At 51.2% G+C, this 230,686-nt stretch carries 183 protein-coding genes, 1 tRNA gene, 1 other RNA gene, 4 pseudogenes and 2 riboswitches (1 of these 191 cut by a window edge); of the genes and pseudogenes, 86 read left to right on the top strand and 103 right to left on the bottom strand.

Annotated elements, in window-relative coordinates; translation table 11 throughout:
* The first annotated feature begins 365 nt into the window (after positions 1-365).
* From JMI88_RS12760 to JMI88_RS12725, 8 genes are all read left to right on the top strand, one after another.
* Positions 366-1,412: an aminopeptidase gene (locus tag JMI88_RS12760; RefSeq protein WP_201362215.1), complete on the top strand. Its 1,047-nt coding sequence runs from the start codon at positions 366-368 to the stop codon at positions 1,410-1,412.
* Between the two features lie 385 nt (positions 1,413-1,797).
* Positions 1,798-3,516, top strand: coding sequence for a serine/threonine protein kinase (locus tag JMI88_RS12755; protein ID WP_201362214.1), 1,719 nt, complete (start codon positions 1,798-1,800; stop codon positions 3,514-3,516).
* Positions 3,517-3,671: 155 nt separating this feature from the next.
* Positions 3,672-3,935, top strand: a complete 264-nt coding sequence (locus JMI88_RS12750) for a 4Fe-4S dicluster domain-containing protein (protein WP_201362213.1) — start codon at positions 3,672-3,674, stop codon at positions 3,933-3,935.
* A gap of 197 nt (positions 3,936-4,132) precedes the next feature.
* Positions 4,133-4,855 (top strand): superantigen-like protein SSL4, encoded by a 723-nt coding sequence (locus JMI88_RS12745; protein ID WP_201362212.1) that lies wholly within the window; start codon positions 4,133-4,135, stop codon positions 4,853-4,855.
* A gap of 393 nt (positions 4,856-5,248) precedes the next feature.
* Complete coding sequence (locus JMI88_RS12740; RefSeq protein ID WP_201362211.1) at positions 5,249-6,010, top strand: Bax inhibitor-1/YccA family protein; 762 nt, start codon at positions 5,249-5,251, stop codon at positions 6,008-6,010.
* 170 nt (positions 6,011-6,180) lie between these two features.
* Complete coding sequence (gene trxA / locus JMI88_RS12735; RefSeq protein ID WP_201362210.1) at positions 6,181-6,531, top strand: thioredoxin; 351 nt, start codon at positions 6,181-6,183, stop codon at positions 6,529-6,531.
* Positions 6,532-6,696: 165 nt separating this feature from the next.
* Positions 6,697-7,440 (top strand): GntR family transcriptional regulator, encoded by a 744-nt coding sequence (locus JMI88_RS12730; protein WP_201362209.1) that lies wholly within the window; start codon positions 6,697-6,699, stop codon positions 7,438-7,440.
* Between the two features lie 215 nt (positions 7,441-7,655).
* Positions 7,656-9,098 (top strand): tetratricopeptide repeat protein, encoded by a 1,443-nt coding sequence (locus JMI88_RS12725; RefSeq protein WP_201362208.1) that lies wholly within the window; start codon positions 7,656-7,658, stop codon positions 9,096-9,098.
* 78 nt (positions 9,099-9,176) lie between these two features.
* Here JMI88_RS12725 and hepT read toward each other — a convergent pair whose 3' ends face one another.
* From hepT to JMI88_RS12710, 3 genes are all read right to left on the bottom strand, one after another.
* Positions 9,177-10,013 (bottom strand): type VII toxin-antitoxin system HepT family RNase toxin, encoded by an 837-nt coding sequence (gene hepT / locus JMI88_RS12720; RefSeq protein WP_201362207.1) that lies wholly within the window; start codon positions 10,011-10,013, stop codon positions 9,177-9,179.
* Positions 10,014-10,197: 184 nt separating this feature from the next.
* The gene (locus JMI88_RS12715) at positions 10,198-10,611 is read right to left on the bottom strand and encodes a molybdenum cofactor biosynthesis protein MoaE (protein ID WP_201362206.1); all 414 of its coding nucleotides are present in this window, start codon (positions 10,609-10,611) and stop codon (positions 10,198-10,200) included.
* On the bottom strand, positions 10,611-10,790 hold the full coding sequence (locus tag JMI88_RS12710) for a MoaD/ThiS family protein (RefSeq protein ID WP_236022912.1): 180 nt from the start codon (positions 10,788-10,790) through the stop codon (positions 10,611-10,613). Before JMI88_RS12710 ends, JMI88_RS12715 begins: the two co-directional genes overlap by 1 nt.
* Positions 10,791-11,096: 306 nt before the next feature.
* On the opposite strand from JMI88_RS12710, the pseudogene JMI88_RS40660 reads away from it, so the two are divergent.
* Positions 11,097-11,279 (top strand): annotated as a pseudogene (locus JMI88_RS40660) (transposase family protein); the annotation flags it as partial.
* A gap of 99 nt (positions 11,280-11,378) precedes the next feature.
* On the opposite strand, the gene JMI88_RS40105 reads toward JMI88_RS40660, so the two are convergent.
* The 5 genes from JMI88_RS40105 to JMI88_RS12690 form a co-directional block, all read right to left on the bottom strand.
* Positions 11,379-11,513, bottom strand: a complete 135-nt coding sequence (locus tag JMI88_RS40105) for a hypothetical protein (protein ID WP_268905993.1) — start codon at positions 11,511-11,513, stop codon at positions 11,379-11,381.
* A gap of 100 nt (positions 11,514-11,613) precedes the next feature.
* Entirely contained in the window at positions 11,614-12,003 is a 390-nt protein-coding gene (locus JMI88_RS12705) for a hypothetical protein (protein WP_201362204.1), read from the bottom strand.
* A gap of 225 nt (positions 12,004-12,228) precedes the next feature.
* Positions 12,229-13,029 (bottom strand): ABC transporter permease, encoded by an 801-nt coding sequence (locus JMI88_RS12700; protein ID WP_201362203.1) that lies wholly within the window; start codon positions 13,027-13,029, stop codon positions 12,229-12,231.
* 5 nt (positions 13,030-13,034) lie between these two features.
* On the bottom strand, positions 13,035-13,829 hold the full coding sequence (locus tag JMI88_RS12695) for an ABC transporter permease (RefSeq protein ID WP_201362202.1): 795 nt from the start codon (positions 13,827-13,829) through the stop codon (positions 13,035-13,037).
* Positions 13,830-14,834, bottom strand: a complete 1,005-nt coding sequence (locus JMI88_RS12690; RefSeq protein ID WP_201362201.1) for an ABC transporter ATP-binding protein — start codon at positions 14,832-14,834, stop codon at positions 13,830-13,832. It abuts the gene before it with no gap.
* 398 nt (positions 14,835-15,232) lie between these two features.
* Here JMI88_RS12690 and JMI88_RS12685 point away from each other — a divergent pair.
* Both JMI88_RS12685 and JMI88_RS12680 read left to right on the top strand, forming a co-directional pair.
* Positions 15,233-16,665: pseudogene (locus JMI88_RS12685) on the top strand (phytoene desaturase family protein).
* 160 nt (positions 16,666-16,825) lie between these two features.
* Entirely contained in the window at positions 16,826-17,554 is a 729-nt protein-coding gene (locus JMI88_RS12680; RefSeq protein ID WP_201362199.1) for an IMP cyclohydrolase, read from the top strand.
* Positions 17,555-17,669: 115 nt separating this feature from the next.
* Here JMI88_RS12680 and JMI88_RS12675 read toward each other — a convergent pair whose 3' ends face one another.
* The 3 genes from JMI88_RS12675 to JMI88_RS12665 form a co-directional block, all read right to left on the bottom strand.
* Complete coding sequence (locus tag JMI88_RS12675; RefSeq protein ID WP_201362198.1) at positions 17,670-19,175, bottom strand: leucyl aminopeptidase; 1,506 nt, start codon at positions 19,173-19,175, stop codon at positions 17,670-17,672.
* Positions 19,176-19,376: 201 nt separating this feature from the next.
* Complete coding sequence (locus tag JMI88_RS12670) at positions 19,377-19,778, bottom strand: response regulator (RefSeq protein ID WP_201362197.1); 402 nt, start codon at positions 19,776-19,778, stop codon at positions 19,377-19,379.
* Between the two features lie 8 nt (positions 19,779-19,786).
* The gene (locus tag JMI88_RS12665) at positions 19,787-22,318 is read right to left on the bottom strand and encodes a sensor histidine kinase (protein ID WP_201362196.1); all 2,532 of its coding nucleotides are present in this window, start codon (positions 22,316-22,318) and stop codon (positions 19,787-19,789) included.
* Between the two features lie 647 nt (positions 22,319-22,965).
* Between JMI88_RS12665 and JMI88_RS12660 the strand changes: the two genes are divergently transcribed.
* A complete protein-coding gene (locus JMI88_RS12660) occupies positions 22,966-23,481 on the top strand; it encodes an NUDIX hydrolase (RefSeq protein WP_201362195.1) in 516 nt (171 codons plus the stop codon).
* A gap of 232 nt (positions 23,482-23,713) precedes the next feature.
* Here the strand turns inward: JMI88_RS12660 and JMI88_RS40100 are convergent, their stop codons facing one another.
* From JMI88_RS40100 to JMI88_RS12650, 3 genes are all read right to left on the bottom strand, one after another.
* The gene (locus tag JMI88_RS40100) at positions 23,714-23,836 is read right to left on the bottom strand and encodes a hypothetical protein (protein WP_268905992.1); all 123 of its coding nucleotides are present in this window, start codon (positions 23,834-23,836) and stop codon (positions 23,714-23,716) included.
* A 204-nt stretch (positions 23,837-24,040) separates the two neighbouring features.
* Positions 24,041-24,544, bottom strand: coding sequence for an anti-sigma factor family protein (locus JMI88_RS12655; RefSeq protein WP_201362194.1), 504 nt, complete (start codon positions 24,542-24,544; stop codon positions 24,041-24,043).
* A complete protein-coding gene (locus JMI88_RS12650) occupies positions 24,541-25,077 on the bottom strand; it encodes an RNA polymerase sigma factor (RefSeq protein ID WP_201362193.1) in 537 nt (178 codons plus the stop codon). Before JMI88_RS12650 ends, JMI88_RS12655 begins: the two co-directional genes overlap by 4 nt.
* A 401-nt stretch (positions 25,078-25,478) precedes the next feature.
* Here JMI88_RS12650 and mtnA point away from each other — a divergent pair, with 401 nt between their 5' ends.
* From mtnA to JMI88_RS12620, 6 genes are all read left to right on the top strand, one after another.
* Positions 25,479-26,576 carry an S-methyl-5-thioribose-1-phosphate isomerase gene (gene mtnA / locus JMI88_RS12645; RefSeq protein ID WP_201362192.1) on the top strand — a complete coding sequence of 366 codons (1,098 nt, stop codon included), beginning with the start codon at positions 25,479-25,481 and terminating at the stop codon, positions 26,574-26,576.
* Between the two features lie 24 nt (positions 26,577-26,600).
* Positions 26,601-27,233 carry an HD domain-containing protein gene (locus JMI88_RS12640; RefSeq protein WP_201362191.1) on the top strand — a complete coding sequence of 211 codons (633 nt, stop codon included), beginning with the start codon at positions 26,601-26,603 and terminating at the stop codon, positions 27,231-27,233.
* A 155-nt stretch (positions 27,234-27,388) separates the two neighbouring features.
* Positions 27,389-28,336: a PfkB family carbohydrate kinase gene (locus JMI88_RS12635; RefSeq protein WP_201362190.1), complete on the top strand. Its 948-nt coding sequence runs from the start codon at positions 27,389-27,391 to the stop codon at positions 28,334-28,336.
* Positions 28,337-28,513: 177 nt separating this feature from the next.
* Positions 28,514-29,782 carry an adenosylhomocysteinase gene (locus JMI88_RS12630; RefSeq protein WP_201362189.1) on the top strand — a complete coding sequence of 423 codons (1,269 nt, stop codon included), beginning with the start codon at positions 28,514-28,516 and terminating at the stop codon, positions 29,780-29,782.
* A gap of 312 nt (positions 29,783-30,094) precedes the next feature.
* Positions 30,095-30,205, top strand: a riboswitch (SAM riboswitch).
* Positions 30,206-30,358: 153 nt separating this feature from the next.
* Complete coding sequence (gene metK, locus JMI88_RS12625) at positions 30,359-31,621, top strand: methionine adenosyltransferase (protein WP_268905991.1); 1,263 nt, start codon at positions 30,359-30,361, stop codon at positions 31,619-31,621.
* A 185-nt stretch (positions 31,622-31,806) separates the two neighbouring features.
* Positions 31,807-32,955, top strand: a complete 1,149-nt coding sequence (locus JMI88_RS12620) for an acyl-CoA dehydrogenase family protein (protein WP_201362188.1) — start codon at positions 31,807-31,809, stop codon at positions 32,953-32,955.
* A gap of 91 nt (positions 32,956-33,046) precedes the next feature.
* Here the strand turns inward: JMI88_RS12620 and JMI88_RS12615 are convergent, their stop codons facing one another.
* Positions 33,047-34,978, bottom strand: a complete 1,932-nt coding sequence (locus JMI88_RS12615; protein ID WP_201362187.1) for an anti-sigma factor family protein — start codon at positions 34,976-34,978, stop codon at positions 33,047-33,049.
* A complete protein-coding gene (locus JMI88_RS12610) occupies positions 34,975-35,787 on the bottom strand; it encodes an RNA polymerase sigma factor (protein ID WP_201362186.1) in 813 nt (270 codons plus the stop codon). The genes JMI88_RS12615 and JMI88_RS12610 overlap by 4 nt, the downstream gene beginning before the upstream one ends.
* Before the next feature lie 662 nt (positions 35,788-36,449).
* Here JMI88_RS12610 and holB point away from each other — a divergent pair.
* From holB to JMI88_RS12585, 5 genes are all read left to right on the top strand, one after another.
* Complete coding sequence (holB, locus tag JMI88_RS12605) at positions 36,450-37,478, top strand: DNA polymerase III subunit delta' (protein WP_201362185.1); 1,029 nt, start codon at positions 36,450-36,452, stop codon at positions 37,476-37,478.
* 79 nt (positions 37,479-37,557) lie between these two features.
* Positions 37,558-38,355 carry an enoyl-CoA hydratase/isomerase family protein gene (locus JMI88_RS12600; RefSeq protein WP_201362184.1) on the top strand — a complete coding sequence of 266 codons (798 nt, stop codon included), beginning with the start codon at positions 37,558-37,560 and terminating at the stop codon, positions 38,353-38,355.
* Positions 38,356-38,361: 6 nt separating this feature from the next.
* Positions 38,362-39,288, top strand: a complete 927-nt coding sequence (locus tag JMI88_RS12595; protein ID WP_201362183.1) for a hypothetical protein — start codon at positions 38,362-38,364, stop codon at positions 39,286-39,288.
* Between the two features lie 613 nt (positions 39,289-39,901).
* Positions 39,902-41,221, top strand: coding sequence for an alanine--tRNA ligase (gene alaS, locus JMI88_RS12590; RefSeq protein ID WP_201362182.1), 1,320 nt, complete (start codon positions 39,902-39,904; stop codon positions 41,219-41,221).
* A gap of 368 nt (positions 41,222-41,589) precedes the next feature.
* Positions 41,590-42,840, top strand: a complete 1,251-nt coding sequence (locus JMI88_RS12585) for an MFS transporter (protein WP_201362181.1) — start codon at positions 41,590-41,592, stop codon at positions 42,838-42,840.
* Between the two features lie 247 nt (positions 42,841-43,087).
* On the opposite strand, the gene JMI88_RS12580 is transcribed toward JMI88_RS12585, so the two are convergent.
* Together JMI88_RS12580 and JMI88_RS12575 are read right to left on the bottom strand one after the other, a co-directional pair.
* A complete protein-coding gene (locus JMI88_RS12580; RefSeq protein ID WP_201362180.1) occupies positions 43,088-44,263 on the bottom strand; it encodes a phosphoribosylaminoimidazolecarboxamide formyltransferase in 1,176 nt (391 codons plus the stop codon).
* Positions 44,264-44,368: 105 nt separating this feature from the next.
* Positions 44,369-45,904, bottom strand: a complete 1,536-nt coding sequence (locus JMI88_RS12575) for a glycine hydroxymethyltransferase (protein WP_201362179.1) — start codon at positions 45,902-45,904, stop codon at positions 44,369-44,371.
* 55 nt (positions 45,905-45,959) lie between these two features.
* Positions 45,960-46,047, bottom strand: a riboswitch (ZMP/ZTP riboswitch).
* Positions 46,048-46,310: 263 nt separating this feature from the next.
* Between JMI88_RS12575 and JMI88_RS12570 the strand changes: the two genes are divergently transcribed.
* A complete protein-coding gene (locus tag JMI88_RS12570; RefSeq protein WP_201362178.1) occupies positions 46,311-47,897 on the top strand; it encodes a HEAT repeat domain-containing protein in 1,587 nt (528 codons plus the stop codon).
* Between the two features lie 109 nt (positions 47,898-48,006).
* On the opposite strand, the gene JMI88_RS12565 is transcribed toward JMI88_RS12570, so the two are convergent.
* The 7 genes from JMI88_RS12565 to JMI88_RS12535 form a co-directional block, all read right to left on the bottom strand.
* Positions 48,007-49,230, bottom strand: coding sequence for an aspartate aminotransferase family protein (locus JMI88_RS12565; protein WP_201362177.1), 1,224 nt, complete (start codon positions 49,228-49,230; stop codon positions 48,007-48,009).
* Positions 49,231-49,529: 299 nt separating this feature from the next.
* Complete coding sequence (locus JMI88_RS12560; RefSeq protein ID WP_201362176.1) at positions 49,530-50,645, bottom strand: CPBP family glutamic-type intramembrane protease; 1,116 nt, start codon at positions 50,643-50,645, stop codon at positions 49,530-49,532.
* Positions 50,646-51,184: 539 nt separating this feature from the next.
* A complete protein-coding gene (gene ftsH / locus JMI88_RS12555) occupies positions 51,185-53,191 on the bottom strand; it encodes an ATP-dependent zinc metalloprotease FtsH (RefSeq protein ID WP_201362175.1) in 2,007 nt (668 codons plus the stop codon).
* 379 nt (positions 53,192-53,570) lie between these two features.
* Positions 53,571-54,314 carry a ComFC family protein gene (locus tag JMI88_RS12550; protein WP_201362174.1) on the bottom strand — a complete coding sequence of 248 codons (744 nt, stop codon included), beginning with the start codon at positions 54,312-54,314 and terminating at the stop codon, positions 53,571-53,573.
* 112 nt (positions 54,315-54,426) lie between these two features.
* Positions 54,427-55,908 carry a lysine--tRNA ligase gene (lysS, locus tag JMI88_RS12545; RefSeq protein WP_201362173.1) on the bottom strand — a complete coding sequence of 494 codons (1,482 nt, stop codon included), beginning with the start codon at positions 55,906-55,908 and terminating at the stop codon, positions 54,427-54,429.
* Between the two features lie 400 nt (positions 55,909-56,308).
* Positions 56,309-56,773 carry a transcription elongation factor GreA gene (greA, locus tag JMI88_RS12540; protein ID WP_201362172.1) on the bottom strand — a complete coding sequence of 155 codons (465 nt, stop codon included), beginning with the start codon at positions 56,771-56,773 and terminating at the stop codon, positions 56,309-56,311.
* 95 nt (positions 56,774-56,868) lie between these two features.
* Positions 56,869-57,723, bottom strand: a complete 855-nt coding sequence (locus JMI88_RS12535; protein WP_201362171.1) for a biotin--[acetyl-CoA-carboxylase] ligase — start codon at positions 57,721-57,723, stop codon at positions 56,869-56,871.
* A 1,269-nt stretch (positions 57,724-58,992) separates the two neighbouring features.
* Here JMI88_RS12535 and JMI88_RS12530 point away from each other — a divergent pair.
* Together JMI88_RS12530 and JMI88_RS12525 are read left to right on the top strand one after the other, a co-directional pair.
* Entirely contained in the window at positions 58,993-59,172 is a 180-nt protein-coding gene (locus JMI88_RS12530; protein ID WP_201362170.1) for a hypothetical protein, read from the top strand.
* Positions 59,173-59,338: 166 nt separating this feature from the next.
* Entirely contained in the window at positions 59,339-61,840 is a 2,502-nt protein-coding gene (locus JMI88_RS12525) for a mannose-1-phosphate guanyltransferase (protein ID WP_201362169.1), read from the top strand.
* 66 nt (positions 61,841-61,906) lie between these two features.
* Here the strand turns inward: JMI88_RS12525 and JMI88_RS12520 are convergent, their stop codons facing one another.
* Both JMI88_RS12520 and JMI88_RS12515 read right to left on the bottom strand, forming a co-directional pair.
* Positions 61,907-62,914: an NAD-dependent epimerase/dehydratase family protein gene (locus JMI88_RS12520; protein ID WP_201362168.1), complete on the bottom strand. Its 1,008-nt coding sequence runs from the start codon at positions 62,912-62,914 to the stop codon at positions 61,907-61,909.
* 404 nt (positions 62,915-63,318) lie between these two features.
* Entirely contained in the window at positions 63,319-63,522 is a 204-nt protein-coding gene (locus JMI88_RS12515; protein ID WP_201362167.1) for a helix-turn-helix domain-containing protein, read from the bottom strand.
* A 492-nt stretch (positions 63,523-64,014) separates the two neighbouring features.
* On the opposite strand from JMI88_RS12515, the gene polA reads away from it, so the two are divergent.
* From polA to JMI88_RS12490, 5 genes are all read left to right on the top strand, one after another.
* Positions 64,015-67,113: a DNA polymerase I gene (gene polA, locus JMI88_RS12510; protein WP_201362166.1), complete on the top strand. Its 3,099-nt coding sequence runs from the start codon at positions 64,015-64,017 to the stop codon at positions 67,111-67,113.
* A gap of 171 nt (positions 67,114-67,284) precedes the next feature.
* Positions 67,285-68,451 carry an LL-diaminopimelate aminotransferase gene (locus JMI88_RS12505; protein ID WP_236022911.1) on the top strand — a complete coding sequence of 389 codons (1,167 nt, stop codon included), beginning with the start codon at positions 67,285-67,287 and terminating at the stop codon, positions 68,449-68,451.
* A 175-nt stretch (positions 68,452-68,626) separates the two neighbouring features.
* Complete coding sequence (locus JMI88_RS12500; RefSeq protein WP_201362164.1) at positions 68,627-70,795, top strand: amylo-alpha-1,6-glucosidase; 2,169 nt, start codon at positions 68,627-68,629, stop codon at positions 70,793-70,795.
* 129 nt (positions 70,796-70,924) lie between these two features.
* The gene (locus JMI88_RS12495) at positions 70,925-71,602 is read left to right on the top strand and encodes a response regulator transcription factor (protein ID WP_201362163.1); all 678 of its coding nucleotides are present in this window, start codon (positions 70,925-70,927) and stop codon (positions 71,600-71,602) included.
* On the top strand, positions 71,599-73,119 hold the full coding sequence (locus tag JMI88_RS12490; RefSeq protein WP_201362162.1) for a sensor histidine kinase: 1,521 nt from the start codon (positions 71,599-71,601) through the stop codon (positions 73,117-73,119). Before JMI88_RS12495 ends, JMI88_RS12490 begins: the two co-directional genes overlap by 4 nt.
* Before the next feature lie 285 nt (positions 73,120-73,404).
* On the opposite strand, the gene JMI88_RS12485 is transcribed toward JMI88_RS12490, so the two are convergent.
* The gene (locus tag JMI88_RS12485) at positions 73,405-75,357 is read right to left on the bottom strand and encodes a protein kinase domain-containing protein (protein WP_201362161.1); all 1,953 of its coding nucleotides are present in this window, start codon (positions 75,355-75,357) and stop codon (positions 73,405-73,407) included.
* Between the two features lie 536 nt (positions 75,358-75,893).
* Between JMI88_RS12485 and JMI88_RS12480 the strand changes: the two genes are divergently transcribed.
* A complete protein-coding gene (locus JMI88_RS12480; protein ID WP_201362160.1) occupies positions 75,894-76,871 on the top strand; it encodes a hypothetical protein in 978 nt (325 codons plus the stop codon).
* Positions 76,872-77,174: 303 nt separating this feature from the next.
* Here the strand turns inward: JMI88_RS12480 and JMI88_RS12475 are convergent, their stop codons facing one another.
* The gene (locus tag JMI88_RS12475) at positions 77,175-78,782 is read right to left on the bottom strand and encodes a class I adenylate-forming enzyme family protein (protein ID WP_201362159.1); all 1,608 of its coding nucleotides are present in this window, start codon (positions 78,780-78,782) and stop codon (positions 77,175-77,177) included.
* Between the two features lie 169 nt (positions 78,783-78,951).
* Here JMI88_RS12475 and JMI88_RS12470 point away from each other — a divergent pair, with 169 nt between their 5' ends.
* Positions 78,952-80,544 (top strand): GxGYxYP domain-containing protein, encoded by a 1,593-nt coding sequence (locus tag JMI88_RS12470; RefSeq protein ID WP_201362158.1) that lies wholly within the window; start codon positions 78,952-78,954, stop codon positions 80,542-80,544.
* An 85-nt stretch (positions 80,545-80,629) separates the two neighbouring features.
* Here the strand turns inward: JMI88_RS12470 and JMI88_RS12465 are convergent, their stop codons facing one another.
* The 3 genes from JMI88_RS12465 to JMI88_RS12455 all read right to left on the bottom strand — a co-directional run bounded on the left by JMI88_RS12465 (position 80,630) and on the right by JMI88_RS12455 (position 83,108).
* Positions 80,630-80,860, bottom strand: a complete 231-nt coding sequence (locus JMI88_RS12465) for a hypothetical protein (protein WP_201362157.1) — start codon at positions 80,858-80,860, stop codon at positions 80,630-80,632.
* 681 nt (positions 80,861-81,541) lie between these two features.
* Positions 81,542-81,928, bottom strand: a complete 387-nt coding sequence (locus JMI88_RS12460) for a hypothetical protein (RefSeq protein ID WP_201362156.1) — start codon at positions 81,926-81,928, stop codon at positions 81,542-81,544.
* A 310-nt stretch (positions 81,929-82,238) separates the two neighbouring features.
* A complete protein-coding gene (locus JMI88_RS12455; RefSeq protein WP_201362155.1) occupies positions 82,239-83,108 on the bottom strand; it encodes a slipin family protein in 870 nt (289 codons plus the stop codon).
* A gap of 158 nt (positions 83,109-83,266) precedes the next feature.
* On the opposite strand from JMI88_RS12455, the gene JMI88_RS12450 reads away from it, so the two are divergent.
* From JMI88_RS12450 to JMI88_RS12440, 3 genes are all read left to right on the top strand, one after another.
* Positions 83,267-83,338, top strand: a tRNA-Val gene (locus JMI88_RS12450).
* Between the two features lie 127 nt (positions 83,339-83,465).
* Positions 83,466-84,107 (top strand): protein-L-isoaspartate(D-aspartate) O-methyltransferase, encoded by a 642-nt coding sequence (locus JMI88_RS12445; RefSeq protein WP_201362154.1) that lies wholly within the window; start codon positions 83,466-83,468, stop codon positions 84,105-84,107.
* A gap of 283 nt (positions 84,108-84,390) precedes the next feature.
* On the top strand, positions 84,391-84,915 hold the full coding sequence (locus JMI88_RS12440; RefSeq protein WP_201362153.1) for a hypothetical protein: 525 nt from the start codon (positions 84,391-84,393) through the stop codon (positions 84,913-84,915).
* Here the strand turns inward: JMI88_RS12440 and JMI88_RS12435 are convergent.
* The 7 genes from JMI88_RS12435 to fdnG form a co-directional block, all read right to left on the bottom strand.
* Positions 84,910-86,697 (bottom strand): ATP-binding protein, encoded by a 1,788-nt coding sequence (locus JMI88_RS12435; RefSeq protein WP_201362152.1) that lies wholly within the window; start codon positions 86,695-86,697, stop codon positions 84,910-84,912. The two genes, JMI88_RS12440 and JMI88_RS12435, sit on opposite strands and share 6 nt — an antisense overlap.
* A gap of 9 nt (positions 86,698-86,706) precedes the next feature.
* The gene (locus tag JMI88_RS12430; protein WP_201362151.1) at positions 86,707-87,084 is read right to left on the bottom strand and encodes a hypothetical protein; all 378 of its coding nucleotides are present in this window, start codon (positions 87,082-87,084) and stop codon (positions 86,707-86,709) included.
* 524 nt (positions 87,085-87,608) lie between these two features.
* Positions 87,609-90,254: a CDC48 family AAA ATPase gene (locus JMI88_RS12425; RefSeq protein WP_201362150.1), complete on the bottom strand. Its 2,646-nt coding sequence runs from the start codon at positions 90,252-90,254 to the stop codon at positions 87,609-87,611.
* A 268-nt stretch (positions 90,255-90,522) separates the two neighbouring features.
* Positions 90,523-91,290: an NrfD/PsrC family molybdoenzyme membrane anchor subunit gene (gene nrfD / locus JMI88_RS12420; RefSeq protein ID WP_201362149.1), complete on the bottom strand. Its 768-nt coding sequence runs from the start codon at positions 91,288-91,290 to the stop codon at positions 90,523-90,525.
* Entirely contained in the window at positions 91,275-91,646 is a 372-nt protein-coding gene (gene nrfD, locus JMI88_RS40095) for an NrfD/PsrC family molybdoenzyme membrane anchor subunit (protein ID WP_201362148.1), read from the bottom strand. Before nrfD (JMI88_RS40095) ends, nrfD (JMI88_RS12420) begins: the two co-directional genes overlap by 16 nt.
* 13 nt (positions 91,647-91,659) lie before the next feature.
* Positions 91,660-92,649 carry a 4Fe-4S dicluster domain-containing protein gene (locus tag JMI88_RS12410; RefSeq protein WP_201362147.1) on the bottom strand — a complete coding sequence of 330 codons (990 nt, stop codon included), beginning with the start codon at positions 92,647-92,649 and terminating at the stop codon, positions 91,660-91,662.
* An 18-nt stretch (positions 92,650-92,667) separates the two neighbouring features.
* Positions 92,668-95,799, bottom strand: a complete 3,132-nt coding sequence (gene fdnG, locus JMI88_RS12405) for a formate dehydrogenase-N subunit alpha (protein WP_308438818.1) — start codon at positions 95,797-95,799, stop codon at positions 92,668-92,670.
* A gap of 632 nt (positions 95,800-96,431) precedes the next feature.
* Here fdnG and ftsH (JMI88_RS12395) point away from each other — a divergent pair.
* The 12 genes from ftsH (JMI88_RS12395) to JMI88_RS12340 all read left to right on the top strand — a co-directional run bounded on the left by ftsH (JMI88_RS12395) (position 96,432) and on the right by JMI88_RS12340 (position 109,977).
* Positions 96,432-98,279 (top strand): ATP-dependent zinc metalloprotease FtsH, encoded by a 1,848-nt coding sequence (ftsH, locus tag JMI88_RS12395; protein WP_201362144.1) that lies wholly within the window; start codon positions 96,432-96,434, stop codon positions 98,277-98,279.
* Positions 98,276-98,854, top strand: a complete 579-nt coding sequence (thpR, locus tag JMI88_RS12390) for an RNA 2',3'-cyclic phosphodiesterase (protein ID WP_201362143.1) — start codon at positions 98,276-98,278, stop codon at positions 98,852-98,854. The genes ftsH (JMI88_RS12395) and thpR overlap by 4 nt, the downstream gene beginning before the upstream one ends.
* Before the next feature lie 618 nt (positions 98,855-99,472).
* A complete protein-coding gene (locus JMI88_RS12385) occupies positions 99,473-99,796 on the top strand; it encodes a hypothetical protein (protein WP_201362142.1) in 324 nt (107 codons plus the stop codon).
* A gap of 99 nt (positions 99,797-99,895) precedes the next feature.
* Positions 99,896-101,686 (top strand): biosynthetic-type acetolactate synthase large subunit, encoded by a 1,791-nt coding sequence (gene ilvB, locus JMI88_RS12380; protein ID WP_201362141.1) that lies wholly within the window; start codon positions 99,896-99,898, stop codon positions 101,684-101,686.
* A complete protein-coding gene (ilvN, locus tag JMI88_RS12375) occupies positions 101,679-102,227 on the top strand; it encodes an acetolactate synthase small subunit (RefSeq protein ID WP_201362140.1) in 549 nt (182 codons plus the stop codon). The genes ilvB and ilvN overlap by 8 nt, the downstream gene beginning before the upstream one ends.
* Before the next feature lie 72 nt (positions 102,228-102,299).
* Positions 102,300-103,322: a ketol-acid reductoisomerase gene (gene ilvC, locus JMI88_RS12370; RefSeq protein ID WP_201362139.1), complete on the top strand. Its 1,023-nt coding sequence runs from the start codon at positions 102,300-102,302 to the stop codon at positions 103,320-103,322.
* 54 nt (positions 103,323-103,376) lie between these two features.
* A complete protein-coding gene (locus JMI88_RS12365; protein WP_201362138.1) occupies positions 103,377-104,555 on the top strand; it encodes a 2-isopropylmalate synthase in 1,179 nt (392 codons plus the stop codon).
* A gap of 374 nt (positions 104,556-104,929) precedes the next feature.
* The gene (thrB, locus tag JMI88_RS12360) at positions 104,930-105,958 is read left to right on the top strand and encodes a homoserine kinase (RefSeq protein ID WP_201362137.1); all 1,029 of its coding nucleotides are present in this window, start codon (positions 104,930-104,932) and stop codon (positions 105,956-105,958) included.
* Complete coding sequence (gene thrC, locus JMI88_RS12355; RefSeq protein WP_201362136.1) at positions 105,909-107,399, top strand: threonine synthase; 1,491 nt, start codon at positions 105,909-105,911, stop codon at positions 107,397-107,399. Before thrB ends, thrC begins: the two co-directional genes overlap by 50 nt.
* Positions 107,399-108,760 (top strand): ArnT family glycosyltransferase, encoded by a 1,362-nt coding sequence (locus JMI88_RS12350; protein WP_201362135.1) that lies wholly within the window; start codon positions 107,399-107,401, stop codon positions 108,758-108,760. Before thrC ends, JMI88_RS12350 begins: the two co-directional genes overlap by 1 nt.
* Positions 108,761-108,897: 137 nt before the next feature.
* Positions 108,898-109,488 carry a hypothetical protein gene (locus tag JMI88_RS12345; RefSeq protein WP_201362134.1) on the top strand — a complete coding sequence of 197 codons (591 nt, stop codon included), beginning with the start codon at positions 108,898-108,900 and terminating at the stop codon, positions 109,486-109,488.
* A 36-nt stretch (positions 109,489-109,524) separates the two neighbouring features.
* Positions 109,525-109,977, top strand: a complete 453-nt coding sequence (locus JMI88_RS12340) for a hypothetical protein (RefSeq protein WP_201362133.1) — start codon at positions 109,525-109,527, stop codon at positions 109,975-109,977.
* 18 nt (positions 109,978-109,995) lie between these two features.
* Here JMI88_RS12340 and JMI88_RS12335 read toward each other — a convergent pair whose 3' ends face one another.
* The 4 genes from JMI88_RS12335 to JMI88_RS12320 all read right to left on the bottom strand — a co-directional run bounded on the left by JMI88_RS12335 (position 109,996) and on the right by JMI88_RS12320 (position 113,976).
* Entirely contained in the window at positions 109,996-111,039 is a 1,044-nt protein-coding gene (locus tag JMI88_RS12335; protein ID WP_201362132.1) for a type I phosphomannose isomerase catalytic subunit, read from the bottom strand.
* A gap of 42 nt (positions 111,040-111,081) precedes the next feature.
* Positions 111,082-111,417: a thioredoxin family protein gene (locus tag JMI88_RS12330; protein ID WP_201362131.1), complete on the bottom strand. Its 336-nt coding sequence runs from the start codon at positions 111,415-111,417 to the stop codon at positions 111,082-111,084.
* A gap of 123 nt (positions 111,418-111,540) precedes the next feature.
* Entirely contained in the window at positions 111,541-113,253 is a 1,713-nt protein-coding gene (locus JMI88_RS12325) for a DNA repair helicase XPB (protein WP_201362130.1), read from the bottom strand.
* 51 nt (positions 113,254-113,304) lie between these two features.
* Positions 113,305-113,976 carry an alpha/beta hydrolase gene (locus tag JMI88_RS12320; protein WP_201362129.1) on the bottom strand — a complete coding sequence of 224 codons (672 nt, stop codon included), beginning with the start codon at positions 113,974-113,976 and terminating at the stop codon, positions 113,305-113,307.
* A gap of 927 nt (positions 113,977-114,903) precedes the next feature.
* Between JMI88_RS12320 and JMI88_RS12315 the strand changes: the two genes are divergently transcribed.
* Together JMI88_RS12315 and JMI88_RS12310 are read left to right on the top strand one after the other, a co-directional pair.
* Positions 114,904-115,932: a GGDEF domain-containing response regulator gene (locus tag JMI88_RS12315; RefSeq protein ID WP_201362128.1), complete on the top strand. Its 1,029-nt coding sequence runs from the start codon at positions 114,904-114,906 to the stop codon at positions 115,930-115,932.
* 111 nt (positions 115,933-116,043) lie between these two features.
* Entirely contained in the window at positions 116,044-116,478 is a 435-nt protein-coding gene (locus JMI88_RS12310; RefSeq protein ID WP_201362127.1) for a hypothetical protein, read from the top strand.
* Between the two features lie 77 nt (positions 116,479-116,555).
* On the opposite strand, the gene JMI88_RS12305 is transcribed toward JMI88_RS12310, so the two are convergent.
* Positions 116,556-117,230 carry an antibiotic biosynthesis monooxygenase family protein gene (locus JMI88_RS12305; RefSeq protein WP_201362126.1) on the bottom strand — a complete coding sequence of 225 codons (675 nt, stop codon included), beginning with the start codon at positions 117,228-117,230 and terminating at the stop codon, positions 116,556-116,558.
* A gap of 200 nt (positions 117,231-117,430) precedes the next feature.
* On the opposite strand from JMI88_RS12305, the gene thiL reads away from it, so the two are divergent.
* Positions 117,431-118,462: a thiamine-phosphate kinase gene (thiL, locus tag JMI88_RS12300; RefSeq protein WP_201362125.1), complete on the top strand. Its 1,032-nt coding sequence runs from the start codon at positions 117,431-117,433 to the stop codon at positions 118,460-118,462.
* A gap of 170 nt (positions 118,463-118,632) precedes the next feature.
* On the opposite strand, the gene ruvA is transcribed toward thiL, so the two are convergent.
* The 3 genes from ruvA to JMI88_RS12285 all read right to left on the bottom strand — a co-directional run bounded on the left by ruvA (position 118,633) and on the right by JMI88_RS12285 (position 120,715).
* On the bottom strand, positions 118,633-119,223 hold the full coding sequence (gene ruvA, locus JMI88_RS12295; protein WP_201362124.1) for a Holliday junction branch migration protein RuvA: 591 nt from the start codon (positions 119,221-119,223) through the stop codon (positions 118,633-118,635).
* Positions 119,224-119,358: 135 nt separating this feature from the next.
* Positions 119,359-119,901 carry a crossover junction endodeoxyribonuclease RuvC gene (ruvC, locus tag JMI88_RS12290; RefSeq protein WP_236022910.1) on the bottom strand — a complete coding sequence of 181 codons (543 nt, stop codon included), beginning with the start codon at positions 119,899-119,901 and terminating at the stop codon, positions 119,359-119,361.
* Positions 119,902-119,944: 43 nt separating this feature from the next.
* Positions 119,945-120,715, bottom strand: a complete 771-nt coding sequence (locus JMI88_RS12285) for a YebC/PmpR family DNA-binding transcriptional regulator (RefSeq protein ID WP_201362123.1) — start codon at positions 120,713-120,715, stop codon at positions 119,945-119,947.
* A gap of 466 nt (positions 120,716-121,181) precedes the next feature.
* On the opposite strand from JMI88_RS12285, the gene JMI88_RS12280 reads away from it, so the two are divergent.
* The 8 genes from JMI88_RS12280 (at position 121,182) to JMI88_RS12245 (ending at position 127,307) form a co-directional block, all read left to right on the top strand.
* Positions 121,182-121,580, top strand: a complete 399-nt coding sequence (locus JMI88_RS12280) for a YraN family protein (RefSeq protein ID WP_201362122.1) — start codon at positions 121,182-121,184, stop codon at positions 121,578-121,580.
* Between the two features lie 56 nt (positions 121,581-121,636).
* Positions 121,637-122,146 (top strand): zinc ribbon domain-containing protein, encoded by a 510-nt coding sequence (locus JMI88_RS12275; RefSeq protein WP_201362121.1) that lies wholly within the window; start codon positions 121,637-121,639, stop codon positions 122,144-122,146.
* Positions 122,147-122,394: 248 nt separating this feature from the next.
* Entirely contained in the window at positions 122,395-122,949 is a 555-nt protein-coding gene (gene tsaE, locus JMI88_RS12270) for a tRNA (adenosine(37)-N6)-threonylcarbamoyltransferase complex ATPase subunit type 1 TsaE (protein ID WP_201362120.1), read from the top strand.
* The gene (gene tsaB, locus JMI88_RS12265; protein ID WP_201362119.1) at positions 122,930-123,751 is read left to right on the top strand and encodes a tRNA (adenosine(37)-N6)-threonylcarbamoyltransferase complex dimerization subunit type 1 TsaB; all 822 of its coding nucleotides are present in this window, start codon (positions 122,930-122,932) and stop codon (positions 123,749-123,751) included. Before tsaE ends, tsaB begins: the two co-directional genes overlap by 20 nt.
* A gap of 10 nt (positions 123,752-123,761) precedes the next feature.
* Positions 123,762-124,370 (top strand): ribosomal protein S18-alanine N-acetyltransferase, encoded by a 609-nt coding sequence (gene rimI, locus JMI88_RS12260; protein ID WP_201362118.1) that lies wholly within the window; start codon positions 123,762-123,764, stop codon positions 124,368-124,370.
* Positions 124,371-124,429: 59 nt separating this feature from the next.
* Positions 124,430-125,611 carry a tRNA (adenosine(37)-N6)-threonylcarbamoyltransferase complex transferase subunit TsaD gene (tsaD, locus tag JMI88_RS12255; RefSeq protein ID WP_201362117.1) on the top strand — a complete coding sequence of 394 codons (1,182 nt, stop codon included), beginning with the start codon at positions 124,430-124,432 and terminating at the stop codon, positions 125,609-125,611.
* 6 nt (positions 125,612-125,617) lie between these two features.
* A complete protein-coding gene (locus JMI88_RS12250; protein WP_201362116.1) occupies positions 125,618-126,628 on the top strand; it encodes an ROK family protein in 1,011 nt (336 codons plus the stop codon).
* A gap of 67 nt (positions 126,629-126,695) precedes the next feature.
* Positions 126,696-127,307: a GNAT family N-acetyltransferase gene (locus JMI88_RS12245; protein ID WP_201362115.1), complete on the top strand. Its 612-nt coding sequence runs from the start codon at positions 126,696-126,698 to the stop codon at positions 127,305-127,307.
* A gap of 214 nt (positions 127,308-127,521) precedes the next feature.
* Here the strand turns inward: JMI88_RS12245 and metG are convergent, their stop codons facing one another.
* On the bottom strand, positions 127,522-129,192 hold the full coding sequence (gene metG / locus JMI88_RS12240) for a methionine--tRNA ligase (protein WP_201362114.1): 1,671 nt from the start codon (positions 129,190-129,192) through the stop codon (positions 127,522-127,524).
* A gap of 191 nt (positions 129,193-129,383) precedes the next feature.
* Positions 129,384-130,403 carry a ThiF family adenylyltransferase gene (locus JMI88_RS12235; RefSeq protein WP_201362113.1) on the bottom strand — a complete coding sequence of 340 codons (1,020 nt, stop codon included), beginning with the start codon at positions 130,401-130,403 and terminating at the stop codon, positions 129,384-129,386.
* A 312-nt stretch (positions 130,404-130,715) separates the two neighbouring features.
* Here JMI88_RS12235 and JMI88_RS12230 point away from each other — a divergent pair, with 312 nt between their 5' ends.
* Together JMI88_RS12230 and JMI88_RS40655 are read left to right on the top strand one after the other, a co-directional pair.
* Complete coding sequence (locus tag JMI88_RS12230; RefSeq protein ID WP_201362112.1) at positions 130,716-131,162, top strand: response regulator transcription factor; 447 nt, start codon at positions 130,716-130,718, stop codon at positions 131,160-131,162.
* 238 nt (positions 131,163-131,400) lie between these two features.
* Positions 131,401-131,772: a response regulator transcription factor gene (locus JMI88_RS40655; RefSeq protein ID WP_201362111.1), complete on the top strand. Its 372-nt coding sequence runs from the start codon at positions 131,401-131,403 to the stop codon at positions 131,770-131,772.
* 36 nt (positions 131,773-131,808) lie between these two features.
* Here JMI88_RS40655 and JMI88_RS12220 read toward each other — a convergent pair whose 3' ends face one another.
* The 9 genes from JMI88_RS12220 to JMI88_RS12180 form a co-directional block, all read right to left on the bottom strand.
* The gene (locus JMI88_RS12220; RefSeq protein ID WP_201362110.1) at positions 131,809-132,813 is read right to left on the bottom strand and encodes an ABC transporter ATP-binding protein; all 1,005 of its coding nucleotides are present in this window, start codon (positions 132,811-132,813) and stop codon (positions 131,809-131,811) included.
* Positions 132,814-132,828: 15 nt separating this feature from the next.
* Positions 132,829-133,806, bottom strand: coding sequence for an ABC transporter ATP-binding protein (locus JMI88_RS12215; protein ID WP_201362109.1), 978 nt, complete (start codon positions 133,804-133,806; stop codon positions 132,829-132,831).
* Between the two features lie 21 nt (positions 133,807-133,827).
* Complete coding sequence (locus tag JMI88_RS12210; RefSeq protein ID WP_201362108.1) at positions 133,828-134,967, bottom strand: ABC transporter permease; 1,140 nt, start codon at positions 134,965-134,967, stop codon at positions 133,828-133,830.
* A gap of 8 nt (positions 134,968-134,975) precedes the next feature.
* On the bottom strand, positions 134,976-135,935 hold the full coding sequence (locus tag JMI88_RS12205; protein ID WP_201362107.1) for an ABC transporter permease: 960 nt from the start codon (positions 135,933-135,935) through the stop codon (positions 134,976-134,978).
* A gap of 543 nt (positions 135,936-136,478) precedes the next feature.
* Positions 136,479-138,206 carry a peptide ABC transporter substrate-binding protein gene (locus tag JMI88_RS12200; RefSeq protein ID WP_201362106.1) on the bottom strand — a complete coding sequence of 576 codons (1,728 nt, stop codon included), beginning with the start codon at positions 138,204-138,206 and terminating at the stop codon, positions 136,479-136,481.
* Between the two features lie 516 nt (positions 138,207-138,722).
* Positions 138,723-140,471, bottom strand: coding sequence for a peptide ABC transporter substrate-binding protein (locus JMI88_RS12195; RefSeq protein WP_201362105.1), 1,749 nt, complete (start codon positions 140,469-140,471; stop codon positions 138,723-138,725).
* A 251-nt stretch (positions 140,472-140,722) separates the two neighbouring features.
* Positions 140,723-142,174 carry a hypothetical protein gene (locus tag JMI88_RS12190; protein ID WP_201362104.1) on the bottom strand — a complete coding sequence of 484 codons (1,452 nt, stop codon included), beginning with the start codon at positions 142,172-142,174 and terminating at the stop codon, positions 140,723-140,725.
* Positions 142,175-142,241: 67 nt separating this feature from the next.
* Positions 142,242-143,018 carry a hypothetical protein gene (locus JMI88_RS12185; protein WP_201362103.1) on the bottom strand — a complete coding sequence of 259 codons (777 nt, stop codon included), beginning with the start codon at positions 143,016-143,018 and terminating at the stop codon, positions 142,242-142,244.
* Positions 143,019-143,215: 197 nt separating this feature from the next.
* Positions 143,216-145,456 (bottom strand): tetratricopeptide repeat protein, encoded by a 2,241-nt coding sequence (locus tag JMI88_RS12180; protein WP_201362102.1) that lies wholly within the window; start codon positions 145,454-145,456, stop codon positions 143,216-143,218.
* Between the two features lie 306 nt (positions 145,457-145,762).
* Here JMI88_RS12180 and JMI88_RS12175 point away from each other — a divergent pair, with 306 nt between their 5' ends.
* On the top strand, positions 145,763-146,188 hold the full coding sequence (locus JMI88_RS12175) for a cyclic nucleotide-binding domain-containing protein (protein ID WP_201362101.1): 426 nt from the start codon (positions 145,763-145,765) through the stop codon (positions 146,186-146,188).
* A 93-nt stretch (positions 146,189-146,281) separates the two neighbouring features.
* Here the strand turns inward: JMI88_RS12175 and nrdR are convergent, their stop codons facing one another.
* From nrdR to JMI88_RS12165, 3 genes are all read right to left on the bottom strand, one after another.
* A complete protein-coding gene (nrdR, locus tag JMI88_RS12170) occupies positions 146,282-146,803 on the bottom strand; it encodes a transcriptional regulator NrdR (protein WP_201362100.1) in 522 nt (173 codons plus the stop codon).
* A 79-nt stretch (positions 146,804-146,882) separates the two neighbouring features.
* A complete protein-coding gene (locus JMI88_RS40650; RefSeq protein WP_373323823.1) occupies positions 146,883-147,167 on the bottom strand; it encodes a DUF6788 family protein in 285 nt (94 codons plus the stop codon).
* Between the two features lie 28 nt (positions 147,168-147,195).
* The gene (locus tag JMI88_RS12165) at positions 147,196-147,336 is read right to left on the bottom strand and encodes a hypothetical protein (protein WP_201362099.1); all 141 of its coding nucleotides are present in this window, start codon (positions 147,334-147,336) and stop codon (positions 147,196-147,198) included.
* A gap of 412 nt (positions 147,337-147,748) precedes the next feature.
* On the opposite strand from JMI88_RS12165, the gene JMI88_RS12160 reads away from it, so the two are divergent.
* Positions 147,749-147,937, top strand: a complete 189-nt coding sequence (locus JMI88_RS12160) for a hypothetical protein (RefSeq protein ID WP_201362098.1) — start codon at positions 147,749-147,751, stop codon at positions 147,935-147,937.
* Between the two features lie 82 nt (positions 147,938-148,019).
* Positions 148,020-148,631, top strand: a complete 612-nt coding sequence (hpf, locus tag JMI88_RS12155; RefSeq protein WP_201362097.1) for a ribosome hibernation-promoting factor, HPF/YfiA family — start codon at positions 148,020-148,022, stop codon at positions 148,629-148,631.
* Positions 148,632-149,020: 389 nt separating this feature from the next.
* Here hpf and JMI88_RS12150 read toward each other — a convergent pair whose 3' ends face one another.
* Genes JMI88_RS12150 through JMI88_RS12140 form a run of 3 tightly spaced genes read right to left on the bottom strand, consistent with a single transcriptional unit; the run spans position 149,021 to position 152,255 of the window.
* On the bottom strand, positions 149,021-149,656 hold the full coding sequence (locus JMI88_RS12150; protein ID WP_201362096.1) for a ClpX C4-type zinc finger protein: 636 nt from the start codon (positions 149,654-149,656) through the stop codon (positions 149,021-149,023).
* A 30-nt stretch (positions 149,657-149,686) separates the two neighbouring features.
* The gene (locus JMI88_RS12145; RefSeq protein ID WP_201362095.1) at positions 149,687-150,574 is read right to left on the bottom strand and encodes a type 1 glutamine amidotransferase; all 888 of its coding nucleotides are present in this window, start codon (positions 150,572-150,574) and stop codon (positions 149,687-149,689) included.
* A 4-nt stretch (positions 150,575-150,578) separates the two neighbouring features.
* Positions 150,579-152,255 (bottom strand): MurT ligase domain-containing protein, encoded by a 1,677-nt coding sequence (locus JMI88_RS12140; RefSeq protein WP_201362094.1) that lies wholly within the window; start codon positions 152,253-152,255, stop codon positions 150,579-150,581.
* A gap of 823 nt (positions 152,256-153,078) precedes the next feature.
* On the opposite strand from JMI88_RS12140, the gene topA reads away from it, so the two are divergent.
* Both topA and JMI88_RS12130 read left to right on the top strand, forming a co-directional pair.
* Complete coding sequence (topA, locus tag JMI88_RS12135) at positions 153,079-155,541, top strand: type I DNA topoisomerase (RefSeq protein ID WP_201362093.1); 2,463 nt, start codon at positions 153,079-153,081, stop codon at positions 155,539-155,541.
* Between the two features lie 104 nt (positions 155,542-155,645).
* Positions 155,646-156,731: an isocitrate/isopropylmalate dehydrogenase family protein gene (locus JMI88_RS12130; RefSeq protein WP_201362328.1), complete on the top strand. Its 1,086-nt coding sequence runs from the start codon at positions 155,646-155,648 to the stop codon at positions 156,729-156,731.
* A gap of 611 nt (positions 156,732-157,342) precedes the next feature.
* Here the strand turns inward: JMI88_RS12130 and glpX are convergent.
* Complete coding sequence (gene glpX, locus JMI88_RS12125; protein ID WP_268905990.1) at positions 157,343-158,347, bottom strand: class II fructose-bisphosphatase; 1,005 nt, start codon at positions 158,345-158,347, stop codon at positions 157,343-157,345.
* Between the two features lie 18 nt (positions 158,348-158,365).
* Positions 158,366-159,010: a guanylate kinase gene (gene gmk, locus JMI88_RS12120; protein ID WP_201362092.1), complete on the bottom strand. Its 645-nt coding sequence runs from the start codon at positions 159,008-159,010 to the stop codon at positions 158,366-158,368.
* Positions 159,011-159,709: 699 nt separating this feature from the next.
* On the opposite strand from gmk, the gene JMI88_RS12115 reads away from it, so the two are divergent.
* Positions 159,710-161,692, top strand: coding sequence for an Rqc2 family fibronectin-binding protein (locus JMI88_RS12115; protein WP_201362091.1), 1,983 nt, complete (start codon positions 159,710-159,712; stop codon positions 161,690-161,692).
* A 16-nt stretch (positions 161,693-161,708) separates the two neighbouring features.
* Here JMI88_RS12115 and rpoN read toward each other — a convergent pair whose 3' ends face one another.
* On the bottom strand, positions 161,709-163,163 hold the full coding sequence (gene rpoN / locus JMI88_RS12110) for an RNA polymerase factor sigma-54 (protein ID WP_201362090.1): 1,455 nt from the start codon (positions 163,161-163,163) through the stop codon (positions 161,709-161,711).
* A 141-nt stretch (positions 163,164-163,304) separates the two neighbouring features.
* The gene (gene rnc, locus JMI88_RS12105; protein WP_201362089.1) at positions 163,305-163,985 is read right to left on the bottom strand and encodes a ribonuclease III; all 681 of its coding nucleotides are present in this window, start codon (positions 163,983-163,985) and stop codon (positions 163,305-163,307) included.
* Between the two features lie 422 nt (positions 163,986-164,407).
* On the opposite strand from rnc, the gene rnpB reads away from it, so the two are divergent.
* Positions 164,408-164,786, top strand: an RNA gene (gene rnpB, locus JMI88_RS12100) — RNase P RNA component class A.
* A 29-nt stretch (positions 164,787-164,815) separates the two neighbouring features.
* Here rnpB and JMI88_RS12095 read toward each other — a convergent pair.
* Together JMI88_RS12095 and JMI88_RS12090 are read right to left on the bottom strand one after the other, a co-directional pair.
* Complete coding sequence (locus tag JMI88_RS12095; protein ID WP_201362088.1) at positions 164,816-165,013, bottom strand: hypothetical protein; 198 nt, start codon at positions 165,011-165,013, stop codon at positions 164,816-164,818.
* Between the two features lie 261 nt (positions 165,014-165,274).
* On the bottom strand, positions 165,275-166,420 hold the full coding sequence (locus JMI88_RS12090) for a glycerate kinase (RefSeq protein ID WP_201362087.1): 1,146 nt from the start codon (positions 166,418-166,420) through the stop codon (positions 165,275-165,277).
* 172 nt (positions 166,421-166,592) lie between these two features.
* Between JMI88_RS12090 and JMI88_RS12085 the strand changes: the two genes are divergently transcribed.
* Positions 166,593-167,459, top strand: coding sequence for a cytochrome c oxidase assembly protein (locus JMI88_RS12085; protein WP_201362086.1), 867 nt, complete (start codon positions 166,593-166,595; stop codon positions 167,457-167,459).
* 41 nt (positions 167,460-167,500) lie between these two features.
* Here JMI88_RS12085 and aat read toward each other — a convergent pair whose 3' ends face one another.
* The 4 genes from aat to JMI88_RS12065 all read right to left on the bottom strand — a co-directional run bounded on the left by aat (position 167,501) and on the right by JMI88_RS12065 (position 171,762).
* The gene (aat, locus tag JMI88_RS12080; protein WP_201362085.1) at positions 167,501-168,088 is read right to left on the bottom strand and encodes a leucyl/phenylalanyl-tRNA--protein transferase; all 588 of its coding nucleotides are present in this window, start codon (positions 168,086-168,088) and stop codon (positions 167,501-167,503) included.
* Positions 168,089-168,153: 65 nt separating this feature from the next.
* A complete protein-coding gene (locus tag JMI88_RS12075) occupies positions 168,154-169,770 on the bottom strand; it encodes a lipopolysaccharide biosynthesis protein (protein WP_201362084.1) in 1,617 nt (538 codons plus the stop codon).
* 202 nt (positions 169,771-169,972) lie between these two features.
* Entirely contained in the window at positions 169,973-170,428 is a 456-nt protein-coding gene (locus JMI88_RS12070; protein WP_201362083.1) for a hypothetical protein, read from the bottom strand.
* Between the two features lie 11 nt (positions 170,429-170,439).
* The gene (locus JMI88_RS12065) at positions 170,440-171,762 is read right to left on the bottom strand and encodes a glycoside hydrolase family 3 protein (protein ID WP_373323830.1); all 1,323 of its coding nucleotides are present in this window, start codon (positions 171,760-171,762) and stop codon (positions 170,440-170,442) included.
* Between the two features lie 329 nt (positions 171,763-172,091).
* Here JMI88_RS12065 and JMI88_RS12060 point away from each other — a divergent pair, with 329 nt between their 5' ends.
* Complete coding sequence (locus JMI88_RS12060; RefSeq protein WP_201362081.1) at positions 172,092-177,329, top strand: HEAT repeat domain-containing protein; 5,238 nt, start codon at positions 172,092-172,094, stop codon at positions 177,327-177,329.
* 8 nt (positions 177,330-177,337) lie between these two features.
* On the opposite strand, the gene JMI88_RS12055 is transcribed toward JMI88_RS12060, so the two are convergent.
* The 7 genes from JMI88_RS12055 to JMI88_RS12025 all read right to left on the bottom strand — a co-directional run bounded on the left by JMI88_RS12055 (position 177,338) and on the right by JMI88_RS12025 (position 184,817).
* Positions 177,338-178,675: an NAD(P)/FAD-dependent oxidoreductase gene (locus tag JMI88_RS12055; RefSeq protein ID WP_201362080.1), complete on the bottom strand. Its 1,338-nt coding sequence runs from the start codon at positions 178,673-178,675 to the stop codon at positions 177,338-177,340.
* Positions 178,676-178,810: 135 nt separating this feature from the next.
* Positions 178,811-179,275: a thioesterase family protein gene (locus JMI88_RS12050; protein WP_201362079.1), complete on the bottom strand. Its 465-nt coding sequence runs from the start codon at positions 179,273-179,275 to the stop codon at positions 178,811-178,813.
* Between the two features lie 36 nt (positions 179,276-179,311).
* Complete coding sequence (locus tag JMI88_RS12045; RefSeq protein WP_201362078.1) at positions 179,312-180,631, bottom strand: dihydrolipoamide acetyltransferase family protein; 1,320 nt, start codon at positions 180,629-180,631, stop codon at positions 179,312-179,314.
* A 62-nt stretch (positions 180,632-180,693) separates the two neighbouring features.
* A complete protein-coding gene (locus tag JMI88_RS12040; RefSeq protein ID WP_201362077.1) occupies positions 180,694-181,668 on the bottom strand; it encodes an alpha-ketoacid dehydrogenase subunit beta in 975 nt (324 codons plus the stop codon).
* Positions 181,665-182,771, bottom strand: coding sequence for a pyruvate dehydrogenase (acetyl-transferring) E1 component subunit alpha (gene pdhA / locus JMI88_RS12035; protein WP_201362076.1), 1,107 nt, complete (start codon positions 182,769-182,771; stop codon positions 181,665-181,667). The genes JMI88_RS12040 and pdhA overlap by 4 nt, the downstream gene beginning before the upstream one ends.
* A 190-nt stretch (positions 182,772-182,961) precedes the next feature.
* Positions 182,962-183,258 (bottom strand): EthD family reductase, encoded by a 297-nt coding sequence (locus tag JMI88_RS12030; RefSeq protein ID WP_201362075.1) that lies wholly within the window; start codon positions 183,256-183,258, stop codon positions 182,962-182,964.
* Between the two features lie 65 nt (positions 183,259-183,323).
* Positions 183,324-184,817 (bottom strand): aldehyde dehydrogenase family protein, encoded by a 1,494-nt coding sequence (locus JMI88_RS12025; protein WP_201362074.1) that lies wholly within the window; start codon positions 184,815-184,817, stop codon positions 183,324-183,326.
* A 146-nt stretch (positions 184,818-184,963) separates the two neighbouring features.
* On the opposite strand from JMI88_RS12025, the gene JMI88_RS12020 reads away from it, so the two are divergent.
* From JMI88_RS12020 to JMI88_RS11990, 7 genes are all read left to right on the top strand, one after another.
* The gene (locus JMI88_RS12020) at positions 184,964-185,614 is read left to right on the top strand and encodes a TetR/AcrR family transcriptional regulator (protein WP_201362073.1); all 651 of its coding nucleotides are present in this window, start codon (positions 184,964-184,966) and stop codon (positions 185,612-185,614) included.
* A 265-nt stretch (positions 185,615-185,879) separates the two neighbouring features.
* Positions 185,880-186,821 carry a 1,2-phenylacetyl-CoA epoxidase subunit PaaA gene (gene paaA / locus JMI88_RS12015; protein ID WP_201362072.1) on the top strand — a complete coding sequence of 314 codons (942 nt, stop codon included), beginning with the start codon at positions 185,880-185,882 and terminating at the stop codon, positions 186,819-186,821.
* Between the two features lie 20 nt (positions 186,822-186,841).
* Complete coding sequence (locus tag JMI88_RS12010; RefSeq protein ID WP_201362071.1) at positions 186,842-187,429, top strand: hypothetical protein; 588 nt, start codon at positions 186,842-186,844, stop codon at positions 187,427-187,429.
* The gene (gene paaC / locus JMI88_RS12005; protein ID WP_201362070.1) at positions 187,429-188,262 is read left to right on the top strand and encodes a 1,2-phenylacetyl-CoA epoxidase subunit PaaC; all 834 of its coding nucleotides are present in this window, start codon (positions 187,429-187,431) and stop codon (positions 188,260-188,262) included. Before JMI88_RS12010 ends, paaC begins: the two co-directional genes overlap by 1 nt.
* A 21-nt stretch (positions 188,263-188,283) precedes the next feature.
* Complete coding sequence (gene paaD, locus JMI88_RS12000) at positions 188,284-188,805, top strand: 1,2-phenylacetyl-CoA epoxidase subunit PaaD (protein ID WP_201362069.1); 522 nt, start codon at positions 188,284-188,286, stop codon at positions 188,803-188,805.
* Positions 188,806-188,872: 67 nt separating this feature from the next.
* Positions 188,873-190,078: a thiolase family protein gene (locus JMI88_RS11995; RefSeq protein ID WP_201362326.1), complete on the top strand. Its 1,206-nt coding sequence runs from the start codon at positions 188,873-188,875 to the stop codon at positions 190,076-190,078.
* Between the two features lie 42 nt (positions 190,079-190,120).
* Positions 190,121-190,885 carry an enoyl-CoA hydratase-related protein gene (locus JMI88_RS11990; RefSeq protein ID WP_201362068.1) on the top strand — a complete coding sequence of 255 codons (765 nt, stop codon included), beginning with the start codon at positions 190,121-190,123 and terminating at the stop codon, positions 190,883-190,885.
* Positions 190,886-191,150: 265 nt separating this feature from the next.
* Here the strand turns inward: JMI88_RS11990 and JMI88_RS11985 are convergent, their stop codons facing one another.
* The 7 genes from JMI88_RS11985 to JMI88_RS11955 all read right to left on the bottom strand — a co-directional run bounded on the left by JMI88_RS11985 (position 191,151) and on the right by JMI88_RS11955 (position 198,420).
* Entirely contained in the window at positions 191,151-193,070 is a 1,920-nt protein-coding gene (locus JMI88_RS11985; protein ID WP_201362067.1) for an ABC transporter ATP-binding protein, read from the bottom strand.
* Positions 193,067-194,794 carry an ABC transporter ATP-binding protein gene (locus tag JMI88_RS11980; RefSeq protein ID WP_201362066.1) on the bottom strand — a complete coding sequence of 576 codons (1,728 nt, stop codon included), beginning with the start codon at positions 194,792-194,794 and terminating at the stop codon, positions 193,067-193,069. The genes JMI88_RS11985 and JMI88_RS11980 overlap by 4 nt, the downstream gene beginning before the upstream one ends.
* Positions 194,791-195,279, bottom strand: coding sequence for a MarR family winged helix-turn-helix transcriptional regulator (locus JMI88_RS11975; RefSeq protein WP_201362065.1), 489 nt, complete (start codon positions 195,277-195,279; stop codon positions 194,791-194,793). Before JMI88_RS11975 ends, JMI88_RS11980 begins: the two co-directional genes overlap by 4 nt.
* 206 nt (positions 195,280-195,485) lie before the next feature.
* Positions 195,486-195,899, bottom strand: coding sequence for a nitroreductase family deazaflavin-dependent oxidoreductase (locus JMI88_RS11970; RefSeq protein WP_201362064.1), 414 nt, complete (start codon positions 195,897-195,899; stop codon positions 195,486-195,488).
* Between the two features lie 287 nt (positions 195,900-196,186).
* On the bottom strand, positions 196,187-197,152 hold the full coding sequence (locus JMI88_RS11965) for a universal stress protein (protein ID WP_201362063.1): 966 nt from the start codon (positions 197,150-197,152) through the stop codon (positions 196,187-196,189).
* Positions 197,153-197,306: 154 nt separating this feature from the next.
* Positions 197,307-197,768 carry an Hsp20/alpha crystallin family protein gene (locus tag JMI88_RS11960; RefSeq protein ID WP_201362062.1) on the bottom strand — a complete coding sequence of 154 codons (462 nt, stop codon included), beginning with the start codon at positions 197,766-197,768 and terminating at the stop codon, positions 197,307-197,309.
* 286 nt (positions 197,769-198,054) lie between these two features.
* On the bottom strand, positions 198,055-198,420 hold the full coding sequence (locus JMI88_RS11955; RefSeq protein WP_201362061.1) for a TraR/DksA family transcriptional regulator: 366 nt from the start codon (positions 198,418-198,420) through the stop codon (positions 198,055-198,057).
* A gap of 449 nt (positions 198,421-198,869) precedes the next feature.
* Between JMI88_RS11955 and JMI88_RS11950 the strand changes: the two genes are divergently transcribed.
* Positions 198,870-200,006 carry a site-2 protease family protein gene (locus JMI88_RS11950; RefSeq protein ID WP_201362060.1) on the top strand — a complete coding sequence of 379 codons (1,137 nt, stop codon included), beginning with the start codon at positions 198,870-198,872 and terminating at the stop codon, positions 200,004-200,006.
* A gap of 141 nt (positions 200,007-200,147) precedes the next feature.
* Here the strand turns inward: JMI88_RS11950 and JMI88_RS11945 are convergent, their stop codons facing one another.
* From JMI88_RS11945 to JMI88_RS11900, 10 genes are all read right to left on the bottom strand, one after another.
* Positions 200,148-200,627: an aminoacyl-tRNA deacylase gene (locus JMI88_RS11945; RefSeq protein ID WP_201362059.1), complete on the bottom strand. Its 480-nt coding sequence runs from the start codon at positions 200,625-200,627 to the stop codon at positions 200,148-200,150.
* 121 nt (positions 200,628-200,748) lie between these two features.
* Positions 200,749-200,982 (bottom strand): hypothetical protein, encoded by a 234-nt coding sequence (locus JMI88_RS11940; protein ID WP_201362058.1) that lies wholly within the window; start codon positions 200,980-200,982, stop codon positions 200,749-200,751.
* A 232-nt stretch (positions 200,983-201,214) separates the two neighbouring features.
* The gene (locus JMI88_RS11935) at positions 201,215-202,171 is read right to left on the bottom strand and encodes a universal stress protein (protein ID WP_201362057.1); all 957 of its coding nucleotides are present in this window, start codon (positions 202,169-202,171) and stop codon (positions 201,215-201,217) included.
* A 188-nt stretch (positions 202,172-202,359) separates the two neighbouring features.
* Entirely contained in the window at positions 202,360-203,403 is a 1,044-nt protein-coding gene (locus JMI88_RS11930; RefSeq protein WP_201362056.1) for a universal stress protein, read from the bottom strand.
* 38 nt (positions 203,404-203,441) lie between these two features.
* Positions 203,442-205,256: a bifunctional aminoglycoside phosphotransferase/ATP-binding protein gene (locus JMI88_RS11925; RefSeq protein ID WP_201362055.1), complete on the bottom strand. Its 1,815-nt coding sequence runs from the start codon at positions 205,254-205,256 to the stop codon at positions 203,442-203,444.
* 44 nt (positions 205,257-205,300) lie between these two features.
* Entirely contained in the window at positions 205,301-206,308 is a 1,008-nt protein-coding gene (locus JMI88_RS11920) for a universal stress protein (protein WP_201362054.1), read from the bottom strand.
* 207 nt (positions 206,309-206,515) lie between these two features.
* Entirely contained in the window at positions 206,516-208,555 is a 2,040-nt protein-coding gene (locus JMI88_RS11915) for a heavy metal translocating P-type ATPase (RefSeq protein WP_201362053.1), read from the bottom strand.
* Positions 208,556-208,741: 186 nt separating this feature from the next.
* Positions 208,742-209,728, bottom strand: coding sequence for a universal stress protein (locus tag JMI88_RS11910; RefSeq protein ID WP_201362052.1), 987 nt, complete (start codon positions 209,726-209,728; stop codon positions 208,742-208,744).
* Between the two features lie 57 nt (positions 209,729-209,785).
* On the bottom strand, positions 209,786-210,769 hold the full coding sequence (locus JMI88_RS11905; protein ID WP_201362051.1) for a universal stress protein: 984 nt from the start codon (positions 210,767-210,769) through the stop codon (positions 209,786-209,788).
* A 516-nt stretch (positions 210,770-211,285) separates the two neighbouring features.
* Positions 211,286-213,529 carry a sensor histidine kinase gene (locus JMI88_RS11900; protein ID WP_201362050.1) on the bottom strand — a complete coding sequence of 748 codons (2,244 nt, stop codon included), beginning with the start codon at positions 213,527-213,529 and terminating at the stop codon, positions 211,286-211,288.
* A gap of 166 nt (positions 213,530-213,695) precedes the next feature.
* Between JMI88_RS11900 and JMI88_RS11895 the strand changes: the two genes are divergently transcribed.
* From JMI88_RS11895 to JMI88_RS11865, 7 genes are all read left to right on the top strand, one after another.
* Positions 213,696-214,415 (top strand): response regulator transcription factor, encoded by a 720-nt coding sequence (locus JMI88_RS11895; protein WP_201362049.1) that lies wholly within the window; start codon positions 213,696-213,698, stop codon positions 214,413-214,415.
* 330 nt (positions 214,416-214,745) lie between these two features.
* The gene (locus tag JMI88_RS11890) at positions 214,746-215,873 is read left to right on the top strand and encodes a LacI family DNA-binding transcriptional regulator (RefSeq protein WP_201362048.1); all 1,128 of its coding nucleotides are present in this window, start codon (positions 214,746-214,748) and stop codon (positions 215,871-215,873) included.
* Positions 215,874-216,076: 203 nt separating this feature from the next.
* Complete coding sequence (locus JMI88_RS11885) at positions 216,077-217,780, top strand: ABC transporter substrate-binding protein (protein WP_201362047.1); 1,704 nt, start codon at positions 216,077-216,079, stop codon at positions 217,778-217,780.
* 117 nt (positions 217,781-217,897) lie between these two features.
* A complete protein-coding gene (locus JMI88_RS11880; protein ID WP_201362046.1) occupies positions 217,898-218,881 on the top strand; it encodes an ABC transporter permease in 984 nt (327 codons plus the stop codon).
* Positions 218,882-218,886: 5 nt separating this feature from the next.
* On the top strand, positions 218,887-219,909 hold the full coding sequence (locus tag JMI88_RS11875) for an ABC transporter permease (protein WP_201362045.1): 1,023 nt from the start codon (positions 218,887-218,889) through the stop codon (positions 219,907-219,909).
* Positions 219,909-221,045, top strand: coding sequence for an ABC transporter ATP-binding protein (locus JMI88_RS11870; RefSeq protein ID WP_201362044.1), 1,137 nt, complete (start codon positions 219,909-219,911; stop codon positions 221,043-221,045). The genes JMI88_RS11875 and JMI88_RS11870 overlap by 1 nt, the downstream gene beginning before the upstream one ends.
* The gene (locus tag JMI88_RS11865) at positions 221,045-222,118 is read left to right on the top strand and encodes an ABC transporter ATP-binding protein (RefSeq protein WP_201362043.1); all 1,074 of its coding nucleotides are present in this window, start codon (positions 221,045-221,047) and stop codon (positions 222,116-222,118) included. The genes JMI88_RS11870 and JMI88_RS11865 overlap by 1 nt, the downstream gene beginning before the upstream one ends.
* Positions 222,119-222,803: 685 nt before the next feature.
* Here JMI88_RS11865 and JMI88_RS39380 read toward each other — a convergent pair.
* The 3 genes and pseudogenes from JMI88_RS39380 to JMI88_RS11855 all read right to left on the bottom strand — a co-directional run.
* A pseudogene (locus JMI88_RS39380) lies at positions 222,804-223,223 on the bottom strand (universal stress protein); the annotation flags it as partial.
* 485 nt (positions 223,224-223,708) lie between these two features.
* Positions 223,709-224,593 carry a hypothetical protein gene (locus JMI88_RS11860; RefSeq protein WP_201362042.1) on the bottom strand — a complete coding sequence of 295 codons (885 nt, stop codon included), beginning with the start codon at positions 224,591-224,593 and terminating at the stop codon, positions 223,709-223,711.
* A 285-nt stretch (positions 224,594-224,878) separates the two neighbouring features.
* Positions 224,879-227,992, bottom strand: a complete 3,114-nt coding sequence (locus tag JMI88_RS11855) for an FHA domain-containing protein (protein WP_236022908.1) — start codon at positions 227,990-227,992, stop codon at positions 224,879-224,881.
* A gap of 230 nt (positions 227,993-228,222) precedes the next feature.
* Between JMI88_RS11855 and JMI88_RS40645 the strand changes: the two are divergent.
* A pseudogene (locus JMI88_RS40645) lies at positions 228,223-228,369 on the top strand (oxalate decarboxylase); the annotation flags it as partial.
* 88 nt (positions 228,370-228,457) lie between these two features.
* Here JMI88_RS40645 and JMI88_RS11845 read toward each other — a convergent pair.
* Together JMI88_RS11845 and JMI88_RS11835 are read right to left on the bottom strand one after the other, a co-directional pair.
* Positions 228,458-228,664, bottom strand: a complete 207-nt coding sequence (locus tag JMI88_RS11845; RefSeq protein ID WP_201362041.1) for a hypothetical protein — start codon at positions 228,662-228,664, stop codon at positions 228,458-228,460.
* Positions 228,665-229,300: 636 nt separating this feature from the next.
* A protein-coding gene (locus tag JMI88_RS11835) for a glycoside hydrolase family 10-like protein (RefSeq protein ID WP_201362040.1) crosses the window boundary here: on the bottom strand, positions 229,301-230,686 show its 3' portion. Its footprint extends 249 nt past the window's final position; only the last 1,386 of its 1,635 coding nucleotides appear in the window; its start codon lies beyond the right edge, outside the window; it ends in the stop codon at positions 229,301-229,303.

Raw genomic sequence — 230,686 nt, 5'->3', positions numbered from 1 at the left:
GGCCTGGCCCATCGTTATGAAATACTGCTCAAGTATAACATATGCCAGAAGTTGAAAACAATTTTATAGGAGTAATCGCTCCTCAAAAGAGCCTTTACTACGTCGGCCTCTGTATTTTTAGCATCCCCAGGATGTATTGGCCTGGGCTCTGGACAAAAGTATTGCTGGCCTCGATCAATGTTACTTTTGCTGTATAAAGCTCGTATATGCGATTGTATTTATAAACCATACGCGGATTTTTAATGGCATGGGTGTTATGTAGAGTGGAGGAGCCTTCGTATCTGTACGCACCTTGTTTCTATCTACCACCTATACTTATACTGGTAACGGTTGCCGCAATATATAAATAGAGGAGTATGCATCCGATGACAGATAAAACACACCAATCATATAACAAGGATCTTGAAGCCTTAACCTTTAACGAGCGAATGCAGCTGGGGGCGGAGAACGCTTTGCGTTGCATGGCTGTAACCGAGCGGGATCGGGTGTTTATACTAACCGATTTCGCGCGGCAGCATATTGCCCAGCGCGTGGCTGCGGCTGCGCTGGCCCGACACGCCGATGTGACCGTCCGTTTCCTTGAGCATTATGGTGAGCGCCCTTTGACCGCTTTCCCTGATGCATTGCGCAACGATTTCCTGGCCGCTCGCCCGACCGTTTCATACTATATCGCGACTGCGCAGCCCGGTGAAATTGCCTTCCGTATTCCTTTATTGCCCTTCCTGGTCAATGAACTCAAGGTGCGCCATGGCCATATGATCGGAATTGATGACACCTTGATGACCGATGGCATGTGTGCAGATTACGATGAGGTCTATACCATCACCAACCGCATCTATGATTTAGTGAAAAACGCGCGCACGATTCATGTCACATCTGAAAAAGGTAGCGATGTAACGGCCACCTTCCATCCTGGGTGGAAATGGGTTCCCTGTCATGGTCGCTATGATAAGCAAGGAGCATGGGGCAATCTTCCTGAAGGCGAGGTCTATACCGCTCCTGCCACCGTTGATGGGGTGCTGGTTTGCGACGTACTGGGCGACTTCTTCTCTGAGAAATACGGTGTGCTGGAGCAGCCGCTGGTAATTACCGTCAAAGATGGCTACATTACCGCGATCAACAGCGATAACCAGGCTCTGGCGCAAGAAGTGCGTGATTACCTTTTCTCTGCGCCCAATGGCAATCGCGCCGGTGAGTTTGCCATTGGTACCTTAACCAGTCTCAAGCGCCTGGTGGGCAATTTGTTACAAGATGAAAAGTTGCCAGGCTTACATGTCGCCTTTGGTAATCCCTATCCAGAATTTACTGGTGCCGATTGGGATTCAAAGGTACATGTGGATGTGATTCCTACAAATTGCACGATTGAGGTAGATGGGCGCGTTATCATGCGTAATGGACAGTTTGTGCTATAGTTCATGAGGATTGTCTGAATCCCATAATTATGGGATTCATGTTATGCGCCAGTCTGGATAGCGCTGACGCCCCCAATTTCTTTTTTTATGTTGGTGCAAAAAGTGCTCGCAGCGCACTTTTTGCACCAACATAAAAAATCCTTTTGAGCTCCGTAGGAGCGTAGCATGAGGCGGAGAGACCACGATGGGCGTGGGAGTCAGACACGCTCTGATTTCTACAGGTGGCACCGGCAATACAGAATATTTGTGGATATGTGTATAGAAAGTTGACAGTAGACACAGGCCATGATTAAAATTGGTTATAGCTCCTACATGTACTATAGTGAATCAATGCATTCCATTTGTTGCACATTATCTCAAAAGGGAGCAAGAGAGGAGCTTCAGCGTGGCTGCAAATAGGGGACAACATCTCATTGGGAAGATGTTAGGCTCGTGCGTGCTAGAAAAGTTACTTGGGTATGGTGGCTCGAGTGCTGTGTTTCTTGCGCAACAGCAGAACCCCGAGCGCAAGGTAGCGGTCAAAGTATTTTTACCGCGGGCTGGTATGGATATACGTATGCAGCGAGATTTTTATCGTCGCTTCTTGCGCGAAGCTGAAGCGGTAAGTAAATTGGAGCATGCGAATATTCTGCCCATTTACTCGTACGGTGAGCAGGATGGTCTGCCATATATTGTGATGCCGTATATGCCAGGGGGCACACTGGCGGAATATATGGCGCGGCGGGGACCCCTTTCCTTGAAAGAAGCTCAGTGGTACCTGGAGCAACTGGCGGCCGCATTAGATTTTGCCCATATGCATGGCTGCGTTCATTGTGATGTTAAGCCTGCCAATATATTACTAGATAGTGATGGGCACGTCATCTTATCAGATTTTGGTATTGCTCGCGTTGCACATTCCGAAGCAGACTCCGCACAAACAGACGCTAAACATTCCGAGGCGGTACTGGGTACACCAGATTATATTTCACCCGAGCAGGCACTCGGACGTCACCTGGATGGTCGCTCAGATATCTATTCGCTAGGAGTTACCCTCTTTTTTGTCCTGTCCAAGCGACTCCCTTTTCGCGCTGATTCAACCATCGCGCTGGCCTTGTTACATGTCCATGAGCCCCCTCCATCTCTGGCATTGATCAGGGCTGATATTACGCCATTATTGGATCGCGTGGTGCGTAAGGCTCTGGCTAAAGACCCTGATGATCGCTTTCAAACGGGACAAGAGTTAAGCCGCGCCTTCGCGGCAGCGGTGGCTGCCAGTGAGGCACGCTCGGCTATGGCGCGTCCACCAGAACTGGCTTTTCTTGATGATGAAAAGGACTTTACAGGTCCGCAGCCATCCCTGGCGACTCCCAGGCCTATTGTTCGTGTAAAGTCTACGTGGGCCAGAGAATGGTCGGTGGCGCGGTTCAAGCGCATGTTGTTTATTCTGACGGCGCTGATTATTATCATTGTGACCACTGGTTTTGGCGTGACGTTTATGAATAAGCATTCCACGCCAGCGCCAGTGGCTGTAAAATCTACGGCTACCCCGACTGAAGCTCCCATGCCAACGAATCCTTTTACGTTGATTAGCAACTGGCCCCAGGGCACAAATGCTTTTTTTGATCAGGATCACCGCTATCATATTATCAATACGCAGGTGAACAATGCGATGCCCGCTCCCTTTGAGGATTATCAGGTGCAGGATTTCAAGCTATCGGTAACCATGCTTGAGATGGCCAGCAAGAAAGGGGGACCCGATTTTCATGGCGTTATTTTCCGTGTTGCTCCGGATCAGTCGTTTTTCTATCTTTTTGAAATTTCTCCACGCGATAATCAGCAATATGCCTTCTTGCGTTTCTCCAGTGAAGATAAGCAGCATCCCTGGCGCACCATCAAAAGCAGTAGAAGCTCGGCGATTAGCAGTGGCGTTGGCAAGAGTAATACCATCACGATAGAGACCCATGGAAATACCTTTTTATTCACAATCAATGGTGTGCCTTTGCTGGACAAGCCAATTGCCGATCCTTCCACCAAAGAGGTAAAAACCGGGCAGATCGGGCTCTATGTGGAGAATCAGGGCGAGGAAGTTACCTTTTCAGAGCTTTACGTTGAAACTCTCAAATGAGCCTTTTGGCTGGTATTGAACTATAGTAGAAGCAGGGTTGTAAGGCAATTGACATCACTTGTACAACCCTCTATACTGAAGTTGGCTTAAAACAGAACTTTGCTACTATGTATCTGGACAGATCATAGTATGCCAAGAGGAGGATGTTTAGAACTATGACCTATGTAATTACCCAGCCATGTATTGGCGTTAAAGATGCATCCTGCGTTGATGTTTGCCCGGTAGATTGCATTCACCCATCATCGAATGAGCCTGAGTTTGAAACGACTGAGCAACTCTATATCAATCCTGATGAGTGTATCGATTGTGGAGCATGCGAGCCAGCTTGTCCAGTGACGGCAATCTTTGAGGAATCGGCGGTTCCAGAAGAGTGGAAGAGTTATATCAAGATCAATGCCGATTTCTTTACAGGTCAATAATCCGGGGTAGAGATCTAACGAAAGTTTATCCTGAAAATTTTTACGAGGGGTAAGTCTTCGCTTGTCCTGGTTGTGGGAATGGAGACTTACCCCTTTGTTTTTCTGAGGATTTTTTCTTTTTCACAATGTGATATAATACATGTGCTGCGCTTTACTTTGCACGCACATAACTTCTTTTCTTATGGAGTGAACCTCTTATGCCAATTACCCGACGAAGACGTGCTAATCCACCTGAGCAACCAGAACAGACAAATCTTGTTGCTGAACAACCAACAGAACAAGTGGTTGATAACGAAACTACCAAGCGTGCGCCTGAGTCCTCAAAAGAGGAAGAGGGGCAGGCATCAGCCAGTGCGACGGCTCCTGCTCGTCCAGAAAATGCACCCGCGCCTGCTTATCCGCCATCCTTTGCGGCGGCTCAACCGCCCGCAACACCTGTGTTGAACAATGAGCAGCGCACTGAGAGCACCGAGGTGCCTCCAACGCCCCCGCGGGCAGAGCGGCCTGTACGTGTCGATCGTGCTGAACGGCATGAGCGCCATGATTATACGCCGTCAATCGAGGGGGGGCGACGTACCTCGCGTGGCGAATTGTTCCGTCGTCCGCCGCAGATGCCAGCACCCGCGCCGGTACAGCCACCCGCCAGTGCGGCACCGTTGCAGGCGCCTTCCCATGAAATCAGTTTGCCACTAGGTAACCTGCTACACCTGGCTTACAACCCGGGTTACACGGGCTCGGATGAAGCTCGTAGCGCGTTACTGCAAAAACTCGCCAATGAAAGTAAAGCCGGTGGTCGTGCCCGTTGTTGGAGCTGTGGCTCCCTGGCGATTGTGTACGACCGTTGGAACACGCGTAGCAAAACCTTTGGTGAGGTAGGGATCGCGTTTTGTGAGATTTGTGGCGTATGGAGTGTCATGTAATCGTTTTACGATTGCATGATTGCTCCTGCTGCGTATGGGCAATGAATGATATGGGCAAGAGCGCTAATGTGTTCTTGTGCCTGTGAGGTTATATTTGAGGTCAGCCAGCCATAGTGCCTCCATGATATCAGGAGATGGGCAGCCTCTCTTTGTCGTGTTGTTTTACTTGTATGGCTGAATAGTCCACAGTAAGTCGAATGGGTGGGGATGATGGGGAGTGGAAGTAACCACAGTAGCGTTGCCTCTTATCAGAGGCTAAATCGTTGCTCGCGCTACCTGTAACCATGACTTGAAGTCGCACGTATATATGTCAAGAAAGAGACTCTGCCAGAAGTGGCATCTTTTGCAGAGCGTATTTGGTCAGTTGACTGGTGTTTCAGACTGAGGTTCACTATGTTTAATCCTAATCCGCGCAATAATTATCCCTACGGGAATAATCCTTATAATAACCGCAACCGGGGAGATAGTCCGTTTGGTTCTCGCTATCAGTATCAAACGCTGCCTTATGGCTACCCGGGTGCTGTTTCCCCCAGTGGTTTGATCGGCAAGGTAATGGGTCTGCTGGCGTTTTCGTTCATTTTTGCGACGCTGGGTACGCTGGTCGGTTTTTCGATGGGCCTTACCTATCACAGCTATTGGGTCGTGGCGATTGCTGGCTTTGTTGTGCTGATCGCTTTGAATTTTCTGATTCAAAAACCCGGCATTAACCTTTTCCTGCTCTATCTCTTTACGTTTCTAGAGGGCCTGGCTCTAGGGCCGCTGGTTAGCATCTATGTGAGTGCCGGCCTGGGTAATATCCTTGGTCAGGCGTTTGTGATTACGGCCTTGACCTCACTTGGCCTGGGATTGTATGCCTGGACCACGAAGCGCGATTTTTCACGTCTGGGAGACTACCTCTTTTTTGGGGTTATCCTCCTAATTGTGACAGGGCTAATAGGCATTTTTTTCCATAGTACTCTGTTTGCACTTGTGATATCCTTCTTTGGAGTCGCAATCTTTTCAGGGTATGTGCTGTTCTATGTTCAGCGTGCCAAATATATGGCCGATACCTTGCCGAATGCGATTGGTTTGACCGTCTCGATTTTTATCACTGTGTTGAACCTGTTCCTCTACATCTTGCAGATCCTCTCGATCATGCGCGACGACCGGCGTTAGAGCGCGGTTTTGCGTCCTGAGGAAATGCTTTTTTAGCAGAAGGAGACTGGACGGAATAAACCTGTTTCCGAGAGTGTTCTCTTCTGTAGTGAAGTAAAAATAACAAGTATCACTTGTACCTGATGTTAGAGATCAGGATAAATTAATTGGAAAGTGAGTGAGAAGTATCTATGGAGAATGCGAATCTGTTTCATGTAGGCGACCAGGATTTTGAGGCAAAAGTTCTGAAATCCTCTACCCCTACTATTGTTGATTTCTGGGCTGCCTGGTGTGGTCCTTGTCGCAACATTGCTCCTGTGTTTGAGCGCTTAAGCACCGAATACCAGGGCAAGCTGCAATTCGCTAAAATGGACATTGATGAGCATGGTTTGACCCCCTCACGTCTCGGAATTCAGGCTATTCCGACCCTGCTGATCTTTAAAGATGGCCAGGCTATCGGCCGCCTTGTTGGCCCCAATCCTAGCCGCTTGAAAAATGAAATCGATCGCGTTTTAGCCGAAAACGGTATTCAAGTCGCCTAAACATTAAAATATGGCCTGGTATGTCTTTGAATTTACCAGGTCATATTTCATGTTTATTCAAATTTATTCTATTAACCCCTCGACTCTCTTCTCGTTTTGTGATATATTCTTCCCATAATGTTACATATCCAAAAATTTGTTGTATGGACATAAGGGGAACCGTATATGCCAATTTTAGAGCGCTCAAATCCTCTACCGCTTTACTATCAATTAAAAGAAGTGCTGAAGCAGCAGATTCGTGCGGGGCACCTCGCTCCTCATACCGCTATACCATCTGAACCAGAGTTGGTAACGCAGTACCATGTGAGCCGCGCAACCGTACGACAGGCTCTCACCGAACTTGTTCATGAAGGCCTTTTGTATCGCCAGCATGGGCGTGGTACATTCGTCTGTGAGCCGCGTGTACAGCAACAAACCATCAGTGAACTAACAAGCCTTTCTGAAGAATTACGTCGTCGAGGGAAGCGGCCGGGTGGAATGCTATTTGTCAGTGAATTAGTTCGTGGATCGCAAACAGTACGCGAACAGCTCCGGTTGACCGACGAGGAACAGGTGATTCGTCTGGAACGCTTGCGCACTGCTGATGATCAGCTGATCGCCTATGAAGTTGATTATCTGCCCTATCCACGTGCCGCTGGTGTTTATCAGCGCGCGAAAGAAACGGCTGATGGATCACTCTATAACCTGATGGCCTCTGAAGGGTTGCAACCTTATATTGCTGAACAATCGATTAAGGCTGATAGTGCTTCTGAGCGTGAGTCCGAGTTATTGCGTGTTTCGAAAAATGAATCAGGATTGCGCCTGTTCTGCACCGCCTTCGATGAGACGGGAGCACCTATCGAGTATACAGAATCTTTCTTCCCCGCAAGTTTGTATGAATTTCGTTTAACCTTGCGTGTTACAAAGTAGAAACACGGAATGTTTCGCGTCTTTAAGATAAGTTTGCCTTGCCCGGCACTCTTAAAGGCGCGTTCATTGTCTCTTAGAGCGTAGTGTAGCGGTGTTGATATTTGTTTCTCTTTAGTGGAAAGCAAAGAAAGGGCGAGGCGTGCTATACTACGCAAGGATTTACCATTATTCCTGCAAACAGTACAATGTGTAGTATAGAGGAAAGTAGGCCATGTATGAGTAACATGCAAGATGAACCTAATACGAATACAACGAATAATAGTGTGCCCATGCATTTTGTGAAGCGCAGCGATATGGCGCGTGATGAGCAGTCCTGGACTGATCGGGGCAATACCGCTGCCCAGTCAGGTGATTATGAGGCCGCGGCAGAGGCGTTTGCGCAGGCGGTTGAGGCCAGTCCTGATAATGCTCGCGCTCGCTACAATCTGGCGCTGGCTCAACAATACCTGGGGGATGTCGAGACGGCGATCGCTGGTTATCGGCGTGCCATCGATCTGGATCCGCAGTTGATCGATGCTTATATCAACCTGGGGAACCTCTATGGCGAGCTGGGTTTGTATGAGGAGTCGCTGGAAACTTTCCAGCAGGCGATTGAGCTGGATCCAGAAAATGATGAGCTCTATTTGAGTGTCGGCGATGCTTACCGCACCCAGAATTTGTATCAGGATGCCATTCAAGCCTATCGTCAGACGTTGATGCTCAATCCAGAAAACGCGTCCGCCAGCAATAATCTGCTCGATGTGCGCGAGCGTGTCAATGACCAGTGGCGCCGTGTGATGGAGCAGGAGCATAAAATCGATGAGAATCCCACCGATCCGGCTCGCTATGCTGAATTGTCGAGCATTTATCTGGATATGCGCCGCTACGATGATGCTCTTTCGACTGCCAATCAAATTCTAACTCTTGATCCAGAGGGACGTGTTGGCTACGATGCGCTGGCCGCTATCTATGAACAGATGGGTGAGCGTGATCAGGCTGCTGAGATCTATCGCCAGATTGTTACTATTGATCCAGACGATGCAGAGGCCTGGGAGCATCTGGGTACCTGGCGGTCGATTCAGGGGAATAATGATGAGGCGATTGAGGCCTATAACCGTGCCTCACAGCTTGATTCCCAGCGTATCTCGACGCGCTTTAGTATGGCTGAAACCTATCTAGAGATGGAGCGCTACGACGATGCACTGGCTGTCTATCAGGGGCTGGTTGAGAGTGCTGATCGTAGCGAACTGCAGTTAGATGATCTGGCTGCAGCCTATGCTGGCCTGGCTGAGACGTACAATTCTCTGGGACGCTACGAAGAGGCCATACAAACGGCTGAGAAGCTACTAGAACGCTCTGAAGAAGATCCAGAGGGGTATTACCAGCTGGCAACGGCATATGATGCTCTAGGCCGCTATCCTGAGGCTATTGAGAATTATCAGAACGCCATCGAGAGTGATCCTTTGAACGCTGATTACTACAATGATCTGGCCGATACATTGCGTGAAGTAAAGCGTTATGATGAAGCCCTGGATACAGTGCAGCAGGCGATCTCAATGGATCCTTCTATGATTCTGGCTTACGAAACTATGGCGCAAATCTATGAGGAAACCGGTCGTGCTGATGAGGCTGCTCAGGCTATGAGTCAGGCCAATGCTTTGCGCTCGGTTTCAGAGTAGCTGCTGATATTCACTTTGCAACAGACCTAACTGGTATCTCGAATATGAGGTACCAGTTTTTTGTGCCCCGTTCGTTAGCTATGCCTGTTTCTGTTCGATGACGTCGGCGAACTCCAGAAAATCCCTGATGTTGTGTTGTATATAGTCATATAGCAGATCATGATTGAGCTTATCCGGCTCGTGCACCAGCGCATCCCGCAAATTGATCAGCACTTCCAGACGATAGGATAGGGGGCGTGAGATGATCTGCTGGGCCGCAACAATACTGAGGAAATCGTGAAAACTGTCTGGCCGCCGCAGGCCAAAACTAGCGATCAATGTGCCACAGGTTGACAGACAAGCTTCAATGGCCAGTTGGAGATAGCGTTCTGCCAGCGCATAAAGATGGTAGTCGGCGGTGAACGTTGCGCGCGGGTGCTGGCTCAGTTCCTGCAGGACGGTTACGGCCATGCGCAACTGTTGCAAGGAATGTTGGACCAGCTCTTTATCGATGGGCAGCATATGTCCATACAGGCGGCGCTCCAGCGCCTGATTCTGGATATCATCAAGCTTCTTAAAGTCGAGATAATCCATCACGGCCCGGGTCTCAAAGGTTACACGCTGCTTCTCGTTCCGGCTAAACAGGATCTGACCATATCTGATGACCTGTAATTTTAGCAGCAGAGAGGCCTGGTTTAAGATGACCACGTCGATCGTATCGGATTCCAGGCGCTTGGTCAATTCACTAAGGAAGTACAGCTGATAATCCAGAAATTGATCAGCCTTAATTTGATCCATTAACAGTACCGCGATATCAACATCACTGAGCTGGCCAAATGTGGCGCGATTAGAGAGCGAGCCAGCGAGATAGGCTGCATTAACGGGGTTCTGCGCAAAAAACTGATTCAGGCGGGATTGTTTTTCGAATAAGTTCATTAACGACCTCCGGGAAAACCTGGATCTGCCCCAGATCGTTGGTTAGCTCGTGCAAGGAAACGCACTTAATCAGGAACTATACTCGCTTACTTACAAGTATACCATAAAAGTGTGTAGGCTATAGCTTCTTAATGAACTCATTGTGAGTAGACATGCATTGAGGGTAGATAGAGCGCTTTTTTATTTAGCCCTCTACCCATTCTTCTCCATTGGTGGCCACTTCTTTCTTCCATATGGGGACGGTGCTTTTGAGCGTATCGATCAGATAGCGGCAGGCCTCAAAGGCCTCGCCGCGGTGAGGCGTGGCGACGGCTATGATGACGCTGGCCTCACCAATTTCCAGGCGGCCAAAGCGATGGGCTATCGCGACTCGTTCGATAGGCCAGCGCTGCCGGGCTTCGGCGATGATGGTGGCAATCTGCTGTTGTGCCATTTCTTCGTAGACATCATATTCCAGGTAGCGCACCTGTTTTCCACGGGCATTGTCACGGACAACTCCCTCGAAGACGACGATCCCGCCAACACTGGGATGGCTGACCGCAGCTACCAGCGCGTCTCGATTGAGCGGCTCTCGTGTCAATTGAATGATGGGCTCCACTAGCAGCCTCCTCCTGTGGGCGGAATAAAGACGAGTTCATCTCCTTCATGGAGGAGTGTCTCATGGGATACATAGCGATGATTGACTGCATTGACCGAACGGTCCATAATAGGTTGTAGTCGTGGATCACGTTCAAGTAAGAATGCCCGTACATCAGCCACATTTGCGGTGTCAGCCACAGTTAGCCACTCTTCGCTTTGACCTACAATCTCACGCAGTGAAGCAAAATAGCGAACTCTAATTTTCATACTTTGAGTATAGCACAAATAATAAGCGGTTTGCTGTATCTTTGTTAGCAGGATAATTGAGCTTGTAAGAGAAAGTATTACTGTCCAGTCTTGTTTAATGATGATGAGTAAAATCTAGTCTGTTTGGTGCCAATTTTGGGTTCTCCGTCAAGTTATGTGAAGAGAATATGTGGTAAAATAGAAGGAAAGAAGATTTTTGTTCCTCATCGCCATTTGTAGAAGACCTGAAGACCCTCCATGATCATTTTTCCAGAACAGCTCCATATGAAGATTGAGCAGATCCGTGTGGATGAAACCGTCACTGTCGTGATCAGCTCAACAGAATCTACTGCCGTTTGTACCTCGTGTGGTACCATAGCAATCCACGTTCATAGTCATTACCATCGTCAGCTTCGCGACCTGCCTGTGAGCGGATATCCTGTCCAGCTGCATCATTTTTTGCTTGAGAAGAGATATCTTCTGGTAATCCTCTTCCGGCAGCAAGGGGTTGATAGTCCAGTTGATGGTTCCACCACTTCCTTATGCCAAAAAATAGCCGAAGGTATCATAATCTCTTCCAAGATATACGACTCCAATTTTCATGGCCGGAAACCATACGGCACTATCAATGTCAGCGTCTCTATATTCGATCCAACCATCAATATCTGTTCCCATAGGCAATCCAATCTCTTTCCTGGTTGCTTCTGGAGTGGTCCGAGAGTCCACTTATGATCAGAAACAATCCATTAAATGAGTAAGTGACAAACATCGATTCTTACGTATTTACCATAAGTAAATTCCCTGTTCTTGCATCGTAGACTTGATAGATATGATCTCGTGGAATTTGGCTTACTGCCCGTCCTCCCAAGGCAGGTGGATAAAAACGAAAGTCCCCTTCCAATTTTACCAAGCAGACAATTTGGTTATCGAGTAAACCAGGATTGGCCCCATGGAAAAAATTATTTACTTCCAGATTTGTCAAGAACTGAATCTGTGAAACAATAGGCTCCCCCTGAATTCCAATGCGCATAGAAGCAACAGAATGGGATTTGATATAATTTCTCACATCATCCTCAGTGAAGGAAGGAATTGATGGCAGATGTGGCTGAATGGCAGGGAGTCCTGGTCCTGTACTTTCAATTTGGTCGCTCTTTGGTTCTTCCATAGAAATTTCCTTCTATAAAGTTTTATTCAAAGATTGCATGGTCATGAAAGTTCTCATGCACTCTAATATATCACACATTCTATTGTTTTATTCGCAAATACACTAATGACCGAATAATACCTTCATCTTTTCATGGCAGTCTATTAGAAAGCAGAGATATCATGAAACAAGCAGGCCCACTTAAAGGGAATAAGAGCCTGTTTATAGGTAGCAAAAAAACACCTGTTAGGAGCCAGTGCTTTGATAATAGCGCAAACCTAGTTTCCATATGCAGTAGGCCAGGATAAATATTCCAATGCCCACTACTGGTGTTCCGTATGCTAACAGGGAGGTAAAGGGCACCTCTCCTGTCCGATTTAAGAAGAGGGTAGCGGGATAATAGCCAATGAAAGCGACTGGAATGATAAAGGTCAGGATAACCTGTAGCCCAGTGTTGTAGATAGTGAGCGGATAAATTGTAAAGTAGTCATTGAAGGTACGGACCATGAAGCTAAAGCGCTGGGCATCAGTTAACCAGAACGAGAGGGAATGAACGATCAAAAAGAGGCCAGCTTCAATTAAACAGCCACCGATTGCAACCAGGATTAACATGACGGTCGAGACTATCGTCCAATGAATATGTAGCAGTGAGCTGGCAACGATTAAGCTCACCACTCCGGTGACCATATCGCCAATACTCGCGGGATTGTAGCGCCAGATGATCAATTGAAAGAGCGGATTTAATGGGCGCAGTAAGAATCTATCGAATTCACCACTGCGGACAAAGTATGAGATGCGATCTATATTGTAGAAGAAGATCATATGTAGTCCATGCCCAATCAGGCGCACACTAAAGAGAAAGAAGACCTCCTGTAGGGACCAATTGCCGATATGGTGAAAGCGTAGCAAGACCACCCAGATAAAGCAGAGGCTCAAGAGATTGGTCATTGCGGCGCAGATGATAAATAGGATAAAATTCAGCCGGTACTCCATATGTATTTTGAGACTGGCAATAAGCATACGCTTCATGGTTTGTAGCCAATGCATCTTTTTTAGCCTCTCTGCACAATAAGTTTTTTCTGTGCCAGTCGCCAGACGAAGACGACCAGTAGTGTGAGAATACTGACCCAACAGAGTTGTTTAATGAGCGCAAGCCACATCTCGTTTCCCGTAATTCTGCCAATATAAATGGAGAGTGGAAGATAACCAATACCTTGAAAAGGGAGAAAATCCGAGATCTGTTGCACTACAGGAGGAAGAAACCAGAGCGGAACAATTACGCCTGAAAGAAAGCTGATGACCATATCCATCAACCAGTTGATACCTGACAGTTCAAAGGTCCAGAATGCTGTGAAACCGATCAGACAAGAGAAAAGGAAACTGAGCAGAAAGCCCAGCAGCAGACTGATAAGATAGACTACAGCGGCTACTGGTGAAGCGGGAAGGATTAAGTTCCCAAAGAGGGCTGCGACCAGTATCGTTACGCCCGCAACCGGAATAGTAAAGGCAAGGTTGCCTACGCCCATTGCAAGGAGCGATCGTAAGTAGCCATAGGGGCGGAGCAAATCTATAATAATGTTCCCCTCGCGAATACGTTCTTGAATGCGCCAGCTGATATCATTCGCAATGATAAAGTTCTGCTGCATAATGCTGAGGGTGGCATAGGTAACGATAGCCGGCAGCGTTACACCATCAACCATGCTCTGACCGCCATAAATAGCTGACCAGAAGATATTGAGAAGATAGATACGTAGCAATGCACCGATGCACCAGATAATGGTGGCAGTACGGTAGGCAAGCATGGTCTGTATTTCGACCATTGCTAACTTAAGATAGCCCTGTAACATTTAACGTCCCTGCTCTTTACGTTGTTTATTTGTTTCTTCATACATGCCACGAATAACGTCTTCCAGCGTTGGCTCTTCGATTAAGAGATCTGTAATCTCATACCGTGTGCTCAGATTTGCAATCAATTGCTGTGGATTAATACTACGGAGAAAACGGAATTTGAGCTGTGTTCCCTCACTTTCTACTAATTCTGCGTTCTCTACCCAGGCGTCGGTATAGGTTTCAGCTGTATGTACAATCAAGGTGCGATAAGGGGCATATTCATGTTTAATCGCGTCAACCGTTCCATCATACAGCAGATGCCCTTTATCGATCAGGAGCATGCGCTGGCAGAGCCGCTCTACATCCGCCATATCGTTAGAGGCAAGCACAATGGTGATCCCGCGTCGGCGATTACTCTCACTAATAAATTGCCGTACGTGCTCTTTAGCCACCACATCCAGTCCCAGCAATGGCTCATCCAGAAAGGCAATCTCAGGATTATGGAGAAAGGCCGCCGCCAATTCGCTACGCATCCTTTGCCCGAGAGAGAGCTGTCGTACCGGTTTTTCCAGTAACTCACCCAGACCTAGAATCTCATCGAACTCAGCCAGGTTCTGCTTATAGATCTCAGTTGGAATACGATAGATAGTTTTTAGGATCTCCATCGATTCCTTCAGGGGCAGATCCCACCATAATTGTGAGCGCTGCCCAAAGACCGAACCAATCCGATAGGCCAGTTTCTGGCGCTGTTTAAACGGTATCAGTCCATCTACCTCAATGTGACCAGTTGTTGGCAGCAGTACGCCGGTAAGCATCTTAAAGGTTGTTGATTTGCCCGCGCCATTCTGACCGATATAGCCGATCAGTTCACCACGTTGAATAGTTAAATTGACATCATCAACGGCTTGTGTTGTGACATATTCCCTGGTAAAAAGGGTGCGGATTGATCCACCAATGCCAGAGTGCCTTTTAACTGTGCGATATTCTTTGGAGAGATTAGTCACAGTAATAATTGGAGGCATGTGTATTCCTTTACGATGGAAATAAAGACAATAAATTGCTCATGTGACTTGCATATAAAAATAAAGCAGGAAATCGAGATGATGCAATTATTTTAAATGCATCATTAATCTGTAATAGTAAACCATATAAATTGATGATAGTCAATCATAGTTCACATTATATGTTAAAGTGTTCATTTGGCTTTTTAAGCTACTTTAGAATGCAAAAATGAGGGGCATGCTCGTAACAAGGCCGGCTTCTCGTTTATCATGCCATTAGATGTCTGGTTTTGCTACCCGATGTGGCGCTATGTTGCTATCTCTAGTACAGTATAGGTAGATAGTTTTGTATAACTTTTTGAAGGATCTTAAAGTTATGCGTCCAGTAGAAATAGATTTAAGGTATGAGTAAGCGATATATGTATGATGCGTTAGTGGTTGGTGCTGGTCCAAATGGCCTGGCGGCAGCGGTGGCGCTTGCGCGGGCAGGACAGCACGTGCTGGTCGTAGAAGCAAAAGAGACCATTGGTGGCGGATCGCGTTCTAAGGAACTGACATTGCCGGGCTTTGTGCATGACGTATGCTCGGCCGTACATCCGCTGGGTATTGCTTCGCCGTTTTTTCAGTCCTTACCGTTGGAGCAGTTTGGTCTGGAGTGGCTACAACCTGAAATCCCCCTGGCCCATCCGCTGGATGATGGTTCGGTTATGTTATTGCAGGGTTCTGTGGATGCGACGGCCGCTACCCTTGGCGTGGATGCTCAAGCCTACCGAAATCTGATGCGCCCATATGTTGAGCATTGGCCGCTCATTGTGGATGCCTTTCTGGGTCCGTTGCGTCTAAAGCCCCTGTTACATCCCCTGGCGCTCGTCCCCTTTGGCATGGCAGCGCTTTCTTCGGCGCGGCTGTTGACGCAATCGGTGTTTAAAGGGACGCGCGCGCCCACGCTGCTGGCAGGAATCTGTGCCCATTCGATGCTGCCGCTGGAGCAAATGACCAGTGCTGCGGCTGGCATCTTGCTGGCCACCGCCGGCCATGCCGTGGGCTGGCCTGTGCCACGTGGTGGCTCTCAACGTATCGTGGATGCGTTGGCCAGCTATCTTCGCTCTCTGGGAGGTGAGATTAAGACGGGTTGCGATGTGCACCATATTGATGAGCTGCCTGCGGCCAGGGCGTATCTTTTTGATGTTACGCCGCGCCAGCTATTAGCTCTGGCCGGTGATCGCTTACCCGATAACTATAAACAACGTTTGCAGCGCTATCGCTACGGACCCGGCTCCTTTAAAATTGACCTGGCGCTAGATGGTGCTATCCCATGGAAATCTCAAGAGTGCCTGCGGGCTGGTACCGTTCATCTGGGGGGATCCTTCGCTGAGATAGCCGAGTCTGAGAGACAGGTATGGCGTGGTGTGCCTGCGGAGCGACCCTATGTACTGGTGGCCCAGCAAAGCCTGGTCGACGCGAGTCGCGCTCCACAGGGCAAACACACTGTCTGGGCCTATTGTCATGTTCCCAATGGCTCAACTTTCGATATGACTGAGCGCATTGAGGCGCAGATAGAGCGTTTTGCGCCGGGCTTTCGTGAGCGTATACTGGCCCGCTATGTGGCGGACCCGGCCGCACTGGAGCGCTATAATCCCAACTATATTGGGGGAGATATTAATGGTGGCGTGCAGGATATTTGGCAACTGTTTACGCGCCCGACCCTACGCCTTGATCCCTATACAACTCCTGCCTCTGACATCTTTATCTGTTCCTCATCTACGCCTCCCGGGGGGGCGTACATGGTATGTGTGGGTACTTTGCGGCTCGAGCTGCTTTGAAAAAGAGACTAATGGTCGAGTATAAATAATAGATAGGCTACATATACTACTGGGGCTAGCAGTAGCAGCAACTATTTATTTTACGGCCAGCTGATTTTACTGTATACTCCATTTAGGGTCCCATTTACTATAAGTAAACACCTGGTGGAGACCGGGGCACAACAATATAAAAGGGAGACAACAGACACAATGGATGCTAATGCGCTGGCAGCGGCGAATTTTGAACTGCTAAAGGCAAATCCTTATCCGGGAAGGGGCCTGGTAATTGGCCGCTCTTCCGTAGAAGATGCCTGGTTGATGATTTATTGGATTATGGGGCGGAGCGCTTCGAGCCGCAATCGCAAATTTGTGGCTGTGGGCAATAAGCTGCGCACCGAGCCGATTGATACGCGTCAGATGGATAATCCTGAGTTATTGATCTATGATGCTATGCTTGAGCTTCCCGGCATCTATCTGGTGAGCAATGGTGACCAGACGCGGACCATTTATGGTGCACTGCTGGCTGGTAGCTCGTTTGATGCGGCACTCGAAAAGAGAGAGCGTGAGCCTGATGCTCCTCACTATACACCTCGCATCAGTGGTATGTTAGACCTGCAGACCTTTCCTGGCACGGTGACGTTAAGTATATTGAAAGCCAGCCAGGCCAATCCCGCCAATACCGATCGCTTTACCTATCATCCTGGGAAATTGCCTCGTGGGTTTGGTATGGGGTTGACCACCTATCGTGGAGATGGCAATCCATTGCCAAGCTTTAGCGGCGATCCATTGTTGTTGCCGTGTGCTGGCAAGGCCGAGGCAGTGCTGGATACCTATTGGAATGCCTTAAACGCGGATAATCGCGTCGCCATCGCGGTCAAGCAGATTTCTGTCCAGGAAGGAACCAGTCGCCTGCTGGTGCGCAATCGTTTTACTGCCTAGTAGGAGAAAGAAAATCTTCCAGTTTTAAGTCCGTACCCTGTGAGGTGGGGATGTAAGGAGCTGAGGGTGTGAGGCCGCAGCCTTCGACTCTCAGCTCCTGAGATACAAAAAAACCTTATTTTTTGGCTAACTGCAGTGCCAGTTCAGCCAATGTGCGCACACCTACGCCAGTGCCACCTTTTTCTTGATAAGCTTTCGCGCTATCAACATAGCTGGTGCCGGCGATATCGAGGTGAGCCCATTTGGCTGTGCCAACGAAATGCTCCAGGATTTTTGCAGCTGTGACTGCGCCCGCCTCGCGACCACCGGTCTGTTTGATGTCCGCGATCTCGCTTTTAATTGACTCGCCATATTCCTCGTCTAGAGGCATCGGCCAGTATTTTTCGCCGGCGGCGCGGCCAGCTGCGATGATGGATTGGGTCAGCTGGTCATCATTGCTGAAGAACCCGGTCATGGTATGTCCCAGGGCTACCACCATAGCGCCGGTCAGCGTTGCCAGATCGAGAATGGGGGATAAACCTTCCTGGGCTGCCAGGGAGAGGGCATCGGCCAGAATCAGGCGGCCTTCTGCATCGGTGTTGACGATTTCAATGGTCTTACCATTCATGATGCGCACAATATCGCCTGGCACGTATGAGCTGCCGCTGGGCATGTTGTCGCAGGTTGGCACCAGGGCTGTGACATTGATGGCGGGCTTGAGACGGCCAATGGCTTGCATCGCGCCCAGAACAGCGGCGGCACCACCCATGTCGCCTTTCATGGCGTCCATATTGGCGCTTGGTTTGAGGGAGATACCACCGGTATCAAATGTGATACCCTTGCCCACCAGTGCCATGCCTTTGTCGTTAGCAGAGCCACCACGATAGCGCAGAATGATGAAGCGCGGTGGATTGGCGCTACCTTTGGAAACCGCCAGCAGACCACCCATCTCCAGCTCCTGGATCTTTTCTTTTTCAAAGATCTCGCATTCCAGACCAACTTCTTTTGCCATGGCGCTGGCTCGGTTGGCCAGCTCAACTGGTGTCAGAACACAGGGAGGCTCATTGATCAGGCTGCGGGCAAAGTTTGTGGCCTCAGCCAGGACCTGTGCCTGGTGGAGCGCCTGCTCGAACTCAGCTTTTTGTCCTTTGGACGCTGCAAGGATGACCTGGTTGACGCTATTAGTGTTCTCTTTGCTCTGGTAGGCACGGAACGTATATAGCCCTAACAGAACGCCTTCGATGGCGGCCTGAGCCTCCTCTTCGACGCTAATGTTGTTGGTTGCCAGCCCCCCGGCTACCGCAATCTTCTGCGCACCCGTTTTTTGCAAATGGCGAGCAGCAATGGCGGTGGCCTTGCGTACCGACTGATTATCAATCTTGTCTAGCAACCCCAGACCCACTACTACAACCCGTTTGGCAGCAAACTTGTCGCCGGGATGCAAGGTGAGTAACTCTCCGACTGCACCCTTAAATTCTCCATCTGCGCTACGCTCGGCAATGAGCCCTGCGAGGACTGTATCGGCTGCGGCCGCCGACGCCGATAACTCTATACCCGAGTCAGACGTTTGGCGCGCCGCAGTGACAATCAAGGCATCACAAGCAATTTTCGTTATTTCTTGTGTTGTCAGATTGATATCCATGCGTAAATTCTCCTTCGGACATGCTATAGCAGTTGATATTGCGATACCATACCAGTTTTTAGCATGAAAATATACTCATCGATCAGGTTGCCGACAGGGGTTGCTCTGGCTGACGAGCGCGGCTAAGCCTGATCGATTAGCAATACTGTATGTGATCCCTCTTCAGTATGGCACATCGTTCAGCGAGAGAACAAGTCCGCTTTAGGCGGATTGATGGAGTAGACGCTCAACCACTTCCAGAAGCTGACGTGGTTTAAACGGTTTGGTGAGATATTCTGTGCAGCCGATTTGTTTAGCAGCTTCACCTTCATCGTTGAGAGCGAACGCCGTTACCGCTACAATAGGCACATTTTGCATGCCAGGACGAGCGCGGATGAGTTGTGTGGTTTGATAGCCGTCCAGTACAGGCATTGAGAGATCGGTTAATACCAGGTCGACGCGCTCCCGATCTAACATTTCTAATGCGTCTCGTCCGTTGGAGGCTGAGATACAGCGATAGCCGCGTGTGGATAAGACACGCTCAATCAAGAGTCGATTGGACACCTCGTTTTCAATTACCATAATGGTTGGCTGATGTATATTATGCGTTGATGTATTATTCATAGTTTCTCTCATGTGATTTTCACTTCAAGCGGGTCCGCAACTGGCAATGTGAACGAAAATGTAGACCCTTCTCCTGGTACACTTTCCACCGCGATTTCACCGCCTTGCAATTCAATGAGTTTTTTCGCGATAGTGAGGCCAAGCCCTGTACCACCGAAACGCCTGGTTGTGCTGCCATCGGCCTGGCGAAATGCTTCAAAGATGTAGCCCAGAACTGCGGGCGAAATACCGATCCCGGTGTCTGTTACCGCGATTTGCATCATACCCTGCTGTTTCAAGTGGTGGCAGTGAATGGTTACGCCCCCTTTTTCAGTAAATTTGATGGCATTTGAAACCAGATTAATGACCACCTGGCGCAAGCGATGCTCATCGGCCGCAACCTGCGGTAAGCCGTTGTCGATTTCCAGACGTAGATAGAGCTCTTTATTGTTGGCCAGTGGCTTCAATTGTTCAACCACCTCGGACAGGCTGGTTGCTAGCTCAAGTGGTTCAGATTTTATCTCGATACGGTCGGCTTCGATTTTTGAGAGATCCAGCATATCGTCGACCAGGTGCGAGAGATCCTCGGCTCGGTTTACCATAAATTGGATGTGTTGTTCCTGTTCCGTTGTGAGCGACCCATCCACAAATCCTTCCAGGATGAGTGCGCCATAGCTTATGATACTATGCAGTGGCGTGCGTAGCTCATGGGTTACATTGGCCAGAAACTGAGATTTCAAATGGTTAGCGCGTTCAAGGGCTGCATTCTTATCCTTGACTTCTGCAAATAAGAGCGCATTTTCAATGGCCATCGATGTTTGCAATGCGGCTGTACTGAGTAAGAAGGTATCGCGATTGCTGATCGGGTGTGACTCTTCAGTATAAAGTATAAATGCACCAATTGCCTGGTCCTGCAAGAGCAGCGGTACCGCAATGGCAGAGCAATAGCCGGCTTCTAATGCCAGACGGGCCCAGTGCTCCTGTTTTTTCTGATAAATAGTAGTGATGTCTTCGCCGTAGACGATCTTTTGCCGATGTATCGCCATGCGCGCCAACGTCATATCCAGTTCACGCAGGGCGTGATTGGGGATGCGCGACTGTTTGATGGTGCTCTCTGTAACTGGCGCGCTGGCGCGGATGGCGGCGCGTTTCGCGCTGGGTGTCAGCGAATGTGGATTAGGGATGGCAGCCATTTTGCTGGTCACGGCCATGGTGATATCGTTATTTGGATCAGTATAAACTGTGACCGTGTTTTTGGGGACTGACGCCTCCAGTTGCGGTGGCTTCTCAGGCGTCTCCGACCACTGCGCTACCGCCCAGGGTGCGATACTTTCGCGTCCATAGAGCAGCAATGCCACGTGCTTTACCTGCATGATATGACCCATGCGCGATACAAACTCGTTCAGCAGTTGCTCCAGGTTTAATGTGGACATCAGGGCGTCACTCATTACCAGCAGGTTATGCGTCTGGTCGATCAAGGCCTGGCTCTCATTGTAGAGCGATTCGTTTAATAGCTGATAAGAATGGGCCAGCATTGACAGTTCGTTGGCACTCGGCAACTCCATCTGCACACCCGTGTTCTGGGCTACCAGAATCTGGGCATGAGTCTGCAGGCGGCGGAGCGGTCGGATTAGTAAGACACTGGTAAAAAAGGAGAAGAGAATGATGCCCAGTGAAAATACAACCAGACCTGTACCCACGATCAATAGCGCTGACCGCCTGGGATGGATGTTGAGGTTATAGAGTGGCTCAATTGTGGTCAGTGTCAGGTCGGGCGTACCGGCTACCTGTTGGGCCAGGTGCATGCTGTGACCCTGTACCAGGTATGACCGGTTACTCTTCACTATCCGTGGCTCTTCGCTCTGGCAAAGTTCTTGCTGCGATATATTTTGCAGCGTGGTAGCCTGTAGCAGATCTAATTCGGTCGCACCCATAAACTGGTTCTGCACACAGGTTAATAGTTTGGTATCGGCCTGCTGGCTGAGATCTTGCATAAACTGACTATTGATGGCCTGCGCGGCCACCATGACTCCTCCGGGATATGTCGGTGTAGGAAGAGCTAATAAAAGCAGCCACTGTGGTCTGGATGCTGTAGTGGGAGAGGCCTGGGCCAGCGGCTGGAGCAGTAGTATTGTTTGTCCCTGGCTGGCCCCTATCATACGTTGTTGTTGCGCGCTGGTCAATGGAAGTGCGGCGGGAGTTAGTTCATGACCATTCTTATCAAAAATATCTAGCGAATACAGAGAATTACTGGTCGCGTATTGATCAAGCAGGGTACGGACAGCGCTACTGCCGTTCGCTGCTGAAGAGCGTGCGAGCGTTGCAGTAAATTGTTTATCCTGTGTTATCTTATTGACAGTTTGTATGAAAGACCTGGTATGTTCCTGATAGGCGACCTGTATATGAGAAAGATGTGATTGTGCGTCTCTCCTGGCTTGATATTCTGAATAGAACCTGAACATACCCCAGGAAACGATTGAAAAGAGGAGCATACAAAGCAAAAGAGTCAACGTTGCAACTATTATCAGTTTTCCACCCAGTGATCGTACTGTGAATTGCATGTGACCCTTCCTACCCATGGTAAAAGCAAGGGGAGGACGGGGTGCCAGCTCGTCTTCCCCTTACAACGCGTCTGCTTCTGGCGCGACGCGAAACTCCAGGAGGTGCGCGTGCGAACCCCATGGGGAAAAGGTTGCACGTAAATCTTAGATGTCCGCTACAAGCTGCTCGTCGAGGTGGGTCTGCTTGCCTACGCACATCCCGCCATCCATCCTAAGCCTATGTATTATAACGTATAATCTTATTCAAAGTAAACAGGTTTAAAGCCACTTTGCGGATTCTTTACGATTACTTTATGTATTACATTGGACATTTTTTCTTGCTTTAATTTCAGTATCTAAGAACTGTACATTATATACATTTTATCATTTTTTCTATGGTTATAAAAAGCACCTGGAGTAAATAATCCAGGTATTTTTTGCGTATATGCTATCTGGTTGAGATAAATGCAATTTATGTGGCAAAGATTATAATTTCAATCAACTGGTAAATGGGTGATTTGGCGATGGGAGGATTTGAACTACATAAGAAGTGGTGTATGTTCACTGAGTACTTTTTGATATTGCTGACAATGTTAGACATTCGTTGCTTTTATATGTTATATTACCTTTTGTTGAAATAACTACCTTTATAGATTTATGGAGTAAAAATGCAGAAAGCTGAAAAAATTCTTCGTATCGAGAAAGATATTGTATGGCTACCTAAACCAAATGAAGGTTGGCTTGTCCTTTCCTCTCATCTCCCTCCAAGTGAGGCGATATCGACAGCTTTTGCCTTAGCTTTTTCCGGCGATCGTCTCCTGCTGACGAACTTGATTGATCGTGGATGGGACATTCCTGGAGGTCATGTTGAGCCTGGTGAACTTGCTGAAGAGGCTGCTCGCCGAGAAGTGTATGAAGAAACAGGGGCAACATTAGGGCCGTTGCACCTGCTTGGGTATCAACGTTTACGGCACCTTTGTCCTAAACCTGAAGGATATCGTTACCCCTACCCTGATAGTTATCAGATATTTTATTGGTCCCAAGTAGTGTCGATGGATGAGTTTGTTCCAACAGAGGAATCACAAGGATGTGCTCTTTTTGCCCCATCAGAAGCTTTAAAGGTCTCGTGGGTAAAATTACACCATGAGTTTTATGAAGCTGCCTTAGCCGCAGCTACTCATTAATATTGCAGCGATACCTAGTACGGGTCCGATCAGCTGGTAGCTGGTTACTTTTTCGTGATAAATCAGTACAGCAACTATGACCGCTCCAATTGCTGAGAGAACAGAAACAAGAACTGCGCCTTTGCCTAAATGCCTCCACGTAAATTCTGCGGAGATAGGGTAGAATGCAATCGACATCTTGTACATTGACACCCTCTCTAGATAGTCCCTTTCCCCTTTCTCTCTGCGACCTCTATAGTATGCGTGCAACTGGAACACTCACCACGACGCGCTGGCCTGCGCGTTCCAGTTGCAGAACGTGTTCTTGGCCAGGAACACCACGCAAGGCATCGACAACACGGGCGAGAGAGACCACGCATACTTTGCTTATCAACCCTCACAAGTGTGTCATACCTGTATATGAGTTCGGCAAACTCTGGGTCATTCCCCGTTGTCGGTACACCTAAAACAAGGTAAGAGCCGTCCATTTGCGGTTCAAGGGTAAGGGCGGTCAGATCCATGTCATGTTATCAGCCCCTTTTTGTTGAGGATCGGGAAATATGGTAGTAGCCCTTTTTAGCTAAGAGCGTTTTTGCCAGCTGTAATGAACAAAGAATAGCCGGATACCATAGGTTAGAAGGACAAGGATCAAAATGAGGGTTAGTTGCAGACCAAAGGTGTTGCGCCTGGGATAGTGGTTGAGCAGCGGTTGAGAAGGCTGGGGGAAGGAGGATGATTTTGAGAGCGTTTGTGTGTTATCTATTGTTTGTTGTTTAGGAAAAAAATTCCGTATCGGCAAGAACAATGGAGTATAATGTAGCGAATGGCTATGCGCATCAGGAGACTTTTGCTGACCGTCGCTGATGAATGGACCAGTTGTAGCCAGTATCCTGTTACGCAGATCAGGCGTAGGAGTGACCCGTGGTAGTTGGGCCAGCAGGGCATCAAAACGGCGATAATCAGCCAGGATGCCAGCACATTGTGGACAAGAAGGCAGATGGGCGCTCACCCTCTGGCGCTCATCTGCTGTGAGCTGATCGTCAAGGTAAGCACTGAGCAAATCCCTGACCTGCTCACAGTTCATTTAGTGCCTCCTCCTTGTTCCAGGGACCGATAATGCTCTCGAAACGACTGACGTGCACGCGAAAGATACATTTTGACGCCGCTCTCAGCAATGTTCAGGGTATGGGCAATTTCGCTATAGGAGAAACCCTCCTGAGTATATAATAACAGTGCTGCCCTATACTGCTGAGGCATGCGGCGCAGTGCTGCACGAACCATTTCAGTGGTGCCATATATCTCTTGTGGATCTGCACTCTCAACGTCCGCTGGTTCGTGGTCGAGATCTTGCCAGGGTAACCAGGCAATCAGCTTGCGACGACGTAAGGCATCATATGCTGTATTAGTAGCAATACGATAAAGCCAGGCCGACAATTTTAAGTTCGCATCCATTTTTGGCAGAGCACGAAAAGCCTTCAGAAAGGTATCCTGTGTCAGGTCATCGGCCTGCTCACGATCCCCTACCAAATGATAGACATAGTTGTAAATAGGTGTTTTGTATTCGTCGTAAATTTGTTCAAAAGACCAGGAGTTTTCCTTGGCTTCCACCCGGACCATGCGCTACAATCCCTTCGATAGCTACTGTGTTCTCTTGTCCGTTCCATGCAAGAGGATTAGTAGCGATCTCCAGGCCATATAGTATGGTGGGCAGGCACTTCACACGAGCGAGTGCACCCCTGGCGCGACGGAAACGCTTTTTCCTTCTGTCTAGTGGAACGGACAACTAACGCTATCAGTAACATGATAAAGTAGTCATGCATACTTGCTGTTGAGTGTTGTATCGTTTATCATGGTAGCATACTCTGGAGGATTTACCGCAATCATTCACTTATGGGTTAGTACTATTGGGTGCATAAAGCGCGGTTTGCGTTACCCCTTCGTTACATATCGGGGGATTATGCCCAAAACGTCTTACCATCCAACGAGTGCATGGTAAGATTTAGAGGAGCTCCAATCCCATGAATGACAATTTGTTTCATTCGCAGGTGCGGACAGTGTGGTGGGAGGAAGATCCACCTGATCGTGTGCAGGTTGGCATACTGGATCAATCTCTTTTACCGCAACAGATTGTTACTCTGCACCTTCAGCATGAACAGCAGGTGGCCGAAGCGATCGCCAGTTTGAGAGTAAGAGGTGCACCGGCTATTGGCGTCACGGCCGCCTTTGGCATTGCTCTGGCCGCCGCGCGACTGTTGGCTGAGCGTCAGGCAAGCCAGCAAGAGCTCACACTAGCTGAGCTTAATGAGCACGTGTATGAGGTTGCCCAACTCCTATGCCGTACTCGACCCACGGCAGTGAATTTATTCTGGGCAACCGAGCGTATGCAGCGTGTCTGCTTAGAGGCCCGGTCGACCCGGCAACTAGTGACCCTATTGAAAGAAGAGGCGCAAGCAATTGCCGCTGAAGATGCACAGGCTTGCTGGCAGATGGGCGTCTATGGGGCCGAATTGATTGCTGATGGCGATACATTATTGACACATTGTAATGCTGGTGCCCTGGCCACAACAGGCATCGGGACCGCGCTGGCCCCGATATATGTGGCGGCACGCAGCGGCAAGCACCTGCATGTCCTGGTTGATGAAACGCGTCCTATCCTTCAGGGAGCACGCTTGACGGCGTGGGAGTTGCAGCAAGAAGGCGTTCCGCTGACGCTGATTACTGATAACATGGCGGGCCATTTTATGCGCCAGGGCGATATTCGCGCTATTTTTGTGGGAGCCGACCGCATCACTGCTAACGGCGATGTCGCTAACAAAATTGGCACCTATAGCCTGGCTGTACTGGCCCATGCTCACCAGATTCCGCTGTATGTGGTGGCTCCTTGCTCTACGATTGACCTCTCACTCCCCTCAGGAGATCAGATTCCCATAGAGCAACGGAGGTCTGAGGAAGTAACGACATTGTATGGGACCCCGATCGCTCCCGCTGGTGTCACGGTGGCTAACCCCGCTTTTGATGTCACGCCTCATCCCTATATAGCTGCTATTATTACAGAAAAAGGGATCGTGCGACCTCCGTATCGTGAAAATCTGAGGGGGATGAATACGGAACACTAGCTTTTACGGAAGGTAAAATTAGGAATGGATACAGATGTCGTGCAAGCTGCAGCCCAATACGCAGAAGGAGTTATGGGTGGCGAAGGCTTTCGCTATGTGAGCGCTGTGGTCGCGAATTGCAAATTGCTGGCTCTTGAATTAGAGGCGCAGGAAGACCAGGCCGTTGCCATCGATACTGATGCATTGATTATTGCTGGCTATCTTCATGACATTTCAACTGTGACCCATGGTTTCCTGGATCACCAGGTTAAATCAGCTGAGATGGCAGTTGAGTTTCTGCGCAAGCTTGATGCACCTGAAGAGCAGGTGCAACGCGTAGAGCAGGCTATTTTGACTCATACCACGGTAGTTGCACCTGATCAACGCACTGAAACGGTGACTGAGGGTCATATTCTCTATGATGCGGATAAACTGGGCCGCTTAAGTGGATTGGCCGTGGTTACTTCACTCATCGAGTTCGGGGCTCGCTATCCAAACCGAGCGGTCACCGGTGAGGTGCTGGCTGCGATTTTGCGCCATGTCGAAGAGCGTTTTATTGAGCTGTACCAATCATTAAATACCACCCCGGCCCGTAACATGGCCCGAAACAAATTCAACAATACACTGGCTTTTCTGGATGGTGTTATTGAGCATTTAAGCGATGCCACCCCGATTTAAGCCATTCCATTCATCTGGATGAGCGGAGCTAGCCGCGTCCAGACGGCGTTGCCAAATGCTTTTTACAGCACCTCGGAAAATTAGTGCCATTTAATGAAACTTTTTGAGAGAAAAATCTCTCTCATTGTACAAGACAATTTTTATGGAGGCGAATCTTGCCTATTCTTGTTGTGGGCTCAGTGGCCCTGGATACAGTAGAAACTCCTTTTACCAGGATGGACAGTGTCCTGGGAGGAGCAGCATCCTATTTCGCTACTGCCGCATCTATTTATGATCAGGTAAATCTGGTGGGGATTGTAGGGAGTGACTTTCCTCGTGAGCATCTTGACTTCTGGCGTAACCGCTCGGTTAACCTCGATGGTCTCCAGATTCAGGAAGGTAAGACTTTCCACTGGCATGGGCGCTATCACATGGATATGAATGCTCGTGATACCCTCGATACCCAACTAGGGGTCTTTGGAGATTTCCATCCAGTCGTGCCAGAGGCTTATACACAGAGCCCACTGGTTTTCCTGGCCAATATTCAGCCGGAACTGCAAATGGAGGTGCTTCAGCAGATGCCCAATGCCCAGTTCACTGTTCTGGATACCATGGAACTGTGGATCAATACCTCGCGTGATAAGTTGACCGAGGTAATCAAGCAGGTAGATGTGCTCTTGATGAGCGAGGAAGAGGTTCGGCAATATACTAATCAGTCCAGTATTTTGTCGGGCGTGCGGCACTTCTTTACACAGGGTTTAAAATATGTGGTAGTAAAACTGGGCAGCTATGGAGCCTTGCTTTTTGGTGCCGACGGCACTTATTTTAGCGCACCTTCATATCCGCTGGAAGAAGTAGTTGATCCAACCGGCGCCGGAGACTCTTTTGCGGGAGGCTTCCTTGGCTACCTCTCAACCGTTCAGACGGATGCTTCCGGGCGCTTCTCTGTCGACGACCTGAAGCGCGCGGTCGTGCATGGGAATATTATCGGCTCTTTCGCCTGTGCAGATTTCGGCATTGGTGGTTTAACCACTTTATCTCTGGATGACATTGCGCAGCGCTATAGTGAGCTGGTTCGCTACTCTCATTTTGATCCAACCTGGACTCCTGACGGAGCTCACTAGTTATTTGTTGGCATCACTATGATGCATTACCATATATTTTTTCATGTCGCAGCAGCTTTTTGTAAGCAATAGTTGCGTTTTGAGAAATGTTGTAGAATAATTTAGAACGTTCCCACCAGAACGTTTTCCATTGCTATTACAATCGTACGTCAGTACGGAAGGAATGTTATAAAATACATGACTACTTCAACACGTGGAGATGTAAAAGATCTCTCTCTGGCTCCTCGCGGTAAAGACCGTATTGAGTGGGCCGCTAAGGATATGCCTGTACTGCGCCTCATTCGTGAGCGCTTTGCTAAGGAGCAGCCACTCAAAGGTGTGCGTATGTCGGGCTGTTTGCATATCACAACTGAGACCGCTAACCTGGCCATCACCTTGAAAGCCGGTGGTGCTGACCTGGTGTTGTGCGCCTCGAATCCTCTTTCTACCCAGGATGACGTGGCCGCTGCCCTGGTGAGCGAGTATGGTATTCCTACCTATGCCATCAAAGGTGAGGATGAGAAAACCTACTACAGCCATATTAATTCTGTGCTCGACCACAATCCTCAGATGACGATGGATGATGGGTGTGACCTGGTTTCAACTCTGCACACCACACGTACAGATTTGATTCCCGCCATCATTGGTGGCATGGAAGAGACCACCACCGGCGTGATCCGCCTGCACAGCATGGAGAAGCAAGGCGTCCTGCGCTTCCCTGTCCTGGCTGTGAATGATTCTGATACCAAGCATTTATTTGATAATCGCTATGGAACAGGTCAGAGCACATTGGATGCGATTATTCGCTCAACCAATGTTCTGCTCGCTGGCCGTACTATTGTGGTCTTTGGCTATGGCTGGTGTGGCCGTGGCGTTGCTTCACGTGCCCATGGTCATGGCGCTAACGTGATCGTCTGTGAAGTCGATCCAACCCGCGCCTTAGAGGCCGTCATGGATGGCTATCGCGTCATGCCTGGTATAGAAGCTGCCGCTCTGGGTGATGTCTTCATTACCGTTACCGGCGACATCAACGTGATCGACCAGGCTCATATGGAAAAAATGAAAGACGGCGTCTTGATTGCCAATTCCGGCCACTTCAATGACGAGATCAACATCCCGGCTCTGGAGAAGCTGGCCACGAGCAAACGGCGTGTCCGCGACTTTGTCGACGAGTACACTTATGCCGATGGTCGCCGCGTGCACCTGCTGGCTGAGGGTCGCCTGGTCAACTTGTCTGCCGCCGAAGGCCATCCTGCTAGCGTGATGGATATGAGCTTCGCCAACCAGGCATTGGGCTCAGAGTTCATGCTCAATCATGCCAAAGAGCTGAAGCCCCAGGTATACACCTTGCCACAGGAGCTCGACAAAGAGATCGCTCGTCTCAAACTGCATGCCATGGGCATCAAATTTGACACGCTGACGGATGAGCAAGAGAAGTACCTCAACTCATGGGAGTCTGGCACCTAAGCCGTATTTCCTGTGGTCATGGATAGCAAGTTAGCGTGACACTATATTGCCAGCTTGCTATCCTTCGCTTCTCTTTCTCATTACGCCAATGATACCTATCCATGCATACGTGCATGCTCATAGCGAATTGGTAGCGTTATATTGTCACATGTCGCGTTTGTCGTTGTTTATTTGTGATCACATTATGTCGATCAATGTCAATGAGAATTGACATCTGGTAGATCTATAGCGTACAATCATAGGTGATGACAAGCGCATAGGTAGCTAAAAAATCACCTGCTACATGGACAAATAAATACATGAGTGTAATCACTCTCATCAAGAGAGGTGGAGGGAAACGGCCCGATGAAGCCCGGCAACCCGCTTGTTTCTAACAAGAAGGGTGCCAATTCCGGCGGTCTATGCTATGCCGCAAGATGAGGGGAATGTGCAAAAGCCACACCCCTGAGAAAAGGGGTTTTTTTATGCCTGAGCCCCACAGACAATTCTCATTTCACCTTCAGCATAGAATAAAAGTAACAAATATGGCCATACATATGCATGTGTCACCAAATTTTTTCGAGAAAGGAATAGCTCATGACAAGTTTCATGCGCAACCCTAAAACATTTTTTACTAGCGAGTCGGTGACTGAAGGTCATCCAGATAAACTATGTGATCAAATTTCTGATGCGATTCTGGATGCGATTCTGGTACAGGATCCTATGGCTCGCGTGGCCTGTGAGACGGCTACAACGACAGGCCTGGTTCTGGTTGCTGGTGAAATTTCAACTTCAGCCTGGATTGATATGTCGGCGGTAGTGCGCCAGACGATTGAGCAGGTTGGTTATATCAATGCCGACTATGGTTTTGACTATCGCACCTGTGGCGTTACGACTTCCATTGGTAAGCAATCGCCCGATATCGATATGGGTGTCAGCAAATCGCTGGAGACCAGAGGCGACAAGGTTGTGCAGTTAAGCGATGATGAATTGGAGCGTATTGGTGCCGGCGACCAGGGTATGATGATTGGTTTTGCCTGTAATGAGACCCCTGAACTGATGCCGATGCCAATCAGCCTGGCCCACAAATTGACGCGCCAGTTGTCACAGGTGCGCCGTAAATCCTGGAGCGGCCAGGGTCCAATGACATATTTACGCCCCGATGGTAAGGCTCAGGTCACTGTGCAGTATGAGCATGGCATGCCTACCCGTGTCGATACGATTGTGGTCTCCACCCAGCACGCTGATTACGTGGATCGAGAACAGATTCGCCAGGATGTGATTGAGTATATTATTAAACCCGTTATTCCTGCGCACCTGCTGGATGAGGATACCAAGTTCTATGTCAATCCTACTGGCCGCTTTGTCACCGGTGGCCCAATGGGTGATGCCGGTCTGACTGGCCGTAAGATTATTGTTGACACCTATGGTGGTATGGCTCGCCATGGTGGCGGTGCCTTCAGCGGTAAAGATGCAACCAAGGTTGACCGTTCAGCCGCTTATGCTGCTCGCCATATCGCGAAAAATATTGTGGCTGCTGGCCTGGCTGATCGCGTGGAATTGCAGATTGCCTATGCCATCGGCGTGGCGCGTCCGCTCTCACTGTTCGTCGAGACCTTTGGGACCGGAAAAGTCTCGGATGAAGAGATTGTGCGCCTGATCAATGAGCACTTTGATCTGCGCCCGGCGGGCATTATCCAGGCTCTGGACCTGCGTCGTCCTATCTATCAGCCGACCGCTGCCTTTGGTCACTTCGGCCGTACCGATATTGACCTGCCATGGGAAGCACTGGATAAAGTACCCATGCTGCGCAAAGGCGTGGGCGCCAGTCTGGAAACCAATGAGGTTGTCTCGCAGTAATCTTGCGTGACCGATCGCTCTTCCTCCATCTTTTGCTTGAAAGGATGGAGGATTTTTTTGTCGTATTACCCCAACCATTTTTGCCTCTCGCTATTTCTGGTCTTTATCTACTATAATGTGTGAGGTACAGATTGCTTGTACTCATCACAACTTATATGCATAGTGCAGAAAGGATCACCCTCGATATGGACTTTTCACTCAATGAAGAGCAGATGGCCATTCGTCAGACATGCAGGGAATTTGCTGAACAAGAAATCAAGCCCATTGCTGAAGAAATAGATGCCACTGGTTCATTCCCTTATGCGCTGGTTCGTCAGATGGGCGAGTTGGGTTTATTAGGCTTGCCATTCCCAGAAGAATATGGCGGGGCCGGGGCAGATTTTCTTTCGTATTGTCTGGCTATTGAGGAGATCTCACGCGGAGACGTTTCCGTTGGGATCACAATGGAAGCTCATACTTCTTTGGGCGCAACGCCATTTTTTCTCTTTGGATCACAACAGCAGAAAGAGCAATATCTGGTTCCCCTGGCTCGCGGTGAGCAATTGTGGGCGTTCGGGTTGACTGAGCCGGAGGCGGGCTCGGATTCTGGCGGTACGCGGACGCGTGCCGTGCTGCAAGATGGCTGCTGGCATATCAATGGCTCTAAGGCCTTTATTACCAATGCCGGCACCGATATGACTGGCGGCGTGACGATTACTGCTGTGACTGGTCGTACGGCAAAGGGGCGCCCGGAGATCTCTAATATTATTGTGCCCAGGGATACTCCAGGCTACGTGATTGGCAAGGCCTATAAAAAAATGGGCTGGAAAGCTTCGGATACACGTCCGCTGGCTTTTGAGGACTGCCAGGTGCCAGAAGGGAACATCCTGGGACGGCCTGGTGACGGTTTTAAGCAGTTTCTGCTCATCCTGGATGCTGGCAGGGTTGCTATTGCCGCTCTCTCTGTCGGACTGGCCCAGGCCTGTCTGGATGAGGCTCTGAGCTATGCCCAGCAGCGCAAGCAGTTTGGCCAGCCAATCAGTAAGTTCCAGGCCATCCAGTTCAAACTGGCCGATATGGATATGGAGATAGAGCTGGCCCGCCTGATGTATTACAAAGCTGCCTGGCTGCATATGCAAGGGAAGCCCTATACGCGCGAAGCCTCAATGGCCAAGCTGTTTGCTTCTGAGACTGCCAAGCGCGCCGCTGATCAGGCGGTACAGATCCACGGGGGCTACGGATATATGGATGAGTATCCTGTCTCGCGTTACTGGCGCAGTGTCAAGATTAATGAGATTGGTGAGGGTACCAGCGAGGTACAACGTATGCTGATTGCCAAACAGCTTGGCTGTTAGATAGGTCGGCTTATAAAAAAGAAGCAGGCGGCCCAAACCGCGCTATACGCGGTTGGGCCGCCTGCCTTTGTGTGCGACATTGTCGTTATGATTATTTAGGCCATTTGAGCGTTGTGAACGTTACGTTTGACTCCGATGATGCATTGTTGGGGTCGGGCGCCAGGTATTTGGTCCAGATCACCGTCGTGTCATTTACCGATACCAGTGCAGTGTTGCCCCGGTCAATCGTGTTGATCCCATTGACCATTACTTTGGCCCTTGTATCGTACATCTTGAAGTCTTTTGTACTACTGTTCTGCCAGATCAAGAATGATTCGCCACTCTGTAGCCCTGTGAGAACCTCATTGTCACTGATGTTGGTGGTGACCGGGACGGCTCCGTTGGCTGTGAAGGCCAGTAGCTTGCCAGAGGTAGCAGCATCGATCTGCGGCGTAATCACGGTCGGATCAATCTCAGTAGGACTGCCCAGCAGTTTTGAAATATCCTGCTGGGTGGGCGTGGCGTTCGCCTGCGCCGTTGTGGTGGGCGTTACCGTGCTCACCGCTGTTGGTGTTACTCCCGCCGTAGGAGTGGCGGTGGCGGTGGCACCAGCTGTTGCGTTACCATTCGTACTCAAGAAGAAGAGCGTATCATTCACTATCTGTGGACGGAACGAAGCGTGATCGTCGCGATACAGATAGGTCTGGGTCTCGAGATGATCAATCCAGCGTCCCGTTTTAGTCGGGGCCGCTTCCACCATCTGTTGGGTCCAGATATTGCTATTGAGTCCATTATCTGGCGTTTGCCACTCATCTGCCCAGTAGATGCTATTGCCATTGCTGGTAGCCGCGGGCGAGGCCAGTACATGCTGACCCTGTGCTCTGGTCAGTTCGGTAGTCTTATTCAGCGTATTTTGTGTGAACTGGTAGTTAAGCAGGTGCGAGGTTCCCTTGCTATCAATCAGAGCTACCAGTGCGTGGCCCGTATAGAAACTGACCCCTTGAATTGGTGAGTTTACCCAATCAGCGACGGTCGAGCTATTAAAGGTATCTGTATGCAGGGTCAATGGTTTGGCGAAGTCTGTCGTGCTAGCCTGCTGGGCTGGCTGATTCTGCGCATTGGGATTCTGGCCTACATAGAGCGCTTTAAGACTCCAGGCGCCTGTCAATTTTCCTGGCTGGTTGTCCAGGTGGGCGGCTCGCATGTGTGACTGTTTGCCGGTGGGATGCTTTGGCGTCTCCATTTGTAACCACAGCAACCAGTCCTTGCTGCTGCCCAGGATAAGCAGGGGCCGCGTACTCGGTGTGGCCAGCAAGGGAAAGCTTTCATGGCTTGCATTGGCATCGCCTGTGGTGTTGAACTTCTCCAGCATCCAGTTTGAGCCATTCTCATTATAAGCCGAGTAATAAATGGCATTATTGCTGGCCACGGTACTGGCGACATGCGCATAGCTGGTTTGGGTCAATGTTGTGGTTGTATCGGCCTGGGCTACTTCTTGGCGTGAGATACTGACCTGGTTGGATGGGAGTTGTACCCCTTGTTGTCCCTGGTTGGCCAGGAATAACAGCGACATCAGGCCGCCTAGCATGACAACGACCAGGAAAGAGGCTGCCAGCCCAATAATAGCAATATGCTGGGTTGAGCGCAATCGGCGTGGTCGTGTGACTTGAAGCACCGGAAGCGGGCCCGTATCTGCGGTCGAAAACGCAGCTAGCGAATCAGCCTGTGTTGTTTGTTGGGCAAGATCTTTAAGATAAGGTGCCAGGAATACTGGTGTCGGTGTTGAAGTTGCTGAAGCTGGAGTGCGCTGCAGGAAACATACATGCTCAGCTGCCAACGCCTGCATCAGCTTGCGATGGGCATCTGGTTCTGGTTCGATTGCTGGCATAGAACGTATGCGCTCTCCAACTAGCTGGTATTGAGCGTATGCGTCTTTGCAGTTTGCACAATGCGCCAGATGATCTTCTAATTCAGCCGTATTCGTCGGATCTTGTTTTTGTTCACGATATATGGCGAGCAATGCCCGCGCTTGACGACAGTTCAATCTTCACCGACCTCTTTTTGATACAATCCAATAAAACGTTCTCTTGCCCGCATTAAACGCATCTTCACTGCAGAAGGACTGATACTTAGTACTTCTGCAATTTCCGCGCAAGATAAACCGTCATTTTCGTAAAGCCAGAGGCACACTGAATATTTTTGTGGCAATTGTTGAAAAATTCGCTCAACAATTTCTCGATCTGCTACCCGACTTTCAAAGCGCCCGCCATTGTAGCCATTGCGTTCATACATCGAGCTAACTGAACTGGAACGCACCTCAACAGTATGTTCTTCATTGTTGTTAAAACCATCTCCCGAATTCCCTCCGGAATCTGATACCATGCCCGCCCCAATCCCTCGATCCTCATTAAACAATGAAAGTGGTAGCCAGGAAATCAGACGTCGACGCCGCAGGGAATCCGTTGTCGTGTTGGCCGCTATCCGATACAGCCATGCCGATAATGCCCCGGGCTGGACGACCGTTCCTCCTAAAAGTGCTTTGTAGGCTTTTACGAATACATCTTGAGCAAGATCATGAGCCTGTTCTCTATTGCCTATCAAGTGATAAATGAAGTTGGTGATTGGTACCTGAAAACGCGTAAAAATTGCCTCAAAATCAGCGACATTTACCTGCTCTGGTGGTGTCTGTTCTTCCGGTTGAGATTGTTCCCTCGAAACTTCAATTGTTTCGAGGTTAGTCTCCCCCACACCATCTTCATCCTCTGGTATAGGAATAGTCGAATGGCTTTGCTGTTCATCACTTGATGAACTCAATTTGCTATTCGCATTGTAGAAACGTATAGAGGTATCCATCGGTTACATCGGCCTTATATAATGCAGATTTTTTACATACTTCTAAGGGAGCGTACAGGTGCTTTGTTAGCATAACAAAGCGTAACGAAATATGCTATGAGATAGTAGACATTTCTTAATAATGAATTATGCAGCTCCTAGAAAAGGATAAAGCATTTTTGTCTGCGGTTGGTGAAAGAAGTATTCGACCAGCTATGCAAGCTCTGCATACTCTGGCTGGGTGGCAGCATAGCTATACATTCTATAATCATATCTCTGCCTGCTCTCAAGGCAATACCTGCACTTTCTGGCATGGCTTTTTGATCAGTTTCATCTATTTTTATCCTCTCGCTCTTGAACTATGCGCCCGGTTTGAGAGGTTGTTCTATACAATCCTTGAACTACGAACTTCTCATGAAAGCTTATCGCAAAGAGTTGACCTGCACTCTTGTGGTATTGAAATGTGCTGTCTGCAAGATTTTCAAAGCTCGCTAAAACGAGCACTATAGGAGACAGTATATCATATTTCCCTTGATATCGATGCGACTTGTGCATCTTTTATCAGGAACATATTATGTGGCGAAAGAATACCAAGCATTTTCTCAGCTTTTTAGGCGCTGTTTTTGTGCTCGCGAGTGGGAGTATCACTTGCTATTGAGGAGTAATTTTGTTACTATGGGGGCATGGGAAGCCATCAGATACAAGCACCAGGTTGGAATATTGTTGGCCACGAACATGCTGTGGATCTCCTGCGCCGGACCTTAACGGCACAGCAGGTGCGTCATGCCTATTTATTCTCTGGTCCGCCCCGCATTGGTAAAAACTTGCTGGCCCTGCGTTTCGCCCAGGCGTTGTTGTGTACTGGTGGTCCCGATCCGCACATATCTCCTTCGGAGCCATGTAACTCCTGCCTCTCTTGCCGAAAAGTACTACATGGGAACCATCCCGATGTACATATCATCACCAGAGCTGCTGACAAGCAGGCTATCCTGATTGAGCAGGTGCGCGCTCTGCAATCGGATGCCGCACGTCGTACTTTGGAGGGGCGGCGCAATATCTTCATTATTGAGAATGCTCAGGATATGAATACGCAGGCGGCCAATTGTATTTTAAAGACGCTTGAGGAGCCAGAGAAGGATGTGGTCTTGCTACTTACCGTTCCAGATGCCGGACTACTTCTGCCTACTATTCTCTCGCGCGTTCAATTGGTGGTGATGCAGTTGTTGACTTCTCAGCAAATCAAGCAAGCGCTGCAGCAGCAATGGGAGGTGGATGAGGAGGATGCTACTTTGATCTCTGCGCTGGCCGCGGGCCGTCTGGGTTGGGCTGTGCAGGCTGTCGAGGATGAAGATCTGCTGGATGAGCGCAAGGCTCAGCTGGAAGTGTTGACCAAACTGCCAACCGTGACGAAGGTGCAGCGCTTTGATTTTGTGCAGCGCCTGGGCACCGATGCTGAGAAGCTACGGCATACGCTTGAGTTGTGGTTGTTGTGGTGGCGTGATATGGTATTGGCAGCAAATGATTGCCTTGACCTCACCATTAACGTTGACATGCGTGACTTACTGAAGGCACATTCAGCGAAGGTCGGGACAACCGAGGCCGAGCGTATGGTTCGTGCAATCCTGCAGACTCAGGAGTCCCTGGATCAAAATGTGAATGCGCGGGTGGCCCTCGAAGTGCTGATGCTGGACACACCAATGATCAAGCCGTAAGTTCAGTACGCCTTTCTCCCTATACTTCGGCCGCAATGAGATCGCACACTTCATTGCTACTCAAGGAAGAGGTTATGTTATGCGTAGCGATTTTCAACATGTGCTGGCTCAACGCGAGGCCGGTGTGCTGACGATTACGATGAATCGTCCCGCGGTCCTGAATGCCTTCAATGATCTGATGGTGCAAGAACTGATTGAGATCGTGGAGGTGGCTGCCAGGGATGAGGAGATCCGGTGTGTAGTGTTGACTGGCGCGGGTCGTGCCTTTGGTTCCGGTCAGGATCTTTCCCTGTTTGCTCAAGAGCGGACCGCTGAAAGCTCTCAGGTGGCTCAAGAACATCTCCATGCTTATCATCGCCTGGTTGTGGGTCTGCAGCAACTCCCACAGCCTGTGATTGCCGCTATTCATGGAGTGGCCACTGGTATATCTCTCAATATCGCCCTGGCCTGCGACCTGCGCATCGCGGCCGATGATGCCCGTCTCTCGGAGGCTTTTGCGCGCATTGGACTGGTACCCGATGGTGGGGGAGCCTATTTCCTGACTCGCTTACTTGGCTCGGCTAAAGCTCTGGAGCTGGCGCTGCTGGCTGAAGAGATCAACGGAGTCGAGGCCGAGCGCATTGGCCTGGTCAATAAGTGCGTGCCTCTGTCCGAATTAGAAGAGACCGTTGCCACGCTTGCCCGGCGCCTGGCTAATGGTCCGACACGGACCTATGGCTTGATCAAGCAGCTATTCCATGCCTCGCAGGATAAAGATCTGGCGGTCGTGCTACAATTAGAAGGTGAATTTCAATCCAAGGCAATTAATACTGCCGATCATCGTGAGGGTGTTCAGGCTTTTATGCAGAAACGGCCTCCAAAATATATTGGGAAATAGCAAATCGTGCGTATCGATACACTTACTTCTTATAATAGCCAGATGCAAGGCAAGGAGCGGCGCGAATGGTTTCGCCAGCATGCGCCGCAGCATCTCAAAAATTGCGCCTCCTTTGTTTCGCGTGGCCTGATGCTGCGGGAGGGAAGTACCTCTCGTAGCAGCCTGGTGCTGGGCGCTGGCGCCTGTACCGAGGTACCCCTCTCAGATATTGGTCGCTCCTCCGAAGAGGTTGTGCTGGCCGATCTGGACCTTAATTCCATGCAGCTCGGTCGGGATGAGTTGTTGACCGCCTCGCTGCGCAAGCGCGTCCGTTTCGTACAATGCGATATCAGTGGCGGCGTGAGTACCAACCTTACGCGCTTGCTGCACCGTGAGGATTGGAAGGCCCTGGCCGCTCAAGGCAGTCAGGTTTTCTTCGATGCCGCCGCAAAATGCCTTGAGCAGTGTCCTATTCCCGATCCACCTGTGATCCATACTCTGCGCTCGGGCGACTTTGGTCTCGTTGTCAGCTCGATCGTTCTCACACAGTTATTCAGCTATCCATTGTTAGATATTCTGGACCGTATCCAACAGACCGCCCCCGAGCTGCTGATGGATCAGGAGCGCCATCGCCGCTATCAGGATGCGGCCCAGGCTTTTCGAGTCCGCGTCATCAATGCGCACCTCCACTATATACGCGAACTGCTCGACCTGGGTGGCGTGGCTGTCCTGCTGACCGACATTCGTGGCTTCGCCTTTGACGTCTACGGCACCGACCACGACGCCACCCATCGTCGCACCATCCCGCTGGTACCACGTACCTTGCCAGACCTGATCCGCGACGTCTTCGAAGTCGTCGAAGAAGCCCAATGGGAATGGCTTACCGACCTACCCGACAAGGAACGTCCGGGCCGCGGCTATGAAATCGCCGGCTACATCCTCAAGCCCAAATAACACAAAGGACAAACAAACTTTGATTTGGATGATAATGAAGATGAAGACATGTTCTGAGCAATTCTACCGTTTTACCGTTTGATATCCTTGACACATTTTTGTAGGTGCGATATACTATCTGTATAATACTTAGAAATCGTTACGAGGGACGAGTACATGCTGCTCTGAGTGTCAGCGAGTCGGAGGCGGTGAGAGTCCGATATCTCAGCAAGCTCATGGAATGCCCCCCTCTGATCCTCTATTAATGGGATCGCGATGCGGGACGAACACAACCCAGGTTGTAAGTAATTCTGGCCGGTAGCCCTCCGTTATCCAGGGGCAGGACATCGAATACATTTTTCTTTAACATGCTATTCATTTGAATGAGTGTGTGATGCATTCCGTGTCTGATGAGAGGGAAATCGCATATACAACGTGGCTTCCAAAACAGGTGGTACCACGGGTTTTGATACAAGAACTATCAGCCCGCCCTGAGCTATAAACTCGGGGCGGGCTTTTTGTTTGTCTCTCTTTTCTGACGCCAATGTATCGTTGTAGTTGGCTCGCTCACGTTCAATGTGAGCGCGAGTAGAGTTGTAGACGTTTCTATCGTTGGTGAAGCAAGGAGAAAACAATGCACAGTAATGAAATTCGGCGCACATTTCTGGACTACTTTCAGCAGAAACAGCACACATACCTGTCTAGCAGTCCACTTGTCTTGTCGTCTGACAAAAGCCTGCTGTTTGTGAATGCGGGGATGGTGCCTTTTAAAAATGTGTTTCTTGGTCAGGAACAGCGGCCATATGTGAGGGCATGTAGCAGCCAGAAATGTTTGCGTGTTTCGGGTAAGCATAATGATTTAGAGAGCGTAGGTGTCTCTCCACGCCACCATACCTTTTTTGAGATGCTGGGCAACTTCTCGTTTGGGGATTACTTCAAGCAAGAGGCGATCCACTATGCGTGGGAACTCTTGACGCAGGTGTTTCATCTGCCTGTCGAACGCCTCTGGGTTACCGTTTATCATGAGGATGAGGAGTCGGCGCGCATCTGGGAAGAAGTGGGTGTGCAACGTGAGCGCATCCTGTCCTTTGGTGATGAGGATAACTTCTGGTCTATGGGTGAGATCGGACCCTGTGGCCCTAGTTCGGAGATCCACTATTATCGCGGTTCCGATCCGAGTAAGCAGCGTCCCGAAGGAGTGAACTCTTCTGATGATGATTATATGGAGATTTGGAACCTGGTGTTTATGCAGTATAATCGCGATGAGCAGGGAACGCTAACGCCTTTGTCAGCCTTCTCTGTGGATACTGGAATGGGCCTGGAACGCCTTACGATGGCGCTGCAGGGGGTTCAGAACAGTTATGAGACTGATCTGTTTATGCCCATTTTGCAGCGCCTGCTAGAGCTTAACAGGCAAGATCGCGCGCACTATCTGCAACATAGCTCAGTGTACAATGCGATTGCGGATCATAGTCGGGCAATGGCGTTTTTGATCGCGGATCATATTGTGCCTGGCAATAATGGTCGCGACTATGTCTTGCGTCGCCTGATCCGGCGCGCGGCGTACCTGGGGCGTACCCTGGGCCTGGAGCAACCGTTTCTCGCTCCTGTTGCGCAGGTGAGCATTGACATCCTTGGCGAGCAATACCCTGAGCTGCGACAGGCAACTGACGACATTAGCACTATCCTGACCACCGAAGAAAAACGCTTTCAGCGGACCCTGAGCCGTGGACTGCGCTATCTGGAAGAGTCATGCCAGCGCCTGACTCAATCTGGCCTGCACACGCTGCCGGGTCCAGAAGCATTTAAGTTGTATGATACTTTTGGCTTTCCATTTGATTTGACCCAGAAAATACTGGCAGAGCGTGGCCTGGATGTTAGCATACAGGAATACGAAGAGGAACGCATGAAGCAGCAGCAGCGCTCGCGCCAGCATGCTCTCTTCAAAGCGTAACACGTTTATCGTAGGTGCGCCCCTTGCGGGCGCTTGCTTGCTTGCTTGCTTCTCGCTCGAAAACACACCCGAAAAGCGAGCCATCATACACTTATTGGTTCTTTTTCGAGCGCGGAGAGCAAAAGTGCCAGAAAGAGGCGCACCTGCGCATTTCGTGGTGGACCAGCGTCCGCGTATATATGGTGGTTGTCGAGGCGCATATTCGCGTAAGTTAAGGGTGGAATAGCGCAAAAAGACGCATCGATGAAGCTTGATTTTGCGCTTTTATGCGGGTAATATAGAAGAAAGGTTATAATTTGACGCTGGCTTATTGGTTAGCTGCTGTATAATTTTGAGCTTAATGCATAAAATTTTGATGAAAGGTTGCTATGATTTCAAATTATGAACAGGTAGATAGGCGCAGGGTGGTTATTGCACGTGCAGCTGTCATCGCGCTTTTTTTTAGTAATGGGACTATGCTTGCTACCTGGGCGGCACGTATCCCGGCTGTCCAGGCCAGACTGCAGTTGCCCCCTGGTCAACTGGGCATTGCTCTGCTTGGGGCCGCCATTGGTGCTCTGGTGGCCATGAATGTCGCGGGGCGCATCTCGATACGCTTCGGTAGTGCCTTAATCACGACGCTATCCGCCATTGGCCTGTGTATTACATTGCCGCTGCTGGCCGCGGCCCCCAATCTGATCGCGTTGAGTGCTGCGCTTGTCTTCCAGGGTGGCTTTAATGGCGCGATGGATGTCACTATGAACCTGCAAGGTGCCGCTGTTGAACAGCAGTATGGGAAGCCAATCTTCAATTCTTTTCACGCCTGTTTTAGTGTAGGGGCCCTGGCCGGAGCGTTTGTGGGTGGTATTTTTGCTTCCTACAATGTCGAGCCCCTGCTTCATTTTGGCGTGATTGCTCTGCTGGCCATGATCTCGGTGCTGATCGCTTCGCGTTTTCTGCTATCCTCATCCCCAGTGAAGAAACAGGGTGAAGAAGAGGCCGGACCCAAGAAAAAAGCTCCCCTGTTCGTGCGACCATCGCGCACCTTGCTGGCCCTGGGCGCGATCGCTTTTTGTGCCCTGATCAGCGAAGGCGCCATGTCAGATTGGAGTGCCATCTATCTCACCGGTACGGCCCATTCGGGTGCTGGCCTGGCTGCGGCTGGTTTTGCCGTCTTCTCGTTGTGTATGGCCATCGGTCGTGGTGTCGGTGACGTATTTGCCGTCCGCTTTGGACCAGCCGCCCTGGTCTGTCTGGGTGGCCTGCTGGCGGCTATCGGACTTGGTCTGGGATTGCTCTTTCCCTGGACGCCGGTTGTGATCGTCGGCCTGGGCCTGGTCGGCTTAGGGTTGGCCGTATTATTCCCGTTAGTCTTGAGTGCCGCCGGCCGGAGCTCCAGCGGACCGGCAGAGACCGCGCTCGCTACCGTCTCAACCTGTGGCTATGTTGGATTTCTGGTCGGGCCGCCAATGATCGGTTTTCTTGCTGATGGCTTTGGCCTGCGTATCGGCCTGTGCTTTGTGGTGCTGCTCTGCCTGATCACCTTCCTATTAGGTCGGACGGTGGGGACCACTCCCGTCACTAAAGAAATCGTGATTGGTACCGAAGAAACTGCTCCCTCGTATCCCGAAAAAGTATGATGCTGATCATTTGATGGCCTGCGTGGCTGTTTCTCCTGATCACCCCACACTTTCTGGTTGGTGATCAGGTGCAGCAGCGAACTGACGAAACCGCCTGGATCTGGTAACGCCGCAAAGAAACGCAGGTGTTCCTCAAGCAATGAAGAATGTTTGCTTAGCGAGCGAGCCAGCGGATCGGCTATTTGTAGATTTGCTGGCTCTTTATTTTATTGCTATCTGCCTGGCGCAGTAACAGTATAGGGACGGTTTAGTGGTGGAAGAGGCGCACGCCGGTGAAAGCCATGACCATGTCATAGTCGTCGCATGCCTCGATGACGTTGTCGTCGCGCAGTGAGCCACCAGGCTGAGCAATATATTTCACGCCATACATGGCTCCGCAATCGATACTATCGCGGAACGGGAAGAAGGCGTCTGATCCCAGGGCCACGCCGCTGAGGGTCTTTAACCATTCCTGTTTCTCCTCAGCGGTCAGGCGCTGTGGCACCTCTTCGAAGTTCTCTTTCCACTGCTCAAGCTCAATCGGCGTCACGTCGTCGCGCAAGTAGAGATCGATGGCATTAACACGATCCTGGCGTTTAATGCCCGCTTTCCAGCGCAATTCGGCGATACGTGGATGCAGGCGCAGATACCAGATGGCGGCCTTCGAGGCTGCCAGGCGGGTACACTGGATGCGCGACTGCTGTCCTGCTCCGATACCAATGCATTGTCCATCTACCGCGAAGCAGACCGAGTTTGATTGGGTATATTTGAGCGCGATCAACGAGATCAACAGGTCACGACTGGCCTCTGCGGTCAGCTCTTTGTTTCTGGTGGGGATATTGGTGAACCATTCTGGGCTAGCCAGGCTGGTATTGCGTTTTTGCTCGAAGGTGACGCCAAAGACCTCACGCTGCTCAAACTCGGCTGGCTCATAGTTTGGATCTATCTGCAGCACAATATAGCGTCCCTTCTGCTTTTTGCGCAGGAGCTCCAGGGCTTCTGGTTCATAGCCGGGGGCGATCACACCATCAGAGACCTCGCGGTTCAGCAGGCGCGCGGTCGGTACATCCACTACATCGCTGAGCGCGGCCCAGTCACCGAAGGATGAGAGGCGATCGGCTCCACGCGCACGGGCATAGGCGCTGGCCAGTGGCGAAAGCTCCAGATCATCCACATCGTATGCTTTTTTCAGCTTGTCGCTCAAAGGCAGGCCAACCGCTGCCCCCGCAGGGCTCACATGTTTGAAGGAGGCCGCGGCTGGCAATTGCAGTACTGTCTTTAGCTCCTTTACCAGCTGCCAGGAGTTAAGCGCATCTAGCAGATTGATATAGCCCGGTGCGCCATTCAAAACGGTAAATGGTAGCTCACCGTTTTTAGTAAAGACGCGCGCTGGCTTCTGGTGTGGATTACAGCCATATCGTAAGCTCAATTCGTTATTTGTCATGATTGCTTTGTGTTTCCTCTGTTGCTATGGGGCGTTTGTTATGTGTCTGCACGGTCGGCTACCGCTTAACTTTGACGATAAGCGGGTAGCCAGATTATTAGTTGCTTAGTGGGTGGTAGCCGTAGCTACTTCTACCTGGATGAGATCGAGATTTAGCTCTGGATAGAGCTGGTGGCGGGCCAGCAAGTTCTGCACGCGTTGCCGAGCTTCTGCCAGGATCTGTTCATCCAGAATATATTTGGTCAGGCTCTTTTTGCCGCTGGCAGTTTTGGCAGCTGTGACATTGCCGAGAACCAGTTTGATGATACTAGCAATCTCTCGCATCTCCGCTGGTCCCATGCCAAGGGTGGTGGTTGCCGGTGTCCCGATGCGTAGGCCGCTGGTATACCAGGGTCCATTGGCGTCAAAGGGGAGCGAATTACGGTTCAAGGTAATGTTGCACTCGCGCAGCACCGACTCGGCCTGGCGACCGGTCAGGCCAAAGGTTTTGGCCACATCGATCAGTAGCAGGTGATTATCGGTGCCACCGGTCAACACATTAAGACCCTCTTTCACACAGGCCTCGGCCAGCGCTTGCGAGTTCTCAACAATTTTGTGGGCATAAGTCTGGAATTCAGGTTTTGAAGCTTCGCGGAACGCAATAGCCTTGGCCGCCATCACATGTGGCAGCGGACCACCTAGCATGGATGGACAGCCTTTGTTGACCCACTCGGCGAACTCCTCTTTGCACAGCACCAGGCCGCCGCGTGGTCCACGCAGGGTTTTATGGGTGGTTGAAGTAACCACGTGCGCGTGCGGAATCGGATCGAAATCGCCGGTAAAAACCTTACCGGCTACCAGGCCAGCAAAGTGGGCCATATCCACCATCAGCACGGCTCCGACTTCGTCTGCCAGCTCACGCATACGGGCAAAATTCAGCTTGCGCGGATAGGCGCTATAGCCGGCCAGTAGGATCAAAGGTCTGACTTCATGCAGCTGCTTGCGCAGTTGATCCAGATCAATCAGGCCGCTTTGCGGATCGACTGAATAGGTATAGACATCGAAGAGATGGCTGGAGATATTATGACGATAGCCGTGGGTGAGATGGCCACCAGAATAATAATCCAGAGAAAGTAAGCGCTGGTTGTGAACCGCCGCGCGCACCTTGTTCCAATCCTCGCGCGATAGCTTGGATGGATCTTCCTGACCTAGCTCGGCCAGTACCGGTTTCTGGGCTTTGGCGGAGAGGATGGCCAGGAACGCCACCAGGTTAGCATCAGCACCGGAATGTGGCTGCACATAGGCGTAATCAGCACCAAAGAGTTGCTGTGCCAGCTGTGCTGCCTCGGACTCGATGGCATCCACATTATCGCAGCCGGCATAGAACCGATGGCTGGGATACCCCTCCGCATATTTATCAGTTAACAGGTTTCCCATCGTCAACTGCGTGGCGAGCGAGCTATAATTTTCGCTGGCAATCATCTTCAAATTGCTGCGCTGATCCTGCAACTCGTGAATAATACTTGCAGCGATCGTGGGCGAAACGCTATTGATCTGGTCAAGGGAGGCATAAAAAGCTGCCGCGGCTGAGTTGGGAGTCTGGTCATGCAGGCTGTTCAGATAGCGAATCAGCAGGGATTGTTCGGGAGCGTTTGTGGACATCGTCGTTACTCCTTTACTGTCAATATTCCAGAAACGTCTGCGGACGTTTCTTCATATATCCAGCCCAGGCGAGCGACTGTTGTGTTTAGTTCTCCTGGCTTCCTCGTGGTTATTCCACTCTATCGCCAGTTGCCAGAAGAATAAGGGTTTATGTGAGTTGAAAGATGATCATTACCTGACACCTTCCATACATATTAGTATAACAGTCTGTGGAAGAGAGTCAAGGGGTGAAATTATAAATTCTAGAGTTTATTTTTTTAGATTTTTGGATCAGTTTGTGAGGGGTGAGAGGTCAGATAACGTATTGTTAGTGGAATATGTTGTATCATAACTTTCCTTTGTAAGTAAGTATTGTAACAGCATAAACCCACATATTTACAATGTATAGAGACCGTTAAGGATTATTATGATAGATATAGAGCATTCGTTAGATCAGTTTATAACTGATCTAAATAGTGAGGATGATGTTGTGCAGATTCCTATGCGTGGGGAGCGAAGGGATAACGAATGTGAGCGTGCAATAGAGTCTTTGGCAACAGCCCTCAATAGTGACACTGATTCTAATGAGCTTGCTGTATCGACCCATACTGATGATGCTTTGCCAGACTTATTAATCAGACTTTATCACCCGCAGCAGCAGCGTCGTCTGGAGACGATCTACGCTCTGGCAGAGCTTAAAGATGAGCGGGCGATCAAGCCACTGATCGCTTTGTTTGAAGATGAGGTGGGTGAGATCAGCCTGACCGCAGCCACGGTTCTGGCTGCGTTTGGGAGCGTTGCCCTGGAGCCGCTGCTAGCAGCTCTGGCTAGTAAATCGGTGGATCTGCGCTATTGTGCGGCGGAAGCATTGGGCGAGCTTGGCGATAAGCGTGCCGTGGTTGCGCTGCTGATTGCAACCAGGGATGAAGATCAATATGTACGCGCCCAGGCTGCCGAAGCGCTGGGAAAGCTTGGCGATTACCGGGCGGTAGAGCCTTTAATCTTGATGTTGCACGATGAATATACAGATGCGCGCAGCAAGGCGGCGGAAGCCCTCGGGCTGCTCTGTGATTATCGCGCAGTCACGCCACTCATCCTGGCCCTTAATGATAAAAAGGAGCGTGTACGGATTGAAGCCATCCACGCCCTTGCATTGTTAGGCGATAGTAGCGCGATCGGGCCATTGTTGACGTTGTTGCCGGATTCCTTATATTACGAGCGCATCGAGATTATTGAGGCGTTGGGCGCTCTAAATGATGAGCAGGCGATTGAACCACTATTGCAACGGGCTCTGCACGACGATGAGAAACGTGTGCGCCAGGAATCTATTGTTGCCCTGGGCCATCTGGGTGATGAGCGAGTCATCGAGCCGTTAAAGGAAGCGCTGACCACCACCACGGATAGTTTTCTGCGCTCATACATTATTAAAGCCCTGGGAATGCTAGGCTGCCGATATGCTCAGCATATTTCCTGTCTGCTAGCGGTGTTGCTTCCCTGGTTGTCTGATACCAGTCAAGGACTTTCTTATTATGTTCGCGCGTCAGCGGCCACCGCTTTAGGCCGTTTTGGCGATATACGTGTGTTGCAGCCTTTACTGGCTCGGCTAGACGATGATAACTACTATGTGCGTGGACACGTTGCCCTTGCCCTGGCCGATATTGCCGACAGTCGTGTCATTCCGCCGTTGATTCGTGCGCTGTCCGACGTCCATCCCAGTGTAAGGGCAATGGGAGCGGAAGCGCTGGGTAAGTGTGGCGACAAACGCGCCATTGTTCCTTTGTCAGACAAGCTTAATGATGAAAGCGGTGCTGTACGGGCAAATGCGGCCGAAGCGCTGGGATTTCTTGGCGCCGTACAGGCTGTGCCCTTGCTTGCTTTGCTGCAGAGTGATAATACCCCTGTTGCGGTTGATAAACCGGATTGGCAGTGCCGCATGGTTAAAGACGTTGCCTGTGAAGCTATTGAACGCATCACTATGCGCAGCGAAACCACACATAACATTGCTGGTCATTAGGTGCGATTCTATGTCAAAGAAACGCTCGGTAATTTTAAGGTAGAATCAAACGATAAAAGGCCAGGCCGCTGTTGCGGCCTGGCCTTTTATCGTTTGGGTACTATTACTTTTAGGCCTGGGCGGCAGGCAATTCGGCTACTTCTGCCAGAGTGGCATCGAGCAGTTCGGTGGCCTCATCGACATCTGCGACACTCAAAATCAGGGGTGGAATCATACGCAGCGTCTGAGGATTGGTACTATTGAGGAGGAGTCCGTGCTCCATGGCTTTCTGGACAATCACAGGCCCCAGGCCGTGCTTGACGTTCACTGCTCGCATCAGGCCGATACCTCTGGGGCTGTCGATGAAGTGATACTTCGCGCTGAGCTGTTCCAGCTTCTCTTTCCAATACTCACCCATCTTGGTGGCATTGTCGAGGAGATTCTGTTCGGTGATCGTTTTGATGGTGGCAATGCCTGCGGCACAAGCAATGGGATTACCGCCGAAGGTCGTACCATGATCGCCCGGCACAAATATGTCTGTGCGTGGACCCGTCAACATGGCACCTATCGGCACTCCGCCGGCCAGCCCTTTGGCCATGGTCACAATATCTGGGCGCACATAATGCTGCCAGCTAAAGAATTTGCCGGTGCGTCCGGAGCCAGCCTGAATCTCGTCACAGATGAGCACCAGATTCTGCTCATCACACCAGTCGCGCAGACCTTGCATAAACTCCTTGCTTGCTGGCCAGATGCCCCCTTCTCCCTGGACTGCCTCAACGAGGATGGCAGCGGTTTTGTCGCTGGTAGCCTGCTTAACCGCTTCTAGATCATTAAATGGAACCTGCTTAAAGCCATCGGGCAGGGGTGCCCAGGTCGCCTGGTAAGAGGCCTGGCCGGTTGCTGCGGTAGTTGCCATGGTACGACCATGGAAACTATTCTCCATGCTGATGATCTCGTAAGCGCCATTGCGATGCAGGCGACCATATTTGCGCGCAAGTTTAATGGCACCTTCGTTAGCCTCTGCGCCGCTGTTTGAAAAGAACGAACGCATCCCATCGCTCTGGATGCCAAGCAATTCGGCCAATTCAATCTGACGCACATTATAGTAGAGGTTGGAGACGTGCACAAGTTGCGTCACCTGTTGCTGAACCGCCTCGACAACAGCAGGATGACAATGGCCCAGAACATTGACCGCGATACCTGCCACAAAATCGAGATAGCTCTTGCCTTCGCTATCCCATACCCGTGTGCCTTCGCCGCGTACGAGCGTGATAGGGTGGCGTTTAAATGTTCCCTGGTAATATTTTTGCTCAAGGGAGACCCAGTCGCGTTGGTTCAGCTCAGTTGTTGTCATAGACCGCTCCTCTTCATCCAAAATGTTGTTGATAACTGGTATTCTGTATAGATTGCTCGGCTTTTAAATAGATGAACGTGTTTAAGAAAATGCTGACATACATGCATGTTTAGTGAGCATAGAAGAACAGAACACCCCAGGTAATTAAAAAAAGTTCCAGCAAAAAACCCGGTTCCCAGATGTATGTTATTTGCGAAGGGAACGAAGTCCCTGGAACTCTTTCCTCTTTTCATTGTACTATGAGGTGATCTATGCATACAACCCCCTGGGGGCCTATCAATCACAGATCAGCTGTGTCGCTAGCCCCAGCCCAGAAAGGTGAGTATGATAGAGATGGTATCGACCAATCCATGGGCGATGACGCATGGCCAGAGATTGCGCTTATAGAGCAGGTAGAGTAGCCCGGATAGAAAGCCATAACTGCCTGTTAGCAGTACGCCAGCCAGACCTTGATAGGCGTGTGCCGATCCAAAGATGATAGCTTGCCCGAAGAGCGCGATGGTCCAACCTCCACTGCTTCCTTCAAATAAATCGGCGATGCGATTAAAAAGATAGCCACGATAGATCAGCTCTTCTCCAAAGGCTACTGTGCTCCAGATACTGATGAGCGTGGTAAATAATTCGGGAGGATTGCCCTTTACGCTATTGAAGATTTGTGTATCCGGTGCAACATGAATGATGGAGCTAATGATTGGCCCCACCACCAGGGTGCTGAGCGCAAACAGGACCAGCCCACCGATCAGGCCATAAAGAATGGTGGAACGCCAGTGGCGTGGAGTGCGTAGTCCCATCTGGCTCCAGCTACTGCCACGCAGCCAGAGCAGGGCCATGATGACCAGAAAGATGGTCATAAAACTGACCAGATTGAAAGATGTGCTGGCAATGTTGAGGAGGATGATGGCCAGCACCTCTGCTGCAATCAGTATTTTATTATCGCGCAATAATGTAATACTACGGCCACGGTGTGAGTTAATAGAAACATAGGTAGGAGCCCGCCCGGGTTGTGACGTAATCGAAATCGGGGTCTGCGCACTTTCATCATTGCTTTCCAGCGAAAAAATATTGCCCTCAGGGTCTTTGCCATCGCAGATTAACTGTCCAATCTCAGGTGAGCGAATCTCGCTGACCTCGATATGCTGCTCCAGCAATAGTGCGCGGCTCCGGCGTAGGTCGGGCACGCGAAAGACGAGTTTCGGCGCTTTCTCGCTCGTGTTCTCTTCTCCCCTGGTTGCATGCAAGACCAGCATACAGGTACCTGTATACAACTTCACATCATAGAAATCTCGATAATCTTGCACGCCCTCTGGCTCATAGACATGAAGCCCCAGCATCTCGTGATAGAATGCAACCTGCTGATTCATATCATGGACCGGTAGGATAATTTCTACCAGTTCTCCCATGCCCATATTGACCATGAGCGCGTTCCCTTTCTGTCTATTTTCACTTGTATGTATAAATAAATACAGCTACTATTGCCAGACGTAGCTGCTTCAATGTTTATGAGATTACCGAGAAGATTGTACCAGAATTGTTGGCTTTCAGGGAGCTATTTGAGGTGGATTTTTCGCGCCTTCGGCTCTTGACGATTCGCGTCTGCGACGCTCAAAATTTTTAGTGTGTTGTGTAGTGCAAAAAATGCGCAATTGCGCATTTTTTGCACTACACAACACACTAAAAAAGAGTGGGGGCGTCAGCGCCCTTACAGGTATAGGTTTTTTGAATTCGCGCCGGAAAAGCGGGGATGCAAGGGGCGGCGAGCCCCTTGACTGGGGGATTGGGGGCTGTGCCCCCAACTCCTCCTCCCTCTCCGTGCCGCCCGCAGGGCGGCATCAGGGGTCTCAGGGGCTACGCCCCTGAAAAACCTACACCTGTAAGGCATCAGCGCCCCCAGGCTAGCGGGTCATCGCACTCCTATGGCCATAGGAATGAAATTTGCTCATTGCAGATTTCTGTTTTAGTGTGAGGCATTTGTCTCGTTGCCATACGGTGGCTGTAACTGTGATGGTAAGGGATAGGGCGACTTTGGTTGAGGTAATCCTTTGTTCTCACTATTATTGGCGTGATAGCCATCATAGATGCTGGTCTCAATCACCTGGGCCTCATCCTGCATATCCTCAGCCATCGGTTGATTGAACAGGGACTCAAAGATAGGTCCTTCGAGCGTCTCCTCTTTAATCAAGCGTTCGCTGATCATAATCAGGCGACTCTTATTCTGCATCAAAATGCCGTAGGCTTTATCAAAGGCTTCCTGAATGATGCGGTGAATCTCTTCATCAATTTCGCGGGCCGTCTGCTCGCTATAATTGCGCTGTTCACCAAAGTCGCGTCCCAGGAACACCAGTTCATCTTTATGGCCGAGCGCCATCGGACCGATACGACTGCTCATACCATATTCGGTAACCATTGAGCGCGCAATTTTGGTGACGCGTTCAATGTCATTGGAGGCGCCAGTGGTTACTTCGCCGAAGATAATCAGCTCGGCCACATGGCCTCCCAGGGCATAGGCCAGCATATCCTCGAATTGGGGTTTGCTCCACAGGTAGCGGTCCTCTGTTGGTAGCAGCATGGTGAAGCCACCTGCCTGTCCACGTGCTACGATGGACACCTTGTGGACCGGATCGGTATTGCGCAGCATGCGCGCCACCAGGGCATGTCCAACCTCATGGTAGGCCGTAATGGATTTTTCGCGCTCACTGATGATGCGGCTCTTACGCGCCGGACCAGCTACCACGCGGTCAATTGCTTCTTCGAGCTCGCTCATTCCAATTTTGCGTCTATTGCGGCGAGCGGCCAGAATAGCGGCCTCATTTAAGAGGTTCGCTACGTCCGCACCGGAAAAGCCGGGCGTCTGTTTGGCCAGCACGTCCAGGGACACATCTGGCTCCAGTGGTTTGCCTTTCGCATGGACCTGCAGGATGGCGATGCGCCCACGAATATCTGGACGGTCCAGTACCACCTGCCGATCGAAGCGTCCTGGCCGTAACAGCGCCGGATCCAGTACATCTGGACGGTTGGTGGCGGCGATCACGATCACATTCGTATTGGTATCAAAGCCATCCATCTCGACCAGAATCTGATTGAGCGTTTGCTCGCGCTCGTCATGCGAGCCTCCCAGACCTGCACCGCGCTGGCGTCCCACGGCGTCAATCTCATCAACGAAGACGATACAGGGGCTATTGCGCTTCGCTTGCTCAAAAAGATCGCGAACACGGCTGGCGCCTACGCCGACAAACATCTCAACAAACTCGGATCCGCTAATATTAAAAAACGGTACGCCAGCTTCACCAGCTACAGCCCGTGAGATCAGTGTTTTACCGGTTCCAGGTGGTCCAACCAGCAGTAATCCTTTGGGAATGCGTGCTCCCAGCGCTGCGAATTTCTCGGGGAATTTCAAAAATTCGACGATTTCTTGTAGCTCTTGTTTGGCCTCTTCAACGCCGGCCACATCGGCAAAGGTGACCGAAGGCTTATTGCCCATAAAGATACGTGCGCGACTCTTGCCAAACGACATTGCTTGACTATTGCTTCCCTGGGCCTGGCGGAACATCAGAAGTAAGATTACGCCCAGTAAGATAAAAGGTATAAAGCCTGCGATAGTACCAAGCCATCCCCAGATAGGGCTTGGAGACTCAAACTGCAGCTTGAGAACCTCTGGATTGGCATAGTCGATATTGTTCTCTTTGAGCACTCGCGTGATATCAAAGTTGCTGTCAATGGTTGCTGCTTCCTGTGGAGCATTCGCTGTTTGACCCCTGACCAGAGTGAGTGTTCCGTTATTCACTGTGAGTGTGTCAAGTTGCTTTTTCCCAACATCTTCCTTTACATGGCTCAGGATGGTTGAGGCAGGCACCGACTTTACGTAGCTTTGTGGTCGGAAGATAAAAACAATGATCAGAACGGCGATTGGCAAGATCAGGAGCCAGAAAACGCTCGTTCTGAGCCATTTTCCATTAGTTAACATGGGGGCTCCTCTCTAAGAATGAGTGTGCACAAGTAATACCAGTGAGAGCTGTGCTATTGGTATCTATGCTAGCTGGCATTGCATTTAGTACTCGTGTGTGTCCTATTATAACACACCTGGTCTTAAATCTCTTGCAGAACATTATAAAAAAAGTCGTTGCGTATGACACTATGTTTAGCTCAACAAATGCTTGTATAAATCAATCATCCATGTGTAGTATAGTAAATTTTGCCACCTTGAAGGGTATTATAGCAAGGAAGTACGGCTGTCCTTCTGGCTATTATGCTTATATGTGTATACGCTGCTTTAAACAGCTTCTTTTATCCTCAAGAGAGGATAAGGGTATGTATCAAAAAAGAATCGATCTACAAAGGAGGCACTATCGCTTTCCGGTACTGGTTGGAACGCCGCTCAGGGGACGTGCCAGTACCAGGCCCCAGACGGCTCTTGCTCCAGCTGCAAAGAGCGGAGCTGCACAGGCTTCCAGCGTTGCTCCTGTGGTACATACATCATCTATGATAAGAATTCTACGGTTAAGTAATGATTGGGTTGTATGATTCTGGGTACAGCGGAAGGCTCCTTGTAGATTTTTGCGCCGCTGCTGAGCTGTTAATGTTACCTGGGCGGGTGCGCTATGGATGCGGTGTATCAGGGTGGTGGAGAGTGGTAATTGTAGTTGGCGAGCACAGGATTCTGCTAATAGTTGAGATTGATTATAGCCACGCTGTTGTAGTTTCTCCTGGTGGAGTGGCACTGGAATCACTAAATCTGCACGCATAGCGTACTTATGATAGGCCTGGGCTAGCAGTTGTCCCAGTGGTTCGCTCAGGCGTCTGTTTCCCTGATATTTCAAGGCGCGAATACAGGAGCGGAGAGGCTCCTGGTAGCTACCAGGAGCCCGTACGCCGCTGAGCTGTAGTGGCTGATGCTGGCAACGAGCACACAGCGTAGTGCCCGCGCCTGGTAGCCCACAGATATGACACAGTGGTGGTGTGAACCAGGAGATGGACGCGATGCAGCGCGGACAGAGTATCGCTCCACTGACTTTACACTGCGCGCACTGTGGCGGAAAGAGGATATCCAACAATTGTTGGTAGGATCGTTGTATGATATTGCCTGGCAACGGTTTTCCTCACTATATTTTCTAAATAAAAGATGCAGTGAGGGGAGTAGAAAGCGGAAAAATATGGTTAACAGGCGTACTTGTGCACGCCTGTTAACCATATTTTTGCCTTTTAGCTTTGTTCTTCGGCTGTTTTGCGCATGGTAGGGAAGAGGATGACATCGCGAATCGATTCCTGGTCGGACAGTAACATGGCCAGGCGGTCGATGCCCATGCCGACGCCGCTGGTGGGGGGCATGCCTACTTCCAGGGCTTCCAGGAAATCTTCATCCAATACCTGGGCTTCATCGTCTCCCTGCGCCCGCTGGCGAGCTTGATCCTCAAAGCGTGCCCGCTGATCTAACGGATCGTTGAGTTCTGTATAAGCGTTGCCGCATTCCAGCCCGCCAATGAAAGGTTGAAAGCGTTCCACCAATCCAGGCAGTGTGCGATGCTGTTTGGTCAGGGGCGAAACATCTTCAGGATAGTCAACCAGGAAGAGGGCCTGCCGCAGCTCTGGATGCCCCTGGCGGAACATGGCGCTCTTTAGATCATCAATGAGCCGTCCATAACCTAGTCTGGGATCTACTTCAAAATTTCTGGCCTTCATTTCCGCAGCCAGGCTATCGCGATCTGGATATTTTCGCACGTCGATGCCGGTAAACTGATGGATAGCTTCCAACAAGGGGTAGCGCTTCCAGGGGGGAGCAAGATCGATCTCGGTTCCCTGGTATGTAATGCGGGTCGATCCTTTAACCTGCTGGGCGATAAAGGCCAGCATATTTTCGACCAGTGCCATGGTGTCGTTATAATCGGCATAGGCCATGTAGAACTCGATCATGGTGAACTCTGGATTATGGCTGCGATCGATGCCTTCATTGCGAAAGTTGCGGCCAATCTCATAGACACGCTCAAAACCACCAACAAGCAGGCGTTTATGATAGAGTTCGATAGCGATGCGCAGAAACAGGTCTCGATCCAGTGTATTATGATGAGTAATAAATGGTCGGGCATTGGCCCCGCCATAGATAGGTTGTAGAATGGGCGTCTCGACCTCGATGAAATGCTCACGATCAAGGAACTGGCGCATGGCTGTAATCAACCGGCTACGCGTGATAAAGATGTTCTTGATCTCCTCTCCGTTGGCAATCAGGTCCAGATAGCGCTTGCGCTGCCGTGTATCTCTATCTTCCAGGCCATGATATTTTTCTGGCAGAGGACGTAGCCCTTTGGAGAGGATGCGTAGTGACTTTACATGTAAAGTTTTTTCGCCGGTGCGTGTATAGAACAGGAAGCCATTCACCTGAATGAAGTCTCCCAGATCCAGAAACTTAAGGAGTTGATAGGTATCTGTCCCTACATCGTTAATGCGGATATACACCTGGATGCGGCCAGTTCCATCCTCAATCTGAGCGAATGATGCCTTCCCCATTTCGCGCAGTAAACGCACTCGTCCAACCAGCGTATATGAGCCTTCAGGGCCGGTATGCATATCAAAGTCTTTGAGTACATCGCCAATAGTATGCGTGCGCTCAACCGAATTAGGATAAGGATTGATACCCAGGTCTCGTAAGGCTTGTAAGTGTTGGATTCGTATGTCTCGTTCTTCAGCCATCGTAAGCACTAACCTTCTTAAAATGTATTTTGCATAGATGCAAGAGCTTGTGTTGCCGGCGCAGGCTGATTCATTGTAGCATTGTTTTCTTTGTATGGGTAGCAGACAACAAAATATGTGTCTTATCCCCGTGGGCATGGGGATCAAAGCCCGCATGCGCGGGCGCACCCTTTTTCTATGCTGATGCACAGCAGGTGCGTAGCATCATAGGTGCTGACGAGGATGTCGGGGACATTACGAGCATGCCGGGGGCATGATCTCCTTCTCCTTGCCTCAGCTTGACTCCGAAGAAGCGAAATCTACGGTTTTCAAATGCGCTGTAATAAAAATTGACCTGCTGGTAATCACAAAATTACCAGCAGGTCGCGTCTGGTGGTTTAGCGGGCGCCGCTATGGTGCGCTATTCGATGGAGGTGATGGTGTACTCTTTGACACCACCGGGGGTTGAAACAATGACCAGGTCACCGGCTTTATGTCCAAGTAATGCCTTGCCGACAGGTGATTCGTTAGAAATACGGCCTGCGCTGGGCTCCGCTTCGAATGCGCCAACCAGTTTGTAACAATAAGTGCGACCATTGCTGGTTTCCAGGTGGACAACTGAGCCGAGAGAAACGATGTCACTATGCACATCATCAATGAGTTGCGCGCGAGCCAGCATCTCTTCTAGTTCTAGAATGCGACCTTCAAGTTGAGCATACTGGCTTTTGGCCTCTTCATAGGCAGCATTATCGATGACATCGCCAGATTCTTTTGCGTCATGAAGATACTGAGCAATTTCAGCACGCTTGACGGTGCGTAAAAATTCGAGTTGATGAGCTGCACGCTGTAATCCGTCATTAGTGAGGAATATTCCTTGTGACTCCATGTTTTGCATCCTCTCGTTTTGTATGAAGGAGGGGGTCCTCCGACTTATCTTGTACATCTCTCCAGTATCCTGAGAAGAGGGTGATAGTGGGTTGGTTATTCAATATCTCCCCAGGTGATACTAATACATTCACCAGAATGACTGCGGAGTAACAGCTCTCCCTGATCATTCACGTCCTCAGCCACGCCGCTGAGTAGCTTTGATCCCTGGTGTACCTGTACAGTACGACCCAGGGTCGAAAGTTGATTGCGCCATTGCTCTCGTATCAAGCGAGAGATGGGACCATTTACATAGGCTTGAGCTTCTTGCTGTAGTGCCAGATAGCGTGTTTCAATCTGATATAGCAAGCGAGCAATAAACATTTCACGGCTCACTACATGACCACTTGCTTCCTCAAGAGTGGTGGCTATTTTTAAAAGCCCTGGTTCGGCCTGTAGTGTGGGTTGTTCCGTGACGAAATGTGAAATATGCCCGTTGACATTTACGCCTATGCCCAGGATAGCAACGAGTTGGCCGGTATGATCATGACTGGTTTCGATGAGAATACCTGCGACTTTGCGTTCACCAATCAAAATATCATTGGGCCATTTGATCGTTGCCTGAATATTACAGATATCAGCAATAGTATCGACAACTGCGAGTGAAGCGATCATTACCAGCTGATATGGTGGGAATAATGGCCGAAGCACCGTAGATGACAACACATTCAAGCCAGCTATATCCACCCAGCGCCGCCCCTGCCTGCCCTTGCCGGCTGTTTGACTATCGGTAAGTACTACTACCCCTTCCTCTGACCCTTCCCGGGCCAGTTTCATAGCCAAAGAGTTTGTTGAATCTACTGTTGGTGCATATACAATATGTTTGCCGGTGCCGAGTAACTCGGTTTCCAAATGATGTCGGATATGCTCGACATTCAATGATTTGGATCTGGTGGTTTCAAAATCGTCCAAGCTCTACCACTTCTATCTATGTAACTTATTCCCAAAGAGCATCAGGATAGTGTAATTTGGAAGATAGCACGCACTAATTAAGCTCTATTTAGTATAGAGCAGTAGTTTGGTTGTACTTATGTATCGATCCGCTTTTAACATAAGGTGTGCGAGAGTCACTAGAATAAAAGCGCTTTTGCGTGCCCATTGTTTTGATGAGTTCGCCTGGATCTACAAAAATCCCAGAGCAGGGGCAAATCAATCTTTTCGCCAATGCTCTGGGGGGTGCTGCACAGACAGGTTGAATACACTACCTGCCAGTATGTGTTCTTTTGACCCTCACCAGGCTTTGAAGCCGGGTGTGCGAGACGGCGAGCTCGCTAGCAGCCCATTCCTCTCGTCTGGAAGGTGTGAGATTTAACACTGCTGCCTGTGCAGCTAATACAATCAATCATTACACACCACCTCCTTTCGATGACGATATTGTACCATCGGGATTTAACTGTTGTCAAGCTTTATCTTAAAACTCATTCGGAGCATTGCGGAGGTTGATACGCACAACTGGCTTGTCATGAGCCTTCATGCTCTACCATATTATGTGAAGATCGTGTGAAAAAGCCTCGTTTTTTTGCTCGTTTGCTTTATTATTGAAGATTTTTCCCGTCAGGTGATGACTATTCCAGGCGCGCCATATAGCTCGAATGAGACACAATGGTACCGTTTTTCCTAGTGTCCCAGGACAGTAGCACAGTAAAACGACCTTGTGCTATACTAGTGTAAGTAACAGATAAGAGGCTAGTGTTGTAAGAAGATTGTGTTCTGTTACGTTTGCACTCCATGCCGTCATTGTATCACTGTTGAACTGTTTTCAGAGTAGCGCAATCGGCATTTTTTCCTCGTGGTTTTGGTCCATTTATGCCGATTAATGCGTCTGCTTACTAGTGAGCATTTTGGATCTAGTTAGCGGTGACAATCGTGATGACTATGAGTACTTGAACTTGCAACTGCATAAACAGCGCTATCCGTTTTCACTTTATTCCAATTGTGGTAGTTCATCTGAACTCATTCCGAAAAAAGATAGCTGTCTGTGTTCCGACCAATTTTTGCACTAGCACTTCACGCTTTTTGTCTGACTGATCGATCATCGAACCTGGATGAGCGTTCATCCTGGTAATTCGTGCTCAACGTTAGAGACTGTACTATTGGTAGACACCGTTGGTCGGATAAAACGTTCGGTGCTTTGCATAGCTGGTTGGTAAAGTAGTAGAAGCGAAGGAAGGAGGACTTTTTATGCAGCAATATACCGATCTGCTCATCGATGCCCTCCTGGATGAGGGTTTTACTGTAGAGGAAGCGCAACGACTCATTCAACTTCAGCAGGAGTATGAAGAACGCAAGGCAACTGAAGAGACAAACCACCATCGTTTTGTACGTTGGCTTGTAGAACATGGGCGGTTTAGTGAGTGGTAGTAGGGTCTGATAATAGCGTGAAAAGTGATCTTGCGACGCTCTTCGCGGATGTTGTACAATGAAACTAGCGGAGCAGATGGGACGGCGTGGCATTGCTACGCCGTCCTTATACTTCCTATAACAGCCGGGTGACTAGGCAAGTTACCCTGATACAAGGGAGGCCTCTATGAAAGCGGTTGTAATGGCCGGAGGGGAAGGGTCGAGGCTACGACCATTGACGATTCGACGGCCAAAGCCAATGGTTCCGATCGTAGGTAAACCTGTGATGGAACACATACTGAACCTGTTGAAGCGCCATGGCATCACCGAGGTCGTCGTCACGGTTCAGTATCTGGCAAGCAACATTGAAGACTACTTTGGCAATGGGTCACAACTAGGAATGCGCATTACCTACTCCCGGGAAGATGTGCCTCTGGGTACAGCCGGTAGTGTGAAGAATGCTGAAGATCAATTGACTGAGCCTTTCCTCGTAATTAGTGGGGATGCCCTTACTGATTATGATTTGACTGAACTGATTAAATACCATAACGAGAAGAAATCACTCGCTACCCTTCTGCTGGCCCATGTTCACAATCCTTTGGAATACGGCGTTATTATTACCAACGAGGATGGTCATATCACGCAATTCCTGGAGAAGCCGAGCTGGGGAGAAGTGTTTAGTGATACTATTAATACTGGCATTTACGTGCTCGACCCCAAGGTGTTCTCCTATTTTGAGCGCGAGAAGCAGTTTGACTTCAGCCAGGAACTTTTCCCGATGATGTTGAAGCAGGGTGATCCGATCTATGGCTATGTGGCCCCGGAGGGCTACTGGTGTGATGTGGGTAACTTGAGTGAGTATATGCGCGCCAATGCCGATATGCTGCAGCATAACGTCAATCTAGATATTCCTGCCAAACATATTGGTAACAATATCTGGTGTGAAGAGGGCGCGGAAATTCATGAGGATGCCCAGCTTTATGGTCCGGTCTACCTGGGTCGCGATTGTAAGGTGCGCGCAGGCGCTATTATCCATGGCCCGAGCATGATTGGCAGCTATTCGATCGTCGACGAACGAGCTCAGGTGGATCGCAGTATCGTTTGGAATAATTCATATATCGGAGATCGCGCGGAGCTGCGTGGCGCTATCGTTGGTTCGTCCTCGAATATCAAGAGTAAAGCTGTGATGTTTGAGGGGTCGGTGATCGGCGATAACTCAATTATACAAGATGGCGCGATCATTCAGCCAAATGTAAAGATTTGGCCCGATAAAGAGATTGAAGCTGGCGCGGTGGTCAATACCAGTATTATCTGGGGATCACAAGGTCGTCGGGGTCTTTTTAGCCGCTATGGTGTGACCGGGTTGGTGAATGTGGATCTGACCCCTGAGTTCGCGACCAAGCTGGGCGCGGCCTATGGAGGCATCCTTCCTAAAGGCTCGGTGGTTTGCTTAAATCGTGATACCCATCGTACTTCACGTATGATCAAGCGTGGCATCAATGCCGGCTTGCCATCAGCGGGTATCAATGTACATGATATTAATCAGGTACCAGTGCCGGTGGCGCGCTACTTTATTCGCACGACCGAGGCGGTTGGTGGCGTTCATGTCAGCATGTCTCCGGTTGACCAGCGTGTGGTGGAAATTAAAATTTTTGATCAAAATGGCCTTGATATCAATAAAACAACCGAGCGTAAGATTGAAAATTTGTACTTCCGTGAAGATTTCCGCCGTGTCTACCTTGATGAGATTGGTGCGATCGAGGTTTTAAGCAATACTGATGTGGTTGGACACTATCTGGAGGGCTTTAACAAGGTCGTAGACCACGAGGTGGTGCGCAAACGTAAGTTCCAACTGGTGGTTGACTATGCTCATGGTAGCACCGTTGATATGCTGTCAAGCATTCTCGATAACCTGGGCTGCGAGGTTATTGTGCTTAATTCTGGGGTGGAAGAGGGGAATCCCTCACGTACGCCCGATGAGTTGAACAAAGATATGCAGCGCCTGGCTACCATTAGCTCGGCCCTGAATACGGATATGGGTATTCGTATCGATCCCAGTGGCGAGCGGATCTCGGTGGTGGATGATCGAGGTCGTATTCTGGATGGTATGAAGATCTTGTCTGTAATGACCAGTTTGTTCCTGCGTCGTCATCGCAATGGTACTGTGGCTGCTCCGGTTACCGCGCCCAGCGCGTTGCTGCATATTGCCGAGCGCTATGAGGGCAATATCCAGCATACTAAGGTTCTGCCCCACGCCCTGATGACGGCTGCTGGCCGCGAAGGGGTCGTGCTGGTGGGCGATGGTAGTGGACGGTTTGCTTTCCCTGAACTCCATCCGGCCTTTGATGGTATGCTGGCGATCGCTAAGCTGCTGGAATTGCTGGCCTCCTTTAATATGCGCCTTTCCGAGGTGGTGGACGACCTGCCTGCTTATTACATGAGCAGCGCTCGTGTCACTTGTCCCTGGGAGCACAAAGGCAAAGTAATGCGCATTCTCAGTGAGCAGTATCGGGAACGACGTGCCAAGCCGATCGATGGTATCAAGATCGACCTGGGTAAAGAGTGGGTGCTGGTCCTGCCAGATGCAGATAGCCCGTTCTTCCATGTGTTTGCTGAATCTGTATCCAATGAGCAGGCGCAGGCTCTGGCAGAAAAATATGCTCGTGTTGTCAGTGGACTGCAACAATGATTCTGCATGCACAGATCGTGCATAAAAAAGAGACTGGTTGAGGATTCTCAGCCAGCCTCTTTTTGTTTACGCTCTTGTAAGTGTGACTTCGGCTGCCAGCATGATCGGGGATGTGTGCACCCTGGCGAGTTGGGGCTGTACCTCTTTTTGCGGTAGCATATGGGCAACTGCCAGGCGTACCCCTTCTGATAAGCTGGTATGCGGTTGCCAGCCCAGGATATGCCGGGCGCGTGTATTGTCCAGTATAATAGAAGGGCTTTTCAAGTATGGACTGCCAAGGTAGATGGGTTCGATATCACTTTCCTCAACCATTGCTGCCATATGATAGAGCTGGTTGAGCGAATACCCATGTCCTGAGCTGATATGCATGGTTGTGTTTTCTGCACGCATAGGATTTTTTAGCATGAGCAAATTAGCCTGGATGATATCATCAATAAAGATGTGATCTTGTAATTCATTTCCAGTACCATAGATAATGGCACGTTTTTGCTCCATAAGCATACGAATAAAGTAGCTCAGTGGATGGTGCGCATAGATGCTGTCACTCTCCCCATAAATGTCGGCATAGCGAAAGATGGTATGGGTGAGCCCATATTGCTGGGTATAATAGCGGACATACCATTCGCCCGCTACTTTACTGATATCCTGCACACTTCGGGGGTAGAGTGCGCTTTCTTCATTAATCGGCAATTGGCTGGCGTCGACTGGCCCATACATGCTGTTGCCGCCAGAGGCAAAGACGATGCGTTTGACCGAGGCACTGACACAGCTATCCAGAACATTGATTAATCCTCTCACGTGGACGTCTGCGTCCGTCAGGGTATGATCAGCCGTTCCTGGTTCGTGCTGCTGAGTTGCGTGGTGGCTAACAATATCTGGGCGCTCACATTGCAATAGGTGCTGCAATTTTCTATCACGGACATCCTCCTGATAGAAACGTGCGCGTGGATCAATTGCGTGTCGTGAACCTGTCGCAAGACTGTCAATGACAAAAACGTCGTGCCCTGCGTCCAAATATGCTTTTGCTAGATGGCTTCCTACGAAGCCCGCTCCACCGGTGATAGCTATTTTCATACTGGGCCTCTCCATGTATTTTTCTATTGTTTTTTGTCTATGGGATGCGATGCGCTTGAGAGGCTGATGTGCGACTGGCTGTTTCTTTGTCTACACTTCCTTTGAAGTTTGCAGGCATGATACAAACTGCTGAAGCGCGGACGCGCAGCGCACAGTGACGAGAGGAGTCTCTCTCTCTACCTCTCTCCTTTAAGTGTATGTGCTTGCCCTATTGGCGTTTGCGCATCTGCCATTGCTGATTAGCATATAGAGGTATACCGTTTTAATCGAATATGTATAAAAAACCCGTAGCCACTGATTGTAAGACTGGCCGTAATGAGTAAGCACGGATAGCTACGGGTTGAAACGAGTTGGCATATGGTGCGATTAGCTTTTAGCACAGGGTAGATGAGAAGATGAAAGCATCAGGCACTCGGTAAAGCTCCATCGAGAAGCACGTCTAGTGTTGAGCGTTTAACCCGGTATGCCTGGCGCTTTCCTCGATGTGGAAGTGTAATCGCTTCAAGCGCTCCACTTTTGATCCAGCGACGTACCGTGGTATCGTCGACCCGTAAGCGACGAGCCACCTCTCGCACGGTTAACAACTCCTCTTTTTTCTCCTCTGCCATCTTCTTCTCTCCTACACCGGATCTGTGCTTGTCCATAACAATATTACTCTGCGGCATATAATCCCCTTTGTTTTTATATCTATGAGCAGTCTTTATGACATCATAAAGACTGCTCATGTCACAGGAAGTGCATCTATCTGGAGTTGGCCCAAATTTTCGTTTGTGCGCCTTTGCTCATCTATTAAGATATGAGCCATCTACAACACCGCCTGCCAGTTAACTATACTATACATCTCGGCTTAAACATATTAAAATACAGCAAGGGCAAATGCCACCTGGCGAAAACGGTACAGCTTCTATAGATAAAAAGTGTACAATTGAGGATACATGGTTCCTTATTTCTTCCCTGGCATATACCAGGAAAGACCGGGCAACATCGACGCAATTGCGTAGCCGGTTAGTTGGAGCATGCCATCTCATTACCGCGTTTGACAATGCAAATTGGAATTAGATGATAGAGAATAGATGGATTGAGAAAGAATGGTCACGGAGATGAAACGTAAAAAATTAGTCTTAATAGATGGGCATGCTATTATTCACCGCGCGTTCCATGCGGTGCCTGAGGATCTTTCGACCAGCTCCGGGGAGCCGGTCAATGCTACCTTTGGCTTTACTTCGATGTTGATGAAGGCATTGCTGGAGGAGCGGCCCGATTATATTGCTGTGACCTTTGATCGTGCGGCTCCTACCTTCCGCCACCTGGAATATACTCCTTATAAAGCTCATCGTCCGGCCCTACCTGATAATATGAAACCACAGTTTGCGCGCATTCGAGAAGTGGTGGAATCTTTCGGAATCAAGATATACGAAAAAGATGGCTTTGAGGCGGACGATATCCTGGGTACCCTGTCGGTGCAGGCCAATAAACAGGGTGTGGATACCACTATTTATACCGGTGATATGGATACCCTCCAGCTGGTCAATGAGCGTGTCGTTGTGAAGGTTGCCAAGCGCGGTATTACAGATGTCACTGAATATAATGAACACGAAGTACAGGTTCGTTATGGCTTTGAGCCGCTGAAGCTGCCTGATTTTAAGGGGCTGGTTGGCGATAAATCGGATAATATTCCTGGCGTACCTGGAATCGGCGAGAAGACGGCCAGTCGCTTGATTGGTGAGTATGGTGACTTGGAGGGGATTCTGGCGCACCTGGATAGCTTAAAACCTAAAGAGCAGAAATTAATTGGTGCTGCCACCGAGCAGGCCCGGCAGAGCAAGTTTCTGGCAACCATTGTGTTGGATGCACCTGTACAGCTAGATCTAGAAGCGTGCCGGATGACCGACGTTGACGGGGAAAAGGTAATTACGCTTTTCCGCCAGCTAGAGTTCCGTAGCTTGATTGAGCGTGCGCTCTCGCTCTTTCAGCAGCTAGGGGTAACTGTCTCAGAATCTCGCGGCTCCGCCACCGCTTTAGCGGAAACCTCCGTTTCTGAGGAGTTGCCTGGCGCAGAGGAGGCAGAGCAGGTTGGCGAAGATCCCAGGCTGGCTGCTCCCATGGGCGTGGTGCCCATACTGCTGCCGCCTTTACCACCGGGCGACGAAACAGCGGTTGAGGCGGATGTGCTAGTTCCATTAGCTGCGCAGACTCATGCCAGTGAGGCTGTTGTAGGTCAGACGGGTTCTGTGGCGGTCGCTGCCAGAGAAGAGCCCGCTCAGTTGAGCTTATTTGAGGTAGAGGTACCACACGAAGAGGTGGTCCATAAGCTCCGCCTTCCCGGCATGCCGAGCCCTACGAGCTCGCTGTTTGCTGATCGCGAGGGTGCCAAACGGACAAACACGCTGATTGTGAATAATGAAGAGGGATTGCGGGTCCTGCTTAAAAGTCTGGTTGATGCGGGACGCTTTGCCATTGATACGGAAACCTCTTCTGATGAGCCGCGCCATGCAGATCTGGTGGGGATCTCTCTTTCGATGGCGCCGGGCGAGGCTTACTATGTGCCCGTCGGCCATACCAAAACCCCGGATGGACAGGAGCCCGAGACGCAACTGCCGCGTGCATATGTGCTGGAAAAGCTGAAGCCAGTGTTGGAAAACGAGCATGTGGTGAAATATATGCACAATGCCAAGTATGATCTAGCCATCTTCCTACGCTATGGTATTGATGTGAAGGGCCTGGCCTTCGATAGTATGCTAGGTGCCTACCTGGCCGAGCCCGGACGACGTGGCGTGGGGCTCAAAGATCAGGCTTTCCAGCGCCTGGGTATTGTGATGACCCCGATCAGTGAGTTGATTGGTACGGGTAGTAAAATGATCAGTATGTCTCAGGTTCCCATTCGCAAGGCCGCCGATTATGCGGGGGCCGACGCTGATATGACTCTGCGCCTGGTCGAACCTATCCAGGAAGAGTTGCAGCAGCACGGGCTGATGGATATGTATCAGCGTATCGAGCTGCCACTGATCAATGTGCTGATGCAGATGGAGTTGTATGGTGTGGCCCTCGATGAGCCATTCCTGCGCGAGTTTGGCAAGACACTTGAGGATCAGCTGACTGAGATGGAGACAGCCATCTATGAACAGGTCGGTCATCACTTTAATATCAACTCAACCAGGCAACTGGCGGATGTCCTGTTTGTCGAGCTACAGTTGCCGACCGGTAAGAAGACCAAGACCGGTTATTCGGTCAATGCCGATGTGATCGAAAGCTTGCGCGGCAAACATGCAGTCGTGGATTATCTGCTTGAATATCGCCTGCTGAGCAAGCTCAAATCAACCTATATTGATGGCTTGCTAACCCTGATGGATCCTCATAGTGGGCGCGTCCATACATCGTTCAACCAGACGATTGCCTCCAGCGGTCGCCTCTCATCCAGTAACCCGAATCTGCAAAATATTCCTGTGCGTACCGAGCTTGGTCGCCAGATCCGGCGGGCGTTTATTGCTGATCCCAGCTATGTGTTATTGACCGCCGACTACTCACAGTTTGAACTGCGTATCCTGGCCCATATTACGCACGAGCCGCGCCTGGTTGAAGCTTTTAGCAATAAAGAAGACATCCATACCATTACGGCCTCGACCCTATTTTCTGTACCCGTCGAAAATGTGACCAAAAATCAACGCCGCCTGGCCAAGACGGTGGTCTATGCCGTGTTATATGGACAGTCCGCTTATGGCCTGGCTAATGTGACAGGTATGTCTACCTCTGAAGCGGCCGAGTTTATCAAGCACTACCACGAGATCTTCCCCAACGTGAAAGTCTATGTGGATAGCACATTGCAGCAGGCAAGGGCGCAGGGCTACGTTAATACCCTCTATGGACGTAAGCGTTTCTTCCCTGATATGCAAGCCCTCTCGCATACAGAGCGCCAGGCTCTGGAACGTGAGGCGATCAACATGCCTATCCAGGGTACCAATGCGGACCTGATTAAGATTGCTATGATTCGCCTGCACCATGCTCTTAAAGAGAAGCAGATGAAGACGCGTATGATTCTCCAGGTGCATGATGAGCTAGTCTTTGAGGTTCCGATTGAAGAGCTTGAGCGCGCCCGCAAATTGATCCGCTCAATGATGGAGGGGGTGGCCACCCTGGATGTGCCGATTACCGTAGAAATGAAGATGGGCAAAAACTGGTACGAAGCCGAACCCATGGACTAAACGACGCTACCAGCCCGCATCAACCGCAGCGAAACAGGGACGCCAGCCCATGGTGTTCCTGTTTTTTTCATAGTCCTGCTCGCATGATTAAAGAACATGGTATAACATAAGAAGAAGACAGTGGGAATGTCATATACACTGTTATAGTATCTAGGATGAGGAGTTTTGCTCGTGCGACTGTCGAACCTGATTAATAGTTTACCCCCCTATCATTTTGCCAATGCCAAGCAAAAAATTTTTGAGCGGCAGGAGGCTGGCGTTGACGTTATATCGCTTTCTATGGGTGATCCCGATCTACCTGCACCCCCTGCCGTGGTTGAGCGCCTGTGCGCTTCAATGAAGGATACTGAGAATCATCGCTATCCAGAGTATCGCGGTATGCGTGTCCTGCATGAAGCTATCGCCGAATGGTTTGAGAACCGCTTCGGGGTCAAATTGACCCCTGAACAGGATATCTTGCCTTTATTGGGATCCAAGGAAGGTCTGGCCTATGCGGCAACTGCGGCGCTAAATCCTGGCGATATCGCGTTAGTGCCTGATCCTTACTATCCTGTCTATATTTCAGGAACCACCACGCTGGGTGCCGAACCATATCTGCTGCCGTTGCGCGAAGAGCAGCATTATCTGCCAGATGTAGATAGTATCCCGGCATCTGTACTGTCGCGGGCTCGCCTGCTCTGGCTCAATTATCCTAACAATCCTACCGCGGCCTGCGCAGATCAAGCCTTTTTTGAGCGGGTGATAGATTTTGCGCAGCGACATGACATCGTAATCATCCATGATATGGCCTACGCCGAGGTCTATTTTGACGATTTTCGCCCGATGAGTATATTACAAATACCAGGTGCGCGCGATGTGGCGGTTGAATTGCATTCATTAAGCAAAACTTATAATATGGCTGGTTTTCGTATTGGAATGCTGGTGGGCAATCCTGAACTGGTAGATGCGGTCGGTCGTTTAAAGAGCAACATTGATAGTGGTATCTTTCGACCGGTTCAATATGCTGCTATTGAAGCGCTGCGCCTGCCACCATCCTGGTTAGCCGAACGGAACACGATTTATCAGCGCAGACGGGATCTTTTGATTGACGGCTGTAATGCACTTGGCATGCGCGCAGAGAAAACCCGTGCCGGCTTGTATGTCTGGGCCCATGTGCCTCAGGGATACACATCGCGCGATTTTACGAACTGGCTCTTTGATCAAACCGGCGTCTTTCTTACGCCAGGCACAAATTTTGGCTCGGCTGGTGAGGGCTATGTGCGCATCTCGATGACTGAACAAGAGGAACGTATACGTGAAGCCTTGCAGCGTATGCAGGCAGCCTTGCAGACAAAATAAAAAAGAGCGTTGAATTGGCACCTCATAGCAGGTGCCTCCTTTATCGTATGGGATATAATTGCATATAAAAGATTTAACAGCGTGTTCTTATGGCAGCCAATCTGTGTGGAATGTATCTCGTCTTTCCATATATTGTTAGAAATAGTGTGTCGTCAATGATAAGAGGATATGGGTTATGATCCTGAAGCAAGATGCATCTCTATTCGATCATACGCAAGCCAATCCCTGGCACATTCAGGTAGGTTCAGAGATCTGTGGCGATGTTCAAGCTGCACTTGACCGTGAGTGGTTGGTTACTAATGGCCTGGGTGGTTATGCGTCGGGTTCTCTTGTCGGGGCTACAACGCGTTGTTATCATGGTCTGCTCGTGGCCTCCCTTCAACCGCCTGTCAAGCGTACTGTGCTGGTGGCGAAGTTTGATGAAATAGCTACCCTTCATACCGGGGAAAGAATTGAGCTTGGTGTGAATGAGTATGCGCAGGGAACGATTGCTCCCGAAGGCTATCGAGCTTTACAGTCAGTTTCCTTGGATGGAGATATCGTTTGTTTCTCTTATGCGCTGACCGAGACGTTGACCCTGGAAAAGCGCATTTGGATGGAATATGGACAGAATACTACCTATGTTCAGTATGTGCTGCATGGATCCTTTGATGAGGAGGGAGAGAAGAGCGGTGATGAGGATGATCCAGTGGTTCTGACGCTGGATGTGGCACCGTTTTGTCTTTCGCGCGATTATCATAGTGTGACGACTGGAGCTGCCGATTGGCGTTTTCTGGTCGAAGATCAAGGCCATCGCTGCCGTATACGCGCTTACGCAGGGGCCCCTGCCTATCATATCATCGCCGACCCATCCGCAACTTTTACGCCTGGGGGAGTCTGGTACTGGCATATCTGGCACCGTCAGGACCAGAAACGAGGCTTGCCTGGTCAGGAAGATGTGTATCAGCCAGGCACATTTCGTTTGACGCTGGTGCCTGGTATGCATACGACGATGGTGCTCACGGCTGAAACCGAGACGACCTGCTCCTGGGGCTATGGCGGTCAGCGCCATGAAACGCTGGTGACGCAGGCTCTGATGCGCCATCGACGACGGGTGCAGCAGATCCTTGCGGTGGCGGAGCGCTCGGGCAATCATTTGCCAGAACGGGACCCGCTCTTTGCCCGCCTGGTTCTGGCGGCCGATCAGTTTATCGTGGCCCGTCCCGATTATGCGCACTTATCAGAGGCTCCCCAGGCGTTGCGCCTGTCGCCTGATCGTAAGACCATTATTGCTGGCTATCCCTGGTTTACCGATTGGGGACGCGATAGCATGATCTCTTTGCCAGGCCTCCTGCTTTGTACTGGACGCTATAGCGAGGCGCGCGGCCTGTTAAAGGCTTTTGCCTCCTTTGTGCATAATGGCCTGATCCCTAATCGTTTTCCCGACGATGGGCGTGAGCCCGCCTATAATACCGCCGATGCCACGTTGTGGATGTTCCGAGCACTGGATTACTATTTCACAACGACCGGGGATTGGTCTCTCATCAAGGAATTATTCCCGACGCTGTGTGAAATCATTCAATGGCACGTTACAGGTACTGATTATGGCATCAAGATGGATGCGACTGATGGTTTGCTCCAGGCTGGTGCTCCTGGTATGCAGTTGACCTGGATGGATGCCAAGGTGGGCGATTGGGTGGTGACGCCGCGCTTTGGTAAACCTGTCGAGATTAATGCCCTCTGGTACTATGCGCTGACTGCTATGGAGACCTGGGCAGTGCGACTCTCGACCGATGCCGCTCAATACGGGCAGTTGCGTGCGCTGGTGCGCCAGCACTTTGCCAGGCGCTTCTGGTATGCTGAAGGTGGCTATCTCTATGATGTCGTTGATGTTGAGGGCGTCGCGGGTCGCAACGATCCTGCGCTGCGACCAAATCAACTTTTTGCCGCCTCTCTGACCCATGATTTGTTATCAGAGCAGCAGGTGACCAGTATGCTCCAGCAGGTAACAGAGCATTTGTTGACCCCGGTCGGCTTACGTTCGCTAAGTCCAGATGATCCAGCCTATCAAGGACATTTCGCTGGCGATCAGAAACAGCGCGATAGCGCATATCATCAGGGAGCCGTCTGGCAGTGGTTGCTAGGACCCTATGTGGACGTGCATTTACAGGCACACAATGATCCCGCCACACTGTTGCCGCTATTGAAACCATTTGCGCAACAACTCTGGTCAACCTGCCTGGGAACTATCAGCGAACTGGCCGAGCCAGAGCCGCCATTTAGTAATGGTGGCTGTTTTGCACAGGCGTGGAGCGTGGCTGAGATTCTGCGTTGCTGGCTACTTGTGCGCGATTCTACCCGCTGATTTCATCTTATTCTAATGAAATCATTTTAGACTAATGTTCGTTGCATTGATTGCCTGTTTTCTACTGGAGTCGTAGAACAGTAATCAATGCACTGCATTTTTATATGTATAATAGATGAGAGAAGCCTCATGAGAATTCTAGTGGTCGAGGACGATCCCCGGTTGGGTCCTAGCTTGAAAAAAGGCCTGGAAGGCAATCATTACGCCGTTGATTTGATGGCCAATGGAGAAGATGCGTTGCTGGCCGCGCTGGCTACAGCATATGATCTCGTTGTGCTGGACATCTTGTTGCCCGGCCTGAATGGCTTTGAAGTGTGTAGACGCTTGCGCGAGAAGAAGCGGACCATGCCTATACTCCTGCTGACGGCCCTGGGTGAAGTGGACCATCGTGTCAAAGGTCTGGATCTGGGAGCCGACGATTACCTGGTCAAGCCTTTCGCCTTTAGTGAACTAGAAGCCCGTGTGCGCGCGCTTCTCAGACGTAAGGGTCCCACCAAAACTCCAGTATTGCGTTTTATGGACATCACTCTTGACACCCGTACCCACGAGGTCTATAGGGGTGACCGCTTGATTATATTAGGTAGTAAGGAGTATGCTTTACTTGAATTCTTTATGCGTCATCCGCATCAGGTTTTAAGTCGTACGATGATTGCTGAGCATGTATGGGATAGCGACACAGAGCATCTGTCAAACGTTATTGATGTGTACATACGTTATCTACGCCGTAAGTTGTGCGATCAGAACGAGCCAGACGTAATCTTTACAGTCCGTGGCGCGGGTTATCAACTAAAGGAACCACCGGTATGATCAGGCATTTGCGTCATCTATCACCACCTGGCTTGCGTATGCAATTGACACTCTGGTATACGATTGTCTCAGTGCTCCTCATGCTGGTCTTCTGCCTGGCGTTCTATTCTACCCTCCAACAAATTCTCTTCAATAGTTTCGATTCTACCCTCCAGCAGCGTGCTCAGCATGTGGCCGAAGGGGTGGGCGTGGATAATGGCAAACTCTATGTCGATGATATGTCTCAAGAAATACCAGAGTTGGATGCCCCTGCTGCTTTGATCGATTCATATAACTCTTATAATGATTCCGAGAGTAATTCATCCGGACATGCAGATTACCCTCGTTCCTCTCGTCATGAACTTGTACTGGTGCGCGTCTTAGATAAGGCTGGTCATGAGATTTATTCCTCTGGGGCTGCCAGTGAGCTGGTATTACCATGGGCCAGCGTGTCACAGCCACTGGCGGGGAAGCCCTGGCGTGACACAATGAATGACACGAGTAATCAATCGATCCGCGTCTATAGCACGATGCTGGTGGATGGTGATACCATCATCGGTGTGGTCCAGGTGGGTCAATCGCTGGAAACATTGAACCGCTCGTTAGATCGTATTGTACTGGTGCTCTTTCTGTTGATGTTATTTTCGCTGGCGATGTGCTCTATGGGTAGCTACTGGTTATCGGGTCGGGCCTTTCGCTCGATTCAGCGCCTGGCCAGAACAGCAGGAGAGATTAACGCGAACGACTTAAATCAGCGTGTACTGGTCCCGGCTGCCAAAGATGAGGTGCGCGACCTATCCATTATTTTTAATCAAATGATCGCGCGCCTGGAGCGAGCCTTTGTCCAGCAACGTCGCCTGGTGGCTGATGCCTCGCATGAATTGCGTACCCCGGTGGCAGTCATACGCAATATGACCGAGGTCGCCCTATCGCAGTCCGCTAATACTGAAGAGTACAAGAATGTATTGACCGAGGTCAATGCAGAGTCTGAGCACCTTGGACATTTAATTAATGACCTGCTGGTATTGGCCCGGGCCGACGAAGGACAGATTCATCTAGACTGCGAGCCTGTGCGCCTGGATCTACTGGCATTCGACGTGGTTGATAGCCTTGAGGTTCTAGCTCAGGAGCGCCAGATTGCTTTGCATACCCAGACCTTGATGCCTGCAACCGTTCTAGGAGATGCAGCGCGCTTAATACAGGTGATTATGAGCCTGGTTGATAATGCCCTGAATTACAGCAACGCTGGTGGCGAAATCACCTTATCCGTAGAAGTGCACGACGCCCACGCTTATTTACATGTATCAGATACCGGTATAGGCATTGACGCTAAAGACATCGAGCACATTTTCGAGCGCTTCTACCGCGCTGATCCCGCCCGTTCCAAAGCCGTTGGTGGCACCGGACTGGGCCTCTCAATCGTAGAATGGGTCGTGCGCGCTCATAAAGGAGCTATTGAGGTGAGGAGCACACCTGGCCAGGGATCCACCTTCACCCTCATCCTCCCCTGCGCCGCTCTCCCACCAATTGAACAGTAAAGCGCTTGCCTGCCCCGCTCCATGTTCTCGGCGCATACATGTGTACAGACGCCCGGCCCCACTGCACAACACGTACATGTTCACGTCCCCCCACACGCAAAAAGTGCGCAGACGCTCTGCCCACCACACAACACGTGCATATTCACGTCCCCACACATAAACCATGTTTGATTTGTAGAAAAATGTGCCACAGCACATTTTTCTACAAATCAAAAAAACAGGGCTCGGGCGCGAATGCGCCCGTCCACAAACACACGTACGTGCTATTGCCATTCGTGTGCAGCACTACTGCACACGAATGGCAATAGCACTAATATTCCCTTCGCCCCCGGCGGTGTTGGCGGCTTCTACTAGCATAACAGCTAGTTTTTGTGGATCTTCTACCGTATCCATGATTTCGCGAATGCGCTCATCTGGCAGCATGTGCCAGAGCCCATCGGTACAGAGCAAGATCACATCATCGGGGTCAACCTCGCATTGAAAAATATCGATCTGGACTGTATAGTTCTGGCCAAGGTAACGATAGTGATGGTTGCGTTTAGGGCTTCTGGCCACATCATCGGGATCGAGCAGGTTTGCATCTACCAGGCTGGCGGCAATAGTGTGATCTCGGGTGAGGCATCGCAGACTTTTATGCGGCGTATAGTGGTAGGCCCGGCTATCTCCGACATTGGCAACATACAGGTGCCGCTTATACATCAGGGCCATGGTTAAAGTGCTGGCCATGGTGGCATCATAGTCAGCATTACAATGATAGATGACCTGGTTGGCTTGCCTGACCGCGTCGCGTATCCACTGCTCCAGGATGGCCTCATTGGGTGGAGATGGTTGGTGAGGGGTGTGATTGCCTGATTGTTTACTGCTGGCCGGAGTGTGATAGCTATGTTGTGCGGAATAGGTGATAGGCGTGCTGAGGAGCGGCAATAGAATGTCGGCCAGTGTCTCAGCGGCCAGGCGACTGGCCTCGTGCCCCTTCGTCTGTATCCCTTTGGCTCCCCGCAATCCATCGGCGACGGCAAATAGACCGAAGGGACGTGGTGGTGGCGTCAGATTGATACATAACCCCTGCACAACGAGCAGGGTATCTTCGTTGTTTTGCGCCTGGTGACCAATATCGCTCAGGTAACCAACCTGGCAGACTTCATGAACAAGCGGTGATGTATCGCTCAGGCTGTGGCCGCAATGGCGGCAGAAGCGAGAGATATGGCGATTCTCGCGCCCACACTTGCCGCAGGGGTTTTCAGGAATGATCATGCGCACAATGATGTTGTCTTCGTTGGTCGCGATCAATGTTGATTCTGCGTTATCAATGGCGATGGTAGGCTCGGACCAGATGCCTGGCTGGGCCAATACATCATTGAGCGCATCTGCAAATGCTTTCCCACTGGTGTAACGCTTGCCAGGATCGGTGGCGATCGCTTTCATGATGACCGCGTCTGCATCCGGCGGCAACGTAGCATTTAAACTGCTGGGATTTGGCAGTCCGGGCGCGTGATTTTTGATGACGGCCTGGAATGGGAGCAGACCGGTGAACATTTGATAGGCTACGACCCCCATGGCATAGATGTCGCTGGCCGGTTCGGCCTTGCCCTGCTCCTGTTCGGGGGCCGTATAGTGTTCGGTTCCCAGTGCCCACCCGCGCTGCGTCAGCGGTTTCTCTTGTTGCATGGCCCGGGCAATGCCGAAGTCCGCTACCATCAGCCTTTGATCGTCCTGATGGATCAATAGATTCGATGGCTTGATATCGCGATGAATGATCTGCTGTGGATGTTGATGAATCGCATCGAGCGCGGAAGCTAATTCATTGATGTAGCGTTGAGCCAGTTCTATAGGGAGTGGATGCTCCGGCTTCAGTAGTCCTTTCAGCGTACCACCAGTAATCAAATCCATGGCAATGTAGAGCAAGGGACCGTCTTGCCCAAAGTTCAAGACCGACACAATGTTGGGATGATGTAGCTGATGGGCATAACGTGCTTCACGCCGGAAGCGCTCAATGGCTGTATCAACATCCATCGTATTTGAAGACAGAGTCAACACTTTCAGTGCAATTTGTAGACCTTCAAAGGTATCGCTGGCCCGATAGACCGCACCCATACCACCAATGCCGATCAATGTCTCAATACGGTACCGCCCTGCAACCAGGGCCTCTGGCAATAAACATTTACAATATGGATTGCTACATTGCGTTGTTCCGAGTGCGTAAACAGCCTGGCAGCGAGGATTTGGGCAAGACGGCATACTCTTTCTCTCAGTAATTGTCATAGTGTAACGGAAGATTTCAGGCGAGCATGTGCTCTTTTCAGTTTAGATGAATAGCATGTCCCTGTCAATATAAGCGAGATGATTTTTCTGCTTTTTTCTAGCATTATTTGCTTTCTTTTAACTTCTATTATCTGCTGATGTTCCAGATATAGTGGTGTACACCGGGTAAGTGTGTCTGATTTTGTACAACTTCCCTTGAGGGTGGGAAACATTTCCTGATAATATAGGGATCGATAATATCTCATATGGTAGACGCTCTTGTCCTTTCTTTTTGCAAGACCGAGTATGCTTTAGGCGTGCCTGAGCAGCAGTTAGCCATGAGCGCAGGCAAATAGTCCTGTTCTCATTCAAGTTTGTGTGGCCGTAAAATGGTCCTGAAATAGAGCCGCGTGTCATGGCGGGGCCGTCATAAAAAGTTGCCGATAGCTATGGACAGCGCTATAATCTGAATGGTCGTGGAAGATTTCATGCCCCAGACACTGATTGACGCACTCAAAGGATAAAAAGATATCATGCTACAAACGTTACCGTTAGTTCTCTTCATTGTCATGACCGAGGTCTCAATTGGCGCGGTAAGCGTCCTGGTTTTTCTTGATTGGCGTAACGAGGTCAAGCGTGGTTTCCTGGTTTCGTATGCCCTGATTTATCTTGTGCTGGCCGGCTTAACGTACTGGCTCCAGCAGAGCTTTGCGACGCCAGAACTACTCAATACCTACCCTCAACTGGATAAGGCCTGGACCGGCTATCAGGCTCTCCCATTGTTGCTTTTCTTCCTTTTGCTTATTCCTTATAGTTTTTTTCTCTTGCTGGATAAAACTGCTGGTGTACAGGATAAAGCGATAGCTAAAGACGGCGAAGCGCTGCCGGAGGCGCCACGAAAGAAGACAGCTATTCGCGCCCTGCGCCTGACCAGTGGTGTTGCTACTGTGGTTGCTGGACTTATCACCCTTTTTGTGATGGCGATGATTTATCGTCCTCTGGCCGCCGGGAGCGTAGGCGGTTTCTTTACCGTTGCAGGCTTCTTTGCGGCATCTTTTGCTCTGGGTGGTGTGTTGACAGCTATGTGGCTTGGGCACTGGTACCTGGTGACTCCTGCGTTGTCTGAGCGGCCTTTACAGTTTTCGACTACTCTGGTTCTGGTAGCCGTTGCGGCACAGGTGATCTTTTTTGCTATTAGTGGGCCGAACTCAACGTATGCTAATAAGACCCATACCAATACACCCGTGATAACTGCTCCCGCTACACCAGTACCATCCAATCAGGTGAAGCCAGCGGATGCTCCCGTTACGCCTCCTCCATTGAGTTCTGAAGCGATTAGCTGGATTCGTGTGCTGGTCGGTTACATTATGCCTCTTGTCCTGGGAGGGCTGGCCTGGAAACTAATTCGCGATCGTTCCTTCCAATCCGCTACCGGTATGCTCTATCTGGTCGTGGTCTGTTCCTTAGCAGGAGAGATCATGGCGCGCGGCTTATTTGTGGGCGGACTCTAAAATAAAATGTTGTGCATATGTGCAAAGCACATATGCACAACATTTTATTTGCCCTCTTATTCATAAAGTGTTTGAGGTCCATCACACCGGGAAGCAAAGCGCCTGCATACGGGCGGGTGCATGCGCACCCGAGCAGTTAATATATATTGATGCACCATGTGTGCTTTGCACACATGGTGCATCAATATATATAAGACATATGAGCGCCGAAGGCGCGTAGCGTCAGGGGCCGCAGGCGCGAACCCTCTGGCTTTCAGACATGGGTCCAGGCGAGGTCAGTAATGGGAGCGCCTGTGCCGCCCATTACTGACCTCGCAACCGCGCCTTTTCACGTTCCTGTAGCTCGCGGCGTAGAATCTTACCCGATGCTGTCTTGGGGATGGCATCGATAAACTCGACAAAGTGCAACTGTTTATAGCCAGCCAGTTTGCCATTGGCAAAGTTTAATACTTCTTCCTCGGTAATGGACTTGCCCGGCTTCTTTACCACGATGCCTTTGATCAGCTCGCCAGCCTCGTCATCAGGTACGCCGATGACTGCTGTATCCAGGATAGCGGGATGTTCAAGCAGCAAGGCTTCGATCTCGGCAGGCGCCACGCCGAAGCCATTGTATTTAATCATTTCTTTCTTGCGATCCACGATATAGGTATAACCATCCTCATCGACGTAGGCCACATCTCCTGTATATAACCAGCCATCTCGTAGAGCCTGTGCCGTCGCTTCAGGTGCATGCCAGTAGCCCTTCATGACCTGTGGACCACGAATAATGAGCTCTCCTTGCTCGCCCTGGGGCAACTCACGTGTCCCGGTTTCTATGTCTACGATTTTGCACTCGGTATTATGAGTGGGTAAACCAACACTATCCAGCCGTATCAGGGATGTATCTCGTGGTTGTGAATGAGTCAGCGGAGATGCTTCTGTCAGGCCATAACCCTGCATTACGCACCCTGGGATTTTCTCTTGCAGCCTTCTGGCCGGATCTGTCGGCATGGGGGCGGCGCCTGAGAAGATAAATTTGACGCTCTTCATTTTGCCCAGATCTATCGGGGCGTTGGCTAGTCCCAGAATGATAGGAGGGACGGCAAAATAATAGGTCACCTTATGCTTTTCGCACAACTCCAATGATTCGAGCAAGTCAAAACGCTCCATCATGATCTGTGTGCCACCGCAGGCCAGGAAGCTGCCGGTGAGCATGACTCCGTAAATATGATAGAAGGGAAGAAAGAGCAGAGCTGCGTCCGATGGGTCGATGCCCTGCGCGTTCGTAAATTGTAGGTTATTGCTTACCAGGTTACGATGCGTCAGCATGGTCCCTTTGGGCAGACCCGTGGTGCCAGATGAATAGGGTAGGGCCAGTAAGTCATCTCCAACGATATCAACGTGGGGTGGCGCTTTAGGAGAGGATTGGCGTAGTAGCTGGCTAAATGGAATGGCATTGGGGAGCGTTTCTGGTTTGCGCGTGCCAGTGACAATGATGTGCTGTAAATTGGGAAATTCTTTCTGGCTGAGGGCCAGACTCAACGTGGGAACCAGTTCACTCTGGATAAGGATTGCTTTAGCCTCAGAGTTGGATAGCTGATAGCTGACTTCACGTTCTTTGTAAGAGGGATTCATCGGGCTTACTACTACGCCAATCGAGGCAGCCGCGATAAAAGTGATGGTATACTCTGGCCGGTTGGCAGTAAATAGACAAATATGGTCGCCTTTACGCAGTCCTAATTCGTACAAACCATTAGCGATACTATTTACCATGGAGACGGTCTCTCGGTAGGTGAAACTGAGATTGTGGTAAATAATGGCAATACGATCGGGATTGTTCTCGGCGGCTTTGCGCAGCAGCTGGTCGTAAGAGATGTCGGGAAAATCCATTGGTGGGCGAAAAAGTTCGGGAGCAAACAATTTATTCGACATGCCAGGCGTCCTTTCTGTATAAACTCGACTATGAGTAGCAGAAAATTCTATAGGACTGCAAGTATGCTGGTATTAGAGTGACCGGTTTGCATATGCTAGTTTGCTTGTATATTGTAGCATACCTTTGTTTCACAGGAAGGTCAAGCTTTGACTGAGATAAGGATAATTTTTGGAGGACAGCGATGTGACTGGATTTCAATGGTTCGATAGGCGTTATTTACCGCCATTTCAGGCGCCGACCCGGCTTACTATTTATGATTTACGTGGTGCTTCTCGTGATGAGTATATTACTGCCACGGTGGCGGCTGGCATTATCAACCGTTCTCAAGGGCAGGTATATTTGATTACCAGCGCTGATGATGCTTTCTGGCTTGAGAACGTTTTCGCTGCTGTCCCGCAGGTGAGCAGTCCTCTACAGGGCTCGGCCGCGCTCTCTGATCTGCTGACAACACATCTGTCTGCCTTCAATGGACTACTTATTTATGATCCTGCACTGCCTGATACCATTAACGTAGCGACCACTATGGCCGGATTGCAAGATGCTATCATCGCGTCCCCTGCATTGGCTGAACAGTTGCTGGCGGTCTGCGCTTTACCTGTGCTGGATGATTTGCGTACGTATGGCTGGCGGACGCGTTTGCAGGCGTATCAATGGGCGCGGCAACACTTGCTGCCACGCTGCTCCCAGTATGTGCTGGCTGGCTTAGATCCAGCGGCCTTTTGTGGCTTGCGCTCTTTCCTGGTCGCCAGCCGTGCTTTTGTCTATTGGCTGGATTCGCGCCAATATCTGCCTGTGGCTGGTGAGAACAAGAGCTCTGAACGCAGTTTGTTGCGTCAGTTGCTGACATTCTATGCGCCTGGATCTGTGCACCTTGGATGGGTGATTCATGAGCAAAGTGCCGTAGCTATGGCCTCAGCCGCTGGTATGGCGGTGGTGGCATCTGATTATGTGTTGAACCTGGAAGTATGGATAGCTTTGCCGGTTGCGCAGATACCCCGACCACCGGCAGCGGTGAAGCGGACCGGGCGCCACAAAAAGATCTACGTGTCCTTTACCATGAGCGATGGGGATAACCTGCAATATTGCCAGCATCGCCTGCGCACTATCTGGCAGGATCCCGCGCGGGGCACGGTGCCATTGGGGTGGACGTTTCCTCCGCTGCTCTCACAGGCTGCGCCAGCGCTAGCCTCCTATTATACACGCAGCGCTACGGAGTTTGATGAGCTGCTGGCTGGACCCAGTGGCCTGGGCTATATTTATCCGTCTCGCTGGCCCAGGCATCTGCTGAAGCCATTTTTGCAGCAGACCGGTACGCTGATGCGCGCCCTGGATATGAACACGCTCGATGTGTTGGATGTGGATGCAGTGTATCGCACCGGGCTGCCAGTGGTGGCGGCCTTTAGTTTTAAGGGTATGCAATTGACTGATCGCCATGTGCAACATCTGTTCGCCCGGGAACTGGTTCCATATGGAGTGAAGAATGTTTTCAGCGGTGCGGGCTTTACGGGGAAGATTGCGCGCTGGCAGCAGGTCGGCGAGCTGACTATCTATCATCATCTAGGCTTTACTGATAGCGTTGAGCGTACCGTCAAACTGATTCGGCTCGCGTCTCTGCTGTTTCGTCGGCGTCCCCTCTTCCTGAGCGTTTACTTGATTGCCTGGACTATGACGCCGTCGCTTGTCAAACAAGTGATGGAGCAACTGGGAAAAGAGTATGAATTTGTCTTGCCGAGCACACTCTTCTCTTTGCTAAAGGCATAGCAGGCATATCTGTAATACATTAAAAAGAGACATCGAGCAAGGGAAATAGTGTGGCCCCTCCTCAATGTCTCTGAACCAGCCAGCTTTACTTTCTGGTGATGGGTTTTTTTATGACTCTGTTGAGCTCTGCCGCTTCGTCCTCTTCCTCGACCTCATCCTCGTCTCCATAATACTCATCCTCGTCCTCGAGGTTCTGGTCGATCCAGTGCATTGTGCGTGTATCGCGTTTATATGGGCGACGCGTCTCTCCTTCTGCGCCACGGCGGAACGTGTCGCGTTTATTTATGGAGTTTTTATCACGTAGTTTTCCTCTCATGCTCTCACCTCCTCTCCTTTGAGGTAGGAATTTACCTGTGCTAGAGTATCCATAAATGCTGGATTAAACACCTGAGACTTCTCCTAGACAGCTAAAATAATGCTGTCGATTTGATGGATGTAATACTGCAATTCGATAGAATATGCCCGTCGGGTGTAACATACTACTTTCTCTATCAATGAAGTATTTATTTTACCAACATGAGGAATGTTGCTGCATTGTGAGGAATGCTGAGGATAAGAGTGGGTGCTCGGTCTGATTCGAGTCACAACAGCTTTGCGCATCGATTATGCATTCTTGTGTGTGGTCGGATGAGTTCTCGCAATTCGCTCACATTTTTCTGCGATTATCTGTCTATTTTGCATAGAACTCACCTCCAAAAAATAATTGTGATCTCATATCTACTATATGCCGACTATTGAACACCTACCAACTGCTAATGAGTGTACTTGGCAGGGGCATAATTGTCAAGCTATTTTCGATCACATTTTGGGCTCTCGTGCTGATTAGCCGGATATGGCTATCACAGCGTGATGCTGAGGGACTTATGTCTTACCAATAAATGGACATGAGGACAGTAGGTGTGTCCCTTTGTGGACGCTTTTACCCTTCTCGCTCGAAAAAATGGACCCCTGCCAGCTGGCAAGAGGTCCACTTAAATATTTTTTTGCCGATATCGGGCTAGCGCTGATAATTGCCTGCCTGCGTCAGGAAAATTTTGATGATGCCACGCGAGATGATAAAAAATAGGCCTAACTCTATTATAATCATGGTGATCCACACCCAGACCAGCTGCGCTTCTGTGACGTTGTTGGTGCCAATGGCGTGAATAGAATTGTAGAGTAGTGGAATTAAAATCACCAGGGGGATAATCAGTAAGGCTGCGCAGCAGGCAATGACGACCGCCGGAAGCAGAACACGCCAGATTCCTGAGTCGCGTAAGTTTTCAGTCTTCGCTGTACCATAGGCCTGTCGGTGTTCGCTGCTCGCTCTCTCCGCTGAGGCCGCAGTTGCTTGTGCTATTGTCTTTTCTGGCTCCGTCGTGGAGCTTAAGGTCTGTTCATCCATATGGTATCTCCTGACGAACGTGTATTAGAACTACGTCCCTCAGTATACCATATGGTGGACCACTGTTCATAACAATTGCTGGTGTTTTTAGAGGTGTTTATCGATTTGCTGGAAAATGCGTTTTTGTAAGAACATGACGATAGCGGGTAGCACGATTACGCTCACAACCCATTTGGCAACTAATTTCTTCATGAGTCTCTCTTTTATCTATGCTGAGTGGGTGGGTTATGTAACCCACCCATTCTCAAGCTGTGTTTTTTTCTACTTGATTGTAAAGATGTGAGCGTGCAGGACCACACTTAGCCTTTCCTTATTGTCTTGGTGGACGATTCGTTGTTTGGTCTACATAGGCATTGATTGGTACCTCGCGCGCAGGCTGTTCTGCTACCGGACGTACAGATGGTCGCTCATGGGCCCCTTCCGCCGCTTTGGGAATGGATTTTATCAATGGCTCGATGATATCCATTGGTAGTGGGAAGATGATGGTTGAGTTTTTCTCAACGGCGATTTCTGTGAGCGTTTGTAGATAGCGCAGTTGTAGCGCGCTGGGCTGTGAACCAATTACGCTGGCAGCCTGTGCCAGTTGCGTGGATGCCTGCAGCTCACCTTCAGCATGAATGATTTTGGCGCGTTTCTCGCGCTCGGCCTCTGCCTGCTTGGCCATTGCACGCTGCATGGTAGCTGGCAATTCAATATCTTTGACTTCAACCGCTGTAACTTTGACACCCCAGCGCTCTGTGTATTCATCGATGATGGTCTGCAGGCTTTGATTGATGCGATCGCGGTGCGCCAGCAGTTCGTCCAGATCCGACTGACCCAGCACATTACGCAGGGTTGTCTGACCAATCTGCATGGTGGCATCGATAAAGTTCACCACATTGGTTACCGATGCCTCAGGATTCACTACATAGAAATATACCACGGCCGTCACACGGATGGTAACGTTATCGCGTGTGATAATTTCCTGCGGAGGCACCTGCATCGTAACGATACGTAAATCCACTTTAACCATGCGCGTGATCATTGGTGGAACCCAGAATATGCCCGGCCCCTTGGCCCCCTTGAGTCCTCCCAGAATAAAGATTACGCCGCGTTCATACTGCTGGACAACGCGAAAACCCGGAAGCACGAAAAAGAGTAGAATCAATGCCAGTATGATGAGGGTTATGATAAACGTCATGATGTATCTCCTTCAGTTGTGTGAGAATGGAAATCTCTGTCTACAATGTGAGACGCTAAAGTGCTGGCTTCATCAAAGATATAGACGGCGGAAATATCTTAATTAAAGTGCTTGACAATCTGAAGCACTGATGCTATATTTATCTCCGTCAGCAAGTAGGGCGCTTAGCTCAGTGGGAGAGCGCTTCGTTCACACCGAAGAGGCCACTGGTTCGAACCCAGTAGCGCCCACCCTATTCTCCTGAAGAACATGTTTCCACATCTCAATACTATTACGATTTCTCCCCCGTTGTAGTTGTTGATTAGTTCCATCAATTTATTAAATCTCACACAATTAGCAGATATTTATTGAATGCGTATGACAAAAGATTTTTCTATTCAGCGTCAACAATTGATAGATCAGTTGCAACAAGACGGTATTCAAAATGAGCGTGTGCTGCAGGCTATAGCCACAATACCGCGTGAATTGTTTGTAGATTCACCTTTCCAGAGGATGGCCTATGCAAATCAAGCTTTGCCTCTGGATCTGGGGCAAACGATTTCACAGCCATTAATGGTGGCTCTCATGACTCAAGCGCTGCAATTGGTCGGGACCGAGAATGTGTTGGAGATTGGCACTGGCTCGGGCTATCAGACCGCTATCCTTGCGCAGCTATGCCGGTATGTGTATAGTGTCGAGCGCTATCCTCAGCTATCTGATCGAGCAGCTTCTCGCCTGGATCAACTTGGCTGTGCCAACGTTTCACTCCTGGTCGGCGATGGTTCTATTGGCTGGGCCGAATACGCCCCCTATGATCGCATCCTGGTTACTGCCGCCGCTCCGCACGTGCCTTCTCAACTGATAGAGCAACTGACCATGGGCGGCTTAATGGTGGTGCCGGTTGGAGATCATTCTCAACAAGATCTGCAGGTGATTCAGCGCACACAGCAGGGGATGCAAGCCAGTTCGCTTGGGCGTTGCGTCTTTGTTCCTCTCGTTGGAGAAGGAGGTTGGCGCTAATTCATCATCCCACCCATCCCTCAGCAGGTTTTCCAATGTTGGAGCAAGAGGCGCAGGGGAACGGCAGCCCTTCTGCTGGGATGTGGGGCGAGTATGCTGGGAGCATGATCTGTTCCCTTAAAATCTCTTCCGTCCGGCTGCCGCCGCAGGCGGCAAAAAAAGGTAATTGGAAAATCTCTGTCTATTTTGGCCGTACAATTGCGTGATAATGAATTGTTGCTTTATAATAAGAGTAATAAAAGGTGTTCTCAGGAAGCCAGTTGCTGCTGTGGAGGAATTTTGCATGCCAGGTTTTTTAGATAGTATCCATATTACTAACGTTTTAGGATTAGTAATGTTCCTGGTGCTTTGGATTGTCCTCTGTGAGTTGACCCATGTGATGGTGTTGCTATGGCGACATGAACCACTGCTGGGCTGGGCCGTTGGCCCCTTTGGACTCACCTTGATGGTTCTACGTGAACCTTCTCTCCTCTCCCTCTGGCTTGATGTATTGGTGCCAGCCGTTGTCTCTGGTAGTGTACTTTGGATTGGCCTCTTTACGTCTCTGAGCCCGATTATATTCCCTCACCATTATCTGATGAAGTTCATCATGATTGTCTGTGGAGTTGTGTTGACCAGTGCGGCTGACCTGGTGAATGCGTTACGAGATTTACGCTATCCACTCTGGGGAGAGGCGCGCGTTCTGCGTACGATGCAATTCTTGCGTTCCAACTGGTCGCAGATACACTTCACCTCGTTTGGGCACTCCTACTTGCGTACCCATTTTGGGTCGAATCCTTCTGAACTGTTGCAGATGCTCTCGCTATAAAGCTGTATTGTCTGTGGGTGCCACTTCTGGTTGCTGGTTGGGAGGTGGAACCATCGGTAGGGTTACGTGGAAGGTGCAGCCAGTCCCCTGATTATTTTCTAGCCAGATATGCCCGCCATGGCGATCAATAATCGCTTTTGCTACGTAGAGCCCCAGCCCAATACCTGCATAGTGCTGACTGGAGGTATTGTGAATGCGATAGAAGCGCTCAAAGATGTGCTCAAAATGCTCCGGATTAACGCCGATTCCCTGGTCTTTGATGCTGATATGATACATGAGTGGCTGCTTATACAGACGTACGATTACCTGTCCGCCATGGGGTGAATACTTGACTGCATTATCCAGGATATTGCCGATGACCTGTTCGATGCGGGCACGGTCAGCTACTACTCTGGCTTCAGTATCCGTTGTTTCAAGGATCAGGCTGTGCTGCTCCGCGCTGGCCTGTACGGAACGTACGAGGTCCACCAGGACGGTTGGCAGATCAAAGGTTTCGTAGTGAAGATGAATCTGTCCCCATTGGACCTGTGAGAGGTCTAGCAGGTCGTTTACCAGGCGTTCCAGGTGTTCGGTTTGGCTCTGAATGATGCTCAGACTGCGCAGGTCCTGACTTTCTGCTACGTCTTTATCGGCCCCTTCGGTACTGGAGCGTATTTTGCGCAGGCGCCGTTCCACTCTGCGTACCAGGTGTTGGGTGTATCCCTTGATGGCGGTCAGCGGGGTGCGTAGTTCGTGTGAGACCACGGAGACGAAATCATCTTTTAGTTTTTCTACCTGCTTGCTCGACGTAACATCATTGACCACTGCTACTACGCCGACCGGTCGGTTGGAGAACTCGCTGGCATCGTGGAGCGGGGCCGCGCTGATGTTCAGCGTCAGCGGAACGCGTGCGTCTTCCTGACCGGCTACTAGTTCCTGATTTTTAACGGTATGCCCTCTTAGTGCCTGTTGAATAATGTCGGCCAGGCGTGGCAGCCAGGGAACCGTACTGGTTTCAGCCAGTTGGCGCAGTGGCACACCCGGAGTGAACTCTGTTTGGGCCTGGGCTAGCAGTTGTTCTGCCGAGGTATTGAGCGAGGTGATCGCACCTTTGGCATCCGTAATAAGCAAGCCTTCAGCCATGCTCCCGATAATCAATTCCAGGCGCATGCGCTCCAATTCAGCTTCGCGCCAGAGGGCATTTTCGCGCTCTCGTAGACGTACATTATCCAGTGCGACCGCCGCGTAATCGGCGATCATAGTAGTTAGCTGCAAAAGATCGGCATCAAAGGTGCCTGGCTTCTCGTCAAAGAGGCTGAGCATACCGATGATGCGGTTCTCTACGGTAAGGGGTATATTCAAGCCGGAACCAATGGTGGTGCTAGATATCTCGCCCTGCCCACGGCGTTGCGCCAGTTCGTCTGGAGCATCAAAGTAGGCGGAGCGTGCCAGCTGCTCAGGGGTGACAGTTGGAAAGTTAAGCGCATTGGCGGCATTGGCAATACGCTGCATCATTGCTTCTAAAAATGACCCATTAAGTGGATAACAAGGAATAATGAAAAGGTCAAAAGGATCACCTGTCAGAAGAATGCAACAGGCTGAGAAACTGTAGAGGTCTTGCAGGGCTGCCAGCAGAGCACGATGAACCTGGAAGCGATCAAAGGCAGCCACAAACTGCTTCCCGATCGTATTGAGATATTCCATTTCCTGCTTAAGCGCGCTTAAGCGGTCAGCGCTCTGCACATGTGGAGAGCGACGTGAGATATCTGCGGCTTGTAAGTCAGATTGTACACTGCTCTCCATGTGGCCCCCTTACTGCAAATGTTTTAATTGATGTGCTACTTCGTCATGAAGGGGTGGAACGATTAGATCACCGGTAAGTTCACGCAATCCTGCGAAGCACTCATCTAATAAAGCATTAAGTCCCTCTATGAGTTCACATGCAGCAATGCCACCAAGTTGTTCATGGATAACTGATGGGATAATATCGGTATAAGGACGATTAACTAAACAGCTAAGAAATGGATAATTGCCCTGGATGCGTTTGGCGGCACCCTGTACGAGAACACGAGTGGTTGCTCTCCCTAAGTAGGGAGCGACTCGCTCATCAATCAACCCAATGACTTTCAGGTACGCCTCTGTAACTTGTTCACGGGAGACGGAAGAGGAGTTGTCATGTATGGGTAACACTGGTCCCTCCCTTCACTTGCTGGTAATGTTCTCCGTTGTTTATTATAGCATAGTCACCTATATATTGTAAGTGTATAGTACCCACATAAGAACCAAGTTTTATATATACATGCGGCTCTATCATTTTACGCGTATTGTATGCAAGCGTGTATCGCTTTTTTGGTAGAGTTAACAGGTATTATTAAAAGCTTCAACAAAGCTTGTCGGAGTATTTTGTGCTTGTGCTTTTTTATGCAGCTTTTACCTGACCCTTTGATAAAGGATTCCCATTATGATGGGGAAGCAAAGCACCCCCGTGCGGGCGGGCGCATGCGCCCCTGGGCCTGGGGAACGCGGGCGTCCCCAATCTCTATTTCATGGTTGGTGCAGCAGGTGCGCATTCGCGCCTGCTGCACCAACCATGAAATACATTTTGAGCGCTGTAAGCGCGTAGCGTCAAGGGCCGAAGGCGCGAACCGTATGGTTTTCAGTATAAAAGCCCGGCTTTAGACAAAGCCGGGCTTTTATGTACTGCTATATTTGTTTTATTGCACTAATCCGAAGATGCGTGCCAGCCAGAGGCGGAAGCCGCGCAGGGGCGGTTTCTCTTTGGTATTGTAGTCGGCGGCCATGTCGATGAGACGTTGGCGGCCTCGTTTCTGGCGTTGGCGTTCTTCTTCGGCTGCTTCTTGAATTGAGTAGCGTTCCTGTTGCTCATCAATTGCGCGCGCGAAATGCTCGGGACGAATTGAAAAGCGTTTGGGCGGCGTACTCGTTTGCCCTTCCTGCTCAGTGGTTGCTGTTGTCTCGTCAGTGGTTGTTGCGCCGGCGTCGTTGTTGCTGCTATCAGGAGCTTCTAGTACTGGTATGACGGAGACCTGTCCCAGGCTTAGCCGGGGCGCGATCCATTCGCGCAGTGCAAACAGGGCGGCGCGGCGACAGATAGCTTCGATATCAGCTCCACTACGTCCAGGTGTGATACGGGCCAGTTCTTCGATGGTCACTTCTGGTGCGACGGGACGTCCGCGCAGGTGGACAGCGAAGATGGCACGCCTCTCTTCTTCATCTGGATATTGCAGTTCAACGGCCAGGTCAAAGCGCCCAGGCCGCAGCAAGGCAGGATCTATCATGTCTGGACGGTTGGTGGCCGCTAGCACGATAACGCCTTCACGTCCCTCAATGCCGTCCATTTCGGTGAGCAACTGGGCGATGACGCGGTCTCCGACATTGCCGTCGTTGCCACCACCGCGTCGGGGGGCCAGTGCGTCTAACTCGTCAAAAAAGACGATACATGGGGCGGCCTGCTTGGCGCGTCGGAAGACTTCACGGATACCCTTTTCTGATTCGCCAACCCACTTTGAGAGCAGCTCAGGCCCTTTAATTGAGATGAAGCTGGCTTCACATTGGTTGGCCAATGCACGAGCAATCAGTGTCTTACCAGATCCTGGAGGGCCCGAGAGAATGACGCCGCGTGGCGGTTCAACTTTCGCATTAGAATAAATCTCGGGGTAGCGTAAAGGCCACTCAACGCTTTCCGTGAGCATGTTTTTCGTATATTCCAGGCCTCCAATGTCGTCCCAGGATGTATCGCTGACTTCGACATAGACTTCACGGGTGGTTGATGGTTCGATTTCACGCAGGGCTGCCTGAAAATCGGCCATGGTAATGTTCAGGTTGACCAGCGTTTCATATGGTATATAGCCACGCTGATAGTCAATGTAGGGTAGCACGCGTCGAAGTGCGATCATGGCGGCTTCGCGACATAGCGCTTCCAGGTCGGCACCAACAAAACCAGGCGTCAATTGGGCCAGCCGTTGGATGTCGACATCGTTGGCCAGGGCCGCATCGCGACTGTGAATCTGGAGGATTTCCATGCGGCCGTGCATATCGGGAACGCGCAGGGCGATCTCACGGTCGAAGCGGCCGGGTCGGCGAATGGCCGGATCCAGTGCGTTGGGCTGGTTGGTGGCACCAATAATTACCACCTGGCCGCGCGACTCCAGACCATCCATCAAAGCCAGCAATTGTCCTACAATGCGGCGCTCGACTTCTCCACCTGTTTCGGCACGTTTTGGTGCCAGCGCGTCTATTTCATCAATAAAGATGACACTGGGGGCTTTACGTTGGGCCTCCTGAAAGACTGAGCGCAGGCGCGATTCGCTCTCACCGTAAAACTTATTAATAATTTCGGGACCATTGATGATAAAAAAGGTGGCCTTTGTCTCGGTGGCTACTACGCGCGCGATTAGAGTTTTACCTGTTCCTGGAGGTCCATAGAGCAAGACACCCTTTGGTGGCTCGACACCCAGGCGATCAAAGACGGCGGGATATTTTAGTGGGAGCTCCAGCATTTCACGAATACGTTGCAGTTCTTTTCCCAGTCCACCGATGTCTTCGTAACCGACATGATGGGACGCGCCATTGTTGGCGCCACGGGCCTGGGCACGCACGATGGTGCCTGGTTGTACCATGACTGCTTCAACTTCACTGGTCTGGCTGGGCGTTTCCACGATTGGGAGCTCGCCGGTTTTCCTGGTCTGTAAGGTGTAGGCTGGCGTAGCTGGATTTGTGCCGATGATGAGAAATTCGCGTGGTGCGGTGCCCGGGGTGCCAACACGTAGTAGATCGCCAATCGTTACGGGCAAACCAACCAGGTAGCGAGTGATGTATTGCAGGTCGCTTTCCTGGATGGGGGCGCCGCTGCTCAATGGCAGGATGGTGATTTTTTCGGCCGTGCTGACTTTGGCTTTGTGGACGCGGACATGCTCGCCGAGTCCAGAGGCGCTATTCTGCCGTACCTGGCTATCCATCTGAATCGCTTGCTGACCACGGTCCACGATTGCGCTGGGCACAACTTTGGCGGCGGTGGTGCGTGCCCCTTCAATCATGACGATGTCGCCTGCCTGGCAGCCGAGACGCGCCATATCACTGGGATCGATACGCGCGGCGCCACGCCCAACCTGGAATCCTTCGACGACGACGAGTTGCAGGCGTTCAGTGCCTGGATCTTTGGCTGTTGTGGTTGCTTCTGTTGCTGATCCGTTGGCCCCGGTTGTTGTATCGCCTGCATTGCCATTGGCTAGTTTGGCTGTTGTATGCTTGGGTGCCTGTCCGTCAAGCCTGGCTGTCACCTGTGCTGTTGCGTCGGAATTATGTATGTTTGTATTGGGAGTAGTACGTGGCTCCTCCATATATATCCTCTCTTTTCCCCATGATGATATAGGGGATTGCTTGCTACATCACTTTGGATGCATCAACATGTACGAGATAGGCAGAAGAAAGTTAGATGAGAGCGGGACCAACCAATTGGTCCCGCTCTCATCTAACTTTTGCCGCTGATATTTTCTTTGCTCAAAACAGTTGTAATGATTGGCGCACGTTCTGCGCCAATCATTACAAATTACAGAGGGTGCGGGCGCGTCAGCGCCCGTGAGAGGGGGCGCATCTACGACGATTTTATTAACGTCTGGCGTTCCATAGGGTGGTGCGCGCGTCTGCGCTGGAGACGTGGCCTGCTTTGACTACGGTACGACGCAGGAAGTATCCTCCAATCAATACCAGGGCCGAGACGAGCATCCCGATGCCACCGCGCTTTTTGCGTGAGCTTGAGTGCGTCTGTTTTTTGGTGAGCAAAAAGGTCTGTACTAGCCAGGGTAAGACCAGCCCTCCACCAACCATGACGCGCCAGAAGGTGGGACCCTGTTCCGTTGGCTCTGTCCCGACCAGCGCTTTGGCGGCTCGTCCGGATGTGCGCAGGTAGGCGAACAGGCTTACCATTTCGATCAGGATGTTCATCCATTCGATGCGCTCTAGCTTGTGCAGGGTTTTGACGGGTGCGCCAATGATGCGCAAGATGAATGAAATCAACGCGGTACTGGTTGAAAAGGCTGATGAGACGAATAGTGCCCCGAGCATTCTGCTGCGTGACCAGACAGGCACGCTGGTTGAAGCGAGTAGCACTCCGGTGTAGCCACCAAGGAAGACAGCGAAGAAGCTACCGGGCACGGCCAGCAATTTCTGGGGCAGGCGAGCCAGCAAACGTGCTCCCCACCAGTTTCCCAGTATGTTGTCTTTGGCTGCCTGGATTACTGCGGTGATTCCACTAAATAACGAGAAGCCCAGTAGCCCCCAGACGCCCATCGACATTGGCGATTTGAACTTGAAGACGCGCAACATGTTCAAGAATTTTTCGGGACGGCCCAGATCCTTAATTAGCAAGGGGGACATGGCAGTAGCGCGAGCAAAGAGACGTAGTAGCCAACGCGTGCCACCACGCGATCCTCTTTAGAGCCAAAGAGTGAGGCAATGGTAGCCAGCACATAGCAGCCACCAGCCAGTCCTCCCATGAAGAAGTACCAGATGATTTCCCAGCTCCAGACTGGGGCTTTGAGGACTGGATAATCATAATAGGTTTTTTCCTGTAGTTCGCGGTCCGGCTCGGGCTGATAGCCAGTACTCAGGCGTGCCAGGGTTGTCAGTAACCCTGGTTGCTGTATTATGGCTGGGATGCCAGCGGGCTTTCCATTGGTTGGCTGTTGCTGTATGCGTAGCGCCTCGTTCTCCGAAGTTCGTATACTATCCATAGTACTCCCTGTCCTATTCTTTTTTGAAGAAGAAGATACTCATCAGGCCCATCAGGATCGCTGCGATAATGGTTCCCAATGACGTGGGAAGCACATGAGTGCTCGGACGGGATGGGTTGGCTGGTAGGTTATATATTTCTGGCTCATCGAGCAACAAAAAGAATGAATTTAAGCCACCTTCCAGAATCATATCGTCCGCACCATAGAGGTGTGCCGTATCCACGCCATGTTTCTTTAGCTCCCCTACACGTTCCCGGGCTTGTTGCTTTAGCGTCGCCACTTCACCAAATTGAATTGAGTTGGTGGGACAGGCTTTAGCGCAGGCAGGTGTCATACCGTCCTTGAGCCGATCGTAACAGAGCGTGCATTTATGTGCCTGTCCATCGCCCTCGCTATCGCGGGCAATGACTCCAAATGGGCAGGCAACGACACAGTAACCACAACCATTGCAGATATCCTGCTGGACATAGACCGTATCAAATTCGGTCCGAATAATGGCGCCGGTGGGACAGGCCTCCTGACAGGGGGCGTTGGCGCAGTGTTTGCAAACATCGCTATGCATCAGCCAGCGGTCGCTGCTAAAAAATGGCAGCGCAGTACCGGGTGGTGTGGCTGGTATCACGTCCTGTGATGCCTCGGCGGGCTGAAATAGGGATAGTTCCGGCAGTTTACCTCCCGGAGCTGGTGTCGCGGCGGACGAAGGCTTACGGCGTTCAATTTGCTCAATAAATTGCACATGGCGCCAGGTGGTAGCTCCCAGTTGTTGCGTATTATCATAGCTGGTGCCGGTCCAGTTTGGCGTCGTTGCAGGCAACTGATTCCACTGCTTGCAGGCTATCTCACAGGCTTTACAGCCGATACAGAGACTGGTATCGGTAAAAAATCCCATGGTTGGCTGCTCAGGTAGTGGCGGCTCTTTTTTGAGCAGGTTAAGCAGCTGCGGCAACTGCTTAACCTCGCTGGAAATGGACGAGATGGTGTCTCGCCCACGCTCTTTTATCATTTCCTGTCTTCCCTCTCGTTATGAAAGGCGTCCAGGACGCACATTACAGGTGAAAGCTTTCGCTTCTTCAATACTTACGTTTGGTTCAAGGACGGAGTGGGTCAGATCGTTGGTGATGCTGCCTGTGCTCTTCCCCTGGAATCCCCAGTGAAAAGGAAGTCCAATCTGGTGGACCATGCGGCCGCGAATCTGTAGTGGACGCATGCGTCGGGTGACCATCGCCTTCGCCTCAATTTCACCTCGGGGCGTACTCAGCACCATCCATTCGCTGTGCTTGATGCGCTTTTCGGCCGCCAGCTCGGGGCTGATCTCTGCGAACAACGAGGGCTGTAGTGTATTGAGCCACGGCATCCAGCGCGTCATGGGACCACTGACATGGTGCTCCGTCAGGCGATAGGTGGTGATCACAATGGGATAATTGGGATCGTCGATCGCCGCTAACGGGTTGTCCTTGCGCTGCTTATGGTATTTCGCGGCCGGATTGCTCTGTTGCGCGTAGAGCGCGTTATGGACCGGCGATTCAGCCGCTTCATAGTGGGTGGGTAAAGGCCCATCCTTTAAGCCAACCGGCGCATAGAGCCAGCCTTTGCCATCGGGCTTCATGATAAATGGATCGACGCCTGAGATGGCGTCCATGCCGATGGCATCGGGCGCGGGTTGATAATCAGGCGCTTTGTTGACTGGAAAATCGGGCACGTCTTTGCCGGTCCACTTTTTCTGCTCTTCGTCCCACCAGATGTACTTCTTGCTCTCAGACCATGGTTTCCCCTGTGGATCTGCCGAGGCCCTGTTATAGAGGATGCGGCGATTAGCCGGCCAGGCAAATCCCCATTGGGAATTGATATTGCCATCGCTGATACGTGACGCGGCCAGGTTTTTGCCTGGCTCCGGATATATGCCACTATAGATCCATGAGCCACAGGCCGTGCTGCCATCTGCCTTGAGGGCAGTGAAGGCAGGCACATGGGGTGCATTGTGGATAGTATAGGTTTTAAGCGCGCCATCGTCGTTTTTCTGACTGGCGTAGAAACCGTTGATCTCTTTCAACACCAGTTCGGCATCTGGCTCATCCGTCAGGTGTGAACCTGGCTCGGGCTCGGCCATCTCGTAGTCCCAGGTCAAGGCCTGAATTGGCTGATCTTTTGGATCGGTACTGTCAGCATAGAGTGCTTTGAGACGTTTCCCTAGCTCATAGATAAACCAGAGATCTGAGCGTGCATCGCCGGGTGGATCAACAGCTTTATCACGCCATTGGACCAGGCGCTGGGTATTGGTAAAGCTACCCTCTTTTTCGGTTGAGGCTGCGGCCGGCATCAGGAAGATCTCCGTCTTGATCTGGCTGGGGTCTTTATGGTCTGGACCCTTGTACCAGAAGGCGGCCGATTCCACTTCATACAGGTCGCGTACCACCATCCAGTCGAGCTGAGCCAGGGCCTTGCGCTGCATACGCGAATTCGTGCTGCCCGCTGCCGGGTTTTGTCCGAGCAGGAAGTAGCCTTTGACCTTGCCGTCGAGCATGTCGTAACTGGTGTTGATATGGGAATGGTCTCCAATGATTTTTGGTAGCCAGTGATAGCCCCAATCATTCTCTTTGGTGGCGTTGTCCCCATACCAGGCTTTGAGCAGGCTGACAATGTACGAAGGTAGATTAGACCACCAGCCTAGCTTCATGCCTACGGTGTTGATGTACTCCTCAAGCGTCTGTTGGGTGCGCTTATGTACGTGTTTATCTTTGCGTTCACCCTGGGTGGTTGCTGTTGGATTGTGCTGAGCCTCCGGTTTGTGTGTGATCATCTCGGCGGGTTGGGGCATGTAGCCGGCCAGCAGATCATACAGGGTTGGTACGTCGGTTGAGCCCTGGATGGACGCGTGCCCGCGTAAGGCCATGACTCCACCACCAGGTCGCCCGATATTACCGAGCAAAAGCTGGATGATGGCGCCCGCGCGAATAATCTGCACACCTTTGGATTGTTGCGTCCAGCCTACGGCGTAGCACAATGCTCCTGTGCGTTCGCGGCCAGAGTTCTCTACCAGCGTCTGCACGACACTGAGCCACATGTTCGCTGGGACACCACATTCCGTCTCAACCATTTCCGGCGTGTAGCGTGCGTAGTGCCGGCGCATGATCTGGAAGACACAGCGTGGATGTTGCAGCGTCGGATCGGTCAGGGGTTTGCCATTGTCGTCCCTCTGGTAATCCCAGCTGCTCTGATCATCATAGGTCTGCGTTTCCTGGTCATAGCCTGAGAAAAGCCCATCGAGCTCCTCTGTATCTTTGAATTCTTCCCGCACCAGCATGGCTGCATTGGTGTAGTTGACGACATAATCGTGGAAGTATGCGTTGTTTTCGAGCAGATAACGGATGATGGCGCCCAGAAATACAATATCTGATCCCGCGCGTGTTGGCACATAAAGATTGGCCAGTGCCGATGTGCGCGAGTAGTGAGGATCGACATGGATGATTTTGGCACCACGCTCCTTAGCCTTTACCACGTTGGCAAAAGCGACTGGATGGGCTTCAGCCATGTTGCTGCCCATGATCAGGATGCAATCGCTATTCACGAGATCCTGTGGAAATGTTGTGGCCCCGCCACGTCCTACCGTTGTACCCAGACCGGGCACTGTAGAACTGTGTCATATACGGGCCTGGTTCTCAATGGATACGATACCGAGCCCGGCATTGAAGAGCTTCTTGATTACATAATTCTCTTCAACGTCCAGCGTTGCGCCACCCAGTGCGGCCATAGCCAGCGTATGATTAACTTCGCGCCCATCTTCCAGGCGCTCAACAAACGTTTCGTCGCGTACTTTTTTCACGCGTTGCGCGATCTGTTCCATGGCCCAATCCTGGGATTTTACTTCCCAGTGGTCACTATAAGGAGCACGATAGAGTACCTGCGTCAGGCGGCTTGGATTTACTGTGTATTGGAATGTTGCGGACCCCTTGGGGCAGAGGGTTCCGTGGTTGATGAAGCTATCGGGATTGCCCTCGATGTCGATTACCTGTCCGTTTTTGACATAGACGTTGAGGCCACAGCCAACGGCGCAATATGGGCAGACGCTATGTACTACTTTGGCGTCCCGAATGCGGGGAGCTTTTTCCCGGCTTTCCTTGCTGAATGGTTGGACTTTAGAGCCAATCTCCATCATTGCAGATAGCAGGTCTGGTGTCCTGGTGCGTTCATTCGCTTGTTCTTGCATAGTTATATCCTCTTCTAGCGAAGCAAATGATACTATACGTCTGAAAAAAAGCAGGTATTGCTGGTCTGTATGGCTTACTACGCCATATTTGTTCGGTTTCCGCTTCTCTATTGTGAATGTATTGTACCACGTTTGTAGGTAAGTTATAGTAAATGTTTTTTTACTTATAGCTCCCTGACATTATTACGTGTGCAATGACTGTTGTCGGCACATTTGCTGAACTATCAGGACTGTTGGATTCTCTTTTCAACGGTTGTAAAAGTCAGCAGTTGTAAAAGCTGATCTACATCATCGATGGTACTATTTTCATAGATCAGAAGCAGGTATATATAAGCTGAAAATCAGTTGGCGCGCCTTGCGCTACGACATACCTTAGTACTAATTCTAATTTTTCTAAGCGTTCTAAGCATATACTTATCTTGCTAAACTTTTTCTTATGCGATATACTAGCCTCAAGTATCACTATGAAGAGTAAAAACACGCCACGAGACAAATTGATATAGGCATAGTGGCAAATTAAAATAGTAGGCATGGTAGTTAGTACATCAAAAGAAAATTATAGAAGGGTCTAATGTTAGCGCATGGAAATGCCTCCAAAGGAAAACAGAGAAATACCTAAATCAGATACACGTAACTCTAATCCCAAGACAACACGCAAGCGCAGCTTTGTTGCTCGCTATAGTCTTCCCATTGCTTTGATTGTGATGGGTCTACTTCTCCTGGGAATTGTTGGAGCAAAGTATGTTACTGTTTCGTTAAATGGAGCGGCAGTACAGGAGAAGCCGATTAGCAATGTTTTGAATATGGCGGATCAGCACTATTTGAAATCGGTTGTTCTCAATGGAAATGATGTCACAGCGACCAGCGTAACAGGCCAGCAGTACCATGCGGTTAAAGAAGAAGGTCAGTCGGTCACCGAAATATTTCGACGAGATGGTGTAGAAGTCAATATTGATAACAATCAACAGGGTCAGTGGTTGCAGGGGGTAACGGGGCTATTGCTTGCTTTGCTTGTGGTCGGCCTGACCTTTGTTTTTTTACGTCGCAGTGGTCTGGGCGGCCAGGCATTGCCTTTTGTTCGCTCGAAAGCCAGGCGTTTTTCTGAGTCTCGTCCATCTGTATTGTTTAAAGATGTGGCCGGTGTCGAAGAAGCAAAAGTTGAGTTACAAGAGATTGTGGAGTTCTTGAAACAGCCTGAGCGCTTTACTTCTATCGGGGCGCGTACCCCGAAAGGCGTTTTGCTGGTTGGTGCTCCAGGCACTGGTAAGACATTGATCTCTCGCGCTGTTGCTGGTGAGGCTGGTGTCTCTTTCTATAGCGTGAGCGGCTCGGAATTTGTGGAGATGTTTGTGGGTGTTGGCGCGGCTCGTGTCCGTGATCTCTTTAAAGAAGCCAAAGACCATTCGCCGTGTATTATATTCATTGACGAGATTGACGCCGTTGGCCGCCAGCGTACCAATTCTGGGAATGGTGGTAACGACGAGCGCGAGCAAACGTTAAATCAATTGCTGGTCGAGATGGATGGTTTCGATAAGCACACCAATGTTGTGGTGATTGCCGCCACCAACCGTCCAGATGTATTAGATCCCGCATTGTTGCGCCCAGGGCGCTTCGATCGCACTGTAACGTTGGATAATCCTGATATTCGTGGTCGCCTGGCGATCCTTGAGGTACACGCTGCGGGCAAACCTTTTGAAGAGGGCGTCACCCTGACTGAACTGGCTCGCCAGACCGCTGGCTTCTCGGGCGCCGACCTGGCTAACCTCTTGAATGAGGCCGCTTTGCTCGCCGCACGTAAGGATCTGCCAAAGATTGGGAAAGACGATCTGGAAGAGGCGATCTTACGCGTGATGGCTGGACCTGAGCGCAAGAGTCGGATGATTACGGAAGCTGAGAAGGCCATTATTGCCTATCACGAAGTCGGACATGCGATCGTGATGCGCTCAATGCCTAACGCCGATCCTGTGCAGAAAGTTTCTGCGATTGCTCGTGGCAAGGCTCTGGGTATTACGGTGCAGTCACCTTCTGAGGATCGCTATCTGATGCGTCGCTCTGAACTGCTATCAAAGATGGCGGGAGCCATGGGTGGACGTGCAGCTGAAGAGATTATCTTCGGAGACATCACAACCGGCGCCAGTCAGGATATCGAGTATGTTACCAATATTGCTCGCCGCATGGTGTGTGAGTTTGGTATGTCCCCGCTGGGCAACGTCGCGGTAAAAGCTGACGCTGACGGCAATAACATGATGAGTGCCGAAATGGCTGCTCGCATCGATAAGGAAATCTCGGTCCTTATTGATCAGGCTTATGCCACCGCCTTGTCGATCCTGCGTGAGAAACAGGAGAAACTAACGCTTATCTCTGAGCACCTGATCCGCGTAGAGACAATTGACGGCGAGGAATTGGATAGGATGTTATTCGCAGCATGACCAGAACGTTCATCGCTCTTGAGATGGATGAACATATGCGGCGCCATCTGAATGGATTCATCCAGCAGATGGCGCCTGTGCTTCCTGGGCTGCGCTGGGTTGATCCGCGCAGCATACACCTCACGCTGGCATTTTTGGGCGAATTAGATGCCGAGCAGCTGGTTCTAGCCTATGAGGCTGCGCAGCTGGCTGCCCTGCGCGCTCATTCGTTTTCCTATAGTTTGACGAAGCCTGGCATCTTTGGCTCGCCCCGCCAGCCGCGCGTTTTATGGATGGGTATTGAAGAATCCTCAGGCTCGCTCAAGCGTCTGTATAGACTGTTGCAAAGGGAACTGGTCCAGCGAGGCTTTGCCGAGGAATCACGTCCCTTTTCGCCCCATCTGACGCTGGCTCGTGCTAAAGCACCCCTCAATCCAACCGAGCAGGCCGCTCTCCAAAAAATCCTTGCCCCCTACCACAAAGCCGTGTCAACCCATGCTTACGCCGCCACCTATATTCGCGTTATGAAAAGTGAGCTCTCGCGCGCCGGAGCAACCTACACCTGCCTCCAGGAATACACCTTATCAAAAAAATAAACTTTCTACCTCGACGCCTGAAAACGTTTGATTGTTCGCTTTGTTCCTAAGACCGTGTCTGAATGCATGCTTTTCGCGCCTGCGGCCCCTGACACTACGCGCCTTCGGCGCTCAAAAGGTTTTTATATGATTTTGTGAAAAAGTGCGCCAAGCGCACTTTTTCACAAAATCATATAAAAACTGGCTCGGCCGCGCATGCGGACGCCCGAAAGGGGGGCTTTGCTTCCCCAGTAAGAATGGGAGTTTGATACACTGTAAAGGAAAAGTATGGAGAATATAGCGAGAGAGAAAGAATAAAAATTTGTTATTCCTATTTGGAGCTATGTCCATCTAGTATAACATAGAAATCGCTTTATAAGCAAGCGATTAACCAGAAATTGTATGTGATAAACATACATAACCTGACATTAGTACGTGTATGCTTTCTCCAAATATACGAAGAATGGCTCCAATTGGCTTGACAACTATTTACCAGGTGATGTATCCTCGAAAACACAAAGAGATATTGCAGAATGCTCTGGCAAAGTTGCTAATGGTGTATCTGTAAATACACAAATTGCTTCAAAAATTATATTAGATTTGTACCACATGTTTTGTTGAAAACAGGAGAGAAAAACGATGGCAATGTCATATGGAATGGAGATGGCGATGAATGCTAATCAACGTCCCTCTCGACATATGCCCTTTTCTATGCCTGCACAGAGTATGTGGGCATGTGGTGCGGCTGCAAGCGCAAACGCAACAACTAATATCTTGAAAACCGACGTAATCACGTCGGTTTCTTTGTTTGTGCTTATTCCCTTATTAATTTCCGTTTCCCTTGTTATAGGGCTTGTGGTCATTATTAGCCTCCTCCTTATGGGCCTTACCGGACTCATAGGGCTTGAGAGTCTGGTAGGGCGAATCATTCAGATGGCCACAAGAAGTGCACAGGGAGATTAAACGGGAGCAAAGACGCCACCCCAATCCAATGAAGGTATCCTGACGAGGACCTCCCAGCATGGGAGGTCCTTTTTATAGTTAAAATTTTCAGGAGGAATTATGGCAATCGCTGCAAAGGATATTCAGAAGAAGGGTACAACTTATCAGGTTGCTCAACATGAGGATGAAGTTCGTGAATTAACCGGCAGTGAGATCATTTGTGAGACATTGATCCGCGAAGGCGTCGATTTAATGTATGGTTATCCGGGTGGCGCCATTATGCCGTTCTATGATGCGATTACGTCTTATCCAGCTCTGCATCATGTCCTTGTTCGCCATGAGCAGGCGGCGTCGCATGCCGCCGATGGCTACGCTCGCGCAACTGGTAAGGTGGGCGTTTGTGTGGCTACCAGCGGTCCAGGGGCGACCAATCTGGTAACGGGACTGGCGACCGCGTTTATGGATTCTGTGCCGATGATTGCGATTACCGGCCAGGTAGCGCGCAGCTTTATTGGTCGTGATGCTTTTCAGGAGACAGATATACTGGGTGTGACACAGCCAATCACCAAGCATAATTTTCTGGTGCGTAACGTTGAGGAACTGGCTCCTGTCATGCACGAAGCCTTTCGCATCGCCCGCAGCGGCCGCCCTGGTCCTGTGCTGGTCGATGTGCCAAAGGATGTGCAATTCGCCAGAACCGCCTATCGCCCATCTGAGCATATGACCTCGGACGAATATCTGAATACGGTCGCGGCTCAGTGCGAGCCTCCATCTGAGTATCTCTTGTCCCGGGCCGCTGAGTTGATTGCTCGCTCAAAGCGGCCAGTAATCATGGCGGGACATGGTGTCATCCTGTCAAACGCATATGCCGAGTTGAAAGCGTTTGCTGAGAAGGCATCTATACCAGTCATCACTACTCTGCTGGGCTTGAGCGCTTTCTCCGATAATCATCCTCTGCATATCGGTATGCCCGGCATGCATGGTCCGGCCCATACCAATCACGCGATTGGTGCCGCTGATCTGATCATTGGTGTTGGCCTGCGTTTTGATGATCGCGTTACCGGCGATGTCACGAAGTTTGCGCCTCATGCTCAGCTCATTCATATTGACGTCGATGCTTCAGAAATGCACAAAGTGAAGGTGGCTGAGGTACCGATGGTAGCCGATGCCCGTGTGGCTCTGGCGGCTCTGACCGAGGCGATCGAGGCTGGTGATCATCGCGACTGGTTGCAGGAGATCCGTTCCTGGGAAGCGGCTGACGATGAGCGTGGTAGGCAGGTCATACGCGACGAAGAGCTTCCCGATCCTATCAACATTCTAAGTGCTATTCACAAGGTGACTGATGGCGAGGCCATTGTGGTCTCCGATGTGGGTCAGCATCAGATGTGGACCGCTCGCTTCTATCAGTGGACCAGGCAGAACAGCCATATTACTTCTGGCGGGCTGGGGACAATGGGTTTTGCATTGCCGGCTGCAATGGGCGTCAAAATGGGGGTGCCCGATGCTCCTGTCTGGGCTGTTGCTGGTGATGGCGGTATCCAGATGAATATTCAGGAACTGGCCACCTTGCAGCAAGAGGGGGTCGCGGTCAAAGTTGCGATTATGAATAATGGCTACCTGGGTATGGTACGCCAGTGGCAGCAGTTTTTCCACTCTCGCAACTATTCTGAGACACCAATGAGTGGACCGGATCATGTGAAACTGGCCGATGCTTATGGTTTGAAGGGCATTCGGGTGAAGCGCCGTGAGGATGTTGAGCCCGCTATTCGCGAAGCCATGGAGACAGAGGGCAGCGTGGTTGTTGAATTTATTATTGAGCCGGAAGCGAACGTGTATCCCATGGTTGCTCCTGGTAAGGCAATCACTGATATGATTGAGGAAACGGCACAGGAGAACCCTAAACATGAGTAATAGTGCTACGACTACACCCAGGGCGCATCATTCAAATGCTCCACAGGGAACCGAGAAAATCCATACTCTGATCATTCTTGTCCATGATCGGCCGGGAGCCATTGATCGAGTGGTTGGCGTGCTGCGCCGGCGTCGCTCAATGCTGCAGTCTCTGTCGATCGCACCCGATACTCAGAATGAGGTGTTCCGTGTTACGGCTCAGGTGAAGGACGCTGAAGTTGTGATGGATCACCTGGTGGCCCAGATCCGCAAGGTGATTGATGTGCAGCATGTGACTAATATTAGCTCCGAGCAGGCCATTACTCGTGAGATGGCATTGATCCAGGTTGAGACAGCGACAGCTGATAGTAATACGATCATCGCTGCCAGCCAGCCATTTGGTGCCGTCGTCATCGATGCGATCCCCGAGGCGGTTACTTTGGAAGTGACTGGCGACGCGGCAAAGATCGCTGAGGCTCTGGCGACGTTCCAAAAGTATGGTATACGCGACGTTGCCCGCTCGGGCTCCGTCGCGATCGCGCGCAACGTCGCTACAAACTAGCAGTGGGTCCCGGCCCCATCGTAGGGGCCTTGTGATTGTGAATCTACTACATTTTAAGGAGTAAAAGTACTCATGCCAAATATTTACTATGATTCGGACGCAAACTTAGATCTTATTCAGCAGAAGCGTATTGCCATCATCGGCTATGGTAGCCAGGGCCATGCGCACGCGTTGAACCTCAGGGACAACGGTTGTGATGTGGTAGTTGGTCTCCCCACAGGCAGTAAGAGCCGTGCCAAGGCCGAGGCCAATGGCCTGCGCGTCTTGACGCCGGCTGATGCCGCTCAGCAGGCCGACGTCATCATGATTTTGATTCCTGATGAGATCCACCGCGAGGTCTTCGAGCGCGACATTCGTCCTGGCCTGGCCCCCGGCAAAATGTTGATGGTTGCCCACGGTTTTAGCCTGCACTTCTCACAGATTGTGCCACCGGCTGATATTGATGTTGCCATGGTAGCTCCTAAGAGCCCTGGCCACATGGTGCGCCGTGTGTTCGAGGAAGGCGCGGGCGTCCCAGCGCTTTGGGCCGTCTTCCAGGATGCTACAGGCCAGGCTGAAGCCCTGACCCTCTCATATGCTCGCGGTATTGGTTGCACCCGCGCGGGTGTGCTGCGCACAACCTTTGCCGAAGAGACCGAAACAGACCTGTTTGGCGAGCAGGCCGTACTCTGTGGCGGCGTCTCTGCTTTGATCCAGGCCGGATTTGAAACGCTGGTTAACGCTGGCTACCAGCCAGAAGTAGCCTACTTCGAGTGCTTGCATGAGATGAAGCTGATTGTGGATCTGATGTATCAGGGTGGTATCAGCTATATGCGCTACTCCATCAGCAATACCGCTGAATATGGGGACTATGTAACTGGCCCTCGTATCGTCAACGACGAGACTCGGGCCGAGATGCGCCAGATCCTGCGCGAGATTCAGAATGGTACCTTTGCCAAGAACTTCATTCTCGAAAATCAGGCAGGCCGTCCTGGCTTCCAGGCTATGCGTCGCGCCCATGCCGCCCATCAGATTGAAAAGGTCGGCCATGAACTGCGTGCGATGATGCCCTGGCTGAACTCCAAGAAATCAGAAAAAGCTGAGTCAACAAAATAACGGATGAGGCCAACGGGCCTCATCTGGAACATGGTTATAAGGAGGGAACAAACCATGGAAGATCCTGCAGTAGTTAAAATTTTTGATACAACTCTGCGCGATGGCGAACAGTCTCCTGGCGCAACTTTGACCACGGCTGAAAAACTTCAAGTTGCTCAACAACTTGCTCGTTTGAATGTTGATATTATTGAAGCGGGTTTTCCTGCAGCTTCTCCTGGCGATCTTGCGGCAGTCAAAGCCATTGCTCGCCTGGTGCGCGGCGTGTCGATAGCTGCTCTTGCGCGTGCTCATAAGAGCGACATCGATGCGGCCTGGGAAGCTATTCGTGACGCTGAAGCGCCTGTTATCCATGTGTTCCTTGCTACCTCCGATATCCATCTTCAACATAAACTTTGTATCAGCCGGGAAGAGGCTCTGGAGCGTGTACGCGCCATGGTCTCTTATGCGCGCAGCCTCTGCCCGACCGTTGAGTTTTCGGCCGAGGATGCGACACGCAGTGATCGTGATTACCTGTGCCAGGTCCTTGCAGCCGCCATCCAGGCAGGCGCTACAACGGTGAACGTTCCCGATACCGTTGGCTATACCTTCCCGCACGAATATGAGGAGCTTTTCCATATGCTGCGTGAACGCGTGCCTGGGATGGAGCAAGTGACCCTCAGTGCCCATTGCCACGATGATCTGGGCATGGCCACCGCTAATACGCTGGCCGCCATCAAAGGTGGGGCGCGCCAGGTTGAGGTCACTGTCAATGGCCTGGGCGAGCGCGCGGGCAACACTGCTTTAGAAGAAGTGGTCATGGCTTTGCGCACCCGTCCCGACACATTTGGCTCAGTAGATACGCGTATCAATGCGCACGAGCTGCTCTCTACCAGCCAGCTCGTAAGCCAGCTCACAGGTATCCTGGTCCAGCCCAACAAAGCCATTGTTGGCATGAATGCCTTTGCGCATGAGGCGGGCATCCATCAGGATGGTATGCTGAAGAACCGTATGACCTATGAAATCATGACGCCGCAATCTGTCGGCTGGAACGATACCAACCTGATCCTGGGCAAACACTCTGGTCGTCACGGACTCGATGCTCGCCTACGCCAACTTGGTTACAAGCTCAGTGCCGAGCAACTGCAATCCGCCTATGGCCGTTTTGTGGCTCTGGCCGACCAGAAAAAGTACATTACCGATGCCGATCTGGCTTACATCGTCGAGAGCGGACAGGAAACGCCCGCCGCCGTCTAACTCAAAAAGACGTCAGCGGACACATCACGTAGGTGCGGGCGAGTATGCTGGGGGCTTGATCATGCCCTCGCTTTTGCCCTTCCTGCTCGAAAAAGAGAAATAAGAACGATGCTCTGCATCGGATCAAACCACTCTAAAATCGCTGTATTGATGCTTTTTCAAGCGGCGAGGAAGGAAGCGGGGGCAAGATCATGCCCCCGGCATGCTCGCCCGCACCTACGACGTTTCTTGTTTTTGGTGATTTGAGGGTTGCTTTAACCCCATCAATTACTTTTGTCTTCAAGATAGCTTGAACATTGCAGAACATGATAGAATAAGCTAGCGAAAGAAAGGATGAACCATGCATTCATCATCAGAAAGGCAGGTAGCCGGCGATGGCACTGGTATTACCTGTTTCGGTTACAGTCTTAACCCCAGCAACATCCGCTAACCTGGGACCCGGCTTTGATAGCCTGGGTTTGGCATTACAGATCTACAATCGATTTGAGGTTGAAGAGTGGGGAAGTGATCCTGATCATCCACATATTGAGGTGCTTGGAGCGCTTGGAGAAGGCCTATCTACTGGACCGGACAATATGTTCTTCCAGACTTTTGTGCTGCTCCTCAAACGCTTGCAGGTACCTATCCCTTCCGTCCGTATCCGTATGACAATCAACATCCCTCATGGATGTGGTCTCGGGAGTAGTGCTACCGCAGTCGTGGGCGGCCTGATGGCGGCCAATGAATGGGTACGCACGCTTGGCCTGGCTGTCCCGAAGGAAGAATTACTGGAAATGGCTGTTGAGGCTGAGGCAGGCAACCATCCGGACAACGTAGCTCCAGCACTGCTTGGTGGGCTGGTTGCGACTACGCATGTTGAAGGAAAAATTCACGCCATTAAGACTAAATTTCCCAATTCTCTCAGGGCGGTCATCTTTACTCCTTCATTCCCTATGGATACCGTCGCGGGCCGTAAGTTATTGCCGGCGAATTATCCTAAGGCAGATGTGACTTTTAATACAGGACGTGTTGCTTTGCTATTAACCGCGTTACAAACGGGGAGCTATGAGTTGATCGGGGAAGCTATGCAAGATCGACTTCATCAGCCCTATCGCCAGGTACTTTTCCCTGCCATGCCTGATATCATCAAGGCTGCTGTTGCTGCGGGAGCACATGGTGCATGCCTTTCTGGAGGCGGTTCATCCCTTATCGCACTTGCCAGTTCACACTTCCATGATATCTTGCGTGCGATGCAAAATACTGCACGCGCCGCTGGCGTGGAAGGAACAGGCATGATTTTACGTGCGGATCAGAATGGGGCACGGGTTCTTAATACACCTCGTAGTCGCATACGAAAGGAAGTCAGTGCGCGTTATGGCGATCAATTCTACTGGTCTCCAGCCAGACCGGGAAGCGGACGATAATCAACATCGTTCGCTTACTACTCTTGCTCCCGATGCGGTTGAAGCTTTGTCTTCAACCTCTTTGCGGTGTGTCGAGTGTTCTGCTCTTTACCCTGCTTTAGAGATGGGTCAACCGCCACGCTATCGCTGTGATTGTGGTGGTGTATTGGATGTTGAGACTGAGTTCAAGCTACCTCAGCAGCCAACACATTCAGATTCGGATGTTGATTCGATGCTCTATGGCTTTGACGCGGAGTTGGATGGTGGAACTCCTTCCGCCGGCTCTTCCTGGCGTCAGTTATTTGATGAGCGTGCCGCTAATCCTCCGATCTGGTCGATTAGTTCCGATAAGATGTTGCTCGATGGCAGTGGTGTCTGGCGCTATCGCGAACTGATTTTGCCGGCCCCTGAACGTTTTGTGGTTACTCGGCCCGAAGGAAACACCAGTCTGTATCCTGTTGGGATAGAGAATTGCAGCGTTGGCCGCATCGGTCATCGCCAGATTGGCGCGTATGCGGGCCTGGAGCGCTTCTTCTTGAAGCACGAGGGCGAAAATCCAACGGGCAGTTTTAAGGATCGCGGTATGACCGTCGGGGTCACGATGGCTAATCTGTTGGGCGCAAGGGCCGTTGCCTGTGCCTCAACGGGTAATACCTCTGCCTCTCTGGCTTCGTACGCGGCCCAGGCTGGCCTGGAGGGGATCGTCTTTTTGCCAGCAGGCAATGTCTCTGGTGGTAAGCTAGCTCAATCACTGGCCTATGGCGCCCGAACCGTGCAAATCGAGGGCGATTTTGATGATGCTATGCGCCTGGTTGAGCAAGTGTGTAATGAACTGGGCATCTATCTGCTGAACTCCCTGAATCCTTTTCGCGTGGAGGGGCAAAAGGCGATCGGCCTTGAGATTTTGCAACAGCTGGACTGGCAGGCGCCGGACTGGCTGGTTCTACCGGCCGGCAACCTGGGGAATACCTCGGCGATTGGAAAGGCTTTTCGCCAGGCCTATAATCTGTCGTTGATCAGCCATGTTCCGCGCATTGCCTCTATTCAGGCGGCGGGAGCAAATCCTTTCTATAAGAGTTTTGCGCAGGGTTTTGCCAGGCGTGAAACGGTCCAGGCTGATACTGTAGCAACCGCTATTCGAATTGGAAATCCTGTCAGCTATGCCCGTGCTCGCCGTGTGATTGAAGAGTGCGATGGCCTGGTTGAGCAGGTTACAGATGAGGAAATTCTTGCCGCTAAAGCGGTAATTGATCGCGCAGGTATTGGCTGCGAGCCGGCTTCGGCCGCTACTCTGGCCGGCGTGCGCAAATTAGTTGCCCGTGGCGTAATCAAGCGCGATGAACAGGTAGTTGGTATCTTAACTGGCAATTTGTTGAAAGATAGTAAGACTGGTATTCCTCAGCACGTTAGTGGTTCCTCAGTGAAAGCTACTATTGAAGCTGTCAGGAGTGTCTTGTCATAATGGAACATGATACGCAGAAAGAAGTTTCTGCTAAGTTACCTACATCTTTCCAACTACCATTAAGGAAACTGCTCAGTTCATGGGAGATTTATCCGATTCTCCTGTTGGCGGCATTCTTGCGCCTTTATTGTATCAATACTACTGAGTTCGATGGTGATCAGGCCGATATCTTTGCTATGGCTCACAATGCAGTGAGCCATGGGCACCTGGTGGCAACCAGTAATGTAGCCTCGATTGGAATATTCAATCCTCCCGCTATTATTTATGCTTTGATGGTGCCGGCGACGTTCAGTCCAGATCCCGTTGGGGGAGCGGTCCTGACTGCTCTGCTGGCTATCGTTGCGGTTTTGCTTACCTACATATTTACACGTCGTTATTATGGCCGCCTGGCTGGTACGTGGGCGGCACTTTTGTATGCGACAGCTTTTGTGCCGGTTTTCTATGCACGCTTTATGTGGAATCAGAATATGCTGTTGCTATTCGTTCCACTGTTCTTCTGGTTTTTATTCCGAGGCGTCGTCGCCCGCCGTGTGCTCTGGTTATTTCCATCCCTGGTCCTGTTTGGCTTGCTGATCCAGTTCCATGCTTCCACTATTATACTGATCGTGCCTCTGCTGGCCGCTCTGGCGCTGGCTCCGCGCTCCACGTTCCGCTGGTATGATATTGCTTTAGGGCTGGCTGGGCTACTCTTTATTTACTCTTCTTATATCTACTGGTTATTTCAGTCCAATTTTCTGGATATCAATACGATCCTGCATACAACTAGTAAAGTGGCGCTGATTGATGGACAGGCGTTCTACTTCTACCAGCAATTGCTGGGGCCCCTGCCCGAACCTATCACCAGTGGCTTGTCGCTGTTTGGTCCCTATGCTCTGGCTTTTTCATTGATCAAGTCAGTGATGAGTCTACTACTGCTCGGTGGGGCCTGTCTCGCCCTGGTGCTTGTGATCAGGGAACGGAGCGACAAAGCATCTGTCGCGACCAGGCGATCTTTTATTGCTGGCCTGGGACACTGGTGGATTGCTCTGCGCCAGTCGCCGTTTCGCTGTGGCTTGCTGTTGCTGCTGATCTGGCAGATCATTCCATTACTATATCTGACTCACCATGATATTGTGTTGCGCCTTCACTATTTCATTATGTTTATGCCAGGGCCCTTTATACTGGCCGGCTTCTTTCTCGCCGCCACATTGAATTGGTTGCATAAGCGCTCTGCCAGGCTACAGGTAGCACGTATCGCGGTACTGGTGATGGGTGTTTTGCTGGTGGTGGCTCAGTGTTTGATCTCGTTTGGCTATGTGTATGACTCTGCGTACGGGCGCTATGTTGATTATGCCTGGGGGGTCAGTACTATAATACCCTGATATCGTTACAGACAGCGTTACAGCAGGCAGATGCACTGGCTCAGCAGCGCCACCTCAATCATATTTATGTTAGCGCTGATACGGCGACACAGTCGGCTTTTCTCTATCTGGCGACACAGACAAAGACTCCGACCACGGTGGTAGCGGATACCTGCCTGTCCTGGCCTAGCGCTCAGTATGGCGCAGCCGTGCTTTTGACGACGCCTCGTAGCCATCTTTTAAATCTGATCAATAGCTACACAGCTGCAACGTCGGAGGCGACTGCGCCGCATCCTGGTGGCCCGCCGTTTCACCTGTATGTGTTGAATCCTCTATCTCCATCGGTCGGCGGCAATGCTCATGCAACGTCAGAGTTGGAGTTCATGGATGCACATTCATTTAAGAACGGCCAGGAAAAAGTGCTGGTTACGCGCTGGACATTGCTACGTTCGACTGCGGCGGCCTATCGTACCAGCTATAATTATACGTTTGGTAATGCTGCGCAGAGGGCGCTTACCTGCTCGCTCAGCTCTATTCGTTCGGGTGATCAGCTTATCGCACCTCTGACTGACACTACGCAATCACCAGCGCGCATGCAGGTGACCGCGTTTACAACCTTGCCAACAGTCCTCACGTATAATTTTATGGGTGCCTTCCCACTCCTGTTGGACACATTTCAGCAGTACAATACATCCACCAAAATAGTGCAGCCAAAAGCAATAAATTATCTTGCCGGGCTGCTACAATAGATTACATAAATTTCTATGGATTAAAGAGGGTTTGACGTGAACAAGATCAAGAGTTTTCGATTTAAGGTCCCATCCTGGAACATGCCCTCGGATCCAGTTAAAGCTGTCTGGTGGTTTTTATACTGGCTCTTGCAGTTGTTCGTGCAGTTTTTCTGGATTCCCATTATCTTGATGATGATCTATGAAACGTATAGCAATGGAGTCGTTGGTGGCGTTTTTAATGGCATCGTCAGCGGGGTGTTTACCCTATTTGTGGGATTGATCGTCTGGGCTGCGTTGTATGGGGCCTTGATTGTGATCAAGGTCAGTACCGGCATCTCCCAGGCCGTCTCAGAAATGAAGCGTATGCAGCAGCAGCAGGCAGATTTTTTGCGCCAGGCCTATTCGCCGCTCATGGGAAACAACCGGGCCGAACGAGAAGGGCGTGTGGTTGAGGGCACAATTACTGACCTGGATGAGGAGAGGCAGAAGCGTCGCCGCGAGCAATAGTCTAGAAGGGAGAGTGCTCTAGAGAGCACTCTCGGGATTGGCTGCTTTCCATGCTTGCCAGGCTTCATCATTGGGATCAGGCACATATGAGAAGAGGAGCGATCCTTCTCCTTCGATACGATACGCACCCAGAGCGGCGGGCAGCACCAATGTCTGACCGCGACTGAGCGTCTCCGTTTGCGCGAACTGGTCACCATAGGCAACACTTACTTTGGCCCCCAGGGATGTTAGAATGATACAACTATCCTCCGTTGTGCCCTGCCGTACTCCACCTTTAAAGGTAATTTCTCGCGTCAGGAAATACTTACAGGCTACCAGGCAGCGCTCTTCGTACTCTGGTGTTGCTGCAATGGATACAGGACGCATTTTGATCTGCTGCGAGGCCTCATAGCGGGAGACATCTAAGGAGCGGTCGATATGTAACTCTCGCGGCGTGCCTGCGGCCGTGAGACGACCGTAGTCATACATACGGTAGGTGACGTCAGAGTATTCCTGTAATTCGTAGAGCAGGATACCGCTGCCAATCGCATGTACCGTTCCGGCTGGTACGAACACGACGTCTCCCGCCTCCACTGGTTCGGCCTGCATCAGTTCTTCGAGCTGAACCTCTTCAATCGCTTTTCTGACCGCGGTGGGATCGGTCGCAGCTTTAAAGCCATGGATGATGGTTGCGCCCGGCTCCGCGCTTAAAATATACCAGAACTCGGTTTTGCCCAGTTTACCACCCTCAAATTCAGAGGCATAACGATCATCGGGATGGACCTGTACAGATAGCTGGGCATTGGCATCAATAAATTTAGCCAGGAGGGGGAAACGTTGACCAAAGATAGCTGTGGCCTGTTCTCCTAACAGAGCGGTGCCCAGTTCAGCGACCACCGTTCCCAGCCTCTGGCCTTCGTACGGTCCATTCTGGATCAGGTTACTGACTTCTGTCTCCCACGACTCTCCAATTAAACTGTCATCTACTGGTAGCGTTTTCCAATGATCATGTTCTAAGCGGCGTCCACCCCAGATGGTTTCGTGCAGTGATGAACGGAGGCGGATAGGATAAATGTGCGACAAAATACAACTCCTAACAATAACGGCAGTAAAAAATAGGCCAGCTTACTCTGCTAGCAAGACTCCTTCGATCAGGCGGCGCAGTTTATCGCGCATCATGATACCAGTGATGCGATAAACCTCATGCCCGTTTTTAAAGAAAACTAGCGTGGGGATTCCCTCGATCTTCCATTGTCTGGTCAAATCATCCTGTCCCTTGACATCTAGTCTGGTAAAGGTTACGCGGCCTTGATATACTTTACTGATCGCTTCGATTTCTGGCTCTTGTATCTTGCAGGCATTGCTTTGTTCTGCCGAGAAATTGACGACCACCAGTTGGGACGCTTGCAGTACCTTTTCAGCAAAAGTGTCTGATGTTACCTCATTATAGTTATCTGCCATGCTATCCTCTTGTAGTCAGTAATAAATTACACTTTTGCTTCTCAAATTATCACCCTGTACAGGCGTATGTCAAGCAAAGCGCAGCTACCACTGCCACTATAAAAAATGGTAGTGGTGCTTTCATTATGGCTGTGCTGTCAAGAGTTCTTCGGCGTCTTCAATGAGGTAGCGATAACCCTGTTCGGTCAAAAATAACTGGCGATTAGCGGAAAAATCCTGGTCGCGCGTATCGCGGGTGATGATCGAATAAAAGTAGGCACTTCCACCATCACTTTTTGGACGCAGGATGCGCCCCAGGCGTTGAGCTTCTTCCTGGCGTGAACCAAAGGTGCCCGATACCTGGATAGCGACGTTGGCGTCCGGTAGATCGATGGCAAAGTTAGCGACCTTGCTGACGACCAGCCGTTTAATTTCGCCGCGCCGAAATTGCTCATAGAGCTTTTCACGCTGAGCCGTGGCGGTCCGCCCGGTGAGTATAGGGGCCTGTAGCTCTGCGGCTAACAGTTTGAGCTGATCCAGATACTGACCAATGATCAGCACCTGGTCATCTGAATGCCGGGCTATCAGGTGGCGTACAATCTCCATTTTCGCAGGATTTTCAGCGGCAATGCGATACTTCTCGCGTGTCTCGGCCATGGCGTAATTGAGCTGATCGTCCTCATCGGGAAAGCCCACGCGGATTTCATGGCATTCGGCGGTGGCGATCCATCCTTGTTGTTCTAACTCTCGCCACGGCACATCATATTTTTTGGGACCAATCAAACTGAAGACGTCCGCTTCGCAGCCATCTTCCCGCACCAGCGTGGCCGTTAGTCCCAGGCGACGGCGGGCCTGGATCTCTGCCGTAAAGCGGAAGACTGGCGCTGGTAACAGGTGAACCTCATCATAGATGATGAGTCCCCAGTCATAATTAGTGAAGAGAGAGAAGTGGGGATAGGTGGCTGGACCTATGTCGCTTGTGTCGCCTGCCTCGTTACGCCGATACGTCAAAATTTGATAGGTGCTGACCGTGATGGGGGCGATCTCTTTGCGTTCGCCAGTATATTCGCCAACCATTTCGGGAGGGAGATCGGTCTTGTCTAGAATTTCATGTATCCATTGGCGTACCGCGACGGTATTGGGGGTTAGAATCAAGGTAGCTCGTTGTAAGGTGGCGATAGTGGTAATGCCGACGATGGTCTTTCCGGCTCCGCAGGGCAGGACAACCACGCCGCTACCTCCACTGGGAGCTCCCCCCGCGTGAAAGGCTGATACCGCCGCCTGTTGATAGTGGCGTGGCTCAAATTGTTTGCCCTGCTGCGTCAATGCGCGCAATTTTAATGGGAGGGGTGAGCCTTCGGTATAGCCCGCCAGGTCCTCGGCTGGAAAACCAATATGAATCAGCGCCTGCTTGACATGCCCACGCCTGGCACTATCAATCTGCAGTGTATTGCGGTTGATTTGCTGCTGGATATAGGGTTGCATCTTTTTATGATTGACGATTTCAGTCATCAAGGCATAATCATCCGAATACAATAGGAGATCGTCACCTTCGCGTAACAATTTTACGCGTCCATAGCGATGAATATAGGTCTGAATTTCGGTTGTAATATTGCCGGGCAATGGATATTTGCTATAGGTTGTTAGCTGGTCCACAATGGTGGCCGCATCCATACCCCCGGCCGCGGCATTCCAGAGCGACAGTGGCGTTAAGCGATAGGTATGAATATGTTCTGGCGATTTTTCAAGTTCGGCGAATTGTGCCAGAGCATCACGTGCTTCTTCATGCAGAGGATGGTCAACTTCTAATAAAATGCTACGATCGCTCTGGACAATGATGGGGTTGGCTGGATTCATTATTTTCCTCTTCTCCCAACTTCTAATATATACATCACTTGCGAATCTCTTTTAGACCCCAGGCATACTTGCCCATGTTTTGATATATTTAGAAATAGCCTGCACGGCTGGCTGTTCATATCCGCGCATTAAATGCCTGGCTCCGACGATGACCTTAATGCCCTTGGGGCCGGTCTGCTGTTCGACAAATGGCTCTAGTTTATAGAGAGGACAAATCTCGTCGAACTCGCCGGTGACAAATAATTTTGGTCGTTCAAACTGGCGTGGAAAGCCACTGCCGGCACGGAAAAGCGGCAAGCTAATCGCCACAATGGTACGCACGCGCATGTCGAAGGGGGCATAGAGCATTGTTGTATAGGCGCCAAAACCATGCCCGATTACGCAGAGCTTGGCTGGATTGATACCTGGAAATGTCAGCGCCGTATCAATGGCTCCGGCTAAATCAAGTGGTTCGAGTCGTCCATCTGTTTGCTGGCCCTGGCTACGGCCGACGCCGCGAAAATTGAAACGGAGCACGATCATGCCTTCTTCTGCCAGGTGTTGGGCCAGTGCAATGTTCAAGCTGTCATTCATATCGCTACTGGCTGGTTGGGGATGACAGATAATAACGATAGGTGCCTGCTCTGCTTTGAGAGGAGTATGCACGACTCCTTCAAGTAGAAAGGCCGGTTGGCCTTTGCTGTGAAATGTAATGGGACGTTCCGTTTGTACTGATAAGGTCATCGCTTATCCTTTTGTTGTGTTTAAGCCATTTCATCAGATGGACGAAGGTGTACAGACTGCTGATTGCTTTTTATCGTATGCCTTATATCTAAATATTATCTCAGTCAGACTCATGCGTCAACATTCTTGTGTGATTCGCGGTAGAGGTACTTGTTCACACACATAAAATACTAGAGAGTGTAAAAAAATTTCGTGGTAATTGGTTGAGAATTTATCTCATGTAAAGTGGTCATTGATCGTCTCTATTAATAGAGATGTTCGTAAACATGTATCAGTCAGGCACTATGGCTGGTAGGGAGATGGTACCTGATTTTATAAGTTTTTACCAGTTTTCGCTAAATTCAGTCATTTGACGCTTCATTGGGGTTCTGGTGGGGACGATGAATAGTATGTTTGCCCCCAAAAGTCACAATGTTGTGAGATTTTGGCAATTTGTAACGAATTGCTTCGATTTGTTTGACAAAACCTTTGCATGTAGCCCGAAGGATGTTATACTAACTATGACATATGTATACTTACTTTTGGTACTGTAAGTACGATATGTACACTAGAAGACAGTTGGTTATCTCTTTTTGCCTATGCCAGGCATTGCGCTACACTGTCTTCGCTGTTTGGCTCAATGCCCCCACTCTCCCATTCGATGGGTTCATATCAGGAGGTGACTTTGTCATTTGATACGCATAAAGCGTATTTTATGTTACTTATACACTGATGGCACAATAAAAACATTATGTATTTTTTAATGTACTTCACATAAAGAGTTTACTGCGCTACGGTGGTGTACCTATAGCTAACGGGTAGAACAATCGTATTTTGACTCACAGAAAACTTTATGCGCACGGATCACTGTATCCGTACTAAAAAGAAAAAGTGAGCTTTCTAAGGTATACACGGTGTATATAGTGAAATGTAGAGGTAGGAGCATATATGTCCAGCATTCTAGTCGTCGAAGGTGAAGGAGTCATCACACAATTAGTCAGGGAGCATTTTGGGGACGAGGGATATCAAGCTGTTATGGTTGGAAACGGCGAAGATGCTGTACAGTTTGCCATGCGTGAGATGCCAAGCCTGACCATTCTGGATGTGGAACTTCCGGGTATCGATGGCTATCAGGTCATTCAACAGTTACGTGACCATCCCAAGTGTATGCATATTCCCATCATTATGATGAGTGCATATACATCTCTGGTTGATAAGGTCCGTGCTTATGAGCTGGGTGTTGATAGCTATATTACCAAACCATGTTGCTCGGATGAACTGCTGGCCCATATTCGCCGACAATTGCGGCGTATGCAGCAAACGACGCTTTCACCTCTTACTCGCCTCCCTGGTGGCTTACAACTTGAGCGGGCCATCGATTATAAACTGCGTGGCTCCGACCCCTGGAGTGTTCTCTATCTCGATCTTGATAATTTTAAAGCATTTAACGACGCTTATGGTTTTGTTGCCGGCAATGATATGATTCTACTGGTTGGCCATATCTGTCAACGTGTCGTGTATGAGTATGGCAATGCAGACGATTTTGTGGGGCATGTAGGTGGGGATGATTTTGTGATTGTAACTACCCCGGACCGCGAGAAATTACTGTGCCGCCATATCCTGGCGCGCTATAAACAAGAGAGTATGACCTTTTATCATCCTGAAGATATTGAGCGTGGTTCGATTAACGGCGTTGATCGGGCCGGACGCCCTTATCAGTTTCCGCTGGTTTCTCTTTCTATCGGTGTGGTCAGCGATCAGATAAAGTGTTCGCATTCTATGAAAGAGGTGAGCACTCTGACGGCTGAAGCCAAGCGCCTGGCTAAACAATCCTCCAATAACGTTTCGCGCGTTTCTCCACAATGGGGCATTCCCACTCAGGTGTCGCATACACCGGCGACCTTTAACCTGGTCGGAAACGTTGGACGGGACCTTTTTCACTTTTCCGAAGAGGATGTGCTGGCAAAGTTTAAATAGATGCGCACTCCATTTTCAGGGCGATGCGGTTGTCGTGCTGTGATCCCTTGCTTCTCTGTGCTATGCTGAGTATGTTATCTGTTTTTTATTGCTATTTGCCGGAAGGTTACCATGTCTACTAGCCATGAATATCAGGACCTCTCGTCCGAGATCCATGATGATGTATTAGATGAGCAAGAGCGCGAAGCGCAGCGTCTCTCTGTTCGTGAGAATGCCAAGCACGTGTTGCGTGAGAGCGGTTTAGCTGAGATGTTACAAAGCATTAACAGGAATCTCCTTAAAGGTCGAGGACACTTTGAAGAGTATGATTCGCTGGTGCTTTTTCGTTGGGGAACGCATTCTACGCGACGCCATATGTGGATTGAGGTGCGCGGTAGCTCCATTCTGTTTCGCCTGCACCCGCATCGTAAGTGTGCTCCTGCCGCGCCAGTTTGTGATGGCGAGTATCATACCTTGACGAGTGCGATGTGGTCAGACCGAGAATTTCTGAAGGCCGAGTTGAAAAAATATTATGATCGCCCGGTAGCAGAGACGTCGGTTGACTGATTGGCGCACACACGACGATTGATATCAAGGTATCCCAGAGTAGGCCACGCTTGCTCCAGGATACCTTTTTCGCTTGCTTACAGCATTTCCAGAGAGAGCACATTGATGGGAGCCGTGCGCTCGACTATTTTTTTTACCTGTTGATAGATTTCCTGCGCATAGAAGTCTTCACGCTCCATTTCGTTGGCCCAGCTAAAAAAAACAAAGAGTAGTGAGCTTTGCTGCGCGAATATTTCTTGATAAGTAGTGGCATGCGTAACGGCAGCCATCTTGTGTGCGGTCGGCGTATCATTGATGCCTCGGGCAAAGAAGGCAAATGTCAGGTTTGTCTGTAGCTCTGGTTGGTATAAACCCGCCAGCCATTGTTTCTGGACCTGCTCAATCTTTTGTGGCTCAATGGTCATGATATGGACTGAGGCAAGCTGTGCCGGGGCGGTCGGGCGGCTATAGCCCCAGAGATAGTAGAGCAGCCATTGTTCTGGTTGTGAGACCAGCAGATTGGTGGCTGTTAATAGTAACTTCTTTGGGGTGTGGCGTTCCTGAGCTTTTAGCCAGCTTTGTTCATCTTCCCACGTGGTCAGGAGCAGATAAACGATGCCATTGCCGCGACCGCGATACAGGCGTGTGGAGATGAGTCCTGGAGCGCTGCGCAACGTGTCCGCAATCGAGCGTATGTGCGCCCGCGCTTCTGTATCTTTGCCGGGAAGGACATGAGCCAGCGTGACAACTAATAACTCCGTACTGTGCTGCAAGGTAATGCCTCAACTTTTCGCATGAGCGTTAGAACGCAGACTAGAATAGCATAGCGATTGGCATGGTGCAATAGGATTATTGCCTATGCTTTTTAACCTGGCTGTGTGGACAATGAGAACTTGTGGATAAATATTTCCGCTGTGATAGAGAACGTGTATATGTGTACAACATCAAATTTGTACCAGGTAGAGGATGATATATGGATATTTCAGCCCTTGGCGAGTTTGAACTCATTGCACGCCTGACGGCTGGCCTGGCTACCCGTGCCGCCGGTGATGTTGGGATTGGCGATGATTGCGCTCTGTTGGATCTGGGAAGCGGCGATCTTTTACTGGCTACCTGCGATTGCCAGGTCGAGGGGGTCCATTTTACGCTGCAGACCTCCTCTCCAGAGCATATTGGACGTAAGGCGCTGGCGATCAATTTGAGCGACATTGCAGCTATGGGTGGAACGCCTCGTTATGCGCTGGTTTCTTTGCTGCTGCCTCCTCATCTGTCCGTCGATGTACTGGATGGTATCTATGCTGGATTGCGGGCGGAGGCGCAGCGCTTTGACACGACTATCGTTGGTGGCAATATTGCTGGCACTGGTGCTGCCCAACAACTGGTCATTGATATTACGCTGCTGGGTACCGTTGCGCGTGGACATGCTATTTTGCGTAGTGGAGCCCGTGTGGGCGACCTTATATGCGTTACCGGCTCTTTAGGGGACTCTGCGGCCGGTCTACAGACTTTCTTGCGTCCAGCTACTGATGCTGTGTTGCCGCATGATCTGCAGGCGCTACGTGGACGGCATACAGCGCCTTTGCCCCGTGTCCACGAAGGTCAGTTGCTTGCTAGCTTTAAGGCGGGACAGATCACGGCGATGCTGGATATCAGCGATGGTTTGAGTGGTGATCTCACACATCTATGCGAGCGTAGCGGCTGCGGGGCACGTGTGGACCTGGCGACTATCCCTCTTTCTACGCCATTATCGCATGTAGCGCAGGCTCTACAGCATGATCCACTGGACTGGGCTTTGCATGGCGGCGAGGACTACGAATTACTTTTCACCCTGCAGCTCCCATCTCTAGACGAAGTACGTACCGCCCTCCAGGAGCAATGTGGGACACCGCTAACCGTAATTGGCGAGATCCAACCCTTGTCCGCCGGCTTAACGCTAGCACATTCCAACGGACACACAGAACCCTTACATGCCCACAGCTGGGATCACCTGAAACCCAAAAAATAAAAACTATTAAGGAGTGTTGCCAGAAATGCGCATCGAGCATTTCTGGCAACACTCCTTAATAGCATGTCTGAAAGCCAGAGGGTTCGCGCCTTCGGCCCCTGACGCTACGCACCGCAGGTGCGTAGCGTCAGGGGCTGAAGGCACAAAGCGCATGCATTTCAACCACGCGTTTAGCGAGAAAACGAGCGCAGCGCAAAGGTCACCTGTTCTTCTAAGGACATCGGGCGATCCTGAGGCAACTTGGCCAGGGCAGCCTGAGCCTCGGCATTGGTATAGCCTAAACCCATCAAGGCTTCGAGCGCCTCGGCTTTAATATTGCCAGCCGCGGGCGTGGCGCCATTACCGGTTAGAGCAGCCAGAGATGGCAATTTGCCCTTGAGCTCAAGAATCAGGTGGGCCGCCAGCTTCTTTCCTACCCCTTTTGCCAGACCCAGACGTTGCTGGTCCTCATCGGCGATGGCCTGGTAGAAAGCAGATGCATCCATGACCGAGAGAATGGCCAGCGCGACCCTGGGACCAACTCCGCTGACGCCAATTAACTGCTCAAAGGCATCTCGATCCGCATCCGTCAAGAAGCCATACAGTGAGATGCCATCCTCACGCATATGAAAATGGGTGGCCAGCGATACTTCCATTCCTGGTTCCTTCAGGCGCTGTTGCGTGGAAGATGGCACGAAAACCCGTATCCCAAATCCCCCTACCCGTATAAGTGCGTAATCGATACCCGTGGCTTCAAGGGTGCCGTGAATGCTGGTAATCATCTCCCCAACTGTACCTCTTTTGTTTTTATTGATGGCAAGAAGCTTCTGCTTCGCGCGCAGTTGAAGCGCCCGCAAGTGGGCGCACCTACGATTCGTGTTTCTTGTTGTGTTTCGGCAAGCCTGCAAGGGGCGCACCTAAGAACGATGGTAGTGTAAGAGATTGGCCGCATAGGTAGCTGTGTTCAAATGGCAAATGGCGACCGCAGCAGCATCAGCGGCGTCATCTGGTTTGGGTATTGCTGTTAACTTGAGCAATATACGTACCATCTCTCCTACTTGGTTCTTATCGGCTCCCCCATAACCGGTAACGGCTTGTTTTACCTGCTTAGGGGTATATTCAGCTACGGAGAGACCACCATTGGCAAGGGCAAGCATCGCAACCCCACGCGCCTGGCCTACCGTCATCGCAGTGCGCGTGTTCTTCGCGAAGAAAAGCTCCTCCATCGCCGCTTCTTGCGGTTTGTAGGTTACAATGAGCTTGCTCAGGCCCTCATAAATAATTTGCAAACGCTGGGCCAATGGCATTTTGGCGGGGGTCGTGATCGCATCGCATGCTAGCATGCTCAGCTCACTGCCCCTCGCCATCACAACTGCATAGCCAACGATTGCTGTACCTGGATCAATGCCGAGCGCGATACGCGCATCTGAAGGCGGAGGCGGCATGAGATCTTTTTCCATCTGCCACACTCCCTTCTGGCATTAGCGACTGACGCGCAAACAGTTATGCGTTGTATGAAGCCGCGAATGCTTCCGGGAAATCTGCGTTGGTGTAGACGTTCTGGACGTCGTCTAGATCTTCCAGTTTCTCGATCAAGCGAATAGCCTGGTGCGCTGTTTTTTCTTCGCTTAACTCGATGCGGGTCTTTGGGACCAGCGTACTTTCGGCCTTGAGGACCTTGTAGTGGTGCTCTTCAAGTGCGTGTTGCACTTTTTCAAGCACATCGTGAGCGGGGTCGGTATAAATGACCAGTACCTCGTCACCTGGATGAGCTGGTTCGACGTCGTCTGCACCAAAATCAATGGCTTCCAGCGAAAGCTCGTCCGCATCCTTACCATTTAGCTCAACTTCGATGACCCCTTTATTTTCAAAGAGCCAGTCGACACAGCCATTTTCACCCATATTGCCAGCATTGCGGTTAAAGGCGTTGCGTACCTCGGCGACGGTTCGGTTGCGATTCTCGGTCAGCGTCTGTACGAGGATTGCCGTACCACCAGGACCATATCCTTCGTATGTGATCTCTTCCAGGTTGTTGCCTTCAGTACCACCCAGAGCGCGCTTGATAGTGCGATCAATATTATCCATCGGCATATTGGCATCACGTGCACGTTGTACTGCTATGCGCAAGCGGAAGTTGGCGTTCGGGTCACCGCTGTTCCCTTCACGTACCGCTACAACGATCTCGCGTCCTAGCCGAGTGAACAATTGGCCTCGGCGTGCGTCATTGACGCCTTTTGAGCGGCGAATTTGTGCCCACTTTGAATGTCCTGACATATCGTTGCTCCCCTAGTCTAATCAGACGATTCTCTGTATAAAATATGCGCTGTGCATAAATTACCTGTTGCTTTTTAGTTGTGAATAGCTGTCGGGCCTATTTTAACACGAATAGGTATAGAGCGTCGAGAGGGTTGCATCTGGACCCCTTGCTTGCTCTATATGCCAGATATTCTGCTGCTTTTTGCGGCCACATCTGTTATTGTCTGTATTAGGAACATACCAATAATATCATATTCCCGGTAGGCGCTATGAAAACCTGTGCTTTTTGCATTGGCGAGTATTTATGCTAAAATAAGCACTACATTTGTTGCGCCTCTGTTTTCCAGTCTGGCACTTCTAAACCAACAAATTACACGCGCAAGGGACGAATGCCCAGAACCGGAGCATATATCTGGATGGCCGATGTTTGTACAACACAGCGGCTTACAATGCGTACATAGATACAGAAGGGTGGGTGGTTGAGGTGAAGGAGCAGCGTACTGGCACATCTGGAAAAGCGGCTCGTCAGGGACTGGGTCGCACCGGTGAACGCCTGGCGGCCGAGCGTTTGCAGCAGTCGGGCTACGTTATTCTGGAGCGCAACTTTCGTTGCCGCTATGGCGAGATAGATCTGGTGGCTGAACATGGTTCTGACCTGGTATTTATCGAAGTCAAAACTCGTCGTGGGCTTTCCCATGGTTTACCCGAAGAGGCGGTCGACCAGCGTAAGCAACAAAAGATTATACAGGTAGGTCAATATTATTTGTTTATCACAAATGCTGACCTGGAGCGTTCGTGGCGTGTGGACGTTGTGGCCGTCCAGCTTAGTGTGACCGGACAACTGGAAGAAATTCGTGTCTACCAGCACGCATTTACTGCATAATTTCTATAGCAATAGGAATACACCACCCAATTGAATAATATGGAGGCAAAGAAACAATGAGTGATTTTCTGTCGTCAGCCAAAAATTTTGTCAATTCGGCTGTAAGTCGTACGAGCTGGGAGGCTCAAAAACAGCTGCGTGTGCGTAATAAGCAGAGCGAGATCGATAAACTGCTGGAGCAGCGGCAGCATTTGATGGAAGAGCTTGGCCAGGTGGCAATGAATCTCTATCAACAGGGATCACTCACCGATTCACAACTCTCACGTCTCTGTGCCAGCATTTTTGAGCTGGATCATGATCTGCGCTCACGTGAGACGCAACTGCAAGAAGCCAAAAACGAGACCTATCCGGCTGACCAGTTCGCGCCTGGTCCCACCATGAACTATGCGCCTCCCACATCATCAAGCACTCAGGCCCCGCCCAATGCCAACAACGCCAGCTATGGTCAACCACAGTCGGCGCCCAATCCAGCCTTTGATACTCAGGGCCAGCGCTGCCCTCAATGTGGGAATCCCTTGCGCGCTAACGCTCTCTACTGTCGCAGCTGCGGCGCCAAGCTCCGCTAATCACCTCCACCGGGTGAGGATGCAAGGAGCATCCATCACCTGAATAAAAAAACAGGGGATAATCTGCCCTTCCACAAGCAGGGCAGATTATCCCCATCAAAGTTCCTTGTATGCTATAATGTTACTCACTATTCCCTCTTTGTGGTCAGGGAATCTGACATTTTTGCTTTATTTGAACTTGTTGAATGGGAGTAGGTATCTGGGTGTCGTAGATGCGGCACCAATCAGCATTTGTAGGGAGGCTTCCAGTGCGTGATGAGGGGCGTGACGCAGGTATGCCAGCGCAGGATGGGATCTGTTCTCTGGAGGTGATCAGTCAACGGGCATCTCAGACTCAGCGTTTAGGCGCGGCCCTGGGCGCGTTGTTGCAGCCGGGTGACCTGATTTTGTTGGATGGGCAGCTTGGGGCAGGCAAGACGACTTTTACGCAGGGCCTGGCTAGAGGTATGCAGGTAACGACCGTGGTGAATAGCCCGACGTTTACGTTGCTGAAAGAGTATCAGGGCATGTCGGCATCACAGGGCAATAAAGCTCTGACCCTCTACCATTTTGATCTTTATCGACTGGAAGATCCTGATGAGATTGTTGATCTCGGCTTTGAAGATTACTTTTATGGCTCAGGTGTATGTGTGGTCGAGTGGGCGGGCAACGCTGAGGAGCTGTGGCCTGCGGAACGATTGGATATTCGCCTGAGCTCTGTCGATGAAACGAAGCGCCGCCTGCTGTTTGTGGCATCGGGTCCGCGCTATTGCGAACTGCTCCGGCAGTTTCAGAAGAATATGTATGCTATTACTCGCTCTTGATACTTCGACTCGCTATGCGAGTGTCGCTTTGTGCTCAGAAAACGAGTTGTTGAGTGAATATACCTGGTTCTCAGAGAATAACCATAGTGTAGATTTGTTGGATCGCATTCAGCGCATCATGGCGCAACGGCAGATCTCTTTGCAACAACTTGATGCGATTGGGGTGGCGTTAGGACCCGGTTCTTTCAACGGTGTGCGTGTGGCACTGTCCTCGGCCAAAGCTCTGGCATTTTCGTTACAGAAACCCTTGCTTGGCATCGGCACGCTGGATGTGCTTGCTGCCCAACAGCAACTCTGGCGTGGACCGATCTGTTCGGTGTTGGAAGCTGGCCGCTCTGAATTGTATGCTGGCTGTTATTTTTCCACTGAGACCAGGAATCCGGATGGTGAGGTGAGCTATCGCTTGCAGCAGGTTGGCGATTATCTTTTAGGTACGCCGCAAGCGCTGATGGATTTCCTTCATACACAGTTGTCTAACTGGCCGGTTGCGCTATCTGCGCCAGTGCTTTTTTGTGGTGAAATGAAGGCCGCTTCTCGACAGGCTTTGCATCAGGGGATGGCGGAGCAAGGTGTGTTGAGAGATCCAATTCAATCGACGAGATATGCTTCTGTGCTGGCTCAACTGGCCTGGCAACGTCTGCAGGACGGGCAAGAAGATGATCCACTTGTGCTGGAACCTCTCTATTTACGGCGTCCATCCATTACGAAGAGTACCCGCAAGCAGCCTTTGCTTGGCGGCTCGCTCCTACGATCAACCGATCATGATACAACAGAAAGGGAACAGGGTGCGTTACGCCATTGATAGAATGACGATGTCGGACGTGCCTCGCGTTATTGAGATTGAGCGTCTGGCTTACCCATCGACGTGGCCTCCGAGCGCCTACCGCAAGGAACTACAAGATAATCGCTGGGCGCACTACATCGTGTTACGCGATAAGCATATCCTTGAAGAGCAGAGTGCGGTCCCTGCTGAGCCGGAGAAGTTGCGAAAGACGCGTCCTTTTCCGCTTTCACTCTTACCCAGCAGGCCCGCTGTTACTTCACCGGCACCGAGCCTGGCCTCAATTATGGGCTTCGCCGGCCTGTGGCTGATGGTTGATGAGGCGCATATCACCACCATTGCGATGCATCCAGCCGCGCGTGGGCAGGGTCTGGGCGAATTGTTATTAGTGAGCTTGATTGATATTTCATATAATATAGGGGCAAAGTGGGTTACGCTGGAGGTTCGTGTTTCGAATCATATCGCCCAGAATCTATACCGCAAATATGGTTTTCGTGAAGCTGGTGTGCGCCACCGTTATTATAGCGATAATCAGGAAGACGCTTTAATTATGTGGACCGATGAGATCAACTCTGCTAGCTATAAACAAAAGTTTTTAGAAATGAAGGCGGCGTTATTGCAAAAGTTAGAGGCGAAGTAATTGCTTTGGGTGGTGTGTTTTGTCTCTTGGTAACGGCTGCATAGCCGGGGATGTAATCTATGCTTGTACTTGGTATTGAAAGCTCATGTGATGAAACCGGGGCTGCACTTGTGCGGGATGGCCGTTATTTGCTTTCCAATGTGGTGGCTTCGCAAATTGAGATCCATAATCGCTATGGTGGTGTGGTGCCCGAGGTCGCTTCTCGTCAACAGATTGCGGCGATCATTCCTGTGGTGGAGACTGCTCTGGCGCAAGCGTCGTGTTCATGGGAGGACGTTGACGCGATCGCGGCTACCTATGGTCCGGGACTGGCTGGCTCTTTGCTGGTCGGTTTGACGGTTGGTAAGACGCTGGCGCTGGCCCGCGAGCTGCCATTTCTGGGCATAAATCACCTGGAGGCCCATCTCTATGCTAACTGGCTGCGTCCACAGGTTGATGCGGCTATTGCTGCTCCTATTCCACAGGAGGAGTGGAGGTATCAGTCTGGTGATCCTTTGTTCCCTTTGATCTGCCTGGTTATTTCGGGAGCGCATAGCGAGATTGTGCTGGTGCGCGACCATGGCGATTACGAGTTACTGGGGCGGACGCGCGATGATGCAGCTGGAGAAGCTTTAGATAAGGTTGCGCGTGTTTTGGGTCTGGGTTATCCCGGCGGTCCTGCCATCCAGCGCATGGCCCAGCAGGCGGAAGATGCATATGCGCAACAGAAGAAATCTGTGAAGAAAGCACGCAATGTCTATCGCTTACCACGAGCGTGGCTGCGTGGCACCTATGACTTTAGCTTTAGTGGTGTTAAGACGGCAATGTTGCATCTGGCCGAAGGGGCGACGGATGCTGCCCACGAACACGAGGATGGGAAGCCTTCTACCCAGTACACACGTTATACTCGTATGGGGGAACAGGCAGCGCAAACGGGAGCCCCTGATATAGCTTTATTGGCGGCTGGTTTTCAGGAGGCTATTGTCGATGTTCTGGCTGTCAAGACGCGTATGGCCGCTCAAGAATATCAGGTCAAGCAGGTTATTCTGGCGGGCGGCGTGGCTGCCAATCTCAGCTTGCGGACTCGTATGCTCCAGGAACTACAGCCGCTCGGCATTCGCCTGAGCTATCCTCCTATCGATTTTTGTACTGATAATGCCGCAATGATTGCGAGCGCAGCCTTTTTCCACTTGAGTTTGGGTGAACATCACGGAATGGATCTGGATGTCCAACCAGGATTAAGCCTGCCGTTTAGAAAGTGAGATCGTATGCCAAAGACAAAATCTTATGCACTGGGAATTGATCTGGGGGGCACGAAGACCCTCGCTGCTGTGATTGATCTTTCTGATGGGAGCGTTGTGGCTTCCGCACGCAAGCGTACGCGCGCCGAGCGTGGCCAGGGTTTTGTCTCTCAGCGCACCATTGAACTGGCGACCGCTGCTATGACTGCGGCCAAGCTTCCCGAGGATGCCGAATTGCTGGCTATTGGTGTGGGAGCGGCCGGTCAAATTGATCGTAAGGCAGGTGTGGTGTTGGATGCACCTAATCTTGGTGTGCGCAACATGCCACTGGGAACTATTTTAAATGAGCGCTTTGGCTTGCCTGTATTCGTCGGTAACGATGTAGAGGTGGCCGCTATGGGCGAGTGCCTGTATGGTTCTGGCCGTGACTACGATAACTTTGTGTGTATCTTTGTTGGCACCGGCATTGGTTCCGGCATTGTGCAACATGGTCGTATGTATACAGGTTTGACCGGTACCGCCGGTGAGGTTGGTCATATAACCATCCAGGCGGGTGGCCGTATCTGTGGCTGTGGTTCACGTGGCTGCCTGGAGGCATATGCGTCCCGCACAGCGATTACCAAAGCTATTCTGGCTGAGATTCACCATGGTCGCCGCTCGATTCTGGCTGATGAGGCCCTGGTACAACTAAAAGAGGGCGAGACCATTATCCGCTCTGGCATTATCGCCAACGCCATCGAGCGCAGGGATGAGTTGGTGATGGAGATTGTGTCTGACGCCGCCAACTACCTGGGCTATGGTATTGCCTCGGTGATGAATTTCTATAATCCCGACAGCATTATTCTGGGTGGTGGCGTGATTGAAGCTGTCGATTTGCTGTTTGAGACCGCCGTGGCGCGCGCTCGCAAGGTGGCGCTTTCGGTTCCGGCTAAGAAAACACCAATTATGCGCGCGAAACTGGGCGATTTCTCGGGTGTCGCGGGGGCTGCGGCTCTGGGAGCGATTTCCACGGGCTACGCTATCAACTCTAAACAGTAAGTGCATGTTTTTTCGTTGCGTGTGCTGCTAAAGCTGGCAGATAGAGGCGAAGAAAGCAGGGAGTTGCATGGATCACATTGAAGTGCGTGCTGTGCATGTCAGTGATGCTTTTGCTCTGCATGAACTCGATTTCGATTTTGAAACGGATCGCATTTATACACTAGGGGTGCGTAACCAGCTCCTTCATAATCATGTGAATGGGAATGAGGATGGTAGGGTGGCCTTTGCCTTTGAACTGGTAGAGACGGCTGTTGATCCACCGCTCTACAAGAATTTTCATGGCAGTGAGAATTCGCTGGGAAAGATAAAGGCTCTGCTACGCCTGACGGAAGGAGGCTTTGTCGCCCTGGCTGATGGTAAGGTGGCTGGTGGCATTTTTTTGACAGTTGAGGATCATAGTTCGGTGGCTCGCATTCAGAATCTGATTGTGGGCCGCCAGTTTCAACGCTATGGCATTGGTTCTCTATTGCTCAGCTGTGCCTCTGATTGGGCGCGTAAACAAAAATGCTGGGCCATTGTGATTGAGACCCAAAATACCAATTACCCTGCCGTGCAATTTTATTTGCGCAATGGGCTGGAGATTTGGAGCATCAATCGTCACTTCTATCCCCCCGGCGATCTCTCCCATGAGGTAGCGATCTTTATGGGCAAACGCCTCTTATCTACTCCTGAAGCCTAGCTTGCGGGCTCATTCGCGTCCGCCTGGGGGCGTCAGCGCCCCCACCCTCTTTTTATGTTAGTGCAGAAAGTGCGCATAGCGCACTTTCTGCACTAACATAAAAACCTCTTTTGAGCGCCGAAGGCGCGTAGCGTCAGGGGCCGAAGGCACAAAGCGCATGCTTTATAAAAGCAGTAGTGGGACGCGCCAGCACGTCCCACTGCTGCATCGCAGACTACTTTTCGGCCGCAATTGGTTCTTCTATTTTGGGGAAGAGAGGAGCAGGTTTTGGTAGCGTGGTTCCTGCAGGAATCTCTACAGGCTGCCAGGGCTGCGCGCTGACATCGCCCTCAAAGCCAAGGTAGCCATGCAGCTTTTGCGACGAGAATGGCAGATAGGGACAGAAGAGCAGGCGTAGGCCACTGATGACCTGCAACATGACATAAATGGTAGTGCCGGCGGCTTCCCGATCTACTTTGATCTGCTTCCAGGGCGCTTGCTCATCCAGATAACGGTTGGCTGCGCGTGCCACGATCATGGCCGCGTTTAAACCCTCTTTAAAATGGCACTGGGAGATATACTTGCCTACCTGCGCAAAGCCATGCTCAAGCTCGGCCAGGATCTCCTTGTCCGCGTCTCGCAGTGGCAGTGGCTGAGGAATAACCCCGCCAAATTTACTTTGCAGGAATGTCAGCGTGCGATGCACGACATTGCCGTAGGTTGCGACCAGCTCATCATTATTGCGGCGTATCATCTCATCAAAGGTGAAATCGGTGTCGCGTCCTTCTGGAGCGGTGGCCGAGAGATAATAGCGCAACATATCGGCGCCGTACTTCTCCAGCACATCTTTGGTCCAGATCACATTGCCACGGCTACTGGATGCTTTGGCGCCACTCATAGTCATAAACTCATTGGCGGGTACATCAAACGGTAGAATGCGGTTGCCATAGCCCAGTAACATCGCTGGCCAGATAATGGTATGGAATGGAATATTGTCTTTTCCAATAAAGTAGTAAGGCTTGACTTCTGATTCGGACAGGCCTGGTATCCACCAGTTTTTCCAGGCTTCGGGCGTACCGCGCTTCTCGGCCCATTCAACGGATGCGGAGAAGTAGCCAATCACGGCATCAAACCAGACATAGATGCGCTTATCTTCGTAGCCTTCCAGCGGGATCGGCACGCCCCAGTCCAGGTCGCGGGTGATGGCACGCGCACGCAGCCCTTCCTTCAACCAGTTCATAGCGAACGCCAGGGTATTAGGGCGCCAGTGCTCTTTGCCTTCTGATAGCCATGCTAACAGCGGCTCTTGTAGTTTAGGCAGATCCAGGAAGAAGTGCTCGGTCATGCGCATCTCTAACTTGCTCTGTTTGCTGCCGCACAGACGACACTTCGCGTCAATGAGGTCCACTGGATCCAACGTATGCCCACAATTATCACACTGATCACCACGGGCCTCGGTATAGCCGCAGAGTGGGCAGGTTCCCTCTACATAGCGATCAGGCAAGAAGCGGCGATCGGTTGGACAGTAAGCGGACTGCATGCTGTCTTTAAAGATATAGCCTTTTTCGTAGAGTGTCAGAAAGAAATCTTGCGTAATGCGATAATGGTTGGCTGTTCCGGTCTCGGTATAGAGATCCCACGACATGCCCAGTTGATCCCAGACCTCACAAATCTGCTGGTGATAGTTGGCCACAAATTCGCGTGGCGTAATCCCCAGACGCTCGGATTCGACGAGTATCGGGGTACCGTGCTCATCACTGCCCGAAACCATCAACACCTGGTTCCCTGCCATACGGTGATAGCGCGCAAAGGTATCTGCGGGTAGGTATGCGCCGGCTACCTGCCCGACGTGGGTCGAGGTTTTTGCGTACGGCCACGCTACGCAGACAAGTATATGTTCATTCATCGTAATATATGTCTCCCTTTTTGCTTGAAGGATTGTATTGTGTGCGGGGAGGTTTTATTCAACCTTCTGCGTATCTCATTGACGGTGACAGAGAAAAACAGGAGATGAACCACGGGTTATTATAACAAGTGTGACCAGGGAGTACAAGCACTATTTTTGCGTATGGTCCTTGTACTCCCGCGCATTCCCCTCTACATTCCTATATAACGCGCATAGACTGAGCGAGCTACCTGTTCATCATCCGTCCCTTTAATGATTGCTCGTGCGTCTGGAAAAACGGTCAATTCATAGCCGTCGACCTGAAAACGTAGCAAGTAAGCATTATAGTTGACGGTGCCAATGGCTTGCAGGCGTTCGGCCAGCGCGGCAAAATTCAATGGCTGTTGTTGTTCATGCATCGTATTGCGTACCTGTACAGCGTTGCGTCCACACAGGCTGGTGCTGGCCTGACCGCGCGCCTCCAGAAAAGTAAAGTGATGCTCTCCACAGCTTGGACAATCTGGCTGCCGGGGCAGCTCGATGCGCTCAAAGGTATTCTCCCATAGATCAAGCCAGGTCATGTCGTGGCTGGTCTTATCACTATTGAGCAGGATCTTTAAGGCCTCGGTTGAAGCAATGCCTGTGATCGCTCCTACAATACCGTTTAATACACCGGCCGTATCGCAAGTAGGCGTGCTACCGGGAGGGGGAAGCTCAGGAAACGCGCAGCGCAAGCATGCTGTCTGTCCGGGCAGGATATTCATCGTCACGCCATAGGCCGCGATGACACCGCTATAGATCCAGGGTTTTTGATGCTTGACGCAGGCATCATTAATGATGTAGCGCGTCTCGAAATTATCGGTCGCATCCAGTAGTAAATCTGACTCTAGTACCAGGGACTCAATGCCATCGGCGGTAATATCATCCACCAGTGCCTCAACTTCAACCTCGCTATTAATCCGAGCCAGTCGCTGCCTGGCGGCGATCGCCTTCGGAATATGTTGTGCTACATCATCTTCATCAAAAAGGATTTGTCGCTGTAAATTGTTCAGTTCAATATAATCGCGATCAGCGATTACCAGATGTCCCACGCCGGCACGGCAGAGGTTATTGGCCAGAGTCGTTCCTAACGCCCCACAACCAATAATTGTAACTTTCGCTTCTTTTAACCGTTCCTGTCCTGCTTTCCCAATCGGACCAAACAAGGTTTGTCGCGAATAGCGATCAAGCATCGCGTATCCCCCTTCTCCATATACAGATAGCCATCTATTGTATTGTAGCACGACCCGCAATTAACCCGCAGGCGACACTTTCCAGCGTCTCTTTAACGGCACAACTTTATTGAGCAATTACTGGTGAGCCCTTGTGTATACCGCACCACTAGCCACACGCCAGGAAATTACGACTAATACTTTCTTTGTAGGACAGAATATGGTGAAAGTTGGCAGCAGCGCATAACTGTGTTACAATGCGTGAAGTGTGATACTCGTTTTCTGGAAATCTGTAACCAGTACATTGTGCGACTCTTTGCGAGGGGCGGCCATATGAGCAGCGTGAATGCAATCAAGAAAGTATTGGTTATCGACGACAACCCTACCATCGTGGAGCTCATCAAATATGCGGTGAATCTCCAGGGCTCGTACCAGGTTGTTGTTGCATACGACGGAGTTCAGGGGCTTGAGCGTGTTTTCGCCGAGCAACCTGACTGCGTAATTATTGATGTCAAAATGCCTAGAATGGATGGGTATCAATTAGTGCGCTGTTTGCGTGGCGACCCACGTACCGCAAATGTTCCTTTGATCATTTTAAGTGCCATGACCCGCGAAGAAGATCAGATGACTGGCTTGCTCTCGGGCGCAGATGAGTATCTTACAAAGCCTTTTAAGCCAACCGCTCTGAACGCAGCAATTGAGCATGTGCTTCGCCTGACTCCTGCCGAACGCCAGCGTCGCACTGATTCCCTGGCTCAATCACAGACAGAGCGTGACTAGCTGGTCAACCATGGCGACTTGTGCTGATCTTTAAGGACGTGAGCCAGCAGTTTGCGCAAAGATCAGGTCTGCCGGGGCATAATACGTTTCTATGTTTAAATTGATCAAAATACACATTGATAACTTTGTGGCCTGGCATCCACAACAATATAAGTTTCTTTTTTTCTGTTATTTATTTATATGAAAGCGCTAGCGCGCGTGTGAGCTACAGGCATTGCGTAGGTTACATATTCTTTTTGTGGATAATGATCCACATATACATGATAGAATGAAGCAAGCGCTGGGTGGCGAATTTACTGTACAGTGCGTCGGATCTGTTTCTGAGGCTAGACGATGCCTCTCTTTATCTCAGCCTGATATTGTGATCTCAGAGGTGGTGATAGGGCGGGAGAGTGGCTTAGATCTATGTCGCTACGTGCGCAGCAATCCCTCACTTCAGCAACTTCCGATTATGTTGTTGACCTCTATGGCCACTTTGCAAGATAAGGTGGAGGGTTTTCAGGCGGGAACGGACGACTATGTCGTGAAACCGTTTGATACGCATCACCTGATAGCCCGTATCAGATTGTTGGCAAGAATAAAGCGTCTAGAGCGGCGTACCACCGTCTAGACGCTTTATTCTTGCTTTTGTTCCTCTATTCAGCAACTAACCAGGGAAGTGGCAGGCTGCGTAATGGTTGGACTGCTTCTCTTCCAGTGGTGGAATGACTTCGCGACAGATTGCCTGCGCTTTCCAGCAGCGAGGATGGAAATTACAGCCACTGGGTGGATTGACCGGGCTGGGAACATCACCTTCAAGGATGATGCGCTTGCGGCGCAGCTCTACCTCAGGATCAGGCACAGGAATTGCTGACAGTAGGGCCTGGGTGTATGGGTGCAAAGGCGTCTCATACAGGCTCTCGCTCTTTGCCAGCTCAACCACACGGCCCAGATACATCACAGCGACGCGGTCGCTGATGTGTTTGACCACCGAGAGGTTATGGGCTACAAACAGATAGGTCAGGCCGAATTTTCCTTGCAGGTCCTGCAAGAGGTTCAAAACCTGCGCCTGGATCGAGACGTCCAGGGCCGAAACGGGTTCGTCGGCAACCACAAATGATGGATGTAGAGCCAGGGCGCGCGCAATACCGATACGTTGACGCTGACCACCGCTAAACTCATGGGCAAAGCGGTTGACATAGAAAGGATTCAGGCCCACCGTCTCCATCAAGTGGGCCACTTCCTCTTGAATCGCTTTGGAGTTGCCACGATTAAAGTTTTCTAGCGGCTCTGAAATAATCTGACCAATCGTGTAGCGTGGGTCCAGCGAGCTATAAGGATCCTGGAACACCATCTGCATATCTGCGCGCTTGCGACGAATCTCGTTAGGTGAGAGTTTGGTCAGCTCCACGCCATTCAATTTGACCGAGCCTGCGGTTGGCTTGAGCAATTGGAGGATAGCGCGGCCAGTGGTTGATTTGCCACAACCACTTTCACCTACCAGTCCTAATGTCTCGCCGCGGCGGATAAAGAGGTCGACACCGTCAACCGCCTTTACCTGAGCCACTGTGCGCCCGAGAAGGCCACCTTTGACCGGAAAGTGGACCTTGAGTCCTTTGACATCAACGAGTGTGGTTCCTGTCGCCTGGGGCGTCTGAACTTCTTGTGCCATAGTTTACCTCTTGTACTAATTTGGATAGAAGCATGCTGCAGTTTGATCGCCACGACCAACGAGCTGGAGCTCTGGTCGCTCTTGACGACAGCGAGCCTGTACTTTGGGACAACGCGCGGCGTATGGACACCCCTGGGGGACGTTGATCATGTCAGGGGGCTGACCAGCGATCGGGGTAAGCCGTGCACCACGGACGTCGTCGACGCGCGGGATTGATTGCAGAAGCCCTACGGTATAGGGATGGGCGGGCGTCTCAAATATTTGTTTGACCGGGGCTGATTCTACGATATGGCCAGCATACATAACATTTACATACTGACATGTACCGGCGACTACGCCCAGGTCGTGGGTGATCATCATGACGGCGGTCCCAAACTCCTGCGATAGACCCTTCATCAGCTCAAGTACCTGAGCCTGAATGGTCACGTCGAGCGCGGTCGTTGGTTCGTCCGCGATCAACAGCTGCGGATTACAGGCCAGGGCAATAGCGATCATCACGCGTTGGCGCATACCGCCACTAAATTCGTGGGGATAGTTTTTCGCACGCCTCTTGGCATCCGGGATGCGCACCAGGTCAAGCATTTCGACGGCGCGGCGCCATGCCTGATCGTTGCTGACATCTTTGCGGTGCCGCTTTACTGTCTCGGCGATCTGATAGCCGACAGTAAAGACCGGATTCAGCGAGGTCATGGGATCCTGGAAGATCATGGAAATTTTGCTACCGCGCAATTCGGTCAGCTCATCCCGGCTCTTATCCAAAATATTTTCCCCGTTGAAGAGGATCTCGCCGCCAGCGATTTTCCCAGGAGGGGTTGCGATCAAGCGCATAACTGACAGGGCAGTAACGCTTTTGCCGCTACCGCTTTCGCCTACTACACCCAGGGTTTGGCCGGGTTTCATAATAAACGAAACATCGTCAACAGCTTTGACCACTCCTCCTCTCGTGTAGAAGTAGGTTTTTAAATTATTGACTTCCAGCAAGTTTGCTGCCATATATCTATCTCCACTTACTCTTTAGTCTTTTGAATGAGGATCAAAAGCGTCGCGCAATCCATCACCTATAAATGAGAATGATAGCACGATGATGACAAGTGTCAAGGATGGGACTAAAAGTTCCCATGGATAGGCCGTCAGGGATTGTGAGGCCTGCGCGATCATCAGGCCAATACTGGACCCGGGCGGTTGTACGCCGAGACCAAGGTAGCTGATGCCTGCTTCGCCCACAATGGTGCCCGAGATGTTCAGGGTTGAAGCAACCATAACGATACTGAACAGGTTGGGAACGATGTGGCGGGTCAGGATGGTGAAGTCCTTGGTTCCCGAGGTTTTGGCGGCCTCAATAAATTGTTGTTCGCGTAACTGCAGCGTTTGACCGCGCACGTAGCGGGCCATTAACGGCCAGGCCGTAAACGCCAGCGCCATTGAGACGAGCAGCAGACGAGCGTTTCCGTTGGGCCCTACAACCGGAATCTTAGAAAGATTATCGTCGGCCCAGCTACCCAGAATACCAGCGATCAGGATGACAAAGAGCAGACCCGGGAAGGCGAACAGGAGATCTGCCAGGCGGGCCAGAAATTGGTCGATCCAGCCGCCATAGTAACCGGCCAGCACACCGATGCTAATACCCAGCGTAATGTCCACAATTTCAACGACGATCGCCAGCACAATCGAGATCAGCATACCCTGCATCAGGCGTGCCAACAAATCACGTCCAATGCCATCGGTACCCAGCCAATATTGCGCCGAGGGCAACTCATGGGTCCGGTCCAGCTCCTGGTGATCATAGGTATGATAAACATCTGGGCCGATGATTTTAGAACTGAATGGTCCTTTATAGGGGCCACCAATGTGTTGATAAATAGGGGGTCCAAGCACGGCCACTACTACCATAAAGATAATAATGCCCAGGCTGATCATGGCACGCTTGTCACGGCGAAAGCGTCTGAGGGACTCTTGAAATGGTGTCCGTGATTTCTGTGCCTTCAGATTGACCGGAGCCGTTTCCGCAATGATGGCTTCTTCGGGAATGGATTCTACCTGGTCTTCAGGATGGCCAGGTAGGGTGTTTAATTCCCATTCGGGCTGAGCCACATTGGAGCTGGGAGCAATAAATCCGGGCGCACCTGTTTCTGGTTTGTGATCATGTGTGTCCATTTTTTCTCCTATGAAACTTTAATGCGTGGATCTACGGCTGTATAGAGCAAATCAGAGATGAGATTGCCTAATACCACTCCAGTGGCCAGGAGCACTGTCGTCGCTTGAATGACTGGATAGTCGCGCGTGGTGATGGATTGGATAGTGATATAGCCAATTCCATTGATATTAAAGACATTCTCAGTAAAGAAGGCACCGGTGACCAGGAAGCCGAGGGTGACTCCCAGGACTGTGATGATTGGGATCAATGCATTGCGCATGGCGTGGCGGTAAACGACGACGCGCTCTTTGAGGCCTTTGGCGCGAGCGGTGCGGATGTAGTCCTGGCGCAGCACTTCTAATGTGCTGGTGCGAGTAAGACGAGCAAAATACGCCAGGCCGATCGCTGCATAGATAATGATGGGGCCAAGTTTAAACTGAATATCTGATGGTGTGTACTGCCAGGCATTGCCCCAACCTGCCACCGGCCAGCTGAGTCCAACTGAGTTGTGGAGATAGACAATGGCTACCTGGAAGAGCGATGCCAGAATGAAGGAAGGTACCGAGAACAGGAAAATCGCCAGACCCATGCTGATGGTGTCGATCCAGGTACCCGACTTGAGGGCTGCCAGAATGCCCAGCGGAATACCAATGAGGACCTGGACCAGTAAGCCCCACATACCAAGCTCAAGCGACGTAGGCACTCCATCCTTCAGGATATCCCAGACCGGGCGATTTTCTGTCTGGAAGGATGTCCCGAGGTCACCATGTAAGAGCCGGACGATGTAGTTGAAATATTGCTGCAGCAAGGGTAAGTCGAGACCATATTGGTGTTTGAGGCGTAGGTACTGAGCTAAATTAAAGTGGTTTCCCATCATTTCTTGGATTGGATCACCTGGTGCGGCGTACCCAATGATGAACGTGATGAATGTCACGCCCAAGAGCACAAAGACAAGGCCAATAAGCCTTTTAAGAAGAAATTGAGCCATCTTGAACCTTCTACTCCCTTGTCAAACACTTGGAGGGTAACAATGGTCGTGCACATGAAACGAATGCAATGTAGCTAACAATAAACTTCAGTGAATACTGGATTGAGTTACAATACTTTTGTTTTTGCACGCCAAATGTTTCTCGTAGTCTCCATAACGGAGAATGTAAGGGACGGTCGCTCGTGTATACATGATACTGCTGCCTGGTGGGCTTATCCACGCGAAGGCACCTTTCGGTAGATATCCATTGGAATATGTTGACAACAGATGATTGATACATGAGCTAATTTTTGCTATTTTATGTGAGGGCGTTATTATTGTCAAGGTAATTGGCTATGCTACATTCAGTTGGCCAGGCCCTGATGCTAAGTATGTATACCCTACAACAAACTCTGCATATGTCTTAGCTACACTGCTATTTCACGACACTGTGCGACCATAAGATCAGGGATAATGAATAGTTTCCCATTCATTATCCCTGACTACTGTGGCGGAGCATGATTGCTATGGCTTTGCCTGCCCTACCACAGCAGTACTGCTTGCTTAGTGGTTGGCAATATAGACTTTAGCCCACTCGAATGGAGGGGTTGAGTCGCCAGCATTGAAGGTACGACCCACAACGTAGCTTTTCAGCACGCGGGAACGAGCCAGCTGGAAGATTGGCAACCAGACAACTTCGTTGACCAGAGTCTGCTCAGCGTCGTTGTAAGCCTGTATGCGTTTTGTGGTATCCTGCTCAGTGTCAGCGGCAGCCAGAGCCTTCTGAACCTGGACCTGGATAGCAGAGTCAGTTGTTTTATTCTGACCCCAGTTTGTCTGATTGTTGGGAGAACCAGGGGCGAACTGAAGGGTCAAGAAGTCCTGAGGATCAGGATAGTCAGCGCCCCAGCCACTCTCGAACATCTGCACGCTAGCGTTGCCAACGGTCTTCGGCAGCGAAGCACTCAAGGTTTCAAAGTCGGTGGGAACAGCCTGAACGGTTACGCCCAGAACGTCTTTCCACTGCTGGACAGCGACGGCGATCTCTTTGTCGGTGTCAGCGCTACCGCTTGCGTACTGGAATTTGATCTTGGGCAGGGCGGCGACATTGGCATAGCCATCTTCTTTCAAGCCTTTGTCAAATAACTGTTTGGCAAGGGTTGGGTTACCGGCTGTGCTGGTTGTGCCGTCCGGACCTTTGAGGTTCTCATTGTAGCCAGGCATGCCGCTTGGCACAATGTGATTGGTTGGGACATCAACGTTTTTAAAGACGACCTTCATCATCTCGTCTTTGTTCAGGGCCAGTGCGAAGGCCTTACGGATGTTGAGGTTGTCGAAAGGCTTGGCCATGAAGTTCAAACCATAGTAGAAGATGGAGAGAACCGGTATCTTGTGGTACTCTTTGCTGCTCTGTACTTCGTTCAAGAAGTCGGTTGGAACAGCGGCCTGGTCAACCTGGCCATTTTTGTAGGCCTCGTAGGTGGTTGTGGCATCTTTGTAGAAGGTGCTGACAACTTTGATGGTTGGTTTGGCTTTGACATAGTTGTCATTAGGTACGAAGACAATGCGCTTGCCGTGAGTATACTCCTGGACTTTGAAAGGACCTGTGCCGCCGCCCTCTGTCAGGTGGTCGGTGAAGTTTTTGTTGCCGTATTTGTCAATCAGCTTTTTCTCTACCACATATGCGGTCGAGTAGGTCAGGGTTGACAGGAAGTAGCCAGCAGGCTGGGTGATCTTAATGACAACGGTGTTGGGATCAGGAGTCAGTACGCTGTCACCAATGATGGTTTTGATTTTGCCAGCCAGCATTTTGTCTGAGTCTTTAATCAGGTTCAAGTAGCTAGGAGAAGCAGGAGAACCAAGGTCAGGCAGTAATGCACGATTCAGGCTGTATGCAACGTCAGCTGATGTTACCGGTGTGCCGTCACTGAACTTCAGATTGGGTTTTAGCTTAAAGGTCCAGGTTTTGCCACCATCGGAAGCTGACCAGGAATCGGCCAATTCGGGAACGACTTTCTGGTCGTTATCCAGAGTGACAAGTCCGGTGAAGACCATACCAATGGCCTGTAAGGATGTCTGGGTGGTGGCCATCGCAGGGTCGAACGTTTTGATGTCTGCGATACCAGCAAGTGGCCAGTTAAATACCTGCTTGTCAGCCGGTGCTTTGCCACCCGTGTTGTTGCCGGTCCCGGGGAGTGGTGACCCGCTGCCACCGCAGGCGCTCAGCACAGTTGCCATCAGGATCAGCATTGTTGCAATGACCCCTAAGGCCGATTTCTTTGTCGATCGCATGAAGACTTCTCCTTGTTACATAAAGGAATCAAGATAATTGATTGGGAAGGTGCTGTTTCGCTTTGTCCATCACGCATAGTTGTAGTAGATAAATTGTGTTTGATGGTAAATGCGAGACGCCTTCTTCATTTCTCATGGAATTCTTTTCATTCTACTTTTGAAAAGCTATATTTCCATGATCATGCATTCATTAACCATTCACAGTGCCATTGGGGGAGCCAGCATAAAGATAAACGGCTATCTCAATGGTGAGATATCTGTGTTTATTGGTCTTTATATAGTAATTACGTCAGGCTTTGACTAAATCTCACATGAATTGACTGATTTAAATAGAGAAAGTGAAAAGAGTTTGTATCTTGCATAAAGGGAAATCACAATGAGCTCGTTGCGTGGCGAGTATTTCTTTTTTCTATTGATAAAAATGCCTGGCCAGCATAACCAGGCATTTTGTGTAACACCATCTGCAAGAGCTTGCTGGCAGATGGCGTAAGGTGCATTTAGCGTTGCTTGGCGGCATTATTGAACGCGATAAATGTTGGCCCAGTCATCGGGTGGGATGCTGTTCTGGGCGTTATCATTGATGCCAATGATGTTGGGATTGCGTAAAAAGTTTTCGGTTACCTGCTCCATTGGTAGCCAGGCGACATCATTGATGAGCTGCTGTTCGGCTTGCTGATAGCTTTGGAACCGTTCGTTGGCATTGCGATTCATGTCTGCATCTGCCAGTTGCTGCTGTACCAATTGCTGCTGTGCCGCGGTAGTACTGGTGTTCTGGCCATAGTTAAAATTATTATTGACCGCGCCCTTCGCAAATTGCTGTGATAGCCAATCCTGAGGATCGGGATATTCGCCAACCCAGGCCAGGCCCCACATTTGAATACCATTGGCATTACCGGTGGCACCAGTAACTTTATCGAGCAACGTATTATAGTCTACAGGACTTGCTGTGACCTGAATTTTGAGGACTTTCTGCCAGTCCTGGATCATGGCTTTTACTTCTTGATCAAAACCATCTACACCTGAAATATACGTCAGCTGAATAGGTGGTAGCGCGGTAACCGAATTGATCTTTTCCTCTTGCAATCCTTGCTGTAATAGAGCCTGGGCCTTTTGAGGATTCCCTTTCAAGCTGTCTGTTCCATCGGGCCCGGTAATATGCGTGTTGTTACCAGGCATACCGACAGGCACGATATGATTGGTGGCTATCACGGTGTCCTGCCAGACATTTCTGGCGATGGCCGTTTTATCGATGGCCAGCGCAAAGGCCTGCCGAATGTGAATATTATCAAACGGTTTGGTCAGATAGTTCATGGTATAGTAGTTGATCCAGAGCTGGGGTACCTGGTGATAATCTTTGCGCTTCTTATCGTTGACCAGGGTGTTTAACGGCACTCCTGTCATGTCTAGCTGGTTATTCGTGTAAGCCTGGTAGGCTTCCTGGGCGGTATGATAGAAGATGTAGGAAACCTTTTGTAGCTGTGGTGTCTGGTTATAGTAGTGGCTGTTGGGCACAAAATCGATGCGCGAGCGGTGAGTATAGGTCGCTACCTTAAATGGACCAGCGCCACCACCTTCATTTAAATGGTCTGTAAAGCCGGTCTGATATTTGTCAATCAGTTTCTTTTCCACTACATAAGAACAGGGATAGGTAAGCATGGAGAGGAAGTAGGCAGACTGTTTGTTGGTGACAATGACTACAGTCTGCGCATCTGGCGTCAGGATGCTATCGTTCAATAAAGTTGAGACGCGTCCTGCCAGTAGTTGATCGGAATCCTTGATCAGGCGCAAATAAATAGGCGCGACCGTCGATTTGGTTGCCGGCTGGAGGGCGCGATTGAGACTATATGCGACATCTGCCGAGGTAAGGGGCGTGCCGTCGCTAAAGGTCAGGTGCGGTCTTAACTTAAAGGTCCAGGTGACGCCATCGCTTTCCTGGTGCCAGGATTGGGCAAGCTGGGGATGCACCTGTAGTTTATCGTCGCTCTGGACCAGTCCTGTATACAGCATTTGAATGGCTTGTATTGAGGAGGGATCATGGGCCAGGGCGGGATCCAGCGTATCAAAGTCAGTCACGCCTACCAGGGGCGCGGTATAGGTTTGTTGGTTGTGTGGTGCCTTTGTTGGTTGTCTGGTAGTCGTGTCATTGCCCCCTCCAAATGGATTACTACAGGCCGATAAGACAAGAGGGATCAGGCTGGCAACCAGTAAAAGAGCGTAGAGAGGATTTTGCCTGCGTTTGTGATAGTCTGTATTTTTTATCGGCATTTGAAGCCTTCTCTTTCAGTGCGGCAGAAATAATCGTTGATCTATGTCATGATGATGAGGAGTAGTCGCGCTTGACTTAGAGCGTGCTTGCTGCGCATGCGTTTTCGCACCTTCGGTGCTCAAGAAGTTTTATTATATATTGTAGAAAATGTGCGAAGCACATTTTCTACAATATATAATAAAATGCGGGCGTATGCGCCCGCCCGTAAGGGGGCGCTTTGCTTCCCAGTGCACTGGGAGGCAGACACTCTCTACGACAGCTGTGAAACGAGCGAGTCGCGTTTGCCCAGTGCGGCGGCACGCAGAGCAATATGCAGGTAGTTCTCGATGTTGGTGCTGGCCAATTCCTTGGGCCAGTTGATGAATTCTTCGCCCGCGGCCTGTACGATCTGCAATGAATGGCCCTGGTCGATCGTTGTGTCGTTCAAGGCGGCGACCAGGCTGATCGTTCCAAAGAGGGCTCGCGCATCATGTCCTAAGTTCAGATAGCGCTGAGCTGTATGGAGGGCCCCACGTAGATCTTTCTCTTTTAATTGGACCTCCAGGGTTTCCAATTGACTGATAGCGATCAAGCCACCGCCGGTCGCGGTAGTTGTGGCGGCTGCAGCCGGTTTGGCCACTTCCTGTGCCTGTGCTGTCACTTCTTTATAGAGGGCATTGATATAGGCGGCGGAGGTAAAGATCAGATTATACACTTCTTCATCCTGTACCTGGCTGAAAACATTGCGGACCGCTGAGGCAAACAGCAAACCATGTGAGACGCGAATGAAGAGGTCGCGATCTCCGTCGCCTACTTTTTGGATGATCTCTGCGGCAGCGAGCGCGACGATTGAAGCGACCGCACGTGGAGATGCTTCACCCGGAATGATGGCGTCGTAGACCTTCTGGCAGACCTCGGCGGTCTCTGCGTTACTGAGCAGAACTTGCTGCAGTGGCAGCGCATTCGCGTTTTTAGGGGCCGATAGACGTGTGCGCACGCTGGCCAGACTGTGTTTTTTGGTGTCCGAGGTAAATTCGCGCACGGTCTGAATCCAGGTTGCTTCAGGTTTGTTGGGCTGAATGGGGAGGTGTGGGGCCAGCCAATGCAGTAACTCAGGCACATACTCACCCCATTCGACCGCATCCAGCAACTGGAAGCCGCGTGCAGTATACATCAAGGGATGGCCGCCATTGGCGAAGGTGGTTGAGACCGCCTCGTAGGCGCGTACCTGTAGCGTGCGGTAATCGGCACCTGTTCCATACAATCCGAGCAAGATGCGCTCGGCCAGCAGGGGGTCATTTTTCTGAATGGCTTCATTCATGACCTGGTTGACGCTTTTGTCCTGATCGAGAAACGCACTTGGGAAGAGCGGTTGCGGCTTCTCGTATGTGACGTTTTGACCATTGCGAATTGCTGGTGCGGCGGTAATCAGCGCGCGCATAAACAGCGGCAGGGTGCGTATCTGTGGTGGAACTTCAGTATCTAATGGCGCTGGACGTGCGCGAAGAAAACGCGCCAGCATTGCTGCCGCCGCGAGTGTAATACTGACATGACCTTCTGGATCACCCTTGGTGGCCATCATACCGATACGACCAAGTAATACATCGGCGTTACGTTCTTGTTCTAATAAGCTTCGGGCGCTAGAAATAATGCGTGCGTTATCTTCACTGACTACCGCATCAATCAGCGTTGAGAGGTCCACTCTCAGTTCTACTGCAGCCATATATGACTCCTACATATGTAAGTACGTATTTATAAGAATATGCATAGTTTGCTTCTAATAGCAGATACTATTCTTTTAGTTCGCGAATAGCATTTTCTATGCCGGGAATTTCTGCGTATTCTTCATCTAATAACTTGTACGCGCGGCTTAAATAAAGTTCCGCCAATTTAGCCCCACGTTCGGTGGGAGAGGTCGCGGCTTTCACGATCTCTGAGCCGCGATATTTGTCTGGTAACAGACGGGCCAGACGCTCTATACGCCGTTGCGTATCCTGGAGGAGTGCTTTGTCCTGCCCTTCCAGTGCATAGCGTGCCATACCGACCAGTTTCCCTACCTCTGCCAATTTCTGCCGTTCAGATAATGTTTGCAATAAGAGCTCTTCCGTATCCAGTTCATCAATTGGAGTTGCTTCAGGAATTGCCGCCTCTGCAGGCTTTCGGCTTATCTGCTCTGCCTGAGAAATATAGTTGGCATATAGTTGAGCATATTCCTGGCTACACATGGTAGCCATCTGCATGCGCTCTACCTCTTCGGACGATGTAGAACCAATATCGCAGAGATCGTCTGCGCGGCGTTCGGCCAGCGCTTCCAGTTGCTCAAGGCTCATTCCTTCTTCTAGCATGGGGGGAATGGGCATGCCAGCGATACTCTCTGCGCCCTGTAATTCTTCCGAGGGAATCTGGGCGGCAAAGAGTGGAGGTAGGTACTTCGCGATCGACATGGGTATTGGCGGTACGAGACAATAGGTACTATAGACAATCCGTGAGTTGCTTCTACTTCTTGCTATGAAAATAGCATGCCCTTTAGGAGCTTGTGGATTCCCACGTAAGAATTGTATACCCATAACGAAGTGTCCCTTCAAATTTCAGGGTCGAAGGCGAGCTCTGTGAACTCGCCCTGGCCTGGTTGTATTTGTTTTTCACAGGTTTTCTCGCTGTTACCTGTGTTCTCCTTAGAAGGAATGTGTTTCTATTATTTTAGCCCTTTGGGGGCACTCGACACGCCTTCTAGTATATCATCGATAGCAATATTTCTGCCTTATTATAAACTACGACGCAGCAGAGCCAGGCGTTTGACGAGATCGGTGTTGATCTGGATGTCTTCGGCCGATAATTCGTCTCCTCCCACTGGAATCGCTTCCTCATAGGCTTGTAGATATGCTGTGACCTCCTTTGCTCCGGCGATGTGTACAAAGTTCTGTAGTAGTGTACGCGCCTGGGTATCATTGTGCTGGCGTAAGTCGGTGACGGCCGTTCCTGCATACTGCTCGGCATATTGGCGCAGGAATGTGCCCCATCTCTGTGGCGCATTGATGCTATTCATGACGCGCTCGACCTGGATGATGGCTTTGCTCTGCTCGTCGCGGGCGCGCTCGAAATCTTTGCGTAATAAGAAGATGGAGCCGCGTGCAAAGCGCGTGTCGGCTACTCCTAATGGGCGCCGTTGCTGGTGATAGTGGCGCAGAGCCTGTTCGAAGTCGTTGAGGGCGTTGTCCAGCTCTTCTTGTGAGCGATATGTGAGTCCACGTGTCAGCAGGGCATCGGCCTCGTTAGTCTGATCGTCGGTCTGCTTGAAGCGCACCAGTGCTGCTTCACAGTTTTCCAGTGCTTCATCCCATTGTTGCTGCCCGATGTGGACCTGGGCGACACCAAGTACGGCCAGCCCGTCGCCATCGGTGTTCTCGAGCAACTGGAACTGGCGGCCAGTTTCGTAGAAGGTATTGAGCGCGGACTCCAGTTCTCCTCGTGATAGCCGCGCCTGGGCCTGTCCCAGTAAGGATTCTACGGCCACTTCTGGCTGTTGGAGGGCTTCGGCCTGATTGTGGGCACTGCTATATAGTGCCTCGGCTTCGGTAAAATCTCCTTCAGCCAGGCGCAATTGTGCTCGTACCGCCAGAATCTCGGGCAGCAGCTGCCTGGCCTGCACGTTGTTGGTGGTTGCTGCCTCTGCTGCCTCTAGATGGCTCTCGGCCCCCTTCATGTCGCCGCTTAAAATAGCCAGGCGTGCCAGACCTATTTTTGCTGCTGCCAGGGCCGGAATGCCGATGGTGCTGTCTGTTTTTTCGGCCAGGTCATGGGCGTCAGTGAAGATATTTTTTGCCTTGCTCAGCTCGCCTTGCTGCTTATGTACATGGGCCAGTCCTAGCAGGGCTCGATTTTCGACTATTGGATTGTCGAGTGCATGGGCCTGCTTGAGTCCATCTTCCAGGGTCTTGCTCGCACGGTTCAAAAAACCTCTACGATATTGCACTAATCCCAGTCCTACGGTCGTTTCTGCCTGCCCCAGACGATAGGCGGTAGCCTGGAAGGTGCGCAGGGAGCGCTCCATGATCGAGCTGGAGTAGGAGAGCTGGCCACGGCGCAGATTAATTTCGCCTAATACGCGGCCCGCGCTGGCTGTGCCCAGGGCGTTGTGCTGGTTGGTATAGGTTTGCAGCGCGGATTGGGCGGCGATCAGTGCCTGATCAACCTGAGACTGGATGAAATTGATCTCGGCCAGACCAAGATTGGCATCGGCCTGCCCTAATTCATATTCGATCAGGCCTGCCAGATTGAGGGCGTCGGCCAGCACGGCTGTCGCCTCGTCCAGGCGCTCCTGATCGATATAAATACGACCCAGCCCCACCTGGGCATCTACGATCCCATAGTTATCGCCGGTTCGCTGGTAGATCTCTAGCGCCCGTTTATAAGCCGTCTCAGCCTCGTTAAACTGGCGGCGTAAGCGCTGAATGTCGGCCAGGCTACGGCTGGCATCGGCCTCATTGGTCGTCTCATTCGCCTCTTTGAAATAGCGAATCGCATCCTGATAATGTTCAGTTGCATAACTCATGTTGGCACGCTGCAGCTCAATGTGCCCCAGCGCTAATTCCACATTGCCCAGACCCTTGCTATTTTGCTGCTTGCGATAGATCTGTTGCGCATTCTGGTAGGCATCCTGCGCTCGGTCCAGGTGGGCCAGGCGTCGCTCTATATGCCCCATAGAGAGTGCGCTGGAAGCCATTAATAAGGGACGATCGGCCTCCTGATAATGTTTGAGTGCGCGTTGATAGCTATTAACCGCCTGCTCCAGTGCGTTATTCTGTTCCTGAATATCGGCAATCATCGCCCGGCAATCGCCGGCTTGCTTGAAGTCTCCACTCAGGCGAAAACGGACCTCTGCATCCCCGAAGGCTTCAGTCGCCTGGTCTAATTTACCATCGTTGTAGGCTGTAAAGCCTGCCTGCAAGCGTTTTTCTGCTTGCTGACGATCTTTTTCTTTTTTTTCATTTTCTGATGTAGTCATAAAGATATATTCCTCACACCCATACCTGGTTGAGTGTTCATGTTTTGATTGCATCAAGTACTTGCTTCATTGTATATTCCGTGACTTTCGAAAGTCAAAAAACTCTGAAGGAAACTCTGATTGCTTGCAAAAAAATAAAGACAGGAGAGCTTGAGGGTGCTATAATGGCGGAGAATGTTATAGCAATAGCTATATGCATATGCTTTTACGTTAGCCGCTGTTTTTGCTGGGATTCTCAGCTCTATTATTGAGTAAAATACTCACGGGACAGCCGAATGTTAGTATTTTTGAAAGGCAGTTCTTATTATGTATGAAGACGCTCTTGCACGTGTAGATCTTTTCTCCGCCTTAGATAAAAAAGAACTTCAGGCCCTTGCGAAAAGTTGCCAGGAACGCTCGTACAATGCCGGTGCAACTCTCATTGCTCAAGGCGATAGTGGGGTTGGTCTCTACATCATTACAAGCGGAAATGTGCGTATCACGAAATCCAGAGAGGCAGGGCATGAGGAAGATTTGGGCACCCTGAACGCTGGAAACGTGTTGGGTGAGATGTCGCTGCTGGATGATTTACCTCGCTCGGCTACAGCCACTGCCGTTGATAATGTAACTGCCTTGCTGCTTCCTGTCTGGGAGTTCCGCACCTTTTTGCGCAATCATCCCGATGTCGCTCTGAAACTGCTGGCCGTTTTGAGCCGCCGCTTACGCAAAGCTGAAAATACGCACGCAGAATAATAATTCAGGTAGAAAAAAGAAGAGTATTCCAGCACAAATGATTTTCTGATTGGGATACTCTTTTGTTATCCTGACGCGGGCCCACTTTTCTGTCTATATATCGTCTGGAGAATAAGTCTCCGCGTCATGACGCTCTATGAATTGATTGAGGCTATTAGAGTCTGGTTTTTCTCGATTGAGCAGCTTTTGGATCTCTTCAAACATCGTCTCAACATCTCCGAAAGATCGATAGACACTGGCAAAGCGAATGTAGGCGATCTTATCCATCCGTCGTAAATGTTCCATGACGAGCTCTCCAATGACATTGCTGGGTATCTCTTGCTTGCCAAAGCGGTAGAGTTCTTGCTCGATTTCTTCAACTGCTTTTTCGATTTCTCCCGCTGGCAAAGGACGCTTCTCACAGGCTTTGCGAATGCCAACATAGAGTTTCTGGCGATCAAATGCTTCGCGTCTCTGGTCTTGTTTAATGACCATCAAGGAAAATTTTTCGACCCGCTCATAGGTGCTAAAACGACCTTTGCAATGTTCGCATTCTCGACGCCTGTGAATTGCGTCTCCAATATCTCGGGAATCTTTGACTCGTGACTCTGTGCCTCCACAAAAAGGACATTTCATCCTGTGCCCAAATCCTTGTTCTGAATATAAGTTAGGAATATTCTATCATATATAGTCGCTTGGAGGCAGTTTTTTATCTTTACACGAGCGCGGCAGATGCAGTGGCCGTTGCGTATTCCTCAGACTTGATAGCCGACGACGCTGACGTCCTGGATTCCGCTGCTATGGGAACCGGGTGCTTTTGCTGATGAGGAGGACGTACTTTTCCTATATATCCGGAACGCAAACGTGAGCCCTGACGCCAGTAAGCATACCAATAAGGCCCGTGCCCCTGCCCGTTGCGGCATGTGCTGCATGATGCCTTCCCACACTTACGATACTGTAACTGATAAGTAATATGTTGATTGCTAGGTATCTCTGTCATCTTTTTTATCGTGCGGAAACCCCTGCCTTCAGGCATGGGGAGGAGCACGCCTCCTTCTTCCTATCTCTCCTCGTGTGTTGTCCAGGCGGGCGTCCGTTTTTGATGGGAACGGACAAACCTCGCCGCTTACGCGGGTGATGTTTGCCTCGACGGGGATATCGGTCTGCATACCTCCTCAGTACTGCCTCGAACCCCGTCTGACTGGTTAACTGAGAAGTTATAGAGCCTGGGACTGGCACGCATTCCAGGGTACGTTCTTCAACACTGCCGATATCGTAGCCCGATAGCCTTCCGAAGAACGCTCTGGCTGGGTCTGGTCAGGTCCAGGCTTGCATCGGACGGGCAGAAATCATCCCCTGATACAAGCCCCCGCCGCAGAGACGTGGGGTACCTGACGTACCCTTCCACACATCTATACATGTCGAAGTGGCCTTAAAATCTACTGATATAATACCATCATTGTATGAACGTTTGGTGAATTTAATGCAACAAAAAATTAAACATTGTTAATATTTTGGCATGTTTCATTTGTACAAATGTATTTTTGTATAACACATTTTTCATATGTAGAAAACGGCATCATGGATCACTTTTTGCGTACTGGCAAAACGACTCCTACCATCTTCTTGCTTTTGGTTTGCTCACTATTGATGTTTGAGTCAGATTTTCCGTATTGTGATGGCATTGTGATGCTTATAAAAGGTATTTTGTTTACCAGTGAGCTCTACCGGCGCCGGGCGCCCGCCGACGCTTTTGGCATGGTGATATAATGGTGTCTGTACCCGCTTTTGCAGCGACGAGTCATTGCTTTGTTCGTTACGTTGTGTTGTTGGATTGGAAAGAGAGCGAACTATGCAAGTTATTATCAAAAGCAAACAGATGCAGGTCACACCACAATTACGTCAGCGGATCGAGCGCAAGGTGCAGCGCCTTGCACGCTGGCTTAATGATGAAGCGCGCGTCGAAGTAACCGTTGCGGAAGAACAGACGCGTAGTGCTAGCGATCGTTACAGTGTTCACCTTGCACTGACTGGCAACTCACATGCTATTCATAGTGAGGTAAGTGCCTTAAGTGCCAGTGCCGCCCTCGATATAGTTCTCGATAAAGTTGTCGCGCAACTTGGTCGTCAGAAAGATCGGCAGACCAAGCGACGGCAGCATGCCACCCCTATTAAAATTCTTTCTCTCTCTCGTTCGGGCGTGCTTTCGTCTTTGGATGAATACGAAGATACCGAGGTGCCTTCCCCAACGATGGAGGATGAGCATAATGAGGAGATCTGGTCCAAAGTATTGGAAATTCGCCGTTTGCCCACGAAGCCTATGACTGATAATGAAGTAATTGAGCAAATGGAGAAAAGTGGGAACTCGTTCTATCCTTTCTTTAATGAAGAAACCAATAGCGTGAACGTGATGTATAAGCTGGACACTGGCGGGTACGGATTGCTGGTGCCAGCGCAAGAATAAAAGGGATGACTCGTTACTCGCTGAAAGCTGGTTAGTGCTGTGGCCCTCTACCGTATATGGTAGAGGGCCACGGTGCGTTTGTGAAACCATGCGCTTCGTGCCTGCAGCCCCTGACGCGCCTTCGACACTCTCTCAGAAAGTGCCTGAAGTCCATGACAATGGGAATCAGAGCGCCCTTGGGCCTGGGGAACGCAGGCGTCCCCCCACTCTTTTTATGGTTCGCGCACCTGCTGCGCCAACCATAAAAAACCTTTTGAGCGCCGAAGGCGCGTAGCGTCAGGGGGCCGCAGGCGCGAAACATCTGGCTTTCAGACACACTCTCAAAAAATGTATTTAGTGGTGCAAGAAGTGTTCATCGCTCACTTCTTGCACCACTAAATACAGAATGTTTATGCAAGCGTGATTTCAAACTGCCAGGGTTGTGCGGGGAGTGGCTCGAATTGACCTAGTGGATCGGCGGCACGAATGGTCAATGTACGTGCTTCAGATGACGGCGAGGGGCGGAAACGGGCGGTGCCCTGGTAGACGGCGTTATTCGGTCCGCTGGCCAGATCGGGGCGAGCCAGGATCATGCCACCGCGATCGCCGGTCCATTGGGTGCCTGTGTTGTCTTTAAGGAAAAAAATGATACGCGGCACAAAGGCGAAGCCGGCCGTAAACGGTGGTCGAATCCATAGGTATTGTAGCTCAAAGAAATCTTGATAATAGAGAATGCGATGTAGGATCAGGGTCATCCCTTGTTGTTTTTGTTCGATTTCTAAGGTGACTGTACGCAAAGGTTCGCGTGCAGCTGTGTTTTCATTCCGCTCGGTTCCCAGTGATGGTGCCGCAACGACCACCGGAGGACGTGATGCCAGCTCCAACGCCGCGGTTGAAAAGGGCGTTGGGTCACGGAGAATATCGTTACACAGTTGCAAACAATCGTCGCAGATGTAGGCGGCTCCAGGGCCAGCGATCATGCGTCGTACATCTGAAGAGTGACGACCACAGAATGAGCAGCGAGCCATTGACCGATCAAAACTCATAGCATATTCCCCATCAGTTAAACCGGCGTGTTAACGTTTGTGGGTGCGCAATACTGCCGCAGCCTCACTATACAATCCTAGTCGTTCAAGTATAGAGGCGTGTGCCTCCCATTCTAACGAATCTTCCAATGGCGTAAGTAATGGTGACAAATTTGTTTTTTGTAATTCTAACACAGTTGAACCATTTTCAGAGGTCGTACTAGTACGATTTCCATTGAGTAATTGAGGTTCTGTATCGGCTTGATACCCATATTTACGTTGCAGGGCTAGCTCGATTAAGTAATCAGCAAAATGAGGATTTTTTGGTAATAATGAGCCATGGAGATAGGTTCCATAGGCATTGCGGTAAATGGCACCTTCGGTCTGGTCCTCGGCATTGTTTCCGTGACCTTTAAGTACTGTTCCCAGGGGTTTGGCTGTACCTAAGTATGTGCGGCCGCCGTGGTTTTCAAAGCCTACAAGTGTCTGTCCATTCCAACGCAGGGCGATATTGCCAATACAGCGGGCCACCTGCGAACCTTTATGCTCGGTCCAGGCATCGAAAACACCCAGGCCACGCATATCGGGACCCTCGGCGGGACGGTAATAGTGGGCGAGCAGTTGGAATCCTCCGCAGACCGCCAGAACGGGCATGTCGTCTTCGATGGCAGCCCATAAGCCGATGCCTTTCATTTCATATAGGTCTTGCGCGACGGGGGCCTGCTCTTTATCCTGACCGCCGCCAATAAATAGCATATCATATTCATCTGGTGCCAGTGCATCCCCTACTCCCAGACCCACAACGCGTAGTTCAATGCCCCGTAGCTGACAACGTCGGCGCAGGGTTAAAATGTTGCCTCTATCTCCATACAAGTTTAATTGATCTGGATATAAATGGCCCAGTGTGAGTGTGAGCGGCTGTATTCGATATTGTGCCATACTTTTAAGCATCTCTTCCTTCCCAATAATGTGGGGTAAAACCGCGCTGTTCTAATTCACGATGTACTTCCAGTAACCCTGTATACGTCGGTACTACGAAGAGAGTTTCGCCCACAGGGGTTTGTTGTAATGCACTGTTTAAGGCATTTTTGATCCCATAGAGGCGTTCATTGATTGCTTCTGGTAGTTGCCCTTCTTCTTTGTTTATTATCTGGTTCTTTTTCAGGTGCCTGGAACGGGTCGTTTGAGTATTTTTCTGGGCCTTTAAGCGGGTGGCTGGGATAATGGTCATAGTTTGTTCGTTGATGCCGGCATATTTGAGGCGCAGCGCTAGGTCCAGAGCGCGTGTGCCACTGATGACCAGCGTCTGAGTCTGCCCAAGTGCTCGTTCAAAATCGACATCCCAGATCCAGGAAATATCTTGTCCATCAGCGATGTTATCATTGAGGATGAAGAGTATATGACGTGTTGTGCCGTCGCTGAAGAGTGTACGGAGCACTTCATTGAAGCCTGTAGGATTTTTGGCCAGTAGCAGGCGCATGGTTTTGCCATCGGCCTGGATGCGTTCGCCGCGTCCGAATACGGGCTTGGATTGCTCGATGCCGCTGATAATGGGTTCCCAGGGGGTGTCCAGTGCCAGGGAAGCAGCGCTGGCAGCCAGCGCGTTATAGATGTTGTAGAGTCCTGGCAAGGGCACGATTAATTCCCGCTGCTGGTCAGCTACCTGGATCTGCAGTCGGATGCGATCAAAGGTATCGACCTGGACGTGGGTAACACGCACGTCTGGCTGAGGTCGTTTTTTGCCGCACTGGGGGCAATGATAATGCCCCATATGACTGTAAAAATGCAAATCGTATTCGTAATCGTGTCCACAATTGGAACAGACGCGGGCGTCTATGACCTGGTGATGATCAGCTTTGGTTTCGTCTTCTTCCCTCTCAAGTGCTGTTTCAATACCATAGTAGAGGCAGCGACCCGCGAAACCATCGCCTAACTGAGCAATGGTTGGGTCGTCAGCATTCAATACCAGAGTTGTGGTTGCTGGCAGCAGGGCAATGGCCTGTTTCCATTTGCTGACGACACTATCAACTTCTCCGTAGCGATCTAACTGGTCGCGGAACAGGTTAGTGAAGACAATCACCCGGGGAGGAATTGAGCGCACAATTTGTGGTAAGGCTGCCTCATCTACTTCTAAAATAGAGATCGCCTGGCCGGCCCGACGTAGATGTCCATTAGGTTGGGCGCGAATCACTAGCGAACTGGCGACGCCTCCAACCAGGTTGGAGCCCTCCCGGTTGCGCCAGACGCGTAAGCCGTCATCGCGCAAAATGGCTGCGATGAAACTGCTGGTGGTGGTCTTGCCATTCGTTCCCGTAATCATGACACTGCCATGCTCAAGCTCGGTAGCCAGGTGTTCTACGATATCAGGGTAGACGCGTTGCGCGACAACGCCCACGATACTGGTACCGCCTCCAATATGAAGGCGGCGGCTGATGGCACCGGCGGTGCGCCCTGCCATCACTGCGACACCTGCGCGCACTGCACGCTGGCGTCGCATGGGACGCGGCTTCCTCGTAATCCCTTTATCTGGTGGGGGAAGTGACGCGGTCTCCATCAAGCTTTCTCGTGGTGGCTGATCGCTTTCGGACGAGATTGGCTGAGATGGTTGTTCTTTTCGCATGCTATTCCTCCGCATCGGCGCTTCTGCTTCTATCCTCTATAGTAGATGAATGCAGCATAGCATGCAAGCCTGGTGGGGTCAAGTGTATGGTAAAGATAGACTCATCAGTTAGTTTTGTATTTTTGTGCTAGCTACACCCTGACTGCTCTAAAATTACAATAATGAGATATTTGGGATATTGCAGGGATGTTTAAAATATCCTGAAAAGCGCTCAAAGCGTGTGTGAAAGCCTGCGTTTTGTGCCTGCGGCCCCTGACGCTACGCGCCTTTCGGCGCTCAGAAAAAAACTTTTTTATTCAGTGGTGGAAGTGCGCACGGCGCACTTCCACCACTGAATAAAAAAGAGTGGGGGCGTCAGCGCTTCCAGGCTGGCGAGCATACTGATCGCATGACGAACGAGGATGCCAGGGGCTTCATGGGTTCCTTACCAACCTCAGCCTTCCCAGACGCCGTAGGAGGCGGCGTGAGAACTGGTACCCCTTGTCAAAGTTATGATAATGATATATATGCTAATAAAAAATGAACTCTTGCCATGTATGGTATGCTTCAAAAGAAATTTTTGATGCAGCCTTCACCTTGCCCGGGATGAGAACCCGCACGTCGTGTTCTAAGCAGGGTTCTGGCACATTGTTCCTGGCGATATGCCAAAAATAAGTTGTGGATACGTTGGGAGGTTTGGTAAAGAGCTACAGATAAAGCGTTTGATTAGATGTAATGTAGGATAGAATAGCTACTTGTCAAGATATGCTATTCTATCCTTTAAGACGAACACTCATAAAAATATGCGGGTTTTGTTCAGTAACGAAGGTCAGGTAACAACTCCATGGCGAAAAAATTGGTAATTGTCGAGTCACCGGCCAAAGCAAAAACAATTGAGAAGTTTCTTGGTCGTGATTTTGAGGTCCGTGCGTCCATGGGCCATATCATTGATTTGCCCAAAAAAGGGCTAGGTGTTAATACTCGCAAAGATTTTGCTCCTAAATATGAGATTATCGAGAAAAAAGATAAGTTGATCGACGAGCTGAAAGCTGCGTCCAAACGTGCTGACGAAGTGTACCTGGCTCCTGACCCCGATCGTGAAGGTGAATTTATTGCCTGGTCACTTAAAAATATCCTGGAATTGCAGAATCCTCGCCGCGCTGTGTTTAATGAAATTACGAAACGTGCGGTCCAGGATGCGATCCGCAAACCTCGGCAGATCAATGAAGACCTCTTTAATGCTCAGCAGGCGCGTCGTGTACTCGATCGCCTGGTTGGTTATAAAATTAGTCCTCTGCTCTGGCGGCGTATTCAATCGGGCACAAGCGCGGGACGTGTGCAGTCGGTTGCTCTGCGCGTGATTTGCGATCGCGAGGCGGAGATTCGCGCCTTTGTGCCTGAGGAATATTGGAGTATTGTCGCGACCCTGAGTAAGCAGAAACAAAAGGAGCGCTTTGAGGCGACCTTGATTTCTCGGCTCAATGATGTCGATGCTCTGAATGGCGAAGAGTCTGCCAGTGATGGGGAGGAGTCGGCGGCTGAGGTTAATGGGTCAAATGGATCAAATGATGTGAAGCTGGCGAAGACAAATAAAGGCCGTATTAAGATTTCTTCTAAAGAAGAGGCGGATGCTATCCTGAAGGATTTGCAGGATGCGACCTACAGTGTCTTGAAATATGATGAGCGCGAGCAGCGCCGCCAGCCGCCGCTGCCTTATACGACCAGTACTTTGCAGCAGGATGCGTCTTTGCGGCTGTACTTTAAGCCGAAGAAGACGATGAGCCTGGCTCAACAGTTGTACGAAGGTATGGAGTTGGGTGAGCGTGGGCATCAGGGTTTGATTACCTATATGCGTACCGACTCGACGCGTATCTCTGATGAGGCGCAAGAAAAGGTCAAAGGACATATCGCCCATGCCTTTGGCGATCCCTATGTGGGTCAGGGCCGTGTCGGTAAATCGAAGGCGTCGACACAAGATGCGCACGAAGCTATTCGCCCCACCGATGTGTCTTTGACGCCACAGATCGTGAAGTCTCACCTGTCCCCTGACCAGTTCAAGCTGTACAATTTGATCTGGCGTCGTTTTGTGGCCAGCTTTATGACGGCAGCTGTTTTTGATACGGTGCGTGCTGATATCGTGGCCAGGCAATATGTTTTTCGCGCCACTGGCTCGAACCTGAAGTTTCCAGGCTTCTATGCCGTCTGGTTCCGTGAAGAAGATGAAAAATTGCTACCGGTGATGAAGGTCAATGAAACCTTGAATTGCCATAGTTTGAAGCCGGATCAGCACTTTACGCAGCCACCACCACGTTTTTCTGAGGCCAGTTTGATTAAAGAGCTGGAAGAACTGGGCATTGGTCGTCCAAGTACCTATGTGCCGATTATTAGCACGATCCAGGATCGTGGCTATGTAGATCAGGAGCAGCGGCGCTTCGTGCCGACCTGGCTGGGCGAGACCATCAATGAAGTGATGAATAAGCATTTTCCAGATATTGTGGATACTGGCTTTACCGCTGATATGGAGCGCAAGCTGGACGATGTTGAAGATGGTAAGCGCTCCTGGATTGAGTTTCTGAGCACTTTCTACGGCGATTTTAAGTCGGCGATGGAAAAAGCTGAGGCGGAAATGAACCGGGTGCAGAAGCCTCTGGAAGAGACTGATGAGCTGTGTCCCGAGTGTGGCCGTAACCTGGTTATCAGGACGGGTCGCTTTGGTCGCTTCATCTCTTGCTCTGGTTTCCCTGAGTGTAGCTATCGTCGCTCGGTGGTCAATAAGACCGGTGCGCTCTGCCCTCAGTGCGGTGGCGACCTGGTTGAGCGTAAGACGCGCCAGAAGAAGCGCATCTTCTATGGCTGTAATAACTATCCAACCTGCAATTTCGCTATCTGGGAGCGCCCAGTGCCCGATCTGTGCCCTAATTGTGGTGGCTTGATGGTGGTTCCAAAAGGCAGCCAGGAGCCGGTTTGTTATAACGAGGTGGTTTTGGTACAGAGCGGCAATGAGGAAACACCGGTCCCGGATGGTGGTCCCGTGACTCCTGCTGGCACGGGCCGTAAGAAAACGACGGCCACTGCCGCGAAGAAAACAACGGCGGCTAAGAAGGCTACGACTACCAAGCGTGCGACGACCACGCGTAAGAAAGCGCCCGAGGTTTCTGATAACGGCACCGAAAAAGTGGCTGCTGCGAAGAAAACTACCAAACGTGCGACGACCAGTAAGAGCACAGCAAAGACGCCAGCACGCCGGTCGACAGAGACCGTAAAGGCCACAAGTACAGCAGCGGGGAGAACGAAGGCTACCAGGTAATGATAAAAGCAGAACGATTAGAGAAAGTTGTGATATAATCGAAAAATAATTTACTCTCTCCCAAATCCCAAAAAAGGGGAGTTCTGCTTATTATGGAGGATTACATGCCGCATGCAGTGACGCTGATCCCCGGCGATGGAACTGGGCCAGAAATTGCTGAGGCGACCTGTCGTGTGCTGGAAGCAACTGGCGTACAGTTTAGTTGGGATGTGCAGCCGGCAGGAGTGGAAACTCTGGCAAAACAAGGGACTGTTTTGCCAGAGGAGGTGATAGAGTCGATCAAACGCACAAAAGTAGGGATCAAGGGACCCATTACGACTCCAGTGGGGAAAGGTCAACGTAGCGCCAATGTGACGTTGCGTAAAAAGCTTGATCTCTATGCGAACTTGCGCCCTGCCAAGACGTATCAAGGACTTCGTTCTCGCTACGAAAATATTGATCTGGTAATTGTACGCGAAAATACTGAAGACCTCTATGCTGGTATTGAATTTCAACGTGGTACCCCTGAATATGAGGAGTTGATAGAATTCATTGGCCGCACTACGGGGCATCATATCGATCCTGATTCAGCCATGAGTGTCAAGTATATTTCCATTGCTGCTACCAGGCGCATTGTGAAGTTCGCTTTCGAGTACGCACGGGCCAATAAGCGCCGTAAAGTGACCGCTGTACATAAGGCTAATATTATGCGTCTCTCCGATGGGCTCTTTCTGTCTACAGCTCATGAAGTGGCCAAAGAATATTCAGATATTCAATATGAGGACCGCATTGTTGACAATATGTGCATGCAACTGGTGCAGAAGCCCGAACAATATGATGTGCTGGTCCTTCCTAACCTCTATGGCGATATTATCTCTGATTTATCTGCAGGTTTAATTGGCGGCCTGGGTGTGGCTCCGGGCGCTAATATTGGCAATAATTACGCTGTTTTTGAGCCAGTGCATGGTAGTGCGCCTAAATATGCTGGTCAGAATAAGGTAAATCCAATGGCGATGATGTTTTCCGGAGTGATGATGCTGCGCCATCTGGAAGAGAGAGAAGCCGCTGATCGTTTAGAGAGGGCTTTGATGCAGGTATTGGCCGAAGGGAAATCAGTAACCTATGATTTAAAGCCGCGCCCCGATGATCCTACTGCCGTTGGCACGTCTCAGGTTGCTGACGCGGTTATTGAGTGTCTACATAGTGTGTGAGCGGCCCATAAACAGGGACCGCTCACACACTATGTAGACATGTGTGCATGTGTGTATGGGCGCTGACATGCCCGTACCCTTTATTTAGAGAGTGTCAGACTCCCAACAGACTGAGAATCAGAGCACCCCTGGGTCTGGGGAACGAAGGCGTCCCCCCCTCTCTTTTTTATTGTTGGTGCAGCAGGTGCGCATTCGCGCACCTGCTGCACCAACAATAAAGGGACATCCTGAGCACGGGAAGTGCGCAAACCCATGCACCGTGCATGCGGATGCTATGGGAATCTGACACTCTTTTTGAAAGCGTCTGAAGTCTATCGCCATGGGAAGCAAAGCGCCTCCGTATGGGCAGGCACATGCGCGCCCGGGCCATTTTTTATTCGTTGGTGCAGCCATTCGCGCTTTGCGCGAATGGCTGCACCAACGAATAAAAAAGACCTTTTGAGCGCCGAAGGCGCGTAGCGTCATAGGTGCTGACGAGGATGCCGGGGGCATCATCTCCTTGCCTCAGCTTGAAGGCGCGAAAAGCAAGACATTCAGACACGCTCACCTGAAAGAACAAGAATAGGGGTGAGCGTCAGCGCCCCCACCCACGCTGGCTGCGCCAGCATAATTTAATGCTGCACTACCCCTTTGCGCCATTTGTGGCGAGCCTGAATGTAGCGAACGGTACCTGAGTGTGAGCGCATCATGATGGATGATGTGCGAGCACCCCAACCAAAGTATTGAACGCCGTCGAGCAGTTCTCCGCTGGTAATGCCTGTGGCTGCGAAACTGACATCGTTGCCGCTTACCAGATCGTCTGTGCGGTACACCCTGTCCATATCGATGCCGTCGGCTTTGAAGCGCTGGCGTTCTTCTTCTGTGCGTGGCCAGATTTTACACTGGATCTCGCCGCCCAGACACTTCAATGCGGCGGCGGCCAGCACTGCTTCTGGCGCTCCACCAATACCCAGCATGATGTCGATACCACGATAGTCTTCCATTGCGGCCAGGATAGCGGCGGCCACGTCACCGTCGGTGATCAGGCGAATACGGGCGCCGGCCTCTCGAACTTGGCGAATGATATCCTGGTGACGAGGACGATCAAGGATGACAGCGGTCAGATCGTCGAGGCGCGATTGGCGTGTGCGTGCGATGCGATCCAGGTTGACTGCGATTGGAGCATTGATGTCGATGACGTTTTTCATCGCTGGCCCGACGGCAATCTTTTCCATGTAATAGACTCCCGGAGGGGCCGAATACATGCTGCCGCGCTCGGCCGTGGCGATGACCGCCAGGGCTCCCGGCAACCCCAATGCCAGCAGGCGCGTTCCGTCAACGGGATCTACGGCCACGTCTACATCTGGCTTGCTGCCATTGCCGATCTCTTCACCGATATAAAGCATCGGGGCTTCGTCTTTCTCACCTTCACCAATCACCACTACACCGTGCATATCTACTCCATCGACCGCATGACGCATGGCGTCCACAGCTGCCTGGTCGACCATCTCTTTATTGCCTTTACCCATCCAACGACCGGCGCTTAAGGCGGCTGCCTCGGTTACGCGAATGAGTTCCATTCCTAAATTGCGCTCAATTGTGCGCGAAGGTTCAAAACGTTCCTCTTCTGGTTGCATCGCAAAAATCCTTTGTTTTTATATTTGTACGTACCGCGGGCGAGTGCGGCAATGTTCTGCTTGCATAATTGCTTGCAATTGTTCAACGGCCTCGGAGAGTCGCCCCTGGCGGTTCACAATGGTGTAATCATAGTGTTCTTGCTGTGCGAGCTCGTGTTGTGCGTCGATAAGTCGGCGCTGGCGCTCTTCCTCTGTCTCGGTTTGGCGATTGATCAGGCGCTCGACAAGTTCGTCAATGGAGCCGGGAACGAGGAAAATATAGATCGCTCCTGGTACCCTTTGTCGCACTGTCGCTGCGCCCTGTACATCAATTTTGAGCAGGACATCGCGTCCTTTTTCCAAATTATCGACGATTTGTTGGATGGGTTGCCCATACCAGTTACCATGCACCTGCGCGTACTCAATGAGTTTGTTCTGTGCAATCATGTCTTTGAATTGTTCATGACTGACAAAATGATAAGGATTGCCCTCGCTTTCACCAGGGCGTGGCGCGCGGGTTGTGACCGAAGCAACCACGTGAAAATCAGCTCCCTTTTCTTTCAGGGCGTTGATTACGCTGTCCTTACCGGTGCCCGAGGGGGCCGAAAGGACAAAGAGCAATCCTGGCTTTTTGGTGGCCGCTTGCTTTGATTGTGACAATAGCGATTGAGTCTCAAGTTGCATGCTTTTCTTCCTGCAGTTGCTCAAATAGAAAGAGGATTGGTGTACGAACGAACATCTCTTTGTTATACTTTAATTTGTATTTGCGAGCACAATGACAAAGAAAAGCCACCCGGCCTCCTAATGTTGAGTCTATGCGTGCTTGCACTACTATTGTACAACACGGTTGGGTATCTCGAAAGTCGTTTGCCTCAGAGAAGAAAGTGGAATGCAGAGGCGGCAGCCCTTGCCTGGAGCCTGGGGAAAACCCCAGAAATTCCTTCTTTCCCCGCCAAAAGCGGGGTGCAGGGGCAGCAAGCCCATGCCGGGGGTCAGGGGGTGCCCTTACAGGTGTAGGTTTTTCAGGGGCGTAGCCCCTGAGGCCCCTGATGCCGCCCTGCGGGCGGCACGGGGAGGGGAAGAGTTGGGGGCACAGCTTGATCATGCCCCCGGCATGCTCGCCAAACCCCCAGTCAAGGGGCGGCAAGCCCCTTGCATCCCCGCTTTCCTGGCGTGAATCCAAAAAACCTATACCTGTAAGCAAGGGGTGCCCCCCTGATATCCTCCCCTCTCCTCCCAGCGGGAGGCAGGGGAAACCTAAACCGGAGCGAAGAAAGCGGGGTGCAGGGGCAGCAGCCCATGCCGGGGGTCAGGGGGTGTCCCCCTGATATCCTCCCCTTTCCTCCCGCTGGAGGCGGGAGCGGAAATAGATCGGAAGTTACTATGTATATAGATGCTATAACTCTTGCTACCGTCGCAGATGAGTGGCGGAAATTGCTGGTAGGGGCACGTATCGATACGATTATTCAGCCGACCGAGCACGCGGTGGCTCTGCAATGTTATGCACCGGGCACCGAGGGCCAGGGAGGACAAAATCGTTGGGTCTATCTTTCCGCCCATCCACAATTTGTTCGTGCCCATATTACGGCTTTGAAGCCGCAAAGAATTGCCAGTGAGCCGCCAGCTTTTGTGATGCTGTTGCGCAAGCATCTGGAGGGAGCACGTATTGAGTCGATCGAGCAGCCGCGCTGGGAGCGTGTGCTGGAGATTATAGCTGGCTATCGCAAGAGTCCTGATAGCGAGGAGCGTGTGCGTTTTCGCCTTATTATTGAGGCGATGGGACGGCTCAGCAATATTATTTTTTGCGATGAGCGGGGGATGATTCTGGGGAGTCTGAAGCGTGTTGGCTCGGATGTCAATCGCTATCGTGAGGTGGCGGCCGGCCTGCCGTATGTGCCGCCACCACCTCAGCAGCGTACACTGGCAGGCCAGCAGTTGCCGCGCCTGGAGCCGACCAGCGTGACGGCGGCACAGCTGGCTATCTGTGCCGCTGACGAGACAATCCCGGAGGAGACTCAGGTGCCGGTTAAAAAGCGTAAGCGGGCTCCCGAACAGCCGAAACTCTGGCAATTGCTATCCCATCACGTGCTCGGCTGTAGTCCTTTGCTGGCCCGTGAAGCGGTGTTTCGCGCCACCGAGAATACTGAAACACCGGTTGCGCAGGCCGATCAGGCGGTCTGGGAAGAGCTGGCCTGGAATGTCAACGACCTGACGGCCGCTTATGATAGCCATCGTTGGCATCCCCATCTGATTGAGCGCAGCCTGACAGCTGACGAACAACAGCAGGCGTTCGCGGTCGCGGGCGAGGAGCGCTATGTGCCTCTGGCCTTTGCTCCTTATGTGCTTGAACAGTACTCTGCCCTGCCAGATTCGCGTGTGCGCGAGTCACCCTCAATCAATGTCTTGCTGGATGAATACTTCGCTCGCTCCGAGTGGCGCGATGCCGTGGATACCCTGCGAGCTCCGTTGCGCAAGATTCTGCAAACCAATATTGAGCGCTGCAGGCGCAAAGCTGAGTTGTTACAGAAAGAGATGGACAATTCAGCCGAGGCCGCTCGGTATCGTTTGTTTGGCGAGTTGCTCCTGGCCTATCAGCAGGAGGTGGAGCAGGGTCCAACCAGCGTGGTGCTGGAGAATTACTTCGACCAGGCTTCCACAGGAGACACGCAGAAGGTGACGGTGCCGCTGGATCCACGCTTCGATGCTGTGGGGAACGCGAATCGCTACTTCAATAAATATCATAAGTTGCGCCGGGCACTTGAACTGGTGCCAGGCCAGATCGAGCAGAACAATACTGAGCTGGCGACCCTGGAGCAGTTCTTTGCCGACCTCAAGCTGGCCGAGAATGCCTCTGAGATCGCGCATGTTAAGAATGAGGTGCAGGCAGCGGGGTATATCCGTGGTAAGGCCCTGGTGGATAAGAAGGCCCTCAAAGCGGCTAAGAAAGGCAAGGGGGGCAAGGCGGCTAAAGGGAAACCCACCGCTTCTGGCGGTGGCGTGCCCCTGCATTTTCAGAGCCGTGAAGGTTTTACCTTGCTGGTTGGCAAAAATAGTCGGCAGAATGAGGAAGTGACGTTCCGCCAGGCTACCTCCAACGATATGTGGCTACATGCTCGCGGCGTTGCCGGTGCCCATGTGATTATCAAAGCGGCCGGACGAGAGATTCCACGCAGCACGATTGATCAGGCTGCCAGCCTGGCGGCCTATTATAGTGAAGCGCGGGGAACGACCAGCGCGCCCGTTGATTATACCTTGCAACGGCATGTTCGCCATATGAAGGGTGGTGGACCCGGCATGGTGATCTATGAGCGTGAGCACACGATCTATATTGAGCCAGATAAGGCGCTGGCCCTGCTCAAAGCATAGAGTAAGCGCTGACACGTCAGCCGCGCTCACGCGATGAGCCGATGCCCATTTCTTCGCGGTATTTCGCAATGGTTCTGCGGGCCAGCGGGATACCGCGCGCGGTCAGGATATGCGCCAGTTCTTCATCGCTTAGCCTCTGGCGTGGATCTTCAGACTGCATGAGCTCGCGTAACATGTCTTTGATGCGTAATGAGCCATCGAAGAAGTAGGCAATTGGGATCAATCTGCCATTGGGCAGCAGGGCATATTTGTTGGCTGTTGCCCTGCTCACAGTGCCTTCATCGAGATGCAGGATGGAGGCAACTTCGGCTCGGGTTAATGGATAGAGATAGCGAATGCCTTTTTCGAGAAATTCTTGTTGACGACTGACGACGATCTCTGCTACGCGCCTTAAGGTTCGCCAGCGACGATAAATGCACTCCACAAAAAATTTGGCCCGGTCGCGATTCTGGTACATATATTTTTGTACATCGGTATTGTTTTCACTGGCCGCCTGGTCGCTGTGACCTGGATAGTGTGTCTCGATGCGGAAATTGTAACGCTTCTCTTCCATTAGCTCGATCTCAAAGCCATTTTCTCCTTTGCGGATGATGACGTCGGGATGGATATATGAGGTGCTGCTGCCCAGCGGGGTATCATTGTTGACTGAGTTATAGATATAGCCAGGGAAAGGATGTAGCATGGTGCCAATGTAATCACTTGCGCGCCGCACCTCTGCTTCGGGAACCTTTAGCTTGCGGGCAACGTCCGCGAATTGGTTGTGCCCCAGTTGTTCGAGGTAGCGATCGATGAGCGTATAGGCCAGTGGATAGGGAGGCTGCTGCTCGCCCAGGGCCGCCAGTTGCAGCAGCAGGCACTCACGTAGATCGCGGGCTCCGATGCCCACCGGCTCCAGGGTCTGTAGCTGACTAAGCACATATGTTACGCGTTCTAATGGCACCTGTAGATGTTGAGCAATCTCTTGTGGGCTTATTTCTAGATAGCCCCGGCTGTCCAGATTTCCCACCAGTTGTTCGGCGATCGAGGCGTCTTCGGGCGAGATCAGCGCCTCTAACTGGTGCAGCAGATTTTCTACCAGCGTCTCACTGGTTGGAATACGGGCCATCGGATCATAGGCATCATCATTATCGGCCTCAGTAAAACCGTAATTATCGCTATCGTAGAAGAAGAGTTGTTGTCCCCATGGGCCGTCGGAAGTTATGGTTTGACGGGGTGTTTCGGGCGTAAATGTCAGCTGTGGTGTCTGCTGAGTGATGCGGCTACAGACTGTACAGGTTGGCCCATATAAAGGTGTTGAGCAGAACTGGCAGATGCGCTGTTCCGTTACCTGAAGTGCAGGATTTTCCGTTTGTTCCTGATTTATAGTGCGCTCAAGCTCATCTGATGAAAGATGGAGTATCGTACTCGATGTGACGAGCCGAGCACTTATTCTGACGTTCTGGTCGGTTCTTGGCGTTTGTTCCAATCGCATACACGTACCCTACCTATCCCCTGTTCGCGCCTCAGAATTATAATGTTACGCCGTTCATCTCATCTGGATGAGCGCAGCCGCTTGAGAAGCCAACTGATGCCCTTAAGCAGGAGCACGTCCAAATGCTTTTTATATATGTTATTAAATCCAGCCACGGCTCACAAGCGCGCCACGAGCCGCTTCTTGCTCTGCCGTTTGTTTGTTGCGACCCTGGCCGCGGCCAGCTACACGATCTCCTAACATGACTTCTACTGTGAATTCCCGATTGTGCGATGGCCCTTCCTGGCTCACCAGGCGATAAGAAGGCGTAATCCCTTCGTGGGCCTGCGCCAATTCCTGGAATAGCGATTTATTATCCTTAAATAGACGTTTGGTTACAATGGTATGTGCCAGTGGGTCCAGGCGTGGCAACAGAAATTGTCGTACCACCTCCAGGCCTTGATCCAGGTAGATTGCGCCCAGCACCGCTTCAAAGGCAGAGGCCTGCACGCGCTGTCCGCCACCGCTATGTTGCTCCCCTTTACCCATCAACAAAAAATTGCCTAGATTAATCTCGCGAGCAAAGTTGGCCAGCGTTTCTGTCCTCACCAGTACTGCGCGGACATCAGTTAATTCACCCTCGCTTAAATTGGGGAAGGTGCGATAGAGGAAGTCCGCACTGATCAAAGCAAGAATCGAATCGCCCAAAAACTCCAGGCGCTCATTTGAGCTTTGCCCTACCCCTGGTGTTTCATAAATGTATGAGCGGTGGGTCAGAGCTAATCTCAAGAGATTGGCATCCTGAAATTTTACCCCTAAAATCTCTTCTAGTTGTTCGTGCATTAATATACCTCTACTGTTAGACTGGCCACTCTGGTGTGTCCAGCACCTTATTTGGGGGTCCGTCCAGCGCCGCAAGTATTGACCAGAGGTGCCGGAGTACCAGTGCTTGAGATATTCTCAGTCGTTTATTTATATGAACATAGTGTTTCAGTGTTTTTTAAATTCTAACGTCTGGCTGAATAGAGAAATTCAAGCGGAACTTTTATTTAAAGATAAACAACTTTCCATAAGGTCTATGTCTGTTTCGTTTGTCGCCGTCATTGTAACGCGTTTTGGGTGGAACCGCAACGCTACTATGTAGGAATATTCGGCTGTATAAGCGTGAATAGAACGTATTCGATTCCTGTTCAGCCAGGAAAGAGAAGATGACAATCTGGCAACTAGACTGTTCTCTTTAGATATGATACTCTATGCTATGGGTTTGAGGAAGACAGGTAATCGCGGATTGTTTGATCCGAGGAAAGTCCGAACTCCACAGAGCAGGATGCTGGCTAACGGCCAGTGAGGGTGACCTCAAGGAAAGTGCAACAGAAACATACCGCCCGGGTTTATGCTCGGGTAAGGGTGAAATGGTGAGGTAAGAGCTCACCAGCAGCCAGGTGACTGGCTGGCTGGGCAAACCCCATCTGGAGCAAGACTAAGCAGAAGGGACTGATCTTTGATCAGGCAGGTTGCTCGCCTGTTAACCTTCGGGTTGGTCGCTTGAGGCGGTGGGCAACCATCGTCCTAGATAGATGATTACCGCCCGCTCAGGCGTAAGCCTGGGAGGGCACAAAATTCGGCTTATGGCTTCCTCAAACCCTCCCAGACCTTCTTCTCATACTGAAAAACTACTTCTTGATGCGATCATGCTCAATCAACCAGCGGATAAAATCCAAACGACGGCTTTCCTGCATTATCTCGCGATATTCGACTTGCTCGGTGACATGTTCTTTCATATAAACTAGCTGTGCAGCTTCGATTTCTGAAAATCCTAGGCCCAATAAATTTTGAAAATCAGCACCTTTAACTATAGAATGTTCTTGCATAATGGCAGGCTCCTTTTAACATAGAACTGAGCAAACGACAATATATTGGGCTATAACTGGAGACTTATAGCAAGCTGCATGGTACGTAGGTACATGAATGCCTCTCTCCATATACAACGTATTCCTGACTGGGATTATTTCTTAGGCTACGAACATTTGGACGAACAAAGTTTTCATAAAAGAAGTTTTTACAAAACGAATACCCGTGGTTAATAGAATCAACGTTCCATGGGAGTAAGGAATAACAGTTTTTTTTAAACTTTAGCCTTTGAATTGCCTTCCCATGAGAAAGAGCTTCATCGCTCGCTCAGTTGCCTGACTCGTCAATAGTGAGGCATGTTTCATTGCATAGACTAACGACATCGGTCCAGAGGGTAATACTATAATCGCATCAATCCCGAGGTCGTAAATACTTGTATAGTTCGTTTCTAAGCCTCCTGCCAGGGCCAGCACGGGTAGCTGATGAGCTTTGGCTAGCCTGGCAATGGCGCCCACACTTTTCCCATAGGCTGTTTGCTCATCAAGCTGACCCTCGGCCGTAATGACCAGGTCGGCATCCTTCATATATTCATCGACGCGCAATGCTTCTAACATAATCTGGGCACCTGGTCGCAGGGTGGCATTCAGAAAGGCCAGCATGCCGGCGCCCAGTCCGCCGGCGGCTCCTGCGCCAGGCGTATTGGCTACATCTTTTTTGAGATCGTGTTGAATAATGTGTGCGTAGTGGGCGAGGGCGGCATCCAGGTCTGCCACCATGTCTGGCGTTGCCCCTTTCTGGGGACCATAGATGGCGGAGGCTCCAGTGGGACCACACAACGGATTGGTAACGTCACAGGCGACGTCGAAGCTGCATTCTTTGATGCGCGGGTCTAGTTTGCTGGTGTCGATTTGCGCTAGTCTGGCCAGGGCGGACCCTCCGGGTGGTAGAGACTTACCTTCGGCGTCCAGGAACGCGACGCCGAGCGCCTGAGCCATGCCTGCGCCTCCATCATTGGTGGCGCTACCGCCAATGCCAAGGATAAAATGGCGGCTCCCTTGATCCAGGGCGGCCCTGATCAGTTCTCCAACGCCATGTGTGGTCGCGATCAATGGATTGCGCTGTTCGGGCGCTACCAGTGGCAAACCTGAACTGGCTGCCATCTCAATGACGGCCGTCTGGCCATCTCCCGTCACGCCATAAAATGCCTCTACGGGCTCTTCCAGAGGACCGGTGACCGTCTGTGTATGGATCTGTCCATGGGTGGCATCGATCAGGGCCTGCACTGTTCCTTCGCCGCCGTCAGCGATAGGAATAATAGTCAGTTTAGCTTCCGGGAAGACTGCCTGAACTCCCTGGGCGATGGCCGCTCCTGTTTCAGCAGCAGTCAGGCTACCCTTCAGGGACTGGGGTGCAATTAGAATGTGCATGGTAGCAATCCCTTTCTTCTTGTATATTGATTAATTTACTTGCATTATATCAAATAGCTGTGGATCTTCATTCCAGGTAGCTCTGAGATATTTGCACGTTCGACGTTCCTGCTCTATACTACATAACAGAGTTATTTTTGTTGGTATCCAAGAATATTCGTGGAGTCTTTCTATGTTGACTGGCCTATCGCTTGCCTGGTCCTGGAGTCCAGGTGGTTTGCTCTGTTTTGTTGTGCTGGCGCTACTCTATCTGTTGCGCTTGCGCCAGGTTTTTCGTATGCATCAGGAAGATCCACAGGCACCTACCGTCAGTAAGATCCGTATCGCTTCATTTGTCATTGGCCTGCTCCTGTTCGCGGTTCTCTTCTTCTCGCCGGTCCACACTATTGGTCGCACGCAGTTATTTCTGGTCCATATGGCCGAGGTTGTGGTATTGACCACCTTCTGTGCTCCGCTGCTGCTGGGTGGTTGCTCGGCAGTTATTTTGCGGCCAGTGTTAGAGATTCCTGTGGTCAGTACGGTTATACGCTTTTTGACCAACCCGATTGTAGCTTCGGTGGTTTTCAACGCTATCTTTTTGCTCTGGCATGCCCCTAAAATCTACAATGCCGCCACACCCAACGTCGCGCTCTACAATACTATGATGCTGTCTATTTTTCTGGCCTCATTGCTCAACTGGTGGCCGATCATTGGTTCTTTGTCTGAGCTCAAGAAGCACGGCTATCCCTTGCAGATGCTATACGTGATTTTAGATGGGCAGCCACTGGACATCTTTGCGTTTATCCTTGTCTACAGCGGGGTAGCGCTCTACCACTATCACATTCCTGCGCAGACCGGGATCAATGCTTTTGGTGATCAGGCTGCGGCCGGGGCCCTGCTGTTGCTGCCTGGCCTGGTTGACCTGGTGGTGCTGTCGCCGCTATTTATTAGTTGGATGGGTCAGATAGAGCAGAAGACCCGGGCCGCTGACCAGCGCCGCTTAGAGGAGGCTATGGAGTACGATGAAGACGAAGATAATGTCGAGATAGAGACCATTTAATCCGCCCGGTTGCATCTTTTCCGTCCAGGTGGTGGCTGTATTTACCAGTTGCAGTGTAGTTGCAGCGCCTGCCGCAATCGTCGTTCATAATCCCTGCGCGGTATTTCGGTGACGCCCAGCGTGATCAGGTGTGGCGTGGTAAACTGGGTATCGTGCAGGACGTAGCCATGCTCCTGTAAGTGCTCTGTCAGGGCTACCAGGCAAACTTTAGAGGCATCCCTGGCGCGGGAAAACATGCTTTCTCCCATGAAGGCGCCTCCCAGGGCAATTCCATACAGACCTCCTACCAGCTTGCCGTTTTGCCAGGCCTCGATACTATGAGCTAGCCCATGCTGGTGCAGATAGGTATACGTTTTGATGAATTCTTCATTGATCCAGGTGTCCTCACGCTGCCCACAGCAACGCATTACCCCCTCAAAGGCGGTATCCGTGCGAATAGTGTAGATCTGCTTACGGATGGTGGCCCGCAATGAATGTGAAATATGCAGATTCCGATGTTCCAGAATCGCGCGCGGATCTGGCGCGTACCAGTTGATCTTTCCCTCATCATCTGCCATAGGAAAAATACCCTGAGCGTAGGCCTGGACGACCAGCGTTGGATCGAGTGCTTCCGGGATGAAGTAGCTCATTGCTTCGCGTTTTCCTTTCTCATATCATTCTTGCTTGCATGCCTGGTTCCGCTTGTCTCGTTTCATTATGGCCTGGAGCGGCTGAAATACTTTAGATAGCTGGCCATGCGCGGATTCATTCCTCTAAGCAGCTCTATATCTGGCTGCGTCAGGGGTTTGATCCACCATAGCAGCCCCAGGCACAAAATAATAAAGAGACAACCTGAAATCCCAAGTAATATACGATCTTTGGGATGCCAGAGTAGGCAGGGGAGGGCTGCCAGCGTCAGAGCCAGCATAAAGCGGCCGGTGAAGACCAGGACCTCGCGTCGCTGGGTGGTTGGAATATGCGGGGCGATAAATATCAGTAACAGGATGCCTGTTGTGGTTTTTGCTAATCCATCTGCTATCAAGGCACCAGCTGCCCCAAATATGGGAATACAGATGATGCCGACACCAATGACAATCAAGATGCTCAGCCAGTGACTGGTAACGACCTGCCTGGGCTTGCCAAGCACATAGAGACCGGACTGATGAATGGTGGTGCCAAGGATGCGCACCAGCAGGTTGAAGAAGAGGAAAATTGTCAGCAGTGGCCCAACCGGATCAAACTTGCTGCCGTACAGGATGGTGGGGATGTTGGCTGCGTTAAAGAGGCAGAAGACCAGCACTGGCGCGGCGAGCAGCGTTTCGACTTTAATCAATGCCTGCCAGGTCTGCCCCAACCGCTGGTGATTCTGACCGGTAAAAGCCGCTGCCAGGGCTGATCCACCCACTCCCGTTAATCCAGAGACCAGCAGCAGGTTGGCGGCATCCGCTAGCTGGAATGAGAGGTTGAAGTAGCCGATGTTTTCTACCGAGATCAGGAAGACGCCCAGTAGAATAATAGAGACCTGTTTGAAGAGCGCACCTGTGGCCAGGTTGGTTAACCAGGCTGAAATGCTGACCTGCCAGATATTTTTAAGTGGCAGCCTGTGATGTGGAGCGCCCTTCAATAAGAATGGCGCCAGCCAGCAGACGAAGGCCAGCGCATTCAGCAACGCCACCAGCGCCTGTAGCCATAGAATGCCCTCTATTCCCCAACCTATTGTGAGCAGGACAAATCCCGCCAGCAATAAGGCGCCCTGCGCAATACTTCCAATGATGAGTACGATATGCATGCGCATCTGGGCCGCAGAGAAAGCACTGAAGAGATTGCCAATGCCGGAGCCAAAGACGTAGAGCGCGATTGGAATACTAGATCTGCTTAGTAGTGGATTCTGCAAATTGTGGGCGATAGCTGCGCTGCCAGTGATGGGGATGAGCGCAAGTCCTGTGGCTAGCAGTGGAAGGCCAAAGATGATCAGTGCGATCGTAACAAAGAGGATGATCAGGCGCAATGCCAGTAGATATCTGGCTAGCTGGCTGGCTACTCCCATCCCAAACTCTGATAGGAGTCGTGGCACAAAGGTGACAGTCGCGTCTTCAATGCCTAGAGCTACCAGGTAGATAATCGTATTGATAAAAGTTTGTATAATGGCATAAACGCCGTAGTCACCTGTGGTGACCGCATGCGTAATCAGCACCGTAAAGAGAAAGGAAGAGAAAAAGAACCAGAGATTATAAATCTGATTAATTAAATAACTATTAGGGGCGCGTTTCAATAATCGCCGGGCTTCACTATCTCCTGGCGACGGTTTGTCATCGGATGTATGTTGTGTCATAGTAGTTGAATTTTCCAGGTCAAGACGCTTTTTAGAGGTCACACGTTGCCTTTGCATATCTTCTGCAGAGTTCTCGACCAACTCTACAGTGTGCCGGCCCCTTCCATCTATTCCCTTCACCTCAACTGCATCTTCTTTGGATCGCTGGGCAAGGCCCACCAAGCGCAATGGCCGTAAAGGCAATTTCTGCATAGTTTGTATTTTAACTTATTTTAAACAAAAACCTCGCTAACCAGCCAATAGCTCCTAGTCCCGCGAAGAGCTCTAGTAAGCTGACGTTGGCCGTAATATGGTCGGTTGCCATCATGTAAAAGGCGCCTACTTTAAATGTAGCAGCCACCAGAAAAATTCCCAGACCCAGCCAGGCTGGTATGGTGGCGAGCAGGAGCGCCTTTTGCCAGTGTTGACAGCTAAAGCCAATTACGCCTGGCAGTAAGTACAGCAATAACGTAATGATGGGTGCGATGCTGGCAGGATAAGGACCGTTAAGGGCCGCGTTGGCCGAATGTGGGATCAGGCGTGTCCAGAGCTGTGCCGGCACCAGGGCGCTGGCGACCAGCAACGTTTCCAGTACCACCGTGGCGTAGAGAGCCAGTTTGCGATAATTCAGGTTGCGGTAGTTCTGGGCCTTCTGTTGTATTAGATGAAGATGAAGCATTGGCGTCCTTTCTATTTGCTGCCAGGAATGGACAATAGTCCCATTTGATATTTCATCAATAATATGCGACGTACCGATGCGTCGATGCGTGATAATTGGATCGCTCCACTGTTTAGTGCCTGTTTGATGCCATTGAGCATTTGCACTACCTCTCCAGGACTTGAAGCGCCCATGATGATATCTGAGCCCGCCTCAATTGCCAGGGCTGCTGCCTGATCGGGTGTGTAGTAGGCTGTGACCCCTGCCATGGTTAAACTATCTGTCATAATGACCCCCTGAAAGCCCATTTCATTGCGCAAGATTCCCGTCACCAGTTTAGGTGAGAGGGAGGAGGGTTGGCTGCTATCGATGGCGGGCACGATTTCGTGGGTGACCATAATGGCGTGCGCCTGACTCTGCTGAATCAGGTTGCGATAGGGTGCCCAATCGATTGTTTCCAGTTCGTTTCTTGAGCGTTGAATGCTCGGTAGCCCGACATGGGGATCGGCCGTCGCGTCTCCCAGTCCAGGGAAATGTTTGAGCGTGCCCACGACTTTATGGCTCTGCTGTAGCCCTTCTAGATAGGCTTCCGCCATACGCGAGACAGTGGCTGGCGTGGTTCCAAAGGTGCGCATATCTCGATGCATCTCTGAATAGACCGAGTTATCAACGTCTACTACCGGGGCCAGATTGAGCGTAATGCCATAGGAAGAGAGATCCTGTGCATCCTGCCGTCCGGCTGCCTTGACTTTTTGCAGATTATTGCTGGCTCCCAGCGCAGCGGCTGAGGGACGCGACCCATCCAGTTGTTGTAAGCGATCCACCGTCCCTCCTTCTTGATCAATGGCCAGGCTGATGGGTAGATTGGTCGCGCTACGGTGAATCTCCTGGATCAGAGCCTTGAACTGTGTTTTGTCGATGATATTGCCGTTGGCGGAGAAGAGTAGGACCGAGCCTACCTGGTATTGATTGAGCATGGTTGAGAGCGGTTGTGTATAGCTGGCCCCTACAAATTGCACCATCATCATCTGGCCTAGCTTCTGATCCAACGATAATTTGCTTGTAATGAGATTAATATATGCCTGTGGCGTTAGCTCTGCTTGCTTCACGGAATGGGCTTGATTGAGCGCATGGTGGTTTAGGCCGGAGAGGATGCCCTGTGCATCTTTCGCTGTGCTGGTTGTTGAGTTAGGGGAATACAGTACGCTGGCCCAGCCCTGGGACCCGATGAATTGTGATTGCCCAAGGTCAATGGCCTGCCAGACCAGCAGCACCAGTACGCAGATGATACAGAATGATTTTATTCTACCATGGCGTTTCCATGTGCTTGATGTGCTCTGACTATGCTGCGGCATTGGCGCGGACGCTTCGTTACGCTCATCGGTATTGGTCGCCATACAAGACCCCCCTTAAAGAAAATCACTGTCTTAGTTGCGTATAAAGGACAGAAAAAATCGCGAGAGCCTATAGTATTGTGCATACTACATCGATGATATTTAAATTTATAATCATCAATAAGGTTGCTGCAACCTTTAAAAGTAAAACACATATCACACAAAAAGGCCAGTCAGGCCAACCATTCGACTCTTTAAAAAAGACATATCACCCTATTGCTTGTTGAGATGGATCGACTGCGATATACTGTTTTTATTATGCATATAAAAAGAGATCCGGGGTATCTTAAATGAAACAAATACAAAATACTATTTCCCTGGGCACAAGTGGAGGGCGACAAACTTCTACCGCACCTCGTCGTGTGCTTCTCTGTTTTCTTGTCGGGTTAGGTGTAACCTGTCTGCTGACTTTACTTCTTGTTTTTGGGATACTTTTTCCTTTCCATTTGCTTACTAAATTACCTTTTATTCTTATTATTGCCCTACCGGAACTCTGTATTTTTACCGGCCTGGCCTTATTGTTGGCCAGACCCCTGGCTATTGTGCGTTACCTGCGCGCGGTACATGAGGCCCAGAAAAAGTACTATGATTTATATACACCATTGACGACCTTGACGAATATACGCCAGACGAGTGAGCTTAACCAGGTCCAGGATCAAAGCGGAGCGGTGCAGCGTAATGAGCAGATGTCTATTCTGCAATTGGTCGAGAATCAACACTCGCATTTATTGATTCTGGGCGTGCCAGGCGCTGGTAAAACTATGGCCCTGCGCGTCTATCAGTATATTTCGACGCAGAAGACGCTGGGCCTGGCGTTTAGCAAGGGATGGATTCCCGTCTATGTGCCGATGAAAAACTATAGTTTGTTTTTGAAGCAGCAGCAACCCGATGTTTCTCAACCCGTTGATGTGGTGGAGGACGAGCACGCCGATCATCCCTCTGTTTCGCTGCTTTCTTACATTACGCAAAATGATTTGCCTGGGATGCGTTTTTTACGCTCCTATCTGCCTGCGTTGTTTGCGCAGGGGCGGCTGCTCTTATTGTGCGATGGCCTCAATGAGGTTGATAGCAGCTATCTCGCGCATGTAAGTCGCGAACTGGCCGAGGTGATGAGCCAGGACCAGAACCGCCTGGTAATGACCTGCCGCGAGGTGGATTATCGCGAGCAAGCTGAGTTTTCTCGCCTCGTTGAGGAGGGGCACGCGGCCCGTGTGCTGGTCTATCCTCTACTACCTGAGCAGGTGGAGGAATTTGTTTCCCGTTACATCGATAAGTCGAATGTACAGTGGCAACATAGCGCCGACCAGATCATGACGGTGATCGACCGTAGCCGTTTGCGCTACCACTGCACCAATCCAATGATGTTATTCACCCTGATGGGCATCATCGATAAGATCGGGGTGGAACGCGGCAAGCAGGTGGATACGCGTGGACGACTGCTACGCGAGTCTGTGCAGCAACTGCTGGAGCAAGAAATTGAAAAGTGGGGCAGTGGCGCGCCGACGGCGCATGATGTGATGCGTTTCTTGAGCGAGGTCGCCTGCGCGGCCCGCTGGGCCCATGATCGCAATGCGATTCAGCTATCCGTCATCCCGCTGGGAAGCTCTAACTCGACCCGTACCGCGCATAATTTTGATGAGGTGCGCGATGATCTCAAATTCTGGCTGGATGAACATCCCGCACGGGGACCCTTTGTGCTTGATGAGCAGCCTCAGGCCGAGCCGTACGATGATCTCTCCCTCCTGATCCAGTTTGCGCAAAGCGCTGGCTTGATCGAGATTAGTTCGGATGGCGTTTTGAGCTTTCGCCACGAGTTGATTGCTGAGTACCTGGTGGCTGAATATTTTGCCGCCTGTGCTCCACGTCCGTTACCTTCTTTACAGATTCGCGAGGAGTTGCTGGAGGACGTTGGACGTTGGAGCGAACCGGTCGCTATCTGGGCTGGCTTGCTGGATAATCCCCTGGAACTGGCTGAGTGTTTTGGCATGCTGGGCTTGAGCAATAAAGCGTATGTGCTGCAGGCTCTGACGCTGGGACTGGTCTGTGTTGGTGTGCTGTGGACCCCACCGCAGGCTGAGATACAACATCGGGTGGTGCTGCCTCCGGGGATTGAAGAGTCCCTCTCAGTGGCTGTGCGCAATAAAGCTGCTCGTGAGGAGCTGGCCCTGATCTTTACCCAGTGCGCGGAAGAGGGAGGACAGGAGGTCTACCGTTCCCTGCTGCCGTTGATTACGGCTGATGGCGTCGATGACCTGTTGACGCTGCTGGATCGTACTGTGGTGCCAGATCTGCTCTTTACCCAGTTGCAGGATGCTGTGGATGATATGGCATATGAGCAGCAGGTGAAGCGTATTGTGCGTGTGCTGGGACGCTTTGGCGAACAGGTGGTGCTACAGGCTGCTGATTTGAGCCTGCCTGCTCCTGAACGCTCGTTGCGCCTGCGGGCGGCGGCCGTTAATACGCTAGGCTGGACTAATGAGAGCAGCGCCGTTGAGCCACTGATCGAGCGGCTTCGCGATAGCGACCTGTTTATTGCTCAGCGCGCTACCAATGCTTTGATTCGCCTGGGTCCCCAGCTCATTTTAAACCGTGCCTTGCTGGAATTAGAGAATCGCAATCCTGGACCTTTCCAGGCCCGTGTTCACCAGGCATTACTGACTATTCTTGATCGTTTCCTGGATGATCAGGATGGGACGCGCTATCAGGTGACGCTGATGCAGTATCAGAGTATTCTTGAGCATGCGGTGCCCATGTTGTCGTCAAATTATCAGGCTGAGCCAGAGACCCAGCAGGTGGCGCGTGAGTTTATTGTCAAACAGGGTAAAAGTGGTGCGCTGCCTGGTGGTAGCCGCGAGCGACGCTGGGAGAAAGCGATTGATGCGCTGCTCGGCTACCTGTCGTCGCAGGATGCCCACGCAGTCCAGAACATGATACAGGCATTACAGGAAATCGGTTCGGCCGCTGTCCCGCGCTTGATTGAGCGTTTGAACAATCCGTCCGACGTGGTGCGCGTACGCGTGGTGCAGATCTTAAGTGAGGCGCGCGATTTCCGTGCGCTTGATTCCCTGCTGCGCTTACTAGCGGACCCCCAGCAGTCGGTGCGGCAGCAGGTATCCCACGCTTTGCAGGTCTATGCTCCTGAGAGTATTCCTGGCCTGATTGAGCGCATCCTGACCGATGCCGATGATGTTATCGCTGAACGCGCCTCTACTATTCTGGAGGCGATTGGCGAGAGTGTGGTCGATCCTGTTGTTGAGGCCCTCTCGACAGCTGTTTCGGGGCGCACTCGCTTCCTGGTGCAGATCTTAGAGCACCTGCGCGATGCACGGGCTATTCCTGCCTTGATTCATCTGCTCGATCAACCCCGGCTTGAGCAACTGGTGATCATTGCCATTATCCGGGCCCTCTGTCAGTTTTCAGATGTGCGCGTGGTTACTCCTTTGCTGAATCTGCTCTCCATGAGCAACACTATGGTCTATGAGGCGGCCATTCAAGCCTTGAGTCAGCTGGGTATGGTGGCGTTTCCAGGTCTGGTGGAAGCCATGGATACTCCCAATGAAACGGTCGTTGCTCAGCGTGTGCGCCGGGCGTTGATAATGATGGAGCCGTTCCCGGGCGAACAGTTGATCAGCGTGTTAGAGCAGCGGCGTAGTATTGCTCAAGCTGAGCAGGTGGCGCTCGTTTTGCGCGATAAGGGTAAGGATGCGGCCCCTATTCTGGTAAATCACCTGCTTCATCGCGATGAGTCGGTGCGTGAATATGTGCATCTGACTTTGGAGCAGATGCCTGGCCAGGCCGTTGTGCCTGCTCTGCTGGATGCGCTATATCAGCCGCCCAGGCGTAGTGTGGCCAGCGCTTTGTTGTTGAAGTATACCCAGGAGGCGGTACCACCACTGGTCAGCCTGCTTGGCGAGCATGAGCGTGGCCCGCTGGTGGCCGATCTGCTGCCGCGCTATGGCCTGGCCGTGCTCAGACCACTGGTGACTGGCTTAAACGATCAGCGTGTCACTGCCCGTGAGGCTGCGCAGCGCGTGATCGTCTCCCTTGTGCGCCAGCGACAGGGCCAGGAGCAGCAGCGCGCCTTACTTGAAGTGGTTCGGCTTTTCCATCCAGCCCTGCCACCATATGCCCGTGAGGCGCTGCTAGAGCTGCTCACCGAGACGCTGGTGGATGTGAGTATGCCCGCCCTGTTAGATGGCCTGGAGGACGCGCGCCTGATCGAAGATGTGGCTGAGGCCTTTGTGCGCCTGGCCCGCAAACCTGCGCGCCAGGAGAACGTCCTGAATCAGCTGGTGCGGGCGCTCTTCAATGATGAGCGTCGCCAGGGGGCGGAAATTGCCTTGATCAGAAATGGCGGCCCGGTCGTCTCGCGTGTGGGAGAACTGATCGTCAATCCCGATCCGGCCGTGGCCCGCTCGGCCCAGTTTATTCTCAGTGAGATCGGTGTGCCTGCCCTCTCCTTTATCTGGACTGCACAGAGCGATCGCAACAATCCGGTTCGGCGTGAAGCTGCTATGGCTGTGTTCCGTGGTATGCCGCCAGAAGTGATTAAGGATGAGCTGGTCTCCCTGCTGGTAAGTGATGATCGCGACGATATCGCGATGGCTGTCTCCCTGCTACTGGCACGTATCCATGAAGAAGCCAAACTGCAGTATCAAGAGCATGTGATGGTACCTGAGCTGATTGAATTTGTCCAGACCAGCACTATCCAGGAAACTAATCTGCGCGTGATGGCGTTGCTGCTGCTGCTAGGAGAGCAAGCCATTATCGATCATATGGTGCAGGCTCTGATTGATAATCCCCTGCAGCCTCGTCAGCTGGTCTACCTGTTCTTATTGCTCGGTTCAAAGACACAGCATTTGCTGCTAGAGGTATTCGATGATCCAGACTCTCCTGCCGCCCTGCGCGCCGAGATTGCCTCGGTGTTGAGCATGACCATTGCGCCCGAAGATGTCAAGGATTATGTCTATAATATCGATCGTTATGGTATTGCTAATCGTCGTCCCGGGTCGCCATATCCCGAAGAGCTGGCGGTCGCCTTGCGTGCCCTGGGTGGTCTACTGGTCACTGGACAGTGGGACGCGCGTAAGTTGCAGGAATTGCGTGAGGATAAGTCGGATGAAGGTGCCCTACGGGAAGTTGCCAACGTACTGCTTGGCTGGCGCTATGAGCCACAGCTACTCAAGCTGCAGCAAGATATTGATCACCAGCGCGAAACCTTTAAGAAGGAGTTGCTGGCCTCTACCATGAAATTGGCCGAGCAGCAGAAGCGCATCAGCAACCTGGAGGAGGACCTGGTGAAGTTCAATGATAAGCAGGGCGAGCATGAAGACGAGCTCAAGAAGATACAGCGTGAGAAGGAAAGTCTCAAAGCTATGGTTGAGCAATTGACCAAAGAGCGCAATCGTTTGCGCAATGAGTTAGAGCTGGTTGAGGAGGAAAAGAACGACCTGGCGCAACGCCACCAGGCCATCCAGCGTCAGTTGCCCAAAGGACCAACCAGCAGCCAGTCTCAACGTTTACGCTAGCCCCTGTGCTATCTGGGGCCACCGTGTTTGCCCGACTCAGCCTTCTTTTTGCGAGACAGCGCTAGCCAGGCTGAGCGTGTAATGATCCTGACCCGGCGCTGGAAGCTCAGATATGACCAGCTCCACTGCAACAGAACGATCAGACGATTTTCATAGCCAATCAGATAGATAATATGGACCGTCAGCCAGAGCAACCAGGCCAGGAAGCCTGCGGAGCGGATTTTGCCTATACGTACGATCGCAAAGGCACGTCCCACCGTTGCCATGTAGCCTTTGTCATGATAGCGAAATGGTGCGCCGGGCTGCTGGTTAGCAAGCCTCTGCTCGATAACGGAGGCCACATACCTTCCTTGCTGCATGGCTACCGGCGCAACACCCGGTAGCGGTTTCCCATCCTGCATAAGGGTGGCTGTATCTCCCAGCACAAATATTTCTGGATGTGCGGGCAACGTCAGATCTGGCAATACCTTTACACGTCCAGCCCGGTCGGTCTCTGTGTTTAGCCACTTGCCCGCCTCCGAAGCCTGTACCCCCGCTGTCCAGATAACCGTGCTAGCAGGGATCCATTCGTCTCTGGCAATCACTCCATCCGTGGTAATCTCCTCCACAGGCGTGTTGAGGCGCAGATCTACTCCCAGTTTTTGTAGTTCACGTTTGGCTTTGTTAGAAAGCTCTGCCGGAAAGGCGCCGAGGATCTGCGGCAAGGCCTCGATCAAAAGGATATGAATCATTGTGGGATCAATGTGGCGAAACTCAGGGATGAGAGTTTTGAAGGCCAGTTCGGCGATGGCGCCTGCCAGTTCGACGCCGGTCGGACCTCCTCCAACGACGGCAAAGGTCAGTAATTGCTGGATGCGCTCTGGATCGGTTTCGATTTCTGCTTGTTCAAACGCCACCAGTAGCTTGCGGCGAACCTCCTGCGCATCTTCCAGATTTTTTAAGCCGGGCGCTAATGGTTTCCAGCTTTCTATGTGGCCGAAGTAATTTTCGTGGGCGCCGGTGGCGACAATTAAATAGTCGTAAGTGATGCTGCCGTGGTGCATAATGACGCGCTTCTGCTCTACGTCGATGCCCGTTACTTCAGACATGATGACGACTGTATTTTTTTGCTTGCGCAGGACATGGCGGATCGGTGTGCTGATGTCTGCGGGCGAGAGGGCCGCCGTCGCCACCTGGTAGAGCAAGGGCTGGAAGAGATGGTGGTTGGTGCGGTCGATCACTGTCATCTGTAATGCTGGCTGTTTCTTGCCCAGGGCGAGAGCTGCCTGCAAGCCACCAAAGCCAGCGCCGATAATGACGACATGGGGATGCGTGTCAGGCGTTGTTGTGTTATGATGGCTTTTCATCCTGGAAATCACCTCTGATCGGGAATGTTTTCGAAAAATCGGGCGCAAGGCCCGAACCTACACAAATCGGGCGCAAGGCCCGAACCTACACAATCTCCTTATCTTAAACGTATTGGGCCTTCTAAATGGGACACGTCAGGCGTTGTTTGCGTGTTGTCCTGGGATGGCCGGTCCGGATGGCGCCTGCTGAAATTGCTGCCAGCGTGTTTGCAGGAGGTGAAAGTTGCTGTCAAGCTTTTCGCGCGCCAATACTACCTGCGTGGTCTGACCCTCGCCGATCAGGTCAGACAGTTCGTTGTAGACCTGGCAATGGATATAGATGCGATTTTTTTCGGTCCTGAGATGATGGGCTGTGAGCCGGACACGCATGCCTGGTAGGGCCGAAGCGATATGGCGCACGACTACCTCGTGACCAATCGCTTCTTCGTTCTGCTCTAAAAATGGTAGCAGCAACTTACGGCTCACCAGCTCCATATGTTTCGTCATCCAATAGGTCGCGTAGACGGGATGGACGGCGCCCAGTTCTTCGAACTGTACCGTCATCTGGTCTGTCACGGTGATCTCAAACACCGCTTGCTGGTCGAGCGGAATAGGCTGCATCGTTTCCTTTTCCTTTACTTGTTAAGCTGGCTGGTGCTAACGCATATGTAGCAGCAGGCGCTGTGGCTGTTCGAGTAACTCGATCAGGGTATTCAGAAAGCGCATGGCCAGTTCACCATCGATCAAGCGATGGTCGGCGGTAAAGGAAAGTGGTAGTACCGGGCGTACCTCGATGCGCTCATCCACCACCCAGGGACGCTTGGTAATGCGGCCCAGACCCAGAATGCCAGCTTCGCCTGGATTGATGATGGGCGTAGTGAAGAAGCCCCCTACGGTGCCATAGTTGCTGATGGTAAACGTGCTGCCGCGTAGTTCCTCCAGTTTCAGTTTTTGATCACGACCGGCCTCGGCCAGTCGTCCTATCTCGCGTGCGATCTCCAGCAGCGTCAACTTGTCCGCGTGGCGCAGCACAGGTACTAGCAGTCCATCGCTGGTCGCGGTGGCAATACCAATATGATAGTAGCGTTTGAGCACAATCTCCTGCGTGCTATCATCGATGGTGGCATTGATCGCCGGATATTGCTGCAACGTATGCACCAGGGCCTTGATAATCAGAGGTAAATAGGAAAGTTTGATGCCCTCTGATTCGGCCAGTGGCAGCAGGCTTTGCCGTAGCGCGACCAGGCCCGTCGCATCCACCTCAATCAGCGAAGAAACCTGGGGAATCGTGCTGACCGAGCGCACCATGTTCTCGGCGATGCGTCGGCGTAATCCACGCAGGGGAATGCGCTCCTCCGGCTGTTGTTCAGGACCGCCGGTTGTTTGTGGTGCTGGCGTAGCAGGCAGGCTGGCAGGCGCTGTGGACACCTGTTTTGGGGCCGCTGGCTGCATCTTCGGCTCTGCCGGGGCCTTCATGCGTGCGATTACCTGCTGCACATCTTCCGTGCGCACCCGACCCGCATGGCCCGAGCCGCTGATAGTGGCGATGTCAATGCCAAACTCTTTGGCCATCCGCCGCGCCACTGGCGTTGCCAGGACGCGCTGGGGATATTTCGCTGGAGCCGTGTCTTTATGGATGCCATTGCTCAGATTGGTTTTGATGGCGGGCAGGATGGTCTGGTGCGTCACTGCGCTGGCCGGGGCGGCGGATATAGCCTGGATGGCAGGCCGCTTCTCCGCTGTCTCCTCTATTGTCAGCAGGACGGTTTTTACCGCTACGACCTCACCTTCTTTGGCTGCCAGTTCGACTACCGTGCCTGCTACCGGCGATGGTAGCTCAACGACCGCCTTGTCTGTCTGCACGGCTACAATGGCTTGATCCTGCGCCACGCGATCCCCAGGTTTGACGAACCATTGAACTATTTCTGCTTCAGTGATTCCTTCTCCCAGGTCTGGAAGGTGAAATTGCACTGTCATACATGTCTCCTCAAGAGCCCGTTGTTGACCAGCGCGCGAGTGCATTGGTCAAACAGGCGGTGTTATATCGTCATCGAGGCTCTCGCTGCCTGGATAATGCGGGTGGCGCTGGGCACGTGATAATCCTCTAAAATAACTGGCGAGACTACATCATAGCCGGTGACGCGCATGACCGGCGCCTCCAACCAGAAGAGCGCCTTCTCGTTAATGGTAGCGACGATCTCTGCACCTACGCCGGCCGACTTTGGCGCCTCGTGGACGACGATGGCCCGTCCTGTTTTTTCGACCGAGCGGATAATCGTCTCGCTATCGAATGGCGAAAGGGTGCGTAGATCGATGACCTCGGCCGAGATTCCTTCGTCTGCTAGCAATTCCGCTGCCTCCAGTGAGGTAGCGACCATGGCGCTCCAGGCTACAATTGTGATATCTGTCCCTTCGCGTGCGATGGCGGCCTTTCCCAGCGGGACGGTATAGTGACCATCGGGAACTTCCTGGCGTCCGGCCCGGTAGCCGCGCAGGGGTTCTAGAAAAACGATTGGATCTGGATCATTGACAGCTGCCAGCAACATGCCTTTGGCGTCGTAGGGAGTGGCCGGAGCCACGACTTTCAGGCCCGGAGCATGGACGAAGTGGGCCTCCAGGGCGTCGCCGTGCAGCTCAAAAGCCCGCACACCACCACCAAAGGGGGCGCGCACGACTAATGGACAGTTGAAGCGTCCGCGTGAGCGGGCGCGAATACGGGCTGCCTGTAACAGGAGCTGAGCAAAGGATTGCATGGAGAAGCCCAGAAATTGAATCTCGGCCACTGGCAGTAGTCCATAGGTTGCCAGGCCAATGGCGGTACCGATAATACCGGCTTCTGCCAGTGGTGTGTCTACCACGCGCTCCTCGCCGAAGCGCTCGATCAAGCCATCCGTGGCTCGAAAAACGCCGCCATTGCGCCCGACATCTTCACCCATGACCATGACCCGCTCATCCTCACCCATGGCTACATTCAGAGCATCATTAATGGCCTCAATCAGGTTACGCTGAGTCATGGGAAGGTGACTCCTTTCTGGGATTGCCTGAGCGACTCCAGCATTTCCTGGCGCTGTTGTTCCAGAATGGGCGTTGGTTCCGCGTAGACCTGCTCAAACATGCTTTCTGGTGCAGGAATGGGTTCGGTCAGGGCGGCGGTGACGCTGCGTGCAATATATTCGCGCAGCTCTTCTTCCAGGGCGCTCTGCTTACTTTCGTTCCACAACTGTTGATGTTCGAGGCAGATACGCAGGCGTGTAATGGGATCGCGCTGGTCTTTCCATTCGGTCAGTTCACCGGCTGGCTGATAGCGTTGCGGATCATCCGCGGTGGAGTGGGGACCAAAGCGGTAAGTGACGGCTTCTATGAATGTTGGACCTTCCCCGTTGCGTGCCCTCTCGAGTGCCGCTCGTGTCTCGCGATACATGACCAGTACATCATTGCCATCTACCAGCTTGCCTGGCATGCCGTAGGCGACAGCTTTCTGAGCGATGGTTTCGCTGGCTGTTTGTCTTGAGCGAGGAACTGAAATAGCCCAGCCATTATTCTGACTGATCAATACAACGGGCGCCTTAAAAACAGCGGCGAAGTTCATACCTTCGTGGAAGGCACCCTCCGAGGTGGCACCGTCTCCAAATAATGTCAGAGTGGCCGTTTTGGTCCGGCGTAGCTTCATTCCCCAGGCGACGCCAACGGCGTGTGGAATCTGCTCGGCGATACCAATCTGCTGTCCAAACACATTGACGCCAGGGGGAACCATACCGGCCTTAGGATGACCACGGAAGAAGAGGGGAATATGTTCGGCTGGCAGGCCATGCACAATACAGGCCAGGCCGTCTCGATAAGAACCAAACAACCAATCATCCTGCTTGAGCGCCAGCGCGCTCCCAACCTGGGCCGCTTCCTGACCCGCGACAGGTGCATAGGTGCAGAGTCGTCCTTGCCTCTGCAGGTTAATCAACCGTGTATCAAAGAGGCGTCCAAAGCTCATCCAGCGATACATATCGAGTAACAGTTCCGCCGGCTCTTCGATTTGCATACCCGGTTGCAGCGAGCCATCTGGAGCCAGCACGCTAGTTGGCTCCGGTGGCCGAATATCATGCTCATGAAGTGTACTTGTCATGTCTCTTCTCGTACTTACTAATCATTGTAGTTGTCGTCAGGGCGCCGCTCCGTTGCGGCAGGTGCAGGCATATTCGCTCTGAGCGTTGGGCTTTACCTGAGGAGGGGTTACCTTGTTGCTGCTGAACATGTCCGCGCCTGTCTGACTGCATAGACTGCTATGTAACTATGATAGATGAGACTCAGGATAGCTAAATGATCTCTGTAAACGCGATTGTGACGCTGTCTGGTGTCGCGAAATTAACGAGATCGGCGTTCGTTGCCTGGCCTTCGGGTGAGCTCAGACCAGCCTTACGTTCTTCTTTATTATTAAAGTATAGGGTCGCCATCAGATAGTAGGGAGCATCCTTGCCAGTGAAGCGGCTGACCTCGACCTTTTGCAGGCCGGGTATCTTTTTGACCAGGGGAATATGGGTATCAAAGTAATGTTTCTCGAACTTCTCACGGTCTGCTGGTTCCTTATAGAGCGCGATCATCGTGACTGCCATTGTCAACTTTCTCCTTATTGCGCTTGCCACCGCCGAAGCAGTGGCCCTTACCTTACCATATAGTGTTAGCGTAAATTGATCCAGGCTGTTTTTACCTGTGTGTAGGCATCCAGCACTGCATGACCCATTTCGCGACCATAGCCACTCTGTTTATAGCCCCCAAAGGGAGCCGCGGCATCAAACTGATTATAGGTATTGACCCAGACGACGCCTGCTTTGAGAGCGGCGACCATCTTATGCGCCTTTTTGATATCGTTGGTCCATACGCCGGCGGCCAGGCCATAGGCCGACTGATTGGCGCGGGCAGCTATTTCTTCCACCTCTTCAAAAGGCATGGCTACCACGACCGGACCAAAGATCTCTTCGCGCGCAATGGTCATCTGGTCTGACACCTGGTCGAAGACGGTTGGCTGCACAAAGTAACCTGCCGCCAGGTCGTTGCCTACCCGGTTGCCACCGGTAGTGACGCGTGCCCCTTCTTGTTTGCCCGTAGCGATATAGTTCGTGACGCGCTCCAGTTGTTGCTGCGAGACGACAGGTCCCATATCGGTGCCGGGATCGATGCCAGGGCCCAGCTTCATTTTACTGCTCATGCTGGTCAGGTTGCCGAGCACCTCATCATAGACCGATTTATGCACAAACAGTCGGCTACCAGCCGTACAGACCTCGCCTTGATTGAAGAAAATGGCGTTCAGCGCCCCACGCACTGCGTATTTAAGATCAGCGTCGGGGAAAATAATATTAGGTGATTTGCCACCTAATTCCAACGTTACTTTTTTCAGGTTGCCCGCGCTGGCCTGGACAATCTTTTTGCCGACTTCGGTCGAGCCGGTAAAAGCGATCTTGTCCACGTCCGGATGAGCCGCCAGGGCTGCACCTGCCGTCTCACCAAAGCCGGGCACGATATTGACCACGCCCTCCGGGAAGCCAGCCTCACAGATCAGCTCGCCGAGGCGCAGGGCTGTCAGTGGTGTTTGTTCGGCCGGTTTCAAGACCAAGGTATTGCCGCAGGCCAGGGCTGGAGCCAGTTTCCAGGCTGCCATTTGCAGAGGGAAATTCCAGGGAATGATTTGCCCCACTACGCCCAGCGGCTCGCGCAAGGTATAGGTAAGCATATTGGGAACCGAGACAGGGATCGTTTCGCCCTCGATTTTGGTGGCCCAACCCGCGAAATAGCGGAAGTGCTCGACCGTCAGCGGCACATCGGCTGCCCGCGAATACTTGATAGGCTTCCCGTTATCCAGAGTTTCCAGCTCTGCCAGTTCTTCGGCATTGCGCTCAATTAAATCAGCCAGCTTCAAAAGAAGATGGGCACGTTTGGCGGGCGATAGTTTAGGCCAGGCTCCCTGTTCAAAAGCCCGTCGCGCCGCTGCGACCGCCCTGTCTATATCTTCAGCCTCGCCCTCGGCTACCCTGGCTAAGACCTGCCCTGTGGAAGGATTGATCGTATCGAATGTCTTTCCACTGGCCGCCTCAACCCATTGGCCTCCGATTAGCATCTTCATTGACTGCTGCTGTAAAAATGCGGTTTGCTCTTTCTCTGTTGCATGTTCGACCATGTCGCCAACTCCTCCTAACATTTTTACCACATGGTAAAAATATATCTAACGTCCTGCTAAAAGTCAATGCTTATCCATACGCAACTTACTCTATGGTAAGATATAGGTATCCTGCTCTCGACAACAAATGATGGGAAACACTACATATGAAACAGAATCAATCTGGACCAATCCCGCATCCAAAAGCGCGTAAAAAAGATAGTGAGAACGAAGCTAACAAAAGAACACGTTTGACGCAGAAGGTAATCGTAGAGACGGCAGCCGAACTCTTTGCGCAACGAGGATTTGGCGCGACCAGCTTAAATGATATCGCCGACGCGCTGGGCGTAACCAAAGTTGCCCTCTACTATCATGTCAAAAACAAAGAAGAAATCCTGCGCCTCGTCTATTTGACCGTCCTCAATATAGCCGAAGAGCCGCTACGCCGCATCGTCGAATCCGATCTGACGCCGCGCGAGAAACTCCATCAAGCGATCGAGCATCACATCGCCATCACCGCCAACACCTCGCCGGCCGTCACAGTCTTTTATCGCGAGCAAGCCCACCTCACTGGCCCCTTCGCCAGAGAGATAGCCCTGCGCGAAAAAGACTATGAACGCTACTTCGAGCAAATCATCCAGGAAGGCATTGCTCAACAAACCTTCAAACCTGGTTTCGACTCCAAAATCGTCACCTTCGGTCTACTGGGCATGTGTCACTGGCTCTCCCACTGGTACCAACCCGCCGGCCGCTACACTCCCCAACAAATCGCCACCATGTTCATCACCCTCATCGAAAACGGCCTCCTCTCCCCGTAGGCGCACCTACGAATCGCTTTTCTTTTTGCATACAACCTCCCCTCACCTTCCCCGCCCGTCTTGCATGGGCAATGCCCCCATTTTCAAGTCAATGCACGAGGCGACCTTATTTTACCGACCGGTAAAATAAGGTCGCCTCGTGCATTGACTTTTACCTCATTCTCTTTTATATTTTTACCAGGCGGTAAAAAATAATATCAAATATTATAGAAAATATACCAGTATGACTCTGTTGACAGAGAGCTGGGGAAGAGAGGTAGCGACCATGACTCAGGAACATGAAGATGCACGGGTAGCAGAATTTCGCACCTATCTTGCGGCAGGTGGCAAAGTTGAAGCGACCGACTGGATGCCAGACGGCTATCGACAGTCGTTGATCCGCTTTATTGAGATGCACGCAAATTCTGAGCTTATGGGAGCCCTTCCTGAGCGCGATTGGATTATGCGCGCCCCCACTATTCATCGTAAACTGGCCCTGACCGCGAAGATCCAGGATGAGGTAGGGCATGCCGAACTACTATATCGCCTGGTCGAAGATTTAGGGAAGCCGCGTAGCGCCTGCCTGGATGATCTGATTGCAGGCAAAGGCAAGTTCCATAACACCTTCCACTATGCCACTAAATCCTGGGCTGATGTAGGCATCATCGCCTGGCTGGTAGATGCCGCAGCTATCGTCTCGCAGCACGCGCTGCGCGATAGTAGCTATGCTCCCTATGCGCGCACCATGCAAAAGATTTGCTGGGAAGAATCCTTCCACATGATGCATGGCCGCGACATGGTTATTACCATGATGAACGGCACTGATGCTCAGCGTGCGATGGTCCAGGAGGCTCTGGATCGCTGGTGGCCGGCGCTGATGGTCTTCCACGGACCCGACACCCCCGCCGAGAAAGATAAAGACCTGCAATGGCGGATCAAAGCGAAGACTAACGAGGACCTGCGGCAGGAATTCTTAAATATCCAGGTACCGCGCCTGCGCGAGGTGGGCCTGGTGATCCCAGATCCTGAATTGCGCTATGATGCGGAGCAGGGGCGCTGGCTCTATAGTGAGCCCCGCTGGGATGAATTGCGCGCGATCGCTCGTAACCAGGGTCCGGCTTCATCTGAGCGCATCGGTTTTCGCCGCCTCTCCTACGAGGATGGTCAGTGGGTGCGCGACGTGATGCACCGTCAGCAGGCCATGGCCAGGGCAACCAGTATTGCATAGCAAGGACAGGGTGGACTCCAATGACGGATAACACAGGAAATGTTTCGCTAGCTACACTTACAAATACTGTTGATGAGGGCGAGGTCTTTGAGATTTTCCAACAGGCGCCCCGCGAGACCATCCCTCGTCACGGCGGCAATCTGCGGGCCTCTGACAACGAGCTGGCCATCCATTACGCCAGAGAGTTTTATGGGCGCAGACAGGAAAGCCAGAAGCTGTGGATTATTCCTCGCTCCAGCTTGCTTGAGATATGTTATGATCCGGCTACGCCGATGGACGCTCAGCCAGCTTCGACCGCTGAGCAGGTGGCGTCGTTTGTGGTTTTCGCTCAGAAGCAAGCAGGGCGACCGCTGATCTGGCTCCAAAACCTGACTGCTAGCAATCAACAGGAGGCACAGGCGCAGGCGTTAGCCCTGCTTCAGGACAGCGCCGGGGCCTATCTGCGCCTCTGGCTCTGTCCGCTCACTGCTATCACAGTGCTGGATAATCCCGATTTGTTGCAGCCTCCGATCGATCGCTCGTATCGGCGGCTGGATGGCTATGATATTCGCGAAAAATTACAGATTGCCCGCCAGCGTGTCAGGGCGCAAGAAGAGAGGCCGCGTTAATGGAATTTACTGATGCATCTATGGTACCACCCGACCTGCAGCAGCCTTTGAGCAATTTCTTGTTATCCCTGGCTGATGATGAGTTTATCCTGGGCTATTGGGACTCCGAGTGGACAGGCGTGGCCCCAATGCTGGAGGAGGATGTGGCATGTAGTTCGATCGCCCAGGATGAGATTGGCCATGCCCGGCTTTTCTACCAGGAAGTGGCGGCCCTGACCGGATCGGTCCCCGATCAAGTTGCTTATAATCGCACGCTCACCGAGTATCGGCAGGTGCAGCTGGTTGAGCGCCGCCGTGGTAACTGGGCCTTTACCTGTGCCCGACGTTTCTTCTACGAAACCGCCGATCAGGTGCGCCTGGCCAGCCTGACCACATCAACCTATCTGCCGCTGGTAGAAGCCATTGGCAAGATACAGCGCGAAGAGGTGTATCACCAGATGCATAGTAGCGTCTGGTTGAATCGCCTGGCAACCGGTACCCCCACTGCCTATCAAATGCTCACCGAGGCTCTGCAGCAACTCTGGCCGGATGCCCTGGGTTTATTTGAACCATTTCAGAACGAAGATATTTTGCTGGCGGCTGGCATTTTGCCTGTCCCCTCCGCTACTCTGGAGCAGCGCTGGCTGAGCAGCATCGTACCAGTATTTGAGCGCCTGCAGCTTCCGCTCCCGATCACAAAAGGAGCATCGTCCGAGGAAAGTTCGGCGGCCGTGTATCATCCTACCATCGCCGCGCAACTGGGTGGTCGCCAGGGACAGCATAGTGCCGATTTTGCCGACCTCTGGGATCAGATGACGATGGTTTCGCGCATGGACCCACAGGCGAGTTGGTAGCCCCGGAAGGAAGAGATCTGCATGTCCGAGATAATTGCACACACAAGCGATGGCTCGCTTAGCGAGCAGCAGATATGGGATGCCTTACAGACGGTGCCAGATCCTGAGTTGCCCGCGATCTCAGTGGTAGACATGGGTATTATCCGGCGCATCGACATTGATGTCGTCAGCTCGTCGATTCGCATCGTGATTACACCGACCTTTTCTGGCTGTCCTGCCTTGAGCCAGATTCAAGCATCAATCACAGAACGGTTGCTCTCCCTGGCGTCGCATGTCGAGGTCGCGGTTACTATGCAGCAGCCCTGGACCAGTGATATGTTGAGCGAGTCGGCCAGGCAGAAGCTCAACAAGGTTGGGATTGCCCCGCCGCCGCACGTCGGGCGTGGTCCCCTGTTGCCGATGTTGACGCAGCAGGCCCTGACCTGTCCCCATTGCGGCTCCCGGCAAACCGTGCTGGAAAATCCCTTTGGCCCCACACCCTGTCGTGCCATTGCCTATTGTCAGCAATGCCACCAGCCATTTGAACAATTTAAACCGATCTAAGCGCTGAAAAAGCCATGATATAATAGCTGAAGAACACCCACAATGATGCGGGAAGGAGCAGTATATGTTGCAGGAGGCCGTCATTCTTTCGGCTGTACGCACCCCGATTGGACGCTACAATGGGGTCCTCAAAGATGTGCGCCCCGATGATCTCGGAGCCCTTGTCATCCGTGAAGCCATCGCGCGGGCCAATATTTCTGCCGAGGAAATTGAGGATGTGGTGCTTGGTTGCGCCAACCAGGCTGGTGAGGATAATCGTAACGTTGCTCGTATGTCGCTATTGCTGGCTGGCCTGCCGGTTACGGTCGCTGGCCAGACCGTCAATCGGCTGTGTGGCTCTGGTCTGCAGGCGGTCAATGATGCGTCCCAGGCTATCTGGAGCGAACAGGGTGAACTATTTGTGGCCGGTGGCGTTGAAAGCATGAGCCGGGCCCCTTTTGTGATGGGCAAGGCAGAGACCGCTTTCCCCCGTGGCAACCTGACCATGTATGACACCACCATCGGCTGGCGCTTCATTAATCCGCGCCTGGCCGAAATGTATTATCCTTATAGCATGGGCGAGACGGCTGAAAACGTGGCCAGCAAGCATCATATTGCTCGCTCCGAACAGGATGAGTTTGCGCTGCGCAGCCAGCAGCGCGCCGTCGCCGCGATGACCGAGGGCCGCTTTGCCGCCGAGCTCGTAAATGTTGTAGTGCCTCAAAAAAAAGGCGAGCCTCTCACGGTAGAGCGCGATGAGCATCCACGGGCTGATACCTCGATGGCAGCGCTCAACAAGCTCAAGCCGGCCTTTAAGAAAGACGGCGGAACGGTGACCGCGGGGAACTCCGCTGGCATTAATGACGGTGCCGCCGCCCTGGTGCTGTCTTCCCAGACTTATGCTCGGTCACATGGACTCCAGCCACTGGCGCGCATTGTCACCACGGCCGTCGCTGGCGTAGACCCCGCCTACATGGGCCTGGGACCTATTCCAGCCGCGCGCAAAGCCCTGCAGCGTGCTGGCCTGCGCATGACCGACATGGATCTCGTTGAGCTGAACGAAGCGTTTGCCGCGCAATCTTTACAATGTATGCGTGAGCTAGAGATTCCAGTAGACAAACTCAATGTGAATGGTGGCGCGATCGCCCTGGGACATCCACTGGGCGCATCGGGGGCGCGCATCCTCACCACCTTGCTGCACGAGCTACGCCGCCGCGAAGGTCGTTATGGACTGGCCTGTATGTGTATTGGTGTCGGTCAGGGTATCGCCACGATCATTGAACGTTTGTCATAGCGCCTGGCGCGCTGCCAACATGTTCCTCTGGAGGGGTTTATTATGGTTATCACACAACACCAGGAAGCAGGCTTACTGACACTGACTTTAAATCGGCCTGATGCACTCAACGCCATCACGACTGAGCTATTGGTAGAATTAGGGCACGCCCTTGAGAAGGCGCAAGACCCAGCTGTTCGTGCCATCTTATTGACCGGCGCTGGCCGAGCCTTTTCGGTTGGACAGGATCTCAAAGAGGTCCAGGTGCGCCAGGAATCCTTTAAGGATCATTTGCGCCACTATAATCGTGTCATCAAGCTGTTACAGCATCTGGAAAAACCTGTGCTGGCCGCCATCAATGGAGCGGCCGCTGGCGCTGGCTTCTCGCTGACCCTGGCCTGCGATCTACGCCTGGCCTCCGAAAGCGCCTTTTTTACTCCCGCCTTCAGCCGCATTGGACTGGTGCCCGATAGCGGCATGAGTTACTTTTTGCCGCGCATCGTTGGCTGGAACAAAGCCTTCGATCTACTGACCTTTTCCCCCCGTGTTACGGCTGAAGAGGCGTTTGAACTGGGCATCGTCGACCGCATTTTCCCGGTCGACACTTTCCAGGAGCAGGCGCGTGCCTTTGCTTTAGAGCTCGCGCAGGGTCCAACGCTGGCCCTTGGCTTAACCAAGCAGCTCCTGTGCCGCAGCGGCAGCGCCACGTTGGAAGAGATGCTGGACTACGAAGCCGAAATGCAGGATCGTGCAGGCCAGAGCCAGGATCACCATGAAGGGATGCAGGCTTTTCTGGAAAAGCGGCCATCCCGCTTTTCCGGAATGTAAGATTGCATTTAACGCGGAAGTTGAGCGCCCCCGCACGGGCGCGTGCATGCGCACCCGAATTATTGATTTTATGTGTTGTCGCATTTTATGTGTTGTTGCAACTTTTTGCGCAAAGCGCAAAAAGTTGCAACAACACATAAAATATCTGAGAGCGCCAGGGCGCTCTCGTCAGGGGCTGCAGGCGCGAACCGACGGCGTTCAGATATGCCGCCAGATAAAAAAAAGAACCGGGCATGCACAAAGGATGCATGCCCGGTTCTTTTTTTTATCTGGCGGCTTGAGAAGCCTCCTCATGTTGTTGGGCGACGGTATCTGGTGTGCCACCGGTGAACTGACTGTTATACAGGTCGGCATAGAAGCCCTTACTGGCCAGCAGTTCTTCGTGCGTGCCCTGTTCGATGATGCTGCCGTGGTTCATCACCAGGATCAGGTCGGCATCCCGAATGGTTGAGAGCCGGTGGGCGATCACAAAGCTGGTGCGGCCTTGCATCAGTTCGCTCATGGCTTTCTGGATATAGATCTCGGTTCTGGTATCGACGCTACTGGTAGCCTCGTCCAGGATCAAGATGGAAGGATTGGCCAGGATCGCACGGGCGATGGTCAGCAATTGTTTCTGACCCTGCGAGATATTGGTTGCCTCTTCATTCAAGATGGTATTGTAGCTGTCAGGGAGCGTGCGGATAAAGTGGTCCGCGTGCGCCGCCTTGGCGGCCTGAATGATTTCCTGTTCCGTTGCGCCCTCACGACCATAGGCGATATTATCGCGGATCGTGCCGTTGAAGAGCCAGGTATCCTGTAGCACCATACCAAACATGCTGCGCAGGTTGCCGCGTCGTATTTCGGTGATGTCAATACCATCAACCAGGATACGGCCACCGTTGAGCTCATAGAAGCGCATCAGCAGATTGACCAGTGTCGTTTTGCCCGCGCCGGTCGGGCCGACAATGGCGATCGTTTGACCGGGTTTGACATCAATGTTCATGTCTTCAATCAAAGGCACATCAGCTTTGTAGCCGAACTGGACATGATCGAAGGCCACCGCACCCTCAGGCTCGGCGATAACTTTGGCCTCGACTGCCTCGGGTACCTCTTCTTGCTCATCCAGCAATTCAAAGACGCGCTCGGCCGAAGCGATGGTCGATTGAATGATGTTGGCGATATTGGCCAGCTGCGTGATCGGCATCGAGAACTGGCGCGAATACTGAATAAAAGCCTGAATATCGCCGAGCTGGATGGCCTTCTGAGTGACCAGCAGGCCACCGATGACGCTGACAAACACATATCCCAGGTTGCCGATAAACATCATCAAAGGCATGATAGTACCGGAAATGAATTGTGCTCGCCATCCGGATTCATAGAGCTTCTTATTTAAGGTGTCAAATTCGCCGATCGAGCGCCGCTCGAAACCGAAGGCCTTCACGATCTTGTGGCCGGTATACATTTCTTCTACGTGACCATTCAACTCGCCCAATGCGCGCTGCTGCCCCACAAAGTGTTTCTGAGAGCGCTTGGCCACACCGATGGTTACGACCAGGCTGAGAGGAATCGTGATCAGGGTTACCAGGGTGAGCAACGGGCTGATCGTCAGCATCATCACGATGACACCGATAATGGTTACCAGCGAGGTGATCAACTGCGTCAGGCTTTGCTGCAAGGTGCTACTGATATTATCCATATCATTGACGGCCCGGCTCAGGATTTCGCCATGCGTGCGGGAGTCAAAGAATTTCAGGGGCAGGCGAGACAGTTTTTCGTCAACCTGTTTACGCAGATCGTACACTGTCTTCTGCGCCACGCTGGCCATGATATATTGCTGGATATAGTTGAAGACTGAGCTGATGATATAGAGAATCGCCAGCGTTATCAGAATCTGCTCGATGGCGCCGAAATCGACCCCAGCACCCGGTACTCCCCGGTACTTGGCGATCAGACCTTCGAACAACTTGGTGGTTGCCTGTCCCAGAATTTTTGGACTGACGATATTAAATACCGTACTGATAATGGCAGCTACAAAGACTGCTGCCAGCAGAAATTTATGCGGCATCAAATAGCCGGTCAGTCGTTTGAGGGTCCCCTTAAAATCTTTGGCCTTCTCGACGGGCATACCTATGCCCATGCCGGGTCGACCACCAGGTCCCATGCCCATACCCCCCTGTGGTTGAGGCCGTCTGCGTGTTTCGCTCATGCGATTTCCTCCATCGAGAGCTGCGAGGATACGATTTCACGATATACCGTGCTGGTATTCATGAGTTCGCGATGATTGCCAATGCCGACAATTTTCCCCTCATCCAATACGATAATGCGATCGGCGTCCATCACGGTGCTCACACGCTGAGCCACAATGAACACAGTTGAGGTACGGGTCTCATCCTTGAGTGCCGCACGCAACCTGGCATCAGTTTTAAAGTCGAGGGCCGAGAAGCTATCGTCAAAGATATAGATCTCGGGCTTTCTGACCAGGGCGCGCGCAATCGAGAGGCGCTGCTTCTGACCACCAGAAACATTGGTGCCACCCTGGGCGATGACCGAATCAAAGCCATCTTTCATGCCGGAGATGAATTCGGTCGCCTGCGCGATGCGCGCGGCATGCTCGATTTCATCATCTGTCGCATTCTCTTTGCCATAGCGAATATTGTCTTTGATGGTGCCAGAGAAGAGTACGGCCTTTTGCGGCACAAAACCAATTTTAGAGCGCAGGTGCTCCTGTGACATCTCGCGTATATCCATGCCATCAATCAGGATGCTACCTTCGTCGATATCGTAGAAGCGGGGCATCAGGCCGACCAGCGTGGATTTGCCGGCGCCAGTGCCACCGATGATCGCAGTCACCTCACCCGGATTGGCCTGGAAGGAGAGATCACATACCGCCGGTTGTTCGGCACCAGGATAGCTGAAGGTGACATGACGGAATTCGACGTAGCCACGCTTGCCCTGCGCCAGTTTGGTGTTGGGAGCGTCCACGATCTCGGGCTCGATTTCCAGCACTTCATTGATGCGTTCCGCTGAAGCCGAAGCGCGCGGCAACATCACGAACATCATCGAAACCATGATCAGTGAGAACATAATCTGCATCGCATATTGGAGGAAGGCGATTAGCGAGCCTACCTGCATGTCTCCATTGTTGATGCGAATACTGCCGAACCAGAAAATGGCGATCGTGGTGAAGTTCAAGAGCAGCATCATAATTGGCATCAGGGCCGCGATGGTGCGGTTAACTTTAATCGCGGTATCGGTGAGATCCAGGTTGGCGATGTCAAAGCGCCGTATCTCATGTTCAGTGCGATCGAACGAACGGATCACGCGCACGCCGGTTAGACCCTCATCCAGCACCAGGTTGAGCTTGTCGATCTTGATCTGCATGATTTTGAAGAGCGGAATGGCTCGACCGGTGATGATCAGGATCGCGATAATGATAATAGGTATAGAAGCCACAAACACCCACGATAGCTGCACATCCTGGGCCAATGCCATGATGATGCCACCGATACACATCATTGGCGCGCTGATCATCATACGCAGCATGATAATCAACACCTGTTGGACCTGAGTGGTGTCATTGGTGGTGCGCGTAATTAAGGATGCGGTGCCAACCTTATCAAACTCGTGTAGCGAGAATTGCTCCACGCGATTGAAGATTTTTGCGCGTACGATCTGACCAAAGCCGATCGCGGTCTTAGCTGAGAAGTAGCTGGATACGACTGTACACAGTGCTCCACCGATCGCGATCAACAGCATAAAACTACCAACACGCAAGATATAATTGGTATCTCCCTTGACAATTCCTGTATCCACGATATCCGCCATCAATGTGGGCAGATAGAGGTCGGAAAGGGATTGTAAAAAGACCAGGACCAGAATTATCGCCACATACCATCGATACGGCTTTAAAAACCTGAATAATTTGATCATGCTTCCTTGTCTCCGTGCCGACAGGCAGCCCGCCTATCAGCTTCTCGTTCGTTGAAGTATATATATACTTTCGTTAAAAGTTCTGCGAGCTGGTCGCTTTGCTCTTCGCCCAGGTAGTCAATCAAGCCATTAATGGACGCAAAAAAAGCCTCTGCGGCCCTGGTTGCCACCAACTCACCCTTGTCTGTCAGCGTAATGCCTACAGCACGCCTATCTAACGGATCAATTTCTCTCTCAATTAACCCATAGGCCTCCAGGCCTTTGAGCAGCTGGGTTACAGTCGGAGATGTAACATGGAGTATCTTACTGATCTCTGATACCTTCATCTTATGAGACGTCAGTTTCACGTGTCTTTTAATACATAACAGCAACTTTATTTCACTGGGCTTGCATCCTTCGATATAGCTTTGATGCCATTCTGCTTTATCAAATTGCATAAAGGCGCGCAAAAGCCTCTGTGCCTTCGCCTCATCCTGTATGGGCATTTGCGCCCTCCTTTAGGTGGGTTTACAAATAATTTTGCTGCTAATTAATTTGGTAACCTAATTATATCCGGCCCATTATGTTCTGTCAATCATCTTTTTTTTGATTTTTCTAACTTTGAAGATTGTATTAAAAAAGAAGGTGCGATGCAGAAGATGTGCCATGGCACATCTTCTGCATCGCACCTTCTTTTTTTTGAGATTTACCGCTAAATACGCTCTAAGGCGACTACGGGGATCAGACGGGTAGTTTTTTGCTGGTATTCGGCGAAGTTAGGTGCCAGACGGGCCTGAGTATTGTACAGGCGATCGCGCTCCTCGCCAGCGACCTCGATGGCTTTTACTTTGAATGTCTCTGTGCCAACCTCGACGGTTGCCTCTGGATTAGCCTTCAGGTTGTGATACCAATCGGGATTGGTCGGGGCGCCAGCTTTGGAAGCGAAGATAATCATGCGCTCGCCGTCAGGCAGGTAGACCAGGGGTGTTGTGCGTGGCTGGCCGCTTTTTGCGCCTGTGGAGGTCAGCAGCAGCAAGGTTGCATTCTCGAATGGACCACCTACTTTACCACTATTGGTGCGGAACTCGTTGATAACTTGACTATTCCAGTTATTCGTATTTGCCATAACTCTCCTTATATGCTGTAGCACTGAATGTGCTACAGTCAGGTAGTTGTATTTTATCGGGATTACCCATGTTGTTGGTTTTTTCTGGTAGTAATCAACCACCAGCTTTAAGCGGATCTGAACGCGTTTCATGCGTTAAGAAATATGGTCCGCTGCTTACAGCATTGGAATCCGTTTATAATAACGTTAGCGGTATATCGTTATATTCCTGCCAAACGACAAAACACCGAACCTCCTGATTAAGAGAGGTTCGGTGTTTTATCGCTCGAAAGCTTTGCTATGCTACTTTATTGTTTTTTGGGTGGATGGACGACCAGCAGGGGCAACTTGGTGTTGTTGAAGATGCGTTCCGCCACGTTACCTGCTGCCCAGCGAGCTATGCCGCTTCTGCCATGGGTTGCCAGAGCGAGCAAGGCATATGGGAATGGCATGTGTTGTACAGGTATTTCCCCTTCAACCTCGCGTATGATGGTCTGGGCAATATCGCTTCCCATACTAACCGACCAGGTGACATGCACACCCAATTGTGCCGCAGCCCCTTCGTTCAAGCGCTCACTGATCTCTTTCAGGTAACTGGTGGCCTCGTTGTAGAGGAACTGCTGAATATCGAGCTTATGGATCTTGCGGAATATCTCCACCCGGTCTGCATCAATGGCTTTAACGACGCGTAGCAGGTGTACTTCCCGCTTCCCCACGTCTGCGCAGGCAGCCGCAAGATAGAGCGTGGGTCGAATAATGGTTTCCGCCAATTCTGAACCATCGAGTGCAACACAGAGCCTGATGTTGTCGCTGCCTGTTCCGCAGGGGAATGCATAGCTTTCGCGCTGTATCAGTATCGGGGCGGGACTATCGTGCACCATCTTTTGCGCCACACTACCCAGCACCCATTGTTTATAGCCTGTGTAACCGTGACTTGACATAACTACCAGGTCAATAGACCCTCGGGCAATCATTTCCAATAGCGTGGTCGCGACATCGCCTGTATGGATTTCAATGACCGTGCCTGGCTGCTCCAGTTCTCTGGCACCACGTATGCGCTGTAGGTACTCTTGTGCTTCTTTTTCTTGAATCTCTCGGATCTCATTGGCCAATGCCGCTGCCTGTATTGAAGAGGCGCCAACCGTTTCGAAGATATCGACAATCCTGGTCAACACAATGATGCTATTATATGTGCGGGCAATATGGGTAGCGAGTGGCAATGCTTGTTCAGCACGAACTGATCCATCCAGCGGAACAAGAATACGCTTAAACATGGGGAGCCTCGCTTTCGGAACGTGTATGTTCCTTACCTCCCTGCCAGAAATTAGTGGTTGGGTAGCCCTATGATTGCTATGCTACTCACGACTGGAAAAAGCTAGCGCTTTTTCCAGTCGCTGCATCAGACTAGCGTGCGCGATTGTGTATATTTTACTGCGCTACTGTGGTCTCTTTTACCTTGATTGGTACATGTTTGGGTTTGGCTTCCTCCATCTTAGGAACCTTTAGCGTCAGTACCCCATGTTCATAAGAGGCCTGAATCTTGTCTGGATTGATGTGGGTTGGCAATGCGACTGTGCGCTCTACTTCGCTGACATGGCGTTCTCGCCTGATATAGCTCTCTTTTTCTTTTGGCTCTTTTTGTTCTTTCTTGCTCGCGTGAATGCTAATAACATTATCTTCGGCCGTGACCTCAATCTCTTCAGGTTTGAAACCGGCAATAGAAGCCTCGATCACGTATTGCTTTTTGTCATCTGTTTCATAAACATCTAGCGGAATCGTCCTCATGGTAAGCATCTCAAAGCGTGGCGTGACAAAGCTTTCCTCAAACAAACGGCTCATCGCCTCACGAAGTGGCATCAGGGCTTCTAATGGATCACGGGGTGCTAACATCGTATAGCTCCTTTTCTACCTTCAACAGTTATCAATGAAGCAGCTAGTGAACGTCTTTATCCGTTGGACTGTGATACGAAACGTTATGTTCTGTTGCGGATTAGTAACTCGGTTGTAGCGGTAAAGTAGTACACAGCTGAGCTGTTTAGGCCGTCTGTATTCCTTTACTTGTTTCCAATGTAGTACCGGAATATTTCATTCGCGTCACAAGGAGTGCATCGGGGTCACAGATAGATCACAAAAGTAAGCACATCCGCTTGTCCTGTTTTCTCGATCTGAGCGCGTATCAATTAAGAGCAACCTGATTATACTGTAACTTTTCGCTTTCTTGTTGGTCTTTTATGCACAGTTCTGCCCAGGGTAGCACTTCCAGACGCCTGGCCGGAATAGGTTGTCCACAGACTCGGCAGAGCCCATATGTGCCTTCGTCGATGCGCTTGAGCGCGCTTTTAATATTTTGCAACAATTTCAAATCTTCATCGAGCATAGCTTCGTCAAGCTCTGTATCCGCAACACGGGCTGCTGCTTCTTCAATATCTTCTTCTGCAAATTCGATATGTGCTTTGGCGCGCAATTCTTCGATCCGTTTTTGCAAATCCTGCAGCTTATTTTCCAGGAATGCATGTCTGGCTTTTATATCGCTTGACAGCATATTTTATCCTCCTCATCCACTTCGATATGGACGTTGTCTCGGGCTGATATTGAGACGTGAATGACTGTTTCAGCGCAACACAAAGATATGCATTGAAACAGTGGGATGCGTTGCTATTCCTTACATATAGTCTTATGTCGGCACAAATGTATCACCAGGCGGCCTGTGTTTATCTCAAATACATCACAAAGTCTGGCGGCATGGCGGTCATAGGGATAATAAATCCTCTTTGTATATCTTTCATTTCTAACTAGCTGCGCGTGCTCCGTAACTTCTGTGATCTCTCTGAGAGGGTGATTGGCTATTTGAGAAAAAAATGAGAGAGACAAGAGGTATTTTTTTTATGAGTATATAGATGGAATGCGCAGGGATGAGCTAGAGGTAGAAAGATTCTTCGGCGAGGGAGTGCTTGAGCGCTCCCTCCTGTAAAGAGAAGGGAGCGCTCTATTATGCCAGGTTCTTTGCGTATTGGAAAAATTGCTGGCATCGACATTGCTTTTCATGTAAGCTGGCTGATTATCGCGGTACTTCTGAGCTGGTCTCTGGCGACAGGATGGTTTGCTGTGCGCTATCCTGGCTGGTCTGTTACGGCCTATTGGAGTGTCAGTGTACTGGCAACGTTGTTGCTTTTTCTCTCGGTTTTCTTGCACGAACTGGCACATGCCCTGGTGGCGCGTGCACGTGGCTTGCAGGTGAAAAGCATTACTCTGTTTATCTTCGGTGGTGTTTCTAACATTGAACAGGAGCCGCCGGCACCAGGTATCGAGTTTCAGATGGCGCTGGTAGGGCCTCTGACGAGCCTGGGGTTGAGTGGCCTGGCCTGGTTGCTGGTGCTGGCTATTGGTCACAACGGTTCTCCCCTGAGCGCTACCTTTGAGTATCTGGCAATTGCCAATTTTTTACTGGGCGTCTTTAATCTTATTCCGGGTTTTCCGCTGGATGGCGGTCGGGTGTTGCACTCGATTATCTGGAAGATACGTGGCAATGTACGATCCGCCACGCGTGTTGCTACCGGCGTAGGGCAATTTATTGCGTACTTCTTTATCTTTATGGGTCTCTGGATTTTCTTCCGTGGTTTCGTTCTGGACGGTTTATGGATTGGTTTTATTGGCTGGTTCTTGCTGAGCGGGGCGACCGCGGCCAATGCGCGGAGCATGCTGGAAGGTATGTTCAAAGGTGTTCACGTGAATGATGTCATGAATCATAATCCTGCTACTGTGCCTGCCAACATTTCCTTGCAAAAACTGGTGGATGACTTTTTGTTGCCTTATGGTTGGCGCAGCGCTTTTGTGCTGCAAGGAGACCTGCTAGCTGGTTTGATTGCGCTCAGCGATATCCGCCATGTTCCACGTGAACAATGGGCGCAAACGCCGGTCGGCTTTGTGATGGTGCCATTGACTCGTCTGCACACGGTTAACGCGACACAAAATCTCAACGATGTGCTGACACTGATGGTGGGTCGGAACCTGAACCAGCTACCGGTAGTGTCGGAAGGCCATCTGTTAGGATCCATCAGCCGAGAGAACATTATGCGATTTGTGGAGATCAGGCGCAGTCTGGGCCTGGACCAGGCAAGTGCCCCGTAGGTTCGCCCCTTGCGGGCAATTTTGCTCTTCCCGCACGAAAAACAAACGATAATAACGTTATGCATCGAATCAAACCGCTCCCGAAAAACAATTGGGGAGCGGTTTCGAGTGAGAAGCGAGCAAGCGCCCGCAAAGGCGCACCTACATATCTACGTGAGACCGGGCGAATATGGCGACGTGTGGATGTACCAGACGATCAAAATCGGCATACTGGATGCTCATGGTATCTGTATAGGTGCCAACTGGGAACGTCATGGAATCTTCGGCCGTCAGGCTTGTGTCTACATAGACCGGTATGCCATAGAGATTGCCAAAGGGAGGCATGGTGCCTAACTCACAGTCGGGAAAGGATAGCTCAAACTCATCTTCGTGGGCCAGCCGTACATCTTTAGTGCCCATGATGGCGCGTACTTTATCCAGATCAACGTAGTATGCAGCTGGTAAGACAAAGCACATCATCTTTCCATCAATCTGTATGATGACTGTTTTGGCTGTTTTCTTGCTAGATATGTGTTCGCACTCCGCTATTGTCAGGGCGCTAAACGTACGCGCGTGCCGCTGCTCCTGAAATGGAACCTGATTTTCGTGGAGATACGTTTCCATTTTTTCTTTGCACTGCATTGCTAAACCTCCTCGGGAGCTGTTTTTGATGGCACAACTACTCACGCCTGTGCGGCGTTATTGACCAGAAAAGCGCTGCGGCTCGGTATACAGCGTTTTCCTGGTTTTTGATGAGGGTACACTAATGGGGAACCGCTATGCCAATGCGTTCTCGCAATAGTTCCTTGGCCCGTGCCGCTCTTTTGCATTCCTCTAGCTGTGCTTCGTGGAAGAATTGTGCCAGCTGCTGATCACCGGCTCTCTCCGCATCCTTACGGAAATTATCATATTTCCAGGCTCCTTCAAGCATATGGTAGAGGACGCTAATCAGATCATAGTATTCGTTACATGTGGATGTGATCTCTTCCGGCTTCATGATAACTTTCTCCTTCTGGATGTTCAAAAGCTTCCTGTTGTCCAGGTTCTCTTTTCGTCTGCTATCAACTTTCCTGGTTAGAAACATAGCCCGCATATCTCTCACTGATATCTCGTGATGTGCGAGCATGTCTCAAAACCATCACAAAAGAATGGATGGGATGCCATTCTCCTGGCTGTGCACAGCTACCAGGCGGGCGCATCGTTGAGGATGGTTGAGCCAGCGCATAGTTTTATATGCTCGGCTGCTTATGTTGTGGTGGCCTGACAACCAGTAAAGATATTTCCGTCCTGGATAGGATGCGTTCGGTGACACTACCTGTGATCCAGCGTTGTAGACCTCTGTGCCCATGCGTTGTTAAGGCGATCAGCTGACAGCGATCGTGGCTGGCTGGCTCTTCACTGCATTCAGCTATTTTGAGTAACTTACCGGCCACATCTAGATCGTGCGCCAGGACGGTGCTGATGTCCAGGTGGAGCGGGCCGAACACGCCCTCCCTCACCTGTCGCTCGACTGTTTGTAAATAGGCCTGCGCTGGAGGTGTTTCTTTCCTGAGTGCTCTGGAGACACTATCTTCTTGTCCATATTCAAATGATGATGGCAGGTGTATGACATAGGTTAATTGGATCGCTCCCGTAACTGGCGCGGAGAGCGCCATGCTGAGATGTGCTGCCGGCACGATGGCCGTTTCGGCCAGCTCAGAGCCGTCCAGGGCGACCATGATGCGTACAGTTGAAGGATGAGGCGCACGCAGCTGTTGTCGCAGCTGGTCATCTTCTTGCAGCACGAGTACCGGCGCCCGACTGTAGCGCGAGATTTTCTGGGCGACGCTACCCATCGCCCAGCGTTTCAAGCCGGTCCGGCCATGACTACATATTACAATCAGATCTATTGGGTGGGTATTAATTGCCAGCAGAATTTGTTCAGCAGGTATACCGATACGGGCCAGCGTGATAATCTCTATGCCTGCTAATTCTGGACTGCGTGCAATGTTATGCAGATACAATTTCTCTATATCCAGGAGCAAATGTTCGCGAGGAAGGGTTGACAATCCCATCTCATCGATAGGATCGATAGATTCAATCAATACCAGCGTGCTGTGATTTGCACGTGCAATACGAGCGGCCACTGGCAAGGCTTGCTCTGCCCGCGCTGACCCATCCAGAGGAACAAGAATGTGCTTGAACATCGCCTTTCTCTTTTCACATTTTTGCAGTGGGTTCCCTGGTTTATCCACCACGATAGAGCAGCAGTATATGCCTTGTTCTATCATTTCTTGTATGCTATGCCAATCATTTCCTGTGCGCTAAACAAGAAATGATTGGCATGGCGGTTGAGACGCCATACGTTGAGGCTGGTTGGTAGTCATTGTGTTTGTTATATGATTGGCACATCGCTTGTTTGCCGTTGTGCTGTGTCCTCGGCTTGTCGAATCTCTTTTGTTCTTGAGGCATGGACGACCAGGAGAGGCCTCTGGGCGGCATCAAACACTTCTTCCGTAAAACTACCCAGCAGCAGATGCTGGAAACCGTGACGTCCATGCGTGCTCATGGCGATGATGTCGCAACCTGTAAATCCCGGCGCGTCTCCAATACATAAGCTTTCTTCGATGATACGCCTGGTAATATCCTCGATATCCGTATAGGTCACCACCGAAGTCGTAATCGCCAGCTTGAGCGGCATCAGGAATCCTGCATCTATGCGTTGTTTGATGCGTTTAAGGTAATCTTCGGCCTCCGCTCGATATTCTTTGTTGATGTGCACTATCTGTTCCTTCGTTTGACGTCCATGCGGCTTCAGGTGCTGAACGACCCGTGTCAGATGGATGGCACCATTGCCAGGATGTGCCAGGGCCGAGCTCAGTAGTGCGGCTGGGGCAATCGCTTCTTCTGCCAGGGGAGAGCCGTCAAGGGCGATCAGGACCCGTGGCGTGTGCTGGAAGCGCAGCGGCTGATTCTGTGGTCTGTTCATCACGAGTACCGGAACCGGACTGTTGCGCACTAGTTGTTGCGCTGTACTGCCCATGATCCAGCGGGTAAGGCCGGTTTCTCCATGGCTGCGCATCACGATCAGGCCCACGCCTTGCTGCAGGGCATAATCGACGATTGTATTGGCCGCCCCTCCCAGCAAAACATCTGTTTGCACTTTGAGCGTATCGATATGCGCGCGCGGGATCACCTCCTCCATGTAGGTACGCGCGTTTGTAAAGGCGGTTTCCTCCATGGGCTCTGTGAGATCCATCGGTGTGACTGGATAGAGTGGAACGCAACTGGATGGAGGAACAACGCGCAGCAGCAGCAACTCAGCTTTGCTGCCGTGTGCGATCTGTGCCGCCAGTGCGATTGCTTCCTCCGCTAGCGGTGAGCCATCCAGCGGGACGAGAATTTTGTTGAAGTGGAGCATACTGGTTTGAGCATTCATTTTTCTCTCCTCTCCTACCAACAAAGAATGTTTAGGACTTATATATGCAAGGATGACTGTGATACGTTGTTAAGATATTCCGCCTTTAAGGTGCTGTTTTTCCCCTCGGGCATATTTGTCAGCAGGGGATGAAGTCTGTGCTGTAGTGCTTCCATGTTGGTTTGCTGGGAGCCGGTGGTAGATAAGGCAATATGTCTGATCATGGGCTCCTGCCCGGAATCGAACGCTTCCCAGTGTGCCACCTGCGTATCGTAGAGCTCGGGGCGCCCATCGGAGGCGTTGGTCGCGCCTGCTAAGGCTGGCTCGCCAGCGATGCGGCTGCGCCAGCGCTGGTCAAGGCGTTGTAACGTGACCTCGCGTGGACAGATACATTCAATGAAAATAACGCTGGCTCCGTGCTGAACCGCTGCTTGCGCGATCTCCTGGCGATCGGCGCGACGCGAGTAGGTACCATCCACAATCACCGAGTAGCCCTGCTGAAGATAGGCCTGCGCCCGCTCGTTCAGTGCCGCGTATGTCTGCCTGGTCCAGGAAGGATCATAAATGCCGGCGCCAAACTGTTCCGCCTGTGGTTGGTCTGGCGGCAGATGGGTCAGCTGTTTACGGATGCTATCGGTTGAGAGTAGCGCATAGGCGTATTCATCCTGAAGTTGCCGGGCGATAGTGCTTTTACCACTTCCCATGACGCCACCAACGATGATCAGGTGTGGCTGGGATGAACACCTGGTATAGCGTAGCGCCTGCTTGAATAGCTCGCTGGCTTCCAGTTGCGCTTTTGTACGCTGCTCTGGACCAACCTCTGAATCGTCCAGCAGGAACGAGATGACCTTGCCGCGTACGCAGGCCCGATAGCAGGCATAGAATGGGAGCAGCTTGATCAGTGATGCATCTCCGGTCTCCGCTATATAGCGTGTCAGGAAGATATGTGCCAGGTCGGGACGCCAGGCAAAATCTAGTTCCATGTACAGGAATGCGACCTCACTGGCTACATCGCCATAGCGGATGCGCTCGTTGAACTCGATACGGTCCAGCAATATGATGCGTGGTAGCGTGGCCTGGTATTCCTCGGGTAGCACATAGATGTGTTGGAGTCGCAGATCGCCGTGACAATCCCGGATATAATCATGCATGAAGCGCTGTCGAAACAGTTCTTTGTCATGTTTTAAGCATTGATAGATATAATGCTGCAGGGCCGTATAGGTCTTGCGTGAAATGGTGCGCCCGCAATATGGACGCATCTGCCGGAAATTCTCGCCCCAGTTCTCACGAATTACCTGGATACTGCCAGCTTTCGAAATGTAGTCATTGGTTGGCGTGTGGCTATGAAATTGTGCTACCACATGGGCTATCTCCCCCATCAGCTCGGGTGTGACCTTGCCCGCCTCCAATAACGCATGCAGCGTGGCGCTTTCGGGCAGACGACGCATGACAACCGCGTAGTCAATAATCGTTCCTGATGCATTGGGGAGATGGCCAGGGGTGGGCTCGCTGGCGGGAGGATACGTGTCTCCAAAGCAGAGCGTCCCATTTGGCTTCTCAATGGCCGGGGCTACACCCAGGTAGACGCCGGGTGCCAGCGCGCTATTCAGTTGTACTTCTAGCTGGCAAAAGTGGCGGCGCTGGTCAATGGTTGAGTAGTCAAAGAAGCCAAAATCACGTGGTTTTTTCAGCTTATACACATAGTCAGGTGTGATAATGACCGCCGAAGCGTGCGTCTGAATCAGGTATGGATCTTCTCCCGTCTCATAAACAAAAGGAAAGGCCTGCCGCTTGAGGAGCGCATGGAGCATATGTGCAAACGCATGCTCCGACTCTTGCTCAGCAATCTTGTTAGTGGAACGATGGATCGGCATAACATTTTCCTTCCATTTTTGTACGTATACCTACCTATCTCCGTTTAGCCTGGTGCGGGCTGTTCGACATTGGCATGCACGATCAGTAGTGGCTGGCTGGTTGTATCAAGGACCCGCTCGGTGATACTGCCAAGTGCCCAATGTTCCAGTCCACTGCGCCCATGAGTTGTCATAGCAATCATGTCGATGTGATCCGTATCGGGTATGCTTGCGGCCTGCGTGGCCGGGTTTTTTGCTACCTCCATCAGGGTCCCTGCGACATCCTCATGGATCAGCACGGAGGTTGTGATCTGCAGATTATGGTAGGCCAGGCTGCTGCTCATGAGCTTCTTTTTTACCTCTTCCAGGTAAAGCTGTGTATCGGCTATGATGCGTTTTTGCGCCTCTTCGATGGCGTGATGGGTTGGCGTAATATGACCACGTCTGGCTGGAAATGGGAGTACCTCAACCAGGTGGAGTGTGGTTGACTCGGGTACAGACAGGGCAACGCCCAGCTGTATGGCTGGCTCCAGGGCAGCTTCAGAAAGCAAGGAGCCATCCAGCGCGACCATCACATGCAATGGCTGTGGCCGTGTTGTATAGATGCGAGTGCGACTTTCCTGGTTTTCATGCAGCACCAGGAGCGGAATGGGACTGCTACGTGTCAGCTTATATGCCACGCTACCCAGGGCCCAGCGCTTCAGGCCTGTATAGCCATGGCTACAGAGGATGATCAGATCCACCTGGGCCTTTGTGCCCAGCTCAAGAATCGTTTGAGCAACATTAGTTGAGATGATGGTCTGTATTTCGATCTCGATGCCAGCCAGGAGATCAGACATAGCAATCTGGCGTAAATTGCTACGGGCCAGCTCAGTCTCCGCTTCGGCAAACTGGGTATCGAGCTCCATGGGAGTCGCCAGTACATGTGGATAGCGAGTATATTCAATGGGCGGATAGACAACGTGTACCAGGAGCAGGGATGCTCCCGTGGATCTGGCTATGCGTGCCGCAACGGGCAGTGCCATCTTTGCACGTTCTGATCCGTCCAACGGCACTAAGATTTTTTGAAACATCGCGCTTCTCCTTCTGTCAGATCAGGGAAGAGCTGTTCCCGGATATTTATGGCTATTTGCTTCTACAGAAACAGTAAAACTTTGATATCTCGAACATGTCACTGTAGATTGGCTGACCTCTCAAAACCATCACAATGCCTGCTTCCTGTGTAAAGCTTCGTAGGTGCGTCCCTTGCGGTAGTTTCCAACCTCCCCGCACGGCAATACTTAATTGTTTTTTCGCATACGAATGGCGTTGACACGCAGCGCGTTGAAGATTACGAGTACATCAATCCCTTCCTGCAGGATTGCTCCGGCGGCGGGTGGAATATAGCCCAATGCGGCGAAGATCATGGCCAGGCCACTCAAGCCCATGCCGATCCAGATACCTTGCCTGGCGATGCGCATGACACGACGGCCCAGGAAAACTGCGGTATCTACGCGCAGGATGTTGGTTGAGAGCAAGACAGTATCGGCGGCACTGGCGGCCGCGGTGAGTCCCTGCGTTCCCAGTGCCATCCCTACGGTTGCCGTTGCCAGGGCTGGAGCATCATTGATGCCATCACCGACCATCAAGGCTTTGTGCCCTTTGTTCTCTAAATCCTGCACCACACGTACTTTGTCTTCGGGTAGGCACTGTGAGATGACGCGATCTATGCTGGCCAGCTGTCCGATCTGTTGGGCCACCGTTTCGCTATCGCCAGTCAGCAGGATGGTCTGTTCAATGCCTTCGTGTTTGAGCGCGGGACAGAGCTGGTGGATCTCCGGACGAGGCACATCTTCCATCACGATGAGCGCCTTGATCTGCCCATTGATCGCGACGAAGCTGCAAATCTGGCCCAGTGCCCGTCTGCGCTCTCTCTCCTCTAGAAAATATGTTGGTAGTGGAATATTCATCATGCGCATAAATGTACGATTGCCCACGGCGACCGAGATCTGCTGTTTGCTATCTGTTTGTGGTATTTCTCCCGCAGGCGCGTTGCTGATGACGGTGGCGCAAACTCCCTTGCCAAAAGTTTCCTCAAAGTTGCTGGTTGTGTACAGGGGAATATGCCGTTCCTGGCTCGCGGTAACGACGGCAGTAGCCAGGATATGGGTCGAGAGTTGTTCAACCGAGGCCGTATAGGCCAGAATCTCTGCTTCCGTATACGGGTTTCCCTGCTGATCGTCGGGGTCCAGAAGGATTGTGGAGACCTTTGGCATGCCCAGTGTTAGCGTACCGGTTTTATCGAATACCGCCATCTTGACTTCCCCCAGTTGCTCAATGGCTGAGCCGCTCTTGACGATAATGCCATTGCGCGCCGCGATGTTGATACCTGACATAATGGCGATCGGCGTGGCCAGGATCAGGGGGCAGGGTGTGGCAACCACCAGGACAGCCAGCGCGTATACCTGATTGCCAGACGTGATCCAGGCTGCACTGGCGAGTATGAGCGTGAGCAGTGTAAAGACAATGCTGTAGCGGTCGGCCAGGCGATGAATCGGCGCCTTTTGCTCCTGTGCCTCAGACACCAGCCTGACAATCTGAGCATATTTACTTTCCGTACTGGGTTTGCTGGCCCGTACTTCCAGGATGCCGTCCAGGTTGATGCTGCCAGACAGCAGACCCATGCCTGGTTGTTTACGGACCGGCATGGGCTCGCCGGTTATATCGGCCTGGCTGACGTTTGATGTGCCCTGCACGATGATGCCATCGACCGGCACCAGTTCTCCCGGCTTAATAACCACTGTCATGCCTGGTTCGATCGTCTCTACTGTGACATCTTTCAACTGGTTATCCTGCCAGATATGGGTGGTACGTGGCGCCCGTTCGGCCAGTGCCGAAAGCGAGCTGCGGGCGCGCCGTAGCGCAAAGGCCTCCAGCGCCTCACCTCCCGATAGCATCAGAACTATAATGGCGCCCGCCAGGTATTCATGTAGTAAAAGTGAACCAATGATAGCGATGGCCGCGATCACATCTATGCTGAACTCTCTGTGCCAGAGCCGACTGATCGTTTCCCACAGCAAAGGGATGCCGCCCCAGATAATAATGCCCAGCAGGGTCCAGTTGGCCAGATCGCTACGTCGTGCTAACCAGAAGAGCAGGCTAACGAACAACAGGAAGAGGGCGACTGCCGGAATTGGATAGCGCTTTACATGAGACCAGCACCGTGCATACCAGGATGCCTGTTCGCTCTTTACAGACGGTGGTGGCTCTAATGATGAGATGGAGCTTTGTGCTATGTCGGATGCTGTTACCTGTGTGCGTTCTCCTTTGTGGTTGGTCACAACTTCACCTCTATGTGCCAACCAAATCGTAGGTGCGCCCCTTGCGGGAGCTTCCTCACTTCTCGCTCAAAAACGTACCAAAAGAGGTGAGAGGGAGCGATTTCACCCGGTGCATACCTTTCTTTTTCGGGTAGGTAAGGTAAAAGCGCCCATGGGGGGCGCACCTACGAGTTGGTGAATGAATTTCTACATGACTTGTTGTGCTCTGCCGGGCGCGGCTTGCTGCGGAGGTCGCATGATGAGCAACGGAAGTTTGGTCCGATTGAGCACTCGTTCGGCGATACTCCCGAATATCCAGCGATCGATGTTATTGCGACCATGAGTGGTCATCGCTAATAGCTGGCAGGTAGGATACTGGCTGGTGCCTCCGTTTTCTGCGTACTGGATGATCTCCTGCGCAATATCGGCGCCACTTTTCAGGTTGCCGATGATTTCGATATTCTCATAGGCCTTTGCCGTTGGCTCCAGGCGCTTCACTACACCCTGCAGATATTCCTGTGCCTGCTGGCGAATGAGTTCCTGGAGATTGAGATGATAGATTTCTTCGAAGGCATCTTCATCAGATTGATTTACTGGTTCGATGATACGGAGCAGGTGGATCTCCGCGCGATGTCCTGATGCACAGGCGGTTGCGATCGCCATCGCCGGATCAATGACGGCTTCAGCCTGTTCTGAACCGTCGAGGGCAATACAGACGCGAAAGATTGGTTGTCCTTCAGCGTCCATTGCGAAGGGCAGTGGTTGCTCTGTTCTTTGGATCAGGACGGGTACGGGGCAGGCGCGAGCAATTTTCTGTGCCACGCTGCCCAGTACCCAATGTTTAAGACCTGTATACCCATGGCTACATAGAACCACAAGGTCAATATTGTGCCGGGCCACGGCTTCGAGGATGGCCGATGATGCATCGCCAACATAAACACTTGTCATGGTAGGAATTTGCTCCAATAATACTGAACGTTTTATACGATCCAGGTAATTTTTTGCTCCTTGCTCCTCAAGTCGCTGAACGCGCTCCATCATGCCGATGGTTTGCATACTATAAATGCTCATGAGTTCTATGCTGCGTAGCAGGTGAATGCTGCTGTGGTTGGCACGCGCGATGTGCGCCGCCAGTGCAAGAGCTTGCTCCGACCGCTGTGAACCATCCAGTGGCACCAGAATGTGTTTAAACAAGGCGTATTCTCCTTTGCATAACCATCTTGTCCGCTTTAACGACCTCGCTGCAGGCAGTTATGGGGTTTCGCTGACGGCTGCCTCTGGTTCTGCATAGCGATAATGCATTTCCTGTTCAACTATGGCCGCGGGGCGAACAATCAACATTGGCAAGCGTGTCCCAATGCGTACGCGCTCGGTGGTGCTGCCCAGTGACCAGAGGGGATATCCGCTCATGCCATGGGTTGACATGGCGACCATGTCGCAGGCTCCGAAGACGCCACTGTTTTCCGCGTCCTCGCCATTCTCCGCCACGCGAATAATCGCGTCGGCGGCGTCTTTGCTGACAGCGACCGACCAGGTAACAGGAATCTGCTGGCGCGCGATAAAAGGAGCTACCTCGCCTTGCTTGATTCTAGTCGCTATGGCCTGGAGGTAGTTCCTGGCGGTAGGTAGTGCGTTGGTATTGTCGATAGTCTGCACCAGGTGTATAGCGTTCTTCGTGGACGCTGCCAGCGCATAAACGAGTTCGGCCGCAGGCTCAAGCGCGGCGGCGGCATAGTTTGAGCCATCGAGCGGCACAAGTATGCGCAGCGGCTGCGTTGGATCTGGATGAGGGCCGAGTGGCAGGGCGCTCTGAGTACGCAATAGCAGGACCGGCACTTCAGCATACCTGGTTACTTTTTCGGCTACGCTTCCCATCATCCAGCGTGAAATGCCGGTGTACCCATGGGAATTGAGCAGGATAATATCTGTTTTCTGCGGTCTCGCATTTACCAGGATCGTCGCTGTTTCATTGCCCATGGGCACCTGGATTTCTGTCTGTATGCCCTGGAATTCGTCTTTTTTCGCCAAATTGACCAGATAGTGTTCCGCCTCAAATCTGGCATGGGCCGGCAGTTCCTGCGCAAAGCTGGTTTGCGTTGGGGAAGGCCAGTTTGGATTAACCACACGCAGCAAAGTAATGGTACCTGAGTAGGCACGTGCCAGTCGCAGGGCGATCGGAATTGCGCGTTCGGCATTATGCGAGCCGTCGAGCGGAAGAAGGATGCGTTTAAACATAATACTTGCTCCTCTGCTGTCATGCAGGTGCATTGAAGTTCTCCCCGGATTCACATGTATGCTATTCGTTGTGGCACGAAACTACCACACTCGGCATCGTCGTTCCTATCAAGAATGTCTCGGAATTTCTATGTTTACCATAGTGCAATGACCTCTCAAAATGCTCTCATGCTCAGGTCTTGTCTCTCATTGAGATCACAATTCATGAAGTATCAGAGCGAGTGTTATAGCCGGGAATTGCTTCCTGCTGCACATCTATAAATTTGTCAGCGGTTCGAGAACAAGCAGGTTCTGCTCTGATTTGTGATTGGATTGTGATGAGCTACTACTCGGGTGAGATCGTCCGGTGATGCGACAGACGTATTCTAAGCACTAAATCAGCGGGCATCGGCAGCACAGTAATTCTTTTTTTGCTTTTATTGTTTCCAAAGAGGCTTCAGGGCATATGAAGCAGTTTTTTTAAAAAAGGAAAAAACCGACGCCGAGAATGATGGGATATAGTCACTGAGAGAGTAGCTATATCCCGGTATTTTCCTCAAGGATATCGTTCTCGATCGACGAGGCGATCAATGGCAGAGTAATGAAGAAGGTGGTGCCCTGCCCTTCCTGGGATTGAAACCAGATGTTGCCGCCCTGGCGCTCAACCAGCTCTCGACTGAGATACAATCCCAGCCCCGTACCATAAATGCCATGAGCTTGTGCGTTCGCGGCGCGGGTGAAGCGCCCAAAAATCTGTGCTTGCTGGTAAGCCGGGATGCCAATACCCGTATCTTTGATCTTTAAGAGCGCCTGGTGGCTTGCTTTTTGTTTTTCCAGCGTGATCTGGATTTGCCCACCACAAGGACTATATTTTATCGCGTTACTGAGCAGGTTGGTGAGTACCTGTTCGGTGCGCATGACATCAATAGAGACAATTAAAAATGGCACCTGTGTGGTGACGATAAGCTGGTGGCGGGGCGCTATGATTTGATAGCGCTGGGTGACGCGTTTAACCAGTGAGACCAGATCTGTCACTTCTTGCACTAATTCCAGGCGTCCCGCTTGCAGGCGCGTGACATCCAATAGATCGTTGGTGAGCGTTACCAGTCGTTGGGTGGCTTGATCGATATGTTGCAGCGACTCCTGCTGTTCCTGCGTCAGGAGCTGTTTTTGTTGCCGCGCCAACTGGGCCTGGAACAGCTCGATGAAGCCCTGGAGCGCGGCTAGCGGATTGCGTAGTTCGTGGGCCGCAATGCTAATAAAGTCATCCTTCAGGTTCTCAGCCTCTTTCAGGGCTGAGACATCTTGATGTACCACGATCGCGACCGGATCATGTTCATTTTGCTGGACAATTGGCAGGCTGAGCGGAGCTGTTTTGATGTTCAATGTAATCGCATTCACGAGTACGGGTTGTGAAGATCCATCGGCATGGCGAATGATTTCCTGACGTTGATAGATAGTTTCTCCGCGTTGGACCGCCCGTAAAGTGGCTAGCTCTTCCACTGGCAGGATACGCCCATCGTTGCGAAAGATCTGGATGTGATGCTGCTGCAAGAAATCTAGCATGGACTGTTCCTGTAACCAGGTGGCGCCCCATAGGGTGGTGGCGGTCTGGTTGGCGAGGACCAGGCGGGCATCGTGGCCATGTACCAGGTAAACGCCGGTTGGCAATTCGTCCAGAATTCGCTGCAATAACGAGCGGCGCGCTTCGATTTCGGCGTAATCGTGCTTTTCTCGCAAAAGTGCGCGTACCTCAGTGACATCGTGCCAGACGATGACGGCACCACTGATAGATGGTGTCGCGCCCGCGTTATTATTCGGCGTCGCGGGTGCTTGCTGATATAAAGCGGATGCGTTGACGATATACTCGAATTTTTCATCGCACTCATTGATGATGGTGACGGAGATATCCTGTTTTTCATAGCCGGTCAGGGCGTGGCGCGCGGGAGCATACAGCAATTCCTCCAGCGATTGTTGTCCCTGTGGAGATTGCTCTAGCCGGGTGCGCAACAGGTAGGCCTGCTTATTTTCGCGCACGATACGCTGTTGTGGATCGAGCAGTGTCACCCCATCCTGAATGCTCTGAAAGATCGCATCCAGTTCCTGAGCTCGTGTATGGATAGCCTGATAGAGGCGCGCATTCTCAATGGCAATGGCCGCCTGATTGGCCAGGCCGACCAGTAACTCTTCATCCTCGGCTTGAAAACGGTCCGGTTCTCTGTGTCCCAGTAACAATCCTCCATGAACATTTCCTGCATGATCTAACAGCGGAACTCCCAGAAAACTACGCACCAGAGGATGACCTTCCGGCATACCGATAGCCCGTAGCTCCTCAGATGATAGGTAACCGTGAGCATAAGCCAACGCTAATTGTTGGGCTTCGGCTTTTTTTTGTGTCTCTGTATATTCGTAGCCTGCCGCTAATTGTTTTAGCACATCTCCGACGCGCACAGGGACCCCATAACGGAATATGGGCGCCAGCAGACCTTCTCCGCCCAATGGCAAGCGTTGGAATAATGCTTGTTGCTCCTCGGTTACCCCCACTACGGCCGCCAGGTGAAAAAGATGGCCTTCAGAAGGCCCTAGTAGTTCTCCTTGTTCATCAGTGGGTCGCAAAGAGAAGGCAGAGAAATGAGCACCAATTACGTCAGCGGCAGTTTGCGCGATCAACTGCAACAATTTTTGCTCATTATGCTCACTGAGCAAGGCTGCGCCGATTCGATTTAAAGCGGCAAAACGTTCGCGTTCGCTGAGAGGTGTATGCGTCTCGTATGGATGCACCGGTCACCCCAGTTTCCTTATAGGTTTTCTTTGATTTGAAGCAGTGTGAACTTATTTGAACTATCATGAACTATCCATTATCATAGAAGCAAAATAACAATCTGGCAAGAGCCTGTTCTGGCTCTGTTGCTGTGTTCAAGGTGGATATGGGAGGGAGAGTACCACAATGACGATCAAGAAATATACTATTCTTGTGGCCGATGACGATCCGCAGCTCTTGCGCCTGGTGACGCGCACTCTGGAGCTGGAAGGCTTCCATGTTCTGAATGCCCACGATGGGGAAGAGGCGCTGGCAATGATCGAAGCGAATCCCCCGGACCTGGTGTTGCTGGATGTGATGATGCCGCATATGGATGGTTTTACGGCCTGCCAGAAAATACGAGAGTTTTCGCAGCTTCCTATCATCATTATCACGGCGCGTGGCCGTGATAGCGATAAAGTCAGGGGCTTAAATCTGGGGGCCGATGATTATTTGACCAAGCCGTTCAGTATTGAGGAACTTGTCGCCCGTGTGCGTGCCGTGCTGCGGCGCTCGCAATTTGTAGCGCTGGAGCAGATGCAGGCAGCCCGGTCGAAGCTCACTATTGGTGATATCGATATCGATTTTGAGCAGCGCCTGGTGACGGTGCGAGGCGAAGAGGTGATCCTGACCCCGACCGAGTATCGTATCCTGGCCTACCTGATGCAGAATGCAGGCCGTATATTAACCCAGGATCTCTTACTGGAGCATATCTGGGGGCCAGAATATATGGGGGAAAGCCATATGCTCCAGGTTAGCATTAATCGGCTGCGCCGAAAGGTCGAGCCAGATCCCTCCCATCCAGCCTACATCCATACCAAAATTGGCGTTGGCTATCAGTTTGCGGCCCACCCCAAAGTTTCGTAGCGCCATCAGCCTGCTTCATCCCGCTAGAGGCCCGCGTCTGTGATCTTGTTGTGTCGCCAGGCAACGCTTTGAGAAGTATTTGTAATTCTGAGGCGGTCTCTTACAGGTAGTAAAAGAAATACTCTCAAAAACCAATCTTGTTGACAGAAGCCCTTGATTTTTTATTATTCATCAGTATAATTAAATGTAATCGATACCGTAATCGATTACGAAACCGCTTTGGTCTGACAAAGTTTTAATATTCATAACTATCTCTGCTTCCTGTAATTTCTCACAGGAAGCAGCGTGAGCAGGATTGGCATCGTTGCCATCCATAAGGATACGTTATTTATGGCAAGGAAGCGTACTATTGATGATATTGCTCGCCTGGCGGGCGTATCTAAAACCACCGTGTCGCGTGTTCTCAACAGCAAGCCTGACGTAGACCCCAATACACGTGAACGTATTCTCCGTATTGTCAAAGAAGAAGGGTTTGTGCCGAGTGCTACTGCTACTGGTTTAGCCGGGGGGCGTAGCCACTTGCTTGGTGTACTTGTTCCCTCTTTTACCTGGCCTATGATTCCCGATATCGTTTGTGGCATTGCTGAAACGATAGGCAATTCCGCTTATGAACTTGTGCTTTATAGTCTAAATGACAAAACACGCGAAAATGGTGAGGGCGATGTCATTGACCATATCTTATCAACCAATCTTGTTGCAGGTCTGTTAGCGGTTTTGCCAGGGCAATCGTCAAAGTTTGTGCTTCGTTTACATCAACATGGTTTCCCCGTCGTTTTAATTGATGATCAGGGTGATCCTCCTCTGGTGCCCTGGGTTGGTGCCGATAACCAGTGCGGCGCATATGATGCTGTGAAGCATTTGCTGGCACTCGGTCATCGCCGTATTGCGCATATTCAGGGACCCATGAAGTACGTTTGCTCACGTGATCGTTACGAGGGATATTGTCGGGCTTTGCAAGAGCACGGCATTCCGGTTGATCCTGCGCTCGTCATTGAAGGCGCATTTGAAACGCCATCCGGACGAGAGGCTACTCAAGCGTTCTTCTCTCTGCCCGAAGATCAACGGCCAACTGCTATTTTTGCTGGTAACGACCTGATGGCTTTTGGTGTTCTGGCGTTTGCGGAAGAGCATGGTATTGACGTGCCTGGTGATCTGGCGCTGGTTGGTTTTGATTCGATCTCCTCTTCGGCTCTGGTGAGACCATCCTTGACAACCGTCAAACAACCTTTTCAAGAGATGGGCCAGCGTGGAATCGAATTGCTGCTCTCAATAATAGAGCAGTCAGATCAGCAACGCCTCAACGTGAGACCTGCCTTTGCCAGGGACTTTACGCGCCTATCCAGTTCTGACATTCATGAGCCATCAAGTGCTCCCCCTTTACGTATCCAACTGGCGACTAGCCTTGTTGTACGTGCCTCTTGTGGTATGCAACAAAGATCTTCGATCTCATCGGTATAATCGGCTCCCTGGCATTGTAGGAACGCTGCGTATTTTTTCTATGCGGCCCTCTATCCAGGAGTTTCGATTGCTATGCTGTTTTCGTTGTGCCATTAACAGGAGTAAGATCGATTGAAAGGAGGAACCGGAGAGGAAAGCTCCTCTGATACTATTTTCTATGCTGAAAAGGATTCCTAATGTTTCTTTATATCCAGGAGGTTTGAATGACACCGCAATCTCTGACAACGTCGTATAAGAGGAAGGGTGGGACAAAGGCGTGGCTATTCTCGCTCTTACTCATTCTTGGTGCTGCATTGGCTGCCTGTGGTGGTGGTGGTAATGGCACTTCTCAGAGCTCTTCGCACAACAATTATTTGACTATTCAGACAGGGCCAAACGGCGATTTTACCAGGAACTTTGGACCATATGCGCCTAATGCTAATCCAGGCACGCAGGGAATGGTGTACGAGACCCTGTTGTATGTCAATGGTTTTAGCAATAAAGTTACACCATGGTTGGCAACAGATTATAAGTTTTCCAGTGATAATAAGACTCTGACCTTTACTCTTCGTCAGAATGTCAAATGGTCAGATGGAAAACCGTTCAGCTCTGCTGACGTTGCTTTTACGCTCAATCTCCTCAAAAAATATCCAGCTGCTGATAGCAATGGCCTCTGGAATTACTTTAATAGCGTCACTACTCCAGATGATCACACTGTTGTTATCAACATGAAAAAGGTATATACCCCCATTCTGTGGAATGTTGGTGGCACAACATATATTGTGCCCGAGCACCTATGGCAGAATGTTGGTGATCCAACCAAGTATACCAATCCTAATCCTGTTGGCACTGGTCCGTTTGTATTGAAGAATTTCTCCTCTCAGCTGATCGACTACACAAAGAATACAAGTTACTGGCAGTCTGGATTGCCAAAGGTCGATGAGCTGCGCTATCCTTCGTACAACTCCAACCAGTCTCTTGAGCTGGATATGGACAAAGGTGTTCTCGACTGGGTCAGTCTGTACACCCCGAATTTGCAAAAGGGATATGTCGACCGCGATCCAGCCCATAACAAATACTGGTTCCCACCCAACAATGCTGTTTCGCTGATTATGAATCTGACAAAGGCTCCGTTCAATAATGTCAATGTTCGTAAAGCGATCAGTATTGCGCTAGACCGGGATCAGATGTCCAAAGTTGCGGAGAGTAACTTTGAAGCTGTTGGCAGTCCAACCGGTTTGCTGCTTCCGGCGCAGAAGGATTATCTCGCATCTGATTACCAGAATACTACCTGGCAGGCTCCTAACGTCGCCGAGGCGACAAAACTGATGGAAAGCGCGGGTTACAAGAAAGGTTCTGATGGAATCTATGTTGGCCCTGATGGCAAGAAGCTTTCCTTCAATCTCAATGTGGTTACTGGTTGGAGCGACTGGGTCACGATGTGTCAAATGATCAATAGTCAATTGAAGGCTATTGGTATCCAGACCAACGTGAGCGCCCTCTCATATGCTTCCTATATTAATGCGTTAAATATGGGTAGCTTCGATATGAGTATTGGTAGCTTCGGCGCTGGCCCGACACCATTCTATAGCTTTAACAGTATGCTGAGTAAAGCAAAGTCAGCTCCTATTGGACAGCAGGCGGCTTCAAATTTTGAGCGTTGGATGGACCCGGCGACCGAGAAACTCCTGGATCAGTATGCGACAACCACCGATCTGAATGCACAGAAGCAAGCCATTCAGGGACTTGAGAAGATCATGGTCGAGCAGGTACCGGTAGTTACCCTGGTCAATGGTGCCGCCTGGAATGAATATAGCACAAAGAACTTTACTGGTTGGCCTTCAGTGGACAATCCTTACGCAGTGCCACCCCCCTGGCAGTATCCTGATGCTGAGCAGGTGGTGTTGCATCTGACACCAGTACAGTAAATCCTCCTTATCGCGTACTAGTTTTTGCAGTGAGAGTTCCTATGCATACTGTTTTCATAGGGACTCTCTACTGTAACTTCAATTTGCTGTTCTGGTTTACTAGTAAGGAGTTCATGGATGCGTCACCTGTTACGCCGCATCGGCTTTTATCTGATTGCGTTGTGGGGATCGATTACCCTCAATTTCTTTATTCCGCGCCTGGCACCGGGCGATCCAGCACAGATCTTTATTGCCCGTTTTCAAGGTCGTATCAGACCTGAAGCGTTACATGCTCTTCAGCTACAGTTTGGCGTAACCAATGATCCGTTATGGGTGCAATACTTACAGTACCTGAATAGTCTGCTTCATGGGAATCTGGGACTCTCCATTACGTATTATCCCACTCCTGTGGCAGAAGCTATTGGACAGGAGCTCCCCTGGACATTGGTACTTGTGACTATTTCGTTGATTATTAGTTTTGGCCTGGGCACGTTGCTCGGCATTATTATTGCCTGGCGGCGAAACTCATTCCTGGATAGTTTACTGCCACCATTGATGACATTCATCAGCGCGATTCCATACTTCTGTATGGCGCTTATCATGCTGTATATCTTTGGCTTTACGCTCAACCTGTTCCCTTTGAATGGTGGGTATGATCGTTTCCTTTCGCCTGATGGGTCACCTGAATTCATTGCCAGCGTCATTCAGCATGCTGTGCTACCAGCGATCACGTTTGTGGTGGCTAGCATTGCCGGTTGGATGCTTGGGATGCGCAATTCGATGATTACCACGCTGGCGGAGGACTATGTGTTGATGGCGCAGGCCAAGGGACTGGTTAATCGGCGTGTCATGATGAATTATGCAGCGCGCAATGCGATTTTGCCCAGTATTACAGGCTTTGCGATCGCCCTGGGTGGAGTTGTGGCTGGCCAATTGTTTCTGGAGATCATTTTTTCGTATCCGGGTATCGGGTACGCGCTCTTCCAGGCTGTGCAGAACTCGGACTACGCGTTGATGCAAGGTATTTTTCTGGTGATTACGGTTGCGGTGTTGCTGGCCAATTTCCTGGTTGACCTGACATATGTTGTGCTTGATCCACGCGTCCGCCAAGAAAGGGGGTAAGACCAATGAGTTCTACGAGACCTGACGCCAACAATTCCCAGCTAGAAACCGGGTTAACGAACGTTGGCTCTACCAGTGGCGTTGTCAGTGTTGGGACCGCTGCTTCGGGTTTGCCGGGAACGAGTGCACCACCCGCGGTGAGTGGACGCATGCGTGATCTCTGGCGGATGGTGACGCTGAATCGGAAAGTGGGCATTGGCGTTCTGATCCTTGTCTTCTTTATCCTGGTGGCTATTTTTGGCCCACTCTTTATCCATCAAGATCCAAACACCTTGAATGCTGGACCGACTCTGGCGCCGCCGTCTGCGCAATTTTTGTTTGGTACGACACAGACGGGGCAGAATGTTTTTACCCAGACGATTGTCAGTACACGTTCGTCCATATTCTGGGGATTTCTGACCGCTTTATTGATTACGGCCTTTTCAACGTCTGTTGGCCTGGTGGCAGGTTACTGTGGTGGAACGGTTGATGATATTCTTTCTATCTTTATCAACGTTTTTCTGGTTATCCCTGGTTTGCCACTGGCTATTGTGCTGGCCGCGTTTTTCCCAAAGGGTGATTTAACGGTTGCGTTTGTGCTGACAATAACCAGTTGGTCGTGGAATGCGCGTGTGATTCGTGCGCAGACGATGTCGATGCGCAGCCGCGATTTTGTCCAGGCGGCGCAATCGAGTGGCGAAGGGACCTTGCACATCATTTTTGCTGAGATTTTGCCCAATGAAATCGCTATCGTGATGTCTGGTTTTATCGGAACGGTGGTCTATGTCATTCTTGCTGCTGCAGGTTTGCAATTTCTAGGATTGGGCAGCGTGACAAGTTTGAGTTGGGGGGCGATGTTGTACTGGGTCAATAATAATGATGCGATCCTGCAGGGTGCTTACTGGTGGTTTATTCCACCAACGTTGTGTATTGCTCTGGTCGGTACCGCGCTTTCATTGATCAATTTTGGTGTCGATGAAATTGCGAATCCACGCTTACGCAAAGAGGCAAAACCGAAAGGCAGCAAAGCGAAGAAAGTGGTGGCTTAATGGCTGAACGTATCAACTCTGATCTTCTGCTTGATGTCAGAAATGTCTGTGTCGATTACTATGCGGCCAATGGAACTGTGCACGCTGTACGTGACGTCAACCTTACGTTGAAGCGTGGTGAGATCCTTGGATTGGCCGGGGAAAGTGGCTGTGGCAAATCAACATTAGCGTTTGCGATTGCACGCCTGTTGCGTCCACCTGCTGAGATTACCGGGGGCGAAGTCCTCTATTATCCACGCCCGCATGCCGAACGGAAAGGGAGTATGGTTGATAGCAGGCGGGGCAGGAATAGTCCGCAGGAGGATGTCATTGACGTCTTGAGTCTGACACCATCGCAGCTTCGTGAATTTCGTTGGAATGAGTTGTCGGTGGTCTTTCAGAGTGCGATGAATGCTCTGAATCCGGTGATGACGGTTGGCACACAGATTATTGATGCTATTAAAGCCCATCGCCCTGATATGGGATCTGATGCATGCCGGAAGCGCGCGTTAGAGTTGCTTGAGCTTGTTGGTATCGCACGTGACCGTATCCGTAGCTATCCTCATGAGTTAAGCGGTGGTATGCGTCAGCGAGCGGTCATTGCGATTGCGCTGGCACTCAATCCTGAAGTCATTATTATGGATGAGCCGACGACGGCACTCGATGTTGTGGTGCAGCGAGAAATTCTTGAACTTATCAGTAATCTCTGTAAAGAGTTTAATACCGCGCTGATCTTCATTACACATGATCTCTCTTTGCTGCTTGAGCTCTCAGATCGGCTCGCTATCATGTATGCTGGGACGATGATCGAAAAGGCAACCAGCGCGGATGTGTACAAGCATCCTCGTCATCCCTACAGTTATGGTTTGCTCAATTCTTTTCCGACCTTGCATGGTCCACGCCGTAAAATGGTTGGTATCCCCGGTTCACCGCCCGATCTGCGCATGGATTCTGGTGGCTGTCCGTTTGCAGAACGCTGTCCGATGGTCTTTGATGCGTGTCATTCGGTTGTGCCTGAGTTACGTCCGGCCACGAATGATAATGCGGACCAGCTTGTTGCCTGTCATCTCTACGATCCGAAATATTCACGTGCAATACCCAGCGCGCAGGACTTTGCGAAAGGCTATGAGGCGCTGGCTGAAAGGAGTCTGGTGTAATGAGCACTTCTCGCTATGCTGATGATCAGACCAACCTGGAACTGCCCGCTCCTGTGCTGGAGGCTAGCAATCTACGCAAAGAGTTTCCTGTGCGGGGCAAGTTCTTTGGCCCTTCGCTGGCTGTTCATGCCGTTGAAGATGCGTCGGTTGCTCTGCGACCTGGACGCGCGACGGCTCTGGTAGGTGAAAGTGGGAGTGGTAAAACAACGGTTGCGCGTATGCTTGCCCGCATTTATAATCCAACCTCTGGTGCCATTAGTTTCCGAGGTGAACCAATCAAGCTGTCGAAGAGCGCGTCTGCCCTGCGTAAATATCGCCGCCATGTGCAGTTGATCTTCCAGGATCCATTTAGCTCACTCAATCCTGTCCATAATATTCGCTATCACCTGGCTCGACCGTTGAAGATTTTTGATCATGCACGCACCGAGCGTGAAATTACCGAACAGGTGCTGGCCTTACTACGGCGCGTCAGCCTCAGTCCTGCTGAACAGTTTATCGAAAAATATCCTCACCAACTCAGTGGTGGCCAGCGTCAGCGTGTGGCTATCGCTCGTGCGCTTGCCGTGCGTCCAGAGGTCCTGCTTGCGGATGAACCGGTTTCGATGCTGGATGTTTCTATTCGCCTTGATATCCTCAATCTTTTGTTACGGCTCAAAGATGAGGAGGGCCTGGCCTTTCTTTTCATTACGCACGATATCGCTAGCGCGCGCTATTTTGCCGAGGACACGCTGGTGATGTATGCCGGGCAGACAGTCGAGGGCGGACCCAGTGATGAGATTATTCAAGAACCCAAACATCCGTATACACAACTATTGCTTTCGGCCGCTCCCGATCCCGATCGTATCCATGCGGGCGCTCAGAGCACGGAGTTGACTGCACGGGGTGAAATTCCGAGTCTGATTACGCCACCAACTGGATGTCGTTTCCATCCTCGTTGTCCGCATGCGATGCCGGTCTGTAAAGAACGTTTTCCTGGCCGTACTGACCTGGGCAATGGGCATTGGACCAATTGTTTCCTCTACGGTGCAGGTGTGGGCCAATCAAAGACTGATGCTGCCCAGAGTGCCGATTAAACGTAGAAAACACATAAAAAGCAAATCGTAGGTGCGCCCCTTGCGAGCGCTTTTGCCTTCCACTCACAAGGGGCGCACCTACGTGTCGTGTTTCATTCCTAAAGGTGGGAAGCCTGCGCCATTGCAGGGGGATCTCCATCGCCGCTATTGGTGGCACAACCAATACGGGCAGCTGCGTTTCGTGGGTGATCCGTTCCACGATATGGTTCTCCAGATGTAAGCTTTGCTGATACTTTCCAAAGCGCGACGAGATGGCCAGCAGATGGAAATGCTGCTCGTGCTCGTTGCTGTTGTAGCTGCCAGCCTCTTTAAGGAGCGCATGTGCATAGTCGGTCTCAACCAGCGTTGACTCGCTCATACAGGCGCTGGCAACGACTTCCATCGATGCCTCATCAATGTCCTGAAACTCGTGCACGTGTTTCAGTTGCTGCTCTTTCACGATGTTCATAAGATCGAGCATGCTGCCCTGCGGAGCTGACTGTTGCTCTGCCGCGTATGGTGAGATGACTCGTGCCAGGCGAATGATTGGTTGAGTTGTGGCTGCCAGTCCTGCTACGAGGGATAAGGAACTCTTTACGACAGTACTGGCCTGAGCGAGATCGTCGATGCCCATCAGCACGCAGATAGGTTGTCCTGCTGGTACGTATGGAATGACCGGCAGCGGCCCGTGTTCGTGTATCAGAAAAACTGGCACCGGTGCATGTATAGCTACGCGCTCGGCCACGCTTCCTGGCAGCAGATATTTCAGTCCTGTATGGTGTTTGCGACTCAAGAGGATCAGGTCGCAGTTATGCTGCTTTACCTGCTCAATCAGCGACGGCGCGACCTGGCCCCAGCAGATCTCAATCTCCACATCAATCTCGTTTAACAGTGGCATGGCGGCGATATTAGTAAGATAGTCGAGGGCTTTTTGTTTTTCAGCTTCAATCAGGCCGTGTAAGGCATCCTTTTTCAGAGTAGATTTTCCATTGAAATCGGTACCCAGCGTGATGGCATGGACGAGTATTAATGATCCCTGAGCGGTACGGGCGAGCCGGGCCGCGATGGGAAGCGCGTGCTCTGTAGCTGGAGATCCATCAAGAGGAACCAGTATGCGCGTAAACATGTTGAAGCTCCTTCTCAAGCTTTATGACATTGTGAACGTTTTTTTCGTAGACGAGATACGGGTCCTGCCTTCATCGCCAGGAGAAAACAGAAGAATTCTTTACCCTATCTGCATTATTCACACTGTAATACCAATTCATCACAAGCATGTCACAGGAGATAGCTGCATCTCTCAGTGCAATCACAAAATTAGCTATACAGGTATAGCCGTATTCTGTGATTTCTTTGAGATGCGGGTTCATGGGCGCGAGACTATCCTATGATCAGGAAACGATATCTTCCTGCTCAATAGTCCCTATGGTCCAGATGATGAAGCCCTTTCATTGCTGCTGCAGCAATGAAAAAAGGTTGGGGACGCTTGTGTCCCCCAGCCAGGGGTGCTCTGCTTCCCGACATATGGGGAATCAACCACTATCTTAACTAGAAGATAGTGGTTCTTAAAAAGAAATCCGATGGCGAGCGCGCATAAGATGGTGCGCGCCGCCACTACTTTTTGGCTGGTACTAACTTCTTAGTGGCCTGTTTATAATCATCTGCGCTACTAGTATGGAATACCAGCTGGCTGGCCTGGCTCGGAGCCCCAACCTGGTTTAAGGTCAGGGTGTCGTTGTTGTCGTTGATTTTACCCATCAGTGTGCTGGCCTGGCCATTAATCGTAATTACCACATAGATGATATGGTTATCGCGATCATAGAGACCACTGGCCGGCGCTGTCAGGGATTGTGGCGCGCCATTGGCGAAGGCCGACAATTGTAGCTGACCCTTCAATTCACCATTCTCGTTGGTCCAGTGCAGGTAGTACAGTATTTTGCTGGCGCTGCCCGAGCCGGCTGGTGGTGTCAAACTTGAGATCCAATCGGTGGGTGGATCTTTGGGGCGATTGACAAAAAACAGCAGCGCCATCAGCAGGGCTACCAACACTACCGCGCTGATCGCACCAACCAGCACACTCTTTTTCACAAAGACGCCTGAGTGCGCTGGTTGAGCGGCCGCATCGTCTTCCTCTAGATCCTCGCCTTCATCTTCTGTAGCCTCGTTGGCTATAATTGTGTCTTCAGTGGATTCCTCGACAGCGGCTGGCGACTCAGAAAATGCCACTGGCTGTGGAGTCACCTCATCATCGGCGCTGGCATCGATAGTTGGCTGTTCTGCCACATCCTCATGCGCAGCAGCCTCGGAAGATGTGACAGGCTGTTCTGTTACATTCTCATGTGAAGCTGTCTCTTCTTCTGAGACAGGTTGCTCTGCCACATCCCCGTGTGAAACTGTTTCAGATGTGGGCGTTGGTTGATCAGGTGTTTTCCTGGCAGACTGGAGTTCTGACACTTTTTCTGGTTCCTCTCCCAATGGAGGCTGAGGAGGTACATTCATGAAATGATCGATCCTTTCGTCTCGGTGAAATACCGTTTTAGTGAAATACCATCGCCCATGTGAGCAAAAGCGAATGATAGCGTTTGGTCAATTTATAGGTAAAAATTAATAGATAATGTGAATAACGCATTATCCACATTATCTAATTCCATATTGTGCATCTTAACAGAGATCGGCATCGATGTCTAGCTATTGCTCCTATCTAACCGGCTTAGGAAGCTGAGCCATAAGCTTTTTGTGGCTCGCGGCACGATGGACTGAAGCGCGCTGGCGGGCCGATCAGCGTCAGGTTCGAGCATCTTTCCGTTTGAGGAAAATGCCGATCGCGATAGTGAGTAATATCGTAATCAATCCCAGGCCAACCCATGATAGTACCAGGCGATGGAGCGCATCGGTCTGGCTATAAATTGAGTAGAGGGTACTGTGATAGGTCGGGTCATCTCCAAAGAGTTTGTCTCCACCCGTCGTGTCGGCGTGCAACCCGATTGATGATCCTAGCGCGGCCATGGCCCAGCGCGTAGGAAAGATGGTGGCTATGATTTGTGTGACCCAGTCTTTTAGCGGGATAATTGCTCCTGAAAAGATGACCTGCGGCAGCAGGATAATTGGTACCAGGCTGATGGCTCGATCATTGTTTGGAGCGATCGCCGAGATCGTCAGGCCAATCATCAAACCGGCCAGGGATGTCAGGCAGAGCGTGATATAAGTCTCCAGTATGGGTGAGAGGAAGACGCCTTGCCGCAATGGTTCTCCGATCTCAACCACCAGGGTCAGAATGGCGCTCTGAAAGAGACATAGCAGACCCAGCACGACGATTTTGGAGAACATGTAAGGCAGGATGCCCAGATTGACAGTGCGCTCGCGTCGGTAGATAGCGGCTTCCTTCACGATTTCTCGTGCCCCATTGATACAACCAAAGAGGACCGTGGCAAAGGCCATAATAAACAGTACTTTTTGCGCGTCGGTACCGGGTCCCTGGATCAGAAATGATTGCAGGGCCTGAGCCACGCTGCCTTTTTGCTGGACAAAGAGCTTCGCATTGGCATCCGTATTCAAAAAGTGCAAGACCTGCTGACAATCAATCAATTCTGTGCGCTGTGCCTGGGGGAGAGCCAGCGGACCGGATGAGGTTAGAATCTGCGTCCGGCATTGTGTTAATTTGTTGGCGTCAAAAACGCCGGCGCCTACTTCGAAGCGTACCATGAGTACTAGCATGATCGCAATAACAGGAGCCTGTAGCAGCAGAATGAACAGATTGCCAACGTCATTTCTGAGTAATTCCAGATAGCGCGCCGAGAGTAGCATAAATTGAGTCCATCCCTGACCGCGGCGTTTCGAACGCTGTTTCTTCCTGGGAGGCGTCTGCGCGGTTGTCCCTTCCGGTTGTGACTGAACCTTCTGCTCACGCAGTGGTTCAACTATATAGCGCTGATAATCTGCCGAGTTGAGAAAGCGCTCTTCCGCCTTTTGTGGAATATCTGGCTGATCCCGCGTCGGCTCCAGTGCACTATAGATCTCACTGAAGTCCGTCTTCTCAAAGAAGGTTTTGGCCTCATTTGGCGGTCCAAAGTAGGCGAGCCGTCCACCTTGCGCCAGAAAACAGACATAATCGCAGGTATTGATATTATTTGTCGCATGCGTCACCAGCACAATAGTCCGTCCACGATCGGCGAGGCGGCGTAGTAGCGCCATCATCTTGCGATCCAGGCCCGGATCCAGACCCGAAGTCGGTTCATCGAGGAAGAAGACGCCTGGATTGGCCAGCAGCTCAAGCGCGATTGAGACGCGTTTGCGCTGACCGCCAGAGAGTTTGCTGACTAGCAGATGACGGCGCTCCGTCATTTCTACATCTTCAAGCACTTCGTTGATGCGCCAGGCAATCTGTTCTTTGGTGAAATCACCCGGCAAGCGCAGTTTCGCCGCATAATAGAGTGCACGCTCAACGGTCAGGTCGCGGTGCACAATATCATCCTGAGGCACATATCCCAGCTGTGTATTGAAGGCGGCCAGGTTACGATAGTAATCAACCTCGTTATAGAGCACCACGCCCTCTTGTGCCGGGCGTAACCCGTTCAGCGCATCCATCAAGGTTGACTTGCCCGCCCCTGAACCACCAACCAGCGCCACAAATTTGCGCGGCGGAATCACCAGCGAAATGTCATTGAGCAAGATAACATTATTATTGCCGGCTTTTTTCAGATGCAGCGCCTCAATCCGAATATGGTTGCTTTCATCATAAGGCCGCAGTTCAGTCCCGGTGTAGGTCAATCGATAGGGACCGATGCGGATCTCGTCGCCAGTGCGCAGCAGCTTATGCGATACTTGCTCGCCATTGATATAAACGTGATTGGTACTGTTCTGGTCAAGCAGTCTGTAACCACCGGTGACTTTTTCCACAATAGCGTGGTGCGCCGATACCTGTGGATGATTGAGCACGACCATATTATCAGGCGTGCGCCCAATCGTTAGCGTATTTTCTTGCAAAACGATCGGCGCCATCGCCGGCAAATTTTCTGCTGGCGCTTCTGTCCCCGCGTCGTATGTTAACGTTACCAGGGTGCCGTGTTCATCGCCAATACGGAAAATATCGCCCGCCTGTAATTGGTGCCGAAACACTTGATCTCCCCGAATATGCTGGCCTTGATACCATAATCCGTTTAACGTTTTCCCGCGCCTGGGATGAGGATGAACTAAAAATAGCTTATCCTCTTCGCGCACAATCTGCGCGTGCCAGGACGAGACAATGGGGGTATCAATGATGATCTCATTAGAAATGTCGCGTCCAATATTGCTAACCTGTTGTGTCAGGTATGCCACCTGGCGCTCGCTCCTGGTATTGCTGCTGATCAGCAAAGAAGGAACGTTACCGGTGGAGATGTGCGCCATTACTGTCGAATCGGGCGCATTGGGGATCTGAGCGAGACCCGGCCATTGCGATTTATTATTACTAGAAGCGATCTCTGTCTGCTTTAGCGATGGCTGACTGGAGGACGGTTGAGGCACTTGAGAGATAGGTGCTGGCGGCACGGGATAGTTTGCATTGGGGGTACTGGCCGCCGATGGAACTTGCTGTGTTTCAGGGTAGCGTAAAAGAAAAACAAAGCTGACCGTTGAACTCAGTTTTATCACATCGTTATGGTGTAGTTGAGCCTGGGTTGCTTGCTGCTCATTGAGCGCAAGCATATTTCCTTGCGAAATATTTTCAACCCTCCATGCATCACCAAGCCAGCTCATGCGCACATGGTATCTGGAAATGCCGAGGTCAGGCACGATAATATCGTTCTGCTTCTCGCGGCCAAGCGTCACAACGGGTTTCTGAAAAAAGAAGACCTTTCCAGTTAGAGGCCCATTTAAAAAGCGCACAGCCGCCTCTGCAAAAGGCTTTTGTAGTGTTTCCAACCGTAGAACTCCTGGCATAAATACTAGTGGCAAACACTCCGACACATACTTCATAGTATATCCTATGCTTTATGAACGAGCCAATAGCTTTTATTTGGGCGTGGCATTCTCTATTGATGTATATTCTAAATTAAAGTAAATGCTTTAATAAAGCGACCTTTTTGTGTATGTTGCAGAAGATATACCGCGGTATATCTTCTGCAACATACACATGAATCACCTTTCTGCAGGGACCACCTCCGCATTCGTTCGCGTATCATCTGCTGGCCCAGGAGCCGATCAAGACCAATGGAGGAACGGTGCGCATTGTAGACTCCTCGAACTTTGCGGCGGCTCTGGTTGAGATCGAGCCGGGTGGAATGCACGAGCTACACTGGGATTTTTTTGCCCTTCTAGCTCGGTGAGCATCAAAAATGCGCCCACGAGGGGCGCACCTACAATTCTACCAATCATGAAGCGCTAGCGTTAGCGCGCAACCAGCTCATCAGGGGAGACCGCGAATTCTTGCAGTCTATCATCCACTCGAGCTCGAATAACTATCTTATCCGCTTCCTCGCGCACAACAACACCCGGAACGGGCAGTAGGCGCAGTGCAGAGCGAGAGCGCCAGAGCACTAGATCATGGTCGTGAAACATTTTTTCTGATTGTTCTTGTAACTGATTTATGGACATCACAAATTCCTGTTATTTCATATTGTGTTTAGAGCCGTAGGAGTCCATTCCTCTCATACACTGACTGATTATTCCACTAACGGTCCCTCGTTAGTCTCATCGAGACTATGAATGTCAACTCCCATAAAAGGCTTTACAGCCTGGAAAAACTCAACCACCACAGTGACCTGCGGGCGCCAAAAGCGGCGATCCTCGTGAGTCAGGGACATAATTTTCTGCAGAGGTATTGTTTTGGGGTACCACTAACAACAACGAATCTGGTTGCTTGTTTATTTCACGCATAGCCACTTTTGGTATCATGCTTTTTCCTCGCCGGAGATGATCCATTTTCGTGCCCTCATTCGGTCCGTTCTTCCCCTTGAGCTATGCAATATAGCCTCAATATCAACATATCTGATGCCACTGCCTGGCATAGTGGTGGCTTTTAGGGATTATCAATTACATCAAGGATATAGGTTTCACTGCAATCTGGATTACTCCTGTGGTAATGCTGCATGATGCCCATGCGCCGTATCCCGGCTATCGGCAGCTATCATTTTATCCTAATCTTTAACAGTCATCAACAGTCATCAAACGACGGCATCCTCCAGGGAAGATGCCGTTATTTTTCACAGGCTACTAGGCATAGCTGGCTGACTACTGCTGGCTTGCCAGCACGATCGTTTGACCGTGGCCCGGATTACTTTCGTTGTGCAAGCGATCGAGCGCCGTAACATAGTATGTATACGTCTGCCCGGCCTGAGCGGTGGTATCGACAAACGTTTGCGTGGTAGCGTCGTCGGCCGTCCGATGTACGGTCGCCAGCATGTACTGCGCATTGTTGAAGTCACATGTGTTGTGCTCTACACGTCCATCAAAGCGATACACGGCGTAATACGTCGCGTTACTGTTACGAGGGGTGAACCAGGTCAACTGTACGCCATTCGCCTGTTGATCAGTTTGCTTGAGATTCACCGGTTCTGGCGCATGGCCACCCAGCCACGGCATGGTGGGCACCAACGCAGGATAGCGATAGATATCGTTCTTCAGTCGATCCGTGAAACCCAGTGGATTGGCTGTGATCTCTTTCATGCTGAAGAAGATGCTTCCCTTCACCTGGCTGTATTGGAGATTCAATTTCAGCTGGTTCGGCATCTCCTCTGGATTGGCCCACACCGCGTTATTAGCATTGATTTTGTAGGCCGCCTGCCCGATATAGAGATCGACATTACTTCCCTTTACTTCGTTGACCCACCAGGGAACAAGGATATCATATGCCGCCGGAGCAAAGCCAATGTTCCAGTATATTTGTGGCGCGATATAATCCAGCCAGTTGTTCTTAATCCATGTACGTGTATCGGCGTAAAGGCTATCATAATCGGTGGCACCGGCTGTGGTGGCGGAACCCGTTGGATCATCTGACTGATTGCGCCAGACACCAAAGGGGCTCACGCCAAACTTTACATAAGGTTTTATATCTTTGATTTGCTCTGAAAGTTCGTGAATGAGTTTGCTGATATTGTTGCGGCGCCAGTCAGCTTTATTGGCGAATGTTGCCGCACCATATTGCTGATAGGTAGCGTTATCCGGAAAGTCCTGGCCGGCGATGGGATAGGGATAGAAATAATCGTCGAAGTGCACACCATCAATATCATAGTTGCGCACAGCTTCCAGAATACTCTGAACGATAAATTCTCTGGCTGCCGGAATGCCTGGATCAAAATAGAGGCCGCTACCATACTTCACAACCCAGTCGGGATGCAGGCGTGCCGGATTGTTGGGTGCCAGCTTAGTTACATCTGTTTGCAGGCTGACGCGATACGGATTGAACCAGGCATGAAATTCCATGTTGCGCTTATGCGTTTCGGCGAGCATAAACGCCAGCGGATCATAACCTGGATCTTTACCCTGCACACCTGTCAGGTACTGCGACCAGGGTACATACTTTGAAGGATAAAAAGCATCCATCGTTGGTCTGACCTGCACGAAGACTGCGTTCATATGCAGCGCCTGCAACTGGTCAAGCTCGCTGATGAACTGTTG

This window comes from Dictyobacter formicarum (assembly GCF_016587435.1).
Note: the sequence above shows the minus strand (reverse complement) of the source record. Positions and strands in the feature narration are given on the sequence as shown.

Bases quoted from the DNA above. Each gene is read 5' to 3' on its own strand.
- JMI88_RS12760 (WP_201362215.1), top strand. From the start codon at position 366: ATGACAGATAAAACACACCAATCATATAACAAGGATCTTGAAGCCTTA.
- JMI88_RS12750 (WP_201362213.1), top strand. From the start codon at position 3,672: ATGACCTATGTAATTACCCAGCCATGTATTGGCGTTAAAGATGCATCC.
- JMI88_RS12745 (WP_201362212.1), top strand. From the start codon at position 4,133: ATGCCAATTACCCGACGAAGACGTGCTAATCCACCTGAGCAACCAGAA.
- JMI88_RS12740 (WP_201362211.1), top strand. From the start codon at position 5,249: ATGTTTAATCCTAATCCGCGCAATAATTATCCCTACGGGAATAATCCT.
- trxA (WP_201362210.1), top strand. From the start codon at position 6,181: ATGGAGAATGCGAATCTGTTTCATGTAGGCGACCAGGATTTTGAGGCA.
- JMI88_RS12730 (WP_201362209.1), top strand. From the start codon at position 6,697: ATGCCAATTTTAGAGCGCTCAAATCCTCTACCGCTTTACTATCAATTA.
- JMI88_RS12725 (WP_201362208.1), top strand. From the start codon at position 7,656: ATGAGTAACATGCAAGATGAACCTAATACGAATACAACGAATAATAGT.
- hepT (WP_201362207.1), bottom strand. From the start codon at position 10,013: ATGAACTTATTCGAAAAACAATCCCGCCTGAATCAGTTTTTTGCGCAG.
- JMI88_RS40105 (WP_268905993.1), bottom strand. From the start codon at position 11,513: ATGGGAACAGATATTGATGGTTGGATCGAATATAGAGACGCTGACATT.
- JMI88_RS12705 (WP_201362204.1), bottom strand. From the start codon at position 12,003: ATGGAAGAACCAAAGAGCGACCAAATTGAAAGTACAGGACCAGGACTC.
- JMI88_RS12700 (WP_201362203.1), bottom strand. From the start codon at position 13,029: ATGCATTGGCTACAAACCATGAAGCGTATGCTTATTGCCAGTCTCAAA.
- JMI88_RS12695 (WP_201362202.1), bottom strand. From the start codon at position 13,829: ATGTTACAGGGCTATCTTAAGTTAGCAATGGTCGAAATACAGACCATG.
- JMI88_RS12690 (WP_201362201.1), bottom strand. From the start codon at position 14,834: ATGCCTCCAATTATTACTGTGACTAATCTCTCCAAAGAATATCGCACA.
- JMI88_RS12680 (WP_201362199.1), top strand. From the start codon at position 16,826: ATGGATGCTAATGCGCTGGCAGCGGCGAATTTTGAACTGCTAAAGGCA.
- JMI88_RS12675 (WP_201362198.1), bottom strand. From the start codon at position 19,175: ATGGATATCAATCTGACAACACAAGAAATAACGAAAATTGCTTGTGAT.
- JMI88_RS12670 (WP_201362197.1), bottom strand. From the start codon at position 19,778: ATGAATAATACATCAACGCATAATATACATCAGCCAACCATTATGGTA.
- JMI88_RS12665 (WP_201362196.1), bottom strand. From the start codon at position 22,318: ATGCAATTCACAGTACGATCACTGGGTGGAAAACTGATAATAGTTGCA.
- JMI88_RS12660 (WP_201362195.1), top strand. From the start codon at position 22,966: ATGCAGAAAGCTGAAAAAATTCTTCGTATCGAGAAAGATATTGTATGG.
- JMI88_RS12655 (WP_201362194.1), bottom strand. From the start codon at position 24,544: ATGAACTGTGAGCAGGTCAGGGATTTGCTCAGTGCTTACCTTGACGAT.
- JMI88_RS12650 (WP_201362193.1), bottom strand. From the start codon at position 25,077: ATGGTCCGGGTGGAAGCCAAGGAAAACTCCTGGTCTTTTGAACAAATT.
- mtnA (WP_201362192.1), top strand. From the start codon at position 25,479: ATGAATGACAATTTGTTTCATTCGCAGGTGCGGACAGTGTGGTGGGAG.
- JMI88_RS12640 (WP_201362191.1), top strand. From the start codon at position 26,601: ATGGATACAGATGTCGTGCAAGCTGCAGCCCAATACGCAGAAGGAGTT.
- JMI88_RS12630 (WP_201362189.1), top strand. From the start codon at position 28,514: ATGACTACTTCAACACGTGGAGATGTAAAAGATCTCTCTCTGGCTCCT.
- metK (WP_268905991.1), top strand. From the start codon at position 30,359: ATGACAAGTTTCATGCGCAACCCTAAAACATTTTTTACTAGCGAGTCG.
- JMI88_RS12620 (WP_201362188.1), top strand. From the start codon at position 31,807: ATGGACTTTTCACTCAATGAAGAGCAGATGGCCATTCGTCAGACATGC.
- JMI88_RS12610 (WP_201362186.1), bottom strand. From the start codon at position 35,787: ATGGATACCTCTATACGTTTCTACAATGCGAATAGCAAATTGAGTTCA.
- holB (WP_201362185.1), top strand. From the start codon at position 36,450: ATGGGAAGCCATCAGATACAAGCACCAGGTTGGAATATTGTTGGCCAC.
- JMI88_RS12600 (WP_201362184.1), top strand. From the start codon at position 37,558: ATGCGTAGCGATTTTCAACATGTGCTGGCTCAACGCGAGGCCGGTGTG.
- alaS (WP_201362182.1), top strand. From the start codon at position 39,902: ATGCACAGTAATGAAATTCGGCGCACATTTCTGGACTACTTTCAGCAG.
- JMI88_RS12585 (WP_201362181.1), top strand. From the start codon at position 41,590: ATGATTTCAAATTATGAACAGGTAGATAGGCGCAGGGTGGTTATTGCA.
- JMI88_RS12580 (WP_201362180.1), bottom strand. From the start codon at position 44,263: ATGACAAATAACGAATTGAGCTTACGATATGGCTGTAATCCACACCAG.
- JMI88_RS12575 (WP_201362179.1), bottom strand. From the start codon at position 45,904: ATGTCCACAAACGCTCCCGAACAATCCCTGCTGATTCGCTATCTGAAC.
- JMI88_RS12570 (WP_201362178.1), top strand. From the start codon at position 46,311: ATGATAGATATAGAGCATTCGTTAGATCAGTTTATAACTGATCTAAAT.
- JMI88_RS12565 (WP_201362177.1), bottom strand. From the start codon at position 49,230: ATGACAACAACTGAGCTGAACCAACGCGACTGGGTCTCCCTTGAGCAA.
- JMI88_RS12560 (WP_201362176.1), bottom strand. From the start codon at position 50,645: ATGGTCAATATGGGCATGGGAGAACTGGTAGAAATTATCCTACCGGTC.
- ftsH (WP_201362175.1), bottom strand. From the start codon at position 53,191: ATGTTAACTAATGGAAAATGGCTCAGAACGAGCGTTTTCTGGCTCCTG.
- lysS (WP_201362173.1), bottom strand. From the start codon at position 55,908: ATGGCTGAAGAACGAGACATACGAATCCAACACTTACAAGCCTTACGA.
- greA (WP_201362172.1), bottom strand. From the start codon at position 56,773: ATGGAGTCACAAGGAATATTCCTCACTAATGACGGATTACAGCGTGCA.
- JMI88_RS12530 (WP_201362170.1), top strand. From the start codon at position 58,993: ATGCAGCAATATACCGATCTGCTCATCGATGCCCTCCTGGATGAGGGT.
- JMI88_RS12525 (WP_201362169.1), top strand. From the start codon at position 59,339: ATGAAAGCGGTTGTAATGGCCGGAGGGGAAGGGTCGAGGCTACGACCA.
- JMI88_RS12520 (WP_201362168.1), bottom strand. From the start codon at position 62,914: ATGAAAATAGCTATCACCGGTGGAGCGGGCTTCGTAGGAAGCCATCTA.
- JMI88_RS12515 (WP_201362167.1), bottom strand. From the start codon at position 63,522: ATGGCAGAGGAGAAAAAAGAGGAGTTGTTAACCGTGCGAGAGGTGGCT.
- polA (WP_201362166.1), top strand. From the start codon at position 64,015: ATGAAACGTAAAAAATTAGTCTTAATAGATGGGCATGCTATTATTCAC.
- JMI88_RS12500 (WP_201362164.1), top strand. From the start codon at position 68,627: ATGATCCTGAAGCAAGATGCATCTCTATTCGATCATACGCAAGCCAAT.
- JMI88_RS12495 (WP_201362163.1), top strand. From the start codon at position 70,925: ATGAGAATTCTAGTGGTCGAGGACGATCCCCGGTTGGGTCCTAGCTTG.
- JMI88_RS12490 (WP_201362162.1), top strand. From the start codon at position 71,599: ATGATCAGGCATTTGCGTCATCTATCACCACCTGGCTTGCGTATGCAA.
- JMI88_RS12485 (WP_201362161.1), bottom strand. From the start codon at position 75,357: ATGCCGTCTTGCCCAAATCCTCGCTGCCAGGCTGTTTACGCACTCGGA.
- JMI88_RS12480 (WP_201362160.1), top strand. From the start codon at position 75,894: ATGCTACAAACGTTACCGTTAGTTCTCTTCATTGTCATGACCGAGGTC.
- JMI88_RS12475 (WP_201362159.1), bottom strand. From the start codon at position 78,782: ATGTCGAATAAATTGTTTGCTCCCGAACTTTTTCGCCCACCAATGGAT.
- JMI88_RS12465 (WP_201362157.1), bottom strand. From the start codon at position 80,860: ATGAGAGGAAAACTACGTGATAAAAACTCCATAAATAAACGCGACACG.
- JMI88_RS12460 (WP_201362156.1), bottom strand. From the start codon at position 81,928: ATGGATGAACAGACCTTAAGCTCCACGACGGAGCCAGAAAAGACAATA.
- JMI88_RS12455 (WP_201362155.1), bottom strand. From the start codon at position 83,108: ATGACGTTTATCATAACCCTCATCATACTGGCATTGATTCTACTCTTT.
- JMI88_RS12445 (WP_201362154.1), top strand. From the start codon at position 83,466: ATGACAAAAGATTTTTCTATTCAGCGTCAACAATTGATAGATCAGTTG.
- JMI88_RS12440 (WP_201362153.1), top strand. From the start codon at position 84,391: ATGCCAGGTTTTTTAGATAGTATCCATATTACTAACGTTTTAGGATTA.
- JMI88_RS12435 (WP_201362152.1), bottom strand. From the start codon at position 86,697: ATGGAGAGCAGTGTACAATCTGACTTACAAGCCGCAGATATCTCACGT.
- JMI88_RS12425 (WP_201362150.1), bottom strand. From the start codon at position 90,254: ATGGAGGAGCCACGTACTACTCCCAATACAAACATACATAATTCCGAC.
- nrfD (WP_201362149.1), bottom strand. From the start codon at position 91,290: ATGTCCCCCTTGCTAATTAAGGATCTGGGCCGTCCCGAAAAATTCTTG.
- nrfD (WP_201362148.1), bottom strand. From the start codon at position 91,646: ATGGATAGTATACGAACTTCGGAGAACGAGGCGCTACGCATACAGCAA.
- JMI88_RS12410 (WP_201362147.1), bottom strand. From the start codon at position 92,649: ATGATAAAAGAGCGTGGGCGAGACACCATCTCGTCCATTTCCAGCGAG.
- ftsH (WP_201362144.1), top strand. From the start codon at position 96,432: ATGGAAATGCCTCCAAAGGAAAACAGAGAAATACCTAAATCAGATACA.
- thpR (WP_201362143.1), top strand. From the start codon at position 98,276: ATGACCAGAACGTTCATCGCTCTTGAGATGGATGAACATATGCGGCGC.
- JMI88_RS12385 (WP_201362142.1), top strand. From the start codon at position 99,473: ATGGCAATGTCATATGGAATGGAGATGGCGATGAATGCTAATCAACGT.
- ilvB (WP_201362141.1), top strand. From the start codon at position 99,896: ATGGCAATCGCTGCAAAGGATATTCAGAAGAAGGGTACAACTTATCAG.
- ilvN (WP_201362140.1), top strand. From the start codon at position 101,679: ATGAGTAATAGTGCTACGACTACACCCAGGGCGCATCATTCAAATGCT.
- ilvC (WP_201362139.1), top strand. From the start codon at position 102,300: ATGCCAAATATTTACTATGATTCGGACGCAAACTTAGATCTTATTCAG.
- JMI88_RS12365 (WP_201362138.1), top strand. From the start codon at position 103,377: ATGGAAGATCCTGCAGTAGTTAAAATTTTTGATACAACTCTGCGCGAT.
- thrB (WP_201362137.1), top strand. From the start codon at position 104,930: ATGGCACTGGTATTACCTGTTTCGGTTACAGTCTTAACCCCAGCAACA.
- thrC (WP_201362136.1), top strand. From the start codon at position 105,909: ATGGCGATCAATTCTACTGGTCTCCAGCCAGACCGGGAAGCGGACGAT.
- JMI88_RS12350 (WP_201362135.1), top strand. From the start codon at position 107,399: ATGGAACATGATACGCAGAAAGAAGTTTCTGCTAAGTTACCTACATCT.
- JMI88_RS12330 (WP_201362131.1), bottom strand. From the start codon at position 111,417: ATGGCAGATAACTATAATGAGGTAACATCAGACACTTTTGCTGAAAAG.
- JMI88_RS12325 (WP_201362130.1), bottom strand. From the start codon at position 113,253: ATGAATCCAGCCAACCCCATCATTGTCCAGAGCGATCGTAGCATTTTA.
- JMI88_RS12320 (WP_201362129.1), bottom strand. From the start codon at position 113,976: ATGACCTTATCAGTACAAACGGAACGTCCCATTACATTTCACAGCAAA.
- JMI88_RS12315 (WP_201362128.1), top strand. From the start codon at position 114,904: ATGTCCAGCATTCTAGTCGTCGAAGGTGAAGGAGTCATCACACAATTA.
- JMI88_RS12310 (WP_201362127.1), top strand. From the start codon at position 116,044: ATGTCTACTAGCCATGAATATCAGGACCTCTCGTCCGAGATCCATGAT.
- thiL (WP_201362125.1), top strand. From the start codon at position 117,431: ATGGATATTTCAGCCCTTGGCGAGTTTGAACTCATTGCACGCCTGACG.
- ruvA (WP_201362124.1), bottom strand. From the start codon at position 119,223: ATGATTACCAGCATTCACGGCACCCTTGAAGCCACGGGTATCGATTAC.
- ruvC (WP_236022910.1), bottom strand. From the start codon at position 119,901: ATGGAAAAAGATCTCATGCCGCCTCCGCCTTCAGATGCGCGTATCGCG.
- JMI88_RS12285 (WP_201362123.1), bottom strand. From the start codon at position 120,715: ATGTCAGGACATTCAAAGTGGGCACAAATTCGCCGCTCAAAAGGCGTC.
- JMI88_RS12275 (WP_201362121.1), top strand. From the start codon at position 121,637: ATGAGTGATTTTCTGTCGTCAGCCAAAAATTTTGTCAATTCGGCTGTA.
- tsaB (WP_201362119.1), top strand. From the start codon at position 122,930: ATGCTATTACTCGCTCTTGATACTTCGACTCGCTATGCGAGTGTCGCT.
- rimI (WP_201362118.1), top strand. From the start codon at position 123,762: ATGTCGGACGTGCCTCGCGTTATTGAGATTGAGCGTCTGGCTTACCCA.
- tsaD (WP_201362117.1), top strand. From the start codon at position 124,430: ATGCTTGTACTTGGTATTGAAAGCTCATGTGATGAAACCGGGGCTGCA.
- JMI88_RS12250 (WP_201362116.1), top strand. From the start codon at position 125,618: ATGCCAAAGACAAAATCTTATGCACTGGGAATTGATCTGGGGGGCACG.
- JMI88_RS12245 (WP_201362115.1), top strand. From the start codon at position 126,696: ATGGATCACATTGAAGTGCGTGCTGTGCATGTCAGTGATGCTTTTGCT.
- metG (WP_201362114.1), bottom strand. From the start codon at position 129,192: ATGAATGAACATATACTTGTCTGCGTAGCGTGGCCGTACGCAAAAACC.
- JMI88_RS12235 (WP_201362113.1), bottom strand. From the start codon at position 130,403: ATGCTTGATCGCTATTCGCGACAAACCTTGTTTGGTCCGATTGGGAAA.
- JMI88_RS12230 (WP_201362112.1), top strand. From the start codon at position 130,716: ATGAGCAGCGTGAATGCAATCAAGAAAGTATTGGTTATCGACGACAAC.
- JMI88_RS12220 (WP_201362110.1), bottom strand. From the start codon at position 132,813: ATGGCACAAGAAGTTCAGACGCCCCAGGCGACAGGAACCACACTCGTT.
- JMI88_RS12215 (WP_201362109.1), bottom strand. From the start codon at position 133,806: ATGGCAGCAAACTTGCTGGAAGTCAATAATTTAAAAACCTACTTCTAC.
- JMI88_RS12210 (WP_201362108.1), bottom strand. From the start codon at position 134,967: ATGGACACACATGATCACAAACCAGAAACAGGTGCGCCCGGATTTATT.
- JMI88_RS12205 (WP_201362107.1), bottom strand. From the start codon at position 135,935: ATGGCTCAATTTCTTCTTAAAAGGCTTATTGGCCTTGTCTTTGTGCTC.
- JMI88_RS12200 (WP_201362106.1), bottom strand. From the start codon at position 138,206: ATGCGATCGACAAAGAAATCGGCCTTAGGGGTCATTGCAACAATGCTG.
- JMI88_RS12195 (WP_201362105.1), bottom strand. From the start codon at position 140,471: ATGCCGATAAAAAATACAGACTATCACAAACGCAGGCAAAATCCTCTC.
- JMI88_RS12190 (WP_201362104.1), bottom strand. From the start codon at position 142,174: ATGGCTGCAGTAGAACTGAGAGTGGACCTCTCAACGCTGATTGATGCG.
- JMI88_RS12185 (WP_201362103.1), bottom strand. From the start codon at position 143,018: ATGGGTATACAATTCTTACGTGGGAATCCACAAGCTCCTAAAGGGCAT.
- JMI88_RS12180 (WP_201362102.1), bottom strand. From the start codon at position 145,456: ATGACTACATCAGAAAATGAAAAAAAAGAAAAAGATCGTCAGCAAGCA.
- JMI88_RS12175 (WP_201362101.1), top strand. From the start codon at position 145,763: ATGTATGAAGACGCTCTTGCACGTGTAGATCTTTTCTCCGCCTTAGAT.
- nrdR (WP_201362100.1), bottom strand. From the start codon at position 146,803: ATGAAATGTCCTTTTTGTGGAGGCACAGAGTCACGAGTCAAAGATTCC.
- JMI88_RS40650 (WP_373323823.1), bottom strand. From the start codon at position 147,167: ATGACAGAGATACCTAGCAATCAACATATTACTTATCAGTTACAGTAT.
- JMI88_RS12165 (WP_201362099.1), bottom strand. From the start codon at position 147,336: ATGCAGACCGATATCCCCGTCGAGGCAAACATCACCCGCGTAAGCGGC.
- JMI88_RS12160 (WP_201362098.1), top strand. From the start codon at position 147,749: ATGGATCACTTTTTGCGTACTGGCAAAACGACTCCTACCATCTTCTTG.
- hpf (WP_201362097.1), top strand. From the start codon at position 148,020: ATGCAAGTTATTATCAAAAGCAAACAGATGCAGGTCACACCACAATTA.
- JMI88_RS12150 (WP_201362096.1), bottom strand. From the start codon at position 149,656: ATGAGTTTTGATCGGTCAATGGCTCGCTGCTCATTCTGTGGTCGTCAC.
- JMI88_RS12145 (WP_201362095.1), bottom strand. From the start codon at position 150,574: ATGGCACAATATCGAATACAGCCGCTCACACTCACACTGGGCCATTTA.
- JMI88_RS12140 (WP_201362094.1), bottom strand. From the start codon at position 152,255: ATGCGAAAAGAACAACCATCTCAGCCAATCTCGTCCGAAAGCGATCAG.
- topA (WP_201362093.1), top strand. From the start codon at position 153,079: ATGGCGAAAAAATTGGTAATTGTCGAGTCACCGGCCAAAGCAAAAACA.
- JMI88_RS12130 (WP_201362328.1), top strand. From the start codon at position 155,646: ATGCCGCATGCAGTGACGCTGATCCCCGGCGATGGAACTGGGCCAGAA.
- glpX (WP_268905990.1), bottom strand. From the start codon at position 158,347: ATGCAACCAGAAGAGGAACGTTTTGAACCTTCGCGCACAATTGAGCGC.
- gmk (WP_201362092.1), bottom strand. From the start codon at position 159,010: ATGCAACTTGAGACTCAATCGCTATTGTCACAATCAAAGCAAGCGGCC.
- JMI88_RS12115 (WP_201362091.1), top strand. From the start codon at position 159,710: ATGTATATAGATGCTATAACTCTTGCTACCGTCGCAGATGAGTGGCGG.
- rpoN (WP_201362090.1), bottom strand. From the start codon at position 163,163: ATGCGATTGGAACAAACGCCAAGAACCGACCAGAACGTCAGAATAAGT.
- rnc (WP_201362089.1), bottom strand. From the start codon at position 163,985: ATGCACGAACAACTAGAAGAGATTTTAGGGGTAAAATTTCAGGATGCC.
- JMI88_RS12095 (WP_201362088.1), bottom strand. From the start codon at position 165,013: ATGCAAGAACATTCTATAGTTAAAGGTGCTGATTTTCAAAATTTATTG.
- JMI88_RS12090 (WP_201362087.1), bottom strand. From the start codon at position 166,420: ATGCACATTCTAATTGCACCCCAGTCCCTGAAGGGTAGCCTGACTGCT.
- JMI88_RS12085 (WP_201362086.1), top strand. From the start codon at position 166,593: ATGTTGACTGGCCTATCGCTTGCCTGGTCCTGGAGTCCAGGTGGTTTG.
- aat (WP_201362085.1), bottom strand. From the start codon at position 168,088: ATGAGCTACTTCATCCCGGAAGCACTCGATCCAACGCTGGTCGTCCAG.
- JMI88_RS12075 (WP_201362084.1), bottom strand. From the start codon at position 169,770: ATGACACAACATACATCCGATGACAAACCGTCGCCAGGAGATAGTGAA.
- JMI88_RS12070 (WP_201362083.1), bottom strand. From the start codon at position 170,428: ATGCTTCATCTTCATCTAATACAACAGAAGGCCCAGAACTACCGCAAC.
- JMI88_RS12065 (WP_373323830.1), bottom strand. From the start codon at position 171,762: ATGCCGCAGCATAGTCAGAGCACATCAAGCACATGGAAACGCCATGGT.
- JMI88_RS12060 (WP_201362081.1), top strand. From the start codon at position 172,092: ATGAAACAAATACAAAATACTATTTCCCTGGGCACAAGTGGAGGGCGA.
- JMI88_RS12055 (WP_201362080.1), bottom strand. From the start codon at position 178,675: ATGAAAAGCCATCATAACACAACAACGCCTGACACGCATCCCCATGTC.
- JMI88_RS12050 (WP_201362079.1), bottom strand. From the start codon at position 179,275: ATGCAGCCTATTCCGCTCGACCAGCAAGCGGTGTTTGAGATCACCGTG.
- JMI88_RS12045 (WP_201362078.1), bottom strand. From the start codon at position 180,631: ATGACAGTGCAATTTCACCTTCCAGACCTGGGAGAAGGAATCACTGAA.
- JMI88_RS12040 (WP_201362077.1), bottom strand. From the start codon at position 181,668: ATGACTCAGCGTAACCTGATTGAGGCCATTAATGATGCTCTGAATGTA.
- pdhA (WP_201362076.1), bottom strand. From the start codon at position 182,771: ATGACAAGTACACTTCATGAGCATGATATTCGGCCACCGGAGCCAACT.
- JMI88_RS12030 (WP_201362075.1), bottom strand. From the start codon at position 183,258: ATGGCAGTCACGATGATCGCGCTCTATAAGGAACCAGCAGACCGTGAG.
- JMI88_RS12025 (WP_201362074.1), bottom strand. From the start codon at position 184,817: ATGGTCGAACATGCAACAGAGAAAGAGCAAACCGCATTTTTACAGCAG.
- JMI88_RS12020 (WP_201362073.1), top strand. From the start codon at position 184,964: ATGAAACAGAATCAATCTGGACCAATCCCGCATCCAAAAGCGCGTAAA.
- paaA (WP_201362072.1), top strand. From the start codon at position 185,880: ATGACTCAGGAACATGAAGATGCACGGGTAGCAGAATTTCGCACCTAT.
- JMI88_RS12010 (WP_201362071.1), top strand. From the start codon at position 186,842: ATGACGGATAACACAGGAAATGTTTCGCTAGCTACACTTACAAATACT.
- paaC (WP_201362070.1), top strand. From the start codon at position 187,429: ATGGAATTTACTGATGCATCTATGGTACCACCCGACCTGCAGCAGCCT.
- paaD (WP_201362069.1), top strand. From the start codon at position 188,284: ATGTCCGAGATAATTGCACACACAAGCGATGGCTCGCTTAGCGAGCAG.
- JMI88_RS11990 (WP_201362068.1), top strand. From the start codon at position 190,121: ATGGTTATCACACAACACCAGGAAGCAGGCTTACTGACACTGACTTTA.
- JMI88_RS11985 (WP_201362067.1), bottom strand. From the start codon at position 193,070: ATGAGCGAAACACGCAGACGGCCTCAACCACAGGGGGGTATGGGCATG.
- JMI88_RS11980 (WP_201362066.1), bottom strand. From the start codon at position 194,794: ATGATCAAATTATTCAGGTTTTTAAAGCCGTATCGATGGTATGTGGCG.
- JMI88_RS11975 (WP_201362065.1), bottom strand. From the start codon at position 195,279: ATGCCCATACAGGATGAGGCGAAGGCACAGAGGCTTTTGCGCGCCTTT.
- JMI88_RS11970 (WP_201362064.1), bottom strand. From the start codon at position 195,899: ATGGCAAATACGAATAACTGGAATAGTCAAGTTATCAACGAGTTCCGC.
- JMI88_RS11965 (WP_201362063.1), bottom strand. From the start codon at position 197,152: ATGTTTAAGCGTATTCTTGTTCCGCTGGATGGATCAGTTCGTGCTGAA.
- JMI88_RS11960 (WP_201362062.1), bottom strand. From the start codon at position 197,768: ATGTTAGCACCCCGTGATCCATTAGAAGCCCTGATGCCACTTCGTGAG.
- JMI88_RS11955 (WP_201362061.1), bottom strand. From the start codon at position 198,420: ATGCTGTCAAGCGATATAAAAGCCAGACATGCATTCCTGGAAAATAAG.
- JMI88_RS11950 (WP_201362060.1), top strand. From the start codon at position 198,870: ATGCCAGGTTCTTTGCGTATTGGAAAAATTGCTGGCATCGACATTGCT.
- JMI88_RS11945 (WP_201362059.1), bottom strand. From the start codon at position 200,627: ATGCAGTGCAAAGAAAAAATGGAAACGTATCTCCACGAAAATCAGGTT.
- JMI88_RS11940 (WP_201362058.1), bottom strand. From the start codon at position 200,982: ATGAAGCCGGAAGAGATCACATCCACATGTAACGAATACTATGATCTG.
- JMI88_RS11935 (WP_201362057.1), bottom strand. From the start codon at position 202,171: ATGTTCAAGCACATTCTTGTTCCTCTGGATGGGTCAGCGCGGGCAGAG.
- JMI88_RS11930 (WP_201362056.1), bottom strand. From the start codon at position 203,403: ATGAATGCTCAAACCAGTATGCTCCACTTCAACAAAATTCTCGTCCCG.
- JMI88_RS11925 (WP_201362055.1), bottom strand. From the start codon at position 205,256: ATGCCGATCCATCGTTCCACTAACAAGATTGCTGAGCAAGAGTCGGAG.
- JMI88_RS11920 (WP_201362054.1), bottom strand. From the start codon at position 206,308: ATGTTTCAAAAAATCTTAGTGCCGTTGGACGGATCAGAACGTGCAAAG.
- JMI88_RS11905 (WP_201362051.1), bottom strand. From the start codon at position 210,769: ATGTTTAAACGCATCCTTCTTCCGCTCGACGGCTCGCATAATGCCGAA.
- JMI88_RS11895 (WP_201362049.1), top strand. From the start codon at position 213,696: ATGACGATCAAGAAATATACTATTCTTGTGGCCGATGACGATCCGCAG.
- JMI88_RS11890 (WP_201362048.1), top strand. From the start codon at position 214,746: ATGGCAAGGAAGCGTACTATTGATGATATTGCTCGCCTGGCGGGCGTA.
- JMI88_RS11885 (WP_201362047.1), top strand. From the start codon at position 216,077: ATGACACCGCAATCTCTGACAACGTCGTATAAGAGGAAGGGTGGGACA.
- JMI88_RS11880 (WP_201362046.1), top strand. From the start codon at position 217,898: ATGCGTCACCTGTTACGCCGCATCGGCTTTTATCTGATTGCGTTGTGG.
- JMI88_RS11875 (WP_201362045.1), top strand. From the start codon at position 218,887: ATGAGTTCTACGAGACCTGACGCCAACAATTCCCAGCTAGAAACCGGG.
- JMI88_RS11870 (WP_201362044.1), top strand. From the start codon at position 219,909: ATGGCTGAACGTATCAACTCTGATCTTCTGCTTGATGTCAGAAATGTC.
- JMI88_RS11865 (WP_201362043.1), top strand. From the start codon at position 221,045: ATGAGCACTTCTCGCTATGCTGATGATCAGACCAACCTGGAACTGCCC.
- JMI88_RS11860 (WP_201362042.1), bottom strand. From the start codon at position 224,593: ATGAATGTACCTCCTCAGCCTCCATTGGGAGAGGAACCAGAAAAAGTG.
- JMI88_RS11845 (WP_201362041.1), bottom strand. From the start codon at position 228,664: ATGTCCATAAATCAGTTACAAGAACAATCAGAAAAAATGTTTCACGAC.